General features: G+C 73.1%; 212 protein-coding genes, 1 tRNA gene, 1 rRNA gene, 3 pseudogenes and 1 riboswitch (1 of these 218 running past the window's edge). Of the genes and pseudogenes, 110 read left to right on the forward strand and 107 right to left on the reverse strand.

Annotated features, from left to right (window positions below; all coding sequences use genetic code 11):
- The first annotated feature begins 131 nt into the window (after positions 1-131).
- A 5S ribosomal RNA gene (gene rrf / locus ACIBCJ_RS20485) occupies positions 132-248 on the forward strand.
- Between the two features lie 112 nt (positions 249-360).
- On the opposite strand, the pseudogene ACIBCJ_RS20490 reads toward rrf, so the two are convergent.
- Positions 361-1,028, reverse strand: a pseudogene (locus tag ACIBCJ_RS20490) (response regulator).
- Positions 1,025-2,308: a histidine kinase gene (locus ACIBCJ_RS20495; protein WP_365980842.1), complete on the reverse strand. Its 1,284-nt coding sequence runs from the start codon at positions 2,306-2,308 to the stop codon at positions 1,025-1,027. The pseudogene ACIBCJ_RS20490 and the gene ACIBCJ_RS20495 overlap by 4 nt, the downstream one beginning before the upstream one ends.
- A 96-nt stretch (positions 2,309-2,404) precedes the next feature.
- Here ACIBCJ_RS20495 and ACIBCJ_RS20500 point away from each other — a divergent pair, with 96 nt between their 5' ends.
- Entirely contained in the window at positions 2,405-2,965 is a 561-nt protein-coding gene (locus ACIBCJ_RS20500) for a GNAT family N-acetyltransferase (protein ID WP_362106459.1), read from the forward strand.
- 17 nt (positions 2,966-2,982) lie between these two features.
- Here ACIBCJ_RS20500 and ACIBCJ_RS20505 read toward each other — a convergent pair whose 3' ends face one another.
- The 6 genes from ACIBCJ_RS20505 to ACIBCJ_RS20530 form a co-directional block, all read right to left on the reverse strand.
- Positions 2,983-4,524 (reverse strand): type VI secretion protein, encoded by a 1,542-nt coding sequence (locus tag ACIBCJ_RS20505; RefSeq protein WP_365980841.1) that lies wholly within the window; start codon positions 4,522-4,524, stop codon positions 2,983-2,985.
- A gap of 26 nt (positions 4,525-4,550) precedes the next feature.
- The gene (locus tag ACIBCJ_RS20510) at positions 4,551-5,963 is read right to left on the reverse strand and encodes an ATP-binding protein (protein WP_226027419.1); all 1,413 of its coding nucleotides are present in this window, start codon (positions 5,961-5,963) and stop codon (positions 4,551-4,553) included.
- A gap of 12 nt (positions 5,964-5,975) precedes the next feature.
- Positions 5,976-7,517, reverse strand: coding sequence for an SCO6880 family protein (locus ACIBCJ_RS20515; RefSeq protein ID WP_133890725.1), 1,542 nt, complete (start codon positions 7,515-7,517; stop codon positions 5,976-5,978).
- 14 nt (positions 7,518-7,531) lie between these two features.
- Positions 7,532-8,875, reverse strand: a complete 1,344-nt coding sequence (locus ACIBCJ_RS20520; RefSeq protein WP_365980840.1) for a hypothetical protein — start codon at positions 8,873-8,875, stop codon at positions 7,532-7,534.
- On the reverse strand, positions 8,865-9,665 hold the full coding sequence (locus tag ACIBCJ_RS20525) for a hypothetical protein (RefSeq protein ID WP_365980839.1): 801 nt from the start codon (positions 9,663-9,665) through the stop codon (positions 8,865-8,867). Before ACIBCJ_RS20525 ends, ACIBCJ_RS20520 begins: the two co-directional genes overlap by 11 nt.
- Positions 9,666-9,831: 166 nt before the next feature.
- On the reverse strand, positions 9,832-10,140 hold the full coding sequence (locus tag ACIBCJ_RS20530) for a hypothetical protein (RefSeq protein WP_019526682.1): 309 nt from the start codon (positions 10,138-10,140) through the stop codon (positions 9,832-9,834).
- Between the two features lie 363 nt (positions 10,141-10,503).
- Here ACIBCJ_RS20530 and ACIBCJ_RS20535 point away from each other — a divergent pair, with 363 nt between their 5' ends.
- Both ACIBCJ_RS20535 and ACIBCJ_RS20540 read left to right on the forward strand, forming a co-directional pair.
- Positions 10,504-11,523 (forward strand): bifunctional lytic transglycosylase/C40 family peptidase, encoded by a 1,020-nt coding sequence (locus ACIBCJ_RS20535; RefSeq protein WP_133890723.1) that lies wholly within the window; start codon positions 10,504-10,506, stop codon positions 11,521-11,523.
- A gap of 206 nt (positions 11,524-11,729) precedes the next feature.
- Complete coding sequence (locus ACIBCJ_RS20540; RefSeq protein ID WP_362106444.1) at positions 11,730-12,449, forward strand: phosphatase PAP2 family protein; 720 nt, start codon at positions 11,730-11,732, stop codon at positions 12,447-12,449.
- Positions 12,450-12,462: 13 nt separating this feature from the next.
- On the opposite strand, the gene ACIBCJ_RS20545 is transcribed toward ACIBCJ_RS20540, so the two are convergent.
- The gene (locus ACIBCJ_RS20545) at positions 12,463-14,064 is read right to left on the reverse strand and encodes an FAD-binding oxidoreductase (protein ID WP_365980838.1); all 1,602 of its coding nucleotides are present in this window, start codon (positions 14,062-14,064) and stop codon (positions 12,463-12,465) included.
- 558 nt (positions 14,065-14,622) lie between these two features.
- On the opposite strand from ACIBCJ_RS20545, the gene ACIBCJ_RS20550 reads away from it, so the two are divergent.
- Together ACIBCJ_RS20550 and ACIBCJ_RS20555 are read left to right on the forward strand one after the other, a co-directional pair.
- Positions 14,623-15,501: a hypothetical protein gene (locus ACIBCJ_RS20550; protein ID WP_362106477.1), complete on the forward strand. Its 879-nt coding sequence runs from the start codon at positions 14,623-14,625 to the stop codon at positions 15,499-15,501.
- Between the two features lie 77 nt (positions 15,502-15,578).
- The gene (locus tag ACIBCJ_RS20555; RefSeq protein ID WP_171987290.1) at positions 15,579-15,743 is read left to right on the forward strand and encodes a hypothetical protein; all 165 of its coding nucleotides are present in this window, start codon (positions 15,579-15,581) and stop codon (positions 15,741-15,743) included.
- Here the strand turns inward: ACIBCJ_RS20555 and ACIBCJ_RS20560 are convergent.
- On the reverse strand, positions 15,729-16,118 hold the full coding sequence (locus ACIBCJ_RS20560) for a metal-sensitive transcriptional regulator (protein ID WP_365980837.1): 390 nt from the start codon (positions 16,116-16,118) through the stop codon (positions 15,729-15,731). The two genes, ACIBCJ_RS20555 and ACIBCJ_RS20560, sit on opposite strands and share 15 nt — an antisense overlap.
- 324 nt (positions 16,119-16,442) lie before the next feature.
- On the opposite strand from ACIBCJ_RS20560, the gene ACIBCJ_RS20565 reads away from it, so the two are divergent.
- On the forward strand, positions 16,443-17,063 hold the full coding sequence (locus ACIBCJ_RS20565; RefSeq protein ID WP_003974832.1) for a DUF47 domain-containing protein: 621 nt from the start codon (positions 16,443-16,445) through the stop codon (positions 17,061-17,063).
- A 7-nt stretch (positions 17,064-17,070) separates the two neighbouring features.
- The gene (gene pitH / locus ACIBCJ_RS20570) at positions 17,071-18,069 is read left to right on the forward strand and encodes a low-affinity phosphate transporter PitH (protein WP_362106430.1); all 999 of its coding nucleotides are present in this window, start codon (positions 17,071-17,073) and stop codon (positions 18,067-18,069) included.
- Between the two features lie 122 nt (positions 18,070-18,191).
- On the opposite strand, the gene pstB is transcribed toward pitH, so the two are convergent.
- From pstB to ACIBCJ_RS20605, 7 genes are all read right to left on the reverse strand, one after another.
- Positions 18,192-18,968: a phosphate ABC transporter ATP-binding protein PstB gene (gene pstB / locus ACIBCJ_RS20575; protein WP_362106427.1), complete on the reverse strand. Its 777-nt coding sequence runs from the start codon at positions 18,966-18,968 to the stop codon at positions 18,192-18,194.
- Between the two features lie 53 nt (positions 18,969-19,021).
- Positions 19,022-20,080: a phosphate ABC transporter permease PstA gene (gene pstA, locus ACIBCJ_RS20580; RefSeq protein ID WP_362106424.1), complete on the reverse strand. Its 1,059-nt coding sequence runs from the start codon at positions 20,078-20,080 to the stop codon at positions 19,022-19,024.
- A complete protein-coding gene (gene pstC / locus ACIBCJ_RS20585; RefSeq protein WP_362106421.1) occupies positions 20,077-21,087 on the reverse strand; it encodes a phosphate ABC transporter permease subunit PstC in 1,011 nt (336 codons plus the stop codon). Before pstC ends, pstA begins: the two co-directional genes overlap by 4 nt.
- A 124-nt stretch (positions 21,088-21,211) precedes the next feature.
- Positions 21,212-22,342: a phosphate ABC transporter substrate-binding protein PstS gene (pstS, locus tag ACIBCJ_RS20590; protein WP_362106418.1), complete on the reverse strand. Its 1,131-nt coding sequence runs from the start codon at positions 22,340-22,342 to the stop codon at positions 21,212-21,214.
- Between the two features lie 312 nt (positions 22,343-22,654).
- Positions 22,655-23,101 (reverse strand): NUDIX hydrolase, encoded by a 447-nt coding sequence (locus tag ACIBCJ_RS20595; RefSeq protein ID WP_362505607.1) that lies wholly within the window; start codon positions 23,099-23,101, stop codon positions 22,655-22,657.
- A 40-nt stretch (positions 23,102-23,141) separates the two neighbouring features.
- Complete coding sequence (locus ACIBCJ_RS20600; protein WP_365980855.1) at positions 23,142-24,305, reverse strand: CHAD domain-containing protein; 1,164 nt, start codon at positions 24,303-24,305, stop codon at positions 23,142-23,144.
- 268 nt (positions 24,306-24,573) lie between these two features.
- Positions 24,574-26,832, reverse strand: a complete 2,259-nt coding sequence (locus ACIBCJ_RS20605; RefSeq protein ID WP_362106412.1) for an RNA degradosome polyphosphate kinase — start codon at positions 26,830-26,832, stop codon at positions 24,574-24,576.
- Between the two features lie 392 nt (positions 26,833-27,224).
- Between ACIBCJ_RS20605 and ACIBCJ_RS20610 the strand changes: the two genes are divergently transcribed.
- The 5 genes from ACIBCJ_RS20610 to ACIBCJ_RS20630 are packed head-to-tail and all read left to right on the forward strand — an operon-like array spanning position 27,225 to position 31,731.
- Positions 27,225-27,767, forward strand: a complete 543-nt coding sequence (locus ACIBCJ_RS20610; protein WP_133890713.1) for an RNA polymerase sigma factor — start codon at positions 27,225-27,227, stop codon at positions 27,765-27,767.
- Positions 27,764-28,633: a zf-HC2 domain-containing protein gene (locus ACIBCJ_RS20615; protein ID WP_365980836.1), complete on the forward strand. Its 870-nt coding sequence runs from the start codon at positions 27,764-27,766 to the stop codon at positions 28,631-28,633. The genes ACIBCJ_RS20610 and ACIBCJ_RS20615 overlap by 4 nt, the downstream gene beginning before the upstream one ends.
- A gap of 55 nt (positions 28,634-28,688) precedes the next feature.
- Positions 28,689-29,567: an ABC transporter ATP-binding protein gene (locus ACIBCJ_RS20620; RefSeq protein ID WP_365980835.1), complete on the forward strand. Its 879-nt coding sequence runs from the start codon at positions 28,689-28,691 to the stop codon at positions 29,565-29,567.
- Positions 29,564-31,087, forward strand: coding sequence for an ABC transporter permease (locus tag ACIBCJ_RS20625; protein WP_399282921.1), 1,524 nt, complete (start codon positions 29,564-29,566; stop codon positions 31,085-31,087). Before ACIBCJ_RS20620 ends, ACIBCJ_RS20625 begins: the two co-directional genes overlap by 4 nt.
- Complete coding sequence (locus ACIBCJ_RS20630; RefSeq protein WP_365980834.1) at positions 31,075-31,731, forward strand: ABC transporter; 657 nt, start codon at positions 31,075-31,077, stop codon at positions 31,729-31,731. The genes ACIBCJ_RS20625 and ACIBCJ_RS20630 overlap by 13 nt, the downstream gene beginning before the upstream one ends.
- Positions 31,732-31,920: 189 nt before the next feature.
- On the opposite strand, the gene mshD is transcribed toward ACIBCJ_RS20630, so the two are convergent.
- Entirely contained in the window at positions 31,921-32,850 is a 930-nt protein-coding gene (mshD, locus tag ACIBCJ_RS20635) for a mycothiol synthase (protein WP_362505616.1), read from the reverse strand.
- Positions 32,851-33,046: 196 nt separating this feature from the next.
- Between mshD and ACIBCJ_RS20640 the strand changes: the two genes are divergently transcribed.
- The gene (locus ACIBCJ_RS20640) at positions 33,047-34,879 is read left to right on the forward strand and encodes a bifunctional metallophosphatase/5'-nucleotidase (RefSeq protein ID WP_365980833.1); all 1,833 of its coding nucleotides are present in this window, start codon (positions 33,047-33,049) and stop codon (positions 34,877-34,879) included.
- Here ACIBCJ_RS20640 and ACIBCJ_RS20645 read toward each other — a convergent pair.
- The 5 genes from ACIBCJ_RS20645 to ACIBCJ_RS20665 all read right to left on the reverse strand — a co-directional run bounded on the left by ACIBCJ_RS20645 (position 34,863) and on the right by ACIBCJ_RS20665 (position 40,661).
- Complete coding sequence (locus ACIBCJ_RS20645; RefSeq protein WP_365980832.1) at positions 34,863-36,398, reverse strand: HAMP domain-containing sensor histidine kinase; 1,536 nt, start codon at positions 36,396-36,398, stop codon at positions 34,863-34,865. The genes ACIBCJ_RS20640 and ACIBCJ_RS20645 overlap by 17 nt on opposite strands.
- Positions 36,395-37,135 carry a response regulator transcription factor gene (locus tag ACIBCJ_RS20650; protein ID WP_362106390.1) on the reverse strand — a complete coding sequence of 247 codons (741 nt, stop codon included), beginning with the start codon at positions 37,133-37,135 and terminating at the stop codon, positions 36,395-36,397. Before ACIBCJ_RS20650 ends, ACIBCJ_RS20645 begins: the two co-directional genes overlap by 4 nt.
- A 99-nt stretch (positions 37,136-37,234) precedes the next feature.
- Positions 37,235-38,308, reverse strand: a complete 1,074-nt coding sequence (locus ACIBCJ_RS20655; protein ID WP_365980831.1) for a trypsin-like peptidase domain-containing protein — start codon at positions 38,306-38,308, stop codon at positions 37,235-37,237.
- 487 nt (positions 38,309-38,795) lie between these two features.
- Positions 38,796-39,818 carry a LacI family DNA-binding transcriptional regulator gene (locus ACIBCJ_RS20660; RefSeq protein ID WP_115743311.1) on the reverse strand — a complete coding sequence of 341 codons (1,023 nt, stop codon included), beginning with the start codon at positions 39,816-39,818 and terminating at the stop codon, positions 38,796-38,798.
- A gap of 42 nt (positions 39,819-39,860) precedes the next feature.
- A complete protein-coding gene (locus ACIBCJ_RS20665) occupies positions 39,861-40,661 on the reverse strand; it encodes a response regulator transcription factor (protein ID WP_362106383.1) in 801 nt (266 codons plus the stop codon).
- A gap of 255 nt (positions 40,662-40,916) precedes the next feature.
- Here ACIBCJ_RS20665 and ACIBCJ_RS20670 point away from each other — a divergent pair, with 255 nt between their 5' ends.
- From ACIBCJ_RS20670 to ACIBCJ_RS20705, 8 genes are all read left to right on the forward strand, one after another.
- Positions 40,917-41,777, forward strand: a complete 861-nt coding sequence (locus ACIBCJ_RS20670; protein ID WP_362106380.1) for an alpha/beta fold hydrolase — start codon at positions 40,917-40,919, stop codon at positions 41,775-41,777.
- Between the two features lie 85 nt (positions 41,778-41,862).
- Entirely contained in the window at positions 41,863-42,117 is a 255-nt protein-coding gene (locus tag ACIBCJ_RS20675; protein WP_133890703.1) for a MoaD/ThiS family protein, read from the forward strand.
- A 3-nt stretch (positions 42,118-42,120) separates the two neighbouring features.
- The gene (locus tag ACIBCJ_RS20680; RefSeq protein WP_365980830.1) at positions 42,121-43,449 is read left to right on the forward strand and encodes a hypothetical protein; all 1,329 of its coding nucleotides are present in this window, start codon (positions 42,121-42,123) and stop codon (positions 43,447-43,449) included.
- 142 nt (positions 43,450-43,591) lie between these two features.
- On the forward strand, positions 43,592-44,329 hold the full coding sequence (locus ACIBCJ_RS20685; protein ID WP_365980829.1) for a DUF2993 domain-containing protein: 738 nt from the start codon (positions 43,592-43,594) through the stop codon (positions 44,327-44,329).
- Between the two features lie 257 nt (positions 44,330-44,586).
- Positions 44,587-44,667 (forward strand): putative leader peptide, encoded by an 81-nt coding sequence (locus ACIBCJ_RS20690; RefSeq protein ID WP_350310325.1) that lies wholly within the window; start codon positions 44,587-44,589, stop codon positions 44,665-44,667.
- A gap of 143 nt (positions 44,668-44,810) precedes the next feature.
- Positions 44,811-45,656, forward strand: a complete 846-nt coding sequence (locus ACIBCJ_RS20695) for a sulfurtransferase (protein ID WP_362106365.1) — start codon at positions 44,811-44,813, stop codon at positions 45,654-45,656.
- A 31-nt stretch (positions 45,657-45,687) separates the two neighbouring features.
- Entirely contained in the window at positions 45,688-45,975 is a 288-nt protein-coding gene (locus ACIBCJ_RS20700) for a DUF1416 domain-containing protein (RefSeq protein WP_362106362.1), read from the forward strand.
- A gap of 95 nt (positions 45,976-46,070) precedes the next feature.
- Positions 46,071-46,331, forward strand: a complete 261-nt coding sequence (locus tag ACIBCJ_RS20705) for a DUF3099 domain-containing protein (protein WP_362106359.1) — start codon at positions 46,071-46,073, stop codon at positions 46,329-46,331.
- 24 nt (positions 46,332-46,355) lie between these two features.
- Here the strand turns inward: ACIBCJ_RS20705 and ACIBCJ_RS20710 are convergent, their stop codons facing one another.
- The 3 genes from ACIBCJ_RS20710 to ACIBCJ_RS20720 are packed head-to-tail and all read right to left on the reverse strand — an operon-like array spanning position 46,356 to position 47,393.
- Positions 46,356-46,718 (reverse strand): DsrE family protein, encoded by a 363-nt coding sequence (locus tag ACIBCJ_RS20710; protein WP_003974797.1) that lies wholly within the window; start codon positions 46,716-46,718, stop codon positions 46,356-46,358.
- 28 nt (positions 46,719-46,746) lie between these two features.
- Entirely contained in the window at positions 46,747-47,004 is a 258-nt protein-coding gene (locus ACIBCJ_RS20715) for a hypothetical protein (RefSeq protein WP_362505638.1), read from the reverse strand.
- Complete coding sequence (locus tag ACIBCJ_RS20720) at positions 47,001-47,393, reverse strand: hypothetical protein (RefSeq protein WP_365980828.1); 393 nt, start codon at positions 47,391-47,393, stop codon at positions 47,001-47,003. Before ACIBCJ_RS20720 ends, ACIBCJ_RS20715 begins: the two co-directional genes overlap by 4 nt.
- Positions 47,394-47,565: 172 nt before the next feature.
- On the opposite strand from ACIBCJ_RS20720, the gene ACIBCJ_RS20725 reads away from it, so the two are divergent.
- From ACIBCJ_RS20725 to ACIBCJ_RS20735, 3 genes are all read left to right on the forward strand, one after another.
- A complete protein-coding gene (locus tag ACIBCJ_RS20725) occupies positions 47,566-48,408 on the forward strand; it encodes a helix-turn-helix transcriptional regulator (RefSeq protein WP_365980827.1) in 843 nt (280 codons plus the stop codon).
- Positions 48,390-48,602 carry a DUF397 domain-containing protein gene (locus ACIBCJ_RS20730; RefSeq protein WP_365980826.1) on the forward strand — a complete coding sequence of 71 codons (213 nt, stop codon included), beginning with the start codon at positions 48,390-48,392 and terminating at the stop codon, positions 48,600-48,602. Before ACIBCJ_RS20725 ends, ACIBCJ_RS20730 begins: the two co-directional genes overlap by 19 nt.
- A gap of 167 nt (positions 48,603-48,769) precedes the next feature.
- Positions 48,770-49,345 (forward strand): FABP family protein, encoded by a 576-nt coding sequence (locus ACIBCJ_RS20735; protein ID WP_362106343.1) that lies wholly within the window; start codon positions 48,770-48,772, stop codon positions 49,343-49,345.
- 97 nt (positions 49,346-49,442) lie between these two features.
- On the opposite strand, the gene ACIBCJ_RS20740 is transcribed toward ACIBCJ_RS20735, so the two are convergent.
- On the reverse strand, positions 49,443-50,783 hold the full coding sequence (locus ACIBCJ_RS20740; protein WP_365980825.1) for an erythromycin esterase family protein: 1,341 nt from the start codon (positions 50,781-50,783) through the stop codon (positions 49,443-49,445).
- Between the two features lie 134 nt (positions 50,784-50,917).
- On the opposite strand from ACIBCJ_RS20740, the gene ACIBCJ_RS20745 reads away from it, so the two are divergent.
- The 3 genes from ACIBCJ_RS20745 (at position 50,918) to ACIBCJ_RS20755 (ending at position 53,020) form a co-directional block, all read left to right on the forward strand.
- The gene (locus ACIBCJ_RS20745) at positions 50,918-51,508 is read left to right on the forward strand and encodes a TetR/AcrR family transcriptional regulator (RefSeq protein ID WP_362106337.1); all 591 of its coding nucleotides are present in this window, start codon (positions 50,918-50,920) and stop codon (positions 51,506-51,508) included.
- Positions 51,509-51,596: 88 nt separating this feature from the next.
- The gene (locus tag ACIBCJ_RS20750; protein WP_133890693.1) at positions 51,597-52,034 is read left to right on the forward strand and encodes a Fur family transcriptional regulator; all 438 of its coding nucleotides are present in this window, start codon (positions 51,597-51,599) and stop codon (positions 52,032-52,034) included.
- 20 nt (positions 52,035-52,054) lie between these two features.
- Complete coding sequence (locus tag ACIBCJ_RS20755) at positions 52,055-53,020, forward strand: folate-binding protein (RefSeq protein WP_365980824.1); 966 nt, start codon at positions 52,055-52,057, stop codon at positions 53,018-53,020.
- A gap of 61 nt (positions 53,021-53,081) precedes the next feature.
- Here the strand turns inward: ACIBCJ_RS20755 and dtd are convergent, their stop codons facing one another.
- The gene (dtd, locus tag ACIBCJ_RS20760) at positions 53,082-53,507 is read right to left on the reverse strand and encodes a D-aminoacyl-tRNA deacylase (protein ID WP_133890691.1); all 426 of its coding nucleotides are present in this window, start codon (positions 53,505-53,507) and stop codon (positions 53,082-53,084) included.
- Between the two features lie 179 nt (positions 53,508-53,686).
- On the opposite strand from dtd, the gene ACIBCJ_RS20765 reads away from it, so the two are divergent.
- The 3 genes from ACIBCJ_RS20765 (at position 53,687) to ACIBCJ_RS20775 (ending at position 56,798) form a co-directional block, all read left to right on the forward strand.
- Positions 53,687-54,343 carry an aerial mycelium formation protein gene (locus ACIBCJ_RS20765; protein WP_362106331.1) on the forward strand — a complete coding sequence of 219 codons (657 nt, stop codon included), beginning with the start codon at positions 53,687-53,689 and terminating at the stop codon, positions 54,341-54,343.
- 88 nt (positions 54,344-54,431) lie between these two features.
- Entirely contained in the window at positions 54,432-55,469 is a 1,038-nt protein-coding gene (locus tag ACIBCJ_RS20770; protein ID WP_365980823.1) for an asparaginase, read from the forward strand.
- Positions 55,470-55,541: 72 nt separating this feature from the next.
- Entirely contained in the window at positions 55,542-56,798 is a 1,257-nt protein-coding gene (locus ACIBCJ_RS20775) for a GNAT family N-acetyltransferase (protein WP_365980822.1), read from the forward strand.
- A gap of 168 nt (positions 56,799-56,966) precedes the next feature.
- On the opposite strand, the gene ACIBCJ_RS20780 is transcribed toward ACIBCJ_RS20775, so the two are convergent.
- On the reverse strand, positions 56,967-57,152 hold the full coding sequence (locus tag ACIBCJ_RS20780; RefSeq protein WP_133890687.1) for a hypothetical protein: 186 nt from the start codon (positions 57,150-57,152) through the stop codon (positions 56,967-56,969).
- Between the two features lie 214 nt (positions 57,153-57,366).
- Complete coding sequence (locus ACIBCJ_RS20785; protein ID WP_133890686.1) at positions 57,367-57,555, reverse strand: hypothetical protein; 189 nt, start codon at positions 57,553-57,555, stop codon at positions 57,367-57,369.
- Positions 57,556-57,736: 181 nt separating this feature from the next.
- On the opposite strand from ACIBCJ_RS20785, the gene ACIBCJ_RS20790 reads away from it, so the two are divergent.
- Positions 57,737-58,618 carry a winged helix-turn-helix domain-containing protein gene (locus ACIBCJ_RS20790; RefSeq protein WP_362106320.1) on the forward strand — a complete coding sequence of 294 codons (882 nt, stop codon included), beginning with the start codon at positions 57,737-57,739 and terminating at the stop codon, positions 58,616-58,618.
- Entirely contained in the window at positions 58,567-59,406 is an 840-nt protein-coding gene (locus ACIBCJ_RS20795) for an HAD family hydrolase (protein WP_365980853.1), read from the forward strand. Before ACIBCJ_RS20790 ends, ACIBCJ_RS20795 begins: the two co-directional genes overlap by 52 nt.
- Before the next feature lie 15 nt (positions 59,407-59,421).
- On the opposite strand, the gene ACIBCJ_RS20800 is transcribed toward ACIBCJ_RS20795, so the two are convergent.
- A complete protein-coding gene (locus ACIBCJ_RS20800) occupies positions 59,422-60,186 on the reverse strand; it encodes an HAD-IA family hydrolase (RefSeq protein ID WP_365980821.1) in 765 nt (254 codons plus the stop codon).
- Between the two features lie 134 nt (positions 60,187-60,320).
- Here ACIBCJ_RS20800 and ACIBCJ_RS20805 point away from each other — a divergent pair, with 134 nt between their 5' ends.
- The gene (locus ACIBCJ_RS20805; RefSeq protein ID WP_362101869.1) at positions 60,321-60,932 is read left to right on the forward strand and encodes a TetR family transcriptional regulator; all 612 of its coding nucleotides are present in this window, start codon (positions 60,321-60,323) and stop codon (positions 60,930-60,932) included.
- Between the two features lie 41 nt (positions 60,933-60,973).
- Positions 60,974-63,064 (forward strand): AAA family ATPase, encoded by a 2,091-nt coding sequence (locus tag ACIBCJ_RS20810; RefSeq protein ID WP_365980820.1) that lies wholly within the window; start codon positions 60,974-60,976, stop codon positions 63,062-63,064.
- A gap of 54 nt (positions 63,065-63,118) precedes the next feature.
- Here ACIBCJ_RS20810 and ACIBCJ_RS20815 read toward each other — a convergent pair whose 3' ends face one another.
- Positions 63,119-64,009, reverse strand: coding sequence for an NAD(P)-binding domain-containing protein (locus tag ACIBCJ_RS20815; protein WP_365980819.1), 891 nt, complete (start codon positions 64,007-64,009; stop codon positions 63,119-63,121).
- Between the two features lie 51 nt (positions 64,010-64,060).
- On the opposite strand from ACIBCJ_RS20815, the gene ACIBCJ_RS20820 reads away from it, so the two are divergent.
- The 4 genes from ACIBCJ_RS20820 to ACIBCJ_RS20835 all read left to right on the forward strand — a co-directional run bounded on the left by ACIBCJ_RS20820 (position 64,061) and on the right by ACIBCJ_RS20835 (position 66,107).
- Complete coding sequence (locus ACIBCJ_RS20820; protein WP_362101860.1) at positions 64,061-64,420, forward strand: helix-turn-helix domain-containing protein; 360 nt, start codon at positions 64,061-64,063, stop codon at positions 64,418-64,420.
- A gap of 149 nt (positions 64,421-64,569) precedes the next feature.
- Positions 64,570-65,007, forward strand: a complete 438-nt coding sequence (locus ACIBCJ_RS20825) for a helix-turn-helix transcriptional regulator (protein WP_365980818.1) — start codon at positions 64,570-64,572, stop codon at positions 65,005-65,007.
- A 22-nt stretch (positions 65,008-65,029) separates the two neighbouring features.
- On the forward strand, positions 65,030-65,659 hold the full coding sequence (locus ACIBCJ_RS20830) for a hypothetical protein (protein ID WP_362101854.1): 630 nt from the start codon (positions 65,030-65,032) through the stop codon (positions 65,657-65,659).
- A 112-nt stretch (positions 65,660-65,771) separates the two neighbouring features.
- A complete protein-coding gene (locus ACIBCJ_RS20835; RefSeq protein ID WP_199561115.1) occupies positions 65,772-66,107 on the forward strand; it encodes a DUF2516 family protein in 336 nt (111 codons plus the stop codon).
- Between the two features lie 39 nt (positions 66,108-66,146).
- Here ACIBCJ_RS20835 and ACIBCJ_RS20840 read toward each other — a convergent pair whose 3' ends face one another.
- The 3 genes from ACIBCJ_RS20840 to ACIBCJ_RS20850 all read right to left on the reverse strand — a co-directional run bounded on the left by ACIBCJ_RS20840 (position 66,147) and on the right by ACIBCJ_RS20850 (position 70,166).
- Complete coding sequence (locus ACIBCJ_RS20840) at positions 66,147-67,652, reverse strand: fused response regulator/phosphatase (RefSeq protein ID WP_365980817.1); 1,506 nt, start codon at positions 67,650-67,652, stop codon at positions 66,147-66,149.
- Positions 67,653-67,935: 283 nt separating this feature from the next.
- Entirely contained in the window at positions 67,936-69,066 is a 1,131-nt protein-coding gene (locus ACIBCJ_RS20845; protein ID WP_365980816.1) for an NlpC/P60 family protein, read from the reverse strand.
- Positions 69,067-69,254: 188 nt separating this feature from the next.
- The gene (locus ACIBCJ_RS20850) at positions 69,255-70,166 is read right to left on the reverse strand and encodes a class I SAM-dependent methyltransferase (RefSeq protein ID WP_365980815.1); all 912 of its coding nucleotides are present in this window, start codon (positions 70,164-70,166) and stop codon (positions 69,255-69,257) included.
- A gap of 257 nt (positions 70,167-70,423) precedes the next feature.
- Here ACIBCJ_RS20850 and mshA point away from each other — a divergent pair, with 257 nt between their 5' ends.
- Both mshA and ACIBCJ_RS20860 read left to right on the forward strand, forming a co-directional pair.
- On the forward strand, positions 70,424-71,797 hold the full coding sequence (gene mshA, locus ACIBCJ_RS20855) for a D-inositol-3-phosphate glycosyltransferase (RefSeq protein ID WP_365980814.1): 1,374 nt from the start codon (positions 70,424-70,426) through the stop codon (positions 71,795-71,797).
- Positions 71,790-72,293: a YbjN domain-containing protein gene (locus ACIBCJ_RS20860; protein WP_365980813.1), complete on the forward strand. Its 504-nt coding sequence runs from the start codon at positions 71,790-71,792 to the stop codon at positions 72,291-72,293. Before mshA ends, ACIBCJ_RS20860 begins: the two co-directional genes overlap by 8 nt.
- A 33-nt stretch (positions 72,294-72,326) precedes the next feature.
- Here the strand turns inward: ACIBCJ_RS20860 and ACIBCJ_RS20865 are convergent, their stop codons facing one another.
- A complete protein-coding gene (locus ACIBCJ_RS20865) occupies positions 72,327-73,154 on the reverse strand; it encodes an AraC family transcriptional regulator (RefSeq protein WP_362101836.1) in 828 nt (275 codons plus the stop codon).
- Between the two features lie 49 nt (positions 73,155-73,203).
- On the opposite strand from ACIBCJ_RS20865, the gene ACIBCJ_RS20870 reads away from it, so the two are divergent.
- Positions 73,204-73,698, forward strand: a complete 495-nt coding sequence (locus tag ACIBCJ_RS20870) for a DUF2000 domain-containing protein (RefSeq protein ID WP_365980812.1) — start codon at positions 73,204-73,206, stop codon at positions 73,696-73,698.
- Positions 73,699-73,710: 12 nt separating this feature from the next.
- On the opposite strand, the gene ACIBCJ_RS20875 is transcribed toward ACIBCJ_RS20870, so the two are convergent.
- Complete coding sequence (locus tag ACIBCJ_RS20875) at positions 73,711-75,132, reverse strand: MFS transporter (RefSeq protein ID WP_365980811.1); 1,422 nt, start codon at positions 75,130-75,132, stop codon at positions 73,711-73,713.
- Between the two features lie 152 nt (positions 75,133-75,284).
- On the opposite strand from ACIBCJ_RS20875, the gene ACIBCJ_RS20880 reads away from it, so the two are divergent.
- From ACIBCJ_RS20880 to ACIBCJ_RS20895, 4 genes and pseudogenes are all read left to right on the forward strand, one after another.
- On the forward strand, positions 75,285-76,046 hold the full coding sequence (locus ACIBCJ_RS20880) for a phosphoglyceromutase (RefSeq protein WP_133890670.1): 762 nt from the start codon (positions 75,285-75,287) through the stop codon (positions 76,044-76,046).
- A gap of 165 nt (positions 76,047-76,211) precedes the next feature.
- Entirely contained in the window at positions 76,212-76,685 is a 474-nt protein-coding gene (locus tag ACIBCJ_RS20885; protein ID WP_365980810.1) for a hypothetical protein, read from the forward strand.
- A 251-nt stretch (positions 76,686-76,936) separates the two neighbouring features.
- A pseudogene (locus ACIBCJ_RS20890) lies at positions 76,937-77,553 on the forward strand (GntR family transcriptional regulator); the annotation flags it as partial.
- Between the two features lie 1,240 nt (positions 77,554-78,793).
- Complete coding sequence (locus ACIBCJ_RS20895) at positions 78,794-79,498, forward strand: hypothetical protein (RefSeq protein WP_365980809.1); 705 nt, start codon at positions 78,794-78,796, stop codon at positions 79,496-79,498.
- Between the two features lie 807 nt (positions 79,499-80,305).
- On the opposite strand, the gene ACIBCJ_RS20900 is transcribed toward ACIBCJ_RS20895, so the two are convergent.
- The 10 genes from ACIBCJ_RS20900 to phoU all read right to left on the reverse strand — a co-directional run bounded on the left by ACIBCJ_RS20900 (position 80,306) and on the right by phoU (position 85,822).
- Positions 80,306-80,782 (reverse strand): hypothetical protein, encoded by a 477-nt coding sequence (locus tag ACIBCJ_RS20900; protein WP_365980808.1) that lies wholly within the window; start codon positions 80,780-80,782, stop codon positions 80,306-80,308.
- Positions 80,783-81,120: 338 nt separating this feature from the next.
- On the reverse strand, positions 81,121-81,606 hold the full coding sequence (locus tag ACIBCJ_RS20905) for a hypothetical protein (RefSeq protein ID WP_365980807.1): 486 nt from the start codon (positions 81,604-81,606) through the stop codon (positions 81,121-81,123).
- 60 nt (positions 81,607-81,666) lie between these two features.
- Positions 81,667-81,987, reverse strand: a complete 321-nt coding sequence (locus ACIBCJ_RS20910; RefSeq protein WP_365980806.1) for a transcriptional regulator — start codon at positions 81,985-81,987, stop codon at positions 81,667-81,669.
- Positions 81,984-82,475: a hypothetical protein gene (locus ACIBCJ_RS20915; protein ID WP_365980805.1), complete on the reverse strand. Its 492-nt coding sequence runs from the start codon at positions 82,473-82,475 to the stop codon at positions 81,984-81,986. Before ACIBCJ_RS20915 ends, ACIBCJ_RS20910 begins: the two co-directional genes overlap by 4 nt.
- A gap of 91 nt (positions 82,476-82,566) precedes the next feature.
- Entirely contained in the window at positions 82,567-82,962 is a 396-nt protein-coding gene (locus tag ACIBCJ_RS20920) for a VOC family protein (protein ID WP_362101799.1), read from the reverse strand.
- A 98-nt stretch (positions 82,963-83,060) separates the two neighbouring features.
- Positions 83,061-83,459: a signal peptidase I gene (locus ACIBCJ_RS20925; RefSeq protein WP_362101797.1), complete on the reverse strand. Its 399-nt coding sequence runs from the start codon at positions 83,457-83,459 to the stop codon at positions 83,061-83,063.
- Positions 83,460-83,522: 63 nt separating this feature from the next.
- The gene (locus ACIBCJ_RS20930) at positions 83,523-84,392 is read right to left on the reverse strand and encodes an AraC family transcriptional regulator (protein ID WP_365980804.1); all 870 of its coding nucleotides are present in this window, start codon (positions 84,390-84,392) and stop codon (positions 83,523-83,525) included.
- Positions 84,393-84,505: 113 nt separating this feature from the next.
- Positions 84,506-84,754 (reverse strand): SCO4226 family nickel-binding protein, encoded by a 249-nt coding sequence (locus tag ACIBCJ_RS20935; RefSeq protein ID WP_362101791.1) that lies wholly within the window; start codon positions 84,752-84,754, stop codon positions 84,506-84,508.
- Positions 84,755-84,863: 109 nt separating this feature from the next.
- Positions 84,864-85,019: a hypothetical protein gene (locus tag ACIBCJ_RS20940; protein ID WP_362101788.1), complete on the reverse strand. Its 156-nt coding sequence runs from the start codon at positions 85,017-85,019 to the stop codon at positions 84,864-84,866.
- Positions 85,020-85,132: 113 nt separating this feature from the next.
- The gene (gene phoU / locus ACIBCJ_RS20945) at positions 85,133-85,822 is read right to left on the reverse strand and encodes a phosphate signaling complex protein PhoU (protein ID WP_362101900.1); all 690 of its coding nucleotides are present in this window, start codon (positions 85,820-85,822) and stop codon (positions 85,133-85,135) included.
- Positions 85,823-86,036: 214 nt separating this feature from the next.
- On the opposite strand from phoU, the gene ACIBCJ_RS20950 reads away from it, so the two are divergent.
- Together ACIBCJ_RS20950 and ACIBCJ_RS20955 are read left to right on the forward strand one after the other, a co-directional pair.
- Complete coding sequence (locus ACIBCJ_RS20950; RefSeq protein ID WP_362505717.1) at positions 86,037-87,308, forward strand: ATP-binding protein; 1,272 nt, start codon at positions 86,037-86,039, stop codon at positions 87,306-87,308.
- Complete coding sequence (locus ACIBCJ_RS20955) at positions 87,305-87,985, forward strand: response regulator transcription factor (RefSeq protein WP_133890658.1); 681 nt, start codon at positions 87,305-87,307, stop codon at positions 87,983-87,985. The genes ACIBCJ_RS20950 and ACIBCJ_RS20955 overlap by 4 nt, the downstream gene beginning before the upstream one ends.
- Positions 87,986-88,091: 106 nt before the next feature.
- Here the strand turns inward: ACIBCJ_RS20955 and ACIBCJ_RS20960 are convergent, their stop codons facing one another.
- Positions 88,092-88,832 carry a DUF461 domain-containing protein gene (locus tag ACIBCJ_RS20960; protein WP_362101781.1) on the reverse strand — a complete coding sequence of 247 codons (741 nt, stop codon included), beginning with the start codon at positions 88,830-88,832 and terminating at the stop codon, positions 88,092-88,094.
- A 655-nt stretch (positions 88,833-89,487) separates the two neighbouring features.
- Between ACIBCJ_RS20960 and ACIBCJ_RS20965 the strand changes: the two genes are divergently transcribed.
- The 6 genes from ACIBCJ_RS20965 to ACIBCJ_RS20990 all read left to right on the forward strand — a co-directional run bounded on the left by ACIBCJ_RS20965 (position 89,488) and on the right by ACIBCJ_RS20990 (position 96,350).
- A complete protein-coding gene (locus ACIBCJ_RS20965) occupies positions 89,488-89,970 on the forward strand; it encodes a CarD family transcriptional regulator (protein ID WP_003953493.1) in 483 nt (160 codons plus the stop codon).
- Between the two features lie 317 nt (positions 89,971-90,287).
- Positions 90,288-91,100: a 2-C-methyl-D-erythritol 4-phosphate cytidylyltransferase gene (gene ispD, locus ACIBCJ_RS20970; protein WP_362101778.1), complete on the forward strand. Its 813-nt coding sequence runs from the start codon at positions 90,288-90,290 to the stop codon at positions 91,098-91,100.
- Positions 91,090-91,668, forward strand: coding sequence for a 2-C-methyl-D-erythritol 2,4-cyclodiphosphate synthase (gene ispF, locus ACIBCJ_RS20975; RefSeq protein ID WP_365980803.1), 579 nt, complete (start codon positions 91,090-91,092; stop codon positions 91,666-91,668). The genes ispD and ispF overlap by 11 nt, the downstream gene beginning before the upstream one ends.
- 342 nt (positions 91,669-92,010) lie before the next feature.
- Positions 92,011-93,411 (forward strand): cysteine--tRNA ligase, encoded by a 1,401-nt coding sequence (gene cysS, locus ACIBCJ_RS20980; RefSeq protein ID WP_362101772.1) that lies wholly within the window; start codon positions 92,011-92,013, stop codon positions 93,409-93,411.
- A gap of 155 nt (positions 93,412-93,566) precedes the next feature.
- Positions 93,567-94,508 (forward strand): 23S rRNA (guanosine(2251)-2'-O)-methyltransferase RlmB, encoded by a 942-nt coding sequence (gene rlmB, locus ACIBCJ_RS20985; RefSeq protein ID WP_362101769.1) that lies wholly within the window; start codon positions 93,567-93,569, stop codon positions 94,506-94,508.
- 117 nt (positions 94,509-94,625) lie between these two features.
- Positions 94,626-96,350, forward strand: coding sequence for a DoxX family membrane protein (locus ACIBCJ_RS20990; protein ID WP_365980802.1), 1,725 nt, complete (start codon positions 94,626-94,628; stop codon positions 96,348-96,350).
- Positions 96,351-96,462: 112 nt separating this feature from the next.
- On the opposite strand, the gene ACIBCJ_RS20995 is transcribed toward ACIBCJ_RS20990, so the two are convergent.
- From ACIBCJ_RS20995 to msiK, 3 genes are all read right to left on the reverse strand, one after another.
- Complete coding sequence (locus ACIBCJ_RS20995) at positions 96,463-97,200, reverse strand: nucleotidyltransferase family protein (protein ID WP_362101764.1); 738 nt, start codon at positions 97,198-97,200, stop codon at positions 96,463-96,465.
- 43 nt (positions 97,201-97,243) lie between these two features.
- Positions 97,244-97,711, reverse strand: coding sequence for a hypothetical protein (locus tag ACIBCJ_RS21000; protein WP_243860309.1), 468 nt, complete (start codon positions 97,709-97,711; stop codon positions 97,244-97,246).
- A gap of 252 nt (positions 97,712-97,963) precedes the next feature.
- Entirely contained in the window at positions 97,964-99,100 is a 1,137-nt protein-coding gene (msiK, locus tag ACIBCJ_RS21005; RefSeq protein ID WP_362101758.1) for a diacetylchitobiose ABC transporter ATP-binding protein MsiK, read from the reverse strand.
- A gap of 220 nt (positions 99,101-99,320) precedes the next feature.
- On the opposite strand from msiK, the gene ACIBCJ_RS21010 reads away from it, so the two are divergent.
- Positions 99,321-99,397 (forward strand) — tRNA-Thr (locus ACIBCJ_RS21010).
- Between the two features lie 59 nt (positions 99,398-99,456).
- On the opposite strand, the gene ACIBCJ_RS21015 is transcribed toward ACIBCJ_RS21010, so the two are convergent.
- From ACIBCJ_RS21015 to ACIBCJ_RS21070, 12 genes are all read right to left on the reverse strand, one after another.
- A complete protein-coding gene (locus ACIBCJ_RS21015; protein ID WP_365980801.1) occupies positions 99,457-100,893 on the reverse strand; it encodes an NADase-type glycan-binding domain-containing protein in 1,437 nt (478 codons plus the stop codon).
- Complete coding sequence (locus ACIBCJ_RS21020; RefSeq protein WP_166662138.1) at positions 100,890-101,399, reverse strand: phage tail protein; 510 nt, start codon at positions 101,397-101,399, stop codon at positions 100,890-100,892. Before ACIBCJ_RS21020 ends, ACIBCJ_RS21015 begins: the two co-directional genes overlap by 4 nt.
- A 65-nt stretch (positions 101,400-101,464) precedes the next feature.
- A complete protein-coding gene (locus ACIBCJ_RS21025; RefSeq protein ID WP_362505738.1) occupies positions 101,465-103,423 on the reverse strand; it encodes a putative baseplate assembly protein in 1,959 nt (652 codons plus the stop codon).
- The gene (locus tag ACIBCJ_RS21030) at positions 103,423-103,875 is read right to left on the reverse strand and encodes a GPW/gp25 family protein (protein WP_133890646.1); all 453 of its coding nucleotides are present in this window, start codon (positions 103,873-103,875) and stop codon (positions 103,423-103,425) included. Before ACIBCJ_RS21030 ends, ACIBCJ_RS21025 begins: the two co-directional genes overlap by 1 nt.
- Before the next feature lie 61 nt (positions 103,876-103,936).
- Positions 103,937-105,856 carry a VgrG-related protein gene (locus tag ACIBCJ_RS21035; RefSeq protein ID WP_362101748.1) on the reverse strand — a complete coding sequence of 640 codons (1,920 nt, stop codon included), beginning with the start codon at positions 105,854-105,856 and terminating at the stop codon, positions 103,937-103,939.
- The gene (locus ACIBCJ_RS21040; RefSeq protein WP_133890644.1) at positions 105,856-106,563 is read right to left on the reverse strand and encodes a LysM peptidoglycan-binding domain-containing protein; all 708 of its coding nucleotides are present in this window, start codon (positions 106,561-106,563) and stop codon (positions 105,856-105,858) included. The genes ACIBCJ_RS21035 and ACIBCJ_RS21040 overlap by 1 nt, the downstream gene beginning before the upstream one ends.
- A gap of 28 nt (positions 106,564-106,591) precedes the next feature.
- Entirely contained in the window at positions 106,592-107,014 is a 423-nt protein-coding gene (locus tag ACIBCJ_RS21045) for a phage tail protein (RefSeq protein ID WP_102927666.1), read from the reverse strand.
- Between the two features lie 93 nt (positions 107,015-107,107).
- Complete coding sequence (locus ACIBCJ_RS21050) at positions 107,108-111,007, reverse strand: hypothetical protein (RefSeq protein ID WP_365980800.1); 3,900 nt, start codon at positions 111,005-111,007, stop codon at positions 107,108-107,110.
- A 270-nt stretch (positions 111,008-111,277) separates the two neighbouring features.
- Positions 111,278-111,436 carry a DUF6760 family protein gene (locus ACIBCJ_RS21055; RefSeq protein ID WP_007450918.1) on the reverse strand — a complete coding sequence of 53 codons (159 nt, stop codon included), beginning with the start codon at positions 111,434-111,436 and terminating at the stop codon, positions 111,278-111,280.
- Positions 111,433-111,951 carry a hypothetical protein gene (locus ACIBCJ_RS21060; protein ID WP_365980799.1) on the reverse strand — a complete coding sequence of 173 codons (519 nt, stop codon included), beginning with the start codon at positions 111,949-111,951 and terminating at the stop codon, positions 111,433-111,435. The genes ACIBCJ_RS21055 and ACIBCJ_RS21060 overlap by 4 nt, the downstream gene beginning before the upstream one ends.
- Complete coding sequence (locus tag ACIBCJ_RS21065; protein ID WP_030405220.1) at positions 111,951-112,397, reverse strand: phage tail protein; 447 nt, start codon at positions 112,395-112,397, stop codon at positions 111,951-111,953. Before ACIBCJ_RS21065 ends, ACIBCJ_RS21060 begins: the two co-directional genes overlap by 1 nt.
- Before the next feature lie 99 nt (positions 112,398-112,496).
- The gene (locus tag ACIBCJ_RS21070) at positions 112,497-114,098 is read right to left on the reverse strand and encodes a phage tail sheath subtilisin-like domain-containing protein (RefSeq protein ID WP_362101732.1); all 1,602 of its coding nucleotides are present in this window, start codon (positions 114,096-114,098) and stop codon (positions 112,497-112,499) included.
- A gap of 329 nt (positions 114,099-114,427) precedes the next feature.
- Here ACIBCJ_RS21070 and ACIBCJ_RS21075 point away from each other — a divergent pair, with 329 nt between their 5' ends.
- The 4 genes from ACIBCJ_RS21075 (at position 114,428) to ACIBCJ_RS21090 (ending at position 121,222) form a co-directional block, all read left to right on the forward strand.
- The gene (locus tag ACIBCJ_RS21075) at positions 114,428-117,412 is read left to right on the forward strand and encodes a hypothetical protein (RefSeq protein WP_365980798.1); all 2,985 of its coding nucleotides are present in this window, start codon (positions 114,428-114,430) and stop codon (positions 117,410-117,412) included.
- Positions 117,413-117,538: 126 nt separating this feature from the next.
- Positions 117,539-118,213: a DUF4157 domain-containing protein gene (locus tag ACIBCJ_RS21080; RefSeq protein WP_362101726.1), complete on the forward strand. Its 675-nt coding sequence runs from the start codon at positions 117,539-117,541 to the stop codon at positions 118,211-118,213.
- A gap of 15 nt (positions 118,214-118,228) precedes the next feature.
- Positions 118,229-119,665, forward strand: coding sequence for an RICIN domain-containing protein (locus tag ACIBCJ_RS21085; RefSeq protein ID WP_365980797.1), 1,437 nt, complete (start codon positions 118,229-118,231; stop codon positions 119,663-119,665).
- A 99-nt stretch (positions 119,666-119,764) separates the two neighbouring features.
- A complete protein-coding gene (locus ACIBCJ_RS21090) occupies positions 119,765-121,222 on the forward strand; it encodes an RICIN domain-containing protein (protein WP_365980796.1) in 1,458 nt (485 codons plus the stop codon).
- 21 nt (positions 121,223-121,243) lie between these two features.
- On the opposite strand, the gene ACIBCJ_RS21095 is transcribed toward ACIBCJ_RS21090, so the two are convergent.
- The 3 genes from ACIBCJ_RS21095 to ACIBCJ_RS21105 form a co-directional block, all read right to left on the reverse strand.
- A complete protein-coding gene (locus ACIBCJ_RS21095) occupies positions 121,244-123,301 on the reverse strand; it encodes an ATP-binding protein (protein ID WP_399283063.1) in 2,058 nt (685 codons plus the stop codon).
- Positions 123,302-123,315: 14 nt separating this feature from the next.
- Positions 123,316-124,002 (reverse strand): DUF4255 domain-containing protein, encoded by a 687-nt coding sequence (locus ACIBCJ_RS21100; protein ID WP_365980794.1) that lies wholly within the window; start codon positions 124,000-124,002, stop codon positions 123,316-123,318.
- Positions 124,003-124,185: 183 nt separating this feature from the next.
- Positions 124,186-124,887 carry a response regulator transcription factor gene (locus ACIBCJ_RS21105; protein ID WP_243860141.1) on the reverse strand — a complete coding sequence of 234 codons (702 nt, stop codon included), beginning with the start codon at positions 124,885-124,887 and terminating at the stop codon, positions 124,186-124,188.
- Positions 124,888-125,196: 309 nt separating this feature from the next.
- On the opposite strand from ACIBCJ_RS21105, the gene ACIBCJ_RS21110 reads away from it, so the two are divergent.
- Entirely contained in the window at positions 125,197-128,838 is a 3,642-nt protein-coding gene (locus ACIBCJ_RS21110) for an AAA family ATPase (protein ID WP_365980793.1), read from the forward strand.
- A gap of 28 nt (positions 128,839-128,866) precedes the next feature.
- On the opposite strand, the gene ACIBCJ_RS21115 is transcribed toward ACIBCJ_RS21110, so the two are convergent.
- The 3 genes from ACIBCJ_RS21115 to ACIBCJ_RS21125 form a co-directional block, all read right to left on the reverse strand.
- The gene (locus ACIBCJ_RS21115; protein ID WP_365980792.1) at positions 128,867-129,748 is read right to left on the reverse strand and encodes an aminoglycoside phosphotransferase family protein; all 882 of its coding nucleotides are present in this window, start codon (positions 129,746-129,748) and stop codon (positions 128,867-128,869) included.
- A 56-nt stretch (positions 129,749-129,804) separates the two neighbouring features.
- Positions 129,805-131,307, reverse strand: coding sequence for an MFS transporter (locus ACIBCJ_RS21120; protein WP_365980791.1), 1,503 nt, complete (start codon positions 131,305-131,307; stop codon positions 129,805-129,807).
- Positions 131,308-131,514: 207 nt separating this feature from the next.
- The gene (locus ACIBCJ_RS21125; RefSeq protein WP_365980790.1) at positions 131,515-132,675 is read right to left on the reverse strand and encodes an NAD(P)-binding protein; all 1,161 of its coding nucleotides are present in this window, start codon (positions 132,673-132,675) and stop codon (positions 131,515-131,517) included.
- A 164-nt stretch (positions 132,676-132,839) separates the two neighbouring features.
- Here ACIBCJ_RS21125 and ACIBCJ_RS21130 point away from each other — a divergent pair, with 164 nt between their 5' ends.
- Positions 132,840-133,535, forward strand: coding sequence for a pentapeptide repeat-containing protein (locus ACIBCJ_RS21130; RefSeq protein WP_365980789.1), 696 nt, complete (start codon positions 132,840-132,842; stop codon positions 133,533-133,535).
- 117 nt (positions 133,536-133,652) lie between these two features.
- On the opposite strand, the gene ACIBCJ_RS21135 is transcribed toward ACIBCJ_RS21130, so the two are convergent.
- Positions 133,653-134,153 (reverse strand): hypothetical protein, encoded by a 501-nt coding sequence (locus ACIBCJ_RS21135; RefSeq protein WP_362101699.1) that lies wholly within the window; start codon positions 134,151-134,153, stop codon positions 133,653-133,655.
- Between the two features lie 63 nt (positions 134,154-134,216).
- On the opposite strand from ACIBCJ_RS21135, the gene ACIBCJ_RS21140 reads away from it, so the two are divergent.
- Entirely contained in the window at positions 134,217-135,179 is a 963-nt protein-coding gene (locus ACIBCJ_RS21140; RefSeq protein ID WP_365980788.1) for a bifunctional GNAT family N-acetyltransferase/NUDIX hydrolase, read from the forward strand.
- A gap of 20 nt (positions 135,180-135,199) precedes the next feature.
- Here the strand turns inward: ACIBCJ_RS21140 and ACIBCJ_RS21145 are convergent, their stop codons facing one another.
- Both ACIBCJ_RS21145 and ACIBCJ_RS21150 read right to left on the reverse strand, forming a co-directional pair.
- Positions 135,200-136,639: a M1 family metallopeptidase gene (locus ACIBCJ_RS21145; protein WP_362509963.1), complete on the reverse strand. Its 1,440-nt coding sequence runs from the start codon at positions 136,637-136,639 to the stop codon at positions 135,200-135,202.
- Between the two features lie 78 nt (positions 136,640-136,717).
- Complete coding sequence (locus ACIBCJ_RS21150; RefSeq protein ID WP_362509960.1) at positions 136,718-137,284, reverse strand: heme-binding protein; 567 nt, start codon at positions 137,282-137,284, stop codon at positions 136,718-136,720.
- 249 nt (positions 137,285-137,533) lie between these two features.
- On the opposite strand from ACIBCJ_RS21150, the gene ACIBCJ_RS21155 reads away from it, so the two are divergent.
- Entirely contained in the window at positions 137,534-138,784 is a 1,251-nt protein-coding gene (locus tag ACIBCJ_RS21155; protein WP_365980787.1) for a sensor histidine kinase, read from the forward strand.
- Complete coding sequence (locus ACIBCJ_RS21160; protein WP_362101685.1) at positions 138,781-139,437, forward strand: response regulator transcription factor; 657 nt, start codon at positions 138,781-138,783, stop codon at positions 139,435-139,437. The genes ACIBCJ_RS21155 and ACIBCJ_RS21160 overlap by 4 nt, the downstream gene beginning before the upstream one ends.
- A gap of 153 nt (positions 139,438-139,590) precedes the next feature.
- Here the strand turns inward: ACIBCJ_RS21160 and ACIBCJ_RS21165 are convergent, their stop codons facing one another.
- Complete coding sequence (locus ACIBCJ_RS21165; protein WP_133888889.1) at positions 139,591-140,166, reverse strand: TerD family protein; 576 nt, start codon at positions 140,164-140,166, stop codon at positions 139,591-139,593.
- Positions 140,167-140,367: 201 nt separating this feature from the next.
- Between ACIBCJ_RS21165 and arfB the strand changes: the two genes are divergently transcribed.
- On the forward strand, positions 140,368-140,805 hold the full coding sequence (gene arfB / locus ACIBCJ_RS21170) for an alternative ribosome rescue aminoacyl-tRNA hydrolase ArfB (RefSeq protein WP_362101680.1): 438 nt from the start codon (positions 140,368-140,370) through the stop codon (positions 140,803-140,805).
- A gap of 181 nt (positions 140,806-140,986) precedes the next feature.
- Here the strand turns inward: arfB and ACIBCJ_RS21175 are convergent, their stop codons facing one another.
- Positions 140,987-141,577: a flavin reductase family protein gene (locus tag ACIBCJ_RS21175; RefSeq protein WP_393528964.1), complete on the reverse strand. Its 591-nt coding sequence runs from the start codon at positions 141,575-141,577 to the stop codon at positions 140,987-140,989.
- 323 nt (positions 141,578-141,900) lie between these two features.
- Between ACIBCJ_RS21175 and cdgB the strand changes: the two genes are divergently transcribed.
- A complete protein-coding gene (gene cdgB, locus ACIBCJ_RS21180; RefSeq protein ID WP_362101677.1) occupies positions 141,901-143,565 on the forward strand; it encodes a diguanylate cyclase CdgB in 1,665 nt (554 codons plus the stop codon).
- A gap of 121 nt (positions 143,566-143,686) precedes the next feature.
- Positions 143,687-144,676, forward strand: coding sequence for a carbohydrate-binding protein (locus ACIBCJ_RS21185; RefSeq protein ID WP_362101674.1), 990 nt, complete (start codon positions 143,687-143,689; stop codon positions 144,674-144,676).
- 100 nt (positions 144,677-144,776) lie between these two features.
- On the opposite strand, the gene ACIBCJ_RS21190 is transcribed toward ACIBCJ_RS21185, so the two are convergent.
- The 3 genes from ACIBCJ_RS21190 to ACIBCJ_RS21200 form a co-directional block, all read right to left on the reverse strand.
- Positions 144,777-145,709 carry a 1-phosphofructokinase family hexose kinase gene (locus ACIBCJ_RS21190; protein WP_362101893.1) on the reverse strand — a complete coding sequence of 311 codons (933 nt, stop codon included), beginning with the start codon at positions 145,707-145,709 and terminating at the stop codon, positions 144,777-144,779.
- Between the two features lie 143 nt (positions 145,710-145,852).
- Entirely contained in the window at positions 145,853-146,998 is a 1,146-nt protein-coding gene (gene nagA, locus ACIBCJ_RS21195; protein ID WP_365980786.1) for an N-acetylglucosamine-6-phosphate deacetylase, read from the reverse strand.
- Positions 146,998-147,984, reverse strand: coding sequence for an ROK family protein (locus ACIBCJ_RS21200; RefSeq protein WP_365980784.1), 987 nt, complete (start codon positions 147,982-147,984; stop codon positions 146,998-147,000). Before ACIBCJ_RS21200 ends, nagA begins: the two co-directional genes overlap by 1 nt.
- A 224-nt stretch (positions 147,985-148,208) precedes the next feature.
- Between ACIBCJ_RS21200 and ACIBCJ_RS21205 the strand changes: the two genes are divergently transcribed.
- From ACIBCJ_RS21205 to ACIBCJ_RS21225, 5 genes are all read left to right on the forward strand, one after another.
- Entirely contained in the window at positions 148,209-149,426 is a 1,218-nt protein-coding gene (locus ACIBCJ_RS21205; RefSeq protein ID WP_362101887.1) for an extracellular solute-binding protein, read from the forward strand.
- 46 nt (positions 149,427-149,472) lie between these two features.
- Entirely contained in the window at positions 149,473-149,706 is a 234-nt protein-coding gene (locus tag ACIBCJ_RS21210) for a DUF3263 domain-containing protein (RefSeq protein ID WP_362101669.1), read from the forward strand.
- A gap of 139 nt (positions 149,707-149,845) precedes the next feature.
- Complete coding sequence (locus ACIBCJ_RS21215; protein ID WP_362101666.1) at positions 149,846-150,295, forward strand: hypothetical protein; 450 nt, start codon at positions 149,846-149,848, stop codon at positions 150,293-150,295.
- A 316-nt stretch (positions 150,296-150,611) separates the two neighbouring features.
- Positions 150,612-151,481: a trehalose-phosphatase gene (gene otsB, locus ACIBCJ_RS21220; protein WP_365980782.1), complete on the forward strand. Its 870-nt coding sequence runs from the start codon at positions 150,612-150,614 to the stop codon at positions 151,479-151,481.
- A 143-nt stretch (positions 151,482-151,624) separates the two neighbouring features.
- A complete protein-coding gene (locus ACIBCJ_RS21225) occupies positions 151,625-151,933 on the forward strand; it encodes a hypothetical protein (protein ID WP_365980781.1) in 309 nt (102 codons plus the stop codon).
- A gap of 14 nt (positions 151,934-151,947) precedes the next feature.
- Here the strand turns inward: ACIBCJ_RS21225 and ACIBCJ_RS21230 are convergent, their stop codons facing one another.
- Positions 151,948-153,351, reverse strand: coding sequence for a trehalose-6-phosphate synthase (locus ACIBCJ_RS21230; RefSeq protein ID WP_365980780.1), 1,404 nt, complete (start codon positions 153,349-153,351; stop codon positions 151,948-151,950).
- A gap of 146 nt (positions 153,352-153,497) precedes the next feature.
- Between ACIBCJ_RS21230 and ACIBCJ_RS21235 the strand changes: the two genes are divergently transcribed.
- Positions 153,498-154,226 carry a hypothetical protein gene (locus ACIBCJ_RS21235; protein ID WP_365980779.1) on the forward strand — a complete coding sequence of 243 codons (729 nt, stop codon included), beginning with the start codon at positions 153,498-153,500 and terminating at the stop codon, positions 154,224-154,226.
- 12 nt (positions 154,227-154,238) lie between these two features.
- Here ACIBCJ_RS21235 and ACIBCJ_RS21240 read toward each other — a convergent pair whose 3' ends face one another.
- Positions 154,239-155,183 carry a glucosyl-3-phosphoglycerate synthase gene (locus ACIBCJ_RS21240; protein WP_362509936.1) on the reverse strand — a complete coding sequence of 315 codons (945 nt, stop codon included), beginning with the start codon at positions 155,181-155,183 and terminating at the stop codon, positions 154,239-154,241.
- 141 nt (positions 155,184-155,324) lie between these two features.
- Positions 155,325-155,472, forward strand: a riboswitch (SAM riboswitch).
- Between the two features lie 17 nt (positions 155,473-155,489).
- On the opposite strand from ACIBCJ_RS21240, the gene thrC reads away from it, so the two are divergent.
- The 7 genes from thrC to ACIBCJ_RS21275 all read left to right on the forward strand — a co-directional run bounded on the left by thrC (position 155,490) and on the right by ACIBCJ_RS21275 (position 162,974).
- A complete protein-coding gene (gene thrC, locus ACIBCJ_RS21245; protein WP_362101648.1) occupies positions 155,490-156,809 on the forward strand; it encodes a threonine synthase in 1,320 nt (439 codons plus the stop codon).
- Complete coding sequence (locus tag ACIBCJ_RS21250) at positions 156,806-157,081, forward strand: MoaD/ThiS family protein (protein ID WP_133888904.1); 276 nt, start codon at positions 156,806-156,808, stop codon at positions 157,079-157,081. The genes thrC and ACIBCJ_RS21250 overlap by 4 nt, the downstream gene beginning before the upstream one ends.
- A gap of 417 nt (positions 157,082-157,498) precedes the next feature.
- Positions 157,499-157,702, forward strand: coding sequence for a cold-shock protein (locus ACIBCJ_RS21255; protein WP_004929928.1), 204 nt, complete (start codon positions 157,499-157,501; stop codon positions 157,700-157,702).
- Between the two features lie 325 nt (positions 157,703-158,027).
- Complete coding sequence (gene groL / locus ACIBCJ_RS21260) at positions 158,028-159,653, forward strand: chaperonin GroEL (protein WP_007388714.1); 1,626 nt, start codon at positions 158,028-158,030, stop codon at positions 159,651-159,653.
- A 256-nt stretch (positions 159,654-159,909) separates the two neighbouring features.
- A complete protein-coding gene (locus tag ACIBCJ_RS21265) occupies positions 159,910-161,040 on the forward strand; it encodes an NADH:flavin oxidoreductase (protein WP_362101643.1) in 1,131 nt (376 codons plus the stop codon).
- Positions 161,041-161,088: 48 nt separating this feature from the next.
- A complete protein-coding gene (locus tag ACIBCJ_RS21270; RefSeq protein WP_365980778.1) occupies positions 161,089-162,630 on the forward strand; it encodes a carboxylesterase family protein in 1,542 nt (513 codons plus the stop codon).
- Positions 162,627-162,974, forward strand: coding sequence for a hypothetical protein (locus ACIBCJ_RS21275; protein ID WP_365980776.1), 348 nt, complete (start codon positions 162,627-162,629; stop codon positions 162,972-162,974). Before ACIBCJ_RS21270 ends, ACIBCJ_RS21275 begins: the two co-directional genes overlap by 4 nt.
- 27 nt (positions 162,975-163,001) lie before the next feature.
- Here ACIBCJ_RS21275 and ACIBCJ_RS21280 read toward each other — a convergent pair whose 3' ends face one another.
- A complete protein-coding gene (locus ACIBCJ_RS21280; protein ID WP_362101635.1) occupies positions 163,002-163,610 on the reverse strand; it encodes a TetR/AcrR family transcriptional regulator in 609 nt (202 codons plus the stop codon).
- A 93-nt stretch (positions 163,611-163,703) separates the two neighbouring features.
- On the opposite strand from ACIBCJ_RS21280, the gene ACIBCJ_RS21285 reads away from it, so the two are divergent.
- A complete protein-coding gene (locus tag ACIBCJ_RS21285) occupies positions 163,704-164,453 on the forward strand; it encodes an SDR family oxidoreductase (RefSeq protein WP_365980775.1) in 750 nt (249 codons plus the stop codon).
- Positions 164,454-164,477: 24 nt separating this feature from the next.
- Here ACIBCJ_RS21285 and ACIBCJ_RS21290 read toward each other — a convergent pair whose 3' ends face one another.
- The 4 genes from ACIBCJ_RS21290 to ACIBCJ_RS21305 all read right to left on the reverse strand — a co-directional run bounded on the left by ACIBCJ_RS21290 (position 164,478) and on the right by ACIBCJ_RS21305 (position 167,858).
- Positions 164,478-165,071: a TetR family transcriptional regulator gene (locus ACIBCJ_RS21290; RefSeq protein WP_362101630.1), complete on the reverse strand. Its 594-nt coding sequence runs from the start codon at positions 165,069-165,071 to the stop codon at positions 164,478-164,480.
- Between the two features lie 85 nt (positions 165,072-165,156).
- Complete coding sequence (locus ACIBCJ_RS21295; protein ID WP_362101627.1) at positions 165,157-165,726, reverse strand: hypothetical protein; 570 nt, start codon at positions 165,724-165,726, stop codon at positions 165,157-165,159.
- Positions 165,727-165,816: 90 nt separating this feature from the next.
- The gene (gene murQ / locus ACIBCJ_RS21300) at positions 165,817-166,752 is read right to left on the reverse strand and encodes an N-acetylmuramic acid 6-phosphate etherase (protein WP_362101624.1); all 936 of its coding nucleotides are present in this window, start codon (positions 166,750-166,752) and stop codon (positions 165,817-165,819) included.
- Between the two features lie 134 nt (positions 166,753-166,886).
- Complete coding sequence (locus ACIBCJ_RS21305) at positions 166,887-167,858, reverse strand: MurR/RpiR family transcriptional regulator (RefSeq protein WP_393528990.1); 972 nt, start codon at positions 167,856-167,858, stop codon at positions 166,887-166,889.
- A 55-nt stretch (positions 167,859-167,913) separates the two neighbouring features.
- Here ACIBCJ_RS21305 and ACIBCJ_RS21310 point away from each other — a divergent pair, with 55 nt between their 5' ends.
- Both ACIBCJ_RS21310 and ACIBCJ_RS21315 read left to right on the forward strand, forming a co-directional pair.
- The gene (locus ACIBCJ_RS21310) at positions 167,914-168,294 is read left to right on the forward strand and encodes a hypothetical protein (RefSeq protein ID WP_362509921.1); all 381 of its coding nucleotides are present in this window, start codon (positions 167,914-167,916) and stop codon (positions 168,292-168,294) included.
- A gap of 10 nt (positions 168,295-168,304) precedes the next feature.
- Complete coding sequence (locus ACIBCJ_RS21315) at positions 168,305-168,619, forward strand: DUF4031 domain-containing protein (RefSeq protein ID WP_362101619.1); 315 nt, start codon at positions 168,305-168,307, stop codon at positions 168,617-168,619.
- On the opposite strand, the gene ACIBCJ_RS21320 is transcribed toward ACIBCJ_RS21315, so the two are convergent.
- Both ACIBCJ_RS21320 and ACIBCJ_RS21325 read right to left on the reverse strand, forming a co-directional pair.
- Positions 168,601-169,698: a GNAT family N-acetyltransferase gene (locus ACIBCJ_RS21320; RefSeq protein ID WP_365980774.1), complete on the reverse strand. Its 1,098-nt coding sequence runs from the start codon at positions 169,696-169,698 to the stop codon at positions 168,601-168,603. The two genes, ACIBCJ_RS21315 and ACIBCJ_RS21320, sit on opposite strands and share 19 nt — an antisense overlap.
- 10 nt (positions 169,699-169,708) lie before the next feature.
- Positions 169,709-170,392, reverse strand: coding sequence for a hypothetical protein (locus tag ACIBCJ_RS21325; RefSeq protein ID WP_365980773.1), 684 nt, complete (start codon positions 170,390-170,392; stop codon positions 169,709-169,711).
- Positions 170,393-170,494: 102 nt separating this feature from the next.
- Between ACIBCJ_RS21325 and ACIBCJ_RS21330 the strand changes: the two genes are divergently transcribed.
- From ACIBCJ_RS21330 to ACIBCJ_RS21340, 3 genes are all read left to right on the forward strand, one after another.
- A complete protein-coding gene (locus ACIBCJ_RS21330; protein WP_362509915.1) occupies positions 170,495-171,145 on the forward strand; it encodes a TetR/AcrR family transcriptional regulator in 651 nt (216 codons plus the stop codon).
- Positions 171,146-171,155: 10 nt separating this feature from the next.
- Positions 171,156-171,839: a maleylpyruvate isomerase family mycothiol-dependent enzyme gene (locus tag ACIBCJ_RS21335; protein ID WP_362101608.1), complete on the forward strand. Its 684-nt coding sequence runs from the start codon at positions 171,156-171,158 to the stop codon at positions 171,837-171,839.
- An 83-nt stretch (positions 171,840-171,922) separates the two neighbouring features.
- A complete protein-coding gene (locus ACIBCJ_RS21340; protein ID WP_362509909.1) occupies positions 171,923-172,612 on the forward strand; it encodes a copper homeostasis protein CutC in 690 nt (229 codons plus the stop codon).
- Positions 172,613-172,940: 328 nt separating this feature from the next.
- Here ACIBCJ_RS21340 and ACIBCJ_RS21345 read toward each other — a convergent pair whose 3' ends face one another.
- On the reverse strand, positions 172,941-174,986 hold the full coding sequence (locus ACIBCJ_RS21345; protein ID WP_365980772.1) for an ATP-binding domain-containing protein: 2,046 nt from the start codon (positions 174,984-174,986) through the stop codon (positions 172,941-172,943).
- 285 nt (positions 174,987-175,271) lie between these two features.
- Here ACIBCJ_RS21345 and ACIBCJ_RS21350 point away from each other — a divergent pair, with 285 nt between their 5' ends.
- Entirely contained in the window at positions 175,272-175,457 is a 186-nt protein-coding gene (locus ACIBCJ_RS21350; RefSeq protein ID WP_208298409.1) for a hypothetical protein, read from the forward strand.
- 11 nt (positions 175,458-175,468) lie between these two features.
- Here the strand turns inward: ACIBCJ_RS21350 and ACIBCJ_RS21355 are convergent, their stop codons facing one another.
- Entirely contained in the window at positions 175,469-177,112 is a 1,644-nt protein-coding gene (locus ACIBCJ_RS21355; RefSeq protein ID WP_362101599.1) for a DNA repair helicase XPB, read from the reverse strand.
- Positions 177,113-177,387: 275 nt separating this feature from the next.
- Complete coding sequence (locus ACIBCJ_RS21360; protein WP_365980771.1) at positions 177,388-179,979, reverse strand: helicase-associated domain-containing protein; 2,592 nt, start codon at positions 179,977-179,979, stop codon at positions 177,388-177,390.
- A gap of 148 nt (positions 179,980-180,127) precedes the next feature.
- Here ACIBCJ_RS21360 and ACIBCJ_RS21365 point away from each other — a divergent pair, with 148 nt between their 5' ends.
- Both ACIBCJ_RS21365 and ACIBCJ_RS21370 read left to right on the forward strand, forming a co-directional pair.
- On the forward strand, positions 180,128-181,135 hold the full coding sequence (locus tag ACIBCJ_RS21365) for a hypothetical protein (RefSeq protein WP_365980770.1): 1,008 nt from the start codon (positions 180,128-180,130) through the stop codon (positions 181,133-181,135).
- 34 nt (positions 181,136-181,169) lie between these two features.
- Positions 181,170-181,832: a haloacid dehalogenase-like hydrolase gene (locus tag ACIBCJ_RS21370; RefSeq protein WP_362101591.1), complete on the forward strand. Its 663-nt coding sequence runs from the start codon at positions 181,170-181,172 to the stop codon at positions 181,830-181,832.
- On the opposite strand, the gene ACIBCJ_RS21375 is transcribed toward ACIBCJ_RS21370, so the two are convergent.
- On the reverse strand, positions 181,781-182,059 hold the full coding sequence (locus ACIBCJ_RS21375) for a hypothetical protein (protein WP_365980769.1): 279 nt from the start codon (positions 182,057-182,059) through the stop codon (positions 181,781-181,783). The two genes, ACIBCJ_RS21370 and ACIBCJ_RS21375, sit on opposite strands and share 52 nt — an antisense overlap.
- A 176-nt stretch (positions 182,060-182,235) precedes the next feature.
- On the opposite strand from ACIBCJ_RS21375, the gene ACIBCJ_RS21380 reads away from it, so the two are divergent.
- Positions 182,236-182,619: a cold-shock protein gene (locus tag ACIBCJ_RS21380; RefSeq protein ID WP_003974650.1), complete on the forward strand. Its 384-nt coding sequence runs from the start codon at positions 182,236-182,238 to the stop codon at positions 182,617-182,619.
- Positions 182,620-182,638: 19 nt separating this feature from the next.
- Here the strand turns inward: ACIBCJ_RS21380 and ACIBCJ_RS21385 are convergent, their stop codons facing one another.
- Genes ACIBCJ_RS21385 through ACIBCJ_RS21400 form a run of 4 tightly spaced genes read right to left on the reverse strand, consistent with a single transcriptional unit; the run spans position 182,639 to position 186,155 of the window.
- Entirely contained in the window at positions 182,639-183,487 is an 849-nt protein-coding gene (locus tag ACIBCJ_RS21385; RefSeq protein WP_362101583.1) for a 1,4-dihydroxy-6-naphthoate synthase, read from the reverse strand.
- The gene (locus ACIBCJ_RS21390) at positions 183,477-184,184 is read right to left on the reverse strand and encodes a futalosine hydrolase (protein ID WP_362101580.1); all 708 of its coding nucleotides are present in this window, start codon (positions 184,182-184,184) and stop codon (positions 183,477-183,479) included. Before ACIBCJ_RS21390 ends, ACIBCJ_RS21385 begins: the two co-directional genes overlap by 11 nt.
- Positions 184,185-184,195: 11 nt before the next feature.
- Positions 184,196-184,705 carry a DUF2771 domain-containing protein gene (locus tag ACIBCJ_RS21395; RefSeq protein ID WP_362101577.1) on the reverse strand — a complete coding sequence of 170 codons (510 nt, stop codon included), beginning with the start codon at positions 184,703-184,705 and terminating at the stop codon, positions 184,196-184,198.
- A gap of 58 nt (positions 184,706-184,763) precedes the next feature.
- Positions 184,764-186,155, reverse strand: coding sequence for an MFS transporter (locus ACIBCJ_RS21400; RefSeq protein WP_362101574.1), 1,392 nt, complete (start codon positions 186,153-186,155; stop codon positions 184,764-184,766).
- A 343-nt stretch (positions 186,156-186,498) separates the two neighbouring features.
- On the opposite strand from ACIBCJ_RS21400, the gene ACIBCJ_RS21405 reads away from it, so the two are divergent.
- The 3 genes from ACIBCJ_RS21405 to ACIBCJ_RS21415 all read left to right on the forward strand — a co-directional run bounded on the left by ACIBCJ_RS21405 (position 186,499) and on the right by ACIBCJ_RS21415 (position 191,838).
- Positions 186,499-187,425 carry a DUF3027 domain-containing protein gene (locus ACIBCJ_RS21405; protein WP_133888930.1) on the forward strand — a complete coding sequence of 309 codons (927 nt, stop codon included), beginning with the start codon at positions 186,499-186,501 and terminating at the stop codon, positions 187,423-187,425.
- A gap of 368 nt (positions 187,426-187,793) precedes the next feature.
- Positions 187,794-190,922 (forward strand): sacsin N-terminal ATP-binding-like domain-containing protein, encoded by a 3,129-nt coding sequence (locus ACIBCJ_RS21410; RefSeq protein WP_365980768.1) that lies wholly within the window; start codon positions 187,794-187,796, stop codon positions 190,920-190,922.
- Between the two features lie 157 nt (positions 190,923-191,079).
- On the forward strand, positions 191,080-191,838 hold the full coding sequence (locus ACIBCJ_RS21415; RefSeq protein WP_365980767.1) for a calcium-binding protein: 759 nt from the start codon (positions 191,080-191,082) through the stop codon (positions 191,836-191,838).
- 4 nt (positions 191,839-191,842) lie between these two features.
- Here the strand turns inward: ACIBCJ_RS21415 and ACIBCJ_RS21420 are convergent, their stop codons facing one another.
- Together ACIBCJ_RS21420 and ACIBCJ_RS21425 are read right to left on the reverse strand one after the other, a co-directional pair.
- A complete protein-coding gene (locus ACIBCJ_RS21420; RefSeq protein WP_362101566.1) occupies positions 191,843-194,242 on the reverse strand; it encodes an HAD-IC family P-type ATPase in 2,400 nt (799 codons plus the stop codon).
- 111 nt (positions 194,243-194,353) lie between these two features.
- Positions 194,354-194,641, reverse strand: coding sequence for a DUF2530 domain-containing protein (locus ACIBCJ_RS21425; protein ID WP_365980766.1), 288 nt, complete (start codon positions 194,639-194,641; stop codon positions 194,354-194,356).
- A 203-nt stretch (positions 194,642-194,844) separates the two neighbouring features.
- Between ACIBCJ_RS21425 and ACIBCJ_RS21430 the strand changes: the two genes are divergently transcribed.
- Positions 194,845-196,302, forward strand: a complete 1,458-nt coding sequence (locus ACIBCJ_RS21430; protein ID WP_133888935.1) for an NCS2 family permease — start codon at positions 194,845-194,847, stop codon at positions 196,300-196,302.
- 24 nt (positions 196,303-196,326) lie between these two features.
- Here ACIBCJ_RS21430 and ACIBCJ_RS21435 read toward each other — a convergent pair whose 3' ends face one another.
- Positions 196,327-196,509 (reverse strand): ribbon-helix-helix protein, CopG family, encoded by a 183-nt coding sequence (locus ACIBCJ_RS21435; RefSeq protein WP_362101560.1) that lies wholly within the window; start codon positions 196,507-196,509, stop codon positions 196,327-196,329.
- 156 nt (positions 196,510-196,665) lie between these two features.
- On the opposite strand from ACIBCJ_RS21435, the gene ACIBCJ_RS21440 reads away from it, so the two are divergent.
- Together ACIBCJ_RS21440 and ACIBCJ_RS21445 are read left to right on the forward strand one after the other, a co-directional pair.
- Positions 196,666-197,103 carry a MarR family winged helix-turn-helix transcriptional regulator gene (locus tag ACIBCJ_RS21440; RefSeq protein WP_133888937.1) on the forward strand — a complete coding sequence of 146 codons (438 nt, stop codon included), beginning with the start codon at positions 196,666-196,668 and terminating at the stop codon, positions 197,101-197,103.
- A gap of 27 nt (positions 197,104-197,130) precedes the next feature.
- Entirely contained in the window at positions 197,131-198,498 is a 1,368-nt protein-coding gene (locus tag ACIBCJ_RS21445; protein WP_365980765.1) for an MFS transporter, read from the forward strand.
- An 18-nt stretch (positions 198,499-198,516) separates the two neighbouring features.
- On the opposite strand, the gene ACIBCJ_RS21450 is transcribed toward ACIBCJ_RS21445, so the two are convergent.
- A complete protein-coding gene (locus ACIBCJ_RS21450) occupies positions 198,517-198,639 on the reverse strand; it encodes a hypothetical protein (protein ID WP_362502349.1) in 123 nt (40 codons plus the stop codon).
- Between ACIBCJ_RS21450 and thpR the strand changes: the two genes are divergently transcribed.
- The gene (gene thpR, locus ACIBCJ_RS21455) at positions 198,638-199,210 is read left to right on the forward strand and encodes an RNA 2',3'-cyclic phosphodiesterase (RefSeq protein ID WP_362502352.1); all 573 of its coding nucleotides are present in this window, start codon (positions 198,638-198,640) and stop codon (positions 199,208-199,210) included. The genes ACIBCJ_RS21450 and thpR overlap by 2 nt on opposite strands.
- Positions 199,211-199,349: 139 nt before the next feature.
- Here the strand turns inward: thpR and ACIBCJ_RS21460 are convergent, their stop codons facing one another.
- Positions 199,350-200,342: an aldo/keto reductase gene (locus tag ACIBCJ_RS21460; protein ID WP_362101552.1), complete on the reverse strand. Its 993-nt coding sequence runs from the start codon at positions 200,340-200,342 to the stop codon at positions 199,350-199,352.
- Positions 200,343-200,492: 150 nt separating this feature from the next.
- Entirely contained in the window at positions 200,493-201,173 is a 681-nt protein-coding gene (locus ACIBCJ_RS21465; protein WP_365980764.1) for a GDSL-type esterase/lipase family protein, read from the reverse strand.
- Between the two features lie 100 nt (positions 201,174-201,273).
- On the opposite strand from ACIBCJ_RS21465, the gene ACIBCJ_RS21470 reads away from it, so the two are divergent.
- Positions 201,274-202,263 (forward strand): WD40 repeat domain-containing protein, encoded by a 990-nt coding sequence (locus tag ACIBCJ_RS21470; protein WP_365980763.1) that lies wholly within the window; start codon positions 201,274-201,276, stop codon positions 202,261-202,263.
- On the opposite strand, the gene ACIBCJ_RS21475 is transcribed toward ACIBCJ_RS21470, so the two are convergent.
- Positions 202,237-203,064 carry a TetR/AcrR family transcriptional regulator gene (locus ACIBCJ_RS21475; protein ID WP_365980762.1) on the reverse strand — a complete coding sequence of 276 codons (828 nt, stop codon included), beginning with the start codon at positions 203,062-203,064 and terminating at the stop codon, positions 202,237-202,239. The genes ACIBCJ_RS21470 and ACIBCJ_RS21475 overlap by 27 nt on opposite strands.
- A gap of 101 nt (positions 203,065-203,165) precedes the next feature.
- Here ACIBCJ_RS21475 and ACIBCJ_RS21480 point away from each other — a divergent pair, with 101 nt between their 5' ends.
- The gene (locus ACIBCJ_RS21480) at positions 203,166-204,137 is read left to right on the forward strand and encodes an ATP-binding cassette domain-containing protein (RefSeq protein WP_365980761.1); all 972 of its coding nucleotides are present in this window, start codon (positions 203,166-203,168) and stop codon (positions 204,135-204,137) included.
- A complete protein-coding gene (locus ACIBCJ_RS21485) occupies positions 204,134-204,958 on the forward strand; it encodes an ABC transporter permease (RefSeq protein WP_362502364.1) in 825 nt (274 codons plus the stop codon). The genes ACIBCJ_RS21480 and ACIBCJ_RS21485 overlap by 4 nt, the downstream gene beginning before the upstream one ends.
- Here the strand turns inward: ACIBCJ_RS21485 and ACIBCJ_RS21490 are convergent.
- The gene (locus ACIBCJ_RS21490) at positions 204,903-205,073 is read right to left on the reverse strand and encodes a MerR family DNA-binding transcriptional regulator (RefSeq protein WP_399283066.1); all 171 of its coding nucleotides are present in this window, start codon (positions 205,071-205,073) and stop codon (positions 204,903-204,905) included. The two genes, ACIBCJ_RS21485 and ACIBCJ_RS21490, sit on opposite strands and share 56 nt — an antisense overlap.
- Between ACIBCJ_RS21490 and ACIBCJ_RS21495 the strand changes: the two genes are divergently transcribed.
- Positions 205,015-205,437: a hypothetical protein gene (locus ACIBCJ_RS21495; protein WP_365980856.1), complete on the forward strand. Its 423-nt coding sequence runs from the start codon at positions 205,015-205,017 to the stop codon at positions 205,435-205,437. The genes ACIBCJ_RS21490 and ACIBCJ_RS21495 overlap by 59 nt on opposite strands.
- A 71-nt stretch (positions 205,438-205,508) precedes the next feature.
- On the opposite strand, the gene serC is transcribed toward ACIBCJ_RS21495, so the two are convergent.
- Positions 205,509-206,627 carry a phosphoserine transaminase gene (gene serC, locus ACIBCJ_RS21500; protein ID WP_362101534.1) on the reverse strand — a complete coding sequence of 373 codons (1,119 nt, stop codon included), beginning with the start codon at positions 206,625-206,627 and terminating at the stop codon, positions 205,509-205,511.
- 111 nt (positions 206,628-206,738) lie between these two features.
- Here serC and ACIBCJ_RS21505 point away from each other — a divergent pair, with 111 nt between their 5' ends.
- On the forward strand, positions 206,739-209,603 hold the full coding sequence (locus ACIBCJ_RS21505; RefSeq protein WP_365980760.1) for an FAD-binding and (Fe-S)-binding domain-containing protein: 2,865 nt from the start codon (positions 206,739-206,741) through the stop codon (positions 209,601-209,603).
- Between the two features lie 18 nt (positions 209,604-209,621).
- On the opposite strand, the gene ACIBCJ_RS21510 is transcribed toward ACIBCJ_RS21505, so the two are convergent.
- Entirely contained in the window at positions 209,622-210,782 is a 1,161-nt protein-coding gene (locus tag ACIBCJ_RS21510) for an alpha/beta hydrolase (protein WP_365980759.1), read from the reverse strand.
- Between the two features lie 156 nt (positions 210,783-210,938).
- Between ACIBCJ_RS21510 and ACIBCJ_RS21515 the strand changes: the two genes are divergently transcribed.
- The 3 genes and pseudogenes from ACIBCJ_RS21515 to ACIBCJ_RS21525 all read left to right on the forward strand — a co-directional run bounded on the left by ACIBCJ_RS21515 (position 210,939) and on the right by ACIBCJ_RS21525 (position 212,234).
- Positions 210,939-211,406 carry a hypothetical protein gene (locus ACIBCJ_RS21515; protein WP_365980758.1) on the forward strand — a complete coding sequence of 156 codons (468 nt, stop codon included), beginning with the start codon at positions 210,939-210,941 and terminating at the stop codon, positions 211,404-211,406.
- Between the two features lie 78 nt (positions 211,407-211,484).
- Positions 211,485-211,634 (forward strand): annotated as a pseudogene (locus ACIBCJ_RS21520) (hypothetical protein); the annotation flags it as partial.
- Positions 211,635-211,805: 171 nt separating this feature from the next.
- Positions 211,806-212,234 (forward strand): VOC family protein, encoded by a 429-nt coding sequence (locus ACIBCJ_RS21525; protein ID WP_365980757.1) that lies wholly within the window; start codon positions 211,806-211,808, stop codon positions 212,232-212,234.
- A 128-nt stretch (positions 212,235-212,362) separates the two neighbouring features.
- Here ACIBCJ_RS21525 and ACIBCJ_RS21530 read toward each other — a convergent pair whose 3' ends face one another.
- On the reverse strand, positions 212,363-213,007 hold the full coding sequence (locus tag ACIBCJ_RS21530; RefSeq protein WP_362101519.1) for a dihydrofolate reductase family protein: 645 nt from the start codon (positions 213,005-213,007) through the stop codon (positions 212,363-212,365).
- A 228-nt stretch (positions 213,008-213,235) separates the two neighbouring features.
- Here ACIBCJ_RS21530 and ACIBCJ_RS21535 point away from each other — a divergent pair, with 228 nt between their 5' ends.
- Complete coding sequence (locus ACIBCJ_RS21535) at positions 213,236-213,808, forward strand: DinB family protein (protein WP_365980851.1); 573 nt, start codon at positions 213,236-213,238, stop codon at positions 213,806-213,808.
- Between the two features lie 41 nt (positions 213,809-213,849).
- Here ACIBCJ_RS21535 and ACIBCJ_RS21540 read toward each other — a convergent pair whose 3' ends face one another.
- Together ACIBCJ_RS21540 and ACIBCJ_RS21545 are read right to left on the reverse strand one after the other, a co-directional pair.
- Positions 213,850-214,470, reverse strand: coding sequence for an SUKH-4 family immunity protein (locus ACIBCJ_RS21540; protein WP_365980756.1), 621 nt, complete (start codon positions 214,468-214,470; stop codon positions 213,850-213,852).
- A 199-nt stretch (positions 214,471-214,669) separates the two neighbouring features.
- A complete protein-coding gene (locus tag ACIBCJ_RS21545) occupies positions 214,670-215,122 on the reverse strand; it encodes an NUDIX domain-containing protein (RefSeq protein ID WP_362502382.1) in 453 nt (150 codons plus the stop codon).
- Positions 215,123-215,405: 283 nt separating this feature from the next.
- On the opposite strand from ACIBCJ_RS21545, the gene ACIBCJ_RS21550 reads away from it, so the two are divergent.
- The 4 genes from ACIBCJ_RS21550 to ACIBCJ_RS21565 form a co-directional block, all read left to right on the forward strand.
- Positions 215,406-216,404, forward strand: a complete 999-nt coding sequence (locus ACIBCJ_RS21550; RefSeq protein ID WP_393529044.1) for a DMT family transporter — start codon at positions 215,406-215,408, stop codon at positions 216,402-216,404.
- 89 nt (positions 216,405-216,493) lie between these two features.
- Positions 216,494-218,281, forward strand: a complete 1,788-nt coding sequence (locus ACIBCJ_RS21555) for a serine/threonine-protein kinase (protein ID WP_365980755.1) — start codon at positions 216,494-216,496, stop codon at positions 218,279-218,281.
- Positions 218,282-218,413: 132 nt separating this feature from the next.
- Positions 218,414-219,208: a TIGR03084 family metal-binding protein gene (locus ACIBCJ_RS21560; RefSeq protein ID WP_365980754.1), complete on the forward strand. Its 795-nt coding sequence runs from the start codon at positions 218,414-218,416 to the stop codon at positions 219,206-219,208.
- Positions 219,205-220,460: the 5' portion of an acyclic terpene utilization AtuA family protein gene (locus tag ACIBCJ_RS21565; RefSeq protein ID WP_365980753.1), read on the forward strand. 415 nt of this gene lie beyond the right edge of the window; the window shows 1,256 of its 1,671 coding nt (coding positions 1-1,256); the start codon lies at positions 219,205-219,207; the stop codon falls past the right edge of the window. Before ACIBCJ_RS21560 ends, ACIBCJ_RS21565 begins: the two co-directional genes overlap by 4 nt.

The raw sequence follows: 220,460 nt of genomic DNA on the forward strand, positions 1-220,460 counted from the left end.
ACGGGTGAAGCTGACTGGTACTAATAGGCCGAGGGCTTGTCCTCAGTTGCTCGCGTCCACTGTGTTGGTTCTGAAACCACGAACAACCCCACGTTTGTCACAGCGTGGTGCGGTTGAGAGTTTCATAGTGTTTCGGTGGTCATAGCGTAGGGGAAACGCCCGGTTACATTTCGAACCCGGAAGCTAAGCCTTACAGCGCCGATGGTACTGCAGGGGGGACCCTGTGGGAGAGTAGGACGCCGCCGAACAATCTTTGGAGAAAACCCCGCACCGGGAACGGTGCGGGGTTTTCTGCGTTCAGGGCACTTCCGTTTCCGGTGCCCTTTCTCCTGGCGGCCATTAGTCCTGGCCGGCCGGTCATTAGCCGACCAGCTTCGTTTCGTAGGCCAGGATGACTGCTTGGACGCGGTCCCTGGAGCCGGTCTTGGCCAGGATGCGGCCGACGTGGGTTTTGACCGTCGACTCGGCGAGGTGGAGGCGCTCCGCCATCTCCGTGTTGGTCCAGCCCTGGCCCATGACGCGCAGGATCTCGGTCTCGCGTTCCGTGAGTGCGCTCAGGCGCGGATCGGCAGTGCCGGAGGGAGCGTTCGGGGTGGCGGCGGTCGGCAGGTGGTGGACGTAGGCGTCGAGCAGGCGGCGGGTCAGGCTGGGGGCGACCACCGCGTCGCCCGAGGCCACCGCACGGATGCCGGACAGGAGCTCCTCCGGCTGGGCGTCCTTGACCAGGAAGCCGGAGGCGCCGGCGCGCAGGCCGGAGTAGGCGTACTAGTCGAGGTCGAAGGTCGTGAGGATGAGGACGCGGGTGCGGCCACGGCTCGCGACGATGCGGCGGGTCGCCTCGATGCCGTCCAGGCCGGGCATGCGGACGTCCATAGGACGACGTCGGGGCGGAGTTCGGCCGTCAACCGGGTGGCTTCGGCGCCGTCGGCCGCCTCCCCCACGACCGTAAGGTCGTCCTGGCTCTCCAGCAGCATCCGGAAGCCGAAGCGCTGGAGGGACTGGTCGTCGGCTATGAGGACGGTGGTCACTGCGGGGCTTCCTCCGGTAGGTGCAGATGGACGCGCCAGCCCTGTTCGGGCGCCGGACGCGGGCCGGCTTCGAGTGTCCCCCCGTACAGGGAGGTTCGCTCCCGCATTCCGGGCAGGCCGCGCCCGCCGGAGAGCGCCGGGGACCGGGGCGGGGAAGCCGCTCGGCCCGTGTCGGTGACGCTGAGGGTGACAGCGCCGCCCGCTCCGTAGGAGAGGTCGACGTGGGCGGTGGCGTCGGGCCCGGCGTGCTTGAGGGTGTTGGTGAGGGCTTCCTGGATGACCCGGTAGAGGGTGAGCTGGCGGCCCTCGGGGAGTGCGGGCTCACCGCTGACCGTCGTGGCGACGGGCAGGCCGGCGCCGCGGACGCCGTCGAGGAGGCGGTCGAGGTCGGTGAGGGCGGGCTGCGGGGCCAGCTCGGCCGCCGCGGGGGCGCCGTCGGAGTCGTCGTCGCGCAGGACGTCGAGGAGGCGGCGGAGTTCGCCCAGGGCCTGGCGGCTGGTGGTGGCGATGGCGTCGAGGGCCTGGGCGGCCCGGTCGGGGGACTTGGCCGCCGCGTACCGGCCGCCGTCGGCGAGACCGGTGATGACGGAGAGGTTGTGGCCGATGATGTCGTGCATCTCCCGGGCTATGCGCGCGCGTTCCGCCGCTGCGGCGAGCCTGACCTGCTGGTCGCGTTCGGTTTCCAGGCGGCGGGCACGGTCCTCGAGGACCTCCGTGTGGTCGCGTCGGGCGCGGACGGTGATGCCGATGAGCGCGGCCACGCCGACGGACAGGAGCTGCGAGCCGAGCTGCTGGTTCCAGGAGCCCGCGCCGTCCCCGTAGCGGGCCACCGTGACGCAGGTCGGCACGGTCACCACGGCCGGTGCCCACCACAGGCCGCGCAGCGGTCGGCGCAGGGCGATGTGGTGGACGAGGAGGAGCTGGAGCAGGGCGGCCTGGAGGGCGGCGCCCGACCAGGCGTTCAGCAGCGCCGCGGGCAGCGTGGCGAGGAGGGCGGCCCGGGGATGGCTGCGGCGCCACAGGAGCGGTACGGAGAGGGCGAGGCTCAGGGCGACGACCAGACCGACGGGGACGCCGGGGTCGTGGGCGACGTTGCGCCAGCCGCCGGAGGCGTCGACCAGGGCGGCCAGCACCCAGAAGCCGGTGAGGTGCAGGTCCCAGACGAGGGGACGGCGGCGGTCGAAGGCGCGGACCCGGCGGCTGAAGCGCTGGACGTACTGGGTGAGGGGCTCGGCCGCCCGGTCCCTGGGAACGGCGCGCGCGGGGTCCACGTGGTCCATCCGGCCATGATCGGGGGTCCCGGGGCCGGCAGGCGTCCCTCCTGGGGGCCGTATATCAGGTGAGCGGCGTAGTACCGGGGTATTACGGTGGCCGCCATGAGTGCCTCGGTCCCCGGTGACTACGTGATCCGCTCCATACGCGCCGACGAGTGGCCGGCGGTGAAGGAGCTGCGGCTGCGCGCGCTGCTGGACCCGGTCGCGGACCTCGCGTTCCTGGAGACGTACGACGACGCCGTGGCGCGTCCTGACTCCTTCTGGCGGGAGCGGGCGGCCGGGGGCGCCGAGGGGGCCTCGGGGGCGCAGCAGTTCGTCGCCGTGGGGCCGGGGGGCGTCTGGCTCGGCACGCTGACGGTGCTGGTGGAGGAGGCCGGGTCGACGGACTGGGCCGGGTTTCCGGTGGACCGGCGGCAAGGCCACGTCGTCGGGGTGTTCGTCCGGTCCGAGTGGCGGGGGAGCGGGCTGACCAAGGCGCTGTTCGACGCCGGTCTGGAGTGGGCCTGGGCGAACGGCGCCGAGCGGGTACGGCTCATCGTGCATCCGGACAACGGGCGCGCGCAGGCGGCCTACCGCAAGGCCGGGTTCGCGCCGAGCGGACGGACGGTGCCGCTGGAGGGCGGGCCGGGTGATCACGAGCTGGAGTACGTGATCGAGCGCTGACCCGCCCCGCGCTCCGGTCAGACCGGCAGTTCGTCGTGGGGCCAGCGGGCGCGGCCCTGTTCGCGCGAGCGGAGCAGGGCCAGGGTCGGCATGCCCAGGTCCGTGCCGCCGGCCAGCAGTTCGGGGAGCTGGGGGAGCGGGGCCACGGCCGCCACGTCGTCCAGGACGAGCGTCACTGGTGGGTCGAGGCGACCGGAGGATGACCGTTCGGCCATGCGCCGGCCGCGCTCGACCACGCTGGAGACGAGCGCCGTCAGCAGCGGCATCGCGCCCGGGCTCGTGCGGGGATCCTCGATCGATTCACCCACCACGTAAAGTGTTCCCTGTTCGTGGATGAAGGAATCCAGGGCGAGGGCATCAGTTCGGTTCGGCGTGCACGCCTCGCGGACGTTGACGGTGGAGAGTGCGGCGAGGGCCCGGGCGGTCAGCTGCTGGGCCATGTCCCGGCGTTCGGGGTGGGCGGTGAGGGACCCTTCGAGTTCGCCCGCGGAACCGGGGGCGGCCTTGGGGTGGGTGCGCAGGATCCGGACGGCGTCCTGCACCTGGAGGCCCTGGGACCAGCGGTGGACGTGTCGGACGGTGCGGCCGTCGATGGCGGCGGCGTGCAGGTAGCTGCGCAGCAGGAGTTCGGCGGTGTCGGCGACCGCCTGATCGAGGCGGGCGGTGGGGCGTACCGGCGCGAGGAGGGCCGCGGCCCGGGTGGTGGCCGTCTGCCGGTCCTCGCAGCCCGCGGTGGGGGACCAGTGGAAGCGGGCGGGGGTGTCGCAGAGGTGGTTCGGGTCGTAGAGGTGGGTGGGTCCGAGCTTCGCGCGGGCGTCCTTGGACTCCGACCAGAGCGCGGGGTTGGAGGTGATGACGAGGGCGGCCCCCTCCGCGTCCCGCAGGGCGCCGGTCGCGGTCGCGTGGCGGCTTTCCCTGGGGCCGTAGTGCACCGCGCCTTCGGTGCGGCTCGTCTCCCATCCGCCCACCCGTCTGCCGTCGGCCACGGGGGTCAGGGGCTCGGTTTCCGGGGCCGGCTCCTGTCGGGGCGTCCGGGGGGTGGGCACCTCGTGGACCGGTGCTTCCCGCACCGGCACCTCGTGGACCGGCGTTTCACGCATCGGCACCTCGTGCACCGGTGCCTCCCGTACCGGCGTCTCCTGGGCCACGGGGGCCGGCGCCGGTGCCGGCACCGGCGTGGGCTGCTCCCGCCGTCGACGCCGTACCGCACGCCACCGCGCCACCGTGCCCATCACGAACACCGCGAGCACCACCAGCACCATCAGCTGGCCGATGAACAGCCCCCAGAAGAGCCCGTACCCGGAAAGCGCCGTCGCGGGGGTGTCCGGCCAGGCGCCGGGGAGGTCGTGAGGTTCGGCGATCAGGTGGCGCATGGCCTGCGGGGTGCCGGCGAAGCCGACGCCGGCCGGCCAGGAGCCGTGGGCGAACAGGGCGGACAGGCCGGTCGCGGTCCACACCAGCAGGGTCATGCCGAGGAGGAAGGCCAGTATGCCGATCAGCAGGCCGTCGGGGATGCCGCCCTGGGCCGGCCGCTGATCGCGGCGGTCGTCCGGTCTCATACGTCCGGTGCCTCTCCGTTCCCGTCCTACGCCACCGTCGATTCCGACGAGTCGCCGATGTGCTGCTCCATGAACGCCGCCGCCCGTTCCTCCGCCTCCAGCTCCGCGGCGCGCAGGGCGTCGTCGGTCAGGTCGGAGGAGGACTCGGTCATCGCGCGGTCGGTGAAGACCAGCGGGCGTTCGGTCTCGGTGATCAGGTGCTTGACCACCTGGACGTTGCCGTTGACGTCCCACACCGCGATGCCGGGGGTGAGCGAGGGGATGATCTCCACCGCCCACCGGGGCAGGCCGAGGACACGTCCGGTGGCCCGTGCCTCGTCGGCCTTCTGGGCGTAGATGGTGCGGGTGGAGGCCATCTTGAGGATGGCCGCGGCCTCTCTGGCGGCCGCCCCGTCCACGACGTCGGACAGGTGGTGCACCACGGCCACGAAGGACAGGCCCAGGCGCCGCCCGAACTTCAGCAGCCGCTGGAACAGCTGCGCCACGAACGGGCTGTTGATGATGTGCCAGGCCTCTTCGACCAGGAAGATGCGCTTCTTGCGGTCGGGCCGGATCCAGGTGTGCTCCAGCCAGACGCCCACGATGGCCATGAGGATCGGCATCGCGATGGAGTTGCGGTCGATGTGGGAGAGGTCGAAGACGATCAGCGGCGCGTCGAGGTCGATGCCGACGGTCGTCGGGCCGTCGAACATGCCGCGCAGGTCACCGTCGACGAGCCGGTCCAGGACCAGCGCCACGTCCAGGCCCCAGGCCCGTACGTCGTCTATGGCGACGTTCATCGCCTCGGCGGACTCCGGCTCGGGGTGGCGGAGCCGCTCGACGATGTCGGTGAGGACAGGCTGGCGTTCGACGATGGTCTCGTTGACGTAGGCGTGCGCGACCTTGAGGGCGAAGCCGGAGCGCTCGTCCAGGCCGTGGCCCATGGCGACCTCGATGATCGTCCGCAGCAGCGCGAGCTGGCCGGTCGTCGTGATCGCCGGGTCGAGGGGGTTGAGGCGGATGCCGTGGTCAAGGGCGGCCATCGGGTCGAGGCGGATCGGAGTTATGCCCAGCTCCTCGGCGATGAGGTTCCACTCGCCGACGCCGTCCTCGCCCTGCGCGTCCAGGACGACGACCTGCCGGTCCCGGAAGCGGAGCTGGCGCAGGACGTACGTCTTCTCCAGCGCCGACTTGCCGTTGCCGGACTCCCCGAGCACCAGCCAGTGCGGGGCGGGCAGCTGCTGGCCGTACAGCTGGAAGGGGTCGTAGATGTAGCCCTTGCCGGAGTAGACCTCGCGGCCGATGATCACGCCGGAGTCGCCGAGGCCGGGGGCGGCCGTCGGCAGGTAGACGGCCTGGGCCTGGCCGGTGGACGTGCGGACGGGGAGGCGGGTCGTCTCCACCTTCCCGAAGAGGAAGGACGTGAAGGCGTCGGTGAGGACGGTCAGCGGGTCCCGCATCAGGCTCAGCCCCTACCTTCGGATGCCGGTGGCGAACGGAAGAGTGTTCACGAAGGCGCGATGGTGCTCACGGTCGCACCACTCCAGTTTCAGGTACGACTTTCCGGCCGACGCCCTTATCGTGCGCTTGTCGCGGGCCAGGGCCTCGGGGGTGCGGGAGGAGACGGTGATGTAACCGACCAGGTTGACCCCTGCCGCGCCGCTGGCCAGGTCCTCGCCGCGCTGGTCGAGGCGGCCGTGGGCGGCGATGTCGCGGGGGTCCACGGTGCGGTTCATCTTGGCGGCGCGGGACGCCTCGGCGTCGTCGTTCGTCTTCTCGGTCAGCATGCGCTCGATGGCGACCTCGGTGGGTTCGAGGTCCATGGTGACGGCGACGGTGCGGATGACGTCCGGGGTGTGCACGAGGAGGGGCGCCAGGAAGTTGACGCCCACCGGGGTCATCGGCCACTCCTTGATCCAGGCGGTGGCGTGGCACCAGGGGGCGCGGGTCGCGGACTCGCGGGTCTTGGCCTGGAGGTAGGTGGGCTCCATGGCGTCCAGCTCGGCCGGCCAGGCGTTGCGCTTGGTCATCGCCTGGATGTGGTCGATCGGGTGGTCCGGGTCGTACATGGCGTGGATCAGGGAGGCGAGCCGTCCCTGGCCCAACGGCTGGCGGACGCGGATGTCGGCCTCCTGGAGGCGCGAGCAGATGTCGGTCAGCTCGCGCGCCATCACGACGGCGAGTCCGGCGTCCCGGTCGAGCTTGCGTCCGCTGTGCGGCCGGGCGGCGCGGGCCATGGTGTGCGCCTCGGCGGCCAGCTCGCGGTTGTAGTGCATGCAGGCGATCAGATAGGCCCGGTGCTGTTCGCTGCTGGTGGACACCATCGACTGCAGCTGGTCGTACGACTGCTGCAGCCACGGCGGTGCCTTGTCGTCGCCGCGCTGGCTGACGTCCTTGGCGTGCGCGTCGGGGTCGGCCGGGAGGGTGCGGGCGAGCATCTGGATGCGGGTGACGAAGCCGTCGCCGTTGGCCACGTGCTTGAGCAGGGTGCCGAAGCGGTCGACGAGGGCTTCCTGGTCCTCGGAGTCGCGCAGGCCGACGCCGGGCCCCTCGATCTCGATCGCGGCCGTCACCGTCTTGCGGTCGGCGTGCAGCAGCACGGCGATCTCGTCCGGCCCGAAGGGCGCGGCCAGCCAGGAGATGCGGCCGATACCGGGCGGCGGGCCGACCTCGATCTCCCGGCCGTCCATCCGGGTGCCGGCCTCGATGACGCCGGAACGGTAGGTGGTGCCCCTGCGGAGGGTGCGCTTGTAGCTGCGGTTGATCTCGAACCACCGGTAGAAGGTGCGGTGGTTGTACGGCACGTAGACCGCCGCCAGGGCGAGCATCGGGAAGCCGCAGAGCAGCACGATGCGCAGGGACAGGACGGGGACGAGGAGCCCGCACATCATGCCGAGGAACGCGCCCGCGACGATCAGCGCGATCTCACCGGTCTCGCGGTTGCGGCCGACGATCGCGTTCGGCCGGGCGCGGCCGATCAGATACGTACGGCGGGGCGTGACCGTATGGGACATGTGGGACTCGGTCGTCAACGCCCGTCACCTCCTGTGCTCTGGCCGTTACGAGTGTTGCGGGTGTTGCTTGCGTGGGGCGTGTTCACCGGGCTGCCGGAGCGCGGTGCGGGTGCGGCGGAGGGGACATTTCCGCCGCCGCCGTTCGAGGCGCGCGAGCTGTGCGCGGCGACTCCGCCGGAGGCGGGGTTCGAGGGGCGGGCCGCGGCGGAGGACGAGGACTGTCCACCCCCGCTGTCGCCGTTGTTGCGGGTGCTGTGGGTCCTGATGCCCTGGGCGACGAGGTTCGCCGGGGAGCTGATCACGGCGGCGGCCTTGCCCTCGGCGCCCTGCATGATGCGGTTGTTGCGGCCGTTGGCGATCTCGTCGCCGAAGCCGGGGACGAAGCGGTAGATCATCGCGGAGGCGAAGATCGCGAGCAGGATGATGGCGAGCCCGGACACGATGGCGGCGACGGAGTCGGGGCCGTCCGCCGTGGTCAGGGCGCCGGCGAGGCCCAGCACGATGACGATCACGGGCTTGACCATGATCACCGCGATCATGATGCCGGCCCAGCGGCGGACGTGGCCCCACAGGTTCTTGTCGACCAGGCCGGCGTAGACGACGACCCCGAGCAGCGCGCCGACGTAGAGCAGGACGGCGCGCAAGTACAGCTCCAGGTACAGGACGCCGGCGGCGACGATCGACACGAACGACACCAGGATCAGCATGATCGGGCCGCCGCCGATGTCGTTGCCCTGCTTCAGCGCGTCGGAGAAGGTGCCGAAGAACGTGTCGGTCTGGTCGCCGGTGCCCTTGGCCAGGACGTCGGTGACGGCGTCGGTGGCCGACACGACCGTGTAGAGGATCAGCGGGGTGAACGCCGAGGCCAGGACGGTGAGCCACAGGAACCCGACGGCCTCGGAGAACGCGGTGGTGAACGGGACGCCGCGCACGGCACGCTTGGCCACCGCCAGCAGCCACAGGACCAGGGTGAGGAACGCGGACGCCGCGAAGACGACGGCGTACTGCTTGAGGAACGTGCCGTTCGTGAAGTCGACTTCGGCGGTGTTCTTCACGGCGTCGCTGAGCGTGTCGACGGTCCAGGCGGCGGCGTCGGCACAGCCCTTGGCTAGGGAGGAGAGGGGGTCGAGGGTGCTGGGGAGCGTGTCGGGGGCGGACCCCCCACTGCCGGACGCACCGCGTTCGCCTCGTTCGCAGTAGTCCTTGGCGGGGCCGACGATGAGATCGCAGTTGTCGTCCGACGGGGTCGGCGACGGTGTGGGGGCGGCGGCAGCGCGCGTGGCGAGCAGCACGACCATGGTCTGTACGGCGGTCAAGGCCGTGGCGGCCTTGAGTACGCGGCGCTGATCAGCGGGCATACGTGAACCCTCCGTACTCCTGGACGGCCTTGGACATCTCTTCCGCGCTGGACGCCTTGTTGTCGCCCGGGACAGGGGCCGGGCCGTCCTTCTGGGAGAAGGACTCCACCTTCCAGTCGCCGTCCGCCCAGCGCAGCTGCAGGGTCATGGTGAACCAGTCGCTGCTGACGGGGGTGGTGGTCTTCTCACCGGCTGTGCCGAACACTCCCGTGCACCACACGTCCACGGCCGCGGTCGTGTCGGAGTACTGCTTGGTCTTGGTGCCGATCGGCATGGTGCGCGAGACGTAGGTGTTGCCGCTCGTGGCGTTGCCGTTCTTGTCCAGGCCGATGCCGCTGAGGAACTTCTCGCTGTAGACCTGGTCGAACTTGTCCGCCAAGGCGGCCTGTTTGTCGGCAACGAAGACCTGGCGCACGATCTGGTCCCGCTGCGCGGGCTTCAGGATGTCGGCCGATACGAGAGCCACCGCATAGTTCGCCGCCGCGCTCTGTGCCCCCTGCTCGTCGTGGGCGAAGCCCGCCCGTACCGGCTGCGTGCCCGTCGGTGCCGTCGCCGATGTCCTCGGCTTGTCCGCGTCGCCGCCCTCCGAGGACGCGGAATCGCCTCCTCCACGGTTCGCGAAGGCGATCGCCGCGATGAGCAGGACGACGACGCCGACCACGGTGACCAGGCCCCGCGAGGAGGAGCGGCCGCTGCGTCGGGGAACGCCCTCCCCCTCCGGAAGCCGCACGCGGGTCCCGCCGGTGCCGCCGTAATCGCCGGACGACTGGTGATCGTCTCCGAGACTCATGCCGCGTACGCCCCCTCGACGTCGGGTCGGCCGTGTACGTACGACGGTAGCCGTGCTGGTTCCCGCTCGGGCGCGGTGTTATGACTCGACATCAGGGAAACGCAACCTCAGCCGGTTGGCACGACGGGCGTGTGGGGTGGAGGGGGACGGACGGATGGGAGCCGGGCTACACGGCCATCCCGTACACGATGGTGAAGAGCGTGCCGAGTGAGCCGATGATGAACACGCCCGTCAGCCCCGCGATGATCAGGCCCTTGCCCTGCTCCGCGCTGAAGGTGTCCCGCAGGGCGGTCGCACCGATGCGCTGCTTGGCGGCGCCCCAGATGGCGATGCCGAGACAGAGCAGAATGGCTACGGCCATCACCACCTCGATCATCACCTTGGCCTCGTTGCCCAGGCTGCCGAAGGGGCCCCAGTCCGGAGCGATCCCCCCGATGATGGTGTTGATGTCTCCCTCGTCGGCCGCAAAGAGCATGTAAGTCACCGCCCCTGTCGGGTAGTTCCGTGCCCTCTGCGGACATGCAGAGGTCAAGCCTCATTGTCGCCGACGATGAGGCCGTCGCATGTCGCCTTGGCGTCATTGTCTGGCGGGTTTCGTGCGAACAGCTTGCCACCGCCCGGCGCCGGCTGGTCAGTCGGCTCCGAGACGGCTTCTGGTGGTCGTATCGTCACTCTGTGTATCACGGCGGGGCATGGCTGGCAACGATGTGTAAGCGAAACCTGCGAGGCGGTTCGGTCGTTAGGCCCTGATGCGGTGTCAGTCCCTGGGGGGAGGAGGCCAGGCGCTGACGGGGCGGGCGGACGACATGGCCGGGAAACGTCACTGAACGGTGCGCCCATGGGGGATGGTTGGGGCATGCGCAAGATGTGGGTCGGTGCCGGCGTCGCGGTCGCCTCGGGGATGGGCTTCGTGATGCTGCTCGTCGTGGGCGTCTACCTCGTCGCCGGGAACCTGGCCGGCGGAGCGGGCGGCGGGGCGAAGAAGCTCGCCAAGGGGAGCGTCCCCGCGGCGTACCAGCCGATCGTGCAGAAGTGGGGCAACCTCTGCCCCGCCATCAACCCCGCACTGCTCGCGGCGCAGTTGTACCAGGAGAGCGGGTTCAACCCGAGGGCCCGGAGCGCGGCGGCGGCGCAGGGCATAGCGCAGTTCATCCCCGGCACGTGGGCCACCCACGGCATCGACGGGGACGGGGACGGGGACCGCGACGTGTGGGACCCCGCGGACGCGATCCCGTCGGCGGCGTCGTACGACTGCTCCCTCGCCTCGTACGTGAAGGACGTGCCCGGCGATCCGACCCGCAACATGCTGGCCTCCTACAACGCGGGGGCCTACGCGGTGATCAAGTACCAGGGTGTGCCGCCGTACAAGGAGACGCAGAACTACGTCAAGGTGATCACGACCCTGGAGAAGAGCTTCGCCGCGCCCACCACGCGGGTCGATCCGTCCGAGCAGGCCGCCGGGGCCATCGCCTACGCGCAGAAGAAGCTCGGGACGCCCTATCTGTGGGGCGGGAACGGGACGGCCGACCAGGGAGGGCGGTTCGACTGCTCGGGGCTGACCAAGGCGGCGTACGAGAGTGTCGGGATCAAGCTGCCGCGGGTCGCCAACGACCAGTACAACGCGGGGGCGCATCCCGCGCGGGACGAGTTGCTCCCCGGTGACCTGGTGTTCTTCTCGGACGACCTCACCAACTCACGGACCATCAGGCACGTGGGGATCTACGTGGGCGGCGGGTACATGATCGACGCGCCGCGGACGGGTGCGGTGATCCGGTTCGACCCGGTCGACACGCCGGACTACTTCGGGGCCACCCGGGTGACCGAGGATGGCGCGAAAGCGCTGCCCACCACGGTGTGAATGGGAGGGTTTGAACACAGCGTGAAACCCTGCCCTGAGCTGCGGCGACGTGTCTCTCTTCGATAACGTCTGCGTGATCATTCAGTGGAGTGTGGAACGTATCAATGGGGACCGTGCGTTCCTGTTGACGTACAGCTGACCACGGGGGTGGCAGAAGAGGCGCGCGCTGGGTGCGTCGGAGGACATGACGAAGGGGCCGCAGCACCATGGCTGGACTCGCCGAATCCGGGTCGAACCCCGACGTCGAGCTGCTCTACGACATCAATGGCCTGGCCAAGGACGCACCGCACTGGTTCGACCGGGTCATGGAGTTCGTCGGCGAGTACGGACTGCTCTTCGCGATCGTGCTGCTGGTGCTGGGGTGCTGGTGGGGTGTGCGGCGGCGAGGCGGCGAGGACGCCGCATCGAACGTGGCCGCGCTGCTGTGGGCGCCGCTGGCCGCCGGAGTCGCGGTCCTGGTCAACGTGCCGATACGGGGCTTCGTCGAGCGGCCCCGGCCCTTCAAGTCACATGAAGGGCTCGAAGTCCTCGTGGAGGGGAAGAACGACTTCTCCTTCGTGAGCGACCACGCCACTCTCTGCATGGCGCTCGCCGTCGGACTGTTCGTCGCCAACCGGAAGTTCGGGATCGCCGCGATCGTGCTGGCGCTGTTCGGCGGCTTCGCCCGGGTCTACATGGGCGTGCACTACCCGACCGACGTCGTGGGCGGGTTCGCCCTCGGTACGGCGGTCGCGCTGCTGCTGTCCCCGATCGCCATGGCCCTGCTGACGCCGCTGACCCGGGCCGTCGAGCGCTCGCCGCGGGTGGGGTGGCTGGTCAGCGCGCGAGGACGGGACGGCGCCGCGGGGCGCGGCGCCGTGATCCCGGGGGCCCGCAGCCGCGAGGAGAGTGCCGAGGCCGCCGGGGAGCGGGACCTCGCGGCCTAGAGGGCTCCGGCTCCTACAGCGCCTGCGGGTAGGTGAAGACGCGGTCCGGGTCGTACTGGTGCTTCAGACGCGCCAGACGCGGGGCCGCGTCCTTGTAGTAGGCCTTCCGCCAGTCCGTCAGACGCGGGTCCGTGTAGTTCTGGTAGGCGGCGCCCGAGGCGTACGGGCGCATCGCATCGTAGGTGGAATCCAGCCAGGACTGCGCCGCCTTGCCGTTCGTGCCCGGCCCCCACGAGGCGAGGTACTGGGCCAGCATCCGCGAACGCCGGTGCACGAACGCGGTGGCCGTGGGGGAGACGCGGTTCACCGCTCCGCCGAGCGCCGTGAACGCGATGCTGCCGGCGCCGCCGCGCACCTGGGTGAGGTGCGAGAGCAGGGCCTTGACGCCGGCCGCCGGGATCGAGCGGTCGAAGAAGTCCGAGCGGGCGGCGTACGTCTCGCGGCCGAGTGAACCCTGCGGCGAGTGGCCCGGGGTAGGGCCCGGGAGGTGGCAGCGGGCGTCCGTCGAGAAGGACGAGCAGCCCGCGTACATCTCCATCGACTCGGCGTACGTACGGCGTTTGAGGGAGACGCTGCTCGCCGGTGCGCCGATGCGGTCGGCGAGGCGGTCGACGGCGTTCTGGAGTTCGCCGTAGGTGCCGAGGGAGAAGGCGGCGACCGACACGGAGGCGGTGTGGCCGGGGGCGGCGGCCAGGTGGAGGGAGGACCAGATCTCGTCGGGCTGGTCCGGGCCCCACTCCTGCCAGGCGCGCAGCACCGCGGCGGTCTTGCGCCAGGGCCAGGTCAGGTACGCCGATACCGCCCGGGGCGCCGGGTGGGTGCGGAAGTGGAACTCCGTGACCACGCCGAAGTTGGCGTTGCCCGCGCCGCGCAGGGCCCAGAAGAGGTCCTTGTGGTCGCCCGTCGCCTCGGCGGTGATCTCCTTGCCGTCCGCCGTGATCAGCGTGGCCCGGGTGAGGCTGTCGCAGGTCAGGCCGTAGGCGCGGGAGACGACGCCGTGGCCGCCGCCGAGGGTGAGGCCGGAGATACCGACGGTGGGGCAGGAGCCGGCCGGGACGGTCACGCCCTTCGCCGCGAGGGCCCGGTAGACGTCGATCAGCTTGGCGCCGGCGCCGACGACCGCCTGACCGGCGGAGGCGCGGACGCGGGCCAGTTTCGACACGTCGATGATCAGCCGGCCGTCGCCGGAGGACCATCCGGCGTAGGAGTGGCCGCCGTTGCGGATCGCCACGGGGACGTGGTGGGCGCGGGCGTAGGAGAGCGCGGTGCGGATGTCGTCGGGGTGGGCGGCGTAGGCGACGGCGGTGGGCTTGAGGCTGTCGAAGCGGGTGTTGTAGAGCTGGTGGGCCGTTTTCCAGGTGGGGTCGCCGGGGCGGACCAGGGGGCCGTCCAGGGACTTGGCGAGGGCGGCCCAGGTGGCGGGGGTGGGGGCGCCGCCTCTGCCGAGCTGGGTCTTGGTGGCCGTCGTCGTCGCTGTCGTCGCCGTGGTCGCCGTGGTTCTGGGCGTGGTGCCTTTGGGGTCGGTGCCGGGGGGTTGGTCCTTGCCCGTGCAGGCGGTCGTGGCTGCCGTCAGGGCGGCGGCTGTGGTGGTGGACAGGAATGTGCGCCGGTGCATGTCGCCTCCGCGTCCCGTGGGGGGTCGTGGAGTCAGACGGGGGTGCGGGGGGTGGGGTTCCCGGGGGCGGGGTGTGGGGGGTACGGCGGGTACGGGTGTACGGCGGTGAGGGCGGTGAGTGCGGGGCGGGGCGGGGCGGCCCGGTGTGGGGGCGGGCCGGGTTGCCGGGTGGCGCGGTGTGGGTGCGGGCGGGGGTGGGTGCGCTGCCCGGCGTCGCGGGGTGCCGCTGCGCCCACCCGTGCCGCCCCAGCGGCACGACTGCCCGCAGCTAAGGGGCGGTGCGATTGTTCGCGGCTACGCGGACGTGGTGTGGGAGTGGGCGTCTGTGCGGGCCTGGCTTCTGGCTCTTCTGGCCGGGCCGCGCCAGCCGCAGGTGCAGCGGGCCAGACAGAAAGGGCCCTGTTCGACCGTCGTCGTGAGGTGTTCCGGGGTGTCCCCGGGGGCTTCGAGACCGTCCTGCTGCGCCACGCCCACAACGTTACCGGCGTCGCCTGCCTCTCGTTAAGCGGGACGGCACGGGACTCGGAACGGCGCGACGGCTGGGGATGGCAGGTGGCGATGGTCGGGCGGGAGCGGGAGCTGCGGAGTCGGCGCGCGGGCGGGGGGCTCGCCCTGGCCGGCGGTGTGGTCTGCGTCTGCCTGACCGTCGCCGGGTGTTCCGGCTACGGGGAGGCGGCCTCCGCCCAGGGCGCCGGGGGCGGTGATCCGGTCGACGTCCTGCACCGGGCCGCCGACCGGCTGGTGGCCGCCGGGAGCGCCAGGACGCGCACCGCGATGCAGATGGCCAGCGGCGGGACCCGGGTGACCATCCGGGGCGAGGGCGTGTACGACTTCGAGCAGCGGCTCGGGCAGTTGAAGGTGCGGCTGCCGCAGGACCCGGCGGGGTCGAGCGAGCATCGGCCGATCACCGAACTGCTCGCCCCTGGCGCCCTGTTCATGAAGAACCGGGGAGCCGGCGTCCCCGACGACAAGTGGGTGCGGGTGGAGACCGACTCGCTGTCCGACGGGAACCTGGTGACCGGCGGGGCGACGGATCCGTTCGCCGCCGCCGAGGTGCTGCGCGGGACGCGGACGGCGACGTTCGTCGAGCGCACCGAGCTGGCCGGGACCCCCGTGCGGCACTACCGGGGCACCGCCGATCTCGCGCGGGCGGCGCGCGGTGCCTCGGAGGGCAACAGGAAGGCGCTGGCCGCGGCGGCCGAGGGGTTCGCCACCGCGCGGGTGCCGTTCGACGCCTACCTCGACGACGAGGGCCGTATCCGGAAGGTCCGGCACCGCTTCAGCTTCGCCAACGGGCAGGGGGACGGCACCGGCATCGTGGACGTCGCCTCGACGACGCTGCTCTACGACTTCGGCGCCGCCGTCCGCGTACGGCTTCCCGAGGAGCGGGACATCTACGCCGGCAAGATCGCGGCGGGGCCGCACGGCAAGAACTAGCCCTTACGTGCCATGCGCGGGGAGTATGCCGCTCCCTACTCTAGGAAGTCGGTGACGGCAGAGACGAGGTGACGCGTGTGGCTCCGGTCGGCGGTACGGCGGTTCAGGACCACGTGGCCCTCGCCGAGATCGAGCTGTGCGGCGAGCTGATCATCGCGGCGTCGGCCGCCCGGGAGCGGCTCAGCCTGGAGAGCATCGACGAGGTGCTGCGCGTGGCCGAGGAGCGCTCACGTACGCAGTAGCCGGCCGATGGCCTTCGTCGCCTCCTCCACCTTGGCGTCGATCTCGGCGCCGCCCTTGAGGGCCGCGTCGGCGACGCAGTGGCGCAGGTGCTCCTCGAGCAGCTGGAGCGCGAAGGACTGAAGGGCCTTGGTGGAGGCGGAGACCTGGGTGAGTATGTCGATGCAGTAGACGTCCTCGTCGACCATCCGCTGGAGGCCGCGGATCTGGCCCTCGATGCGGCGCAGGCGCTTGAGGTGCTCGTCCTTCTGGTGGTGGTACCCGTGCACCCCGCGGTCGTGGTCGGTCACGACGTCCGTGCCGTCCGTCTCGACCTGGTTCACCGCCTGGTCCACGGCGGGGGAGGGCGCACCCGCGCCGGCCTCGGTGGTCGTCATCGCGTCCTCCTGGGAGAGCTGGGGAGTCGGTGGGATCGGGGGTGGGTCGGGCGGGAGCGGGCGGATCGGGAGGCTTCGGGAGAGCCGGCCGATCCGGGGCTTCCAGGTCTTCGAGGGCTTTCAGGGGGATTGCGGACATATACCCCTGGTGGGTATATGGTAACGAACTTTCCCGGGTAGGGGGCCCTTGCCGGAGCGGCCGACGTCGCCCCCCTGCTCATCACTCTGCCTGATGGGCGACACTGGGGGACGGCCCGTTAGCAGTGGCCGGATGATGCGCCTAGCATCAGCCTGACCGAAACCGATGCACCCCGAGGACCCCACGTGCGCTTTCGTCTGACCCCCAGGGAGACGAGCTTCTACGACATGTTCGCCGCCTCCGCGGACAACATCGTCACGGGCTCCAAGCTCCTGATGGAACTGCTCGGGGCGGACGCATCCGCCCGGGCCGAGATCGCAGAGCGTATGCGGGCCGCCGAACACGCGGGTGACGACGCCACGCACGCGATCTTCCATCAGCTGAACTCCTCGTTCATCACGCCCTTCGACCGCGAGGACATCTACAACCTCGCCTCGTCCCTCGACGACATCATGGACTTCATGGAGGAGGCCGTCGACCTGGTCGTCCTCTACAACGTCGAGGAACTGCCCAAGGGCGTCGAGCAGCAGATCGAGGTACTGGCGCGGGCGGCCGAGCTGACCGCCGAGGCCATGCCGAACCTGCGCACGATGGACAACCTCACCGAGTACTGGATCGAGGTCAACCGGCTGGAGAACCAGGCCGACCAGATCCACCGCAAGCTGCTCGCGCACCTCTTCAACGGCAAGTACGAGGCCATCGAGGTGCTGAAGCTGAAGCAGATCGTGGACGTGCTGGAGGAAGCGGCCGACGCGTTCGAGCACGTGGCGAACACGGTGGAGACCATCGCCGTCAAGGAGTCCTGAGCCGTTCATGGACACCTTTGCTCTGGTCGTGACCATCGGGGTCGCGCTCTTCTTCACGTACACCAACGGTTTCCACGATTCGGCCAACGCGATCGCCACCTCCGTGTCGACGCGCGCGCTGACGCCCCGCGCGGCGCTCGCCATGGCAGCGGTCATGAACCTGGCCGGCGCGTTCATGGGATCCGGGGTCGCCAAGACCGTCAGTGAGGGGGTGATCCAGACCCCCGAGGGTTCGAAGGGGATGGGGATCCTCTTCGCGGCGCTCGTGGGCGCCATCGTATGGAACCTGATCACCTGGTACTTCGGGCTGCCCTCGTCCTCGTCGCACGCGCTGTTCGGCGGCATGGTGGGCGCGGCCCTGGCCGGGAGCACGACCGTGTACTGGCACGGGGTCGTCGACAAGATCGTCGTCCCCATGTTCGTGTCGCCGGTGATCGGCCTGGTCGCCGGTTACCTGGTGATGACCGCGATCATGTGGATCTTCCGGCGGGCCAATCCGCACAAGGCCAAGCGCGGGTTCCGCATCGCGCAGACGGTGTCGGCGGCGGGCATGGCGCTCGGCCACGGTCTGCAGGACGCGCAGAAGACGATGGGCATCGTGGTGATGGCCCTGGTCATCGCCGACGTCGAGGACTACGGCGACCCCATCCCGGTGTGGGTGAAGCTGGCCTGTGCGCTGATGCTGTCCGCGGGGACGTACGCCGGTGGCTGGCGGATCATGCGGACGCTGGGGCGGAAGATCATCGAACTGGATCCCCCGCAGGGGTTCGCCGCGGAGACGACGGGGGCGTCGATCATGTTCGGCTCGGCGTTCATCTTCCACGCGCCGATCTCGACGACGCACGTGATCACCTCGGCGATCATGGGCGTGGGGGCGACGAAGCGGGTCAACGCCGTGCGGTGGGGGGTCGCGAAGAACATCATCATGGGGTGGTTCATCACCATGCCGGCGGCGGCCGTGGTGGCCGCGGTGTCGTTCTGGATCGTGGACCTGGCCATCCTCTAGCGCGTACTCGCGCCGCAGGTGGAAGGGCCCGCCCCCGGAGTTCCGGGGGCGGGCCCTTGTGCTCCTCGCGGTGGCACCGCCATGCAGCACCGCGAGGGGATCGAGAGGGGACCGGAAGACTCCTAGCCGAAGCGGCCGGAGATGTAGTCCTCCGTTGCCTGGACCGACGGGTTGGAGAAGATGCGCTCCGTCTCGTCGATCTCGATCAGCTTGCCGGGCTGGCCGACGGCCGCCAGGTTGAAGAACGCCGTACGGTCCGAGACGCGCGCCGCCTGCTGCATGTTGTGCGTCACGATGACGATCGTGAAGCGCTCCTTCAGCTCGCCGATCAGGTCCTCGATCGCCAGCGTGGAGATCGGGTCGAGGGCGGAGCAGGGCTCGTCCATGAGCAGGACGTTCGGCTCGACCGCGATGGCCCGCGCGATGCACAGGCGCTGCTGCTGGCCGCCGGAGAGGCCGGAGCCGGGCTTGTTCAGGCGGTCCTTGACCTCGTTCCAGAGGTTGGCGCCCCGCAGGGACTTCTCGACGACGCCGTCCAGCTCGGACTTCTTGTACTTGCCGTTCAGGCGCAGGCCCGCCGCGACGTTGTCGTAGACCGACATCGTCGGGAACGGGTTCGGGCGCTGGAAGACCATGCCGACCTCGCGGCGCACGGCCACCGGGTCGATGCCGGCGCCGTAGAGGTTCTCGTCGTCCAGCATCACCTTGCCGTCGACGCGGCCGCCGGGGGTGACCTCGTGCATGCGGTTGAGCGTGCGCAGGAAGGTGGACTTGCCGCAGCCGGAGGGGCCGATGAAGGCCGTCACGGAGCGGGGCTCGACGGTCATCGAGATGTCCTCGATGGCCAGGAAGGAGCCGTAGTAGGCGTTGAGGCCGCTGACATCTATGCGCTTGGCCATGGCAATCACTGCTTCTTTCGGGTCAGGTCGCTGACTGTGTGCCGTCGGTCGCGTCAGCGACCCGTCTTCGGTGCCTTCCAGCGGGCGATGCCGCGGGCCGCGAGGTTGAGGATCATGATGAACGCGATGAGCGTCAGGGCCGCCGCCCAGGCACGGTCGTGCGAGGCGTCGGAGCCCGCTCCGTACTGGAGGTAGATGTACATCGGCAGCGACTCCTGCGGGTCCTTGAAGGGGTTCGCGTTGATGAAGTCGGTGCCCCACACCAGCAGTAGCACGGGGGCCGTCTCGCCGGTGATGCGGGCGACGGCCAGCATGACGCCGGTGACGATGCCGCCGATCGAGGTCGGCAGGACGACCTTGATGATCGTGCGCCACTTCGGCACGCCCAGGGCGAGGGAGGCCTCGCGCAGCTCGTTGGGGACGAGCTTGAGCATCTCCTCGGTGGAGCGGACGACCACCGGGATCATCAGGATGCACAGGGCGAACGAGCCGGCCACGCCGGACGGGCCCATGTCCAGGATCAGCACCCAGAGGCTGAGCACGAACAGACCCGCGACGATCGACGGGATGCCCGTCATGACGTCCACGAAGAAGGTGACCGCCTTGGCGAGCCGGCCGCGTCCGTACTCGACCAGGTAGATCGCGGTGAGCACGCCGATCGGCACGGAGATCAGCGTGGCGAGGCCGACCTGCTCCAGGGTGCCGAGGATGGCGTGGTAGATGCCGCCGCCGGGCTCGGCGTCGCCGACCACGCCCATCGAGTGGGTCAGGAAGTAGCCGTCGAGGACCTTCACGCCCTGCTTCAGGGTCTCCCAGATGAGGGAGAGCAGCGGGATCAGGGCCAGCAGGAAGGCGACCCAGACCATGCTGGTCGCGACCCGGTCCTTGGCCTGCCGGCCGCCCTCGACGCTCGCCGAGATGCCGTACGAACCGCCGACGAAGAGAACCGCGGCGATCAGGGCCCACTGGATGCTGCTGTTCAGCCCGGCGGCGGCGCTGATGCCGAGGCCGAGGAGGACCGAGCCGGCCGCGACGGCCCAGGGGAACCACTTGGGCAGGGTGGCGGCGCGCAGCGAGCTGTGGTTCTTGGGGGTCAGGGTTGCGTTGCTCATGCGTTGGCCCCCGAGTACTCCTTGCGACGCGCGATGATCATGCGGGCACCGCCGTTGACCAGCAGCGTGATGACGAACAGGACGAGGCCGGAGGCGATCAGCGCGTCACGGCCCATCTGGGTGGCCTCGTTGAACTTGCTGGCGATGTTCTGGGCGAAGGTGCCGCCCCCCGGGTCGAGCAGGCTGGGGGTGATGTCGAAGGTCGGCGAGAGCACCATGGCCACGGCCATCGTCTCGCCGAGCGCGCGCCCGAGGCCGAGCATCGAGGCGGAGATGACCCCGGAGCGGCCGAAGGGGAGCACCGACATCCGGATGACCTCCCAGCGCGTGGCGCCGAGGGCCAGGGCGGCCTCCTCGTGCATGCGCGGAACCTGCCGGAAGACCTCGCGGCTGACGTTGGTGATGATCGGCAGGATCATGATCGCGAGCAGGATGCCCACGGTGAACAGCGAGCGTCCCGCGCCGCCGTTCCACTCGAAGATCCCGGTCCAGCCGAGGTACTCGTCCAGCCAGCCGTAGAGTCCGTCCAGGTGCGGCACGAGGACGAGGGCGCCCCACAGGCCGTAGACGATCGAGGGCACGGCGGCGAGCAGGTCGATCACGTAGCCGATCAGGCCGCCCAGCCTGCGCGGCGCGTAGTGCGTGATGAACAGCGCGATGCCGACCGAGACCGGGACGGCGATGGCCATGGCGATGACCGACGACACGACGGTGCCGTAGGCCAGGACCGCGATGCCGAACTGCGGCGGGCTGCCGGTCGGGTTCCATTCGAAGCTGGTGAAGAAGTTCGCCTCGTCGTCGCTGATGGCGAGGACGGCGCGGTAGGTGAGGAAGGCCGCGATGGCGGCCATGATGACCAGCACGAGGATGCCCGACCCGCGGGAGAGCCCGACGAATATCCGGTCGCCGGGGCGGGTGACGCCGCGGGCGGCGGCCGTGGAGGCGGAGGCGGGCTGCTGGGGTGTGCGGGAGGGGACTGGCTTCTGGGTGTCCGTTGTCATGTCCATCGGGTTCTCCGGTCTGCGGAGCCGCCGGGGTCGGCGGCTCGGGCGGAGCCCCGGTCGGGGGCCCCTGGCGGCGGTGCACCGGACGGTGCGGCCCGGCCCCCGGGGGGACCGGACCGCACTCGGGTCAGCTCAGGCCCGCGACGGTCTCGCGGACCTTGGTGATGATCTCGGTGGGCATCGGGGCGTAACCGGCGTCGGCCAGCTGGCCCTGGCCGTCCTCCGAGGCCATGTAGTTCAGGAAGGACTTGGTGGCGGGCAGGGTGTCCGCCTTGTTGCCCTTGTCGCAGGCGATCTCGTACGTCACCAGGACGAGCGGGTAGGCGCCCGCGGCGTCCGGGGTGTAGTCCAGCTCCAGAGCGAGGTCCTTGCCGGTGCCGACGACCTTGGCCGCGCCGATGGCCGCGGTGGCGTTCTCGACGGTGGCCTTGACCGGCTCGGCGGCCGCGGTCTTGACGTCGACGGTCTTGATGCCGTCCTTGGCGTAGGACAGCTCGAAGTACGAGATGGCGCCGGACGTCTGCTTCACCTGTCCGGCCAGACCGGAGGAGCCCTGCGCGGACTGGCCGCCCTTGGCCTGCCAGGACTTGCCGCCCTCGTACTTCCAGTCGTCGGGCGCGGCGTTCTTCAGGTACTTGGTGAAGTTGTCCGTGGTGCCGGACTCGTCCGAGCGGTGGAAGGCCTGGATCTTCAGGTCGGGAAGCTGGGCGTCCGGGTTGAGCTTCTTGATCGCTTCGTCGTTCCAGTTGGTGATCTTGCTGTCGAAGATCTTGGCCATCGTCGGGGCGTCCAGGACGAGGGTGTCGACGCCGGGGACGTTGAAGCCGACCGCGATCGGGCCGCCGACCATCGGCAGGTTGATGGCCTGGCCGTCCTTGCAGACCTTCTTCGAGGCCTCGACCTCGTCCGGCTTCAGCGCGGAGTCCGAACCGGCGAACGCGGTCTGCCCCTGGGTGAAGGCGGTGATGCCCGCGCCGGAACCGGTCGGGTTGTAGTTGATCTGCACGCTCTTGCAGGCGGCGACGTACTGCTTGACCCAGGCGTCGATGGCGTTCTTCTGGGCGGAGGAGCCGGACGCCTGGAGCTGGCCCTTGGCGTCGTCGCACTTGATGTTGCTGTTGGCGGCGGGGGCGCTGGAGTTGCCGCCGTCGCTGTTGCCGCCGGTGTCGTCGGAGCCGCACGCCGTGAGGGCCAGGGCGCCGGAGACGGCGAGAGCACCGAGAGCGAGGGCCCGCCGGTTCATGCGCTGAAGCTTCACTTGAGGGAGTTCCTTCCAGGAGCCGCCGTCCTGAATTCGGCGGCGTGCGAGGAGTGGTAAGGCCGAAATTAGGCAGATCAGATGAAGGCGCCGAAGGGCGTAAATGAACGCGGGGTGAACCCCTGAGGACGGTGCGGTGAGGTCACGGAACGCTTACGTCCTGGGCACGGACGGGTTCCGGGGCGCGGCCCAGGGGGACGGTGGCCGGGGCGCCGCCTTGAGGGACGGTGGCCGGTGCGTGGTGCGTGGTGCGTGGTGCGTGGTGCGTGGTGCGTGGTGCGTGGTGCTCGGTGGCTGGTGGCCGTTCGGGGGTCAGTGGCCGGTTCCGAGGGGGCGTGTCGCCAGCAGCGCGTCGACGAGGTCCCGGTCCCGGGGCTCGGTGAGGCGGGCGCGGGCCGCGTCCGGGGGCAGCCACAGGATGCGGTCGACCTCGTCGGAGGGGCTGAAGGCACCGGCGCCCGCCGCCGCGGCCCAGTAGCGGACCTCCTTGGGGCGGCCGTTCGCCTCGTAGCGCGCGGTGGGCAGCTCGGTGCCCGGCTCGGCGGCGTACCCGGTCTCCTCGGCGACCTCGCGCAGGGCGCCCGCCAGCGGGTCCTCGCCCGGCTTGAGCTTGCCCTTCGGGTGCGACCAGTCGTCGTACTTCGGGCGGTGCACGAGGCACAGTTCCAGGCCCGGGGACGTGGCCGGGAACGCGGGCGCGGGGCGCCACAGGACGCAGCCGGCCGCGCGGACCGTGGTGTCGTCGTCTGCGGGGCTCACGGCGCGTATGCCTCCTGTTCCCGTCGTCCTGCGGCGGTTCCTACGGCAGCCTGATCGGTTCCTTGCGCCAGCTGTGCTGGAACGCGTACCTCGCCGCCTCCACCTCATGCCGCTGGTCGGCGTGGAGCACGCCGAGCGCGTACGCCGTCGCCGGGGCGATGCGCGGTGTCCGGGCGGCCTGGGCGGCGGCCGAGGCGGCCTCCGCGGCGTCGCGGTGCCGGTCCAGGGCCTCACCGGCGGCGAGGAGGCGTACGTCCGCCGCGTCCTCGGCGCTCCCGGTGTCCGAGCCGGCCAGCGCCTCCAGGGCGTAGCGGTGCAGGCGCAGCAGGAGGCGGACCTGGTGCCACGGGGCGTCCTGGGGGTGCGGTGCCGGGTCCGGGGAGAGGCCGTGGACCAGTGCCTGGGCGTTGTACGGGCTGCCGGCGGCGACCAGGGGCAGGGCGGCCACGGCGTCGGTGAGGCGGTCCCGGGCCGCGGCGGCGAGCGGACGCAGGTCGCAGGACGCGGCACCGGAGTCGGCGGCGGGAACATGGACGGGGACGGCGGGGGCGCCGCCGCGGCCCGGGCGGCCGGGGACACGCAGTGGGACCTCGCTGGCCAGTAAGGCGACCTTGTCCGCCACCGCGTGGAAGCGGCTGCTGCCCAGTGCCTGGAGGGCCGTGGAGTGCGCCCGGGTGCGGGCCAGGGTCAGCTGCCGGTCGAGCAGCGCGCCCGCCTTGGCCGCGCCCACCGTGAGGTTGCCGCGGTCCGGGGACGCCGGGCGGGCCACGGCGGGCACCCCGGCCGGCACGGCGGCGGGGGCCCGGCCGACCGGGCGCGGCGCGGGGAACGCCGCCGAGCCGGACAGCCGGTGCAGGGCCTGGAGCAGCCGCTCCAGCCGGGACGCGTACGCGTGCTCCAGCGCCAGGGTGCCGGACAGCCAGGCCAGCTCGGGACGCATCTCCTCCGCCCAGCCGGCGTCCAGCAACGGCTGGAAGGTGTGCAGGGTGCCGCTGATGCGGCGGGCCGCGCGGCGCAGGGCGCGGGCCGCGTCCAGGTCGTCCGCGGACGGAGCCGCCCGGCCCGGGCCCCGGCCGGAGGTGCCGTTCAGATCCGTGGCCGTACCCGCACCCGTGGCAGTACCCGCACCCGTGCCCGCGGTCCCGGGGCCCGACTCGCGGTGCCTGCGCAGTGCGCGCAGGAACTCCGTGGCCTGGGCGCGCAGGTAGTCCGCGAGTGCGTTGGTGTCCGCGGGCGCGTGGACGGCCGATCTCGTGCCCGCGCTCGTGCTCGTGCCCGCGCCTGTGCCCGTGCCTGTGCCCGTGCCCGTGCCCGCGCTCGTGCCCGCCGCTCCTGCGTCCGCGTCCGCGGCGGTGTGCGGGCCAGTACCGGTGTGGGGACCGGTGCCGGTACGGGGCACCGGGTTTCTGGTCGCGTTCGCGTTCGCGCTCGCGGGTCGGGGCGGTCCGGCGGTCGCCGCGGGGTCCGTCGGGTCAAGGTGTCGCTGTGCCACGCCGGCGCCTCCGGGCGTCTATGAGCATCTCCTGGACGTTGCGCAGGGGCTGGCCGTCCGTGTCCGTCGCGTGCCGGGTCCACTCGCCGTCCGGGCCGAGGTGCCAGGAGGCGGTGACGTCGGACATGCCGTTCTCGAGCAGCCGGTTCAGGGCCGCCCGGTGGGCCGGATCGGCGACCCGGACCAGGGCCTCTATCCGGCGGTCGAGGTTGCGGTGCATCATGTCGGCGCTGCCGAGCCACACCTCGGGCTCACCGCCGTTGCCGAAGGCGAAGACCCGCGAGTGTTCGAGGAAGCGCCCGAGGACGGAGCGGACCCGGATGTTCTCCGACAGGCCCGGCACCCCCGGCCGCAGCGCGCAGATCCCGCGCACCCACACGTCGACCGGCACCCCGGCCTGGGACGCCCGGTAGCAGGCGTCGATCACGGCCTCGTCGACCATCGAGTTGACCTTGATGCGGACGTAGGCGGGCCGTCCGGCGCGGTGGTGCTGGATCTCCTTGTGGACGCGGGAGACCAGGCCGTCGCGCAGCGACTTGGGGGCCACGAGCAGGCGGCGGTAGGTCTCGCGCCGGGAGTACCCGGAGAGGCGGTTGAACAGGTCGGAGAGGTCCGCGCCGACCTGCGGGTCCGAGGTGAGCAGGCCCAGGTCCTCGTAGAGGCGGGCCGTCTTCGGGTGGTAATTGCCGGTGCCGACGTGGCTGTAGCGGCGCAGCGTCTCGCCCTCCTGCCGGACGACCAGCGAGAGCTTGCAGTGGGTCTTCAGGCCGACCAGGCCGTAGACCACGTGGCAGCCGGCCTCCTCCAGCTTGCGGGCCCACTTGATGTTGGCGGACTCGTCGAAGCGGGCCTTGATCTCCACCAGGACGAGGACCTGCTTGCCGGACTCGGCCGCCTCGATGAGGGCGTCGACTATCGGCGAGTCCCCGGAGGTCCGGTACAGCGTCTGCTTGATCGCGAGCACGTCCGGATCGGTGGCGGCCTGCTCCAGGAACGCCTGCACGGAGGTGGAGAAGGAGTCGTACGGGTGGTGGAGCAGTACGTCCTTGGTGCGCAGGGCGGCGAAGATGTCCGGCGCGGACGCCGACTCGACCTCGGCCAGGTCACGGTGGGTGCCGGCGACGAACTTCGGGTACTTCAGCTCGGGCCGGTCCAGGCTGTGGATGCGGAAGAGGCCGGTGAGGTCCAGCGGGCCGGGCAGCGGGTAGACCTCGGCCTCGCCGATCTTCAGCTCGCGCACGAGGAGGTCCAGGACCTCGCGGTCGACGGACTCCTCGACCTCCAGCCGGACGGGCGGGCCCAGGCGCCGCCGCATCAGCTCCTTCTCCAGGGCCTGGAGCAGGTTCTCCGCGTCGTCCTCCTCCACCTCCAGGTCCTCGTTGCGGGTGAGGCGGAAGGTGTGGTGCTCCAGGACCTCCATGCCCGGGAACAGCTCCTCCAGGTGGGCGGCGATCACGTCCTCGATGGGGACGTAGCGGCCCGGGGAGGCCTCCAGGAAGCGGGAGAGCAGCGGCGGGACCTTGACGCGGGCGAAGTGGCGGTGGCCCGTGACGGGGTTGCGGACGACGACCGCGAGGTTGAGGGAGAGGCCCGAGATGTACGGGAAGGGGTGGGCCGGGTCGACCGCGAGGGGCGTGAGGACCGGGAAGATGCGGTGCCGGAAGAGGGTGAACAGGCGGGCCTGCTCCTTCTCCGCCAGCTCGCTCCAGCGGACCAGGTGGATGCCCTCCTCGGCCAGGGCCGGGGCGACGTCCTCGTGGAAGCAGGCGGCGTGCCGGGCCATCAGCTCACGGGAGCGGGCCCAGATCATGTCCAGCACCTCGCGGGGCTGGAGGCCGGAGGCGGAGCGGGTGGCGACACCGGTCGCGATGCGGCGCTTGAGACCGGCGACGCGGACCATGAAGAACTCGTCCAGGTTGCTGGCGAAGATCGCGAGGAAGTTGGCCCGCTCCAGGAGGGGCGTGTTCGGATCCTCGGCGAGTTCCAGCACCCGTTCGTTGAACGCGAGCCAGCTGCGCTCGCGGTCCAGGAAACGTCCCTGCGGGAGCCGGGCGCCGCCGTCCTGGGAATCCTCCGACTCCTCGTACGCGTCGAGGTCGGCGTCGATGTCCGGCTCCAGGCCGGAGACCGCGGCGGCCACGGTGTCGGGGCGGTGCGCCGCGATCGAGCCCACGGAGGGCTGCGCGTGCTGCGTGTGCTGCGTGGGCTGGACCTCTGCCTGGCTGTTCGGCTGCCTCATGAACCCATTCTTCCGCGCCACGCGCCGGTCAGGCGCGTCAGAGGGCTCGAAGGGCCCGGAAGGCTGTGGCTCGGTCGGCTTCATTCGCCGAGCCTCGCAAGGCTGTCTGAATCGATGGTTACGAGGACATGACGTGTGGGATAGCGGCGCCCCTCCGGAACCCGCGCACGGGTCGGCCGTGCGCCCGCGGGGCCACGTGTGCGGGTCGGCCCCTTCCCTCTCTGAGCGTGCGTACGGCGAGGTCGCGGCGCCCTCGAACGGTCCGCCGCGACCTCGCCTCCCCCCGGGCCTCCCCCGGGCCTCCCGCGGGCCGCACCCGGTCCCGCGCCCGGCCCGCGTACGGGCCCTGAGATCGTGTGAACCGATCGGGCGGGCTCGTGCGATGAGGAGATGTGAGCGAAACGAGAAGCGACGGGGAGCTGCTGCGGGCTGTCGCGGCGGATGCCGACCGGCGTGCCTTCGAGGAGCTGTACCGCCGGTACGCGCCCTGGCTGACCGCCCGCATGCGCGGGCGCTGCGCCGACGCCGCCATGGTCGACGACGTCGTGCAGGAGACCTTCCTCGCGGTGTGGCGCGGCAGCGCGCGGTACCGGGAGGAGGGCGACGTGGCCGGCTGGCTGTGGCGGATCGGCTCACGGCGGCTGATCGACGTGCTGCGCGGCGACGGTGCGCGCGGGCGGCTGAGGCAGACGCTGGCGAGGCTGCGGCACCGGGACGAGGTCTCGGCGGAGGAGCGCGTCCTCGCCGGAGTGGAACACGGTGACCTCGCCGGCGCGCTCACCAGACTCTCGCCGGAGCTGCGCGCGGTGCTCCAGGCCACCGTCGTCGACGGGCTGACCACCCGTGAGGCGGCCGTCCTGCTCGGCATCCCGCCGGGCACGGTCAAGACGCGGGCGATGCGGGCCCGCCGGCAGCTGCGGGAGGCGCTGGCATGACGATCGACGACAGCCGTCGCCAGGACGGCAACACCTGGCACGTGGACGAGGACGACCTGCGGGCCTACGCCCGGGGCGAGCTGGCGGCGCCCGCGCTCTGGTCCGCCGACGCCCACCTGACCGCCTGCGCCGCGTGCCGGGGCACCCTCGCCGAGGTGAGCGACGCCGCCGCACTGGACGCGGGCTGGGCCAGGCTCGACGCCGAGCTGGACGCGCCCCGCCCGGGCCGGTTCGAGCGGCTCCTGACACGGTGCGGCGCGGACGACGGCACCGCGCGGCTGCTCGCGGCCACGCCCATACTGCGCCGGTCCTGGTTCGGTGCGCTCGCCACCGTGCTGTTCATGACCTTTCTCGTGGCCGTCTCGGCCGGAGCCGCCGGCGAGCCCACGGTGTTCCTGGTCTGCGCCCCGCTGCTGCCGCTGGTCTCGGTGGCGCTCGCCTACGGGCCCGCCCTGGACCCCACGCACGAGATGGCCGTCGTCTCGCCGATGCACGGTTTCCGGCTGCTGATGATCCGTACGGTCGCCGTGCTCGTCGTGGCCCTCGGCGTGGGCGGCCTGGCCAGCCTGGCGCTGCCCGGATTCGGTCCGGGCGCCCTGGCCTGGCTGCTGCCGGGGCTGGCCCTCACGACGAGCGGGCTCGCGCTCACGCCCCGGCTGGGGCCGGTGGCCGCGCCCTCCGTGCTCGTGGGCGCCTGGGCCGCCGTCCTGCTGGCCGCGGACGCGGCCCGCGCCTCCACGGACGGTCCGCTGGCGCCGTTCACCGCGGCCGGGCAGGGCGTGTCCGGGTTCCTGGCGGTGCTGGGCGCCGGGCTGCTGTTCCTCTTCCGCGACCGGTTCGACGTCTCCGCCCGCGGCGTGGCGTGACCCCGCCACCCTCCTGACCCTTTTCACGATCCACTTGCACGCACGGGAGTGCCGTATGACCCCCACAGTTTCCGCGTCCGGGCTGAGCCTCCACTACGGGCGCACCCGCGCCCTCGACGACGTGTCGCTGCGGCTGACCCCGGGTGTCACCGGGCTGCTCGGGCCCAACGGCGCCGGGAAGACCACCCTGCTGCGTGTGCTCGCCACCGCCGTGCCCGCCGACCGGGGCGCCTTCACCGTCCTCGGGCACGATCCCGGGACCTCGCGCGGCCGGCAGGAGGTGCGGCGCCGGCTCGGTTACCTGCCGCAGACGCCGGGTTTCCATCCGGACTTCACGGCCTTCGAGTTCGTCGACTACGTGGCGATCCTCAAGGAGCACGCGGACCGCCGGGAGCGGCACCGCGAGGTGCGGCGCGTGCTGGAGGAGGCCGGCCTCGACGACGTGCGCGGTCGCCGGATCAAGAAGCTGTCCGGCGGCATGCGGCAGCGGGTCGCGCTGGCCGCCGCGCTGGTGGGCGACCCCGGTTTCCTGGTGCTCGACGAGCCGACCGTCGGCCTCGACCCCGAGCAGCGGATGCGGTTCAGGGAGCTGATCGCCGAGGCGGGAGAGGGAAGGACCGTGCTGCTGTCCACCCACCAGACCGAGGACGTAGCGATGCTCTGCCACCGGGTGATCGTCATGGCGGCCGGGACGGTGCGGTTCGACGGGACTCCGGCCGAGCTGACCGCGCGGGCCGCCGGGCGGGTGTGGAGCAGCGCGGAGAAGGATCCGGGCGCCAAGGCCGGGTGGCGCACCGGGACGGGCTCCTTCCGGAACGTGGGGGATCCGCCGGCCGGCGCCGAGCCCGCCGAACCCACTCTGGAGGACGGCTACCTGCTCGTCCTCGACGGCGCGGGCCCGGCCGGCGCGACCGGCACGGAGGTGGCCGCGTGAGCACCGCACTGGTGGAGGACACCGTGTCCGGACAGGCGGCGGCGCGCGAGCGCGGGGTGCGTCCCGTGTTCGCGCTGGCCCGGTTCGAGGCCCGCAGACTGCTGCTGAGCATCCCCGTCGTCATCGCCTTCGTGGCGTACGTGGCGTGGATCGTCTGGCGTACACGCACCTCCTGGGACGGCTACCCCGCCCTCCAGGACGCCGACCGCGCCACCCAGTCCATGCCGATGCTCGTCGGCCTCGCCGTCCTGCTGTGTGCCAACCGCGCTGTGGTCCGTTCCGAGCGGCACGGCACCGAGCAGCACTTCTCGGTGCTGGTCCTGGAGCCCTGGCGCCGGGCGGCCGCCCACGCGCTGTCCGTCGTGCCGGCCGCGCTGCTCACCGCCGTGTGCGTGGCCGGTCAGTTCGGCTGGGAGGCGCTCAAGCCGGGCGCGATCGGCCATGGTTCGCCCGCCGAATTGGCGGTGGGACCGCTGACGGTGCTGGCGTTCGGTGCGCTTGGGGTATTGCTGGGCCAGTTGGTGCGGTCGGCGGCGTTCGCCGCGCCGCTCCTGGTGGTCGTGCTGCTGCTCACCCTCGTGCTCGGCACCGCGCCCGGTGGCGGGGACGGCCTGGCCTGGCTGGCGCCGGCCGTCTCCGGGTCCGGCCCGGACACCTTCCCCTCCGACCTGCTGGGGCGGCCCGCCGCCTGGCACGCCTTGTACCTGGCGGGCGCGGCCCTGTGCGTGGCCTTCCTCGCGGCGGCCGTCGCCGGTGGGCGCGGTGGGTTCGTCCGGGCGGGCCTCGCCCTGAGCCTCGCGGCGGCGGTGACGGGCGGGGTGCTCCAGGCCGGGGGCGTGTCACCCTCGCCGGAGCTGACCGCGGCGCGTGAGCGTGCTTCGGTGCGCCCCGAGCTGACCTGCGTCGAGCACGGCCGGTCGAGGTACTGCGCCTTCCCCGAGTGGGAGCCGCGCACGGGTACCTGGGCCGGGGTGGTGGACAGCGTCCAGTCCCTGGCGGGCGGCTCCGCGCACGACCGGCCCCTCCTCGTACGGCAGCGGATCGACGCCCGGTACGGGCTGGAGGCCGACACCGCGATCCCCGCACTGACCGACGCCCACCAGGTGACCGTGGGCACCGCCTGGGGCGGGAACCGGGTTCCCGAGTTCTCCAGTGCCGTCGCCGCCGTCCTCGTCGCGGGCTCGGAGGCGGCGGGCACCGAGATCTGCGACGGGCGGATGGTGACCGTCATGTGGCTCTCCCTGAGCTGGCAGGACGATCCGATGGACGCCCTGCGCCGGGTCCGCCTCGACGACAGCGTGACGGGCTCCGCGCTCGTCCTGTCGCCCACCGACGGACTGACCATGACGGAGGGCCAGACGGACGTCGTGCGGCACCTGCTGGAAGACCCGCCCGCCGGTGTCGGGGCGCGGGTCAAGGAGCACTGGGCCGAGCTGACCAAGCCGGGTGTCACGACCGCCCGCGCCGCCGGGCTGCTGGGCGTGGCCGCGCCGAAGAAGGCGGACTCGTGCGAGGACTGACGGCGGCCCGGGGAGTGACGGCGGCCCTGGTCGGGCCGCTGTGGCGGACGCTTCCGTGGCGCGCGCCGGCGGCAGCGGGGACGCTCGGCCTGCTGATTGCCGGCACCCCGCTCACCATCGGAGCCGAACCGGCCCCCTGGCAGACGCTGTTGCTGCTCCGGTGCGCCGCCCTGACCGGCGCGCTCGGCCTGGCCTTCCTGCTGGACGACCCGGCCCGCCACCTCACCACGCCGGTGCCGGTCCCGAGGCCCGTCCGGCAGGCGCTGCGGGTGGCGCTGGTCGCGCCGTTCGCCGCCCTGTGGTGGGCGGTCGTACTGCTCCTGGCCCCTTCGGCGTCCCGTCCTCCGGCCGGCGAGGTCACCCTGGAGGCCGTAGCGGTGGGCGTCCTGGCCCTCGCCGCCGCCGCCCTGGCGGTACGGGTGACGGACGAGGAGCGTCCCGGGCCGTTCGTCGCGGCTGCCCTGCTGGTCATGGCCGTTCTCGCGCCGCTGCTCGCCCCGGAGGGCTGGGCACTGTTCGCCCAGGCCGACGATCCGCGCTGGCCCGCCGCGCACGAGAGATGGGCGGCGCTGGCGGCGGGGGTGGCGGTGGTGGCGGCGGCGTGCGGACCGGAGCCGCTGGGCCGTCGGACCGACGGCCGGTGAGGGGACCGCACGCGGACCCCTAGCGGGCCCGGAGCAGACCGGGAGCGGTCCGGGAGCCAACCGGGAGCGGACCCGGAGCAGTCCTGGAGCGGTCCCGGAGCGGTCCCGGAGCAAAGCGCACGCAGCGCCGGAGCAAAGCGCGAGCAGCCCCTGAGCAAAGCGCGAGCAGCCCCGGAGGGGCCCCGCGGCTCACGTCTCCGTGCGGTACATCAGGTCCGTCTCGTGGGTGACGAATCCGAGGCGCTCGTAGACGGACACGGCGGCCTTGTTGTCGGCGTCGACGTACAGCATCGCGGTGGGCAGGCCCTGTCCCTCCAGGTGCCGCAGGCCGACCGTGGTCAGGGACTTGCCCAGGCCGCCGCCCTGGACGTCGGGGCGGATGCCGAGGACGTAGACCTCGCCGAGCCCTTCCTCGGCGTGCACCTTGGTCCAGTGGAAGCCGATCAGCTCGCCGCCCCGCTCGGCGAGGAAGAAGCCCGCCGGGTCGAACCACGGCTCGGCCTTGCGGTCGTCGAGGTCGCGCTGGGTGAGTGAGCCCTGTTCGGGGTGGTGGGCGAAGGCGGCCGCGTTCACGGCGAGCCAGGCCGCGTCGTCCTGGCCGGGCACGAAGGTGCGGACGCTCACGCCCTCCGGCAGCACCGGATCCGGCAGGTCCAGGCCGGCCAACGGGCGCCGCATCTGCCGCAGTTCCCGGAACAGGGAGAGGCCGAGCACCTGGGCGAGGTGCCGGGCGGCGGAGTGCCCGCCGTGCGCCCAGATGCGCAGCCGCTTGCCGGACGCGGCGAGCAGCGCGGAGCCCAGGGCCCGCCCGTGTCCCTGGCCCCGGTGCGAGGGGTGGACCACCAGCTCCGCGGCGGGCGGCTCCACCGGGTCGGTGCCCTCCAGCTGGGCGTAGCCGACCAGTTGACCGTCGCCGACGGTGAGCAGGAGGTGCGCGACGCCCTCCCGCGCGGGACCGCGCAGCTGGAGCCTGCCCTGTTCGGACACGGCGTGCTGCCCGTCGTTCCGGGCCGCCTCGGTGAGCAGGGCGAGGACGGCGTCGGTCTGCTCGGCGGTGAGTTCGGCGAGGGTCTCGATCGAGCGGGGGCGGCCGGGCCGCACGGTGTCGTCGCTGGTCATGCGTACGAGGGTAAAGGGCGGGCACGGCAAAGCGGCGGCAGCGGACGGGAGCGGGGAGCGGCGCGGGGACGAGGGTGAAGTTAAACCAGGCTGTAACCCGGAAGCCCCTGTCGCGCTACGCGCGTTGACCTTAGGCTGCTGCGCCGACGAGCCGTCTCCTCAGCGGCTCGCGCCACGCACACCCACAGGGGGGCGCATGCCAGCCACAGCACAGTCGCACCAGCCGCGTCGCAGACGCCGTACGAGCCGTCTCCTCGTCGCCGCCGCCACCGTCGTCACCGCCGGGGCGCTCGCCGCGGCGGCGCTGCCGGCCTCGGCGAGCGCGGGCGGGCACGACCGCGGACACGGCGGCCACGGACACGGTCACGGCCAGGGCCGCTACCAGGACGTCCAGCTCCTCTCCTTCAACGACCTGCACGGCAACCTGGAGCCGCCCGCCGGTTCCTCCGGCCGCGTCACCGAGGTTCAGCCGGACGGCACGAAGAAGACGATCGACGCGGGCGGCATCGAGTACCTGGCCACCCACCTGCGCGAGGCCCGCAAGGGCAACCGCTACTCCGTCACGGCCGCCGGCGGCGACATGGTCGGCGCGTCCCCCCTGCTCTCCGGCCTCTTCCACGACGAGCCGACCGTCGAGGCGCTGAACAAGCTCGACCTGGACGTGACGAGCGTCGGCAACCACGAGTTCGACGAGGGCGCCAGGGAACTGGCCCGCCTTCAGAACGGCGGCTGCCACCCCACCGAGGGCTGCTACACGGACCAGCGGTTCAAGGGCGCCGACTACCCCTACCTCGCGGCCAACGTCCTCGACGAGAAGACGAAGAAGCCGATCCTCAAGCCCTACTGGGTCTGGAAGCAGAACGGCGTCAAGGTCGGATTCATCGGCGTGACCCTGGAGGGCACCCCGAACATCGTCTCGGCGGACGGCGTCAAGGGCCTGAAGTTCCAGGACGAGGTCGAGACGATCAACAAGTACGCCAAGGAGCTTCAGCGCCAGGGCGTGAAGTCGATCGTCGCGCTCATCCACGAGGGCGGCTTCCCGGCCTCGTCCGACTACAACTACGACTGCGACGCCCCGGGCGCCGGCGCCGGCGTCTCCGGTCCGATCGTCGACATCGCCAAGAACATCACCCCGCAGGTCGACGCGCTGGTCACCGGCCACACCCACAACGCGTACGTGTGCACGATCCCCGACCCGGCGGGCAACCCCCGCATGGTCACCTCGGCCTCGTCCTTCGGCCGCCTCTACACGGACACGACGCTGACGTACGACCGCCGCACGGGTGACATCGCCCGTACGTCGGTGAAGTCCGCGAACCACGTGGTGACCCGGGACGTCCCCAAGGCCCCCGACATGACCCGGCTGATCGGCAAGTGGAACACCCTGGCCGCTCCGATCGGCAACCGCCCCATCGGCTACGTCTCGGCCGACGTGAACCGCGACGGCACCGAGTCCCCGCTGGGCGACCTGATCGCCGACGCCCAGTTCGCGTACGGCAGGGCCCAGGACCCGGAGACCGACCTGGCCCTGATGAACCCGGGCGGCATCCGCGCCCCGCTGACCTACGCGGCCTCCGGAGCCGAGGGCGACGGCGTGGTCACCTACGCCGAGGCCTTCACCGTCCAGCCCTTCGCCAACACGGTGAACCTCAAGGACTACACGGGCGCGCAGTTGATCCAGGTCCTCAAGGAGCAGGTGAGCGGCCCGAACGAGGCGGCTCCGAAGATCCTCCAGATCTCGTCCGGCCTCACCTACACCCTGGACCTGACCAAGTCGGGCGCGGACCGCGTCGTCACCGACTCCATCCGCCTGAACGGCGCCCCCGTCGACCCGTCGGCCACCTACCGCGTCGCGTCCAACAGCTTCCTCGCGGGCGGCGGCGACGGCTTCACCACCCTCGGCCAGGGCACGAACGAGCGCGTCGGCGACGACGACCTGGCGGCCTTCGAGCAGTACCTCACGGCCAACTCCTCGGCCGCCGACCCGATCGCGCCGCCGGCGGCGGACCGGATCACGGTCGTGCGGTAGCCGGCCCCTGCGGTTCCTCCGGCTCCGGCCGGTCCCCGTCGGCGGCACCCGTCTCCGGCGGGGGCACCGGTGCCCCCGGCAGCCGTACGGTCGCCACCGTCCCGCTGCCGCCCTCCCCGGCCGGACTCGGACCGGCCGGGGTCAGGCTCACCGTGCCGCCCGCCTGCTGCACCGTCCGCGCCACGATGGACAGGCCGAGGCCCGAGCCGGGCAGCGCGCGGGCGCTCGGGGAGCGCCAGAAGCGGTCGAAGACGTGGGGGAGTTCGTCGGCGGGGATGCCGGGACCGTGGTCGCGGACGGTGAGGACGCCGTCGGCGAGGCGTACGCCGATCGTGCCGCCGTCCGGGCTGAACTTCACCGCGTTGTCCAGGATGTTGACCACCGCCCGTTCCAGCGCGGCCGGTTCCGCCCGTACGTACCACGGGCTCACGTCCGCCTCGATCGTCAGCTCGGGGCCGCGCAGGCGGGCGCGGCGCAGGGCGGACTCGACGACGTCGTGCCAGGCGAGGATGCGGGTGCGGCCCTCGTGCTGGCCGGTGTCGGGTCGGGAGAGTTCCTGGAGGTCGCCGATGAGCGCAGCCAGCTCCGTCATCTGGGCCTTCACCGAGGCGAGCAGGGCCTTGCGGTCGGCCTCCGGGATCGGGCGGCCGGTCTCCTCGCTGCGGGTGAGCAGCTCGATGTTGGTGCGCAGCGAGGTGAGGGGGGTGCGCAGTTCGTGGCCGGCGTCGGCGATGAGCTGCTGCTGGAGGTCGCGGGAGCTGGCCAGGGACGAGGTCATGCTGTTGAAGGAGCGGGAGAGGCGGGCGATCTCGTCGTCGCCGTCCTCCTCCACGGGGATGCGGACGGCCAGGTCCTCGGTGCGGGCCACGTGCTCGACGGCGCGGGTCAGGTCGTCCACGGGCCGCAGGCCGGTGCGCGCCACCCACAGGCCGGCCGCGCCGGCGCCGACCACGCCGATGCCGGAGACGAGGAGCAGGATCAGCGCCAGGTCGTTGAGCGTGGACCGGGTGCCCTTGAGCGGTACGGCGGCGATGAGCGCGGCGCCCGCTGTTTCCTGCGTGACCGGGTTGGTGATGGTCACCGGCAGCGTCAGGACGCGCAGCTCGGTGCCGTCCTCGGCCGTGCCGTTGCGGTAGCTGCCCTCGCGGGGCGAACCGTTGCCGATCACCTCGTGGTCGGCCTCCGTCACCTTGATCTCGCCCACCGAGGTGGTGAACAGGCAGACCGTCCCGTTCGCCGTGACCACCTGGGAGTACGTCGTCCGCAGCCCGTTGACGCCTTCCCGGGGAGTCTGCGAGCAGTTGTTGAGCGCTTCCCTGGCCTGGTCGCGCTGCTGCGGGTCGTTCAGCATCGTGGCCTTCTTGAGGTCGCTGTCGACCTGGTCGTACAGCCTCCCCTGGACGATGAACCAGCAGGTCACCGAGACCGCAGCCACCGCGAACGCCACCGCCGCCGCCACCAGCAGCGACAGCCGCGCCCGGATGGGCAGGGCTCTGACCCGGCGGGCGAGGCCCGTCACTCCGCGCCGCCCTGCCGCAGGACGTAGCCGACGCCGCGGACGGTGTGCACGAGACGCGGCTCGCCGCCCGCCTCGGTCTTGCGGCGCAGGTACATGACGTACACGTCGAGGGAGTTCGAGGACGGCTCGAAGTCGAAGCCCCAGACGGCCTTCAGGATCTGCTCCCGGGTGAGGACCTGGCGCGGGTGCGCCATGAACATCTCCAGGAGGGTGAACTCCGTGCGGGTCAGTTCCACCGGGCGCCCGGCCCGGGTGACCTCGCGCGTCGCCAGGTCCATGGTCAGGTCGGCGAAGGTGAGGGTGTCGTCGTCCTCGGCGGCCGCCTCCACCGCCGCCGCGTAGGAGCTGCGGCGCAGCAGCGCGCGGATGCGGGCGAACAGTTCGTCCAGCTCGAACGGCTTGACCAGGTAGTCGTCCGCCCCGGCGTCCAGGCCGGTCACCCGGTCGCCGACGGTGTCGCGGGCCGTCAGCATCAGGATCGGGGTCGTGTCGCCCGCGCCCCGGATGCGGCGGGCGGCGGTCAGGCCGTCCATACGGGGCATCTGGATGTCCAGGACGACCAGGTCGGGCCGGTACGCCGCCGCCTTCTCCAGCGCGTCGGCGCCGTCGACGGCGACCTGGGTGCCGTAGCCCTCGAAGGCGAGGCTGCGCTGGAGGGCCTCGCGGACCGCCGGCTCGTCGTCGACGATCAGGATGCGCTGGGTCTCACGGTCGCGGTCGCCGTCTGCGGGGCTCATGGGCTCGGGTCCTCGGATGCGGTAGGGATCGGACGCGGCAGGCAACGGGTCTGCCGACGGACGCTTTCAGCGTCGCACGTCTTCGTGCTCCGTCAGACGTCAGCTGCTCGCACCCGCCCGCAGGTCGGGCAGGTCGGCCTTGACCGTGTTGACCGGGATGGCGAAGCCGAGGCCCACGCTGCCCGCACTCGCGGAGGACTCGGTGGCCGAGTACATCGCCGAGTTGATGCCGATGATGTTGCCGTTCATGTCGATCAGCGCACCGCCGGAGTTGCCCGGGTTGAGGGAGGCGTCGGTCTGGATCGCCTTGTACGTCGTCGTGGACGAGCCGGTGTCGCCGTTGAACTGCTGACCGCCGAACTCGAACGGCCACTGTCCGCCCTGCCGCTGCTGCTGTTGCTGTTGGCCCTCGTCCGTCGAGACGGTGACGTCGCGGTCGAGTGCGGAGACGATGCCGCTGGTCACGGTGCCGGTCAGGCCCTCGGGTGAGCCGATGGCGACGACCTGGTCGCCTACCCCGATGCCGTCCGAGTCGCCGAGGGTGGCGGCCGTGAGGCCGGAGGCGTCGTTCAGCTTGATCAGTGCGAGGTCCTTCTTGCTGTCGGTGCCGACGACCTCGGCGGTGTACTGCTTGCCGTCGTTCGTCGTCACCTTGACGGACGAGGCGCCGGACACGACGTGGTTGTTGGTGATGATCTCGCCGTCGCCGGTGATGATCACGCCGGATCCGGTGGAGGAGCCGGCGTTCGAGGTGGCGCTGATCTCGACGATGCTCGGGCTGACCGCCTTGGCGACCCCGGAGACCGTGCCCTTCTGGCTGGAGGGCACCACGTTGGTGCTGGTGGAGCTGGAGGCGACGGTGTCGCTGCCGGTCAGCTCCTGGATGCCGAACGCCGTGCCGCCGCCGACGGCCGCCGCGACGATCGCCACGGCCACGAGCAGGGCGGCGGGACGCCGCCGCCGGGCGGAGCGCTTTCCGTGCGGCGGCTCGAACGGCCCGCCCGGTCCGGGCTGCTCCGGCTGCGTGCCGGTGGGGGGCTGCGTGGGGGCGGCCGGCGGCTGGGCCGGCGGGGGCGGCCATTCCGGGTTGACGGGAGAGGAGGCGTGCTGGGGGGTTCCCTGGTACGGGTTCGCGTGCTCGTACTCGCCGTTGTGGCGGAGGCTCTCGGTCATGTTCATGAGCTTCCCGCCCGCGGATGAGAGCGGCCTGAGTGCCGCCTGAGAAGCCCGGCAGAACCTCGTATGCCCGATATAAAGCCGCCCCTCGGGAAGCCGCCGGTCGGGAGGCCGCCGGTCGGGAAGCCGCCGGTCGGGAGGCCGCCGGTCGGGAAGCCGCCCTCGGCAAGGCGCCCGCCGGGAGACGCCCATAGAGAAGCCGCCTGCCGGGAAGCCGCCTGCCGGGAAGCCGCCGGTCGGGAGGCCGCCGGTCGGGAAGCCGCCCGTCGGCAATGCGCCCGTCGGAAGACGCCCGCCGGGAGACGCCCATAGAGAAGCCGCCCGCCGGGAAGCCGCCCGCCGGGAAGCCGCCGGTCGGGAAGCCGCCGGTCGGGAGGCCGCCCGTCGGCAATGCGCCCGTCGGCAATGCGCCCGTCGGGAGACGCCCCTAGAGAAGCCGCCCGTCGGGAGAAGCCCCTCGGGCGGGCGTCCGCCGTGGAGGCGGCTACGCGCAGCCGCAGGACTGCCGTACGACCAGCTGTGACGGGAACACCTTCAGCCGCTCGCGCCGGGAGCCCGCCACCCGCAGGCCGTCGTCCAGCACCAGGTCCACCGCCGCCCGCGCCATCGCCGACCGGTCCGAGGCGACCGTCGTCAGCGGCGGATCGGCGAGATCCGCCTCCTTGATGTCGTCGAAACCGGCCACCGCCAGCTCGCCGGGCACGTCGATGCGCAGCTCGCGGGCCGCCCGCAGCAGGCCGATCGCCTGGTCGTCGGTGGAGCAGAAGATCGCGGGCGGCCGCTGCGGCCCGGAGAGCAGCTCCAGGCCCACGCGGTAGGCGTCGTAGCGGTTGTACGGCGCTTCGAAGAGCCGCCCCTCGGTGGAGAGCCCGGCCTCCTTCATCGCGCGCTTCCAGCCCTCGACGTGGTCGGAGACCGGGTCGCCCACGGACGGGGTCTCGGCGGTGCCGCCCATACAGGCGACGTACTCGTACCCGTGCTCCAGCAGGTGGCGCACGGCGAGCTGGGCGCCGCCCAGGTCGTCGGTGACGACGGCGACGTCGTCGATCGCCTCGGGGCGCTCGTGCAGCAGCACCACCCGGGCGTCCCAGGCGTCGATCTCGGCGGCGGCGTTGTCGTTCAGCGCGTGGCTGACCAGGATCAGGCCCGAGACCCGCATGCCGAGGAAGGCGCGCAGGTAGTGGACCTCGCGCTCGCCGACGTAGTCGCTGTTGCCGACGAGCACCATCTTGCCGCGCTCGGAGGCGGCCCATTCGACCGCGTGCGCCATCTCCGCGAAGAACGGCTGGCGCGCGTCCGGCACGATCAGGCCTATGAGATCGGTGCGCCGCGACGCCATGGCCTGGGCGACCCGGTCCGGCCGGTACCCCAGTTCCTTGATCGCGGCGAGGACACGCTCGCGCGTGGCCGGGGCGACCGGCCGGGGTCCGTTGTTGATGACGTAACTGACGACGGCGGTGGAAGTCCCCGCCAGTCGCGCCACGTCATCCCGAGTCACCTTGGCCACGCGCGGAGTCTACGCGGATGGACCCGCTCCGGGCAGGCCGTATCACACGTTGGATGCCCGTGCGCCCGCCGCGTCGGCCGGCGTGTCGCCCCGGTCCCGGTCGGCCCTCGGCTTCGCCCGGTCGGACCGCGCGCCGCTGTCGGCCTTCTCCGCCTTCTCGCCCTTCTCGGGCTTCTCCGGCGTGACGAAGCGGTAGCCGACGTTGCGGACGGTGCCGATCAGCGATTCGTGCTCGGGGCCGAGTTTGGCGCGCAACCGACGTACGTGCACGTCGACCGTGCGGGTGCCGCCGAAGTAGTCGTACCCCCACACCTCCTGGAGCAGCTGCGCGCGGGTGAACACCCGGCCGGGGTGCTGGGCGAGGTACTTCAGCAGCTCGAACTCCTTGAAGGTCAGGTCCAGGACCCGGCCCTTGAGCTTCGCGGAGTAGGTCGCCTCGTCCACCGACAGGTCGCCGTTGCGGATCTCCATCGGGGAGTCGTCGCCGCCGATCTGCTGGCGGCCCATGGCCAGCCGCAGCCGCGCCTCGACCTCCGCGGGACCCGCGGTGTCCAGCAGTACGTCGTCGATGCCCCAGTCGGCGGTGACGGCGGCCAGGCCGCCCTCGGTGACCACCAGGACCAGCGGACAGCTCAGGCCCGTGGAGCGCAGCAGCTGGCACAGACTGCGGATCTGCGGGAGGTCGCGGCGGCCGTCGACGAGGATGACGTCCGCACCCGGGGTGTCGACGAGCGCGGGGCCCTCGGCCGGAGCGACGCGTACGTTGTGCAGCAGCAGGCCGAGAGCGGGGAGCACCTCCGTCGACGGCTGGAGGGCGTTGGTCAGGAGCAGCAGAGAACTCATCGCGCCCCACCTGCCTGGGACGGTTCGTGGTCGTGCCCGGTTCGCTCGCCCATAACGTCTGGTTCCTCCTGGGTCCCTGCGAGGACGTTTACGGCACTGCTTCGTACAGGTCGTGCGGGTGCGGGTCCCGTGCCCGTGGGGCCCGCCGCGCGTCCGTGAGGTGAATGCCCGGCGACCGCCCGGCATCGCTCCCGGAAGCACAAAAGGACCCGGGGGCTACGTTGCCCGAGTCCTCTGCCCAGCAGAATAGCCGACATGAGCAACCGACCGCCGGGTCATGTGGCGCGTTCCACCCGTGGTCCAGCCAATCGTCCGCATCCCGAGACGCCCCGGGGAGCGCCGCGCCGCACGCCCGCGCGCACCTTCCTCCGTACGGCCGACGGCGTCCCCATCGACGCCGTGTACGAGCCGGGACCGGCCGGGCGGGACCCCTCTGACCTGGTGTTCGTCGTCGCGCACGGCTTCACGGGCGACGCCGACCGGCCGCACGTGCGGCGGATCGCGGCGGCGTTCGCGCGGCACGGCGCCGTCGTCACGTTCTCCTTCCGGGGCCACGGAGCGTCCGGCGGACGCTCGACCGTCGGGGACCGCGAGGTGCTCGACCTGGCGGCGGCGGTGACGTGGGCGCGCGGCTTCGGGCACGCGCGCGTGGTGACCGTCGGCTTCTCCATGGGCGGCTCGGTGGTCCTGCGGCACGCAGCGCTGTACGCCGGCGACCCCCGGGCGGGCACGGACGCCGTCGTGTCGGTCAGCTCCCCCGCCCGCTGGTACTACCGGGGGACGGCGCCCATGCGCCGGCTGCACTGGCTGGTGATGCGCCCCGCCGGGCGTGTGGTGGGCCGCTACGGCCTGCGCACCCGCATCCACCACCGGGACTGGGACCCGGTGCCGCTGTCGCCGGTGGAGGCGGCGGGGCGGATCGCGCCGACGCCGTTGCTCGTCGTGCACGGCGACCGGGACGGCTACTTTCCCCTGGACCACCCCCGGATGCTGGCCGAGGCGGCCGGTGACCACGGCGAACTCTGGCTGGAGCCCGGCATGGGCCACGCCGAGAACGCCTCGGACGAGGCCCTGCTGCACCGCATCGGCGACTGGGCGGTGGCGCGGGCGGGCTAGCCTGACGTTGTTCACCGCCGATCGACGACGACACCGACACCCACACGTCGCCGACGCCGATCGGCTCCGGCGACGAAGGAACCAGATGGCAAAGGTCACGGTGCGCTACTGGGCCGCCGCGAAGGCCGCGGCGGGGGTGGCCGAGGAGCCCTGCGACGCGGCGACGCTCGCCGACGCGCTCGACGCGGTGCGCGAGCGGCACCCCGGCGAACTCACGCGCGTGCTGCTGCGCTGCTCGTTCCTCGTCGACGGCGACCCCGTCGGCACGCGCGGGCATGAGACGGTACGGCTGGCCGACGGCGGCACGGTCGAGGTGCTCCCGCCGTTCGCAGGAGGGTGAGCGATGACCGACCAGCCGTATCAGCCGTACGGGCAGCAGCCGTACGAGGGAGACGACGCGCAGGCGTGGCCCGGGCAGCAGCCGTACCAGCCGTACCCGCACCAGGGCTACGGGGAGCAGCCGGACCCGAACGCCGGCCAGTACACGCAGCAGTGGCAGGGGCAGACCTGGGAGACGCAGGTGCAGCCGCCGGTCTCCGCGGAGGAGACGGCCTACCTGCCGCCGCACGCCCAGCCCCAGCCCCAGCCTGATCCGTACCCGGCGCAGGGCTACGGACAGCAGCAGCCGTACCAGCCCCGTTCCCAGCCGCAGCCCGCGCCGTACCAGCCCGAGCCCCAGCCGTACGCGCCGCAGCCACAGCCGCAGCCGCAGACGTACGCGCCGCAGTCACAGCCGCAGCCGCAGACGTACGCGCCGCAGCCGCAGCCTCACCCCCAGCCGCAGCCGCAGCCTCACCCCCAGCCGTACGAGCCGCCCGCGCCCGGACCCGCGCCCTCGTCCCCCACCCCCACCCCCGCTTCCGCGCCCGGGGACTCCGACGAGCCGGGCTACGGCCCCGCGACCGTCGCCGGGAACACGCGGATCACGGATGCGCAGCGGGCCCGGGCCGAGGGGCGTTCGCCGATCATCGACCCGGGCATGCAGCCGGCCGGTCTCACCGCGCTGCTGGGGCTGCTGCTGTCCGGCGCGGCGGCGCTCGGCACGTACGCGCTCCTCGTGCCGCTGGTCGTGCTCCAGGCCGTCACCGCGGCGGGCTGGTTCCGGCTGAACGGCATGTGGCCGGCCCGGCAGGGCATCGCGCTGGGCTTCGCGGGCGCGCTCGCCGCCGACGTGGCGATGCTGGCGTCCGACCGCTCCCCGGCGGCGATCCTCGGCACGCTCGGGGTGTGGGTGCTGCTCTCCCTCGTCCTCCAGCTGCGCTCGCACGCCGACCCGGACGAGCGGATGTACGGCCTGATGGCGACCATCGCCGCGGCCGCCCTGGCCGTCGTCGCGGGCGGGTACCTGGCCGCCGACGCGGACGCGGTGACCGTCGGCGGGATCGCCGTCGCTGTGGCCGCCGTGGCCCGGGCCCTGCCGCTGCCGGCCCCGGCGTCGGTGGTCGTCGCCCTGCTCGCGGCGGCCGGTGCCGGGATCGCGGCCGGTTCGCTGACGGACTTCGGGGCGTCGGGGGCGCTGCTCGGCGCGGGCGCGGCGGTGTGCGCGCTGATCGGCCTCCGGGTCGCGGCCTACGACTACCCCTCCCGGTTCGTCCACTTCACGGCGGGCGTGGCCCTGCCCCTCGCGGCGGCGGCCCCGGCCGTGTACCTCCTGGGCCGGGCCCTGGCCTGAGCCGCCGCGCCGGTACGGCACCCCCTGTCACAGCTGTTCGACAAAATCCGGGGGGTGCCCACGGCCCGCGTTACGCTCGCGCTGGACGGCCGCCGGTCGTCGGTCCGTCGCCGCCGAGCGTCCAGGGTTGGGGAATCACCGCATGCGCGCACTGCGAATACTGTTGATCGTCGTCGTGATCCTGGGCGGCCTCTTCGTGATCGCCGACCGTGTCGCCGTCAACTTCGCCGAGGACGAGGCGGCGGACAAGCTGCGCAGCACCGAGAACCTGGCCTCCACGCCGGACGTCTCCATCAACGGCTTCCCCTTCCTCACCCAGGTCGCCGGGGGCGAACTGGACGACGTGGAAGTCGGCATCGACGACTACGAGGCGTCCACCGGCAACGGCGGCGAGAAGATCCGCATCGCCACCCTGCGCGCGCACATGAAGGGCGTCGACTTCTCCGGCGACTACAGCTCCGCCACCGCGGCCACCGCCACCGGCACCGCGACCGTCGGCTACGACGAGCTGATGAAGGCCACCAAGTCCGAGCCCACGCAGATCGCGCCCGGCGTCGACGCCAAGGTCGTCGGCCTCTCCGACGGCGGCAACGGGAAGATCAAGGTGTCGTTGCAGGCATCGATCCTGGGCGTCGAGGTGCCCGAGCCGATCGACGTGCTCAGCTCGGTCAAGGTCAAGGACGACGACGTGGAGGTCGTCGCCGACGGACTGCCCGAGATCGGCGGCAGGCAGCTCGCCGAGTCCCGGATCCGGGCCATCACCGACTTCCAGCAGACCATCGACGAACTGCCGGGCGGCATCGAGCTGGACAAGGTCGAGGCGGCGAAGGACGGTGTCGAGATCACGGTGAAGGGTTCGAACGTCAAGCTGGCCGGGTAGGACGAGGGTCGGCCGCCCGCAAGCGCCCCCCGACGACGCACCCGTCCGCGGCGCTCTCGACGCGATGACGGTGCCCGGCCTCGTCCGACAGGCGAGACGGCACCGTCCGTACCGCAGATGCGCGGACGCCCGCCCCGGTCCGCGAGGCCTCCGGCGCCTGACCTGATCCCGCTCCGATCCCACACTCCGGACGATCCCGTCTCATCATGCGACACATCGGTGACACGACCCGCGCTCGATCCCTACGATCGGTCCCTATGAAGCGACAGGCGGATCTCACGAAGCGGCGGGCAGTGGACCTGTGCCGCGTTGCCGCCATGCTCTGTCGCACCTTCTGAGGTGGACGGCGACGTCGCCGTCCGTGTCCCCCTCATCCCTCACCCCGCCCTGCCCTGGGCATCCGCGCGCCGTGCCGCCGCCCGGCCCGGGCGCGCACACCCTCGCACCATGCCCCGCCGCCAACTGCCCCGGAGGAGAGAACATGAGCCGCAGCGACGTCCTGGTCGACGCCGACTGGCTGCAGGACCACCTGGACGACCCGAACATCGCGATCGTCGAGGTGGACGAGGACACGTCCGCCTACGAGAAGAACCACATCAAGAACGCGATCCGGATCGACTGGACGCAGGACCTCCAGGACCCGGTCCGCCGCGACTTCGTCGACCAGGAGGGCTTCGAGAAGCTCCTGTCGGCCAAGGGCATCGCCAACGACACGCTGGTGGTCCTCTACGGCGGCAACAACAACTGGTTCGCGTCGTACGCCTACTGGTACTTCAAGCTGTACGGCCACGAGAACGTCAAGCTCCTCGACGGCGGCCGCAAGAAGTGGGAGCTGGACGCCCGCGAGCTGGTCCCCGGCGACGAGGTGCCGCAGCGCGCCGCCACCGACTACAAGGCCAAGCCGCAGAACACCGCGATCCGCGCCTTCCGCGACGACGTCGTCAAGGCGATCGGCGCGCAGAACCTGGTCGACGTGCGCTCGCCCGACGAGTTCTCCGGCAAGCTGCTCGCCCCGGCCCACCTCCCGCAGGAGCAGTCGCAGCGTCCGGGCCACGTCCCGTCCGCCCGCAACATCCCGTGGTCGAAGAACGCCAACGACGACGGCACCTTCAAGTCGGACGACGAGCTCAAGCAGCTCTACACCGACGAGCAGGTCGACCTGGCGAAGGACACCATCGCCTACTGCCGCATCGGCGAGCGCTCGGCCCTGACCTGGTTCGTGCTGCACGAGCTGCTGGGCGTGGAGAACGTCAAGAACTACGACGGCTCCTGGACCGAGTACGGCTCCCTCGTCGGCGTGCCGATCGAGCTCGGCGCCAACAAGTAAGTCCGCCCCCTCAACCCCTCAGGAGTACGACATGTGCGGAGCGAAGGCCGGCGGCCCCGACGCCTCGACGATCAAGCCCGGTGAGACCACCATCCAGGGTCAGGTGACCCGCGACGGCGAGCCGGTGACGGGCTACGTCCGCCTGCTGGACGCCACCGGCGAGTTCACGGCGGAGGTCCCGACCTCCGCGACGGGCCAGTTCCGCTTCTACGCGGCCGAGGGCACCTGGACCCTGCGCGCGCTCGTCCCCGGCGGCAGCGCCGACCGCACGGTCGTCGCCCAGCAGGGCGGACTGGCGGAGGTCGCGATCGCCGTCTAACGGCTAACGCGCCACGCGACGGCCGAGGGGCCGCACCCACCGGGTTGGACGCCTGGGGTGCGGCCCCTCCGGCATGCCGGGCCTACGCTGGAGACATGTACGCGCGGCGGCGTCACGTCTACTTCGCCATGATGGGGACCTGCATCGTCCTCTTCGTGCTGGCCTGGGCGGTCGTGCGCATCTGGTCCGTCCCGGCGGCCGTGGGCCTGTGCGTCGTGGCCATGGTCATCCCGCCGGTGGCCGCGATGTTCGCGAACCGGCGCGGCCCGGACGACCGCTGGTGGGACGACCCGTCGGGCGACGCCCAGTCCGACGAGTGGTGGGACGAGCTGGACGGGAAGAAGCGCCCGCACTGAGCGCCTCCTGCGCGCGGCGCGGCGTCAGTAGACGAGCGCCTGCGTGTCGTCGGCCAGCGCCTCCTGCACGAACACCTGCGCGCCCGCGATCCGCACGCCCTCGATGACGTCCTTCTCGGTGAGGTCGCGGCGGGCGGCGCACTGGGTGCACAGGGTCACCCGGCCGCCCGCGAGGAGCGAGTCGAGCAGGTCGGGCAGCGGCGCGGCGTGCGGCAGCTCGAACTCGGCCGCGCGTCCCGGCACCGCGAACCAGGCGGACTCACCGGTCAGCCACAGGGACACGTCGACCCCACTGGCCACGGCCACCGCCGCCACCGTGAACGCCTGCGAGCACCGCTCGGGCGCGTCCGCCCCCGCCGTCACCTTGATCACGAGCTTCTTCGCCATGCCGGAAGCGTAGCCCGCGCGGGCGGCGTCACACCCCGAAGACGATCGTCACCAGCAGCGTCGCGACGCACAGCACGGTGAGCAGGCCGCTCACGGTGGCACCGTCCAGCCGGCCGCGCCGCCGGTGCCGGGCCCCGGCCCCGTGCCTCGGCGCGGGCCTCGGCGGGTGGTCCGGGTGGAACGGCGGCATCGCGAAGCCGGGGGAGAGGGGAGCCCGGTCCCGCCGGGGCGAGAGCCGCTGCGCCCGCCGGCACTCCTCGTAGGGCAGTCCGCCGTCGCAGGTCATGCCTCGTGCTCCTTGTGCTGGTGCTGGCGCAGCAGGACGTTCGCGTCCGTCACCGCGCTGTGGTCGAACGCCGCGCGGGCGGCTTCCCGCCGCTCGGCGAGCCAGGTGCAGGCGGCGCAGTCGGGCACCGGTCGGGGTGGCCGCTCGGGTTCGCCGGGGGCCGCTGGTGTGGCGAGCGTGCGGTCGTTCGCGGCGCGCAGGCTCGCCCCGAGGCGCTCCCGGTCGGTCGCCGGGCGCAGCGCGGCCGGCTCCGCCTCCCACTCCCGGCCGCCGCCGAGGGGCCGGAGCATCACCCGCGCCCCGCTGCGGCCCCGGTACTCACCGACCCTGGCGGCCGCGGTGTCGTAGAGCACGGTGCCGGGCTCGTAGGCGGCCGGTTCAGTTCTCACGCGGTTCGCTCCCTTACGTCAATGTCTATACGGAATGCGATGGTTGCCCTACTCTGCGTAGTGGTGGGCAGTACGAGCATGACCCACGACGGGGGTCGCCGAGCCCGGAACGGCCGCTAGTGCCACACCGGGCGCTCCAAATTCCACAAATTCCACAGCCGGGAGGGGTGCGGTGCCGCAGCGGAGGGCGATCACGGGTCGCAGTCAGGAACCGAGGGCACGGTTCGCGGAGGAGCTGCGGCTGCTCCGGCAGGGGCGGGGCGTGTCCCTGCGGGGCATGGCGGAGGCGGTCGGATGGGACGCGTCCCAGTTCGGAAAGATGGAGAACGGCCACACGCTGGGCGGCCCGGAGATCGTGGAAGCGCTGGATCAGTACTACGGCACGGGCGGCATGCTGCTCACCCTGTGGGAGCTGGCGGTGGCGGACCCGACGCAGTTCAAGGAGCGGTACCGCCGGTACATGGTCCTGGAGGCCGAGGCGGTGAGCATGTGGCAGTACTCGTTGAGCAGGCCTCCAGGGTTGCTGCAGGTGGAGGGATACGCGCGTGAAGCGCTGGCAGTGGGTGGTCTCAGCGGGGACGCGCTGGACCAGCAGGTCGGCGCGCGCGTTGGGCGACGGCACGTCCTAGAAGGAGACGGAGCGCCGCCATTCCGCGCCATCCTCTCCGAGACGGTGCTACGAAACTCGTTGCGGGACGCCCGGGGGTGGCGAGCGCAGCTTGAGTACCTGACGGAGGCGGCGGACCGCCCGAACATCACCCTTCATGTGCTGCCCTTTGGCTCCGGCCTGCACGGTATGGATGGCACCGACCTCATGTTCCTCCGCTTGGCGGATGGCCGTACCGTGGCCTATGCGGAGAACGATGTCCAGGGCGAACTGGTAGAGGAAGCCAGCAAAGTTGAGCAGTTGCAGCGCACCTATGATGACCTCCGCGACCTGGCGTTGAGCCCCGCCGAGTCACGGTCGTTCATCTTGCGAGTGTTGGAGGAAGCGCCATGCGAGCCATCGACTTGAGCACCGTCACCTGGCGCAAGAGCAGCTACAGCAACTCCGACGGCGGCAACTGCGTCGAGGTCGCCCCCGGCCTCCCCCTCGTTCCCGTCCGGGACAGCAAGGACCCCGCTCGCGGAGCCCTCCTCTTCGCCGCCCCCGTGTGGGTCGCCTTCCTGGACGGAGTCCGGCGAGAAGAGCCGGGGAGGGCCGCGTAAGCTGGGGCCGGCCCTGTTTTGCCCCCCGCTCAAGGAGCACCCCGTGGAGATCTTCTTCGAAGCCCTGCTGGTCCTGGTCTGCGTCGGCGTCCTCGCCTTCGCCGGTCTGACCGTGAAGAAGCTGTACCAGGGCCAGCGCTGATCACCGACGCCAGGAAGTACCGCTCATGATCGAGATCCCGTCCGACCTGCACAAGGGCCTCGTCCCGCTCGCCTTCCTGCTCGGCGACTGGGCCGGTGCGGGCGTGCACGACTTCCCCGGCGCCGAGAAGTGCAACTTCGGCCAGGAGGTCTCCTTCACCCACGACGGCCGGGACTTCCTGGAGTACCAGTCGCACACCTGGGTGCTGGACAACGACGGCAACAAGGTCCGTCCCCTGGAGTCCGAGCACGGCTTCTGGCGCATCGACGCGAACCGCAAGGTCGAGGTCACGATGACCCGCGACGACGGCGTCATCGAGATCTGGTACGGCGAGATGGCCGACCAGAAGCCCCAGATCGACCTGGTCACGGACGCGGTCGCCCGGACGGCGGCTTCTCAGCCGTACACCGGCGGCAAGCGGCTGTACGGCTACGTCAAGAGCGACCTGATGTGGGTCGGCGAGAAGCAGACCCCCGAGGTCGAGCTGCGTCCCTACATGTCGGCGCACCTGAAGAAGGTCGTCACCCCGGAGGACGTCGAGCGCTGGGCCAAGGCCCTCCCCGACGACATGCCGGACGACGGGATCGCCTTCTTCAAGTAGAGCCGGGAAGCGGCGGACACGCCGGCCACAAGGGCCTCGCGGACCACCCGCGGGGCCCCGTTGCGTTTCTGCGGCCGCGGCGCGCCTCCTCCGCCGGTCACCGGAGGAGGTGGCCCGCTTCCACCTCGTGGAGGTGGACGAGGATGTCGTACGACAGGCCGAGGGCGGTGTCCGGGTCGTCGGTCGACCAGTACAGGCCGTAGGAGCGGGTGGGACGGGCCGTGGCGAGCCAGGCTCGGGCGGCCTCGGGTGCGGTGCGCAGGTCGATGCCGAAGTCGCGGTGGCGGAGCCTGTCGAGGGTGTGCTCGTTGTAGCCCCTCGGCGCCGGTGCGACGGTGTACCGCCGGGGCCGCTGGGCCGTGAAGCCGGGCAGGGCGTTGACGGTGCCCCGGTGGAAGGTCAGGCCGATGCTGACGTAGTCCTGGCCGAGCCGGGCCCGCAGGAAGGCGCCGGTGGGCTCCGGGAACTCCTTCGGGTTGTCGCTGGTGTAGGCGACGTGGCCGTTGTTGGACGCGAGCAGGATGCGGCCGCCCTCGTGCCGCAGCCACCAGGCGGTGTTGTCGGCCATGACCCGGTCGCGGTAGCGCATGCGCTCGGGGAACTGGTCGTCGGGGAAGGCGTAGCCGGTGAAGCTCTGGGTGACGGCGGTGGCGTTCTGCACGGCCCAGGCGTGCGCCCGCTCGGCGTCGCGGCCGGCCGTGCGGGGGCGGCCGTGGTCACGGAGCAGCGCCAGGGCGGCGTCGGCCCGGTCGGCCTCCGCCCGGCGGGCCGACGGGTCCTTGCCCAGCTGGCCGGCCATCCACGCCCCCGCTTGTGTCCCGGCCGTCGGCTTCAGGCCCGCGTAGAGGTCCGAGACGCGCCCGGCCAGGTCGGGGCGGTGCACGGCGAGGTAGTCGGTGACCTGGGCGAAGGCTTCGGGGCCTGCGTAACCGAGGTCGTTGCCCGCGAACCGCAGCTGCGGCCGGCCGGGATGGCTCGTGTTGTAGCGGCGCATCCAACGGATCAGGTCGAGGTACTCCTGGGTGTTCCAGAAGACGTACTGCCCCTGGAACTCCTCCCGCATGATCCGCGCGGGGTCACCCGAGCCGCGGGTGACGTAGGCGTCCAGGCGCAGGCCGGTGCTCCAGCTCGCCTCCAGGACGAACGTGGTGAAGCCCTTGGTGGCGACGAGACGGCGGAAGAGTCTCTGTTTGAGCGTGAAGAACTCGTGGGCGCTGTGGCTGGCCTCACCCAGGCCCACGACGCGGGCGTCGCCGACCATGCGGCCGAGTCCCTCCAGGTCGCTCAGGGGCAGCGCACTGCGGTTCAGGGCGCTGACGGACTCGGCAGCCGAGGGGGCCGACGCTGCGGCGGTGCCGGTGCCGAGGGTTCCCACGGCGAGGACGGCGGTGGCCTGGCCGAGCAGGCGGCGGCGGCTGACGGGGTGGCTGTGGCTCATGACATCTCCTCGGTCGGTGGGTACGGCACGACAGTACTCAGGATTTAGGCGCTTGCGCAATACGCTTGTATAAGACGCGCGTGCAAGGCGCCTGTGTAAGGCGTCCGCATCAGGGGACGGATAACGTTCCCGGCATGGGTAATCGCGAGGATCTGCTGGTAGGGGCCAGGCGCTGCCTGGAGGAGAAGGGCTGGGCCCGGACCACGGTGCGCGACATCGTGACGGCGGCCGGCGGTGTGAGCATGGCGGCCATCGGCTACCACTTCGGCTCCCGGGAGGAGCTCCTGAACGCCGCGCTCATCGAGGCCATCGACGAGTGGGGCACGCGGATCGGCCGCACGCTGGCCTCCTTCGGCGACGCCGGAAACAGCCCGGCGGCGCGCTACGAAGCGATGTGGGGGCAGATCATCCAGTCCTTCCAGGACGACCGGACGCTGTGGCTTGCCACCCTCGAAGCCCTGCTCCAGGCGGAACACTCCGACGACCTGCGCCGCTACCTGGCCGGAAGCCAGGCCCTGGGCCGCCGGGGTCTGGCCGCGCTGCTGCTCGGCACACCCGAGGACCAGGTCGGCGACACCGCGGTCCGCACCCTGGGCGCCGCACAGATGGCCCTGTTCACCGGCCTGATGACGCAGTGGCTCACCGACCCCGACCAGGCTCCCGACGCCCCTGAGATCGTCGCGGGCCTGCGCGCACTCACCGGCATCGTCGACGCAGACGAGTGACCGGGGGCCGACGGGCCACGCCCTCGGCGCCCACCGCTCCGCGTCAGGGCCCGGTACGGTGCGCCGACGGCGCCCTAGACTGGGCGTCGTGGTGAGCACCGACTGGAAGAGCGACCTCAGGCAGCGCGGCTACCGGCTGACGCCCCAGCGGCAGCTGGTGCTCGAAGCCGTGGACACCCTCGAACACGCGACCCCCGACGACATCCTCGGCCAGGTGCGGAAGACGGCGTCGGGGATCAACATCTCCACCGTCTACCGCACGCTGGAGCTGCTGGAGGAGCTGGGGCTGGTCAGCCACGCCCACCTCGGGCACGGTGCGCCCACCTACCACCTGGCCGACCGGCACCACCACATCCACCTGGTCTGCCGGGACTGCACCGACGTGATCGAGGCCGACGTGTCGGTGGCCGCCGACTTCACCGCCAAGCTGCGCGAACAGTTCGGCTTCGACACCGACATGAAGCACTTCGCGATCTTCGGCCGGTGCGAGAGCTGTTCCCTGAAGGGTTCAACTACCGAGTCGTAAGCGAGTCGTAGGCTGGGCGTATGAAGAGCCCCCTGCTGTCCCTGCCCGGCGCCGTTCCCGCCGAGGGTGTGGACGAAGGCGTCGCCGCCCACTACGGCGACCTGTTCCGCGAGCAGCGTGCCCTCGCCGACGGCACCGGCTTCGTCGACCTCTCCCACCGCGGTGTCGTCACCGTGACGGGCGACGACCGGCGGAGCTGGCTGCACCTGCTGCTCACCCAGCACGTCAGCGACCTGCCGGCCGGCCAGGCCACCGAGGCGCTGATCCTCTCCGCGAACGGCCACATCGAGCACGCCCTGTACCTCGTCGACGACGGCGCGACCGTCTGGGCCCACGTGGAGCCCGGCACCCAGGAGGCGCTGATCGCCTACCTGGAGTCGATGAAGTTCTTCTACCGGGTCGAGGTCGCCGACCGCACCGCCGACACCGCCGTCGCGCACCTGCCGGCCGGTTCGATCGCCCAGGCCCCCGACTCCGCCGCCGTCCGCGAGACGCCGTACGGCCGTGACCTGTTCCTGCCGCGGGAGGAGCTGGAAGCGTTCGCCGCCCAGGCCGGGCCCGCGGCCGGGATCCTGGCCCACGAGGCGCTGCGCGTCGAGCAGCACCGCCCGCGCCTCGGCTTCGAGACCGACCACCGGACCATCCCGCACGAGCTGGGCTGGATCGGCACGGCCGTGCACCTTCAGAAGGGCTGCTATCGCGGGCAGGAGACCGTCGCCCGGGTGCAGAACCTCGGCAAGCCGCCGCGCCGGCTGGTCTTCCTGCACCTGGACGGCAGCGAGGTCCACCTGCCGCCGAACGGCGCGGAGATCCGCCTCGCCGACGACGGCCCCGACGGCCGGAAGGTCGGCTTCGTCACTACGTCCGTACGCCACCACGAGCTGGGCCCGGTCGCCCTCGCCCTGGTGAAGCGGAACGTGCCGGTGGACGCCAGGCTGACGGCCGAGGACACGGCCGCCGCGCAGGAGACGGTCGTCGAGCCGTAGCGAGCCGGGCCGAGGAGGGCCGGGCCGAGGAGGGACGGGCCGAGACGGGGCGAGAGCCGGTTCAGACCTCCAGGAGGACCGTGAACGGGCCGTCGTTCGTCAGGGACACCCGCATCTGCGCGCCGAAGCGGCCCGTCGCCACGGTCGCGCCCAGGGCGCGCAGCCGCGCGACGACCTCGTCGACCAGCGGCTCGGCCACGTCGCCGGGAGCGGCTGCGTTCCAGGTGGGGCGGCGGCCCTTGCGGGCGTCGCCGTACAGGGTGAACTGGCTGATGACCAGGAGCGGGGCGTCGAGGTCGCTGCACGACTTCTCGTCGTGCAGGATCCGCACCGACCAGAGCTTGCGGGCCAGCTGCGCCGCCTTCTCCTCGGTGTCGTCGTGGGTGACCCCGACCAGGACGCACAGGCCCTCGCCCTCGATCGCGCCCACCGTCTCGCCGTCCACGACGACGCTCGCGCCGTCCACCCTCTGCACCACTGCACGCATCCCGTCATGATGCCGTGCGTCCCCGGGGTGCGGACGGGTGGGCCCGTGCCCGGTTTCGTATCGCTCCGTAACCCCCCATCTGGGGCCGATCGGGGCCGATCGGGGGCACTCGGTCACATAGCGGCCACGCGGAGTGGCACCATGCTCCCAGGCGCCGGGCGAGGGGACGGTTGAGGCACATGAGCACACCGAGTACGGGGCAGTCGTTCGGGACTGCCGCGTTGACACGTCCGGGTGGCCCCGGGGGTCCGGCTGGACCGGGCGGCCCGGAGTCGCCCCGGCCGCCCGTGCAGCGCACGGACAGCCCCGCGCTGCCGGGGGGTTCCGCGGAGCCCGACCTGACCGCGCTGAGCCTGCCGGAGCTGCGCACGCTGCGCCGGGACGCCCAGCGCGAGGAGGCCGACCTCAGCTACGTACGGCGGCTGTTGCAGGGCCGCATCGACATCCTGCGCGCGGAGCTGGCGGGGCGCGGGTCCGCCTCGCCCTCGTCCGTGGTCACCACCGCGACGACCGGGTCCGTGGTCGAGCGGCTGTCGGAGATCCTCGCCGACGCCCCGGCGCGGCAGCGCTCCTCCGCCCGGCACGTGACGCTGGCCACTCCGCGCAGCGAGGAGTGCCGGCGCCTTGCCGCGGAGATGCTCGGCGAGGTGGAGCTGTCCGACCTGACCGCCCGCACCGATCTGGAGCTGACCGCGGGGATGGGGCGGCTCGTGCGCTACGAGCAGCAGGTCTCCCGGAGCCGGCAGCGGTTGCAGCGCACGGCGGACGGCTGCGGCGCGGAGATCGCACGCCGGTACCGTGAAGGGGAAGCACAAGTCGACGACCTGCTCGTGTGACACGGGGGCGGCCCTCGCGCCGCCTCCGGGGTCCGGTGATCCCGGGCCGTCGCCGCGGGGGGTCGCCCGTTCCGGAAGGCCACCGCCGATGTCCGCGCCCCAGTCGTCCCAGCCGCCCCAGCCGTCGCAGCACCCCCAGCAGTCGCCTGCGCGTCAGGCGTCGCCCACGTCCGCCCTCTCGACCGTCGTGCCGCCGGTCCTCGCCGAGGTCGTCCGGTCCGGGTTCGTCGAGGGGCGGCACCGGGGCAGCCTGGTCGTCCTGGGCGCCGACGGAGCGGTGGAGCTGGCGCTGGGGGAGGTGACGGCACCGGTCTTCCCGCGGTCCTCCAACAAGCCGATGCAGGCGGCGGGCGTCCTGCGGGCCGGTCTCGACCTCGCGGGGGAGCGGCTGGCGCTGGCGGCCGCGAGCCACTCCGGAGAACCGTTTCACCGTGACCTGGCCCGCAAGATGCTGGCCGAGTACGGCCTGGACCCGGCGCTGCTCCAGTGCCCGCCCGACCTGCCGCTGGACGCCGAGGAGCGCGACACGTACCTGGCGTCGGGCGCCGTGCCCGACCGCGTCACCATGAACTGCTCCGGCAAGCACACCGCGATGCTCGCGGTCTGCGCCCAGCGGGGCTGGCCGCTGGAGAGCTACCTCGACCCCGAGCACCCGCTCCAGCGGATCATCCACAAGGTGGTGGAGGACGCCGCCGGCGAGCCGGTCGCCGCCGTCGGCACGGACGGGTGCGGGGCGCCGCTGATGGCGATCAGCCTGGTCGGCCTGGCCCGCGCCTTCCGCTCCTTCGTCACCGCCGAGCCCGGATCGGCCGAGCGCCGGGTGGCCGACGCGATGCGCGCCCACCCCGAGTACGTCGCCGGCAGCCGCCGCGCCGACACCTGGCTGATGCGCGAGGTGCCGGGCACCCTCTCCAAGATGGGCGCCGAGGCCGTCCAGGCGGTGGCCCTGCCCGACGGCCGCGCCCTCGCCTTCAAGATCGAGGACGGCGCGGGCCGGGCGCTGGGCCCGGTGCTGGCCCGCGCCCTGGACCTGCTGGGCGTGGAAGGCCCGGTCGTCGACCGCATCGGCCGGGCGCCCCTGCTGGGCGGTGGCCGGGAGGTGGGGGAGGTCCGGGCCGTCTTCTGAGCCCCCGGGCGCCGCTGATCCCCGCGACTTATCCCGGCGACGCCGACGGGGGCGCCGACCTACGGTGGGCGTATGAGCCGCCGCACCGAGATCGACGTACGCCCCATCACCGAGGCCGACTTCCCCGACTGGAACCGGGCCCTGAACACCGGGTTCCTTCAGCCGCCGCTCGTCGCCGCCGAGCAGCTGGACGCCCGGCGCCTGGAGTTCGTGCCGGGCCGGTCGCTCGGTGCCTTCGACGGGAAACGCTGCGTGGCCACCTTCCGGTCCTTCGACCAGGAGCTGACGGCCGTCGGGGGCCGCCCGGTCCGTGCCGACGCCGTCTCCAACGTCACCGTCACCCCCACCCACCGCCGCCGCGGCCTGCTCACCCGGATGATGGCGCAGGACCTGGCGGCGGCGAAGGAGCGCGGGGACGTCGTCGCGACGCTGATCGCGGCGGAGTACCCGATCTACGGCCGGTACGGCTTCGGGCCCGCCACGACGATGACTGAGTGGTCGGTCGACGTGCCCCGCGCCGGTCTCGACCCGCGCCGGGCGGTCCCGGAGGACGGCGGCCGGATCGACCTCGTGGACGGCGACGAGGTGCGGGCGCTCGGACCCGGGCTGCACGAGCGGCTGCGCCGGGCCCAGCCGGGCGCGGTCAGCCGGACGGAGCGGTGGTGGCAGTACCGGACGGGCGAGGCGAACACCAGCGGTACGCCGTGGACCGAGCCCTACTACGCCCTGTACCGCTCGGCGGACGGCGAGGTCGAGGGCATGGCCTCGTACCGGACCGACGACCGCTGGGGCGACGCCAAGCAGCCGCTGAACACGGCGACCGTCGACTGGCTGATCGGTGTGACGCCGGCCGCCGAGCGCGCGCTGTGGCACTTCCTGTGCTCGATCGACTGGGTCCAGACGGTGAAGAGCGGCTGGCGCTCCCCGGACGATCTGCTCCCGCACCTGCTGCCGGACCCGCGGGCGGCGCGGATCACCACGCAGGCGGACTGGCTGTGGGTGCGGATCCTCGACGTCGCGGCGGCGCTGGAGTCCCGGACGTACGAGGGCCGGGGCTCGGTGGTGCTGGAGATCGCGGACGGCGGAGGGCTGACCGGCGGGCGCCGGCGGCTGGAGGCGGGCCCGGACGGGGCGTCCTGCACGCGGACCGCCGAGAGCGCCGACCTCGCCCTTGACGTGCGGGACCTGGCGGCGCTGTGGCTCGGTGACGAGTCGGCCGTGCGGCTGGCCGCGCTCGGCCGGGTGCGGGAAGAACGAGCGGGCGCCGCCCGTGTGGTCGACGCCCTGCTGCGTACGTCCAGGCGGCCATGGTGCCCGGACATGTTCTGAGGTGACTCCCTTCCGCCGGTGACGGGTGGACGTGCGCATCCGTAGCGCGTGCTGGTGGTGCTGGTCGTGCTCTTCAGTTGTGGTTGTGGTTGTTGTGCGTGGTGCCTGCCGACCGGCCGGGCTCCCGGCTCCCCTCCGGAAGGGGGCCCGGCCGGTCGGGACGTCGGTTCAGCCGGACTGGGCGAGCAGCATCACGAGGATCACCGCGCCCACACCGCCGATCACGGTGTTCTTCGCCTTGATGCCGATGGAGAGCGCGACGAACGCGATGATGCCCATCGGCCCGTACCTCCATTGCACGAGCTGCTCGAACCCGATGGCCAGAGCGGCGACGACGATGGCGATGAGCGGCATGGTGGACCCCCTGTCACCGTGGTGGCCAACCCTTGTGAGGCTCGACCACGTTGCCCAAGTTGGCTGCCAACTTATCTCTACTTCTCTCCACTTGGAAGAGACTCGTAACCACCTTTCGGCGAACTCCCGCAGGATGGCGAGAAGTTGTGGGTGGCTCGAAGTGCTGCGGGACGGGCGGGCCGGAGTCGTGTCCCTCCGGCCCGCCCGTCTCCGGTCACAGTGCGGAACCCGCGACCAGGAGGGCCAGCAGCACCGCTCCCGCGGAGCTGACGGAAGGGCTCTTGGCCTTGATTCCTATGGTGAGCAGGAGCAGGCCGACGATGCCGGTGACGCCGTACCGCCACTGGACGATCTGCTCGAAGGCGATGACGAAGACCGCGGAGACAAGGGTCAGGACGGGCATGGTCTTCCCCCCTTCGGGAAGTTCGGGCGGCCGGAAGTTCTCGGATTCGCATCGTCGGGAAGGTAAACTTCCGCCAACCGGGATAAGTTGGCAACCAACTCTAGCTATGTTGTTCCCACTTGGCTTCCATCTGTAAACAAGTTTCAATCAACTCCCGGTAGGTAGGTCGAAGTTGTAGCGTTTGGTCGTGACTCAGGAGAACGTGTCCGTGAACGGCAGCAGAAGGCTTTCGTCCCAGGAGATCGCCGACGTCCTGCGGGAGCGGATCGGCGGGGGAGACCTCAAGGCGGGTGACCGTCTGCCGACCCAGGCCGAGCTGGCCGAGGAGTTCGGCGTGGAGCGCGGCACCGTGCGCCAGGCGCTGCGCGCGCTCCAGGAGGACGGGCTGCTCACCAACGTCAGCAAGGGCAGCCCGCCCCGGATCGCCGAGCCCGCCCCCGCCCGGGGCGACGAGCCGCAGCCGACGGCGGTCTCGCTCGGGCCGCGCCTGGCGGAGGCGTTCGCCGCGCCGCGGGTGCGGATCGACGTCGTGTGCCACACCTCGGAGACCCTGATGATGGCGCTCAGTGAGCCGCTCCGCCTGATCCACGAGGGGCGGCTCCACCCCGAGGCGATCGAGTTCCGGGTGCTGGTGCCGTCCAGCGCCATCGCCCTGGCCTTCCCCGTCCTGGTCGGGGAGGACGAGCACGACCCGGTCCACCGGCGCTGGCTGGAGATGCGCGACGCGCACGCCCGGGTGCTCCAGCACAATCTGCACGGCGTACGGAAGGTCAGCCGCCAGGTCGACGTGCGGGTGGAGTTCCGCACCCTGCCGTTCACCCCGCCGACCAAGCTCTACCTGCTCAACGGCGAGGAAGCCCTCTTCGGCTACTACCGGGTGACGCGGCGCGAGGAGGAGTACGAGGGCCGGACGCTGGAGATGTACGACGCGCTCGGCTCCCAGTCGCTGCTGTTCTCGTTCCGCAAGCGCGCCGGTCACCGTGAGGCGATGTTCGTCGAGGAGTCGCAGAACTGGTTCGACGCCCTGTGGGACACCATCTCCATGGAGATGGCGCTCTCCTAGTGACGTCCGGGGCGGAGCGAGTGGAACCGGTGGGCGAGCGGGCCGGACGCGTTGAGAGCGGCGAACGGCCCGAGTCCCTGCGGGGCCTGGTCATGGGCGCCCGCGTCGTCCTGTGGGACTTCGACGGCCCCGTTTGCAGGCTGTTCGCGGGACATCCGGCCGACGGGGTGGCGAGGGGGCTGGTGGACTGGCTGGCGGCCGTCGGCCACGACGGGTTGCTGACCCGGGAGGAGCGGGACCACCCGGACCCGTTCCTGCTGCTGGCCGCCGTCGACCGCGAGAGCAGTCACGGTGACGTGGTCGCCGAGTTCGAGGAACGGCTGACCCGGGAGGAGCTGCGCGCCGTCGCCACCGCCCGGCCGACCCCGTACGCGGACGCCCTGATCCGCACCTGGGCCGCGCAGGGCGTCGGCCTCGCCGTCACGACCAACAACTCGCCCCGCGCGGTGAGCGCGTACCTGAAGTCTCGCGGCCTGCTCGCCTGTTTCACCCCGCACGTCGCCCCGCACGTCTACGGCCGTACCCGCGACCCGCGTCTGCTCAAGCCCGACCCGTACACGCTGGAGCGTGCCCTGCGCGCGTGGGGTGTCGCCCCCGCGCACGCCCTGATGGTCGGGGACTCCCCCGCCGACGTGGCCGCGGCCGGGAAGGCCGGCGTGCCCTTCCTGGGCTACGCGCGCAACGACCGCAAGGCGGAGCAACTGCGGTCCGCGGGCGCGGAGGTGCTCGTCCACTCCCTCGAAGAGGTGCTGCGGATGGTGCGGGACTGGCCGGCCCCGGGGCGCTAGATCCGGTCCCGGCCCCTACTGGCAGACCGTCAGGGCGTCGGCGGCCCGCAGGACCGGCAGGTACGAGGACACCACCGCGTCCGCGCCGCCCCGCGCCATCCGCAGCGCGCGTCCCGCGTTGCGGGTGAGTCCGAGGAAGCCGGTCCCGGCCGACCGGGCGGCCTCGAGGTCGGTGAGCTGGTCACCCACGAGCAGGCAGTCGGATGCGGGCAGGCCCAGGTGGCGCAGGGCCCGCTGCACGCAGTCCGGGTGCGGTTTCATGAGCCGCGCGTCGTGGGGCGCCCGGCCGAAGACCCCGGCGAACACCGGGCCCGTCCCGAGGCTGCCGAGGTACTCCCGGATCGGCGCCTCCGCGTTGTTGCTGACGACGGCCAGGCGCTTGCCGCGGCCCAGGAGCAGGCCGACGAGGGCGCCCAGGTGCGGGGTGGGGAGAGCGGTGCGCACGGCCCGCCGCTCCAGTGCGGTGACGGCGGCCTCGGCGCGTTCCAACGGGAGGGCACCGGCGGCGGGTGCGGAGCGCTCGTACATCTCGCGGAGCGGAGGGAGGATGCCGTGGGCGTCGTCGCACTTCTCGACCGCGGGGTCGAGCGGCCCCCAGTGCCGCCGGGCCGTCCGCTTGATCCGCTCCGCCGTGCCGGCCGTGGTGCAGCCCGCGAACAGGTCGCAGACCGGACCGTCGAAGTCGAACAGCACCGCGCGGGCGGAGCCGAACGCGCGCAGCGCCGCGGCCGGGTCGTCGAGGGCGTCGAGGGTGTCGCGGCCTGGGCCTGTGTCGGTCACCGCGGCAGTCTCCCGCACCCGGCGCGGACACGTCGTCGCGACGCGGACGCGTGCGGCGGAATGCCGTGCCCGGTCCGCGCCGGCGCGCTCGGCGGCCGGCTCGGGTGGTCCCGCGCAGGCTCTAGGCTCGCCCCATGAGCACCCCCGGTCTGCGCGAGCGCAAGAAGCAGCGGATGTACAGCACGCTGTCGGACGTCGCCGTCGCCCTCTTCCTGGAGAAGGGCTTCGACGCGGTGTCCGTCGCGGAGGTGGCCGCCGCGGCCGAGGTCTCCAAGCCGACGCTCTTCCGGTACTTCCCGGCCAAGGAGGACCTCGTCCTCCACCGCATCGCCGACCACGAGGACGAGGCGGCCCGGGTGGCGGGCCGGGGCCCGGCGCCGGTCGAAGCGCTGCGGCGGCACTTCCTGGCGGGGCTGGAGCGGTGCGACCCGGTGACCGGGCTCAACGACCATCCCGCCGTACTCGCCTTCCACCGGCTGCTCTACGGCACCCCGTCCCTGGTCGCCCGGATGCACACCCAGCTGGAGCGGTCCGAGGCCGCGCTCGCCGAGGTGCTCGGCGGCGACCTGGAGGCCAGGCTGGCCGCCGGGCAGATCATCGCCGTGCAGCGCATCCTCGCGCTGGACAACTGGCGGCGGATCGCCGACGGGGAGCGGGTCGAGGACGTACGGCCGGACGCGGTGGCGGCGGCCGAGCGGGCGTTCGCGGGGCTGGCGGCCGGACTGCCACCACGCATGACGAAGTAAATAATGTAACTGAGTAACGTCTTTCCTCTATGCTTGCTGGAATGACGTCGACCGATCACGCCCTCCAGCGCGCCCTCGACGGGGAACGCGCCCACCACGAGCACTGCCGCGCCGTCCTCACCGCGATGGTCGAGGGCGCCCAGGAACACGTCGTCACCGGCGAGGACGTCTCCGCCTCCGGTGCCGACGCCGAGGTCCTCGGGTACCGGTTGCGCAGCCGGGCCAAGGAGATGCGCGAACTTCCCGAGGGGCCGCTGTTCTTCGGCCGCCTGGACTTCACGGAAGCGGAAGCGGAGGGCGAACGGGACGGGCCGCCGGAGGCGGAGGCGCAGGGCGGGGAGGCCGTGCGGGCGCTGCACATCGGCCGGCTGCGGATCACCGAGCACCCGGCCGCCCCGCCCCTCGTCGTCGACTGGCGCGCCCCCGTCTCCCGCGCCTTCTACCAGGCCACCCCCGGCGACCCCCGCGGCGTCGCCGTCCGCCGCCGCTTCGGGTGGGCACCGGGCAGCCGGGGTGACCGCGCCGACCTCACCGGCATGGAGGACGAACACCTCGGCCGGGGCGAGTCCCGGGCGAGCACGATCGTCGCGCGGGAGATCGAGCGCCCCCGGGTCGGACCGATGCGGGACATCGCCGCCACCATCCAGCCCGACCAGGACGACCTCGTCCGCGCCGGTCTCGGCGACACCGTCTGCGTCCAGGGCGCCCCGGGCACCGGCAAGACCGCCGTCGGCCTGCACCGGGCCGCGTACCTGCTCTACACCCACCCGCAGCGCATCCGGCGCGCGGGACTGCTGATCCTCGGCCCCAACCCGACCTTCCTCGCCTACATCGCCGAGGTGCTCCCCGCCCTCGGCGAGAGCGGCGTGCGGCAGTCCACCCTCGCCCGGGAGATCGCCCGGCACCCGGTCACCCGCACCGACGACGCCCGGACCGCCGCCCTCAAGCACGACGCCCGGACGGCCGAGGTACTGCGCCGCGCCCTGTACGCGCGCGTGGACCCCGGCGCCGCGGACGACCTCGCCGTACCGGACGGCTCCTACCGCTGGCGCGTCCCGGCCGGGGCGCTGGCCCGCATCGTCGCGGACGTACGGGAGGAGGAGCCGCCGTACACCGTCGGGCGCGAGCGGGTGCGGGCCCGGATCGTGGGGCACGTCCAGAGGCAGGCCGAACGGCGCGCCGGGCCGCAGACCAACGCCTGGCTGCGCCGCGTCGAACGGGCCCGTCCGGTCGGCGCGGCCCTCGACGCGGTGTGGCCCCGGGTGCGCCCGGAGGAGGTGCTCGCACCGCTGCTCGGCGACCCCGCCGAACTGGCGCGGGCGGCCGAGGGGCTGCTGGACGACGACGAGCAGCAGGCCCTGCTGTGGCCGGGCCGGCCCCCGCGGTCGTGGAAGTCGGCGCGCTGGTCCGCCGCCGATCAGGTCCTGCTCGACGAGGTCGCCGGACTCCTCGACCACCCCGAGGGCTACGGCCACATCGTCGTCGACGAGGCCCAGGACCTCTCCCCGATGGAGTGCCGGGCCATCGCCCGCCGCTGCGCCTTCGGTTCGCTCACCGTCCTCGGCGACCTCGCCCAGGGCACCACGCCGTGGGCCGCCCGCTCCTGGCGCACCGTCCTCGCCCACCTGGGCCGCCCCGACGCCGCCGTGGTGCCGCTCAGCACCGGGTTCCGGGTGCCGAAGGAGGTCGTGGGCCTCACCAACCGGCTCCTGGCACGGCTCGACGTGGACGTACCCCCGGCCCGTTCCCTGCGCGGCGACGGCGAGCTGACGCTGCGCGAGACCCCGCCCGGCGCCCTGCCGGACACCGTCGTGGACGCCGTACGGCACGCACTCACCCGGGAGGGCTCGGTGGGCGTCGTCGCCGCCGACCCGGACGTGCCCCGGCTGCGGGCGGCCCTCGACGCGGCCGGCATCCCGGCGTCGGGGGACGAGACGCCGGGCGCCCGGGTGGCCGTGGTCCCGGCGAGCGTGGTCAAGGGCCTGGAGTACGACCACGTCGTCGCCGTCGAACCGGCCGCGATCGCGGCGGCACAGGACCCGGGAGGCCGGGGCCTGCACCTCCTGTACGTGGTGCTCACCCGGGCGGTGTCCCGCCTGGACGTGGTCCACGCGCACCCGCTGCCGTTCTGAGGCGCCGCACCGCCCGGGTCGGCGCCCGCCGGTCCATGCGCCGCACCGCCCGGGTCAGCGCCCGCCGATCACGTCGGCGACGCGGGTGTACCCGTCCGAGCCGTGCCCCCGGGCGACGACCCGGCGGGCCTGCCCCTCGATCACCCGCATCAGGCTCGCGTCGATGCCGTGCGCCTCGGAGGCGTGGACGACGTGCGCCATGGTCGAGACGGCCGAGGTGATCGGGTTCAGCTCGCCCGAGTACGTACCGGCGTCGGTGTCGGCGGCGAACTCGGTGAACAGCGGCGGCAGGATGGCCGCGATGCCCTGCGCGAACGGCGCCAGCTCCGCCCCGGTCACACCCTCCGCCCGGGCCACGGCGAGGGCGTGCGTGTAACCCGCCATCGCCGTCCAGAAGATGTCGAGCAGCGCGATGTCGTAGGCGGCGGCCCGTGCGGGGTCCTCGCCCAGGTGGGTGTGGCTGCCGCCGAGCGCCGCCAGCACCGGCCGGTGCTCCTCGTACAGCTCCCGGGGGCCGCTGTGCAGGAACACCGCGTCGTCCGTGCCGATGGTCGGGGTGGGGGTCATGATGGCGCCGTCCAGGTAGCGGACGCCGTGCCGGGCGGCCCACTCGGCCGTGTCCCGGGCGCGGCCGGGAACGTCGGCGCTCAGGTTCACGACGGTCCGGCCCTTGAGCGCGGAGGTGACGGCCTCCCGGCGCAGTACGGCGTCCGAGGCGTCGTAGTTCACCACGCAGACGACCGTCAGCGGCGAGGCGGCCACCGCCTCCTCGGCCGACGCGGCGGCGACCGCGCCCCGGGCGGCCAGATCGGTGTCCCGGCCCGGCGTGCGGTTCCAGACGGTGGTCGCGAGCCCGGCCTCCAGGAACGCGGCGGCCAGCGCCCGGCCCATCGGACCCAGGCCGACGACGGTGACGGCGGAGGACCGCCCGGTGTGTGCGGACATGCTTCAACTCCCGTAATGTGAAGAACAATTGCTCATGAATGGGGGCACCTCATGGCACACCGGCGCCACGACCCGAACGTCTGCGGAGTGACCGCCGCGATCGCCGTGATCGAGGGCAAGTGGAAGACCACGCTGCTGTGGCTGCTGGAATCCGGCCCGCACCGTCCGGCGGAGCTGCGCCGGAGGGCGCCGGGCCTGACCGAGAAGGTGCTGACCCAGGCGCTGCGCGAGATGGAGGCGGACGGCCTGGTGGACCGCCGGGTCTACGACGTGCTGCCGCTGCGGACCGAGTACTCCCTGACGGCGTTCGGACGTGATCTCGCCGAGGCCCTCTCTCCCCTCTCCGACTGGGGCCACCGCCGCCTGGACCGGCTCACGGAGTCCGGAGCCGCCGCCCGCGCGACCTCCTGACCTCCGCCTGCCCCCACAGTCTCCGACGGGTGGGGCGCGGTGCCCAGTACGCACAAAAAAGTGGGTACGGCGACCCGGGGGAGGCCCGGGAAAACACTATTGCAAGCAGGTTGCTTGCAATAGTTAGCGGGATGTCGCATGCTGGAGTCATGGCATCGCTCAACGTCGGCAATCTCGGTGAGTACCTGCGCGAGCAGCGGCGCAACGCGCAGCTGTCGTTGCGGCAGCTCGCCGATGCCGCGGGCGTTTCCAACCCGTACCTGAGTCAGATCGAGCGCGGGCTGCGCAAGCCGAGCGCGGAGGTGTTGCAGCAGGTCGCCAAGGCGCTGCGGATCTCCGCCGAGACGCTGTACGTCCGTGCGGGGATCCTCGACGCCGAGCGGGACCGGGACGACGTGGAGACGCGTGCGGTCATCCTCGCCGACCCCTCGCTGAACGAGCGGCAGAAGCAGGTGCTGCTCCAGGTCTACGAGTCCTTCCGCAAGGAGAACGGGTTCGTGGCCGAGGCGGACTCGGGTGCCGAAGACGATGCCGATGTCGATGCCGCTGTCGACGGGGCTGCATCCGTACGAAACCCTCATCCGTAAGCAATTCCGGAGGACCATCACCATGGCCATCACCGACGACCTGCGCAAGACCTTCAGCGACCCCACCCCGCTCTACTTCGCCGCCGGCACCGCCGACCTCGCCTTCCAGCAGGCCAAGAAGGTGCCGGTGCTGGTGGAGCAGCTGCGGGCGCAGGCCCCGGCGCGGATCGACGCCGTACGCAACACCGACCCGAAGGCCGTCCAGGAGAAGGCGACGGCCCGCGTCAAGGAGACCCAGGGCAGCCTCCAGGCCAAGGCCAACGAGCTGTTCGGCTCCCTCGACGCCGACTTCAAGAAGCTCGGCGAGAGCGCGCAGGACCTCGCGCTGCGCTCCGTCGGCGTCGCCGCCGAGTACGCCGTCAAGGCCCGCGAGGCGTACGAGAAGGTCGCCGAGCGCGGCGAGCACGCGGTGCGCACCTGGCGCGGCCAGGCCGCCGAAGGCATCGAGGACCTCGCCGTGGACGTGGAGGACCTCGCGGTGGCCGTCGAGCCGTCCAAGCCGGCCCCGGCCAAGCCCGCGGCGTCCACCTCCGAGCCCGTCCGCGTCACCGAGGACAAGTCCGCCGCGGCGAAGAAGACCACCCCCGCCCCGCGCAAGGCCCCGGCGAAGAAGCCCACCACCGCCAAGAAGACGACGCCGCCCGCCAAGTAGTGGGGCGCGTCACGAGTGGGGAGCGGCCGGGCACCCTCGGGGTGCCCGGCTCGTTCTGCGGGTACGGTGACCGCGTAATGAAGAACCGAGTCTGGTGGTGGACGTTGTGCTGATGCAGGGGTTCGCGAACTTCCTGGGGCTGCTGAACATCGCCCTGATGGTTTTCACCGGCTTCGCGTTGATCGACGCCGCCACGCGCCGTGAGGACGCCTACCGCGCGGCGGACAAGAAGACCAAGCCGTTCTGGCTGATCATCCTCGGGCTCGCCTTCGTGGTGAGCCTGATCTTCCCGATCCTGTCGTTCCTGCCGATCATCGGCCTCATCGCGACGATCGTGTACATGGTCGACGTGCGGCCCGCCCTGCGCGGCCTGTCCGGCGGCGGCCGCAGCAGCCGCCGCGGCTCCAGCAGCGACGGCCCGTACGGGCCGTACAACGGCGGACGCTGACGGACCTGCCCGCCCGCGGGGTCACCGGGACCGGGCGGCTCAGGCCGTCCGGTCCAGCAGGACCACCGCCACGTCGTCGGCCAGTTCGCCGCCGTTCAGTTCGCGGACCTCGTTGACGGCGGCCCGCAGCAGCTCCTCGCCGCCCAGGCCCGCGGCGCGCTGGCGGCGGACCATCTCCACCATGCCGTCCTGGCCCAGCCGCTCGCGGCCCTCGCCGATCCGGCCCTCGATCAGACCGTCGGTGTAGAGCATCAGGCTCCACTCGGCGCCCAGCTCCACCTGCATCCGCGGCCAGCGGGCGCCGGGCAGCAGCCCCAGCGCCGGGCCGTTGTTGTCGTAGGGCAGCAGCCGCGCGGGCACGCCCGGAGCGGCGATCAGCGGGGACGGGTGTCCGGCCAGGCACAGGCCGGCGCGGCGGCCGTCCGGGGAGATGTCCACGGCGCACAGGGTCGCGAAGATCTCGTCGTCCGAGCGCTCGTGCTCCAGCACCTGCTGAAGCGTGCCGAGCAGCTCGTCGCCGCAGAGCCCCGCCAGGGTCAGCGCCCGCCAGGCGATCCGCAGCTCCACCCCGAGCGCCGCCTCGTCCGGGCCGTGCCCGCAGACGTCGCCGATCATGGCGTGCACGGTGCCGTCCGGGGTGCGCACGACGTCGTAGAAGTCGCCGCCGAGCAGCGCGCGGGAGCGGCCCGGACGGTAGCGGGCGGCGAAGCGCAGCGAGGAACCGGCGAGCAGCGGGGTCGGCAGCAGACCGCGCTCCAGGCGGCGGTTCTCCTGCGCCCGCAGCCGGCCCTCGGCCAGCCGCCGCTCGGCGGAGTCGGACCGCTTGCGCTCGACGGCGTAGCGGATCGCCCGGCTCAGCAGACGCCCGTCCAGTTCGTCGCGGAACAGGTAGTCCTGCGCGCCGACCGCCACGGCCTCGGCGCCGCGCTCGGCGTCGCTGGAGGCGGTCAGGGCGAGCACGGCGTGCCGGGGCGCCAGCTCCAGGACGTGCCGCAGCACCGCCAGCTCGTCGGCGCCCTCGCCGGCCCCCTCACCGTCGCCGGCGCCCTCGCCGCCCGGGCGGGCCGGGGCGGGGGCCGACAGGGCGAGGTCCAGCAGGATGCAGTGGACGTCGTCGGTCAGCAGCCGCCCGGCCTCGGTGAGGTTGCGCGCGGTGCGGACGCGGATCGGCTTGCCGGCCTGGTCCTGCAACTCGGGGACGATCGGCGAGCCGGCCGGGTCGTCCTCGATCAGCAGCACGGTCAGGTTCGTGGGGACCGCGTTCTCCTTGCGGCCGCCGACCGTACGGCCGGTGCCGGTGCCGGTGCCGGTGCCGGGGTCCGTGCGGTCGATGCCGGTGCTGGTGCCGCTGCTGGTGTCCGTGGGCTTCTCGCGCTTCTCCGTGGTGGTCTCTCGGGCGGGTGCTCGCTGGATGGTGGGGTTCTCGGCCGGGTTCGTCCCGGACGGGGCCTGTTCCGTGGAAGGGCCGCTGTCCGGGAACGCGACGGGCGCCTGACCACACTCCACGGCCGGGATCGCCCTCTGCCGCGGTACGGGTACGGGCATCGTCTTGGTTTCCTTCCCTCCCCCCGAGGGCATGGCGGGGCGAGGGACCTCGACCCACCGACGGGGACCATAGCGGGTGACCGCACCGCTGCGGAATGGTCCAGAACACGTCGGACGGCCGTCGGCCACTGTCATATGCCGCGTTTTCCCCCGCAGTTGGACAGGTCGCCCGGGCCCCGGGGATGACGAACGTCACGCGGGCCGGGGCGCGGGGCGTGGACTGGGTCACGTGGGCCGCCTCACGTGCCCGGCGCGGGGCGCGGCCCGGGGCGCGTGGTCCGGGTCACTCCTTCGGTGCGGCGGCCTGTTCCGGGGCCGTGGCCGTGTCCGGCCGGACCACGCCGAGGATCGGCATCGAGCCCGCGCCCGCGACGGTGATCGAGCGCCCCGGGCGCGGGGCGTGCACGACCGAGCCGTCGCCGACGTACATGCCGACGTGGCTGGCGTCGTCGAAGTAGATGATCAGGTCGCCGGGGCGCATGTCCTCGACGGCGACGTGCGCCAGCTGCTTCCACTGCTCCTGCGAGGTGCGGGGGATCGTCCGCCCCGCCGACACCCAGGCCTGCGAGGTGAGGCCGGAGCAGTCGAAGGACTTCGGCCCCTCGGCACCCCACTGGTACGGCTTCCCGATCTGGGCGGTGGCGTACTCGACCGCCTTGCGGCCCCGCTCGGTCGCCTCGGTGCCGAGGTCGTCGAGGATGCCGGAGCCGAGCCAGGCGGTCTGGGCCTCGGCCTGCGCCTGCTTCTCCAGCCGGGCCAGGCGCTCCTTCTCCTCCTTCTCCAGCTCGGACTCCAGCTTCTCGGCCGCCGCGACCTGCTTCTCGATCTTCTTCTGGGCGGTGGCCTTGGCCTTGCGGTTCGCCTCCAGCTCCTGGAGACGGGCGGCGGCGTCCGCCCTGTACGTCTTCAGGTCCTCCTGGGCGCGGGTCAGCTCGCCGAGCAGTCCCTTGGTGGCGCGCTGACCCTGGATCACCCGGCCGGTGCCGTCGAGGAAGTCCTCGGGGTCGTCGCTCAGGACCAGCTTGGCGCCGTCGGGCAGGCCGCCGGTGCGGTACTGGGCGCGGGCCGCGGCTCCGGCCCGGTCCTTGAGTCGGTCCAGCTTCTTCTGACCCGCGACGACCTTCTTGCCCAGCTCGACGATCTCGGCGTTCTGCTTCTCGGCCTTCTCCTCGGCGGCGTTGTACTCCTCCGTGGCCGAGGCCGCCGCGCGGTAGAGCCCGTCGAGCTTCTTGCGTACGGCCTCCAGGTCCTTGCCGGGCGTGGCGGCGGGGGCCGTCGGCGCGGGGGAGGCGCCCGGCGACGTGGACGGCGAGGGCCCCGGGTCGGCGAACGCCGTACCCGGTGCCGCCAGCACGGTGACCGCACAGACCACGGTCACGGCGGCGGTCGTCCAGCCATGCTTCCCCGTACGCATACCTCGCCCCCAAACTGATTAACCGTCAGTAACATAGGCCGCTCGGGGGATCGTGCCATGCCGGCGCGGAAAGCGACAGAGGCCCGGCGCGGCTCACGGCTTCGGTCCCGGCTCGGCTCACGGCGTCCCGGCGCGGCTCACGGCTCCGGTCCCGCCCCGGGATCCGTGCCGTCCGGCCCGCCGCCGGTTCACGCGCGGGGCGCCAACGCCTCCCACCGCACCGTCACTTCGCCCTGCCGCCACCGCACCGGCCCGTCCGACACCGGCCAGTCGGCCGTCAGGTCCCGCACGGCCCGCATCCAGCGCTGGCGGGCGCCGTACGAGGCGTAGGGCGCGGCGGCCGCCCAGGCGCGGTCGAAGTCCCGCAGGAAGGCGTGCACGGGCTCGCCGGGGACATTGCGGTGGATGAGCGCCTTCGGCAGCCGTTCGGCCAGGTCGGAGGGGCGTTCCAGGGAGCCGAGCCGGGTCGCGAAGGTGACCGTGCGCGGCCCCTCGGGCCCGAGCGCCACCCACACGTGCCGGCGCCCGATCTCGTCGCAGGTGCCCTCGACCAGAAGCCCGCCGCGCGAGTGCCCCGACGGACCCGACGGACCCGACGGACCCGACGGACCCGACGGCCCCGACGGGCCCGACGCGGACCCCGCCCCCGGGGACGGTGACGGCGACGGCGCCGAGGCGGGCGCGAGCCGCGCGCACAGCCGCTGCCAGACGGCGGCGACCTCGGCCTCGTCGTACTGGCGCAGCACGTTCGCCGCGCGGATCAGCAGCGGCGGCCCGGCGACGGGGACCTCGAAGCCGCCGTGCCGGAAATCGAGCCCCTCGCGCGCGTACGGCTGGGCCGCCGCCACCCGCGCCGGGTCGATCTCGACGCCCACCACGCGCGCGTGCGGCGCGACCGTGCGCAGGCGGTGCAGCAGTTCGACGGCCGTCCAGGGGGCCGCGCCGTAACCGAGGTCGACGGCGACGGGATCGGCGGCCCGGCGCAGTTCGGCGCCGTGCGTGGCCGCGATCCAGCGGTCCATGCGGCGCAACCGGTTGGGATTCGTCGTGCCGCGCGTGACCGTGCCCACAGGGCGGGTGGCGGCGGCACGGGGTGGCATGCCTACGAGGGTATTGCGTCCGGCCCTCCGGCATTCGTCCACGCGACGGTGGTACCCGCACCCCGGAGGCAGGGCACCCGCCGTTCGCCGCCGCGCGCGGGTGACCCGACCGGCCATCGAACGGTTGAGCGACAGGGGGTAATGATTCGGCAAAGGTCGGAAAAACGGAATGGAGCACCGCCCGTCCGGTGTTCCCACCCCTTGGAGGGCAACCCAGGTCCTCCGACCGGCATGCCCGCAGCGAGGAGGAACGGCTCGTGAGCCAGTACGTCAGCAGGCTCGGGCGCCGCTCACCGGCGGCCTCCCCGCGGCTCCGGGTGCTGCGCAGGCCCCGCCGCGTCGCCATGCTCTCCGTGCACACCTCACCGCTCCACCAGCCCGGCACCGGCGACGCCGGCGGCATGAACGTCTACATCGTCGAGCTGGCGCAGCGCCTCGCCGCGATCAACATCGAGGTCGAGATCTTCACGCGGGCGACCACCGCGGCCCTCCCGCCGGCCGTCGAGCTGGCCCCCGGCGTCCTCGTCCGGCACGTCGACGCGGGCCCGTACGAGGGCCTGGCCAAGGAGGAGCTGCCCGCCCAGCTCTGCGCCTTCACCCACGGCGTGATGCAGGCCTGGGCCGACCACCGGCCCGGCCATTACGACCTCGTGCACTCCCACTACTGGCTCTCCGGCCACGTCGGCTGGCTCGCCGCCCAGCGCTGGGGCGCCCCTCTGGTGCACGCGATGCACACCATGGCCAAGGTCAAGAACGCCAACTTGGCCGAGGGCGACACCCCCGAACCGGCCGCCCGCGTCATCGGCGAGACCCAGATCGTCGCCGCCTCCGACCGCCTGATCGCCAACACGGCGGAGGAGGCCGACGAACTCGTCCGCCACTACGACGCCGACCCCGGCCGGGTCGCCGTCGTCCACCCCGGCGTGAACCTCGACCGCTTCCGCCCCTTCCCCCGGGGCACCGTCCCCGGCCCCGGCCGGCAGGGCAACGCCCGCGCCGCCGCCCGCGCCCGCCTCGGCCTGCCCCAGGACGCGCTGATCCCGCTCTTCGCCGGCCGCATACAGCCCCTGAAGGCGCCGGACATCCTGCTGCGCGCCGTCGCCGTACTCCTCGACGAACGCCCCGAGCTGCGCTCCCACATCGTCGTCCCCGTCGTCGGCGGACCCAGCGGCAGCGGCCTCGCCAAGCCGGAGGGCCTGCAGAAACTCGCCGCGCGGCTCGGCATCGCCGACGTCGTGCGCTTCCGCCCGCCCGTCGGGCAGGAGCAGCTCGCCGACTGGTTCCGGGCCGCGTCCGTGCTGGTCATGCCGTCCTACAGCGAGTCCTTCGGACTGGTCGCCATAGAGGCCCAGGCGGCCGGTACGCCGGTGCTGGCCGCCGCGGTGGGCGGGCTGCCGGTCGCGGTGCGCGACGGACACACCGGGCGGCTCGTCGAGGGCCACGATCCCGTCGCGTACGCGCGCGTGCTGCGCGACTTCGCCGACAACCCCGAGCTGACGCCCCGCATGGGCGACGCCGCGGCCCGGCACGCCCAGTCCTTCGGCTGGGACAGCGCCGCCGCCGCGACGGCCGACGTCTACACGGCCGCGATCCAGTCGCACCGCCGTCGCGTACGCTCGCACCATGGCTGAGGCACCGGAGAAGGCAGCACAGGTCGTCGAGGGGGCGCTGAAGGACGCCGAGCTGGAATGGGAGAGCCCCGAGCCCGGCAACTTCGTCGTCAAGCTCCCCGGCACCCGCAAGCTGTCCACGACGGTCTCCCTCCTCGTCGGCCGGCACTCCCTCTCCCTGAACGCCTTCGTCATCCGCCACCCCGACGAGAACGAACCGGCCGTCCACCGCTGGCTGCTGGAGCGCAACCTCAAGCTCTACGGCGTCGGTTACGCCGTCGACCGCCTCGGCGACATCTACGTCACCGCCAAGCTGCCCCTGGCCGCCGTCACCCCCGACGAGATCGACCGCATCCTCGGCCAGGTCCTGGAGGCCGCCGACGGCGCCTTCAACACCCTGCTGGAGCTGGGCTTCGCGTCCGCCATCCGCAAGGAGCACGCGTGGCGGACCTCCCGCGGCGAGTCCACGCGGAACCTGGAGGCGTTCCAGCACCTGATCGAGCGCTCCGGCGACTGATCCCGCCCGGCCGCCCCGGCGTGTTCCGGCGCCTCAGCTCCGGGCGCCGCTGGACCGGTACCGCCCCGGCGTGACCCCCACCAACCGCTTGAAGTGCCGGGTCAGATGGGCCTGGTCGTAGAAGCCGGTGGCACCGGCCACGTCCGCCGGGGACCGTCCGGCCAGCAGCAGCCGCCGGGCCCGGTCGACCCGGCGTGACATCAGGTACTGGTGCGGCGCGATGCCGTAGGCGCCGCTGAACGCCCGTACGAGATGCGCCGGGTGGGCGGGCACGAGCGTCGCCGCCTCGTCCAGGCCGATGCCCGCGACGATCCGTTCGTCGAGCAACTCCCGCAGCCGCCGGGCGAGCACGGGGTCCCGGCGCGCGGCCCCACCGTCCCCGGCCGGGCGCAGATGGGTGCGCAGCCGCTCGCCGATCAGCGTCAGCCTGCTCTCCGCCTCCAGTTCGTCCCCGGGCAGCGCGAGCGCGGCGTGCAGCTGTCCGACCCGCCGGCGCAGCACCGGATCACGCAGGTCGGGGGCGTCGACGGCCGGTCCGATCAGCTCGTCGCCCAGCCGGGAGGCGTCCAGGTACAGGACGCGCTTGCGGAAGCCGTCCGGGGTGGCGGGGGAGCCGTTGTGCGGCACGTGCGGCGGCAGCAGCGACACCGTGTCGTGCGGGGTGCCGTGCTCGTGCCGGTCGAGGTCGTACCGTACGGCGCCGGCGTCGACGATCAGCAGCGTCCAGGCGTCGTGGACGTGCATCGGGTAGGCGTACTCGGTGTAGTGCGCGTGGAAGACCTCGACGACGCCGGGGACGCGGGGCCGCCAGGCGGAGACGTTCCGCTGGGTGCTCCCCTGGTCCTTCCGTCGGCCGGCCATGCAAAAAACGTACAAGACCGGGCGGGGAGCGGGACGGCAGTCTCACCGTATGAGCACGCACGAAGCAGCCCACGCGGCACCCGGGGCACCTGAGGCATCCGACGCACCCGAGGCTCGCGGAGCCGGGGCCCCCGTCCGCTTCGACACCAAGATCGCCGTACTGCTGGGCGAGGACCTGGAGACCTGGCAGCGCCTCAACGTCACGGCCTTCCTGGTCAGCGGCCTGGGCAGCCAGTGCCCCGAGGTGATCGGGGAGCCGTACGAGGACGCGGACGCCGTCGGCTACCTGCCGATGTTCCGCCAGCCGGTCCTGGTCTTCGAGGGCACGAAGGAGACGCTGACGGCCGCCCACGCGCGCGTACTGTCCCGCGCCCTGCCCCGCGCCCTCTTCACGTCCGACCTCTTCACCACGGGCAACGACCGCGACAACCGGGCGGCGGTACGGGCCGTCGCGACGGCGGACCTGGACCTGGTCGGCCTCGCGGTGTACGGCCCGAAGAACGCGGTGGACAAGGTGCTGAAGGGGGCGCGGATGCACCCGTGAGCGGGCGGCGGGTCAGACCGCGCTGGCCTCGGCCTCGGGGCCGCCTTCCGCGCGGCCCGGGCCGGCCACGGGCGTCCCGGACAGGGCCGGTGCGTCGGAGGCGACCGGCGTCTTGGACAGGGCCGGTGCCTCGGCGGATGCGGCCGGGTCCTCGGACGGCGGCGCCGGCGTCTCGGACTGGGCGGGACTCTCAGTGCGGGCCGTCGTCGACCCGGCCGGGCTCTCGTCGTCGGGCAGGCCCCGCATGAGCCCCCCGTACCCGGCCGCCGCCACCGTGCCGACGACGGCGCAGACGCCCCACAGCCACTCGGCGCCCCAGCGGTCGATGACGAAACCGGACATCAGCGGGGCGACCAGGGAGGCAACCGCCCAGGACATCGTGTACATGCCCTGGTAGCGGCCGCGCCCGTGCACGGGGGAGAGGCGGACGACGAGCCCGGTCTGGGTGGGCGCGTTGACGATCTCGGCCAGCGTCCACACGCACACCGTGAGGGCGAAGACCCCGACCGACCCGGCGAAGGCGGTGAGCCCGAAGCCGTACCCGGCCAGCAGCGAGGAGCCGACGAGCAGCAGCCGCGGATCGCGGTGCTGGATGAACCGCGTGACGGGGATCTGAAGGACGACGATCAGGATCCCGTTGACGGCGATGGCCAGCCCGAAGTCGGCGGGCGTGAACCCGGCGTCGCCCATGGCGACGGGCAGTCCCACGTAGGCCTGCTGGAAGATCACGGCGATCAGGAAGGACAGCCCGACGACGCTCATGTACCGCCCGTCGCGCACCACGGTCCCCAGGGACACGGCTGCGTCCTTGTCGCCCGCGTCGGCGCTCCCGGTCCGCTGCGGCCTGGACTCGGGCAGCTTCACGAAGACGAGGACGGCGCACACGAGCGTCATCCCCGCCTCGATCATGAACCCGGCGAGATAACTGACCTCGGCGATGAACCCGGCCGCCATGGAGGAGACCGCGAAACCGAGGTTGATCGCCCAGTAGTTCAGCGAGAACGCCCGGATACGGTCCTCGGGCCGCACGATGTCCGCCATCATCGCCTGCACCGCGGGCCGCGACGCGTTGCTCGCCATGCCGACCAGGAAGGCCACGGCGGCGATGGCCACCGGGTCCCGCATGAAGCCGAGCAGTGCGACCGACAGCGCGGTCGAGGTCTGCGCCACGAGCAGCGTCGGCCGCCGCCCCAGCCGGTCGGTCATCACCCCGGCGCCCAGCGAGGACACGACCCCGCCGAGCCCGTGCAGGGCGGCGACCAGGCCGGCGTACGTCGCGGAGTAGCCGCGATCGATGGTCAGGTACAGCGCCATGAAGGTGGCGACGAAGGCACCGAGCCGGTTCACGAGGGTGCTGGTCCACAGCCACCAGAACTCACGGGGGAGCCCGGACACGGTCTCGCGTGCGGCACGTCTGAGTCCGGCGACTGGCATGGGTCCCCCGAGGTGGGTGTAAGCGGCTGATGCGGTAAGCACAACTTACGAAGACGTGCGTGTGGGGGCCACTCGTTTAACACTTCCCGTCAACCGTCCGCCCACCGGGCGCCCCGAGCATCGGGTCCGGGGGTTCGATTACGCTCGGGAGCATGGCCGACGCACCGTACAAGCTGATCCTCCTCCGCCACGGCGAGAGCGAGTGGAACGAGAAGAACCTGTTCACCGGCTGGGTGGACGTCAACCTCACCCCGAAGGGCGAGAAGGAGGCGACGCGCGGCGGCGAGCTGCTCAAGGACGCCGGCCTGCTGCCCGACGTGGTCCACACGTCCGTCCAGAAGCGCGCGATCCGCACGGCCCAGCTCGCGCTGGAGGCCGCCGACCGCCACTGGATCCCGGTCCACCGCCACTGGCGTCTCAACGAGCGCCACTACGGCGCCCTCCAGGGCAAGGACAAGGCCCAGACCCTCGCCGAGTTCGGCGAGGAGCAGTTCATGCTGTGGCGCCGGTCCTACGACACCCCGCCGCCCGCGCTGGACCGCGACGCCGAGTACTCCCAGTTCTCCGACGCCCGCTACGCGACCCTCCCGCCGGAGCTGCGCCCGCAGACGGAGTGCCTCAAGGACGTCGTCGGCCGCATGCTGCCGTACTGGTTCGACGCGATCGTCCCCGACCTCCTCACCGGCCGCACCGTCCTGGTCGCCGCCCACGGCAACTCGCTGCGCGCCCTGGTCAAGCACCTCGACGGCATCTCCGACGCCGACATCGCGGGCCTCAACATCCCGACGGGCATCCCGCTGTCGTACGAGCTGGACGCCGAGTTCAAGCCGCTGAACCCCGGCGGCACGTACCTCGACCCGGACGCGGCCGCGGCCGCCATCGAGGCCGTGAAGAACCAGGGCAAGAAGAAGTAAGCCCCGTACTGATCAAGCCCTCTGTCTGCGGTTCTCCCGTGGGCAGAGGGCTTGTTCTTGTACCGGGACCACCGCTGGGCCGTATAAGAGGTGTGTCCGTTCCGGCGCTCCGCCCGAGCGGCGGGCCGGCTGGCGTCTGCCCTCCCTGGCGATACGGTCCCTGCCATGATCGCTCAGATAGTGACACTGGCGGGTGTACTCATCGGTGCTCTGACGTCGTACGTGTCGGTCACCATGGGAGAACGGGCCAAGCACCGACGGACCATGGCCACCCGTTGGGACGACCGGAAGCTCAGTACGTACATCGAGTACGCCGCATGCGTGAAGGAAGTGGCTGACGCCTCGAAATTCGCACGTATGGCCGACGCGGGCTCAGAGGCCCACCACGAGTTCATCACCGCGATGGAGGAGGGCGAGCGCAGGCGCTCGGCCCTCTTCGAAGCGCTCGTGATGTTGGCAGCGCCGCCGGCCGTCGCCGCAGCTCATGAAGTCAACGTGGTGCTGTGGGAGATGGAGAGGCAGGCGCGCGAGCATCGGCCCCTACCGGTGACCGGCGACCTCCACGAGCGGCTGAACACCTACCACGAGCGCGCCCGAGCAGACCTCGGCATCGACCAGAACGCTTGGCGCACCCCCTGACGCCGCCGAGCAGGATGTCTCCTCGCTGCCGTACAGCAGCCGGCACGGCAACCACGACGATCCGTCCCCGGGCCGGTAACCGGATGCCCGGCCGTTTGGCACAACTCTAGACAGACACTGCGGTCGATATGTCTAGAGACGTCAAGTCGCCCGCCCGGAGGCGGCTTTGAGGGGCCCGGGCGCTACTCGCAGCAAACGGACGGACCACCTGCGGCCTGGGGTGTCTAGAGAAGGAGAGGAGGCCCACGGGGATGGCCAACACCGGAGGCGACCGTCGCCCCGAGTACCAGCGGATCGCCGACGCGTTGCGCGAAGCGATCCGGTCGGGCGAGTACGGTCCCGGTGATCGGCTCCCCGGTGAGAACGACCTCATGGTCACGTATGGCGTAGCCCGCATGACGGCCCGCCAGGCTTTGAGCGTCCTCAGGGACGAAGGCGTCGCCGAGGCCCGCAAGGGCGCCGGCGTGTTCGTCCGCGAGTCCGCCCGGTACGGCGCCGGGGCATCCAGCGGCTCGCCCAACAGCAGTGGGGCAACGGCCGGTCCATCTGGTCGGCCGACGTCGAGAACCGCTCCCTTGAGGTGGACCAGGTCAGCGTGTCCGAGGAGGTCGCGCCCGATGGTGTGGGCGCGGTCCTGGACCTGGCCGACGGGGAGACGGTGTGCGTGCGGCGCCGCCGCTTCGTCCTGGGCGGCAAGCCCGTCCTGCTGGCGACGAGCTACCTGCCCACCTCCCTGGTGGCCGGTTCCGCGATCACGCAGGAGGACACCGGCCCCGGCGGCACGTACGCCCGCCTCGCCGAAGTCGGCCACGGGCCGGTGCACTTCCGCGAGGAGATCCGCTCACGCATGCCGTCGCCGGACGAGGCGAGCTGGCCCCGGAATGCACCTGTAGTGGGTGGCCTTGACCGGTGGCTTCGACAACTTCTCCCCCCGTTGCACATTTCCGTAAAGGACGGCTCCCGTAACAGCGCTCCCATGCTCAATACAGCCGTAATCGGGATTTTCGTTTGTCAGATGCACTTGTTGAGCAGAGCCTGCGAAGTAGTCGCCGTCATCATCTATTCCGGCGTCAAAGATAAGAACCTCGGGCACAGTCGCGTCGGCTGCTGGAGGTGCCGGCCGCGCATCGATCTTGACCGCTTTGTGCATATTCGCCCCCATGTGGCTGATCAATTGCAGCCCGATGATCCCGCACGAAGGGTCTCCCGCGGAGGGGTTGGTACGACTCATCGCGCGGGTTTGGCCGATTACCGCACTTTGGCCTAAAAGCGTTGCTGTCACCAGCACTTATGTCCTAGGTCGGCTCCCAGGAGCACTAGAACAGCGAGCCATATGCCCCGGTCAGATAGGGAGGTGCAGCGTCCCGGCGCCCGGGCCCTCTGCGGGATGCCGCCGGCGCGGCTGATCCACATGAGTGCGCTACGCCGGTCGCTCTCAAGGCTGAGGCTGACATCCACCGCTGACATCAACGACGTCAAACAGACGCGTACCCCTCAGCATCTGACCGGCTGTCGCACCGGTCAGCGGAAGCGCCTGAGCAGGCTCGGATCGAACTCCTAAAGCGGAGCTCACTCCCTACACCGCTCAAGACGCGGGCGTGAAGCCGACAGACTGGTCGAGGTGGAACGGGGAGCCCGAAGCCGTCGGTGTCCACCCCTCACGCAGGGCAAGGCGAACGGCCGCAGCAATTCCGGACGGCAGCATTGGCTCAGCCTCCCCGCCGATCCAGTTGCTCTGATGCGGCTGGTCGATGGTGACCACGAGCGTCCTGCCCGGGGTATCCGCATGCTCCACCGTGCACGTACACGGCGACCAGGCCAAGCCCTGCAAGTACGTCGGCCGGCCTCGCAGCCGCCAGCGGTAGGCCGTGCCGCGACAACGATCCGTCGTGATCCCTTGCAGACCAATGCCATCACTCCCCCTATAACAGCGACGATGCTAGCGAGCCCGGCCCCGCCCTCCATCTCAGTTCCCGTCTCATCAGTGTCGTTCGCGACCGTTCAGACGAGACCGGAGACGGCAGCCGCTCAGACGGCCGGTGCTGAGGGTCCATGCCGCTGGGCCCGGTCGCCCTTGATGTAACCGGCCTGCAAAGGCAACGTTCCTCGTGGCTTACAGCAGCTACAGTTGCGCCCTCGCCAGAGACGTCGAGGGGGAAATCGTGGGTTTCTGGTACTACCAGCGGCGATCATTTCGAGTGCTCCGGGCCAAGATCCGCGCTTGCTGGAGCCGTCGCGTGAAGATCGGACTTCTCGCCGCCATGGCCACGATCATCACGGTGAGTTTTCTAGTGGCGCCTGCCATTAACGACTATCGCCACAGGAACGACATTGCGATTGAGAAGATCAAGGATGGCGATCCCGTGGATCGCTGCATCCCCTCCATCGTAGGCAGCGGCAAGCTGGACAACGGTCACGGGCTCTGGATTGCCGTTGGCTTCCTCGTCAAGGACACAGGGCGCGACAAGGACAGGGGCCGGAAGCGCATTCTCTTCTCGAAGCGTGCGGAGCAGAGCAGCGATGACGAGTGGTATGCGAGCAAGATTGACGTGGGAGGCGAAGGGCAGACGGACAGCCCGTACATGCTCTACGCGGTAGACGTCGACCCTGCTTTGGACCGCGCACTGTTGTCCTCTTCAGTGGAGTTGTCCCCCTATGACGACCCGGCACCTCCCAGTAAGGACAACTGGCGAATCTCGTTCGATAGCTTCCCGTCCGGGGCGCATGAGGTCGACCGCAAGGTCGTCACCCGAAGAGCGGGCGACGACCCCAACTGCAACGCCAAGGTGCAGGCGTCGCGAAAGAAGCAGTAGTCACCGCCAAGACCCGAGGGCCTCTACAAGGGTATGTCCGCGATCATGGGGCCCGGCCGAAGCCGCCAGTCACCCGCCGCGCCACCCCGCCCCTTCCTCAAAGGAGTGCTCAGCCAGCCGTGGCCTATCCGTGGACACGTCCGCCTCACCCGTCGCAGTGAGGGCTGTAACCTCGCCAATGCTGCGCACCGGCAACAGGATCGAGTGCGTGTCTAACTGCGTGACAACGACGACGAACAACGGCGGACCTACACGAACGTCAGCGGACCATCAACGCAGCTGACAGGCAACGTTGCCCAAGGCGCTGTCCCCACCCAGGTTGCTTCGGGACGAAGAGGTCATCACGCAAGGTGTCACGTATCCGCTTCCGTAGTAGCGGCTTGTGCTGTTCGACGGTCGACAGCGTGGGTGAGGCCGGCGGGGGCACAGCGAGGCACACGCGTGCCTGCACAGGCGGCTGACCCATCGTCGTGGCTGGCTGTCGTCGGCTGAGGTTCAGACTGGGCGCATCGAGGGTGCTCGCCGTCAGCTGAGCGCGCCGAAGCTGGGCCGTCTCTGGGCCGTCCAAGGTCGCTCGACAGTGGTTAATGACGACCAACGACGACCACCAGGCGCATGGCCCATTGTCTCTGAGTAGCGAAAACGCAGGTCACCAAGATCCTCGGCAAGACCCAGGGTAAGAAGAAGTAGCCTCCTGTGTAGAGCCCCCGTTCTCCGTCGAGGGCGCTGTTCGCTGTTCAGCGGGTTGGGCGCTTCGCCGAGCCCGCTATGTGGTCCTGCAATGGGCAGACGCGGACGATCGCTCCTTCAGGGCGCAGTGCGGTCTCCGCTGATGCGTAGGTCTTGTCGCATGCGTGCCCGAAGCGCGGCAAGGGCTTCGTCGTAGTTTCGGCGCGCCTGGAGATAGGCCTGGTCGGTGACCAGGACTCCATCCATTACGCGGTCGCGGAGGTCACGCAGGCGGCGGAAGGTGTCCTCCGAGGCCTCCACGACGCGGGCGGGTGCGCTGATGGTCATCTGGTACCTCAGGCCGATGCACGGTCCGAACGCCTCGCGAGCCGTGGTGCGGCGGGTCGAGGGGGCGATGTCGGGATCCCGGGCCATGTTGCCGCAGGCGTGCCGTGCCTCGGAGAGGGTGGCCAGGTAGTCCCCGTACAGGATGCGCCGCGCTTGCGTCTCGCGGTCCAAGCGCTCCCGCTTCCACCGCTGACGGTCCAACAGCATGGCGGAGCCCGTGGCGATGGCGGCGCCGACTACGGTGCTGATCAAGGTGATCCACTGCATGGGCCGACCGTAATCACCGTCTCGGTGTCCGCGGCCCCCGTGCGCGGTCGGCTCTGGCAGGTCATCTGCTGGCCATCGACGTAGCCCGACCGTCGGTTAGGTCCCGGACGATGCTCCGGGCCGCCCCCGTACAGGCCGGGGATGCAACCATTCCTTACAGAGCTGGAACCCCCGGAAACCGACCGCGCACTTGGGAGCGTAGAGGTCGGCACTGACAACGGGCCCGGGGATGGCGGCCGTAGAACGTTGCCGTGACCGATGGTGGGGGCAACCCCCCGCCTCGACGGCGGAGATGTCGTCGCGCCGACGGTCGGCACCGACTGCCCCTTGTGGGAAGGTCAGAAAGCCCACCGCTTGATGACCGCGGGCGGGGACTCCGGGGCCGCCCACACCTGGATGCGGATCCTTTCCATGGTTTCGGGACTCGCCGCCGAGTCGACGTCGGCCTGAGCCGCCCGGGTCAGGTTGCTCCGGGAGACGCGGACGCGGTTCCAGCCGGGCGGGACCTCGAACGTCGCTGCGTCCGGGCCGTAGTCCGTACAGCCCAGAACCATCAGGCGACCCGACGACACCTCCAGGCCGGCCTCGACGACGTGGTCGAACTCCGAGCTGTCGTCGTCCGGTTCCCGAGGCAGGAGGTCGACCGTGACGGACACGTCGACGTTGACCACCGTGCCGATGCCCAGCGCGTCCTGCGCGACCGCCAGGTGATCGGCGACGGCCTGGCCCGTCCAGGCATCGCTGAGGTCACCGTCCGTATCCGCGTCGCAGACGTGTATCTGGAAGTAGTCGGCGAAGAGGGTCAGCTCTGTCGATGTGGTCATGGCGGCACGGTGTCACGCGGCACCGACAGCCGGATCAGGAAGCCGGATCGGGGAGCCGGATCAGGGAGCCGGATCCGACGGTTCCACGATCGCGCGTAGTGCCGCCAGGTGCCCCTGGTACGCGGCCCGGCCCTGCCGGGTGAGACGGAGCCACACGCGCTGGCGGGTGTCGCGGACGGCCTTGCGTTGGTCGACGTAGCCGGCGTCCATCAGGACCGTGACGTGTTTGCTCAGCGCGGAGGCGGAGAGGGCGAGGTTCTTCTGGACCAGGCCGAACTCCGCCTCGCCCGCCGCCTCCAACAGGGCGCAGATACGCAGGCGGTGCGGGGCGTGGATGGTGGTGTCGAAGCCCTCCAGCGGGTCGCCGTTTCCGGCGCTCACGCGGTCCTCCGGTGCAGGCGTACGAAGGTGAGGTGGAAGCCGACGGACACGGCTGCGCCGATGAGTGCGGCCGCGATCAGCCAGGCCGGCCGGCCCGTGGCGCGGAAGGCGTACGGGCCGCCGACCAGCAGCAGGGGGAGGCCGATCATGAGGGGCAGGGTCGCCCGCTTCGGGAGGACGTCCATCCGCAGGGCCACGCCGGTCCGCTCGCGCCACGCCTTCGCCGCCACGGAGAAGAGCGCCGCGTAGAGCGCGGTGATCACCAGCAGGGTGGCCATCCAGGCGGGGCGCGGCAGCAGCCAGTCGCGGTCGGCCATGATGCCGCCGAGGATGACCGGAAGCGCCGCGGTGTAGAGCGTCAGGGTGAGGAAGAACCAGGTCGGCCACGGCGTGGCCGTCAGTGCCGTGGCCGAGATCCGGACGCGGTCGGTGTCGGCCAGGGCGGCGCGGGCCTGCTCCGGCGTGAGGGATACCCCGTTGCTTTCCATGCCGGAAACAGTAGCAGTCTGTTTCCGGTGTGGAAAGACTCGGGTTTCCGGGGTGGCAAGTGATGAGTCCGCCGCCGGTGTCGGGGAGCGGTCAGTCGGACGGGGCCAGGGTGCGCAGGACGCAGAACTCGTTGCCCTCGGGGTCCGCCATGACCACCCAGCTCCGGCCGGGGCCCTGGCCCACGTCCACCTTGGTGGCGCCGAGGCCGAGGAGTCTGGTCACCTCGTCGTCGGTGCTGCCGTCGATGGGGCTGACGTCCAGGTGGAGCCGGTTCTTCGCGGTCTTGCCCTCGGGCACCTGGATGAAGACGAGCGTGGGCGGCATCTGGCGGGCCCGGACCTCCTCGACGGTCGGCTCCCAGGAGCCGATCTCGACCTTGTCCTCGCCCCGGTCGATCACCTCGAAGTCCAGAGCCGCGCACCAGAAGGCTGCGAGCAGCTCCGGATCGTGGCAGTCGACGGTCAACTCCGTGAATCTGCTGGTCATTTCTCCCCCAGGGTGTGTGGACGGGCGCTCAGCCTAGGGGGCCGGGCGCGGACACCGCAGCTCAGGTGCCGGCCGCGGACACCCGCGGGCATCACGGCTCAGGTGCCGGTGGCCCGCGGAGCGTCGTCGTCCTGGCCGGCGACCGCGTACCCGGGTACGGACGGCCACCGCACCGTCAGGACGACGGACTCCTCCTCGGCGTACCAGGAGTGGTCGACGCCCCTGCCCCACACGACGTAGTCGCCCTGTTCGGCCAGGACCACGCTGCGGCCGGGCAGTTCCACCCGGAAGCGGCCGCTGATGAGGACCTGCAAGGCGGTGCGTTCCTCGCCGGTGACCCAGTGGGCGCGTTCGTCGCCCTTCGGGTGGACGCCCCACTTGATCTCGACGTCCTCGCTGTGCCGGGGGTCGGAGGCGTCCTTGAAGTGCCCCAGCAGCCACCCCCGGTCCAGTGCCGCGTCTTTGCCCGCGTTGCCCACGTACACGCTGTCCGTCATGGTTCCGGAAGCTAGCATCCGGGGCGGCGGGGGCCGTGGCCGTACGGCGCTCGGGCCGTGAGCTCAGGCCGGTTCCACTGGCAGCCACAGTTCGGTCGTCGCCGTCGTGAAGTCGTCCGACCGGTCCAGGACGGCGACGATCGACGGGCCGGGGCGCAGCCGCCAGGGGTTGGAGGGGAACCACTCGGACGCGGTGGCCGCCCAGGTGGTCTGGAGGGCGTCCGGGTAGGCGCCCGAACTGCGGAAGACCGCCCACGTGCCGGCCGGGACCTCGATGGCGTCGAGGTCGTCGGGGGCCGCGGTGCCGGCGGACACGGCCACGCCGTGCAGGTAGGTCAGTTCGGTGCCCTCCGCGCTGTCCTGGGCCACGTCGTCGCTGACCTGGAGCAGGCCCGCCGGGTCCGTGTCGCCGAGGGCCTTCAGACGGGCGTGGGCCTCCGGGGGGAGGGCGGCGATGTGCTGCCGGATGTGCGGGTTGACGCCCTCGTGGACGAGCGGGACGCGGGTCGCGTGGCCGATCAGGCGGAACGCGGGGCGGTCGGTGAAGCGGGTGTCCATGCGGGCGTGCCCTTCGACGGTCAGGCGGAACCTGAGCTGCGGTTGTGCCCGAAGGGGACCCCCGTCACGGCGTACGTCGCGCGGGGCGCAGCCGTGGACCGACCGGAAGGCGCGTCCGAACGCCTCCGTGGAGCCGTATCCGTACCGGACGGCGATGCCCAGCAGGTCGTCCTCGCCCCGTACGACGTCGGCGGCGGCGACCGTCATGCGGCGCCGGCGGACGTACTCCGACAGCGGCATGCCCGCCAGCGACGAGAACATCCGGCGCAGGTGGTACTCGGTGGTGCCGAGCTTCGCGGCCAGGGCCGGTACGTCCGGCTCCTCGCCGAGGTGGTCCTCGACCAGGTCGACCAGGTCGTTCAACGCGGTGATCACGGGCCTCCCTTCGGCATCCACCGTGTCAGGGGGTGCCCCGGTGACGCCCGATCGCAGCGGTTCGGTTCGGTCGGTGACCGCGTGCAGGCTACTCGTACTGTGCCCCGGGCGGGCTACACGGACAGCGGGACCTCGTGGATCTCGTCCGCCTTGTGACCGGTGCGTTCGTGAACGCGCTGGACCGCTTCGGCCGACGGGCCCTCGGAGAGGCAGTAGATCGTGCCGGAGTCCGGGTCCGCCCACGCCTGCTGGAAGTGGACGTCCTCGTCCTTCTCCACGGCGAGATCGGCCTGGTGGGCCCGGTGCAGCTGGTCGGCTGTGATGCCGTGCATTCCGCGGTGTACGTCCATGAAGTGAGCCATGGTGCGTCGCACCCCCTTCTGGTCTCTTCCAGGGTGCGCCTGTGGGACGGCCGGGGCGACCCCGGCCGTCCCACCGCTCTCCTCCGGCCCGCTGCCCGCCGCTACCGCGTCAGCCGCACTGGCAGGGATTGCCCGACTGGCAGCCGCAGCCGCAGCCCGAGCCGCAGCCGCACGCGGCGACCAACGGCAGGCTGCGGATCTCGGGGGGCTGCTCGGTGGGACGTTCCTGTGCGGGGTCGGGCTTCGTGCGGGGGGAATCGGCCATGGTTCCTCCTGGAAGCGGGTGCCTGGGTCCATTGCACGCCCGCGTCGGCCGTCGCATCAACGGCGCACTGGAGTGAACGCGCGCCCCCGGCCCGCCCCCGCACGCGCGGGGACTCAGGCGCCCTCGGCCTGCGTCACGGGCTGGATGTCCGACTGGAGGTCGTCCGCGTGCTCGCCGGTGACCAGGTAGACCACGCGCTTGGCGACCGCGACGGCGTGGTCGGCGTAGCGCTCGTAGTACCGGCCGAGCAGGGTCACGTCGACCGCCGTCTCGATGCCGTGCTGCCAGCGGTCGTCCATCAGGTGCTGGAAGAGGGCCCGGTGCAGGAGGTCCATCGCGTCGTCGTCCTGCTCCAGCTGGAGGGCCAGGTCGACGTCCTTGGTGATGATCACCTCGGCGGCCTTCGCCATCAGGCGCTGCGCGAGCTGGCCCATCTCCAGGATGGTCGCGTGCAGGTCGTGCGGCACCGCACGCTCCGGGTAGCGCAGCCGGGCCAGCTTGGCCACGTGCTGGGCCAGGTCGCCCGAGCGCTCCAGGTCGGCCGACATCCGCAGCGAGGTCACGACGATGCGCAGGTCCGTCGCCACCGGCTGCTGCCGGGCCAGCAGGGTTATCGCCCGGGCCTCCAGCTCGTGCTGGAGGGTGTCGACCCTCTGGTCCGCCTCGATGACGGCCTCCGCCAGCTTCAGGTCGGAGTCGAGGATCGCGGTCGTGGCGCGTCCGATGGCCGACCCGACCAGCCGGGCCATCTCCACCAGACCGTCACCGATCGAATCAAGTTCCTCGTGGTACGCGTCCCGCATCAGGATTCCCTCTCGTACGTCCAGTTCGGGGGCTCGAAGACCGGCCTCACGCCCTCGCCGTGCCCCCACGCTTACACGGTCCGGCCCGTACGCGTCCGTTTCCGGCACCCCAAATGAACCGTCACTGGCTCCAAGGTGAACTCTGGGCGACGAGTGTTCGAGGTCGCACCCCGATGGCTGGGGCGGGACGGTTCACCATGCCTAACCTGGAGACATGGACGTGAACGCGGCGGTCGCCGCAGTGGCAGCGATCGCCGGAGTACTCACCGGCGTCATCGCCGTGCTGGCGTTCCGCTGGAGCGAACGCGACCAGAAGCGCCCCACCCGCACCTCCCTGCACACCGACCCGGTGCTCCCGCCCGGCGTGGACACCGTCCTTTCGGTGCTCAGGTCGTCCGCGGTCGTCCTCGACGAGGCCGACGCGGTGGTCAAGGCCAGTTCGGCGGCATACGCCCTCGGCCTGGTCCGGGGCGGCAAGCTCGCCGTCGAGCCGATGCTGCAGATGGCCCGGGACACCCGGCGGGACGGAGAGATACGGCAGGTCGAGCTGGACCTGCCCCGGCGCGGGACGGGACGCGGGGAGGCGCTCGCCGTCTCCGCGCGCGTCGCGCCCCTCGGGTCGCGGCTGGTGCTGCTGCTGGTCGAGGACCTCACCGAGGCCCGCCGCATCGAGGCCGTACGGCGCGACTTCGTCGCCAACGTGAGCCACGAGCTGAAGACACCGGTGGGGGCCCTCTCCCTGCTCTCCGAGGCCGTCATGGACGCCTCGGACGACCCCGAGGCCGTGGAGCGGTTCGCCGGGCGGATGCAAATCGAGGCGACCCGGCTCACCAACCTCGTACAGGAGCTGATCGACCTCTCCCGGGTCCAGAACGACGATCCCCTCGACGACGCCGAGCCCGTCCGGGTGGACGAGCTGGTCGCCGAGGCCATCGACCGCTGCCGGCACGCCGCCGGCACGAAGCAGATCACCATGGCCGCCGGAGGTACGGCGGATCTGCGCGTGCGCGGCAACCGCGGCCAGCTCGCCGCCGCGCTCGGCAACCTCGTCGAGAACGCCGTCAACTACTCGCCCGCCCGCACCCGGGTCGGCATAGCGGCCCGCCGCATCGCCGCGCCCGGTGGCGACCTGATCGAGATCGCCGTCACCGACCAGGGCATCGGCATCTCCGAGAAGGACAAGGAGCGCGTCTTCGAGCGCTTCTACCGCGTCGACCCGGCCCGCTCCCGGGCCACCGGAGGAACCGGACTGGGTCTCGCGATCGTCAAGCACGTGGTCGCCTCGCACGGCGGGGAGGTCACGGTGTGGAGCGCCGAAGGCCAGGGCTCCACCTTCACCCTGCGACTGCCGGAGGCGGGCCTCGCCCGCGACCGCGCCCAGCAGCGGTCCGACCGCGCCGGACTCAGCGACGAGACCGAGCGGTCGTCCTCATCCCCCCATACATCCGCGTACGAAACGTTTCCCGCCCCGGAGGTCCTTCCGTGACCCGTGTGCTCGTCGTCGAGGACGAGGAGTCCTTCTCCGACGCCCTGTCGTACATGCTCCGCAAGGAGGGCTTCGAGGTCGCCATCGCGACCACCGGCCCCGACGGACTCGACGAGTTCGAGCGCAACGGCGCCGACCTCGTGCTCCTCGACCTGATGCTGCCCGGCCTGCCGGGCACCGAGGTCTGCCGCCAGCTGCGCGGCCGTTCGAACGTTCCCGTGATCATGGTGACCGCCAAGGACAGCGAGATCGACAAGGTCGTCGGACTGGAGATAGGGGCCGACGACTACGTCACCAAGCCCTTCTCCTCCCGCGAGCTGGTCGCCCGCATCCGCGCCGTACTGCGCCGGCGCGGCGAGCCGGAGGAGGTCACTCCGGCCGCCCTGGAGGCGGGGCCCGTCCGCATGGACGTGGACCGGCACGTGGTGACGGTCGGCGGCACCAAGGTCGACCTGCCGCTCAAGGAGTTCGACCTGCTGGAGATGCTGCTGCGCAACGCGGGCCGCGTGCTGACCCGCATGCAGCTGATCGACCGGGTGTGGGGCGCGGACTACGTCGGCGACACCAAGACCCTCGACGTCCACGTCAAGCGGCTGCGCGCCAAGATCGAGCCCGACCCGGGGGCGCCGCGCTACCTGGTGACGGTGCGCGGGCTGGGCTACAAGTTCGAGCCGTAGGCCGGCCCGCCGGCGCGGGCGCGCGCGACCGGACACGCCGAAGGGCGGGCCTCACGGAGAGGCCCGCCCTTCGGCGTGTCCGCGTATGCGTAGGTGCCTGCGGTGCTCAGTGGCCGGCTTCGGTGCCCGTGCCGGTCTCCTGGGAGCCGTCGTCGGCCGAGCCGCTGCCGGCCTCGTCCGCCTCGCCGGAGGCCGTCGCGCCGGCCGACGGGCCGCCCGAGGACTCCTCGCCGGCCGGGGCGCCCGAGGACTCGCCGTCGGACGGCTCGCCCGAGGTCTGTGCGGAGGCCTCCCCGGAGGGCTGCGCCGACGCGCCCGGGGCCGCCGGGACGTCGCTGGGGCCCCAGTCGGCGAAGTAGCTCTCGGCGGGGACGACGAGCGCGCGCAGGCTCACGTCGCCGGTCTTGCTGAAGGTGAAGGTGATCTTCTGCGCGTTGCCGTCCTGGAGCGCCTCGCGGCTGCTCGGGAGCACGGCGGCGGCGTTGTCCTTGCCGCCGATGATCAGCCGGCCGCCGGCCGGGACGGTCAGGTCGCCCTTCTCGCCCTTGGCGGGCTTGAGCTCGGCGGACTTGCCGGTGCCCGGGACGGTGACGGACTCGAGGGTCTGCGGCGTCGTCCCGTTGTTGAAGAGGGTGACGGCGACCACGGCCGGGCCGGTCGACTCCAGGTCCGGCTGCGTGATGACGACGGCGTTCTGGACCTCGATGTCCCCGACGCTCGTCGCGGCGTGGTCCGGCTTGATCTCCAGCGTCTGGGCGTTGTGACCGGCACCGCACGCGGCGAGCGAGGCGATCGAGAACGCGATGGCGGCGGCGGCGAGGGCACCGCGTCGAAGGCTGCTGCTCACGGCGGCGGCAACTCCTTGGACTCGAGCGGGGTGGCGGCAACGGATAAAGCCGCCCTAAGTGGCTGTCAGCGGCCTTAGGCTACCGAGCCGTTCTCGGGCCGCCGCACCCGACCCTCCCCGAAGACCCCCGGCTTCGCCCGGCAGGCGGTAGGGCACGGACCTGCCACGGGGGGCGGTCGCGGAGCGGTGCGCCGCCCCGCCGGGCGTCGTTTTGCGGCGCGGACTCGTCCGACATTCAGCTGGGAAGCCTCCGCCATACCGGTTGTGGATCGGCACGCGAAATCTCTGTGAAGGAATGCGCGGACGGCCGCGGAATTGATCACCGGCGGATCGGGCGGCGCCCCTCGTGATCAATTCCGGATTCGACCGGAACCCCGCCACGGTCACCGAACGGAGTAGCGGGAGTCGCACACGCGGAACCGGACATATCGGGATCTTCGGGCGGGTGGCGGGGGCTCCGGTTGTGTGTGACGCGCGTGTTTCGCCCGGCCTGAAGAGCGGCTCCGACCTGCGAATACTTTCTTCCGCTCGCCCGCCGCAGCACGTTCCTGTTGCTGTTGTCAAGCCCCGAGATATGCCCTGACCTGCGAAAACGCCATTCAGAAGACGCAGTTTCCGTGTTACTCTGGATAGCCACGGAAGGGGTACCTGTCACATGACGTTCAAGGTTGGCGACACCGTGGTCTATCCCCATCACGGGGCCGCGCTGATCGAGGCTATCGAAACTCGCCAGATCAAAGGCGTGGACAAGACCTACTTGGTGCTGAAGGTCGCCCAGGGCGACCTGACGGTACGTGTGCCAGCGGACAATGCGGAGTTCGTCGGCGTACGTGATGTGGTCGGTCAGGACGGGCTGGACCGGGTCTTCGAGGTACTGCGCGCGCCGTACGCCGAAGAGCCCACGAACTGGTCGCGTCGTTACAAGGCAAACCTGGAGAAGCTCGCCTCCGGCGACGTCATCAAGGTCGCGGAAGTCGTACGCGACCTGTGGCGCCGCGAGCGCGAGCGCGGACTCTCCGCAGGTGAGAAGCGCATGCTCGCCAAGGCCCGCCAGATCCTGGTGAGCGAGCTGGCTCTCGCGGAGAACACCAACGAGGACAAGGCGGAGGCCCTGCTCGACGAGGTGCTCGCCTCCTGATCCGACTGGATCCGAGGCGAGGCGCAGACCGTCAGCCACTCGGTTCAGCGCACTGAAATGCCGCGGTGCCCGATGACATCCTTGCTGTCGCCGGGCGCTGCGGCATGTTCGTACCCGGATCCGGTCCGCGGCATCCGGACGTCCGGATGCCCATGATCCTCGTACGCTCATCCCGGGAAGGCTCTCCCCGGGTCCTGGCGTGCCGGGCCCGGGCTGCTGGCTCGACCAGGGTCACGGAAGGGTCCGGTCAAGGCATCGCGCCCGGCACGGTGAGGCCATACCCAACTAGGTCGAGCACACAAACCTGACAGGAACCGATGTCTGACGAATCGCGTCCCTCGCCCACCGACACCACTGCCGGGGCACCGGCCGAGACCGCTGCCGGGGCGCCCGCCGCGGACCGTGCGCGGGCCAGGACCGCCGCCGTGATCCCCGCCGCCGGCCGGGGCGTACGGCTCGGTCCGGGCGCGCCCAAGGCGCTGCGCGCTCTGGGCGGCACGCCCATGCTCATCCACGCGGTCCGGGCGATGGCCGCCTCCCGCGGCGTCTCCCTCGTCGTGGTCGTCGCCCCGCCCGACGGCGCGGCCGAGGTCAAGAACCTCCTCGACGTGCACGCCCTGCCCGACCGGACGGACTTCCTCGTGGTGCCCGGCGGCGAGACCCGGCAGGAGTCCGTACGGCTCGGCCTGGACGCGCTGCCCGCCGAGTACGACATCGTCCTCGTGCACGACGCGGCCCGGCCGCTGGTGCCGGTGGACACGGTGGATGCCGTGATCGAGGCCGTACGCGAGGGCGCGCCCGCCGTGGTGCCGGCGGTGCCGCTCGCCGACACCGTCAAGCAGGTCGAGCCCGCCGCGGTGCCGGGCGGGCCGGAGCCGGTGGTGGCGACGCCGGAGCGGGCACGGCTGCGCGCGGTCCAGACCCCGCAGGGCTTCGACCGCGCCACGCTGGTGCGGGCCCACGAGACCGTGACCGACGACGTCACCGACGACGCGAGCATGGTGGAGCAGCTCGGGCTCGCGGTGGTGGTGGTGCCGGGGCACGAGGAGGCGTTCAAGGTGACGCGCCCGCTGGACCTGGTGCTGGCGGAGGCCGTACTGGCGCGCAGGAGGCTGAACGATGGGTTCTGAGGGGCTTGAGGGTTCTGAGGGGCTTGAGGGATCTGAGGGTGTGAGGTCTGGGGTTTCGGGCGGGTCCGCGGGTTCCGGGGCGGGCGGGACGGTGCTGCCGCAGGTCGGGATCGGGACGGACATCCACGCCTTCGAGGACGGGCGTGAGCTGTGGTGCGCCGGGCTGAAGTGGGAGGGCGAGGGGCCCGGGCTCGCCGGGCACTCCGACGCGGACGTCGTCGCGCACGCGGCGTGCAACGCGCTGTTCTCCGCGGCGGGGGTCGGGGACCTCGGGCAGCACTTCGGCACCGGGCGGCCGGAGTGGTCCGGGGCGTCCGGGGTGACGCTGCTGACCGAGGCGGCGCGGATCGTGCGGGCGGCGGGGTTCCGGATCGGGAACGTCGCGGTCCAGGTGGTCGGGGCGAGGCCGAAGATCGGCAAGCGGCGGGACGAGGCGCAGGCCGTGCTGTCCGCGGCGGTGGGGGCGCCGGTGTCCGTGTCGGGGGCGACGACGGACGGGCTGGGGTTTCCCGGGCGGGGGGAGGGGCTGATGGCGGTGGCCACGGCGTTGGTCGTACGGGTGTCTTAGCGCCGGGCGCGGTGCCTTGTCGGTGCCCTGAGCTTGTTGGCGCCCCGCGTCGCCCCGCTGTGCGGGGCTCCGCCCCGCACCCCGCCAGGGGCTCCGCCCCTGGACCCCGCCCGTGCCCACCCGCCACCCGACTCGCGGGGACAAGAGCTCGCCGCCTCGGCGTCGGGGCTCGAGGGGACAGGAGGGCGTCGCCTGGGCGTCGGGGCTCGGTGGGACGGGTGGGCGCCCCGTGCTCGCGTCGAGGTTCGGCTCGGGGGAACGGCGGCCCGGGTTGCGACTCGGTCCGGCAACAACGCGGGATGTGTGCCCTGGGCACTGCCCGGCGCCTACTACCCTGGACGCGTGACTATTCGCCTGTACGACACCAGCGCCCGGCAGATCCGTGACTTCGCCCCCCTCACGCCGGGCTGCGTCTCGATCTACCTGTGTGGTGCCACCGTGCAGGCCGCCCCGCACATCGGGCACATCCGGTCGGGGCTGAACTTCGACATCATGCGCCGCTGGTTCGCGTACCGCGGCTACGACGTCACGTTCGTCCGCAACGTCACCGACATCGACGACAAGATCATCAGGAAGGCGGCCGAGCAGAACCGCCCCTGGTGGTCCATCGGTTACGAGAACGAGCGGGCGTTCAATGACGCCTACGCCGCCCTCGGCTGCCTGCCGCCGACGTACGAGCCGCGCGCCACGGGCCACATCACCGAGATGGTCGAGATGATGCGCGGCCTCATCGAGCGCGGGCACGCCTACGAGGCCGACGGCAACGTCTACTTCGACGTGCGGTCCCTGCCGGGCTACCTGTCGCTGTCCAACCAGGACATCGACGACCTGCGCCAGCCCTCCGAGGACGGCGAGACCGGCAAGCGGGACCCGCGCGACTTCGCCATGTGGAAGGCGGCCAAGCCCGGGGAGCCCAGCTGGGAGACGCCGTGGGGCCGGGGGCGGCCCGGCTGGCACCTGGAGTGCTCCGCCATGGCGCACAAGTACCTGGGCGAGGAGTTCGACATCCACGGGGGCGGGATCGACCTGATCTTCCCGCACCACGAGAACGAGATCGCGCAGGCCAAGGGCTTCGGCGACGCCTTCGCCCGCTACTGGGTGCACAACGCCTGGGTCACCATGAGCGGCGAGAAGATGTCCAAGTCGCTCGGCAACAGCGTGCTCGTGAGCGAGATGGTGAAGAAGTGGCGGCCGGTCGTGCTCCGGTACTACCTGGGCACGCCGCACTACCGCTCCACCATCGAGTACAGCGAGGAGTCCCTGCGCGAGGCCGAGTCGGCGTACGGGCGCATCGAGGGCTTCGTGCAGCGCGTCACCGAGCTGGCCGGCCACGTCGTCGAGCCCGCCGCCGAGGTGCCGCCCGCCTTCGCCGAGGCGATGGACGACGACCTGGGCGTCCCGCAGGCGCTGGCGATCGTGCACACCACCGTCCGGCAGGGCAACAGCGCGCTGGCCGCAGACGACAAGGACGCCGCCGTCGCCCGCCTCGCCGAGGTCCGCGCCATGCTCGGCGTCCTCGGTCTGGACCCGCTGGACCCGCGGTGGGCCGGTGAGCAGGAGCAGGGCGAGGACCTGCGGCACGTCGTCGACAGCCTCGTACGGCTCGTGCTCGACCAGCGCGAGGCCGCCCGGGCGCGCAAGGACTGGCCGACCGCGGACGCCATCCGCGACCAGCTCGGGCAGTCCGGACTGGTCATCGAGGACAGCCCGCAGGGGCCCCGCTGGAGCCTCGGCTCCCGCTGACCCGGCCGGGCGGCGCGAGCCGGACCGTAGATCGATTGTGCCGCCCGGCCCTCCGGGCGGCACACTGCATAAGACACGAACACCGCACAAGACGAACAACAGCGCACGAGACGCAAGCACCACCCCGAAGACGCGAAGAGCGGAGACAGGTACTCATGGCCGCGAACAACCGCCGCATGTCCGGCAAGAAGGGCGCGCAGGTCGGCAGCGGCGGCCAGCGACGCCGGGGCCTGGAAGGCAAGGGGCCCACGCCCCCCGCCGAGATGCGCAAGGGGCACGCCAAGCAGCGCGCCGCCAACGCCAAGGCGCGCCGCGCCACGGGCCGCCCGCAGCAGCGGCGCGGCGGCGGCCGCTCGACGTCCGAGCTGGTCGTCGGCCGCAACCCGGTCTACGAGGCGCTGCGCGAGGGCGTGCCCGCCTCGACGCTCTACGTCCAGCAGTTCATCGACAACGACGAGCGGGTGCGCGAGGCCCTCCAGCTCGCCGCCGAACGCGGTGGCATCAACCTCATGGAGGCGCCGCGCCCCGAGCTGGACCGGATGACCAACGGGCTCAACCACCAGGGGCTCGTGCTCCAGGTGCCGCCGTACGAGTACGCGCACCCCGAGGACCTGGTCGCCGCCGCTCACGACGAGGGCGTGGACCCGCTGATCGTCGCCCTCGACGGCGTGACCGACCCGCGCAACCTCGGTGCCGTGGTCCGCTCCGTCTCCGCCTTCGGCGGCCATGGCGTCGTCGTGCCCGAGCGGCGCGCGGCCGGCATGACGGCGGGCGCGTGGAAGACGTCCGCCGGTACCGCCGCACGTACGCCGGTGGCCCGCGCCACCAACCTCACCCGGGCGCTGGAGACGTACCAGAAGGCCGGCATCACGGTCGTCGGTCTCGCCGCCGACGGCGAGGCCGAACTCGGTGACCTGGAGGCGCTGGACGGCCCCGTCGTCATCGTCGTCGGCAGCGAGGGCAAGGGTCTGTCCCGGCTCGTCGGCGAGACCTGCGACGTCCGGGTGCGGATCCCGATGCCGGGTGGCGCCGAGTCGCTGAACGCCGGTGTGGCGGCGGGGATCGTGCTGTACGAGGCGGCGCGTCGGCGTTCCTGAACGCGTGTTCGGCGTATAGCTCGAACGGGGCGTTCGAGGCTGTCCGGACATGCTTGACGCGGTCCGGACAGATCGGGGCGGTCAAGGCAGTGTCCTAACGACACATCACTCGGTTAGATGAGTGTGGACACCAGAACACCCCGCACACCCACGGGGGACCGCTCGTCGGGATACGACGACGCTCCCGCGCTGAGCATGGTGAAGGTGCCGAGCGATCCGGCCCAGGTCATCGTCAACCACGCGAGTTTCCGCGTGCAGTTCGGTGCCTCCGCGCGGCGGACCCAGTCCCCGCGGATCGCGCGGCACCTGAGCGCCACCCAGGACACCGCCCGCATGCCCGCCGCCCCGGGCCGCCGCCGTGCCGTCGTGTGGAGCGGACGCTCCGACCCGGACGACACCGGCGCGCACCGGCTGCTCCAGGCGGTGCGGGCGGGGGCCGGCCACCACGCCGACGAGCCGGTCGCCGACGCCGGGGCGACTCAGGTCATCCCCCGGGTCGGCCTCGACGGCGGCCCCCTCGGCTACGACGACGGCCCCGCCACCCAGACGCTCGAAACCCCCCTCGTCGGCGCCCAGCGCGGCCCCGTGCCCGACGGCACCCGGCTGCTGCCCGCCATGCGCACCGTCGGCAGCGCCTACGACGAGCCCGGCTACGACGGACCTCCCTACGACGGCCCTGCCTACGACGACGACTTCGCGTCCGCCGAGGGCTACCGCCCCGACGGCTACGACCCCGACGGTCTCGAGGACACGGAGCAGGGCGAGCCCCGCAGCAGGCGCCGCACCGACGACCCGGCCCGGCACGCCTACTTCCCCGGCCGCCGCATGAACCTGGGCGTCGTACTGCTGCCGCTGCGGGTCTTCCTCGGCTTCATCTCCATCTACGCCGGCATGGGCAAGCTCTGCGACCCCGTCTACTTCGACGGCGGCGAACGCGGCTCCATGGTGAAGTGGCTCAACACCCTGCACCCCTGGGACGTCGCCGAACCGCTGCGCCAGTTCGCCCTCGGCCACCCCGTGGGCGCCGGGCTGGTCATCGCCTTCCTCCAGGTGCTGGTGGGCGTCCTGACCGTCCTCGGCTGCTGGCAGCGCGTGGCCGCCGTCATCGGCGCCGCCCTGTCCGCCGCGCTGCTCGTCACCGTCAGTTGGAAGAGCGTCCCGGTCTACGACGCGCCCGACATCATCTACCTCGCCGCCTGGTCCCCGCTGATCATCGCCGGGGCCCCCGTCTACTCCGTGGACGGCAGGCTCGCGGGCAGCGCCTGGCGCCGGCTCGGTCCCCGCTCCGACATCTGGGACCTGCGCCGCTACGTCCTGCGCCGCGGCGCCGTCATCACCTTCCTGGTCGCCGGTGTGACCCTCCTCGTCGGCTCCGTCCTCGGCGGTGCCGTGCGGGACGCCGACCGCGTGGTCGTCCCCGGGCCCGGCGAGGCCCCGCGCAACGAACTGCCCGGCTCGCCGCTCCCGCAGGAACCCGGCGCCCGCACGACGAAGACCTCCTCCCCGGAGGCCTCCGCCTCGCCCACCCAGGGCGCCACCAGCGGCGCGTCCGCCCCCGCCGGGGACGACGCCACCGCGCCGGGAGCGACCCGCGACAGCAGCGGCACCGCCACCGGCGGCGGCATGCCCAGCCAGACCCAGGGCACCACGGGCCAGGCCCCGCCCCGCCACTCCGCCCCGGCCGGCCAGGCGCCGAGCACCACGGCGGGGCCGACCTCGGGCGGCACCTCGTCCGGCGGCGGCTCCACCGGCGGCACCGGCGGCACCGGGAGCGGTGACGGCGGCGGCTCGTCGACCACCGGGGAGCCCGGTAGCCGCCTGGTGGGCGGCCTCCTGGGCTGACGCCCGCCGTCCCCGCGCTCGCCGCACCCCGCGGCCGGGGGAGCACAGCAGGGCCCCGCACCACGCGTGCGGGGCCCTGCTCCGTTGTCGTACCGCCCGGCTGCGGGGCCGCTCAGCGGCCGCCCAGGGCCGCCAGTTCCCCGGCCGCCTCCGTCAGGTCCTTCGCGGTGTCGATCGCCCGCCAGTAGGAGCCCTGCGGGATCGGGAAACCGGCCAGCCGGCGCTCGCGGGCCAGCCGTGGGAAGGTGGTGCGCTCGTGGTCGCCGCGCTCCGGGAGCATCGCGGCGAACTCCGGCGAGAAGACGTACACGCCCGCGTTGATCTCGACCGTCGACGGCGGTGCCTCGATGAAGTCGGTGATGTGGCCGAAGCCGTCCGTCTGCACGGCACCCCACGGCAGCCGCGGACGGGCCAGGGCGAGGGTCGCGACGGCGTCCCGCTCGGCGTGGAAGTCGGCCATGTCGCGCAGCGAGAAACGGGTCCAGATGTCGCCGTTGGTCGCGTACCAGGCCCGGTCCGGGTGCGGGAGGTGGGCGGCGGCGTACCTGAGGCCGCCGCCGCGGCCCAGCGGCTCGGTCTCCACGACGGTCGTGACGGAGAGCGGCAGGTCGGCGCTCTCCAGCCACTTCTGCAGCACCTCGGCCAGATGACCGCAGGAGACCACGACGTCGGTGACGCCCTCCTCGGCGAGCCAGGCGAGCTGATGGCCGATGATCGGAGTCCCGGTGCCCGGGATCTCGACCATCGGCTTCGGCCGGTCGTCGGTGTAGGGGCGCAGCCGGGAACCCTGCCCGCCGGCCAGGACGACGGCTTGCACGGGGCGGCGGGACGCGGCGCTCGGATCGGTCATGCCCGAACTGTACGCGGCGCCTCCGCCCGCCCCCGAAGGGTGCTCAGCTGTGCGCGGCCAGGACGCCCGAGGCGAAGGCGGTGTCGCAGACGGGGCGGGCGTACGACTGGGCGCGCGTCGGGCCGTACACCTTCACCGCGGCGCGGCCGAGGGCGCGGGCGATGGTCGCGCAGTGGTCGGCCAGCGACGGGCGCTCGTTCACCGCCTGCTGGAGGTGGGTGAGCGCGACGCCCGGGTCCTCCTCCTGCAGCTCGGTCAGCAGCCGGTCGCGCAGCACCTCGTGCGGGGCGCGGGCGACGCGGGCGGAGGACGCCTTGGAGGACGAGGCCTCCGACGCGGCGAGCACCGAGTCCGAGGGATCCCCGGACCAGTCGACGCGGGTGACCGCGAGAGTCCCGGAGAGCACCAGGACGACGGGCAGGACGAAGGCGAGAGAGCGGCCGATCCGGCGGGCGGGGCCCCGGCCGCGTCGCGTCTGTCGGGTGGTGGAGTGCTTCACGGAGTGCTTCACGCGAGTGAGGGTAGCGCCCGGTAATGATTTGGCGACATTTAGTCACCCCATCGGGGGATGAAGAGCGGGCGAGAACGGGATAGGGGGTTGACGAACACCGGTCGAAACGTCCGTTGTGCCGGGGTAATTGTCGACAACGAAAAGAGCCCCGCAGCAGGCCGCGGGGCTCTTTTCGTCAACACGGGCCGAATCACCCGGTCGCGTGGTTTCTCAACGGGAGGTTTCCCGGGGGATTTTCCCGTAGGGACGCCGTCAGTCGGTGAGGCGCTCGCCCGTGGAGGACGAGAACACGTGCGTCTCGCCCGGACGCGGCACCACGTGGACGGTCGCGCCCTTCTCCGGCACCGCGCGGCTGCTGACGCGGACCACGAGGTCCTTCGTCTCGCCGCTGACGTCGACCGTGCCGTAGATGTAGCCGTCGGCGCCGGTCTCCTCGACGACGTTCACCGAGACCGCGAGACCGGCCGGGGCGTCCGCCGAGTCCTTCGTCAGGGTCTTCGACACGCCGCCGTCCAGCTCCACCACGTCGAAGTGCTCCGGGCGGACACCGACGGTGACGGTGCGGTCGCCCTTGTCCGCGGCGGCCTTCAGGGCGTCGCGGTTGACCGGGACGACGCTGTTGCCGAACTTCACGCCGCCGTCGGTGATCGGGACCTCGACCAGGTTCATGGCCGGGGAGCCGATGAAGCCGGCGACGAAGAGGTTCGCGGGCCTGTCGTACATGTTCCGCGGGGTGTCGACCTGCTGGAGCAGACCGTCCTTGAGGACCGCCACCCGGTCGCCCATCGTCATGGCCTCGACCTGGTCGTGGGTGACGTAGACGGTGGTGATGCCCAGGCGGCGCTGGAGCGAGGCGATCTGCGTACGGGTGGACACACGGAGCTTGGCGTCCAGGTTGGACAGCGGCTCGTCCATGAGGAACACCTGCGGCTCACGCACGATCGCGCGGCCCATCGCCACTCGCTGGCGCTGACCGCCGGAGAGCGCCTTCGGCTTGCGGTCCAGGTACTCGGTGAGGTCGAGGATCTTCGCGGCCTCCTCGACCTTCTGCCGGATCTCCGCCTTGTTGACGCCGGCGATCTTGAGCGCGAAGCCCATGTTGTCGGCGACGGACATGTGCGGGTACAGCGCGTAGTTCTGGAACACCATGGCGATGTCCCGGTCCTTCGGCGGCAGGTGCGTCACGTCGCGGTCACCGATGCGGATGGCACCGCCGTTCACGTCCTCGAGCCCCGCGAGCATCCGCAGCGAGGTGGACTTGCCACAACCGGACGGGCCGACCAGGACGAGGAACTCACCGTCCGCGATGTCGATGTCGAGACCGTCGACGGCGGGCTTGGTGGAACCCGGGTACACACGGGTCGCCTTGTCGAACGTAACTGTGGCCATGGTGAAAGGGCCCCCTTCTACCGGCAGGAACGTGCCGGACGATCCGTTGTAGGAAGGTGGTGGTGTAGTCCACACGGGTGAAGCTGAGCAGGACGGTACCCGGCGTTCACCTGATCTGTCAGTAGCTGGAAGTCTGTGAATTTCGCCGAAATTTTCGAATCACATCGTTCACCGGCCCTGTGTACAGTGGAGCAGCCTCCGCGCGCGGCACCGCGCGCGTGCCTCCTTAGCTCAGATGGCCAGAGCAACGCACTTGTAATGCGTAGGTCGTCGGTTCGAATCCGACAGGGGGCTCCAGCACGGCAGGACGACGCCCCCGCGATCCGTGATCGCGGGGGCGTCGGCGTGTGGGTGGGTCAGGAGGAGCGGTTGGCGCTGGAGGGGCCGAAGAACTCGATCTCGGAGATGGCCACCTGCTTGTCGGCGGAGGCCGCGTGGGCGGATTCGATGGTGAAGCGGACCTTGGTGACCTCGCCGACGCGGAAGGGGCGTCGCTGGCCGCCCGCACCCTGGTCGAGGGTGAGGTCGCGGGTCTTCACCGACCCGTCCTTCATGGTGATCGTCGCCTTGATGCGGTGGGGGAGGGCGGACTCCTGCAGTTTGTTGGCGCGGGAGGAGACGCCCGGGGTGATGATCACGTCCAGCAGGCGGGTCGGTTCGGTGAAGGTGGCCTCGACCCACTCGCCCTGGCCGGACTGCGAGATGCCGGGACCCCACCAGGTGTTGCTGAGCTTGTCGATGAGGAGCTCGGGCTTGTGGCCGGGGAAGGAGTGCGACGCCTTGATGCCGTCGGGGGAGACGGGAGCGCGCTTGGCGAAGTGGTCGCGGGTGTTGTCGATGCCGTCGGGGATGTACATGAAGCCGAGGACCGCGAGGACGGCGACGACGGCGACGGTGATCCAGGTGCCGATGCGGTCGAAGACGCGGCGCAGGCGGGGCCGGTCGCCGGCCCAGGGGGTCTCGCGGCGGCGTCCGCCGAAGAGCCGGCGCCACCAGGGGGCGCGCACGGTCGCCTGGTCGCCGCTCGCGACGAGGGGCATGGCGCAGCGGGCGCAGTAGTGGCGGTCGGGGCGGTTGGGCGTGGAGCACCAGGGGCAGGGCGGGCCGTTGGCGATGTCCGGCTGGTGGCCGGGGGCGCGGACCTGCGGCCGGTCGGCGTCGGGGCGGCCGGGCAGGACGGGGGCGACGGCGGGGGGTGCGGCCGGGGCGGGGGCCCCGGGTTCGGCGACGGGGACGAGGAGGGAGCGGGCCCGGTCGGACATGGTGTCGCTGAGGCCGTTCGGGGCGGGTGCGGTGGCCGGGGGCACCGGGGCGGTGGGGGCGGTCTCGTCGGTGTCGCGGGTGCGGGCGGCCGCGGTGGGTGCAGTGGCCGCGGTGGGTGTGGCGGGTGCGGTGGCCGCGGTGGTGGGTGGGGCCGACGGGTCCGGGGTGTCCGCGTGGCCGGTGTCGTCCGGTGCGGCGTCCGGCGGGGTTCCGGTGCCGGCCGGGTCGCCGGGGTGCGGGTCGGCCGACGGGTCCGCGGGGCGGCGTGGCTGGGGCAGGGTCGGGTTGTCCCCGAGGGTGCCCGGCGGTTCGGCGGCGGGCGCGGGTGCGGTGCGGGCGGTGCGGGCGGGGGGCGTGCCGGAGCCGGCGAAGGCGTCGAAGCCGGGGTTCTGGTCGGTGGTGGCGGCCGCGGGCTGCGCGGTGCGGGCGGCACCGGTCTGCTCCCAGCTGAGTACGGCGCCGCACGCGTCGCAGAAGGACTGGCCCGGTTCCGCGCGGGTTCCGCACTCGGCGCAGTTCTGCGTGGTCATCTCTCCGGGGTCCTTTCGGAGGCGGTCACTTCGACCGTGTAGGGCATGTGGGCGGGACGGGCGGCGGCGACGAGGGCGTCCAGGCGATGGGTGTCGGCCGGTTTCGGGTCGGGCAGCCGGAGGGTGACGTGCAGGTAGGGGCGGGGCCGGCCGGGGAACGGTCCGAGGGGCCGGGCGTTCCATTCGGCGCCGCCGCTCTCGGTGATCTCCGGCTCGACGCCGAAGGCCAGCCGGACGGCCTCGGACAGGCCCTGCCGGGTGCCGCGTACGCGGTGCAGCCGGGCGGCGGCGGCGACGGCGGCGCGCAGCCGGTCCTCGGGTTCGGTGCCGTCGGTCTCGGCGCCCACCCAGGTGCCGAGCCACTGGGCGAAGTCGGCCGGGGTGAGGGCGGGGTCGAAGTAGGTGTCGAGGCAGTCCAGGACGCTGAGGATGGGCGCGAGGACGTCGTCGAGGCCGCCGACGAAGCGCAGGGCGAGGTCGTCGTCGGCGAAGACGGCGGGCAGCATCGAGCTGATGGGCAGGGAGGAGCCGAGCCCGTCGACGGAGCCCCGGTGGGAGGCGGGGGCGGCGGTCACGCGCTGTCCCCGATCACGCGGACCCGGTGGTCGTAGGAGAAGACCAGGGCGGGGGCTTCGAGGTCGATGCGGTCGGTGGGGTCGCCGCGCTTGCCGGTGAGGGGGTCGGCGGGGTGCAGGACGACCTCGTCGACGAGTTCGACGCCGGGCACGCGCTGGAGCACGGCGAAGACCTCGCCGGTCTGCACGGGCCGTCCGAAGGGCCAGCCCCTGCCGTCGGCGCCGCCGGTGAGCGGGTCGAGGTGGCGGTAGAGGGCGTCGTGGGCCTGGCGGCGGACGCGGTCGGCGTCGACGTCGCGGAAGGCATGGATGGTGGCGACGACGGTGACGCCCTGGTAGTAGGGCGGTCCGACGGACAGGCGGGTGCCGATGAGGCGGCGTTCGTCGAGGTGGCGGGTGATGCGGTGGAGGAGGGCGTCGCCGGGGACGAGCTGCTCGAAGCGCAGGCGTCCGCCGGGGTCGGGCACGGCCTGGGGGACGACGAGGACGCGGACGGCGTGGGCGCCGTATTCGTTCTCCTTGCCCTCCAGGCAGGTGATGCGGGCGGTCTCCGGGGCGGCGCGGCGGGCGAGTTCCTCGTAGTCGCGCAGGGTGACGGCGCGTTCCTGGGCGCGCAGGGTGATCGGCGCCCGGAGTTTCGCCTCCTCGACGGTCTCGCCGTCGACGCCGCCGCGGGCGGCCTCGCGGTTGACGACCTCGGAGACGTACGGGATGGAGGTGCGCAGGACCTGCACGGCGCCGCGGGCGACGTTGCCGGCCCTGCCGCCGCCGGTGCGGTAGCGCAGGGCGCGGATGACGGCGCCCTTGGGCGGGACGGTGCCGTACTGGCGCAGGGTGCCGTCGGCCTCGCGGACGGCGGGGCCGAAGGAGATCTCGCCGGTGGCGGCGTCGAGGGTGATGTGGTGGTCGTCGGGGCGGGAGCCGGCGAAGTGCGGGACGACCTGCCAGTCCTGCCAGCCGTCGTCCTCGGCGGTCTGCAGGAGGACCGAGGGGTCGTCGGCGACGACGGGGGCGTGCTGGAGCCTGAGGCGCTGGCCGGGCAGGCCGGTGGACTCGCCGAGGGCCTCGTCGTGCACGGTCTCGGCGTGGACGGTGCCGGTGGTGCCGCCGATGGTGTAGGCCTCGGCGGAGCGGATGGTCGGTGAGGCGGTGTAGAAGGGCTGGCCGGGCAGGGCCTCGGTGACCCGGCAGCGGATCCAGCCGGCCTCGTGGCCGCCGTTGCGGGACAGGACGTGCCCGCCGGGTATGTGCAGCACGACGTCGCCGGGGCGGTTGAGGCCGCCGGTGCCGTCCCGGTCGACCTCGCAGGACTGCCAGCCGTCCTCGGTCCAGGCCTCCCACACCAGCGGCGGCTGCCGGGGGTCGACGCCGACGCCGTCGACGCGGCTGTCGAGTTCGAGGGCGAGCGCGCAGTGCGGGACGGCGTTGGTGAGGCCGATGAGCATGCAGTCGCCCGGGGCGGGGGCCTCGGCGAAGCACATCAGGTCCTTGCCCTCGGCGAGGTCCGTGGTCCGGTCGGTGACGGCCTCGCCGCTGTGCTGCACCACCAGGCGGCTCAGTTCGCACGGTACGACGGTCAGGTCGCCGACGGTGCTGAAGACGACGGCCTCGTCCCGTTCGGTGCGCAGGGTGGCGACCTCGGTGCCGACGGGGACCAGGATCGCGTCCTCCTGCGGCGCGGACAGCCAGAAGGTGACGTCCGTGCGGGCGGCGGACGGCGGGAAGAGCGTGATGCCGACCAGGTCGAGGAAGGCGAGGTGGTTCTTCTCCGGCACCCGGTTGAGGCGGTAGACGATCTGGTCGGCCATGTGGGCGACGGTCTCGACGAGGGTGACGCCGGGGTCGGAGACGTTGTGGTCGGTCCACTCCGGGGCGCGCTGCTGGATGTAGCGCTTGGCGTCGTCGACGAACTGCTGGAAGCGGCGGTCGTCGAGGTTGGGGGAGGGCAGGGGCATCAGCGGTCGCTTTCGGGTGAGCCCGGGAGGCCGGCCGGACCGTCGGGGAGGTCGGGCTCGTCGTGGGACGGGATGACGTAGAACGGGAAGACGAGGCTGCGCGGGTTGTTGGTGCCGCGGATCGAGTAACGCACGTCGATGTAGAGGACGTTCTGGCCGGCGCCGGTGGTGACCTCGACGTCGTGGACCTCGATGCGCGGCTCCCAGCGGTCCAGGCTGACGTACACCTCGTGCTGGATGCGGCCTGCGGTCTGCTCGTTGACCGGGGCGAAGACCAGGTCGTGGATGGCGCAGCCGAACTCGGGCCGCATCGGCCGCTCGCCGGGGGCGGTGGCGAGGACGAGCCGCATGGCCTCCTCCACCTCCTGCTCGCCGCTGACGAGGGCGATCCCGCCGGTGGGTCCGATGCGCAACGGGAACGACCAGCCGGAGCCGACGAACTGTTCGGCCATCAGGGAGCCACCTGCCTTCTTCTCTCTTCGCGCCCCGTGCGTCGGTGCGGCTGCCGCCCGTTCACGCGGGGAGGGGGTACTTGATGGTGTTGACGAAGACGGCGCCCATGAGGTCGACCTTGATGGCCTTGATGTTCACGTTGGCCACGGAGGTGACCGAGACCAGTCCCGTGGCGGTGAGCGTCATGGCACCGGTCGCGTTCATGAGGAGGGCCCCCATCGCGCTGACGTTGACCGTGCCGGCCGTCGACTTGAGGTTGACCAGGCCGCGGCCCTGGAGGAGCAGCGGCCCGCCGCTCTTCACCGTCACCGACCGGCGTCCCTCCAGGGTGAGGTCCGTGCCGGCCTCCACCGACACCGAGCGGCTGCCGGTGATGCTGACCGTGCCCTTGCTGTCGACGGTGATCTCGGTCTTGGTGCGGTCGAGGTTGATGGTCAGCTTGTCGTTGCCGCTGGCGATGCGGACGCCCTGCTTGCGCCCGCCGGTCTGCTGGCTGAGCAGGTCGACGCGGTTGCCCTGGCGGTCGGACAGGGTGTGCCGGACGGCCTTCTTCTTGAGGCCGTCGTGCAGGGGGACGTCCTTCACCTTGGTCGGCAGGTCCCGTCCGTTGTAGAGCCCGCCGATGACGAACGGGTGGTCGAGGGCGCCCCGGTCGAAGGCGACGAGGACCTCGTCGCCGACGTCCATGGGGAAGACGCCGCCGCCGCCCTTGCCGCCCATCTGGACGCTGCGCGCCCAGTCGCTGACGTAGGTGTCGTCGAGCCAGGGGAACTGCAGCTTGACCCTGCCCTGTTTGAGGGGGTCCTGTACGTCGGTGACGATGGCGTTGGCGACGCTGGGCAGCCGGGCGGCGCTCGCCGGGTCCGTGCCGCCGCTGCCGCCGGAGGCCAGCCCGTACAGGGAGCGCCACTGGCGGCCGCTGACCGTGATCCAGGACTCGTAGGGGACGCCGTCGCCGAAGTGGTGGCGCACCGAGGTGACGGTGTACTTGCCCTCGAAGGGCTTGCCCACGTCGGAGAGGGCGACGGGGACGCCGGGCCGCAGGTCGGGGTGGCCGTAGGCGGCGACCTCCAGCTCGGCGAAGGAGGAGGTGACGTCGGCGGCGAGGGCCACCGCGGCGTTCTGGACCTCGTCCTGCTTGTCGTAGGGGTTGGCGGTCTCGACGAGCTTGCCGGGCTTGAACTTGCCCGCGGCCGTGCCGGGGGTCGAACCGATGCTGATGCCGGGGTCGGTGGTGGCCGGCGCGATCTCGGTGATCTTCTTCTTGGTGGTGACGTTCCAGCCGCGCGACTCGACCTTGCCGATCTGGTCGGCGGCGGTGACGGCGGCGCGCAGCCGCAGGATGTCGTGGCCCGCCTGGAGCACGAAGGCGCTCTTGTCGCCGTCCGTGCTCGGGGACGGCGCACCCGCCGACGGCTTCGGGGTGACGAAGCGGAACTTCCCCTTGGCGTCCAGGTACATGACCATCTTGTTCTCGTCGGCCAGCCGCGCGAGGAAGTCCCAGTCGGTCACGTTGGACTGGCTGATGAACCCGTAGGTGCCCTTGGTGGGCTGGATGCGGCCGATGGACACGCCGTCCATGGCGACGAGCTTGCGGGCGATGTCGGAGGCCTTCTGGTTGCGGTACGCGGCCACCCGGCGCTGGCGCATCAGGCGGTGCCCGTAGTCGTAGCCGCGGATGACGGTGAAGCTGCCGGTGCCGTCGTAGTCGGCCTCCATGCCGGTGACCTCGCCGGTCAGCAGGGGCTTGCCGATGCCCTGCCCGTCGGCGATCGGGGTGATGACGACCCTGGTGCCGAACTGCACGCCCAGCTTGCCGAGGACGAGGTGGTAGGGGTCGCGGAAGGTGAGCCGGAACGCCGCCGGGACGTTCATGCCCTGGTCGACCCAGCCGTCGGTGAGCATCGGGGCGATGTCGTCGGGCAGCTTCGCGCCGCCGATCTTGACCTCGACGATGCTGGAGAACGCGGGGCGCACCATCAGTGAGGCACCTCCTCGGCGGCCGGGAGCATCAGCTGGGTGCCGGTCGGCAGGTGGGACGGGTCGTCGATGCCGTTGGCCTCGGCGATCACGCGCCACGCGTTGGCGTTGCCGTACTCGCTCCACGCCAGCGACTGGAGCGAGTCCCCGGCGACGACCCGGTGCACGCGCTGGGCGGTGAGGGCGCCGGAGGTCGGGTTCTGGCCCAGGGTCGGGCCGGGGATCTCCACCAGCGCCACCTGGCAGGTGGCGCGGATGGGGACGCCGGTGGTGCCGAAGAGCGTGTACTGCGTCTCGATGGACGACACGTACGCGGTGAAGCGCGCCGTGGAGAACGAGCCCCACTCGAAGACCACCCAGGGCGGCGACGGCTGCTTGGCGGCCAGGCTCTTGGCGGTCACCTCGCAGCACAGCAGCAGCGACTCGACCTTCTTCATCACGGTGTTGCCGTCGGGCTTCATCGAGGAGTCCAGGAAGATCTCCAGGGTCATCTCCCGCGGCTCGGCGCCCATGAACTGAGGCTTCACGGCCTCCCGCACGGCGGCCGTCGGCGTCGCCTTCCACTGGGTGCGCTGGCTGATGGACAGCTGCGCCGGGTTGAACTCGAAGGCGAACGTGCGGATCAGGGCACCGGGGGTGACGGTGGTGCCGGTGGGCGGCTCGTGGATGGCGAGGTTGGCGCGCACGAGGCTCTTGCTGGTGGCCATGGGTGTTCCTCTCTGCTCTGCGGCGCCGTCAGTCCGTGAACCCGTGGTGGGCGATCTCCAGCACCTCGTTGGCCACGGACAGGTTGCCGGGGTCGAGGCTGGGTCCCTGCCAGCTGACGGGCAGGACGTCGATCAGCCCCCAGCGGGCGACCAGCGACCCGTCCGCGCGCAGGGCGGAGATCTGCGCGGTGGGCCGCTTGATGCCGGTCTGCACGGACGAGATCCACTTGGCGACCTTCGCCGTGTCCGGGGTCAGCGGGCGGGTCAGCCGGATGTTGGAGAAGGTGACGCGGGTGGGCAGTTGCCACACGAAGCCGTTGTTGCCGCCCTCCTGGCGCTGTTCCACCTCCACCTGGGTCGACAGGCCCTCGCACCCGTTGAAGTAGCCGAGGCTCTCGCCGTCGATGGCGAGGCTGAACCAGATGGAGGAGCCCGGGTCCTGGCGGGTCATCGGGTCGGCCTTTCTGTCGGTGGCGGGTGACGGTGGCGGGCGGGTGCGGCGGTCGGGGCGAGCGGGTGCGGCCGGCGGGTCCGGTGGGACCGGTCAGCGGGGGTCGCGCAGTCTGCCGATCCGTTCGCGGTCCATGCGGAGTTCGGTGCGGACGAGGCGGGTGACGCGGCCGATGATCCGGTGCACCAGCTCGTCGAGCTGGAAGTCGGTGAGTTGCCGCGGGTCGAATCCGCCGGCCGGGATCGCCGTGTACCCGGGCAGCTCCTCGTCCGCCCCGGAGGCCGGCTGCCCGGTACTCGCCGCGTACGACGGCGGGTTGCCGGACGGAGCGGCCTCGTACGGCGGCAGCGGTTCGCCGGGCCCGTGCTGGGAGCCCTGCGAGGACGGCGCGGAGTGGGAGGAGGGGGCCCGGAAGCGGGTGAGGGTGTCGGCGACGGCGGCAGCGGCGCTCGCGGCCAGGGCGCTGGTGGTCCGCCCCGCCCGGCTGCCGCGGCCGAACACGCGCTGTACGGGCAGCGCCGAGGCGTCGCCGGACGCGGCGGGGGCGGAGTCCCCGGCGGGCGGTGCCGGTGCCGTCGTCGTGCCGACGGGGAGCGCGGGGTGGGACGCCGGTGCCGCGGGCGGCGTGAGGGGGGCCACCGGGAGGGGCGCGCCGGCTGCCCCGGGGGGAGCGGGCCGGCGCAGGGGGACCACCTTCGCGGCGGCGCGCTGGACGGGGGGCGGCTTGGGCCCGCCGCCCGGGGCCGGGAGGAACGGCGGCGGGAAGGGCGGCAGGGAGGCCGTCATGGGCGCACCGGCGGGTGCGCCCGTCCGGGGCGTCGGGGCGGACACCGGGAGAGGGGAAGGGGCGGCGAGGAAGGGCGGCAGGGCCGCGGAGGGCGCCGCCGGGCTCGCCGTGGGCGGGGCCGACGGGGCGGGGGCCGGGTTCGGGACGACCGGCGCGGTGGCCCGCTGGACGGGCGGGGCCGTACGGGACTCGGTGGGCGCCGGGCCGGGGGCCGCCGCCGGGCGGGGCAGGGCCGGCGGCGCGGTGTCGCCCGGGGGCAGGGGGGCGCCGAGCGCGGAGGAGCGGCGCGTGGGCTGCACGGGCGGTGGCGTCGGGGAGGGGGCGGCCGGGCGTACGGGGGCGGCCGGTCCGGAGGAGGTGGGGGCACCGAGTCCCGGGCGGCGCGCGGCCGTACTGCGCTGTACCGGCTGGGCGGGGGTGGACGGGCCGCCGGTCCCGGGGCGGGGGGTGCCCGTCCGGCCGGTCGCCGACCGGTCCGCCCCCGCCTGGCCGGTACGCGCGTGGTCGCTCTGCGGTCGGGAGGGCGGTACGGCGGTGGCCGGACCGGAGGCTGCCGGACCGGAGGGTGCCCCGGTCCCGGTCGGGGCGGCCGGGCCTTCGGCCGGCCGCTGGAGGGCGGGCGTCGGGGGTGCCGTGTGCGTCGCGCCGTGCGGTGCGCGCGCCGGGCCGGTGGCGGGCTCGCCGGGAACGTCGGCCGACCGGTCGGCGGTGCGCTGGACGGGGGGCGTGGGAGTGGCGGGCGTGGCGGGCGGGGTCGCGGCGGACCTGCGGGGGGACACCGGTGGGGGTGTACCGCCGGAGACCGGTGACGTCCGCGTCTGCGTCTGCTCCGGCCGTGAGGGGGTCGCCGCCCGGCGCTGGACCGGGGGCTGGGCGCCGGTCGGAGTACCGGGCCGGCCGGTGGGCGCCGAGGGGCGGTTCGCGGGCCCGGCGGGGAGCGCCGCGTCGCCCGAGGACGGGGGCGGGGTGACGTGGGCGGCCGCTCGCTGTACCGGTGCGGTCGGCGTGCTCGGCGCCGGGCCGTCGGCCGGGGCTCCGGCGGGGTACGCCGACGAGCGGGCCGGAGGTGCGTCGCCCGTGCGCTCGGTGCGCTGGACCGGGGACGCGGGCCGGGAGGCTCCGGCGGCAGGCGTCGGTGCCGGTGCCGGTGCCGGTGCCGACGAGGACGCGGGCGCCGGGGACGACGCCGCGGAACCGCGCGCCGCTCGCTGCACCGGGAGGTCGGACGCCGCGCTTCCGGTGGCCGGGGCGGACGGGTTCCCGGGGGCCGGTGCGGGGGCCGGTGCCGGTGCGGTGCGGGGAGGCGTGCTGGACGCCGGGGCGGTCCCGGAGTCGTGCCCGGCGGCGGACACGGCGCGCTGCACGGGGAGTTCGCCCGTGGTGCCGGCCGGTGCGGCGCCGGGCCGGGGCACGGCTCGCTGGGCCGGGGCCGGGGCCGGGGCCGAACCGGGGGCGCGGTTGGCGGGGTTGCGGGACGCCGTGTCGCCGTCGGCGCCGGAGCGCGAGACAGGGGGCCCGAGGCCCGCCCGGGGCCGCGTCGCCCGCTGGACCGGCGGTCCCGGTGGCGCGGAGTCCGGTGCGGTCGGGCGGCGTTCACCGGAAGGGGCGGGTTGCGCGGCAGGCGCGGAGGCGGTCCGGGCCGTCGGTGCGGGACCGGAGGGCGGGGTCGCGGCACGCCGGGCGGCCGGGTCGGAGGCGTCCGGTGTGCCGCTGCCGGACTCGTGCGCGCTCCGCTGCACCGGCGTACCGGACGACGAGGCGGGACGGTTCCGCACGGGTGCGGGTGCGGGTGCGGGTGCGAGTGCGGGCCCGGGAGCAGCGGCGGTGCCGGGCTCGCCCGCGGCTCGCTGCCCGGACGTGCCGGACGGCGACGTGCCGCGGCCCTGAGCGCCCGGCGGTGTCGCGGCGCCGGTGCCGGACTCGCGGGTGGTCCGCTGCACCGGCGTACCGGACGGCGACGTGCCGCGGCCCTGAGCGGAAGCGGAAGCGGAGGGCGCGGCGGCGGGGCCGGCGTCGCGGACGGCCCGCTGGACCGGCGCTGCGGACGGCGACGTGCCGCGGTCCTGAGCCGGGTCCGGTGCCGGGGTGGCGGGGCCGGGCTCGCGTGCGGCTCGCCGCACCGGCGTGCCGGACACCGAGGGAGCGCCTTCGCGCGCCGGGGGCGGGGTCACCGGGGCACCGCCGCCGGACTCGCGCACGGCCCGCTGCACCGGCACACCGGACGGCGTGTCCGACGGCGCACCGGGCGCCGTACGGCCGTCCTGCGCGGGTGCCTCGGCGCCGGCGGGCCGGGGCGTGGCTCGCCGCGCCGGGACGTCGCTGCTCGCGTCGGTGCCCAGCAGGGGGCCGGAACCGTCCCCCGGTGCCGGGGTGTTCGCGCCCGGCGCCGCCGTCGCGCCGGTGGTGGCCGCGCGCTGGGCGGGCGGCGCGGACGGGGACGGCGCATCGGCGGTCGCCGGGGGCTGGTGCTCCTGACGCGGGGCACGCTGCACCGGAGCGGCGGGACGGCCCGCTGGGTCGCCGTCCGCCGACGTCGGTGCCGCGCCGGAGGACTCCGGCGGGGAGTCGGCGGTCCGGCGGCTCGCGGGCAGGGAGCGGCGCTGCACGGCCGACGCCCCGGACGGAGCCCTGGTCAGGGCCTGCCGCGGCTGGGGCGCGGCGGGCGGTACCGGCGTCACCCGGACCCCGCGCGCGGACCGGGACGGCGTGCCGGCCGGTGTGCCGGACGAGGACGGCGCCGCTGCGGCGGAGCGTGCCGCCCGCTGGACCGTGGGGGTGGACGCCGGCGGCGGGGTCGGTGCGGGCGCCGACGCGCCTCTGCGCGTCCCGGGCGTACGCGGCGGCGCACCCGAGGCGGAGGTCCGCGCGGGCGCCATGGAACCCGTGGCAGGGCCAGGGGCGCCGGGCTCGGCGGAGTCCGCCGGTATCGCGCGCAGCGGCGCGACCGGCATCCGCTGCACCGGCGGTGTGCCGCGCGGCGGGGACAGCGGCGTGGAGGCCGTCCGGCGGTCCGGCGCGTCGAAGGCGCCCGACAGCAGGCTGTCGCCGGCCGCCGGGTTCAGTACGGCGGGGGACGGCGCCCTCGTGAACGACGGGTTCTGCCACGTCGGAAGGCGGCCGCCGAAGCCGGCGTCCGCCACTCCCGTACGTGCCGCGCCCGTCGCCCGCTGGATCGGCGGCAGACCCGTCCAGGCCGCGACGGCCACGGGCACCGGGCTCCCGCCCGTACCCGCGTCCGCGGCGCCGCCCGGGCCCGAGGCGGAGGCCGAAGCCCCACCCGGGCCGGACACCGCGCCCGAGCCGGACACCGCGCCCGAGCCGGACGCCGCGCCCGAGCCGGACACCGCGCCCGAGCCGGACTCCGGGGACCCCGGGCCCGCGGCCGGGCCCGGGAGCCGGCCGGCCGGCGCGGCCCCGGTCCCGTTCCCCTCGTCGCCGTCCCGACGGCTCCGCAGCCGGTCCAGGAATCCCACCGATCAGCCCTCCGCCGTGCCACGCGTCACGAGGGACGCGATCTGGTCCGTGTACCGGCGGCGGTCCTGGTGTTCCAGGTCCAGGATCGCCTCCAGGCTCCAGTGGAAGTGGTAGGCGACGTACGCGATCTCCTCGTGCAGCCGGTCGGTCGCGTACGTCACGATTCCCCCAGGCGGCTCCCGCCGAGTTCCACCTCGAAGGCCTCCGAGCAGTGCGGGCAGGCGACGGCCGCGCGGGTGTGCCCCTCCGCGTTGATCTGGCGGTAGAAGTCCTGGAGGAACGCCAGGTCGGAGGCGAACATGTTCTCCACGATGCCGTCGTGCACCGAGGGCAGCGTGCCCAGCCGGGTGATGACCCGGCCGAGCAGCACCACCGACAGGTACGCCGGGTTCTCCTGCACCCGCACGTCGCGCAGCGGGATCAGCTCGTCCCGGGCCGTCGACAGGCGCATCACACCGTCCCGGTGGACGGTGCCCGTGTCGTCGACGTACCCGCGCGGCAGCTCGAAGGGGAACTCGGTCCGCAACTCCCGCCGCGGCGCCGCCTCGACGGGGGGCGCCGGAGGCCCGGCGGGCGTCTCCGCCGGTGCGGCGGCGGGAGCCGAACGGGGGAAGTCCGCTCCCGCCGCCGCGGTCTGGGGTGCCGCCGCGGGTGCCTTGGCAGCCGTACGCCGCATTACTCGATGACCAGTTCTTCGAACACGATGGTGACGGTCTCGGTCAGCGCGGAGGCCTCGCCCGCCTTCACCGGGCTCATGTCCAGCTTGCTGCACCAGGCGTTGCGCAGGTTGTACCGCTTGACCGGGTTGTCCTCGTAGTCCATCACGATGATCGAGGCGTTCTTGCGGGCGGAGGACATCCGGCCCTCCAGCGAGTCGTTGATCCACTGGGTGAACGCGGACGACTGTGTCATACCGCGGACGACGGTGCAGGAGCCGTCCTTCGCGGAGCCCGGCATCACGGCGATCTCGAGCTTGCCGGTCGCGCCGTTGTTCTGCGGGTACTTGATGACGTCCTGCTCGAGGGTGATGCCGTTGACCTCGGAGAGGTACTCGATCATCACACCGTCGATCTGCAGACCGAAATTGTGTGAAGTGAGGGAGTCACCCGGGTTGAGACTCATGTGTTCGCTGTCCTTCTGACGCTGCTTGACGGTGGCGTGCGGGGCGGCCGCTCCGGGCGGCGCGCGGGAGCCGTGCGGAGGCGGCGGGCGCGGGGCCCGTTACTCCTCCAGCTCCCCGCCGCCGCTGGAGAACTGGGCCAGCCGGAAGATCACGAACTCGGCGGGCTTGACCGGCGCGATGCCGATCTCGCACACGACCCGGCCGAGGTCCACCGACTCCGGCGGGTTGGTCTCCTCGTCGCACTTGACGTAGTACGCCTCGGAGGGGCTCTGGCCGAACAGGGCGCCGCTGCGCCACTCGTTGACCAGGAACGCGGAGATGTTGCGGCGGATGCGGGCCCAGAGGTTGTGGTCGTTCGGCTCGAACACCACCCACTGGGTGCCGATCAGGATCGACTCCTCCAGGTAGTTGAAGTACCGGCGGATGTTCAGGTAGCGCCACGCCGGGTCGGAGGAGAGGGTGCGCGCGCCCCAGACGCGGATGCCGCGGCCGGGGAAGGAGCGGATGCAGTTGACGCCGATCGGGTTGAGCAGGTCCTGCTCGCCGCGGGTGATCTGCAGCTCCAGGTCCACGGCGCCGCGGACGACCTCGTTGGCGGGGGCCTTGTGCACGCCGCGCTCGGCGTCGTTGCGGGCCCAGATGCCGGCGACGTGGCCGCTCGGCGGGACCAGGCGGGACTGGCCGGTGGCCGGGTCGAAGGACTTGATCCAGGGGTAGTACAGGGCCGCGTACTTGGAGTCGTAACCGGCCGTCTCCTGGCGCCAGACGCGGATCTGACGGGCGTTCTGGCCCGGCGGCGGGTCGATGATGGCGACGCGGTCGCCCATCAGCTCGCAGTGGGCTATGAGACCGAGCTGGACGGCCTTGACGGCCTCCAGGTCGATCGCGCCGCGCTGGTAGGCGGCCATCAGGTCGGGCACCGCGACCATGGAGATCTCGTCGATCGCCTCCAGGCCGCCGAAGCCGGTGCGGTCCGAGGAGTCACCGATGTACTCGGTCGGGCCGGCCTGCGCGCTCTCGGTCTGCCCGGCCGGGACGGCGGGGGCGGCGGCCGGCGGCGCGGGCAGCGCCACGGTCTGGTTCTCCGGGCGGACCAGCTGCGCGGCCGGCGCGGCCTCGGTCACGGAGATGAGCTTGGAGCGCTCCTTGACCTGGGTGACGACGTAGGAGCGGTTGCCCTTCTTGGCGCTCACGTCGAAGGTCTCGACCGGCTTGTCGCCGTCCTTGACGATCAGCTTGAAGCGCTCGGCCGGGCCCTCGCCCTCGGGGTCGGCGACCTCGACGGTCAGCGGGCCGCTCTGGCCGGCGCCGGTGGCCGTCACGGCGAAGGTGCCGAGCTGCCTGGGCTCGGCGGCGGGCAGCGCGGCCTTGGCGGGTGCGCCGGTGACGGCGGCGGGGGCGGCGGTGCCGTTCGCGTCGTCGCCGGCGTCCTCGGTCGAGCCGCCGACCCGGACGACGTAGGCGGCGGAGCCGCCGTTGTTGAAGAACCCGTAGACGGAGTGCGCGAGGTAGTACCCGCCGGTGAAGTCACCGAAGGCCGCGACGTACTGCGTCCAGTTGGTCACGAGCGTGGGCTCGTTCAGCGGTCCGGTCGGAGCGAGACCGACGAAGGCCGCCACCGACGTGCCCACTCCCTCGATCGGGCGCGAGCCGCTGGCCACCTCCTCGACGTAGACGCCGGGTGACAGGTAGGACGGCATGCTCTGCTCTCCTCGGGGTACGAGACAAGACGCCCCTCAGCCTCACGCGCGCGTTGCCGTCGGCGAAACGTCCCCGGGTGCCGGGACGGGGGCATCTTCCCTGCCCCCGGTCGTGCCCGTAGGGGCAGACTCCCCGCCCTCGCGGCGCCTTTCCCCGGTGGACCCCTGGTGGACGCCTGGTGTTTCTGCTTCACATCGTGTGTTGAGTGTCAGTTCGCCAGAATGTCATCTTGCGATCACGCCCCGTTCCGGGGTGCGCCGTCCCGCCGCACCGGGGCGCCGCCCCGCGGGGGCGGGGGACGGTGACGGCGCGTCAGGAGGGGTTGTCCGTGTCGGACCGCTTGCACGCATCGCAGACCCGCCGCACGGATGCCGTCCCGGCGGTGCGGCACCGCTCCCGGTCGCCGCAGGGGCCGCTGGGCGCGTGGCAGACCCAGGCGGGGAACCGAGCGGTCGCCTCGGCGATCCGGGGCGGAGCGGGTACGACCGTCCAGCGTGCCCCCGGCACGGCGCAGCTCCCCGCGACCACCTCGTCGGCGGCGGACGACCTGCGGATCACACCGGTGACGGAGACCGGGGGCACGGGCGGCGGGACGGGCCGGGAAGAGGGCGCGACGAGCGAGCGGCAGGCGGCCGTGGACGAGGTGGCGGCGCAGAAGGCGAACGTCGCGGCCGCGTCCCTGGCGCGCGCCGGAGCCGAGGCCGACGTGTGGAAGTCGTCCGGGGAGGTGGTCGAGTCGCGCCGGAAGGCGGCGGCGGCCCGGGGCGAGGCGGAGCGGCTCACGGGGGAGGCCGAGAGCGCGGAACGCGGCCGGACCACGTCCCTGGAGGCGGCGCACCACCACACCGAGGCGGCCGGCAGGGCGTCGGGCGACCGGCGGGCGGCCGAGGGCAGGGCCAGGACGCACCGGGAGACCGAGGAGGGGAAACGTTCGGCGGCGAACGAGGCCCGGGCCCGGGAGCAGGAGTTCACCCGGCAGGCCGAGGCGGCGGAGCGGGAGCGCGGGCTCGCCGCGGCCAGGGTGGCCGAGTTCACCGAGAAGGCCGAGGAGGCCAGGAAGAAGCAGCAGGCCGCCGAGGCCAGGGTGGCCGAGCTGACGAGGCAGGCCGAGGAGGCCGGCCGCGAGCAGAAGGCCGCCGAGGCCGCGGCGAAGACGAAGGCGGGGGCCGAGGACCAGGCACTGGAGCAGGCGGCCAGGGCCGAGGCCGAGGCGGAGGCCGAGGGCGAGGTCGCGAAGAGCGTGGCGAAGTGGGCCGAGCAGGCGGCCCGCGCCCTGCGGCAGGCGGGGGACGCCGAACGGGAGGCCCGTGAGCGGGGCGAGGAGGCCACGGGCGCCGACGCGTCGCGGTCGGAGGCCGAGCGCGAGGCGGAGGACTGGGCCGAGACCCGCAAGACGGCGCAGGAGCAGGCGGAGAAGGCCAGGGACCTGGCAGCGCTGCGGGACAAGGAGGCCGACGACGCGGCGAAGGAGCGCGGCGAGGCCGAACACGAGGCGGCGGAGCACCGGAAGACCGCGGCCGAGGCGCTGAAGCAGGCCGAGAAGGCCCGGGGCGACGCGGAGACGTACGCGCGGACCGCGACGGAGCTGCGGCAGCAGGCCGAGTCGGCCCGCGCGCTGGAGCTGGAGCAGGCGGGCATCGCGGCCGGCGCACAGCGGAGCGCGGCGGGCGCGGCCCGGACCCGGGCGGCCCGGGGGACGGAGCAGACCGGGGCCACCGCGGCGCTGGCCGCGGCGAAGGCGGCCAAGGAGGCGGAACGGAAGGCCGCGGACGAGAAGGCGGCCGAGGCGGCGAAGAAGAGCACGGAGGAGGCAGCGAGGAAGAGCGCGGCCGCGGCCGGAGGGAAGAGCACGGCGCAGACCGCCGGGCGGACGGACGAGGCCGGGCCGGCCGACGCCTCCGGGACGGGCACGGCGGGCACGTCGTCCCTGCGCAAGGGCGCCGATCACGTCGTCAAGGGCGCCGAGCGCGCCGTCAAGGGCGTCGGGCACGGGGCCAAGAAGGTCGCGGCCAAGGTCAAGCCGTGGGTCGACGGGCCCGACACGGCGATCCTGCGCGGCAGCGCGCCGCCCGGCGGAGTGCTGCGGGCGGAGGCGTCGAAGACCGGGGACACCGGGCGGCTGCACGGCACCGTGCTGCAGCAGAACGTCGAGAACCCGGTCAACCTGATCAGCGACGCCACCGGCGCCGTGAACGACGTGGCGGCGCTCAAGGACGCGGCCGGCAAGCGCCACGAGTCGGGACCCGCCTCCCACGCGCACCGCAAGAACTGGGTGGGCAAGCCCCTCGGTCTGACCACGAACTCCCTCATGACCGTCAACGACGTCGTGAAGATCACCGACAACAGCATCAGGACCGCCAAGGACATGGCGGGCGTGGCGGCGCTCGGGGACGCCGGCGGGGCCCTCACCATGACGTTCTCCACCCTGATCGCCGCCCGCGACGTGAAGGTCCTCAAGGACACCCGGGCCAGGCGCAAGGAGCTGAAGGAGCACTTCAAGGGCGTGGTCGCGAAACGCGACCGCAAACTCCAGGACGTACTGGACGAGCTGGGGACGGCCGGCGACCGGCTGGCCCAGAATTCGATCACCCTGGCGTCCGCTCCGGCCGGCGCCGACGCGGAGGCCCTGCGGGCGGTCGAGGAGGAGCGCGCCCGCATCGAGGGCCTCCGGCAGGAACTGCTGGGGCACCTGGCCGCCGCCCGGGACTACGCGGTGGACAAGAAGAAGAGGAAACTCCGCCACCGCGCCACCAACCTGGGCGGCAACGTCGCGCGCACCGCCGCAGGCAGCCTGGCGATCGCGGCCGCCGCCGGGGCGGTCTCCGGAGGGATCGCGCCGGCTGTGGCGGGCGGCGCGACGGCGGCGGCCCTGGGCGGACTCGCCGTCAAGAAGGCCGTGAAGAAGGGCAGGAAGCGCTACCTCTCGGTACGGGAACCCGACAGGTACGCCCGTACGACCCTGCCGCAGGAAGGGACGCCGGACCCCGAGGCGCCCGCGATGTCCAAGGACGGGCAGGGCGGCAGGAAGCGCGACGCGTGGAAGGAGGCGTTCATGGTGACGCACTCCATCAAGCAGGGGAAGCGGCAGCTCAGGGCGCAGGAGATCTACGCGCTCGCGGCCGGGCCGGCCGTCCCGGCGAGCAAGAACGTGCCCGACGACGTCCGCAGGGAGACGCGCGCCTTCCTCAAGTCCCTCAAGTGCGGCCCGGAGAAGCACAACCAGACCGAACCCGAGTGGCTGGCGTCGCTCAACGACCCCGAGAAGCAGACGGAGTGGGAAGAGGCGATCGCCAAACAGCTCGCCTCGGTCTGACCGCACCCCGCCGGGACCGGGGGCGACGCCGCCGCGCTGCCCCCGGCGTTGCCCTCACGGACCTGTCGGAGGCGGAGACGCTCCGGTAAGGCTGGTGGCCGGACGTCCGGCGTCGAAGGGAGCAGGGTGCGCGCGCACGAGGAAGCCACCGAGCAGAAGGCCGTGCGGGGTGCTCGGGCTCCGCACCCGGCCGTGACCGCGCCCACCACCGCGGTGAGCGGCGGGCCGATGAGCCCCGCGACGGTCCTGGCCCTCCAGGGTTCCGCGGGCAACAACGCCGTCCAGCGCGCCATCGGCCGGGACACGCACCAGCACGGCGCCGGGTGCGGGCACGACGGAATCGACGACCGGAGCCCGGAGGGGCAGAGCCAGCTGCTGGCCGCCGCGCAGAACACGCCCAGCTCGCCGCTCCCCGGGTCCTTCCTCGCCAAGGCGACGACGTTCTACCAGAACCCCAACCTCGCCCACGCGCGCGTGCACGCCGACCCCGTCGCCCAGCGTGCGACGGCGGCCATGGGCGCCGAGGCCATGACGATCGGCATGGACGTGTACCTCGGTCCGTCCGCCATCGGCAACGAGGGGATCCTCGCCCACGAGGCCAGCCACCTCGACAAGAACAGCAGGGGAATCACGGAGACGGGCAGCCCGAGCGGTGCCGGCGGCCCCGCCGTCACGGACCCGGGGCAGGGCTCCGAGGTCGCGGCGGTGAACGACTCGGCGGCCTTCAAGGCCGGGCACGAGGTCGCCCCGTCCGTCGCCGTCCAGAGAGCGGCCACGGACCACGAGGACGACACGGAGTAGAACGGTACGGATCCGATGAGCCTGTGGACTTCCCTGGAGCCCGCGTCCGCGACCGTGGACCCCGGCAGCAGTACGCGCGTGCGCCTGAGGGTGCGCAACACCGGCGACGTGGTGGACGAATACCGGTTCGAGCCGGTCGGGGACATCGCGCCCTGGACGACGGTGGAGCCGCAGACCCTGCGGCTGTATCCGGGCACGACCGGCACCGTGGAGCTGACCTTCGCCCCGCCGCGCACGCCGGACGCGACGGCGGGTCCCAACCCGTACGCGGTGCGGATCACCCCGACGGAGCACCCCGACGCGGTGACGGTGCCGGAGGGGAACCTCACGATCACCGCGTTCACCGAGGTGCGGGCCGAGCTGGTGCCGCCGGTGGTGAAGGGCCGCTTCCGGGGCCGGCCGCGGCTGGCGGTGGACAACCTCGGCAACACCAAGGTCACGGCGTCCGTCGCGGGCAGCGACACCGGCGACCACCTGTCGTACGAGATCCGGCCCTCGAACGTGCAGGTCGAACCGGGGCGCGCGGTGTTCGTGGAGACGACGCTGAAGCCGAAGCGGGTCATCTGGTTCGGTTCCAAGGAGGAACGGCCCTACAGGCTGGCGGTGCGCCGCTCCGGCGTCGATCCGACCGACGTCGAGGGCACGTACGTGCAGCGCGGCTTCCTGCCCCGCTGGCTGGCCACGTTCCTCGGCGTCTCCGTGGCCCTGGCGCTGGCGTTCGTGATGATCTGGATCGCCTACAAGCCGCAGGTGCGCACCAGCGCCACCGAGCAGACCCAGCAGGCCGGTGCCGCGCTCGCGCCCAGCCCCAGCGCCACCCCCGAGACGCTGCCCAGCACCGCCGAGTCCGCACCGGCGGCACCGCCCGAGCAGCCGGCCCCCGAGAAGTCCGGGAACGGCGGCGGTGGCGGCGACGGTTCGGGAGACGGAGGCGGCGGAGCGGGGAAGCCCGCCGCACCGGCCGACAAGCCCGTGGTCCCGGCCAGGAACGTCATGCTGCGCAACACCACCACCCACATGTGCGCCGACATCCCGGGACGGGAGAAGGGCCGGATCAACGGCGTGGTCCAGCAGGCCAACTGCCACGAAGAGGGCGACAACGAGTACTGGCACCTCGAAGTGAAGGACCCGAAGGGCGGCCCCGGCGGGGCGCCGCTCTTCCAGATCCGCAACGCCACCGACCAGTTCTGCATGGACCTGGGGGAGTACGGTGCCCGCCCCGTCGGCACGGGGGTCGCCGAGTTCCACTGCGACGGCACGAAGGCCGACAACCAGCTCTGGTGGGCCGACAAGCAGGAGAGCGGGGCCTACTGGATCCGCAACTTCGCCAGCAACAACACGTGCCTGAACGTGAAGGGCCAGAACGGCGGCACCGAGACCCCGCTGAACATCGCCGACTGCACCAACACCGACGACCAGGAGTGGGAGATCATCCACCCGAACAAGGACTGACCCCGCGGGCCGGGCAGCCGCCCGGCCAGGCACCTTGGGGCAGCGAGCACTGCCCCGACTGCCGCTGACGCGCGGCGAGTTCACCCGTAGCCTCGCCGGGTGAGCCTGTGGACTTCCCTGGAGCCCGCGTCCGCGACCGTGGACCCCGGCAGCAGTACGCGCGTGCGCCTGAGGGTGCGCAATACCGGCGACGTGGTGGACGAGTACCGGTTCGAGCCGGTGGGGGAGGTGGCTCCCTGGACGACGGTGGAGCCGCAGACCCTGCGGCTGTATCCGGGCACGACCGGCACCGTGGAGCTGACCTTCGCCCCGCCGCGCACGCCGGACGCGGTGGCGGGTCCCAACCCGTACGCGGTGCGGATCACCCCGACGGAGCACCCCGACGCGGTGACGGTGCCGGAGGGGAACCTCACGATCACCGCGTTCACCGAGGTGCGGGCCGAGCTGGTGCCGCCGGTGGTCAAGGGCCGCTTCCGGGGCCGGCCGCGGCTGGCGGTGGACAACCTCGGCAACACCAAGGTCACGGCGTCGGTGGTGGGGAGCGACACCGGGGACCACCTGTCGTACGAGGTGCGGCCCTCGAACGTGCAGATCGAGCCGGGCCGCGCGGCGTTCGTGGAGACGACGCTGAAGCCGAAGCAGGTGATCTGGTTCGGGTCGAAGGAGGAGCGGCCGTACACGTTGACGGTCCGCCGCTCGGGAGTCGATCCGTCGGAGGTCGAGGGGACGTACGTGCAGCGCGGCTTCCTGCCGCGCTGGCTGGCGACGTTCCTGGGGATCTCCGTGGCGCTGGCGCTGGCGTTCGTGATGATCTGGATCGCCTACAAGCCGCAGGTGCGCACCAGCGCCACCGAGCAGACCCAGCAGGCGGGCGTCGCCCTCTCACCCAGCCCCAGCGAGAGCGCGCTGGCCCTGCCCAGCACCCCCGAGTCCGCGCCCGCCGAGCAGCCGCAGGCCCAGCAGCCGGCCGCTCAGGAGTCGAAGGACGACGGCGGCGGTGCCGACAAGGGCGAGGAGGACAAGGGCGGCGGGGAGACCAAGAAGCCCGCCAAGCCGGCCCCGAAGCCGGTGGTTCCCGCCGAGAACATCCTGCTGCGCAACACCGTCAGCCACATGTGCGCCGAACTCCCCGGCCGGGACAAGGGCGTGGCCGACGGACCCGTCCAGCAGGCCGTCTGTGACGACACCGACGGGGACAACCAGATCTGGAACCTGGAGGTGAAGTACAAGAAGGGCGGCCCCGGCGGCGCGGCGCTCTTCCAGATCCGGAACATCAAGGACAAGTTCTGCATGGACCTGCCGTACCACGGTGCGGCCGCCGTGGGGACACCGGTCACCGAGTTCCACTGCGACAGCACCACGTCGACCGACAACCAGCTCTGGTGGGTCGACAAGCAGGACAGCGGCGCCTACTGGATCCGCAACTTCTCCAGCAACCAGAAGTGCCTCGGAGTGGAGGGCGCGAACGGCGGGGCCCTCTTCTCCAAGATGGTGCTCGACAACTGCAGCAACGTCGACGACCAGGAGTGGGAGATCATCCACCCGAAGAAGGACTGACGGCCCGGCCGGTCCCCGCGGTCACCAGCCGCCTTCCCCGGGGACCAGCCGGCCGGCCTTGCGGTACTCACGGCGGGCGCCCTCCAGGAGGTCGTCCGCCGTCACCGTGTCGTCGCGCCCGGCGGCGAGGTACGCGGCGGTGACCACCGCGCTGCGGATCGAACCGCCGGCCAGCTCGAACTCCCGGGCCAGCGGCTCCGGGTCGATGCCGTCGGCCGTCGGGACCCGGGACAGCCCGTGCCGCCACAGCGCCAGCCGCTGCTCGGCGTCCGGGAACGGGAAGTCGACCACCAGGTCCAGGCGTCGGGTGAACGCCTCGTCGATGTTGGCGCGCAGGTTGGTGGTGAGCAGGGCGATGCCGTCGAAGGACTCCAGCCGCTGGAGCAGGTAGGCGCTCTCCATGTTGGCGTACTTGTCGTGCGCGTCCTTGACCTCGGAGCGCTTGCCGAACACGGCGTCGGCCTCGTCGAAGAGGAGCACGGCGTCGGTGCGGTCGGCCTCCGTGAAGATCCGCTCCAGGTTCTTCTCGGTCTCGCCGACGTACTTGTCCACGACCGACGACAGCTGGACCACGTACAGGTCGAGGCCCAGGTCGGCGGCGACGACCTCCGCCGACAGGGTCTTGCCGGTGCCGGACTCGCCCGCGAACAGGCCGAGGACGCCCCGGCCGCGGCCACCGCCCGCGCTGAGCCGCCAGTCGCCGAGGACACGGTCGCGGTGGCGGGCGCGCAGGGCGAGTTCGCGCAGCTGGACGAGGGGTTTGCCGGGCAGCACCAGGTCCTGCCAGTCCACGGCGGGCCGGATCCGCCGGGCGTGGCTCTCCAGGCCGGAGGCCGACTGCCGCCGGGCGGCGAGCCGGACGTGCTCCGCGGTGACCGGGGTGCCGTCGAAGGCCGCAAGGGCGCGGGCGGCGTGCGCGGCGCGCTGGATGCGGTCCCCGCCGAGCCGGTACGGGGCGACGGCCGAGGCCAGGTCGAACCCGTCGGCGTCGGCGCCCAGCGCGGCCCGCCAGGCGGCCGCGCCCCCGGCCCGGCGGCCCGGCGCGTCCAGGACCAGCGGGTCGGTCGGCGACCAGTGCGGATCGTAGGGGCGGGGGTCCGTCACGAGCACGGTCACGTCCCCGGCCTCGGCCAGCGCCCGCACCAGCGGGCCCGGCTTGTCGGGCAGGCCCGCCACCACGACCGCCCGGCCGCCGAGGCGGGCTTCGCGCAGCAGCTCGGACACGTGGTCCGCGGGCTCGGTGCAGCGCAGCGCGTCGACTCCCGCGGCGGCCAGGACGGAGGCGACGGCGGCCAGGCCGTCGCCCTCGCGCGGTTCGCGCAGGTAGACGGTGAGCGGTCCCTCGCGCAGCCGGCCGGCCAGCCGGCGTACGAAGTCGTCGGCGTCGGCGCCCGGGGCGGGCAGCGGGTCCGGCATCGGCAGGAGCAGGCCGAGGAGCGCGGCGTCCGGGGCGTCGTCGCCGAGCAGATGGCCGATCAGCCGGTCCGGCACCCGCAGCGCACGGGTGAGGAAAGGACGCTCGGGATCCTCCACCTCCAGCAGGCCGAGGGCGCGCAGCGGCGCGGAGGCGTGGAAGCGGGAGCGGGCCTCCGCCGCGTGCGCGGCCACCCCGCACAGGTCGAGGGCGAGGCCCACGGTCGCGCGCCGGCGGCTGACGTCGTTGTTGAGGTAGCCGTAGAGCGGCTCGAAGGTGCGGTCCACGTCGGGCGCGAGGGCGACGAGCAGGGCGGCCGTGTCCAGTTCGGTCAGCCCCGTCCGCCCGGCCAGCCGCGCCAGCCGGTCCCCCGGTCCGGCCGGGCCGGCGGCGCCGACCGGCGGCTCCACGGCCCCGGACGCACCGGTGCCGGACGGCCAGGTGCGCAGCAGGTGGTGGACGGCCTCGTCGGGCAGGTAGAGGCCGCGCAGCGGGTCGTCGGCCGTGGGGTCGTCGGCGGTGCGGTGCTCGACCAGCGCGGTCACCCGGGACCGCAGGACGCCGAGCCGGGCGAGCAGCACCTGTGCCGGGTCGTCGTACGGGCCGGGCCCGGCGGGCGGGGCGGGCGCCTGGGCGGCCGGCGCGCCGGTGCGGGGGGTGTTCACAGTCGTCACGCGGTTCACTGCCGTTTCGTACGGCCGTCCGGGGCGCCCTTGCGGGCGGCGCGGGCGGTGCGCGCGGCCGCCACCTGGTGCGGCCGGTGCGAGCGCCCTTCGGGCAGCGGCGGGTCGCCCTCCATGCCGCCGACCCGGACCGTCGCGCCCTCGGTGACCGGCGGCCCGGCTTCGTACTCCGGGAAGGCCGGGAAGGGCGCGGTCACCACCAGGTCCAGGGACGGCTTCAGCTCGCCGCCCAGGGCGGACCAGATCTCGGCGAGGGAACGGGACTCGGTCTGGATGCCGGCCACCGTCAGCGGCACCGACAGCCCCAGCGCGCCCAGCGAGCCGGGGAGTTCGGAGGGCGGCAGCAGCTCACGGGGCAGCAGCGTCGCCAGGACGGCGGACAGCAGCCGGTGCTCGTCCTGCGGGGTCTTCGTCCAGGCCGTCACCAGGTACGACAGCCGGAACCAGCGGGGCGGCTGGCGGCGCTTGAGGACGATGTCGTCCTGGTCGCGCACCGCCATCTGGCCCCGGTGCCTGCGGCTCACGTCCTCGCGGATGTCGTACAGGTAGGTGTTGACCACGGGGGCGTTGCGGCGGGCCGCCCAGTCACGGGTGGGCGCCTCGAAGGCCACGTCGATGCCCGAGTCCGCCAACGCCCCGCTCTTGAGGAGGGCCTTGAGGACCTCGTCCACCTCGTGGATCACGCTCGTGCTCCCGCCTAGCCCTGCCCGTACGGCCCGCGCCCGGCCCGTGCCGGCCCGTTCAACGACGCCCGTCGTCGATCGTGCCCCCGGAGCCCTCCCGTCCGCACGCGCGGCGGGGACGGCGGCCGGGCAGCGCGCGCTGCCCGTACGGGCCCAAGGGACCCTGTTCGATTGCCCGTTCGGTCAGATGTAGCCTTCCCGGAGGGCATAGGCCACGGCGTGGGCGCGATTGCGCAGATGGAGCCGTGTGGTGAGCCCGTGCATGACGTTCTTGACGGTGCGTTCGGAGTAGGACAACTTGCCGGCGATCTCTCCGGTGTCGAGACCCTCGGCGACCAGCCGCAGGACGTCCACCTCTCGGGGTGCGAGGCCCAGCGAGGGGGCGCCGGGGCGGCCCGCCGCGCCCCGGTGCAGGGTGCCGACCTGGCTGATCAGCCGGCCCAGCAGGTCCGCGGGCAGGTCGCCGTCGCCGCGCGAGGCGGCCAGGACCGCCTGCACCAGCCGGTGGGCGGTGGCCTCGTGCCGCCAGACGATGGCGCCGACACCGCACTCGACGACGTCGAGCAGTTCGCTCTCGCGGATCGCGCCGACCACGAGCACGGCCCGCGAGCCCTCGCTGCGCACGATCCGGCGCAGCCGGGTCAGCGCCCCGTCGTCGAGCGCGTCCTCGATGAGCAGGGCCACCGTGCCGGGCCCCGACTCCTCGCGCAGATCGATCTCCGGGTGCCGGCGCAACTGGCTGACCGCGCCCTCGCGGCTGATCGGGTCCGGAGCGGACACCGCCACCGGGACCCGCCGGTCGACCACGCCGACGGCCGGGCCCGAACCACGGGCCGAGGTGGCCGACGTGACCGATGTGGTGGTGTTCCGGGGTGAGTTGAACAACCGTTTCCCCCCTCTTCACGTGCCCGCAATCCAGCACAGGCCGGTAGCGGATGTGCGTGTTCCACACTTATGGGACCGCTGGGACTTCGCAATCGTGGACCACCACGAGGTACACCACGAGACCGGCGCTCCGGCCACCGCAAGTGCCCGCCGGGCAGAGGTCAGGGCACGTCACCGGGCTCGCGCGAGGACGCGCGGACCGGGAGAACCGGCCGCGAGTCACCGTGACCCGCGCCACTTCGCACCACCGTTGACCGCGATCGCTCGTCTCACCCACCGGGGGAACACCATCCACCACTGGAGGCACCGATGACCGGACCGCTCCGTGAACGCGACGACGCCCACGCGCTGTTGGCCGCCGAGATCGAGCGTGCCCGGGCCGGCACCGGCCGCCTCGTCCTGCTGCGCGGAGCCGGCGGCACCGGACGCACCTCCGTGCTGGAGACCGCCGCCCGGCACGCCGAGGACCGCGGCCTGCGGGTGCTGCGTGTGCGCTGCTCGCCCGAGGACACCCCGGTGCCCTTCTCCATGGTCCTCCATCTCCTCGGCCCGGTCCCGGAGTTCACGGACATGACGCCGGGCGGCGACGACCGGGGCAGCGCGGCCCGGCTGTGGCGGCTGCTGCGCTCCCACGCGGACCGGGACCCGGTCCTGGTGGCCGTCGACGACGTGCACCTCGCCGACGACTCCTCCCGCCGCTGGCTGGCGGAGGCGGCCCGGCACGCCGACCGATTACCGCTACTGCTGGTCGCCACCGAGCGCAGCCAGTACGACATCGACCCGCGGCCCCCGGGCCTCACCCAGGCGCTGCCGCCGTCCCTGGTGCGCACCCACACCCTCGCTCCGCTCAGCGACGCGGCGGCGGCCGAGCTGGTCCGCGACGCCTTCCCGGACGCGCCCGCGCCGTGGACGCGGGAGGTGGTCCTGGCCGGTGCGGGCAGCCCGCTGCTCCTGCACGCCCTGCTGGACGACCTCGGCGGCACCCCGCACCCGGACGGCCTGGCACCCGTGCCGGACAGCTGCGCCGCGCTGTACCCCGGGTCCTACCCGGCGGCCGTCTCCTGGTGGCTGAACGGCGCGGGCCCCGCGACCGCCGACGTGGCGCGCGCCCTCGCCGCCCTGGAGCAGGCCGGGCCCACCGGTCAGGAACCGGCGCGGGACCGGCCCGCCGGTCCGCCGCCGCCCCGGGGCGCGCTTCGGCATGCCCTCGCGCACCCGTGGGCCCCGCCGTCCGAACCCGTGCACCGGCACCCGCACGACACCCCGGCGGTGCGCACGCGCCGGCCCGGGGACACCGCACCGGGCTGCCGGGACGTGTGGACGCCGGACCCGGCCGACGGCCGCCCGGACGGGTGGGGTCCGGACTCGGCCGACGGCCGCCCGGACGGGTGGGGAGCGGACCCGGCCGACGGCCGCCCGGACGGGTGGGGTCCGGACTCGGGCGACCGCCGCTCGGACGGGTGGGGACCGGACCCGGCCGACCGCCGCTCGGACGGATCGGGAACGGACCCGGCCGACGGCCGCCCGGACAGGTGGGGTCCGGACCCGGCCGACGGCCGCCCGGACAGGTGGGGTCCGGACTCGGGCGACCGCCGCTCGGACGGGTGGGGCGCCGACCCGGCCCGTCGCTCGGACGGGTGGGGCGCCGACCCGGCCCGTCGCTCGGACGGGTGGGGTGCCGACCCGGCCGACGGCGCCGGGGACCCGCGGACGGCACCGTCGTGGGCGCACGGCGTGGCCTTCCCGGCCGGCGCGGGAGCGGGCTCCGGACCGGAGCACGCCGAGCAGGGTCCCTACCCGCACCCCACCGAGCCGGGCGACGGGGCGGGGGCGCCGCACGCCTGGTCCCCGCCGCCCGCGGCCCACGCCCCGTACGGCGACCGGCCCCGGTCCGCGCCCGGCGCCGCCGCCTACGGCCGTACCGATCCGCCCGCGCACGCCCCGCACCGCACGACGCTCTGGCGCACTCCCTCCCCGCCCCGGGCCCCGGGTCCGGCCGGGGACCCGGTCGGCGTGCTCGCCGAGGCGGCCGGTGCCGACCCCGTACGGGTCGAGGGCTGGCTCGCCGCCATGACACGGCTCGGGCTGCTGCGCCCCGACGCGGGCGGGCGTCCCCGCTACGCGCACCCGCTGCTGCGCGACGCCGTCCTCACCGGCTGGCCCCGGCCGCGCCGGGAGGCCGTGCACCGGGCGGCGGCGGAGGCGATGCTGCGCCGCGGCGACCGGGTCGAGGCGGTCGCCCGTCACCTGCTGCGCACCCCGGCCGTCGGCCTGTCCTGGGCGCTGCGCGTGCTGCGCGACGCGGTGACCGTCGCCGTGCACGACGCCCGGCCCGCCGACGCCGTCGGCTACCTGCGCCGGGCCCTGGACGAACCGCTGCCCGACGGCCTCCGCCAGCGGCTGCTGACCGAACTGGGCTCCCTGGAGTACGCGTCGGCCGACACCCCGGCCGCCATCGCGCGGCTCGCCGAGGCCCAGCACCTGCCGGCCGACCCCCGCAACCAGGTGCGCACCGCCGTCGCCCTGGGCACCGCCCTGGCCGGCCGCGGCGAGATCCGCACCGCGATGGAGGTGCTGCGCCGCACGGAGGGCCGCCTCTCCGGCCACCCGGATCTCGCCCGCACCGTGCAGACCGCCACCGCGCTGCTGTCCGACGAGGACCTCGCCACCCGGCAGGAGGTGTACCGGTGGCTGAGCGAGACCGGACGGCACTCCCCGGAGCTGGTCGGCACCGCAGGACAGGCCCTGCTGGTGCGGTACGCGGCGACGGCCGCGCTGATCTCCGCCGAGGAGGCGATGGCCCGGGTACGGGACCTGCTGGCCCAGCCCACCGACCCGCTCGCCGAACCCTTCCTCCTCGGCACCGCCGCCGCGGTCGCCCAGTGGGCCGACGAACTCGACGAGGCCGAACGGCTCGTGGAACGCGGTCTGGCCGGACAGCACCCCGCGCTGCTGCACCCGATGCAGCACGCCCTGCTCAACACCCGCGCCGACATCGCCGCCGCGCGCGGCCGGCACACCCGGCTGCTCGCCCTCGCCGCCGAGCCCGGACTCGGCCCGCACCCCACCAACCGGGACGCCCACGCCCTGACGGCCCTCGTCCACACCGGCCGCACCGACGAGGCCCTGCGCCACGCCGACCGCTTCGACCTGCGCGAGGCGCCGGAGAACTGGGAGCTGAACCGCTACCTGTACGCGCGGGGCGTGCTGCGCGCCGCCACCGGCGACCCGGCGGGCGCCCTGCACGACTTCCTGGAGTGCGGACGCCGCCAGGCGGCCCGCGAGGTGATCAGCCCCGTCGTCACCCCGTGGCGCACCGCGGTCGCCGAGTGCCGGCTGGCGCTGGGCGGCGGCCCCGAGGCGCTGGCCCTGGCGACGGAGGAGCTGCGGCTGGCCCGGGTGTGGAACACCCCGCGGACCGTGGGCCGCGCGCTGCGCGTGCTGGGCACCGCGACCGGCGGGCGGCGCGGTCTCGAACTGGCCGAGGAGGCGGTACGGACCCTGCGCGACGCGCCCGCCGACACCGACACCGAGCTGATCCCCGCGCTGCTCGCCCAGGGCCGCCAGCTCCTCGACGCGGGTGAGCGCGGACGCGCCCGGGCCCGGCTGCGCGAGGCGGCGGAACTGGCCGAACGCCAGGGCGCCCTGCGCTGGGTCACCCTGGCCGACCAGGCCCTGCGCGAGGGCGGCGCCCGCAGCCCGGTGGCCTCCCGCACCGGTGCCGGGGCCCTGACCGGCAGCGAGCGCCGGATCGCCGAACTGGCCGCCGACGGCCGCACCAACACCGAGATCGCCGAGCTGCTGCACCTCGCCCGGCGCACCGTGGAGACCCACCTGACCAGCACCTACCGCAAACTGCGGATACGGCGCCGGACGGAGCTGCCGGGCGCGCTGGAGCGCGGCGGACGCCGGGAACGTGCCCGGGAGCCGGACCCCGACTCCCGGTGCTGAGGACCGCCGGGCGGGGACGCGGCGCTGCTCACAGGTCGCGCAGCAGCCGCCCGATCTCCAACTGCGGCTGCTCCAGGGGGTCCCCGTCCTCGACGTTCCACAGGCTGTTCTGCAGCACGCGGCCGAGGGACCAGGCGCGGGCCCGCTCCCGGTCCAGGCCGAGGACGTCGGTCATGGCGTCGAAGCGCCAGCGCGTCTGCGCCGGGTCGTAGCGGTTGTCGAGCGCGGGGAGCAGGTCGAACGCGGGGTCGCCGGCCAGCGGTTTGGGGTCGATGGCGAGCCAGCGGGCGCGGTCCGCGGCGAGCACGTTCTCGTAGTGCAGGTCCCAGTGCAGCAGCCGGTCGCCCGGCTCGTCGGCGACCTCGCGCACGGCGGCGGCGCAGTCGGCGACCAGCCGCCGGTCCGCCGGGTCCGCGATGCGCTCCAGCGTTCCGGGCGTCCGCTCCAGCATGCCCCGCGCGATGTCGCCGAGCCGGCGCATCCCGGGCGGGGCGGGGGTCGCGGTGAGGTGGGCCAGCAGCCGGGCGATGACCAGGACGGCCTCGCGGGAGTCCTCGACGTGACTGAGCATGCGACCGGCGTCCAGGCGCTCCAGGAGCATCGTCCCGGTGGCCGCGTCGTGGTCGAGCAGCCGCACCGCGCCGTCCCCGGCCCACGTTCGCAGGGCGACGGGCTCGCCCTCGGACTCCGCGTCGACGATCTGGAGCTTCAGCACGGCCTCGGTACCGTCGCCGCGCACCACCGGCAGCACCAGCGCCGCCCAGCCGTGCATCGACGGCCCGTCGAGCCGCAGGTCCCACCGCCGGAGGAATTCCTCCGCCAGCGCGGGCAGCCCCGCCACGAACGCGCGCCCCGCCTCCCCGTTGTACTTCGCCTGCGACGCCGCGAGTTGTTCGGGTACGACAATCACCCGGCCGAGGCTACCGGGGGCCCCCGGTCCCGGGCACCCGGATTACCGCCCCGGCCTCAGCCCACCGGCTCGCGCACCGGGCTCTCCGCGGGATGGCCGTGCTTCGGCGCCTTCGCCGTCACCATCACCCCCGCGATGATCCCCGCCAGCAGCATGACGCCCGCGGCCACCCAGATGGCGACGGTGTACCCGTGCACGATCCCCTCCCGCACGATCAGCTCCCGCTGCGCGGGGTCGGTCAGGTGCGCGGTGATCCACGAGGCGCTCGTACTGGTCGCGATGGTGTTGAGCAGCGCCGTACCGATCGAGCCGCCCACCTGCTGCGAGGTGTTGACCGTCGCGGAGGTCACGCCGGAGTCCTTGGGGGCGACCCCGGCGGTGGCCGTGGAGAACACCGGCATGAACGTCAGGCCCATGCCGAGGCCCATCAGGAGCAGCGCCGGGAGGATCTCGGAGGCGTACGCCGAGTGCACGGTCATCCGCGTGAGGATCACCATGCCGCCGGAGGCGAGGAGCATGCCCGGCACCATCAGCATGCGCGGGCCCACGTGCGGCAGCAGCCGGGCCGAGATCTGGGTGGAGCCCACGACGATCGCCGCGGTCAGCGGCAGGAACGCCAGACCGGTCCGCACGGGCGAGTAGCCCAGGATGACCTGGAGGTAGTAGGTCATGAACAGGAACAGCCCGAACATGCCGATGACCGCCAGCATCATCGTCAGGAAGCAGCCGGCCCGGTTGCGGTCCCGGATGACGTGCAGCGGCAGCAGGGGCGTGGCCGCCCGGGTCTGCCACCACACGAAGGCGGTCAGCAGGACCACGGCCAGCGCGAACAGGGACAGCACCAGCGGGTCGGTCCAGCCGCGGGGCTGGGCCTCGCTGAAGCCGTAGACCAGGGAGACCAGACCACCGCAGCCGAGGATCACGCCGGGCACGTCGAGACGGGCGTCGGCGTGCCCGGGCCGGTCGTGCAGCAGGGCGAACGCGCCGATGACGGCGACGACGGCGATGGGGATGTTGACGTACAGGCACCAGCGCCAGTTGAGGTACTCGGTGAGCACGCCGCCGACGATGAAGCCGATCGCCGAGCCGCTGCCCGCCAGCGCGCCGTAGATGCCGAAGGCCTTGCCGCGTTCCTTCGCGTCGGTGAACGTCGTCGTCAGCAGGGACAGCGCGGACGGCGCGAGGAGGGCGGCGAAGACGCCCTGGAGGGCACGGGCGCCGAAGAGCATCACCGAGGTGGTGGCGGCGCCGCCGATCGCCGAGGCGCCGGCGAAGCCGATCAGGCCGATGACGAAGGTGCGTTTGCGCCCCACCAGGTCCGCGACCCGCCCGCCCAGCAGCAGCAGACCGCCGAACGCGAGGGTGTACGCGGTGATCACCCACTGCCGGTTGGCGTCGGACATGTCGAGGTCGCGCTGTGCGGAGGGCAGCGCGATGTTCACGATCGTCGCGTCGAGGACGACCATCAGCTGGGCCAGGGCGATGACGACCAGCCCCCACCAGCGGCGGGGATCGGCCTCCGCGGGCGCGCCGGGTTCACCGGTCCGGGAGCCACTCATTGGGCCAGAAGACCATGGTTCGGGACGTGTCGCATTTTGTTGCGCACCCCGTCGGACGGATCGGCGCCGCCCTCCCGCGGTCACGGTTCCCGCACCGCCCTCCCGGTCGTCCTCCGGGTCTCCGGGGCGCGGTGCGCGCGGACGGCGTGCGTGACGGACCCCCGGAAAGCGCGCTCGTGCGGATGCCTGCGCGCCCGCTCAACGACCTCAGGCATGCTTGAGGTCGAGCTCGTGCCGTCCGAGGGCGAGGGAGACCGCCGTCAGGGCGCTGTTGAAGGAGACCTCGGAGAGCAGACCGGGCGAGGCGACCTGGTCACCGGCGAGGTAGACCCCGTCGCCGCGGTCGACGGCCGGCCGGTCGCGCCAGGTGGTGCCGGGCAGGTCGACGGCGCCGGTACGGCCGTGCGCGACCGCCTCGCGCCGCCAGGTCAGCCGCTCGCGCCAGCCGGGGAAGCCGAGGTCGAGCAGCTGCTCGGCCCGTGCGGTGCCGTCCGCCTTGGACTCCACCGGCGCGAGGGGGATCTGCCCCTGAATCAGCTGCTCGCCCGCCGGCGCCAGGGTGCGGTCCTGCGCCGTGAACCGCTCGATCCACCCCGGCGCGTCCAGGTCGGAGACGGCGAAGGCGTCGCCGCGCCGGGTCCGTACGGCCAGGTCGACCAGGGCGGTCCGGCCGCTCGGCCAGGTCAGCGACGGGTCGTCCAGCAGCCGGCGGGCCGCGTCGAGGGAGGTGGCGACGACGACGGGGGCGTCGGTGGGCAGGGTGTCGACGCGGGAGAGCGTCTCGATGCGGACGCCGAGGTTCCAGGCCAGGGCGGCCATCCGGTCCACGACCGTGGACCAGCCACCGCGCGGGTAGTGCGCCTCGGGCGGCAGCTTGGCGGCCCGGCGCAGCCGCTCCTGCACGAAGGCGGCGGACAACGACCCCGGGTCGTGGTGGAACAGGGCCACGGCGCTGTAGTGGGCGGCGGCCCGGGCGCCCTCCTCGCCCACGACGCCGGTCGCCCAGGTCAGGAAGTCGGTCTCGACCGGGGCCGGGCCGACGCCCCGGCGCAGCAGTTTCAGCATGGCGAACGGCGGGGTGCGGCGCAGCGCCCCCCTGTGCCGCAGCCGCAGCCGGGCCGCCTCCAGCGGCGGAAGGGGCGCGAGCGGGCCGATCAGGTCGCGCCGGCGCAGCCAGGACCAGTGCGGGCCGCCGTTGTAGAGGGCGTGCGGGCCGTCGTTGGTCCGGTAGGGGCCGTCGGCGGTCCGGGCCCGCCCGCCGAGCGTGTGGTGGGCCTCGTGCACGGTGACCTTGGCGCCCGCCTCGGCCGCGGTGATGGCCGCGGCCAGTCCGGCGAAGCCGCCGCCGATGACGGTGATGCGATGCATGACTCGGGTTCTCCCTCGGGTCGGGGTCGCGGCCGGGCCACCCGGTGCGGCGGCCGTCCGTCCCTAGGACGTTCGCGGGGGTACCGGGTGTGACATCCGTCCGGGAGGCAGGGCGTTCGCGCAGGCCGGCGGCGGCTGTCGGTGGCAGGGGGCAGCATGGGGGGATGGCGAGGAGAGCGGCGGGCGGGCGCGGTACGACGACGGTGCGCGGGGCGAGGCGTCCGGAGCTGCGGCTCCCGCCGCTCACGCCGTACGCGGACGGCGGTCTGGAGCCGGACGGGGACTACGACGCGCTGGAGTTCCGGGAGGCGGACCTCACCGGGCAGCAGGGCTCGGGCGCCCGCTTCATGGACTGCCTCCTGACGGGCTGCGCGCTGGACGAGACGTCACTGCCCAGGGCCCGGCTGCTCGACACGGTCCTCACCGCCGTGCGCGGCGTGGGCACGAACCTCGCCGAGGCCACCCTGCGCGACGTCGAGCTGCTCGACGCCCGCCTCGGCGGCACCCAGCTGCACGGCGCCGTACTGGAGCGGGTCCTGATCCGGGGCGGCAAGATCGACTACCTCAATCTGCGCCGGGCCCGCCTCAAGGACGTCGTCTTCGAGGGCTGCGTCCTGGTCGAGCCGGACTTCGGCGGCGCCCGCCTGGAGCGGGTGGAGTTCGTGGACTGCGCCCTCAAGCAGGCCGACCTCGGCGCGGCCACCCTGACCGACGTCGACCTGCGCGGCGCCGCACCGCTGGAGCTGTCCCGCGGCGTGGACCGCCTCTCGGGCGCGGTGATCAGCCCGGCCCAGCTCCTCGACCTGGCCCCGGTACTGGCGGCGGAGCTGGGGCTGCGGGTGCTGGCGGAGGGCCACTAGGAGCGGGGCGACCCCGGGTTCTCCGGGCGCCGGGCGCCGGGCGCCGCACGCCGGATGCCGAGTGCCGGGCGCCGCACGCCGGGATGCCGGGCCGGGGCGGACGGCTCGGGGGAGGGCTCAGGTCACCCGCGGGAAGCGGGCCTGGAGGGACCAGACCGCCGGGTTGTCCGCCAGGTCCTCGTGCAGGTCGGTGAGGTCGGCGAGCAGGTCGTGCAGGAAGTCCCGGGCCTCCCGGCGCAGTTCGGTGTGGGAGAAGGACAGCGGGGGTTCGTCCGCCGGGAGCCATTCCGCCTCGATGTCGACCCAGCCGAAGCGGCGCTCGAAGAGCAGCCGGTCGGTGGACTCGGTGAAGTCCAGCTCCGCCCGCTGCGGCCGGGACGCCCGGGAGCCCGCCGGGTCCCGGTCGACGTGCTCCACGATGTCGCACAGCGCCCACGCGAAGTCGAGCACCGGCACCCATCCCCAGGCTGTGGACAGCTCCCGGTCCGCCTCGGTGTCGGCGAGGTACACGTCCCCGCAGAACAGGTCGTGGCGCAGGGCGCGGACGTCCGCGCGCCGGTAGTCCGTCTGCGGCGGGTCCGGGAAGCGGGTGGAGAGGGCGTAGCCGATGTCGAGCACGAGGGTGATGGTGTCATGGCGCCGGAGCGGGCCGCGCCGCGGAGCGGCGGGTACGTTGCCCCCGTGATCCTCACCCCGCTCGCCCTCACCCCCGACCACGACATCCCGGGCCCGGTCCTCACCGAACTCACCGCCCTCTACGCCTCCCAGCGCGCCTTCCACGCGCTCAGCGGCGACTTCCCCGACCCGGAGGACGTCCGCCCGGAGCAGGTGGCGGCGGCGCTCGCCGGAGAACTGGCGCGGCCGGGCGCCGAGGTGCTGCTCGCCCGGGACGCGGGCCGGCTGGTCGGGCTCGCGGTGACCCTCGCCCGGCACCCCGACCCGGCGGACCCGGACCCGTGGATCGGGCTGCTGATGGTGGACGCGGGCCTGGCCCGGAGGGGGTACGGCCGACGGCTCGCGTCCCTCGTCGAGGACCGCTTCCGCGACGCGGGCCGCACCGCCGTACGGCTCGCCGTCCTCGACGGCAACACCGGCGCGCTCGCCTTCTGGACCGCGCTCGGCTACACGGCCCTCGGTCACCGCCGCGACCACGACGCCGGCCGCCCCTGCACGGTGCTGCGCAGGGAGCTGGAGAGCGGCATCGCGCGCACCCCGCGCCGGGCCGCCCGGGTCGGCGTGCTCGACCCCGAGGGCGCGGTCTTCCTCCTGCGCTACGACAACGTCGAGGTCGGCGTGCACTGGGCGATGCCCGGCGGCGGTCTGGAGGCGGACGAGGGCCCCCGCGAGGGCGCCCTGCGCGAGGTGCGCGAGGAGACCGGCTGGACCGACCTGGAGCCGGGCCCCCTGCTGTGCACCTGGGAACACGACTTCACCCACCTGAGCGTCGGTCCCGTCCGCCAGTACGAGCACATCTACGTCGCCCACGGCCCCCGCCGCGAGCCCACCGGCCCGCACCTAGCCGCCGCCCACGCCGCGGACGGCATCCTCACCTGGCGCTGGTGGACCCCGGCCGAACTCGCCGGGGCACCCGAGCCGCTCTGGCCGCCCGACCTGGCCCTGCTGCTCGACGGTTTCGAGGGCTGAGACGGCGCACCGGCACCGCCTCAGGGGGCCTCGGGCCTGCCGTCCCCGCGCAGCCAGTCCGCCCAGATCTCCGTGAAGTCCTCGTCCGGCGCCGACTTCTCCACGTACGCCGTGAAGTCCGCGGTGTCCGCGTTGCCGTGCCGGTGGGCGGCGGACCAGCCGCTCAGCAGCTCCCAGAAGGCGTCGTCGCCGACCGTCTCGCGGATCTTGTGCAGGACCATCGCGCCCCGCTGGTAGACGGGGCTGTCGGAGAGGTGCGCCGCGTCGGGCGGGTCCGCGGGCGGAAAGGCCCAGACCGAGTCGTTCTCGTCCTCGTCGTCGTAGTAGGTGCCGTCGTAGAGCGCCTCGAAGGTCTCCTGGGCCGTGTCGCCGCCGTGGTCCTCCTCCCACAGCCATTCCGCGTAGGTGGCGAAGCCCTCGTTGAGCCACATGTCCCGCCAGGTCTTCGGGCTGACGGAGTTCCCGTACCACTGGTGGGCGAGTTCGTGGACGAGCAGCACGGTGTCGGGGGCGCCGGGGAAGTAGGGCCGGTTCTGGGTCTCCAGGGCGTACTCGGCGTCCTCGTCGCGGTCGACGATCGCGCCGGTGGAGGAGAAGGGGTAGGGGCCGAAGTTCTCCTGCGCCCAGTCCATGATCTCGGGGATCTGCTTCAGGACCTCGCGGCTCGCGTCGGCCTGCGTCGGGTCCACGGCCGTGTACACGGGCAGACCGTCGTCCGTGGTGGAGCGGTCGGTCTTCCACTCGCCGACCGCGACCGTGACGACATGGCTCGCCACCGGCTCCGCGGTGTGCCAGGTGAACGTCGTACGGCCGCCTCGGGTGCGCTCGTCGCGCAACTCGCCGTTGGAGACCGCGCCGAGGCCCTCCGGCACGGTCACCGCGACGTCGTACGTGGCCTTGTCGGACGGGTGGTGACTACCGGGGAACCACGCCATGGAGCCCGTCGGCTCGCCCAGTCCCACCGCGCCGTCGGCGGTGGGCAGCCAGCCCTCCTCGGAGTCGTCGGCGTCGGTGATCGTCTCCGGCTCGCCGGAGTAACGGACCGTCACCCGGAAGGTCTCCCCGTCCTTCAGCTCGTCGGCCGGCCGGACGGTCAGTTCCTGCCCGGCCCGGTTGAAGCGGGCGTCCCGGCCCTCCACGGTGACCTTCTCGACGTCCAGGCCCTTGAGGTCGAGGTCGAAGGCGGACAGGTCGCGGGTCGCGCGGGCGGTGATCGTGGCGGTGCCGGAGAGGTGCCCGGCCTCGGTGTCCCCCTCGGCGTCGCCCCCGGGGTCGTCCGCGGGGGCGTAGTCCAGGGCCAGGTCGTAGTGGCCGATGTCGTAGCCCCCGTTGCCCGCCTTCGGGAAGTACGGGTCGCGCACGCCCGAGCCGCCGGGGTGGCCGTCGACCGCGCCGCCGCCACTGCATGCCGCGAGGGCGAGGACGGTGGCGGCGGTGACGAACAGACGGTGGGTGCGCACCTCGTGATCCTATGGGGTGTTTCACGTGAAACGCCCGCTGGGAGCGGTTGTTGGGGACCGGGGGACGGTCCGGCGGTGCTAGTTCAGCGCCGCCGCACCGGCCCGGGCGAACTTCTCGTCGAGGGTGCCGGACGGGGCACCCGCGACGCCGATGCCGGCGATCGGCGCCTTGCCGGCGGTGACCGGGACGCCGCCGCCCAGGAACAGGGTGCCCGGGATGTCCTTCAGGTTCGGGGCGTTCTCCAGGCGGCCCTCCAGTTCGCTGGTCGGGGCGTTCCAGGAGACCGCGGTGTACGCCTTCCGCTCGGCCGACTCGTACGACTGCGGGCCGGCGCCGTCACCGCGCAGGGTGACGATCGTGTTGCCGTTGCGGTCGACGACCGCGACCGTGATCCGCTGCCCCTCCTTCCCGGCGGCCCGCAGCGCGGCCTGCGCCGCCTCGGTCGCCGCGGCGGTCGTCAGGTGGGTGGAGGTGGTGGTGTCGCGCTTGCCGGCCACGGCGGGAGCGGCGGCCGCCGCCGGGTCCGGGGCCGCTTCGGGCGCGGAGGCGTTCGCGGCGACCGTGCCGAAGGTGCCGGCGGCGACGGCGGCGAGCACGGCACCGCCGGTGGCGACGCGGGCACGGCGGGAGAGGGTCTTCTTCATGGCGGGCTGCTCCTCCGGATGGGAACGTTCGGTTGCGTGCTTCCACTCTCCGGCCCGCACCGGGGCCGGACGGTCGTCGTTCCGGCTGCTCCCCGGGGACGGAACGGATGACGGCGGGGTCGTCCGATCGGTTGACCCGCGGGGGGCCCGAAGAGGGCACCATGGGAGTGTTCGCGCAGCTCAGCGGTTCCCTACCGGCAGGTTGGGGAGCAGCGCGGCGCGAGACGGGCGGGAGGAGGCGGAGACCGGATGCCGAAGTCGTACGACGCGGACGGCCGGTGGCTGGGCGCCGTGATGCACGCGGCGTTCTTCCTCCTGCTCGGTGGTGCCCTCGCCCGCTTCCTGCTGCGCCACCCCGGTGAGCCCCGCACCCCGTGGGTCCTGGCCCTGTCCCTGACCCTCGCGGTGCTGCACCTGCTGGGGCCCGTCCTGGACGGCACCGCGGCGCCCGGCCCCGGCGCCCCGCCCGTCGCACGGCGCCTGGCCCGGCTGGGGCCGGTGGTCGTGGTCTGGATGGTGCTGGTCGTGCTGGCGCCCAGCTTCGCCTGGTGTGCGGTGCCCCTCTTCTACACCGGCCTGCGCACCCTGCCGGCCCGGGCGGCGCTGGTCCTGGTCACCGTCCTGACGGTGTTCGTCGTCGCCGCGCAGCTGCGGCTCGCGGGAGGCTTCGACCCGAACCTGCTGCTCGCCCCGCCCGCCGTCGCCGCCATCGCCGCGGCCGTCTTCCTGCACACCGAACGGCAGGCGGCCCGGCAGCGTGCCCTGATCGACGACCTGCTCCGCACCCGCCGCGAACTCGCCGCCTCCGAACGCCGCGAGGGCACCCTCGCCGAACGCCAGCGGCTGTCCATGGAGATCCACGACTCCCTCGCCCAGGGTCTGTCCAGCCAGCGGATGCTGCTCCAGGCCGCCGAGCGGGTCTGGGAGTCGGACCGGGACAAGGCCCGCGCCCACGTCCGGGGGGCCGCCTCCGTCGCCGAGCACAACCTGGCCGAGGCCCGCCGCTTCGTGCACGACCTGGCCCCGGCCGACCTCGCCCGCGGCGGTGGCCTGGAGGCGGCGCTGCGGACCCTGGCCGCGCGGGAGTCCGGCGACCACCTGACCGTGCGCGTGCACGTCGACGACGACGCGCGCGTCCCCGCGGTGCCCGACCGCGTCCAGTCGGCCCTGCTGCGCATCGCCCAGGGCGCCCTGGCCAACGTCCGTGAGCACGCGGGGGCGTCGAGCGCCGTGCTCAGCCTCACCCTGCTCGACGACGAGGTCGTCCTGGACGTCACCGACGACGGGCACGGCTTCGACCCGGCGCAGCCGTCCGGCACCCCCGCCGGGGTGCGGGGACACGGACTGCCCGCCATGCGCGCCCGGTTGCGCCAGCTCGGCGGCACCCTGACCGTCGAGTCCGCGCCCGGCGAGGGCACCGCCCTGTCCGCCGCCGTGCCCCTGACGGCGACCCCGACCGGCCCGGCGGACCCGGCCGACCCGCAGGAGGCACCCCGATGACCGACCCGGCAGACGGCGGGCCCGCCCCCGTGCGCATCCTGGTCTGCGACGACCACGTCGTCGTACGCGCCGGGCTGCTCGCCCTGCTCGACAGCGCCCCCGGCATCGAGGTGGTCGGCGAGGCGGGCACCGGCGAGGAGGCGCTCGCGCTCACCGCACGGCTGGCGCCGGACGTCGTGCTGATGGACCTCCAGCTCGGCGCGGGCATCGACGGCGTGGAGACCACCCGCCGCCTCACCACGGGGACCGGCGGCCGCGCCCCGCACGTCCTGGTGCTCACCACGTACGACACCGACGCCGACATCACCCGCGCCATCGAGGCGGGCGCGACGGGCTACCTGCTCAAGGCCGAACGGCCCGAGGAGCTGTTCGCGGCCATCCACGCCGCCGCCCGGGGCCGCACGACGCTCTCCGGGCCGGTCGCCGGCCGGGTCATGGCCGGCCTGCGCAGCCCGCGTCCCTCCCTCACCGACCGCGAGCGCGACATCCTGGCCCAGCTCGCCACCGGCCTGGGCAACCGGGAGATCGCCCGCGCCCTGTTCATCAGCGAGGCCACGGTGAAGACGCACCTGCGCCGCATCTACGGCAAGCTCGGCGTCGACACCCGCACGGGAGCGGTCGCGGTGGCCAAGGAACAGCGCCTGCTGCCCTGAGGCCCCGCCCTCCTCGCCGCCCGCCCTGCTCACCGCACCGCATAGCCGTCCCGTCACCGCGTTCCGTGGCCCCGATCGTGCCGACGGGACGCGGAAGGCCCCCCGGCCGGACATCCGGGGGGCCTCCGCAAGGGACGGACGGGCGGGTGAACGTCAGACGTTCACGCCGAAGTCCTGGGCGATGCCCACCAGGCCCGAGGCGTAGCCCTGGCCGACGGCGCGGAACTTCCACTCGGCACCGTTGCGGTACAGCTCGCCGAAGACCATGGCGGTCTCGGTGGCCGCGTCCTCCGACAGGTCGTAGCGGGCGATCTCGGCACCGCCGGCCTGGTTGACGATGCGGATGTACGCGTTGCGCACCTGGCCGAAGTTCTGCGAGCGGTTCTCCGCGTCGTAGATCGAGACCGGGAAGACGATCTTCTCGATGTCGGCCGGCAGACCGGCCAGGTTGACGTTGATCGCCTCGTCGTCGCCGGCGCCCTCGCCGGTGCGGTTGTCACCGGTGTGGACGATGGTGTTGTCCGGGGTCTGCTTGTTGTTGAAGAAGACGAAGTGGGCGTCGGAGTAGACCTTGCCCTGCGTGTTGACCGCGATCGCGGAGGCGTCGAGGTCGAAGTCGGTGCCGGTGGTGGTGCGGACGTCCCAGCCGAGCCCCACGGTGACTTCGGTCAGGCCCGGAGCCTCCTTGGTGAGCGAGACGTTGCCACCCTTGGACAGGCTTACAGCCATTGTTGGGAGTCCCTTCCCTCGTTTACGTACGGCAAGAAAGCTACAGCTACCACCAAGAACGTCGAGGGGGGTCCACAAGGTTCCGCCTCTCTTTACTTTCTTTACCGAGGCGGCGGAGCCGGGACCCGTGGGCGGGCCCGGACACCGGGAGGTGCCGGGGCCGGGATATTGGGGTGACGTGGGCCGTCCGGGGGCGGGAACATGGAGGGCATGTCCGGTCCCCATGTCATCCGCGGCTCCGTCTCCCTGCCCGAGGCCGAGCTCGTCTGGCGTTTCTCGCGTTCCTCGGGGCCCGGCGGACAGCACGTCAACACCACGGACACCGCGGTGGAACTGCGGTTCGACCTGGCGCGGACCGAGGCCCTGCCCGAGGTGTGGAAGCAGCGGGCGCTGGAGCGGCTGGCCGGGCGCCTGACCGACGGCGTCGTCACCGTCCGCGCCTCCGAGCACCGCTCCCAGTGGCGCAACCGCGAGACCGCCGCCGTACGCCTCGCCGCCCTGCTCGCCGAGGCCACCGCGCCCCCGCCCCGGCCCCGCAGGCCGACCCGCGTCCCGCGCGGCATCAACGAGCGTCGGCTGCGGAAGAAGAAGGAGCGCTCCCAGACCAAGCGCGGCCGCTCCCCGAAGAACTGGGACTGAGACCCGGTCGGGCCGGGGCGCGGGACGCTGTCCGGCCGGCACCTCCTGGTCCGGGCGCGCCCGGATGCCGAGGGCGGCGGCGAGGTTCGCGGAAGTGATCGGTTGCGGTCGGAGCCGTGGCCGGTCGTGTCGGGCGCGCTCCGGGCCGGCGCGCCCGCCCCTCGGACGAGCCGATGTCCGGTCAGCCCAGCTGCCGGTAGCGCCCCCGGAAGTACGCCAGCGGTCCTCCGTCCGCGCTCGGCAGTGCGGCGGTCAGGACCCGGCCGATCACCAGGGTGTGGTCCCCGGCCGGCACCCGCTGCTCGGTGCGGCACTCCAGCGTCGCGAGGGCGCCGCCCGCCAGGGGCGCCCCGGTCGCCCCGCCCCGCGTGTACGGGATGTCCGCGAACAGCAGGCGGTCGCTGACGCGGCCCTTCATCGCGAAGCGGCCCGCGATGTGCCGCTGGCTCTCGGCGAGGACGGAGACGGCCCACAGGGGCTGCTCGTCCAGCAGGTCGTCCATGCGGGAGCCCTCGCGCAGGCTGACCAGGACCAGCGGCGGGTCCAGGGACACCGACATGAAGGCGGTGGCCGTCATGCCGACGTCCTCGCCGCGCGGGGCCAGCGGGTCGTCGGGGTCCAGCGGCGGCTCCTGCGCGGTCACCAGGACCACGCCCGAGGCCAGCCGGGACATGGCGGCACGGAACTCCTCGTTGCTCACCCCCTCAGCATGCCCGGAGGCGGGCGACGGGAACGGGGACGCAAGGGGCGTGAGAGACGCGGTATTCGGCACTCCGCCACGCTAATCTCCGGGAGATCGGCGGGACATCGGGCCCCGGTCCGAAACAGGACCTAGGACCACAGAAGGAGTCGCGCGGAGATGTGCGCATACCTACAAACTTTGCGTTCGGTAAACGCACAGAGAAAACGCGGAAACCCCACTCAATTGTTCATGTTTCGCTGTGACTTGAGTCACAAGAAGCGGTAATTGTTGACCCTGTGTACCGAGTGGGGAGCGCGCTGTGATTCAGTGGCGGGGAACCTGCAAGGGCACCGTCGGTAAAGGTGCCGAAGAGCACCCTTGATTCACTGCGAGGTCTCGGGGGGAGGGCGAGCATGGAGACCGACTCTGAGCCCTATGTCCGCCTGGCCTCCCTGCGGCAGCTGCACCAGGCCATGGCCGACATGAACAAGGCCCGCAGCCTGGCCGACACCCTGCAGGCCGTCGCCGACGGCGTCGTGCAGGCCCTCGGCTACGAGCTGGCGTGCGTCAACCTGGTCGGCCCCGACGGCGATCTCGTCGTCGCCGCCTTCGCCGGCAACCAGGCCGCCGAGGCGCTCATCACCGGCCGCTCGGGCTCCCGCGCGTCCTGGGACCGGCGCCTGAACATGGGCGAGCAGTGGGGCGACCTGATCTTCATACCCCACACCGAGGGCTGGGTCCTCGACGACGACGACGTCCCGCAGTGGTACACCGACGGGCCCGCGCCCCGCTTCGAGGACGAGTGGCACCCCTCGGACCGGCTCTTCGCCCCGATGTACGCGCCGGGCCCGCTGGGCGGCGGCAACAGCGGGGAGCTGATCGGCGTCCTGTCCGTGGACCGGCCGCGCAACGGCCGCCGACCCGGCGCCTGGGGCCGCGAGGCGCTGCAGATGTACGCCTTCCAGGCCGCCATCGCGATCAGCAACGCCCGCCTCCGCTCCAACATGCAGCGCGCCCTGGTCCGCCTGGAGCGCGACCAGCAGGCGCTCAGGGCCAGCGAGGAGAGCTTCCGGCAGGCCTTCGAGTACGCCCCCTCCGGCATGGCCATCGCCGAGATGGGCGGCGACCAGCACGGACGCATCCTGCGCACCAACGACGCGCTGTGCCGCCTGCTGGGCCGCCGCGCCTCCGCGATGCGCCGCTACGCCTTCTCCGACCTGGTCCACCCCGAGGACATCGGCACCCTGCTGCGCACCTCCGCCGAGGGCGGCCGGGCCGAGCTGCGCCTGGGCCGCCGCGACGGCACCTACGTCTGGGTCTCGCTGCGCAACAGCGTCGTCGCCGACGCCGCCGACGGGCCGCGCTTCCTGCTCACCCACGTCGAGGACATCGAGGAGCGCAAGCGCCGCGAGCTCCAGCTCGCCCACCGCGCCTCCCACGACTCCCTCACCGGCCTGCCGAACAGCGCCGAGCTGCGCTCCCGCCTCGCCGCCCGGCTGTGCCAGCGCCCGCAGTCCTCGCACGCGGCCGTGGCCGACGCCATGGACGCCGCCTACGGGCACTCCGCCGTGTTCGACTCCGGCGGCCACACCTTCGACTTCGGCGCCGCCGCCGAGCCGTACGGCGCCTTCGACCACCACGTGCACGCCGTGGCACCCGAGGACGGCCGCGACGACGGCACCAAGGGGCTCGCCGTCCTCTTCTGCGACCTGGACGGCTTCAAGTCGATCAACGACCGGTTCGGTCACAACGCGGGCGACGCCGTGCTCATCGAGGTCGCCCGGCGGCTCAGCGGCGGCGTCCGCGACGGCGACACCGTGGCCCGGCTCGGCGGCGACGAGTTCGTGATCCTCGCCAACGGGCTCGGCCGGGCCGACGCCCAGGACCTCGCCGTACGGCTGCGGGGCGAGATCATCCAGCCGATCAGGGCCGAGGGCCGGGCCGTCCGGGTGGGCGCCAGTTTCGGCATCGGCTGGGCCCACTGCGGCATGACGGCGGACGAGGTGCTGAAGTCGGCTGACGAGCGGATGTACGTCGAGAAACGATCTCGTCCCAAACAACATCGTCGGGCCGGATGAACCGCAGGTCAGTGCGCTGATGCGGTGTGAGTCACCCGTTTGGGGCAGCGGGAGCGGGTAGGCTCGCTCTCTCACACACCCATACCGCACCACGCAACGCATCTGGTTAGGAGACCTAGGGATGACGCCCGGCAACAACGGCGCGAGCACGCCCGAGGACGACGACCCCTTCGGCTACCTCTACGCCGACGGGCAGGCCAACGGGGCCCAGCCGCCGTCCGGTGGCTACGGCTACCCGAACTCGGTCAACCGGGTGCGTCCCGTCGGCACACGGCAGTACGGCGCACCGCAGGCCCAGGGCACGCAGACCGCCGCCTACGGCCAGGCCGCCCCGCCCCAGCAGGGCGCCTACGGCCAGCCGCAGGGCGCGTACGGGCAGCCGAACGCGCACTACGCGGCCCCGGAGACCCTCCCCGGCGGGGGCGGCGGCGCCGCGGGCCCGCAGCAGCCGTCCGGGCACGGCGGGGGCGGCGGGCGTCGCGGCCCCAACACCAAGGGCCTGCTGATCGGCGCGGTGGCGGTCGTCGCCGCCGTGGTCATCGGCATCGCCGTGGCCATGACGAGCAGCGGCACCGACGACGACAAGGGCGGCGACGAGGCGGGCGGCGACACCACCCCCACCCAGTCCCAGAGCAGCGAGCCGAGCCCGTCGGCGAGCGACGGCGGCGACGACGAGGTCGAGCTGCCCTCCGTCGAGGCGAAGGCCATGCGGCTGGGCGGCCCGGCCTCCCTCGCCTCGGACGTCGAGGGCGCCCAGTCGGACGGCGGCGTCTACGTGGCCAACCTGAACCAGCCGGGCGCCTCCGTCACCTGGACGGTCAACGGCATCCCCGAGGACGGCCTGTACACCCTGTTCACCACGTACAGCGCGGCCGGCGAGGACCAGTCGATGACCCTGACGGTCAACGGCAAGGAGTTCGGCAGCAAGCTCAACCTCGGCAACTTCGCGCACGCCGAGGACGGCGACTTCGCCAAGGGCTGGACCAAGACCTACGCCTGGCCGACCCTCAACAAGGGCACCAACACCGTCACGCTGTCCTGCGCCGACGGCGACAAGTGCAACGTCCTGCTGGACCAGTTCTCCCTGAAGAAGGGCCAGGTCAAGGACTAGGACCGGCCCGGCCTGCGAGTCCGGCCGGGCAGCCGGTCCCGGCCGGTCGGTCGATCCCGGCCGGTCGGTCGATCCCGGCGGGACAGGCGGTCCCGGCGGGTCAGGCCGCGCCCGCCTCCGCCGTCACCGCGACCCCGCGCCCGAGCAGCTCCTCGTACGCCGCCCGGTCGAACTCGCCCGCCACCGGCGCCAGCACCGTCGCCGCCGACAGGGCCACCGCCCGGGCCAGCGTCTGCGGCCAGGGCAGGTGCTCCACCAGACCGGAGAGCAGGCCCGCCACCGCGGAGTCGCCCGCGCCGGTCGGGTTGCCGCGGACGTGGGCCGGCGGGGCGGCGCGCCAGCGGCCCTCCGGGGTCACCGCGAGCAGCCCCTCCGCGCCGAGCGAGGCGACCACCGAGCGGGCACCGCGGCGCCGGGCGGCCTGCGCGGCCCGCTGCGGTTCGTGCGTGCCGGTCAGCTCGGCCAGCTCGTCGGCGTTCGGCTTGATCAGGTCCGGGCGGGCGGCCAGGCCCCGCCGCAGCGGCTCCCCGCTGGTGTCGAGCAGCACCGGCACGCCCGCGGAGCGCGCGGTGCGCACCAGCCCGGCGTAGGCGCCCACCGGGACCCCCGGCGGCAGGCTGCCGCACAGGGCCACCGCGGCGGCGCCGGTCAGCAGGTCCGCGTACGCCTCCTGGAATGCGGACCACTCGGCGGGCGCCACGGCCGGGCCCGGCTCGTTGAGCTGGGTGGTGTCGCCGGTGCGCTCGTCGACGACGGCGACGGTCCGCCGGGTCGCGCCCGCGACCGGCACGAGCGCGTCGCTCACCCCGGGCACCCCGGCCAGCCGCTCGCTGACGACGTCCCCGGTGGTGCCGCCCGCGAAGCCGGTGACGGTCACCTCGTGCCCGAGGGCCGCCAGCACCCGGGCCACGTTCAGCCCCTTGCCGCCGGGCCGCTCGGTCACCTCGGTCACCCGGTGGGAGGCGTGCGGCCTGAAGCCCTGGACGCGGTAGGTGATGTCGAGCGCGGTGTTGAGAGTGACGGTGAGGATCACCGTGCCGACCTCCCCCGATCGTCTGCGGCTGGATGTGTCCGCGGAGCCGTGCTCCACGACACGATCATGCCAAACGGGCGGCGGTCGGCCCAGCCCCCGGAGCGGTCGTCACCGGCCCGCCCCGGGGTGGAGTCGGGGACGGATCAGCCCAGTTGGGGATCGACCACCCATTCGCCCCGGCGCATCACGCCCACCAGGTCGAAGGTGTCGTCCAGAACCACCAGGTCGGCGTCCTTGCCGGGCTCCAGGGAGCCGATCCGGTCGTCCAGGCCCAGCAGCCGCGCCGGGTTGGCCGAGATCGCCGCGACGACGTCCCCGACGGGCAGCCGGTCGACGGTCACCGCCCGCTTGAACGCGCGGTCCAGGGTGAGCGTCGAGCCCGCGATCGAGCCGCCCTCCACCAGCCGGGCCACGCCGTCGGCGACCTCGACCTCCAGCGGGCCGAGCAGATAGCGGCCGTCGCCGAAGCCGGCCGCGTCCATCGCGTCGGTGATGAACGCGACCCGGGAGGCACCCGCGTGGTGGAAGGCCAGTTGCAGCGCGGCCGGGTGCAGGTGCGTGCCGTCGTTGATCAGCTCGACGGTGATCCGCTCGTCCTCCAGCAGCGCCGTGATCGGTCCCGGGGCGCGGTGGCCGACCGGGGGCATCGCGTTGAAGAGGTGGGTGGCGACGGTGGCGCCCGCGTCGATGGCCCGCACGGTCTGCTCGTAGGTGGCGTCGGTGTGCCCGACGGCCGCGATCACGCCGTGCTCGACGAGCAGCCGTACGGAGTCCAGGCCGCCCGGCAGCTCGGTCGCCAGCGTCATCATCTTCGCGTGCCCGTGCGCCGCGTCGACCAGCTTGCGCACCTCGGCCGGGTCCGGGTCGCGCAGCAGCTGCTCGTCGTGGGCGCCCTTGCGGCAGGGGGAGATGAACGGCCCCTCGAAGTGGATGCCAACGATGTCGCCCTGCTGCGCGAGCTCGGCCAGCATCCCGGCGTGCCGGGCGAGGAAGTCCAGGTCACCGGTGACGGCGGAGGCCACCACCGTGGTGGTGCCGTGCCTGCGGTGGGTCTCGACGCCCTTGAGGACCTCCTCGGCGGTGCCGCCGGCGAAGGAGGCGCCGCCGCCCCCGTGGTTGTGGATGTCGACGAACCCGGGGACCACCCAGTGCCCCGACAGGTCGACGACCTGGGCCTGCGGGGGAGCCGTGTCCACGATCCGCGTGCCGTCGACGATCACGCGGCCGTCGTCCACGGTCCCGGTGGGAAGTACCACCCGGGCACCGGCGAGAACCTTGCTTGGGGCCATCAGGTGGTTACCTCCGGGGGAGTCGCGGTCGTGGAAGTCGTGGCGGTGGTGCCGGGCGCCGTCGCGGCGGCGGCGAGCAGGTCCCAGGCCATCAGCCCGGCACCCAGGCAGCCGGCGGTGTCCCCGAGTGCGGCGGGGACGATCTCCGGCAGCTTCTGGAAGGTGACGCGCCGCCGGACGGCGTCCCGCAGCGGTGTGAACAAGGTTTCCCCCGCCTCGGCGAGGCCGCCACCGATGATCAGGACCCGCGGGTCCAGCAGAGTGAGCGCGGCGACCAGCCCGTCGGCGAGCGCGTCCACCGCGTCCTGCCACACGGCGAGCGCACGGGCGTCGCCCGACTCGACGGCCTTGGCGCAGTCGGCGGCGTCCGCCGCCGGGTCGCCGCAGGCCTGGGCCCACGCCTGGCTGACCGCCGACGCGGAGGCGAACCGCTCGAGGCAGCCGCGCTGCCCGCACGGACAGGCGATGCCGCCGGGGCGCACGACGACGTGGCCGATCTCGCCCGCGAAGCCGTGGGCGCCCGCCTCGACGCGTCCGTCGATGCCGATGGCGCCCGCGATCCCGGTGCCCAGCGGTACGAACAGGAACCGGTCGGCGCCCCGGCCGGCACCGATCCGGCCCTCGGCGAGCCCGCCGGTGCGCACGTCGTGGCCGAGGGCGACCGGAACGGAGCCGAGCCGTTCAGTGAGCAGCGCCCGCAGCGGTACGTCGCGCCAGCCGAGGTTGGCCGCGTACACGGCGACGCCCTGCTCGGCGTCGACGATGCCGGGCACGGCGACACCGGCGGCGCGGGCCGGCTCGCCGAAGCGGTCGGCGCCGTAGGCCCGCAGTTCGGCGGCGAAGTCGAGGATGCCCGCGACGACCGCCTCGGGGCCCCGCTCGCGGCCGGTGGCCCGGCGCGCCTGGTGCAGCAGCTCGCCCCCCGGCCCCGCCAGGGCGGCCTTCATCCCGGTGCCGCCCACATCGAGGGCGATGACATGTCTCACGGGGACAGTGTGGCCCGTCTACCCGGGAGAGGTCTAGTCCACTTACGTGGTGTAGACCTTAATCCGGTAAGCGAACGCGCGAACGAGCAGAGAACAACGCGGGTGTACGACGCGGGGGACGACGCGAGTGGACGGCGCGCGGTGAACGACGAGTCGTCGGCAGGGTTGGGGAACAGGTGCAGCGGCGTAGGACAGGAACGATCGCGGTGGTGTCCGCACTGGGCATGACGGCGGTCCTCGGCGGCTGCGGCCTCACCGGCGACTCCGGAGAGGTGACGCTGAAACTCGTCGCCGCCGACTACGGCGACAGCAAGGACAACAGCTCCCAGAAGTACTGGGACGAGCTGGTGAAGTCCTACGAGGCCAAGAACCCCGACGTGCACGTGGACGTCACCGTCCACTCCTGGAGCGACGTGGACCGCGAGGTCCGCGAGCTGGTCGAGGCCGGCAAGGCCCCCGACATGGCGCAGATCGGCGCCTACTCCGACTACGCGGACCAGGACCTGCTCTACCGGGCCGACGATGTGCTCTCCATCCCGGTCCAGGCCGACTTCGTCTCCCAGCTGGCCGGGGCCGGCCAGGTCAACGGCGTGCAGTACGGCCTGCCCTTCGCCGCCTCCACCCGGGTGCTCTTCTACAACAAGACCCTCTTCGCCCGGGCCGGCGTCACCCCGCCCACGTCCTGGGACGACCTCGCCGAGGCCGCCGAGGCGCTCAAGGAGAAGGGCGTGAAGTACCCGTACGCCCTGCCGCTGGGCGCCGAGGAGGCGCAGGCCGAGACGATGCAGTGGATGCTCAGCGGGGGCGGCGGCTACACCGACGACGTCGGCACCTACTCCGTCGACTCCCCGCAGAACGTCACCACCTTCACCTGGCTGCGCGACGAACTGGTCGCCAAGGGCCTGACCGGCCCGGTCGCCCCCGGCAAGCTCGACCGCGCCGACGCCTTCGCCGCCTTCGCGAACGGGGACGTCGGCATGCTCAACGGGCACCCCTCGCTGATGAAAATGGCGTCCGGCAAGGGCGTGAAGTACGGCATGGTGACCACCCCCGGCGCCGACGGCGAGAGCGAGAACACCCTCGGTGTCACCGACTGGATGACGGCCTTCAAGAAGAACGGCCACCAGAAGGAGATCGGCGAGTTCCTCGACTTCGTCTACAGCGAGGAGAACGTCGTCGACTTCTCCCGCGAGTACGACCTGCTGCCGGTCACCACCTCGGCGTCGCGGACCATGAGCGGCGCGGCGGAGGACGAGAAGCTCAAGCCGTTCCTCGACGAGCTGCTGCTCTCCGAGCTGTACCCGGTGGGCAAGACCTCCTGGGCCTCGGTCAGCGCGGACGTCAAGAAGCGCATCGGCCAGGCGGTCGCCCCCGGGGGCAGCCCCAAGGACGTCCTCGCCCAGATCCAGCTGACGGCGATGCGGGCGGGCAGCGGGGAGTAGCCGCGGGGCGGGCGCGCTGTCGGTGGCGGGCGTTACGGTGCCCTACATGGACCTGGGAGAGCTGGCCGAGCGGGAGCTGGGCATCCTCGCACTGGAGCGCCGGAGCTTCTCCGGCCCCGGCGCCAAGGAGCGTGCCGTCCGCGAGGAGCTGGGCCTGGCCCCCGTCCGCTACTACCAGCTCCTCAACGCCCTCCTGGACGACCCCCGCGCCCTCGCCGCCGACCCGGTGACGGTCAACCGCCTGCGCCGGGTACGCGAGTCGCGCCGCGCCGAGCGCTAGACCGCCCGCGCATCCCGTTCGCCGGAGAACCATGACGTCCCGTACAGGCGTCCGAGCAGGTGCAGGGTCACCCGCCGGGGAGGACGCGCTCTTCCTCGGCGTGATCCGCTTGTCCGCACCACGACCACGAAGAGGGTTCATGCAGCGCACCACCTCAACCGCCTCCGCCGGCCTGCGTTCCCGACTGCGCCGCCGCAGCACCGCCGCTCTCGTCGGCGCCGTCGCCGCGGCCGGTCTGACCACGGTCACCGCGACGCCCGCCAGCGCGGCCGGGGCGCCGACCGGGATCAACTGGGACCACGTCTGGAACGGCACGGGCGTCCGGGTCTACGTCGAGGAGTACGGGGACATCATCTCCGTCTGCGACACGTCGGCGAACGGCCATTCCGCGTTCGTCACGGTCGACGACTGGGACCTGAACATCAGCCACTACAAGGCCACCGTCAGCACCGGCAAGGGCACGTGCGTCACGCACCGGGCCAGCCAGGGCGGCCGGTACAACCTGCACGAGCACAGCAACATAGGCCTCACCTTCGAGGGCAAGGGCGGCCAGGGCTCCTACGCGGTGAACTTCGTCAACGACCACTGAGTCCCTCCCCGCCTGAGCCCCTCCCCGCCTGCGGGCAGCGCCCGCTGCCGGCAGGCGGGCCGCGGGTTCGGGCAGGCGCGGCCCCGGTCTCCTTCCGTGCCGGTTCGGGCGGGCGCGGCCCCGGTTCCTTACGCGCCGGTTCGGGCGGACGTGGCTTCGGTTCCTTCCGTGCCGACTCCCTCCCGCCCGGCGGCGGCTCCGGTTTCCGAGGTGCCGCCTCCGGGCGGGCGCGGCCCGGACTCCCGCCCCGCCGATTCCCGCGGGCGCGGACCGCGGGGGAGGCGTGCGCCCGGCCCGTGCGGGATAGGTTCGCGGTATGGGCAGCCACCAGGACTCCACCCGAGCCGACTCCCCGCACTCCCTGCCGACGCCCGCGACCGCGGCCGGCCGCGAAGGGCTCGACGCCCTCCTCGCGCACCCGGGCCGCGCGGTGGTCGCGCTCGACTTCGACGGCACGCTCGCCCCGATCGTGCCCGACCCCGACCAGGCCCGCGCCCACCCGGACGCCGTACCGGCGCTCGCGGCCCTGGCGCCGAAGGTCGCCTCGATCGCGGTGATCACCGGCCGCCCCGCCGAGGTCGCGGTCGGCCACGGCGGTTTCGCCGGCGTGCCCGGCCTCGACCGCCTCGTCGTCCTCGGCCACTACGGCGCCGAGCGCTGGGACGCCGCCACCGGCACCCTCACCACGCCCGAGCCGCACCCCGGCGTCGCCGCCGTCCGCGCCGAGCTGCCGGGGCTGCTGGAGCGGTCCGGGGCGGCGGAGGGCACCTGGACGGAGGACAAGGGCCACGCGGTCGCCGTCCACACCCGCCGCGCCCCCGACCCGGGGGCCGCCTTCGACGCCCTCCGCGCCCCCCTCACCGACCTGGCCTCCCGCCACGGCCTGATCGTCGAACCCGGCCGCATGGTCCTGGAGCTGCGCCCGCCCGGCATGGACAAGGGCGCCGCCCTCAGGTCGTACGTCCACTCCCTCGGCGCCGCCTCCGTCCTCTTCGCCGGGGACGACCTCGGCGACCTCCCGGCCTACGCGGCCGTCGACACCCTCCGCGCCGAAGGCACCCCGGGGCTCCTGGTCTGCAGCGGCAGCGACGAGGTGACGGAACTGCGCAAGCGCGCGGACGTCGAGGTGCCCGGTCCGGCCGGAGTGGTGACCCTCCTGGCGGCTCTCGCGCGCCGGCTGGCCTGAGACAACGTCACAGCCGTTTCCCCCGCCCGTCACAGGCGGGTCCGGACGCCGGTGACGGGACAACCCGGTCCGCGGCCCCCGGCTCTTGCACGCCGTGGAGCCTGTTCACCGAGGCCCAGGCCCAGGACCGTGGAGGAACCGCCATGACCGCTCGGAAGACCCCGATGCTCGCCCTCTCCACCGTCGCCCTCGGCCTGGCGCTCACCGCCTGCGGCACCGGCCAGGACGGCGGCGGCCCCTACGACGCCCTGGCCTCCGGCTCACCCACCGCCACCGCGACCCCCCAGGCCGACAAGGGCACCGCCACCGGCGGCACGCCGTCCGACGCTCCTAAGGGTGACGGCGCGAAGTGCACGGACCGGCGGAACTACGCGGGCGACCCGCGTTCCAACGCGGAGATCAACTCGATCGGCGCGGACACCGGCACCTGCCCGCCGGTCCGGGCCGGGTAGTCCGCGCCCGCCCGTCAGCCCCGCAACGCGTCCAGCTGCTCCAGGAACCACCGCGCCGGGGGCAGCGCGGTGCCGGCGGCCGCCAGCCGCTTCGACCGCTCGGCCCGCTCCCCGGCCGGCAGGCCGAGCGCCCGGTGCAGCGCGTCGGCGGTTCCCACCACGTCGTACGGGTTCACCACCACCGCGTCCTCGCCCAGCTCCTCGTACGCCCCCGCCTCCCGCGACAGCACCAGCGCACACCCCATGTCGGAGACCACCGGCACCTCCTTCGCGACCAGGTTCATCCCGTCCCGCACGGGGTTGACGAGCGCCACGTCCGCCAGCCGGTAGGCGGCCAGCGACCGCGCGAAGTCGTCCTTCAGGTTCAGCACCACCGGCGACCACCCCGGCGTGCCGAACTCCTCGTTGATCGCCTCCGCGACCCGCCGCACCTCGGCCGTGTAGTCCCGGTACACGGCGAGATCCTGCCGCGAGGGGTAGGCGAAGGCGACGTGCACGACCCGCTCGCGCCACTCGGGCCGGCCCGCCAGCAGCTCCCGGTACGCCAGCAGTCCCCGCACGATGTTCTTGGACAGCTCGGTCCGGTCCACCCGCACGACGGTGCGGCGCGGGCTCCCGTCCGGCGCCGTGCCGATCTCCTCCCGCAGCGCCGCCATCCGCTCCTCGACGTCGGCCTCGTGCGAGCGCCCCCGCAGGAAGTCCCCGTCGGCGCCGAGCCCGTGCACGCCGATCTCCGTACCGCCGAGCCCGCCCACCACGGCGTCGCAGCAGGCGGTGAACGCGTCGGCCCAGCGCCGGGTGAGGAACCCGAGCCGGTCGGCGCCCAGCATCCCGCGCAGCACCTGCTCGGCGATGTCGTCCGGCAGCAGCCGGAAGTAGTCGACCGGCGCCCACGGCGTGTGCGAGAAGTGGCCGATCCTGAGGTCGGGGCGCAGCTCGCGCAGCATTCCCGGCACCAGCGTCAGGTGGTAGTCCTGCACGATCGCGACCGCGCCCTCGGCCGCCTCCTCGGCCAGCGCCTCGGCGAAGGCCCGGTTGTACGCCTCGTAAGAGGCCCACTGCCGCCGGAACTCTGCGTCGAAGACCGGCTCCAGGGGCGTCTGGTAGAGCATGTGGTGCACGAACCACAGCACCGAGTTGGCGATCCCGTTGTACGCGTCCGCGTGCACGTCGGCCGGCACGTCCAGCATCCGTACGCCGTCCTCGCCGACCCCGCGCCGCACCGCCTCGCGGTCGCCGTCGCCGAGCGCCGAGCACACCCACAGCGCGCCGGCGTCCGGCCCGATGGCCGAGAGCCCCGAGACCAGACCGCCACCGCCCCGTTTGGCGTGCAGCGACCCGTCCTCCCGCACCTCGTACGAAACCGGTCCCCGATTGGACGCGACCAGCACCTGAGCAGCACCGAAGCTTGAAGCCATACGTCTCAACCTAGCCCGGCCCCTCAGACCTCAAACGTGCGCAGGCGTCCCCTCGGCTGCGATTCGGTCACACGGCTTGTGCAGGAAGTGTGAACGGGCCGAGGATATGCGGTGCACATTTCAACTATCTGGGGGGTGGGCGAAGCATGCCCATACGTACGCGGCACCCGCGCACCGGCAGACTCGCCGGCACGGCCGCGCTGATCGCGGCCGGCGCCCTGGCCCTGGCGGGCTGCGGCGACGGGGACACGGGCACGAGGGCGGACGAGGCGGCCGCGGCGGCCACGCAGACCGCGACCGGCACGGCGGCGCCGGGCGACAGCCCCACCCCCGAGGCGTCCCCCGCCACCGGGACCCCGACGCCGACGCCCACCCCCACGCCCACCCCCGTCACGCTGCCGGACCTCACCGGCGGCAGCATCGCGGCGGCCGTCCGCGCCGCCGAGCAGGCGGACGTCGGCTACACCGTGCTCCTCCAGGGCACCGGGCAGCGGGCCTCCTCCTGGGGCAGCGGCGAGAAGGTCTGCGAGCAGAGCGGCGGATCCGGCGCCGTGACCTTCACCGTCCCCCGCGACGGCCGCGACTGCGCCGGGCGCCCGCTGCACACGCCGAAGCCGACCCCGAAGCCGTCGAAGACACGGGACGCCGGCACGGGCGGAACCGGCGGCGGCACGGGCGGCACCGGGGGCGGCGGTACCGGCGGCGGCTCCGGCGCCTGCGAGCTGAAGAGCCCCGCGGGCAACTGCTACGCCGACGGCCAGTTCTGCGCGAACAAGCACCACGGCCTGAGCACCCACGGCCGGGGCGGCGAGTACCTGACCTGCGAGCAGGACGCGGCGGGCCGCTGGCGCTGGTCGGACGGCGTCCCGGGCTGAGCCCCCTGAGGCCTACGCCACCCTCCGGGCCGCGTACTCCGCGATGTCCGTCATCGGGGGCCGTTCCTCGGTGTCCACGGCGTGGGTGCGCGGCTCGAAGCCGTCGGCGCCCCGCTCGAACTGGGTGAGGGCCGGGCGGAGCAGGTGGCCGCGGGCCAGCCGGAGCTGGGCGGTGCGGTAGATCGCGGCGGCCATCCGGCCCAGCGCCCGGCCGTCCTGGTGGCGGTGGACGCGCACCCCGACGTCGACCTGCGCGAGCGCGTCCAGGCCCACCAGGTGCAACGCGTCGACCAGCATGCCCAGTTCGACGCCGTAGCCGACCGGGAAGGGGAGCCGTTCCAGCAGCGAGCGGCGGGCCGCGTACTCGCCGCCCAGCGGCTGGACGAAGCCGGCCAGCTGCGGCCAGTGCATGTTGAGCAGCGGGCGGGCCATCAGCTCCGTGACCCGGCCCCCCTGCCCGGGGGCGGCGCCGAGCGGACGGTCGTACATGGCCTTGACGAGGTGCACGTCGGGGTCGGTCAGCAGCGGGCCCACGATCCCGGAGACGAAGTCGGCGGAGAACTCGCGCAGGTCGGCGTCGACGAAGCAGACGATGTCCCCGCCGGTGACCAGCAGCGAGCGCCACAGCACCTCGCCCTTGCCCGGCACGGCGGGGATGCGGGGCAGGATCGCGTCGCGGTGCACGACGCGCGCACCGGCCGCCGCGGCCACCTCCGAGGTGCGGTCGCTCGACCCGGAGTCCACGACCACGACCTCGTCGACGAGCGGAACCCGGCCCATCAACTCCCGCCGGATCACCGTGACGATGTCGCCGACCGTGGCCTCCTCGTCCAGCGCGGGAAGCACCACGCTGACCGACTGCCCGGTGGCACGCTTGGCGGACAGGAGCTGCTGGACCGGCCGGTCCGCGGCGCGCCAGGAGCGTGCGGCCAGCCAGCGCTCGACTTCTTCCAGCACGTCCGGTGGCTCCTCTGTGATCCATCTCGCGGTACGGACGACTATCTCAACCGTCCTGGCCTTCGGTTACAGTCTTGAACAACGCGAGGGACCACCGCATGCCGGGGTCGCCGCGTGCACAACGGAAAAACAACCACATACCGCTCATCCAGAGGGGCAGAGGGATACGGCCCGATGAAGCCCCGGCAACCCTCCAGCCGGCTCTTGTCACACAGACGTGGCGAGGCTCCCGGCTAGGGAAGGTGCCAAATCCGTCTCACGGCGAGATGCGTCGTGAGGAAGATGAGGAGAAAGGGCCTCGCCTCCATGGCTGTGCAGACTGCCGAAAGCACCACGAACCCCACGAACACCGCGTCCTCCGCGAACGCCTCGGGTTCCCCCGTCGACCTCGGCCCCGCCACCGCCCTGAGCTGCCGGGAGTGCGGCCACCGGGTACCGCTCGGACCGGTCTTCGCCTGCGAGGAGTGTTTCGGCCCGCTGGAGATCGCCTACGACTTCTCCGGCCACGACACCGAAGAGCTGCGCAAGCGGATCGAAGCGGGCCCCGCGAACATCTGGCGCTACGCCCCCCTGCTGCCCGTCCCGGCCGACGTGGCGACCAAGCCGAACATCAACCCCGGCTGGACCAAGCTCGTCAAGGCCGACAACCTCGCCCGCGAGCTGGGCGTCACCGGCGGGCTCTACGTCAAGGACGACTCCGGCAACCCCACGCACTCCTTCAAGGACCGCGTCGTCGCCCAGGCCATCGAGGCCGCCCGCGCCTTCGGCTTCACCACCCTGTCCTGCTCCTCCACCGGCAACCTGGCCGGCGCGGTCGGCGCCGCCGCCGCCCGGGCCGGCTTCCGCTCCTGCGTGTTCATCCCGCACGACCTGGAGCAGGGCAAGGTCGTCATGGCCGCCGTCTACGGCGGCGAGCTGGTGGGCATCGAGGGCAACTACGACGACGTGAACCGCTTCTGCTCCGAGCTGATCGGCGACCCGGCCGGCGAGGGCTGGGGCTTCGTCAACGTCAACCTGCGCCCCTACTACGCCGAGGGTTCCAAGACCCTCGCGTACGAGATCTGCGAGCAGCTCGGCTGGCAGCTGCCCGACCAGCTCGTCGTCCCGATCGCCTCCGGCTCCCAGCTCACGAAGATCGACAAGGGGCTTCAGGAGCTGATCAAGCTCGGCCTGGTCGAGGACAAGCCGTACAAGATCTTCGGCGCGCAGGCCGAGGGCTGCTCGCCGGTCTCCACGGCGTACAAGGGCGGTCACGACGTGGTCCGGCCGCAGAAGCCGGACACCATCGCCAAGTCGCTGGCCATCGGCAACCCGGCCGACGGCCCCTACGTCCTCGACATCGCCCGCCGCACCGGCGGTGCCGTGGAGGACGTGACCGACGAGCAGATCGTGGACGCGATCAAGCTGCTCGCCCGTACCGAGGGCATCTTCGCGGAGACGGCGGGCGGCGTGACGGTCGGCGTCACGAAGAAGCTGATCGAGGACGGCGTCCTGGACCCGTCGCTCACCACGGTCGTCCTCAACACCGGCGACGGCCTCAAGACCCTCGACGCGGTGGCCGGCACCGGCCTCACCGCCACGATCCGCCCCAACCTGGACTCCTTCCGAGAGGCTGGCCTCGCATGAGCGTGACCGTTCGTATCCCGACCATCCTGCGCACCTACACCGGCGGCAGCGCCGAGGTCAGTGCCGAGGGGGCCAACCTCGGCGAGGTCATCTCCGACCTGGAGAAGAACCACACGGGCATCGCCGCCCGCGTCCTGGACGACCAGGGCAAGCTGCGCCGTTTCGTCAACGTCTACGTCAACGACGACGACGTGCGCTTCGAGCAGGGCCTGGAGACGGCGACGCCGGACGGCGCGGGCGTCTCGATCATCCCGGCGGTCGCCGGCGGCTGATCCTCCGCAGATACACCTTGTAGTGCGTATTGCCCTCTCCGTGAGAGAAGCGGAGGGGGCAATTCCATGTGATTGAGCGCGGTAGAGTTGGGGAACGCGCTCCCGATCGAAACAACGGGAACCGTTAATTCCTGCCGCTCGTCCGACAAGAAGCAGCCAAAGTGCGGGCGTATTGTGCGGCTTTTGTGCCCTTTGTGTGCCCCGACTTGACCCGAATTCAGGCGAATTCTCGCCACATTCCGGACCGGGTGCGTCCAGATTTCTCGTCCGATTGACCTGTTGCAGACGGCAGTTGGACAGATACATTCAGCCGCGGTCGACGCGTTCCGGCGCACGCCCCCAGTCGTGGGGGGCGAGGTCTGACCCGGGTCCGCGAAGTGCGGATCTGTGCAAGGGCCAGTAATAGGGGAGTTAGGCATGGCTCAGGGCACCGTCAAGTGGTTCAACGCGGAGAAGGGGTACGGCTTCATCGCGGTCGACGGTGGTGCGGATGTTTTCGTCCACTACAGCGCGATTCAGATGGACGGCTACCGCACCCTCGAAGAAGGCCAGCGGGTCGAGTTCGAGATCTCGCAGGGTCAGAAGGGCCCGCAGGCCGACATGGTTCGCCTCAGCGCCTGAGACGCTCGGCCACCACAGCACCCGGTCTTCATCCGAAGGGCCCGTACCCGCTGGGTACGGGCCCTTCGGCCTGCCCGCAGGTGCCCCGTCCCCGTGTTCGCGGGTGGCTGAGCGCGGGGCTCGATCCCCGAGAGGCGCTTGCACTCGATGGGGGCGAGTGCTAATCATTGCGTTAGCACTCTGAAGGTGAGAGTGACAACGAAGGACCGGGTCGGTGAGGCCCGCAGGCCGGGTGGGGAAGGAACCACAAGGCCGGCGAGCCGTCCGTCGCGGGCGCGGGCGCGGTCCGAAGGAATCACCCCCAGTCCTGGAGGGACCACTTCACATGGCCAAGATCATCGCGTTCGACGAGGAGGCACGGCGCGGCCTCGAGCGCGGCATGAACCAGCTCGCGGACGCCGTCAAGGTGACGCTCGGCCCCAAGGGCCGCAACGTCGTCCTCGAGAAGAAGTGGGGCGCCCCCACGATCACCAACGATGGTGTCTCCATCGCCAAGGAGATCGAGCTCGAGGACCCGTACGAGAAGATCGGCGCCGAGCTGGTCAAGGAAGTCGCCAAGAAGACGGACGACGTCGCCGGTGACGGTACGACCACCGCGACCGTTCTCGCCCAGGCCCTGGTCAAGGAAGGCCTGCGCAACGTCGCGGCCGGCGCCAACCCGATGGCCCTGAAGCGCGGTATCGAGAAGGCCGTCGAGGCCGTCTCCGCCGCCCTGCTGGAGCAGGCCAAGGACGTCGAGACCAAGGAGCAGATCGCCTCCACGGCCTCCATCTCCGCCGCCGACACCCAGATCGGCGAGCTCATCGCCGAGGCCATGGACAAGGTCGGCAAGGAAGGCGTCATCACCGTCGAGGAGTCCCAGACCTTCGGTCTGGAGCTGGAGCTCACCGAGGGTATGCGCTTCGACAAGGGCTACATCTCGGCGTACTTCGCCACCGACATGGAGCGTATGGAGGCGTCGCTCGACGACCCGTACATCCTGATCGCCAACTCCAAGATCGGCAACGTCAAGGACCTGCTGCCGCTCCTGGAGAAGGTCATGCAGTCGGGCAAGCCGCTGCTGATCATCGCCGAGGACGTCGAGGGCGAGGCCCTGTCGACCCTGGTCGTCAACAAGATCCGCGGCACCTTCAAGTCCGTCGCCGTCAAGGCCCCGGGCTTCGGCGACCGCCGCAAGGCCATGCTCGGCGACATCGCCATCCTCACGGGCGGCGAGGTCATCTCCGAGGAGGTCGGCCTCAAGCTCGAGAACGCCACGCTGGACCTGCTGGGCAGCGCGCGCAAGGTCGTCATCACCAAGGACGAGACCACGATCGTGGACGGCGCCGGCTCGGCCGACCAGGTCCAGGGCCGCGTCAACCAGATCCGCGCCGAGATCGAGAACAGCGACTCGGACTACGACCGCGAGAAGCTCCAGGAGCGTCTGGCGAAGCTGGCCGGCGGCGTGGCCGTCATCAAGGCCGGTGCCGCCACCGAGGTCGAGCTCAAGGAGCGCAAGCACCGCATCGAGGACGCCGTTCGCAACGCGAAGGCGGCCGTCGAGGAGGGCATCGTCGCCGGTGGTGGCGTGGCCCTGCTCCAGGCCTCCCAGGTCTTCGAGAAGCTGGAGCTGTCGGGTGACGAGGCGACCGGCGCCAACGCCGTGAAGCTCGCCCTGGAGGCCCCGCTGAAGCAGATCGCCGTCAACGGTGGTCTCGAGGGCGGCGTCGTCGTGGAGAAGGTCCGCAACCTGACCGTCGGTCACGGCCTGAACGCCGCTTCCGGCGAGTACGTCGACATGATCGCCGAGGGCATCATCGACCCGGCGAAGGTGACCCGTTCCGCGCTGCAGAACGCCGCCTCCATCGCCGCGCTGTTCCTCACCACCGAGGCCGTCATCGCCGACAAGCCGGAGAAGGCCGCCGCGGCGGGCGCCCCGGGCGGCATGCCGGGCGGTGACATGGACTTCTGATCGACCGCTTCCGGTTGATCGGCCGTTCCGCACGGACCGAGGGCGGCACTCCCCGCGAGGGGGGTGCCGCCCTCGGGCGTTTCCGTGGCCCGGCACCGACCGGTCCGCCCGGCCCGGCCGGTCATCCGGATGTGGCCCGGGTCACGGCGGGTGGGCGGCTGCGGACGGAATGCCGCGGCCGGGCGGGAGGGTTCACCGAGGAGTGCGATGAATGCGCGCGCACATACCGTCCGGTATCGACTTCAGGAGCCCCCACGTGACCGTCACCCCCGCCGAGGCCGCCTCGCGCGCCGCCCGGCTTCTCGCCCGCCCGGCCACGATCAACGGCCTCACCGTGCCCAACCGCATCGCGATGGCGCCGATGACCCGCATGTTCTCCCCGGGCGGCGTCCCCGGCGAGGACGTGGTGTCGTACTACGCGCGCCGCGCCGCCGCCGGTGTCGGGCTGATCGTGACCGAGGGCACCTACGTCGGTCACGACTCCGCCGGGCAGAGCGACCGCGTCCCGCGCTTCCACGGCGACGAGCAGCTCGCCGGGTGGGCGAAGGTCGCCGAGGCGGTGCACGCGGCGGGCGGCACGATCGTCCCGCAGCTGTGGCACATCGGCATGGTCCGCAAGGCTGGGGAGCCGCCCTTCGCCGACGCCCCCGCCGTGGGCCCCTCCGGCCTGCGCATCGGCGAGGACGAGCCCACCGGCACCGCGATGACCCGGCGCGACCTGGACGACGTCGTCGGTGCCTTCGCCGAGTCCGCCGCGGCCGCCGAGCGCCTCGGCTTCGACGGCGTGGAGATCCACGGCGCCCACGGCTACCTCGTCGACCAGTTCCTGTGGTCCGGCACCAACCGCCGCACCGACGCCTACGGCGGCGACCCGGTGGCCCGGACGAAGTTCGCCGCCGAGATCGTGGCCGCCGTACGGGAGAGGGTCTCCGCCGACTTCCCCGTGATCTTCCGCTACTCCCAGTGGAAGCAGGAGGCCTACGACGCCCGCCTCGCCGAGACCCCCGAGGAGCTGGAGGCGATCCTCTCCCCGCTGGCCGCGGCCGGGGTGGACGCCTTCCACGCCTCCACCCGCCGCTACTGGGTCCCCGAGTTCGAGGACTCGGACCTCAACCTCGCGGGCTGGACCAAGAAGCTCACCGGCAAGACCGCCATCACCGTCGGCTCGGTCGGCCTGGACGGCGACTTCACCAAGGCCTTCCAGGGCCAGGGCGCCCCGGTCGGCAGCCTCGACAACCTCCTCGACCGCATGGAGCGCGACGAGTTCGACCTCGTCGCCGTCGGCCGCGCCCTGCTCCAGGACCCGCAGTGGGCCGAGAAGGTCCTCGCCGGCCGCTTCGAGGCGCTCGCCCCGTACGACGCGGCGGCGATCAGGACGCTGAGCTGACGGACCCTCGGCCGAGCGCGGTGCGCACCGCGGCGTAGGGTCCGTGGGATGACGATCACTGGACCCGTGGAGTCGGCAGAACCCGTGGTGCGCACCGGCTGCGGCGCGGTGCGCGGCCGCGACGAGGACGGTCTGGCCGTCTTCCGCGGCATACCGTTCGCCCAGGCACCGGTGGGGGACGCCCGGTTCGCCGCCCCGCGCCGCCCCCGCCCCTGGGACGGCATACGCGACGCGTACGCCTTCGGCCCGCCGCCCCCGCAGGACCTCGGGGCCGTGGGGGCCGCCGCCCCGCCGGACGCCCCCGCGGGCGACGACTGGCTGACGGTCAACGTGTGGACCCCTGCGCCCGACCCGGCCGCCCGCCGCCCGGTCATGGTCTGGATCCACGGCGGCGCCTACAAGATGGGCCACTCCGGCAGCCCCGCCTACGACGCCCGCCGCATCGCCGCCGACGGCGACCTCGTCGTCGTCACCCTCAACTACCGCCTCGGCATGGAGGGTTTCGCCCACATCGAGGGCGCCCCGGCCAACCGGGGCCTGCTTGACCAGGTCGCGGCGCTGGTCTGGGTGCAGGAGAACATCACCGCGTTCGGCGGCGACCCCGGCCAGGTCACGATCTTCGGCGAGTCGGCGGGCGCCGGATCCGTGGCGTCCCTGCTGGCCATGCCCCGCGCGGCCGGGCTCTTCCGGCGGGCCGTCGCCCAGAGCGTGCCGGGCACGTTCTTCTCCACCGGACTCGCCGCCGACATCGGTAGCGCCCTCGCCGGCGAGCTGGGCCTGCGCCCGACCGTCGAGGACCTCGCGGGGATCGCACCGGACCGGCTCGTCGAAGCCGGCCAGGCCCTCGCCCCGAAGATGCCGGGCAACGTGCCGCGCTGGGGCCAGGCCGCGCCGACGGTCACCCCGTACGCGCCCGTCGTGGACGGCGAGTTCCTGCCGGTCGCGCCGTGGCAGGCGCTCGCGTCCGGGGCGGCCCGTGACGTCGACCTGATGGTCGGTCACAACCGCGACGAGAACCGCCTCTTCACCGCGATGGCGGGCAAGCTCGGCGCGGTCGGCGAGGACCGCGCGAGCGCCGCCCTACGGCTGTACGCCCCGGGCGGCGAGGCCGCCTACCGCGCCGCGTTCCCGGAGGCGTCGGCCGACGAACTCTACGAACGCGTCCAGACCGACTGGCTGTTCGCGATGCCGTCGCTGCACCTGGCCGAGGCCCACCTCGCGGGCGGCGGCCGGGCCCACGTCTACGAACTCACCTGGCCCGCACCCGCCTTCGACGGCGCCCTGGGCGCCTGTCACGCCCTGGACATCCCGCTCCTCTTCGGCACCTTCCAGGAGAGTCTCGCGCTGCTCCAGTTCGGCGGCGCGGAGCCGTCCGAGGAGGCGCTGGCCCTGTCCTCCCGCTTCCGGGCCGACTGGACGGCGTTCGCCCGCACCGGCGACCCGGGCTGGCCCGCGTACGACACGCGACAGCGCCTCGTGCGCGTGTTCGACGCCGAGCCGGCCGTCGCGCCGTACCCGGAGGAGACCTCCCGGCGCCTGTGGGAGGGCCACGCGTTCACGCCGTTGCCGCTGGTGGACCCGGAGGCGTGAGCTTCCGGGGCCTCCTGCTCGGCCTGTTCGTCCTACCGGTCGTCGCCGGCGGGTACTTCCTCACCGAGGCGGCGACCGCAGGCGACACCCCGCGGTGCGCGGGCATCATCCAGGAGTACGGGGACGCGGAGCGCTCGGGACCCGTGAAGCCGGGGGAGACGTGCGACCTGTACAACTTCACCGACGGCCGCTCGGCGGGCACGCGGACGTACGAGCAGCAGAAGAAGGCCCAGGAGGACGGGGCGGCGGACGACCACCGGACCGGGGGCCGGCGGCTGGCCTACGGCGTGGCCGGGCCGACCGTGGTCACCGCCCACCACTTCCCGGCACGCCGCCGTTCCTGACTGTGCAACGTGGCGCCCGGCGTGCCGTCAGGCGGGAGGCCAGTCGCGCAGGGCCGTGTCGGCCACCCGCTGGAGTTCTTCCCGGCCCGCGCCCCCGGTGGCCTGCACGGCGATGCCGTTGGCGAACGTCATGAGGTAGCGGGCGACGTGCAGCGGGTCGGTGTCCGGCGGCAGGTCCCCGTCGTCGACGGCCCGCCGGAACCGGTCGCGCAGTCGGGCGACGCCCCCTTCGCGCCAGTCGGCGAGCAGGTCGCGCGCGGAGCGTCCGGTCTCGCCCGCGGCCAGCGAGGCCTGGACGCCCAGGCAGCCGGCCGGGCAGTCGGGGCGGGTGCTGACCTGGACGGCACCCCGCAGGAAGGCGGTCGCCACCTCGCGGGCGGTCGGTTCGCGCAGGGCGCGGGCGACGTAGGAGGCGGGGCCCTCCTCGTAGCGTTCGAGCGCCTTGCGGAACAGGTCCTCCTTGTTGCCGAAGGCCGCGTACATGCTGGTGCGGGTGATGCCCATGGCGCCGGTCAGGTCGGTGAGACTGGCGCCCTCGTAGCCCTGCTCCCAGAAGACCCGCATGGCCTTTTCCAGGGCCTCGTCGGCGTCGAAGCCCCTCGGCCTGCCGGCCGGCCCCTTCCGTCGCGTCTCCATGCCGCCAGTCTACGTCTTCCGTATCGGTCGGTACAGATGTGCTACGGTCGCTTTCAGTACCGATCGGTACTGAAGCTATGGAGGTCATTCACCATGGGACAGCTCGAAGGCAGGACCGCCGTCGTCACCGGTGGCGGCACGGGGATCGGCCTGGCCAGTGCGGTGCGGCTGGCGGACGAGGGCGCGCACGTGTTCATCGCCGGGCGGCGCAAGGACGTGCTGGACGCGGCCGTGGAGGTCATCGGCGCCGAGCGGGTCACGGCGGTGGCCGGTGACGTCTCGGACCCGGCCGACCTGGACCGGCTCTACGACGCGGTCCGTGCCCGCGGCCGGGGGCTCGACGTGGTCTTCGCGAACGCGGCGACCGCCTCGCTCGTGCCGCTGGAGGAGATCACCGAGGAGCGGTACGAGGAGATCTTCGGCGTCAACGTGCGGGGCACGCTCTTCACCGTGCAGAAGGCGCTGCCGCTGCTCAACGACGGTGCCTCGGTGATCCTCAACGCCTCCACCGCCGCCGACAACGGAGCGGAGGCGTTCAGTCTCTACGCCGCCTCCAAGGCCGCCGTCCGGACCTTCGCGCGGGGCTGGGCCAACGAACTCAAGGGCCGTGGCGTCCGGGTCAACGCGATCTCCCCGGGGCCGGTGGACACCCCCGGGATCACCAACCTCTTCGGCGGGCCGGACGCCACCGCCGTCCAGGCCAAGCTCGCCGGGGACACGGCGATCGGCTGCATGGGGCGTCCCGAGGAGGTCGCCGCCGTGGTGGCCTTCCTCGCCTCGGACCAGAGCAGCTTCGTCCTCGGCGCCAACTGGTACGTCGACGGCGGCGAGAACCAGATCTGACCCCGCCGGGGAAAGAGCGAGGGCTCAGCCCCGGTCCGCTCCGTCCGGCGCCACGACGCGCTCCACCGCCGCCGTCACCAGCCGGTCCCGCTCCTCCTCGGTGAACACGTCCGGCAGCGTGAGCCGTTCGACGATCAGCCAGTTCAGGGCGAGCATGAGCAGCTTGACGGCCATGGCGTCGCCGGGAAGGCCGGACGCCTCGTGGTAGGCCACGTTGGCGGCCACGTCCTCGCGGACGCGCTCCGTCAGCACCGCGCGCAGCCCGGGGCGCCGGGTGGCCTCCAGGCGCAGCTCCAGCAGGGCGAGGTAACCGGTGCGGAACGAGGCGACGCGGTCGACCAGTTCACGCATCAGCTGCACGTAGGTGTCCCGGTCGCGGCCGGCCGCGCGCTGGCGGGCGATGGTGGCCTCGTCGGGGTGCAGCCGCTCGTAGACGCGGGCGCCCGCCTGGGTGAGCAGGTCGTCACGGTTCGCGAAGTAGTTGGACGCGGTGCCGGCCGGGACGGCGGCCTCGGTGTCCACCGCCCGGAAGGTCAGGCCCCGGGCGCCCTGCGCGGCCAGCACCTCGATCGCGGCGTCGACGAGGGCGGCGCGGCGCTGGTCGTTGCGTCTCACCATGTCCGGCTCCCGGCTCCGGGCGCGTACGCGCCTTCACAGTACTCCAGGCAGAGTACTACGGCTGGAGTACTGGAAGGGGGCCGGGTCAGAGGCCGCCCATCGGTTCGATGTCCACCCGCACCGGTGTGCCCCACACCCGCAGCACCTCGTAGTCGGTGAACTCGTGGACCAGCCGGTACGCCATCGCCGCGCGCGGACCGCGCAGTTGGGCCGCGATGTACAGCTCGGCCTCGCGGCGGTCGCGGCGCGGGGTGCCGCACAGCTGCCACGTCTGGCCGGTCCACAGCTCGGGCAGCCACCGCTGCTGGGGCTGCGGCCGGTCGCCCCGCACGCCGTAGCGGGAGGGGACCGGCTCGGCGGGCCGGGCGGGCAGCGGTCCGCCGTTGTACTCGGCGCGGCGGGCCGTGCGGCGGCGGGTCTCGCACAGCAGGCACAGGTCGGGGGCGGCGGCGTCCACCGGACCGTTCGGGTGCTCGGGGCAGCGGGTGCTGGGGGCCGCCGTCGTGACGCTCTCCTCCAGCTGGTCCAGCGCGCGCTTCAGGTCCGCGCGGACCTCGTGGAGCTTGGCCTCCGGAGTGTCGGCGGTCAGGGCCTCGCCGTGCTCACCGATCAGGCGCAGGGCGCGGCCCAGGGCGGTCAGCTGGGCGTGGTTCATGCTCCTCAGAATCGCACACGACGCCGACCGGTCCGGGCGGACCGCCGGACGGACCGCCGGGCGGACCGCCGGACGGGCCCGTCCGCGCGGTCAGCCGAGCGCCGCCCTCAGGGCCGCCCGCAGGTGACCGGCGGACTCCTCCAGGAGGCGGGCGGCCGTCGGGCCGTCCACGTCGGCCAGCAGGACCAGGATCGCGTGCTTGACCTCGCCGTCGGTCGCCGTCAGGGCCCTCTCGACGTCGTCGTCGCCGGCGCCGGTGGCGAGCGCGACGATGCGGCGCGAGCGGGCCCGCAGCTTCTCGTTGGAGGCACGGACGTCCACCATCAGGTTCCCGTACGTCTTGCCGAGCCGGATCATCGTGATCGTCGACAGCATGTTCAGGACCAGCTTCTGCGCCGTGCCGGCCTTCAGCCGCGTCGAGCCGGTGAGCAGCTCGGGTCCGGTGACCACCTCGATGCCGTGCTCGGCGGCGGCGGCCAGGGCGCTGTCCCCGTTGCAGGCGAGGCCGACGGTCAGGGCGCCCAGCGAGCGGGCGTGCTCGACGGCGCCGACGGCGTACGGGGTGCGGCCGGAGGCGGAGACGCCGACCACCGTGTCGTCGGCGGTCAGCGCGAGGGCGTCCAGGTCGGCGCGGGCCATCTCCGGGGAGTCCTCGGCGCCCTCGACGGAGGTGACCATGGCGCCCGGGCCGCCCGCGATCAGGCCGACGACCTGCCCGGGTGCGGTGTTGAAGGTGGGCGGGCACTCCGAGGCGTCCAGCACGCCGAGCCGGCCGGCCGTCCCGGCGCCCGCGTAGACCAGCCGCCCGCCGCGCGCCATGCGGGCGGCGATCGCGTCGATGGCGGCGGCGATCTCGGGCAGCCGCTCGGTGACGGCGGCGGGCACGGTGGCGTCCTCGCCGTTCATCAGCCGCGCGATGTCGAGGGTGGGCAGCTGGTCGATCTCGGCCAGCTCCGGCCGGAACGCCTCGGTGGTCAGCGTCTCCAACTGGGAACGGAGGTCGGGGTGGTGGGGGGTGGAGGTCATGAAAGTTTGGCTCTTTCCAGTGACGTGTGGATGCCGGGCGGTGCGAGGGTCCGAGGGGCCCGGGGCTGTGCCGATGTGCGGCTGTGCCGCGTGGGCGCGACCAGCCGCGACGGACCCGCGGTCGCGCACGGCGATCACCTGCCGCGGTCTCCCGCGACCCCGCGGAGCGCCCCGTGCCGGTGCGCCAGCGCCTCGTAGGAGGCGGCCAGCGCCGGCGCCGCCGACTCGTAGGTGCGCTGCGCCACTCCCACGAACAGGCAGTCCACGACCAGCAGCTGACTGGTCCGCGACGACATCGCCGCCGGCCGCAGCTCGCTCTCCCGGGCCGTGGACGTGGTCAGCACGTGGTCGGCGTACTGGGTGACGGGGCTGTCCGGGCGGCCGGTGATGGCGATGGTCGTCGCGCCGCGCTCGAAGGCGACCCGCAGCGGTTCGATCACGTCCCCCGTCGAGCCGGAGTGCGTGATCGCCAGGGCCACGTCCCCGGCGCGCAGCTGCACCGCGTTGGTGACGGCGAGATGCGTGTCGCCCGGCGCGTGGGCTATGAGCCCTATGCGCAGCATCTTCTGGGTGAGGTCCTGGGCGACCAGACCGGAGGCGCCGATGCCGTACACGTCGGTGCGGCGGGCGGCGGCCAGTGCGGCGACGGCCGCGCCGAGCTGGACGGTGTCCAGGCCGGCGGCGGTGTCCGCGAGCGTCTGCTGCTCGTCGTAGGCCAGCTTGGCGACCACGTCGGCGATCGGGTCGTCGACCGCGATGTCGGTGGTGATGGCGGGCGCGCGGCCGGACTGCTGCTGGGCGGCGAGCCCGGCGAGCGCGAGGCGCAGATCACGGTAGCCGGGGTATCCGAGCAGCCGGGCGGTGCGCACGACGGTCGCCTCGCTGGTGCCGGTCAGCTCGGCCAGGCCGGTGACCGTGAGGGCCGCGCAGCCGGCCGGGTCGCCCGCGACGGCCTCGGCGACCCGCTGCATGGACCGGGTCATCGACGGCGCCAGCGTGCGCACCTTGGCCGCGAGGGCGGCGGGCGCGGGCGGCGCGCTCCCGCCGCCGACGGCGCGGCGGCCCCCGGAGGCGGTGGCGAAAGTTTCCTTCAGTTCATCGGTCACTCATGAAAGATATTTTCGTTTCGGTCCGCGGGTCAAGAGTGCGCACAATGGGTGCATGGACCCCATCAGCCCCCTGGAGCAGGCGCTGCACGCCGCGCGCGCCCTGGTGCTCGCCGATCTGGTGGCGGGCGAGGTCGCCGAACCGGACGTCGTCTCACTCGTCGAGGAGTCCGTCGTGCAGCGGCGCTGGTGGGTCGAGCAGTGGCCCGAGGGCGCGGAGTTCGTGGCGGGGCTGGTCGCCCAGGACGTGCAGGACGCCCTGCTGGAGCGGTACGGCCGCTGGCCGCTGTGCCCGGTGTGCGGGTCCGGCGACCCCCATGCGCTGGACGTCGAGCCCGAGCTGGGTCCCGATCCGCACTGGGTGTGCGGCAAGGCCGGCGTGAAGGTCGCGGCGGTCGGCTCGCTGGGCGCGGCCCCCGGCGGTGCCCGGGCGTGAGGACCCTCCGGTGACCGTCTACATCGACCCGCCGACCTGGCCGGGCCACGGCCGTCTGTGGTCGCACCTGGTGAGCGACGTCTCCTACGCCGAACTGCACGCCTTCGCCGCGGCCCTGGGCGTGCCGCGCCGCGCCTTCGAACGCGACCACTACGACCTGCCCGCCCAGCGGTACGCCGACGCCGTGTCCGCCGGTGCGCTGGAGGTCAGCAGCCGCGAGGTGGTGCGGCTGCTGCACGGGGCGGGACTGCGCCGCCGCAAGGGTGCCGCCGGCCCGGGTCCCGGGGCCGCTCCGGGCGCCGGTGCTCAGCCGCGCAGTTCGTAGGCGTACTGCCCGTCGCTCTCGCCGCTCTCGCCGTCCTGGGCGGACTCCCCGGCGACCGGGGCGAACCCGGCCCGCGCGAGGACCGCCTGCGACGCGGTGTTCTCCCGGTCCGTGGTCGCGCACACGGACGTCACCTCCTCCCGTGCCAGCGCCCACGCGGACAGCGCGCGCACCCCCTCGGTCGCGTAACCCCGTCCCCTGGCCGCCTCGACGAGGTCGTAGCCGATCTCCACCCGGCCGTCCTCGTCCGGCGCCCCGTGGAAGCCCATGCCGCCGACCGCGTGCCCGTCCGCGCGCCGCACGAGCACGAAGACGCCCCACTCCGGCCGGTGCACCCCCGCCTCGTACGCCTTCAGCAGCATGCCGGCGGCGTCCCGGGTGCCCTGGAAGGGGCCGCCCCCGGCCCACGCGAAGCCGCCGTCGCCGCCCGCGGCGAGGTCGGTGGCGGCGGCGGGCGTGACGCCCTGGAGGGTGAGCCGTTCGGCCGGGACCGCCGGGTTGTTGTACCAGCGCCACTCGGTGACCGGGGCGCGGCCCGGCAGGTCGCCGCGTCCGGTGGCCCACAGCAGGGTGCGCCAGGGGTCGGCGCCCGGCCGGACGTGCGGGAAGATCCGGGTGAGCAGGTCCGTGCACAGCTCGGCGGGCGGTTCGTAAGCCAGCCCGAGGCCCTCGGCGATGTCGTGGGTGTGCAGCAGCACCTCGGTGATCCCCATCGCGGCGAAGCCCTCGCGGTCCGCGCTGCGGAAGGGGAACGGGTGGAAGGCCCGCACCTCGGGCGGAGTGGTGCGGACGGTGGCGGCGAGCAGGGCGCCGGTCGTCTCGATCACCTGGAGCACGTCCTCGCTGCCGGCGGCCTCCTCCAGCGTGATCCCGAAGGGCACGTACGCCTCGGTGGCGCGCCCGGCCAGCTGGCCGGCGTAGGAGACGAGGTCGTCGGCGACGTGCTCCGCCGTGTGCCGGCAGTCCCAGTCGAGCCGCCCGGCCCGGGTGCCGCGCCAGTCCCGGTCCGTCGCCGTCCGCAGCAGCGCGACGGCGCCCGCGACGGCCTCTTCCACCTGTTCCCCGCCCATGGTCCGCATGGGGGGCAGGCTAGACGTCCGGGGTGTCCGGGAGCGACAGCATTTCCAGCTCGCCGGTGAGGTTGCGGCGGGCGGTCGCCTCCCACTCCCGCCGCCCGTGCGGGGTGTGGAACAGGGCGGGCAGGCCCAGCAGTTGACGCAGGATCGCGGCCCGGCCCGCGCGGAAGGCGTCGTCCGGCACGAAGTGGTACTCCTCGCGGACGGCCGCCGTGTACGCCGCGTAAGCCGACGGCGGCGAGGCGAGGACCGCCAGGTCCGCGTCGCACAGCACCTGCCCGTCGCGGTCGTCGGCGGCCGGGGCGTGGGTGACGGTGAGCCGGACCAGCCGGGCCACCTCGGCGGTCTTCTCCGCCGTCACCCCGGCCTCGGGCAGCGCGCGTTCGGCGAGCCGGGCCGAGCGCTCCTCGTTCTCGGACCGGTCGGGCAGGTACACGGCGTCGTGGAACCAGGCGGCGAGGCGTACGACGTCCACGTCCCCGGCGTACTCCGCCAGCACGTCGACGTGGTCCAGGACGGCGGTGAGGTGCGCGAGGGTGTGGTACCGCCGCTGCGGCTCCTGCCAGCGGGCCAGCAGGTGGTCGGCGTACGGCGCGGGGTCGGGGGCGGCGGTGCCGGGAGCGGTGACTCCCGCCAGGGCACGGGCGAACCGGTTGCGCAGGGCGTCGAGGGCGGCGGGATCGGCGGGGGCGGCCATGGGCGCATTCTTCCAGATAATGATCGTGATAGCTTCTAACCGACCTGAGGAGATCCGGGCCGGGCGAGCCGGCCGAGCCGGGCGAGAGGCGGCGGACGGACCATGCCGGAGGCGCGCACGAGCACCCCGCGGGAGCGGTACCGCACCCAGGTGCGCGCGGAGATCAAGGAACACGCCTGGGAGCAGATCGCCACGGCGGGTGCCTCCGCGCTCTCCCTCAACGCGATCGCCAAGCGCATGGGCATGAGCGGACCCGCGCTCTACCGCTACTTCGACGGCCGCGACGAGCTGATCACCGAACTCATCCGGGACGCCTACCGCAGCCAGGCCGACACCTTCCGCGCGGCCGCCGAGGCCGGCGCCGACGCGGCCGCCCTCGCGCACGCCCTGCGCGCCTGGGCCCTGGACGACCCGCAGCGCTACTTCCTCATCCACGGCACCCCCGTCCCCGGTTACCACGCACCCGGCGACATCACCGAGATCGCCGCCGAGACCATGGCGGTCATCGTCGACGCCTGCGCCGCGCTGCCCCTGCGGGAGGGCGACGCCGACGCCTTCGACGCGCACCTCGACACCCACCGGCAGTGGGCGGGGGAGCGGGCGGCCGACCCGGCCGCCCTGCACCGGGCCCTGTCCTTCTGGACCCGGCTGCACGGCGTCCTGTCCCTGGAACTCGCGGGCCAGTTCACCGGCATGGGATTCGACCCGGCTCTTCTCTTCGACGCCGAACTGAAGGACCTGCTCGGCCCCTAACGTGGAGTCCATGACGACTCCCGCAGACCTGCACGACGTACGCGACCCCGAACTGCCCGGCCGGCTGCTGCTGCTCGAACGCGACGAACTGGTGCCCCTGCTGCGCTCCCGCCCGGACGCGGACTTCGCGCTGCCGGTGGCCGCGTGTCCCGGCTGGACCGTGCGCGACGTGCTGGCGCACTGCTCCTCCGCGCTGCTCCGGGTGGTGGAGGGCCGGTTCGAGAAGGGCGTCTTCTCGCCCGAGTGCAACGACCGCGACATCGCCGAACGCGCCGACTGGAGCAACGCCCGCGTCGTCGACGAACTGGAACGCGGCATGACCGAGGCGGGTCCGGTGATCGCCCGGTCGGACCCCAGGCTGGACGCCGTCGCCCTGGGCGAGTGGGTGCACGCCGGTGATCTGCGGGTGACCTTCGGCGAGCCGGGGGCGTACGCGGGGCGCGGACTTCCGGAGGCGCTCGCGCTGCTCGGCGCGGTCACCCGGGCGCGCGGTCACGTGCCGCTCCACGCCGACCTCGACGACCTCGACGAACCCCTGAAGCTGGGCGAGGTGAGCGGGGAGCGGCCGCCGGGCCGGTTCATCGGTGACGGCGCCACCCTCGTACGGCTCTACGCGGGCCGCCCCCTGGACGGGGCGGCCGGGTACGAGCTGGCCGGGGTGGAGGAGGCGGAGCTGAACATCTTCGGCGACTGAGCGGCGGCACGGGCACCCGGGCCTGCCGCCGGGGCGTAGTCTGGATTGGACTAGACCTGTAGCAGGCCGACGAATGGGGTCCCATGAGCAAGCGTGCAGTCCTGGAGGTGATCGCCCTCGACGTCGAGGACGCGGTCGCCGCCCAGGCCGGAGGCGCGGATCGCCTCGAACTGGTCACCGACATGGCGGCCGACGGACTCACCCCGTCGGCCGCGACCGTCGCCGCGATCCGGGCCGCCGTCGACATCGACCTGCGGGTGATGCTGCGGCTCGCGGACGGGTTCGCCGCCGGTGACGTCGAGCGGCTGACGCGCGTCGCCGGCGAGCTGCGGGAGGCCGGGGCCACGCAGTTCGTCCTGGGGTTCCTCGACGCGGAGGGCGACGTGGACCTCGGCGCGGTGGAGCGGATCGCCAAGGAGCTGGAGGGGTGCAGCTGGACCTTCCACCGCGCGATCGACCGGGCCGCGGACCGGGACGCGCTGCGCAAGCAGCTCGCGGACTTCCCCGGCCTCGACACCTACCTGACGGCCGGGTCCGCCGACGGCGTGGACGAGGGCCTGACCGTGCTCCTCGCGGAGGCGCGACGGCGCGGGGAGCCGGGGTACGAGCAGCAGCTGCTGGTGGGCGGGGGCCTGCGGCTGGAGCACGTGCCCGGCCTGCTGGACGCGGGCATCGACGGCTTCCACATCGGCGGCGCGGCGCGGCCGGCGGGGTGGGAGGGGCCGGTGTCGGCGGACGCGGTCGCGCAGTGGCGGCGGGTCCTGGGCGAGTAGCCGCCCCCAGCCGCGAGCCCGTCGTGCCTCCCCCGGTGCCTGAACGGCCCGGGAGGTGCCCCCGGGGGCGGCACGGGCGGGGAGGCCGCCCCCGGGGCGGCGAGGCACCCGGCCGGCGCCGGTCGGCCTCGCCCCGTACCCCGGCGCACACTGCCCCTGTGCTCCAGGTCGCCCAGCCCCTTGACCCGCGGTTGGAGCACCGAGCGCACGGGCGCGACGACGACGGAGACCGAGCCGGTCTCGGGGTTGTCGGGACGCGGGTGCGCCGAGCGCCGCGGGACGACCGAGCGGCGGCCGACGGTGTCGCCGCGTCCAGGGCGCCGGCGGCTCACCCCAGCTGCGGCGGCAGTCCCGTCGCGTGGGTGACGACCAGCCCCGACACCGCTCGGGTCAGCGCCACGTACAGGCGGCGCAGCCCCGTCCGTTCGTCCGGCTCGCCGTCGACCACGGCCCGCGGCTCGTCCAGCACCACGTAGTCGTACTCCAGGCCCTTGGCCAGCGAGGCCGGGACCAGGGTCAGGCGGGTGGCCTGCGTGGTCTCCTCGCCGGGGCCGACGTGGCCGATTCCGGCCGCCGCCAGGGCCGCCGCCAGCTCCGGCACCCTCGCGTCGGCGGCGATCAGCCCGACCGAGCCCTCCCGCTCCAGCAGCTCGCGGCACGCCGCCACCACGTCCGCCGTCCCCTCCGGGGCCGTGCGGATGTCGAAGAAGCCCGGGTTCTCGCGGATCGACGCCACCGGCGTCAGCCCCGGCGCGATGTGCGGCAGCAGCCGGGAGGCGTACGCGATGACGTCCGTCGGCACGCGGAAACCGGCCGTCAGCTCCTCGACCACCGCCTCGCCCTTGCCCAGGTGCCCCAGCGCCTCCTCCCAGCTCCGGGTCGCCCACGGCGTGGTGCCCTGCGCCAGGTCGCCGAGGACGGTCGCCGAGCCGGTGGTACAGCGCCGGCCCACCGCGCGGTACTGCATCGGGGAGAGGTCCTGCGCCTCGTCCAGGACCACGTGGCCCAGGGAGTGGGTGCGCTCGATCAGGTCCGTCGCCTCGTCGATCAGTACGGCGTCGGCGGGCGACCACCGGGCGGACTTCACCGAGCGGGCCGGCTTCACCCACAGCACCGCCTTCTGCTCCTCCGGGGTGAGCACCCCCTCGGCGTGCTCGGCGAGGAAGTCCGCGTCGGTGAGCAGCCGCAGCACCAGCTTCGCCGGGTCCACCTGCGGCCACACCGACTTCACCAGCGCCTTCACGGCCGCGTTGCGCGCCACCGTGTTCTGCACCCGGTCGTCCGGCGCCTCGCCCGCCCGCTCCATCTGCACCAGCACGGCGTGCGCGATCCGCTGCGGCAGCGCCTCGCGGGCGGCGCCGTAGCGGATGTCCCGGGCGAGCAGCTCGCGGACGATGTCCTCCAGCTCGTACACCGGCACCCGCCAGCGGCGCGAGCCGCGCACCACGACGACGCCCTCGGCGGGCGGGGTGACGTGGGAGTAGAGGGCCCGGCGCAGCACCTGGGCCATGCGGGCGTCCCCCTTGACGACCGCCGTCGCCGCCTCGTCCGCGCCGCGCACCTCGACGTGCGCCACCAGGTCGTCGACGGTCGCCTGGCGGACCGCCAGCTCGCCCAGGGCCGGCAGCACCTGCTCGATGTAGTGCAGGAAGGACCGGTTCGGGCCGATGACCAGGGTGCCGGTGCGGGCCAGGCGCTCGCGGTGCGCGTACAGGAGGTAGGCGACCCGGTGCAGGCCGACGGCGGTCTTCCCGGTGCCGGGGCCGCCCTGCACGCAGACCGAACCGGCCAGTCCGGCGCGCACGATCTCGTCCTGCTCGGGCTGGATCGTCGCCACGATGTCCCGCATCGGTCCGACGCGGGGCCGTTCGATCTCCTGCTGGAGCAGCTTGCTGGTGGTCGCCGCCTCGGCCGGGTCGGACAGGTGCTCGTCCTCGTAGGCCGTGAGGTCGCCGCCGGTGTATCCGAAGCGGCGGCGCAGCGAGACGTCCTGCGGGTCCTTCTTCGAGGCCCGGTAGAACGGCTGCGAGACCGGCGCACGCCAGTCGATCACCATCGGGTCGCCGTCCGCGTCGTGCACGTGCCGGCGCCCGACGTAGAACCGCTCTCCCTGCGCCCCCTCGGCCCGCTCGGCACCCGGAGCGTGCAGGTAGTCGAGCCGGCCGAAGAACAGGGGGGTCCCGCTGAGGTCGGCCAGCGCCTTGATGCGCTCCTCGATCTGCCGCTCCAGGACGGCGGCGTTGACCCAGTTCGCGGTGACGTCGGAGATGTCGAGCGACTCCACGTCCGCCCGCATCGCGCGCAGGGCGGAGCGGGACGCGGCCAGATGGGAGCGTTCCCTGGACAGGGGGTCGTCGTGGACGGGCGTGGACAAGGGGGTGCCTCCGGATGACCTGCGGTGCGGTGGGCGCGGAACGCGCGGTGGACCGACCGGTTTCCGTCCGGACGGCGGCACTCCGTGGGGAGGCGGGCAAGAGCGGAGAGTGTAGGGGAGCGGACCCGGCGCGGGCCAACCGTTTTCCCCGCCGCGGGACATCCCCTAGGGGATCACGTCATCCGCTCCGGGGGATGCGCTCCCTCCACGGTAGGAGCGGAGGCCGGCGAGGACTGGGTCCGCAGACCGATGCGGGCCGGGGGTGTGCGGTCGCACCATGGAGACATGAGCGCAGCAACCATCTCCCCCGCCCCGGCACCGGGCCGCGCGTCCGGTGCCACGCCCGTGGCCGCCGGCCACCGGCACCGGCTCGGTGACACCCTGCGCGCCGTCAGGGTGTTCGCGGGCGCCGCCTTCGACGTGGTCGTCCTCGGCGAGTACGGCGAGGAGGCCGGTGTCCGCCGGCACTGAGACCGCCGGCCTCAGCTTCCCTCCAGCACCTCGTCCGCGTCCATGATCCGGTAGGCGTAGCCCTGTTCCGCCAGGAAGCGCTGGCGGTGGGCGGCGAAGTCCTGGTCGAGGGTGTCGCGGGCGACGACCGAGTAGAAGTGCGCCTGGTGCCCGTCGGCCTTCGGCCGCAGTACCCGGCCCAGGCGCTGGGCCTCCTCCTGCCGCGACCCGAAGGTGCCCGACACCTGGATGGCGACCGTCGCCTCCGGCAGGTCGATCGAGAAGTTCGCCACCTTCGAGACGACGAGCACGCTGATCTCGCCCTGCCGGAAGGAGTCGAAGAGCTTCTCCCGCTGGGCGTTGGACGTCTCGCCCTTGATCACCGGAGCGCCCAGGTGCTCGCCCAGCTCGTCGAGCTGGTCGATGTACTGGCCGATGACGAGGATCTGCTGGCCGGCGAAGCGCCGCACGAGCGCCTCGGTCACCTTCCGCTTCGTGTCGGTCGTCGCGCAGAAGCGGTACTTCTCCTCCGCCTCGGCGGTCGCGTACGCGAGCCGCTCGGAGTCGGTCAGGTTGACCCGGACCTCCACGCAGTCGGCGGGTGCGATGTAGCCCTGCGCCTCGATCTCCTTCCACGGCGCGTCGAACCGCTTCGGGCCGATCAGGGAGAACACGTCCGACTCGCGGCCGTCCTCGCGCACGAGGGTCGCGGTGAGACCGAGGCGCCGCCGGGCCTGGAGGTCCGCGGTGAACTTGAAGACCGGCGCCGGCAGCAGGTGCACCTCGTCGTAGACGACCAGCCCCCAGTCCCGGGAGTCGAACAGCTCCAGGTGCGGGTAGACGCCCTTGCGCCGGGTCGTCAGCACCTGGTACGTGGCGATGGTGACCGGCCGGATCTCCTTGCGGGTGCCGCTGTACTCGCCGATCTCGTCCTCGGTCAGCGACGTGCGCTTGATCAGCTCGTGCTTCCACTGCCGGGCGGAGACGGTGTTGGTGACCAGGATCAGCGTCGTCGACTTGGCCTGCGCCATCGCACCCGCCCCGACCAGCGTCTTGCCCGCACCGCAGGGGAGGACGACGACCCCGCTGCCGCCGTGCCAGAAGTTCTCCACCGCCTGCTCCTGGTACGGGCGCAGCGCCCAGCCGTCCTGGGCCAGCTCGATCGGGTGCGCCTCGCCGTCGACGTACCCGGCGAGGTCCTCGGCCGGCCAGCCCAGCTTCAGCAGCGTCTGCTTGATCTGCCCCCGCTCGGAGGGGTGCACGGCGACCGTGTCGGCGTCGATGCGGGCGCCGACCAGCGGCGCGATCCGCTTCGACTTCAGCACCTCCTCCAGCACCGGGCGGTCGGTGGTCGTCAGCACCAGACCGTGCGCCGGGTGCTTGGAGAGGGTGAGGCGGCCGTAGCGGTCCATCGTCTCGGCGATGTCGACCAGCAGCGCGTGCGGCACCGGGTAGCGGCTGTACTCGACGAGCGCGTCCACGACCTGCTCGGCGTCGTGCCCCGCGGCCCGCGCGTTCCACAGGCCCAGCGGGGTCACCCGGTAGGTGTGGATGTGCTCCGGCGCCCGCTCCAGTTCGGCGAAGGGCGCGATGGCCCGACGGCAGTCGCCTGCCTGCTCGTGGTCGACTTCGAGGAGCAGGGTCTTGTCGGACTGGACGATCAGCGGACCATTCACGGGCGGCACCCTTTCGCGTGCGTACGGCCGGACGACGGCTCGGCCAAACGTCCAGTGTGCCTGATCGCGGCGCCAGGCCTGCCGGAGAGCGACGCCGAAGACGTCGACGAGCGCCCCCTCCGGCGCCGCGGTCCCCGCGGCGAACGCCACGACCGGCGCCGCGGTGGGGGCGGCGCGGCGGGCGGCCGTATCTCGATCACCCGGAGTGGTGTGCGTGCACGACCGCGTGCCCCCGGACGGGCGGCGCGCCTCGTGCGCGGGTGCCGTCCGCCGGTTCAGCCCGCGTCGTCGGCCAGCTCCGCCACGCCCGTGACCCGGTGCAGGGGGTAGGTGCGCACCTCGTCCGCCGTGTGGTCGTACGCCGTCACGAAGCCGCCCTCGACCCGGATCGGCGCGATCACCCGCTGGCTGGCCGCGCCCTCGGCGTTCACGTAGCCGATCCACAGCGCCTCGCCGGTCAGTACCGCCGCCTGCATCGTGGCCAGCGTCTCGGCGGCGCCCGTGCGGGGCAGCGTGCCACCCGGCGCGCCGCTTCCGTCGCCGCCCTCGGCGTCCCCGGGGCCCGGCTTGCGCGGGGCCGTGGAGGCCAGGTCACCGGCGCGCACGGCACGGATCGCCGCCGCCAGAAGCGTGTCGTCGGGCGCCGGCGGACCGTCCGGGACCGGCTCGGGCGCCGACCGCGGCGGGGTGCGGTGGGAGTCCGCGCGGGCGATCAGCACGTCACCCGCGGCGGACTCGGCGGCCGGCGCGAACCCGATCGCCCGCAGCCCCTCCAGCAGCGCCGCCGGGTCGGCCTGCGCGGCCAGCACGGTGGGCGCCAGACGGCGCAGACCGAGGGCGGCGGCCCGCCGGTCGGCGAGGATCTCGTCCAGCGTCGCGTCGTCGTCGCAACGCACGTACGCCGAGGCCGCGCCCACCCGCAGCCGCCCGTGCCGCCGGGCCACGTCGTCGATCAGGTACGTCAGCGGCTGCGGCACCGGCGTACGGGAGTGCCGGGCGAGGAACGCGTGCAGGTCGGAAGCGCTCTGCCCGGCGTCCAGCGCACGGCGCACCGACCCCGGCGTGAACCGGTAGACGGTCGCCCCGCCCTTGGACTCCACGTCCGCGAGCACCCCCAGCACGTCGGCCAGCCCGCGCTCCAGCGGCCCCGGCGCCACCGCCGTCAGGTCGGCCTGGAGCAGCACGTGGTCCAGCGGCTCGGGGAAGAGCGGAGCCAGCAACCGGGCCGCGGCCGCGGCGGCGGCGGCCCGCTCCGCGGGGGTCGGGGGAACGACCGCCGTGGCCGTGCGGTGATGGTGGACCGGGAGCTTGGCGCCCGGTCCCTCCGGCCCCTCCGGCTCCTCCCGAGATGCCGGGCGGGGCGCCTCGGGCGCGCCGATCAGCGCCCGGCCCGGCGCCGCCAGCGCACCGCGCCCGGTGACGCCCAGCAACTCCGCCTCCGACAGCGTCCACCGCGCGATCCGGCTGCGTAGATCCTCCTCCTGTGCCGCTCCCGCCCCCCGCTGCGGGCCGCGCAGCGGCCGCTCCCAGCGCAGCCGGGCCAGCACCGACTCCTCGACGGGCGAGGCACCCTCGGGCAGCGCCGCCAGCAGGGCGAGCACCCGGTGCCGCACCTCCGGCGCCGCCGAACGGTCCAGGTTCGGGCCCAGCGCCGAGAGCGTGCGGTCCTTCGCGTCCCGCCCGCCGACCACGCCCGCCGTCCGGGTCGCCGTCAGCCACGTTTGCGCGAGCAGTACCCACCGCTCGGCGGGCGGCAGTTCGCGCCACTCGTCGTACGCCGGGGTCGCGGCGTAGCGTTCCTCTGCCTCGCCGTCGGAGGCGATCAGACCCGCCCCGTAGGCCAGTTCGACCCAGAAGGCGGCGACCGGCTCCGGCACGTCCAGGGCGACCGCGGTCCGCTTCAGGTCGCGCACGCTCAGACCGCCGGCCCGCAGCACCGCGGGGCCGCCCTCGTCCCACTCCTTCAGCAGCTCCTCCACGGTCGCCAGCGCCGCCAGGGCCTGCCCGGCCGCGGTGGCGTCCACAACCTGTGGACGGTGCGCGGCGGCCGCCTCCACCGGCGGCGGCACCGGCTCGGGCACCCGGTGCGCCCGGCCCGCGCGCAGGTGCAGCGCGACCTCGCGGGGCAGCACCACCGTGCCGGGCGCCGTCGGCAGCAGCAGTCCGCGGTCGAGCAGCGCCCGCAGATGCGCCGCGGGGTCGTGGGTGACCTGGCCGTACGGCGGACCCCACACCAGACGGGCCAGCACCTCCCGGGACTCCTCGGGCAGTCCGCCGAGGAGCGCCGCCATCCGCCGCCGGTCGGCGAAGAGCGCGCCGAGCGCGGACACGGCGGAGACGGAGTCATGGGTCGAGGGCAGCCCGACGGTGGCGAGGATCTCCTGGATCCGGCCCGGGGACATCCCCGCCGTCGCCTCCCGCACGGTCGGACCGAGCCCCGTCGGGGACGGATGCTGAGCGGAGGGGGCGAGCAGCTCACGGGCGGTGCGCACCAGCCGCAGCCGGTCGTCGGCGCCCCACACCAGCGCCTGCTCGCGCAGCAGGGCGGCGGCCCGGGGCAGCGCGGCGGCGACGACCGGGTCCTCCTCGTCACCGCCCATCAGCGCCAGCAGCTCCCCGTACGACGCCGGGTCGGGCGCCACGGCCAGCGCCTCGGCGGTCTGCAACGCGAACCGGTCGAGGCGCTCCAGCGCCCGCACCACCGAGGCGCGGGTGCCGGCCCGGGTCGCCAGCTGGGTGAGGTCGGTCGGCACGGGTGTGACGAGGTCCGGACGGCTGCGCAGGAGGGCGGCCAGCGAGACGTCGTCCCTGACGCGGAGCGCCTCCGCGAGGGACCGGGGGGCCGCGGACTTCTCCTCGGTGCTCATCCGGTCCACGTTAGCGGGTGGGTACGACGGCGGAGGTGTGCGTGCGACGGTGCGGTGCCGTCGGCCGGCCGCCGAGAATTGGGTACCGTCGTCCGACGGGCTACGAGGGCTACGACGGGTACCGCAACGCACCGCCCCGGAGGGGAACGTGGGGATCGAGAGCGATCAGGTCGTCTTCGAGTATCTGAGCCGCGTCGGCGACGTGGCCCAGCAGCGGCAGCTGCCGTCGGCCACCCGCATGCGGCTGGTGTCGGAACTGCGCAACGAGATCGACCGCCACCGCGCGCGGACCGCCGTGGACAGCCCCGCCGCCGTCCGCCGCATCCTGGACCGGCTGGGCGACCCCGACGACGTCGTCACCGCGGCGGGCGGCACCGGCGGCGCGAGCGACCGGGCGCCCGCGCCCACGGCGGTGCCCGAACAACGGGACCCCGGGCCCCGCGACGCCGAGCGGGGCAAGGGCCGGCGGCACCCCGCACCCGAACCCCCGGCCGGTCCTCCGGCCGCCTCCCCGCCCCACCTCGCGAGCGCGGCCGAGCTGGGGAGCGGGAGCGGGCGCCAACCCGACTGGTGGCGCGTCGACGACGGCCCCTTCGCCGGCTCGGTCCTCGGCGACAGCGTGCCCGGGTTCGTCGGCGGCGTCGAGATCCCGGAGCTGCTCAGGCGCCCGCCGAAACCGCAGGACGGGGCGGAGGGGAAGCCCGCCGCAGACGGGCAGACGCCCGGGCCCGCCGCTGCGGCGGAGGCCGGCGACCCGGCGGCCGGGCCCGCGGTGAAGACCAGGACCCGCCGCCTGCGCCGCCTGTGGCCCGAGGGCGGCTGGAACAATCCCCTGCTGCTGCTCGCCGCGGCCCTCCTGGTCGCCGGCGCCGTGTTCGGCAGCCTCGTCCCGCTGGGCCTGGGCTGGCTGATCGCCTACCTCTCGCGCCGGCTCACCCCGGCCCAGTCGAAGTGGGCCGTCCTCGGCCTGCCCGGCACGGTCGCCGCCGCCGGGGCCGTCTGGCTGTGGGGCCGTACCGAGGGCCGCTGGGGCGACCCGGTCGCCGAGGGCCGGCTGAACGAGGCCGTCGCCGACACCTGGCCCTGGGTCCTGCGCACCGCCGCCGTGGCCACCGCCCTGTACCTGCTGTGGCGAGCCCGCCGCCCCCGCGGCTGACCCGGTCCGCCGGGGGACCGGCACAATGGGGGCCATGTCCTCCACGCCCCGCCCCGCGCCCACCGTCGGTTTCGACCTCGACATGACGCTGATCGACTCGCGGCCCGGCATCCGCGCCTGCTACCTGGAGCTGAGCGCGCGCACGGGGACGTACGTCGACGCCGACCTGGCCGTCACCCGGCTCGGCCCGCCGCTCGCCGACGAGCTGGCCCACTGGTTCCCGGCCGGCGAGATCGAGGCCGTCGCCGACCTGTACCGGGAGATGTACCCGGCGTACGCGATCGAGCCGACGCTCGCGCTGCCCGGCGCCCGCGAGGCCGTCGCCGCCGTCCGCGCGGCCGGCGGGCGGGCCGTCGTCGTCACGGCGAAGTACGAGCCGAACGCCAAGCTGCACCTGGCGCACCTCGGCATCGAGCCGGACGCCGTGATCGGCGGCCTGTGGGCCGAGCAGAAGGCCGTCGCCCTGCGCGAGCACGACGCGGACGTCTACGTCGGCGACCACGTCGGCGACGTACGCGGAGCCCGCGCCGCCGGGGCCCGCTCGGTCGCCGTGGCCAGCGGCCCGTGCGACGCCGAGGAGCTGCGCGCCGCCGGCGCCGACGTGGTCCTCGCCGACCTCACCGCCTTCCCGCGGTGGCTGGCGGCCTACCGGGACGGCGAGGGCGACACCGAGGGCCTCGACGCGGCACGCGCCTGACGCCGCCCGGCGGCGATCGACCGGAGCACCCCGGCACCGGCGACCAGGAAGCCCACGGCCATCAGCATGCTCAGTCCGAACATGTAGGTGGGAAAGGGCGACGTGCCCAGCAGCAGCGGGGCCACCGTGACCAGAGTGGCGACGGCGCCGACGAAGAAGACGATCGCCCCGGCGCGGATCAACTGGTCACCGGGCGCGGCGGAATTCGTTTGGGTTTGTTCACGCACCCGACCAGGGTAGTTCCCAGGCCTGAGGAACGACCGGGGGACGTCTTGTCACCGGCCTCCACGCCATTAGCCTTGGTACCGGCGGGTCCGGACGATCCGCCCAAGTGCTGTCAAAAGCCGTTTTTCGAGCAGGTTTCCGAGCAGTTTTCCGACGAGTACGAGGACGAGGACAGACGGTGCCCACCGGCAAGGTCAAGTGGTTCAACAGTGAGAAGGGCTTCGGCTTTCTCTCCCGCGACGACGGCGGTGACGTCTTCGTCCATTCCTCGGTCCTCCCCGCCGGAGTCGAGAGCCTGAAGCCGGGGCAGCGCGTCGAGTTCGGAGTCGTCGCCGGGCAGCGCGGGGACCAGGCCCTCTCGCTGGCCCTGCTCGACCCGGCCCCCTCGGTCGCGGCCGCGCAGCGCAAGAAGCCGGACGAGCTGGCCTCCATCGTGCAGGACCTGACGACCCTCCTGGAGAACATCACGCCGATGCTGGAGCGCGGCCGCTACCCCGAGAAGACGGCCGGCAAGAAGATCGCCGGGCTGCTCCGCGCGGTCGCCGACCAGCTCGACGTCTGATCCTCCCGCCCCGCTCGTCCTACGGGAACGCCAGCGCGTCCGGGCCGAGGGCCGGTACCAGTCCCTCGGCCGCCGCGCGGGTCAGCAGGCCCCGGATCGCCGCGTAGCCGTCCTCGCCGAGGTCGGCGGTGAACTCGTTGACGTACAGCCCGATGTGCTGGTCGGCGACGGCCGGGTCCATCTCCTGGGCGTGCTCCATGACGTACGGGCGGGAGGCCTCCGGGTCGTCCCAGGCCGCGCGGACGGACGTCCGGACGGCCTCGGCCAGGCGGGTCAGCGTCTCCTCGCCCAGGGACCGCCTGGCGATGATCGCGCCGAGCGGGATCGGCAGCCCGGTGGTCCGCTCCCAGTGCTCACCCATGTCGGCGAGCTTGTGCAGCCCGTAGTTCCGGTAGGTGAAGCGTGCCTCGTGGATCACGAGTCCCGCGTCGACCTTCCCGTCCCGCACGGCCGGCATGATCTCGTGGAAGGGCATGACCACGATCTCGCCGACCCCCCCGGGCACCGTGTCCGCCGCCCAGAGGCGGAACAGCAGGTAGGCGGTCGACGTTTCGCTCGGCACCGCCACCGTGCGCCCGCGCAGGTCGGCGTCCGCCTCCCGGGTCAGCACCAGCGGCCCGCAGCCCCGCCCGAGCGCGCCGCCGCAGGGCAGCAGGGCCCAGTCGTCCAGGACGTACGGCAGGACGGCGTACGACACCTTCAGCACGTCGAACTCGCCGCGTTCGGCCATGCCGTTGGTGATGTCGATGTCCGCGAAGGTCACGTCGAGGGCGGGGGCGTCCGGGACGCGGCCGTGCGCCAGGGCGTCGAAGACGAAGGTGTCGTTCGGGCAGGGGGAGTACGCGATCCGCAAAGTGTCAGCGCTCATGTGGGTTCCAACTCGTGAGGACGGGGGCGAGCTTCCCGAAGGCGTCCGTCAGGGCCGCGAGTGCCTCGCCGATGCGCCAGGCGGCGCGGTCGCGCGGGCCGACCGGGTTGGAGACCGCGCGCAGTTCCAGCACCGGCACGCCGTGCGCGGCGGCGGCCTCGGCGACGCCGAAGCCCTCCATGGCCTCGGCGAGGGCGTTCGGGTGGCGTTCGCGCAGCAGCGCGGCGCGCCGGGCGGTGCCGGTGACCGTGGATCCGGTCAGGACGGTGCCGGGGCGGGCGCCGGTCGCGGCGGCGACGGCGGCGACGAGGCCGGCCGGCGGGTGGTGGGTGACGGTGCCGAAGCCGAGGTCGGTGACCGGGAGGAAGCCGTCGGCGGTCTCGGCGCCCAGGTCGGCCGCGGTGACGGCGTCGGCGACGACGAGCGAGCCGACGGGCGCGTGCGGGGCGAAGCCGCCGCCGATGCCGGCCGAGACGACCAGGTCGTAGGGCGTACCGCCGAGGGCCGCGGCGGTCAGGGCGGCGGCGGTGGAGGCGGCGGCGAGGGCCGGGCCGACTCCGGCGGCCAGCAGGTCCCAGCCCTCCGGCAGCCGGTGCAGGACGACCCCGGGGAGGGGCACCCGAGCGCCCGGGGCGGGGAAGGCCCGGGCCACCGCGTCCCGTTCGGCGGGGACCGCGGTGGCCACGAGGAGGCGCACGGGGGACGTGGTCAGTCCTTCTTGAGCTTGAAGACCCACACGCCGGTGATCTTCTGGCTCTCGTCCTTGCCGTCCCGGGCGGCGACGGCGACGTTCGTCGAGTTGCCCTGGGCGCCGTACTGCGCGTTGAAGAACACGCTGCCCGGCACGGTGCGGTAGGTCTTGTCGCTGTCCTCGACCAGCTGCTGACCGTTCATCAGGATGGTCCAGTGCTTGTCGGCGATGTCGGGGTCGACGCCGAAGCGCACGGTCTCGTCCTGGTCGACGGTGATGGACTTCGCGTCCTTGTCCTGCAGGCACTTGTCGATCTCGTCGGCCGAGAGGGTCTTGCCCTCTCCTCCGCAGGTGGCCTCGGAGCTGACCGAGTCACTGCCGACCGTGATCGTCGAGATCGGGGTCGGCTCGTCACAGGCGGACAGCAGGAGCAGTCCGGCGGACACGGCGCCTGCGGCGGCGACGGCGCGGCGGCGGCGCACAACGCGGTGTCCGAGAGCGGCGGTGCCGCGGGGCAACGTGGTCATGGCGGAAGGCTATACGGCGGCCCTGCCGCGCCCCCCACCTGGGTACGGCGTGGCGTGGTCACGCCACCCTCGGCCGGGTCCTTCCCCCGTGCCGGGCCGAGTCGAGCAGCCCCCGTACGGTCGTCAGCCACCCGGCGGCGATGATCGCGGCGGCCACCGAGAGGCCCAGCGTGCCGTTGAGCGGCAGCACGATGCCGACGGCGCCGCCGAGCACCCAGGAGACCTGGAGCAGCGTCTCCGAGCGGGCGAACGCCGACGTGCGCACCTGCTCCGGCACGTCCCGCTGGATCAGCGCGTCCAGGCACAGCTTGGCCAGCGCCTGCGCGAATCCGGCGACCGCCGCCAGGCACGCCACCAGGAAGGCGCTGAAGAACACCGCGGTGACCGTCGCCGTGCCCACCACGACCGCGACCACCGTCACGATGATGATCTCCGGCGCCCGGGACCGCAGCCACGCGCCGACGGCCGTGCCCAGCGCGTTGCCCGCGCCGGCCGCGACGCCGACGATACCCAGCGACACCGCCGCGCTCTGGCCGGTCAGCGGGTGCACCCGCAGCAGGAAGGCCAGGAAGAAGATCAGGAAGCCGGTCAGGCAGCGGATGCCGGCGTTGGCGGCCAGCGCGTGCGTCACCGCCGGGCCCACGGTGCGCAGCCCGGGGCGCCTGCCCCGCTTGCGCAGCGGCCCCGGCAGGTGCTCCTCGTCCGCCGCGAGCAGCGCCCGGTCCTCGCCGCGCGCGGAGTCCACCTTCCGGGGCAGCGTGAACGACAGCACGGTGCCCGCCACGAAGATCACGAAAGCTCCGTACAGCGGCCATCGCGGTCCCACCTGCTGGAGTCCCGCGCCGATCGGCGCGGCGACGCCGGTGGCCAGCAGTCCGCACAGCGTGACCCGCGAGTTCGCCTTCACCAGGGAGATGCGGGGCGGCAGCAGCCGCGGCACCACCGCGCTCCTGACCACGCCGTACGCCTTGGAGGCGACCAGCACGCCCAGCGCGGCCGGGTACAGCTCGATCCCGCCGGTGGCGACCGCCCCCGACAGCACCAGCGCGAGCAGCGCCCGGACGCCCATCGCGCACGCCATCGCCGCGCGGCGGCCGTGCGGCAGCCGGTCCAGGAGCGGGCCGATCACCGGCGCGAGGAGGGTGAACGGCGCCATGGTGATGGCGAGGTACAGGGCGACCCGGCCGCGCGCCTCGTCGGTGGGGACGGAGAAGAAGACGGTGGAGGCGAGCGCGACGGTGATCATGACGTCGCCCGCGCCGTTCACCCCGTGCAGTTCGATCAGCTTGCCGAGGCCCGACTCGCCCGCGCCGTGCGCGTGGGTCGCCCGGCGGATGCCGCGCGCGGTGCCGGTCACCGGCAGGCGCAACGCCCGGCCGACCGCACGGAACCGGGAGCCGGGGCCGCGCCCACGGCTCCCGCGCTTGAACTCCGTCCGTGCGGCTGCCACCCCGTCATAGTGCCCCGTTCACGGCGGCTGTAGCGTCGATACGGCACGTATGGCGGTGATCGAGTCGGGTGACACGGACGCCGGCACGGCGCGGATCGCCGGACCGTTGTCCGCCGAAACTCCCGTCGGTGTAGGCCCAGGGCACATGAGCAGGTAGCGTGCGTAGCGCGCCGTGGCGAACGTTCTCGGCCGCGCGCCGTACGGCCATCCCGCAGAATGGATGACGTAGGTGCGCCCGAGCGCGACTGGGCGCGGACGTCGACGCGGTCCACAGGTCCGCTCCGTCCGCCTCTCGCAGGAAGCGGTGCACTCGTGAGACGGCGTATGGAGAGAAGCGATACCTGTGAGCGCAGCGACAACGCGAAGCCGCACCCCTGACCGCCTGTGCGCCGAGGCCGTCGACCTCGCCCGCGCCGCAGCCGAGGAGGTCGCCGCCCCCGGCATCGTCGGCGAGCACGAGGGCATGGTGTCGGAGGGCGACCGGGTCGTCACCCACTACTTCGCCTGCAAGGAGATGGGATACCGGGGCTGGCGCTGGGCCGTGACGGTGGCCCGGGCCTCCCGCGCCAAGATCGTCACGGTGGACGAGGCGGTGCTGCTGCCCGGCCCCGACGCGCTGCTGGCTCCCGAGTGGGTGCCGTGGAGCGAGCGGCTGCGCCCCGGCGACATGGGCCCGGGCGACCTGCTGCCCACCGACGCGGAGGACCTGCGTCTGGAGCCCGGCTGGACCGGCGAGGACGAGCCGCCGCCGAACTCCGTGGTCTCGCACGAGATGGCCGACCTGGTCGAGGCCGAGGACGCCGAGGTCACCGCCGGGCCGCCCGCGGAGCTGTCGGCCGTTCCGGCCCGCGGCACCATCTCGGCGGTCGCCGAGGAACTGGGCCTGCGCCGCACCCGGGTGCTGTCCCGGTACGGCCTGCACGTCGCGGCCGACCGCTGGGAGGAGGGCTACGGCCCGAAGACCGCGATGGCCCAGGCGGCCCCCGCCTCCTGTGTCAGCTGCGGGTTCCTCGCCCGCATCGGCGGTTCGCTCGGGCAGGCCTTCGGAGTGTGCGCCAACGAGTTCTCCCCGGCCGACGGCCACGTCGTGTCGCTGGCCTACGGCTGCGGCGGGCACTCCGAGGCGGCCGTCATGCCGAAGCCGCCGCGGGTGGCTCCGCCGGTGATCGACGAGACGCGGGTGGATCCGTTCCCGCTGCGGCCGGCCGCGGACTCGGGGTCCGTGCCGGTGGGGGAGGACCAGGACTCGGCGGAGCTGGGGCACTCGTAAGGGGCGGGGGCGTCCCTCGGTGGGGCGGCTCGGGTGCGGGTGCGTTCTCCCGTGCGGGTGTGTTCTCCGGTGCGGGTGCGTGGTGGCTCGCGTCCCGGGGGCTGTGCCCCCGGACCCCCCTTCGGCCTTGACGGCCTCGTCCTCAAACGCCGGACGGGCTGGACGATGCCGGCCGGGACTGCAGGGGCGCCGTCGGGCCTCGGCGGGCTCGTCCTCAAACGCCGGACGGGTTGGATGATGCCGGCCGGGGTTGCCGGGTCGCCGTCGGGCCTCGGTGGGCTCGTTCGCGGACACCGGTGCGCGATCGGCGTTCCGTCGGGTGAGGGCCGGGGCGGTACCTTCGTGGTCCGTCGATGAGGAGAGTCACCGTGAGCATGTTCGTACGGCCTGCCGCCGAGGGTGCCGATCCGTTCGGTACGGCACGTCTGCGGCGCGGGGTGCTGGACGCCTGGGCGACGAGCCCGGCCCGGTTCCGTGAGGACGCCAACGCGGAGGAGGACCTCGTCCTCGGCGGTTACCGCGACCGGCTGGTCGTCGAGCTCGCGCAGAACGCCGCGGACGCCGCCGCGCGCTCCGGCGTGCCGGGACGGCTCCGGCTCACCCTGCGCGACGGTGTCCTCGTCGCCGCCAACACCGGCGCCCCGCTGGACGCGAGCGGCGTCGAGTCGCTGTCCACGCTGCGCGCCTCCGCCAAGCGGGACGCGGCACCCGGCTCGGTCGGCCGGTTCGGGGTCGGCTTCGCCGCCGTGCTGGCCGTCACCGACGAGCCCGCCGTCGTCGGCCGGCACGGCGGGGTGCGCTGGTCGCTCGCCGAGGCCCGCGACCTGGCCGCCGACACCGCCCGGCACAGTCCCGGCCTCGGGGACGAGATCCGGCGGCGCGACGGCCACGTCCCGCTGCTGCGGCTGCCGTTCCCCGCCGAGGGCAGCGCCCCCGCCCCCTACGACACGGCCGTCATCCTGCCGCTGCGCGACACGGCCGCCGCCGACCTCGCCGAACGGCTCCTGCGCGCCGTGGACGACGCCCTGCTCCTCGCCCTGCCGGGCCTGGCGGAGGTCGTGGTCGAGGCCGGGGACGAGGTCCGCACCCTCACCCGCCGCGACGAGGACGCGCTGACCGTCGTGGAGGACTCCCGACAGGGCGTCACCCGGTGGCGCACCGCCGCCGCGCACGGCCCGCTCACCCCCGACCTCCTCGCCGACCGGCCGGTGGAGGAGCGGCTGCGCCCCCACTGGTCCGTGACCTGGGCGGTGCCCGTCGACGCCGACGGCGCCCCCGCACGCCCCGGCACCAGCCCCGTGGTCCACGCGCCCACGCCCAGCGACGAGCCGCTCGGGGTGCCCGCGCTGCTCATCGCGTCCTTCCCGCTGGACGCCACCCGCCGGCACGCCGCGCCGGGACCGCTGACGGACTTTCTCACGGAGCGGGCCGCCGACGCCTACGCCGGGCTGCTCGCCGACTGGCGGCCGGTCTCCGCCGGCCTCATCGACCTGGTGCCCGGCGCGCTGGGCCGGGGTGAACTGGACGGTGCGCTGCGGCAGGCGATCCTCGCCCGGCTCCCCCGAACCTCCTTCCTGCCGCCCGCCCTTCCCTCCGGCGGTCAGGACGCGGAGGACGACCTCCCGGAGTCGCTGCGGCCCCGCGACGCCGAGGTGGTGGAGGGCGCGGGCGCCGACACCGTGCGGGTGCTCGCCGAGGTGCTGCCGACCCTGCTGCCCGCCGGTCTCGAACGCCGCGCCGAGCTGCGCACGCTGGGCGTGGCGCGGGTGCCGCTGACCGACGCCGTCGACCGGCTGGCGGGTCTGGAGAAGGCACCCGCCTGGTGGCGCGGCCTCTACGACAGCCTCGCCGGGGTCGACCCCGACCGGCTGTCCGGGCTGCCGGTGCCCCTCGCGGACGGCCGGACGACCATCGGTCCCCGGCAGGTGCTGCTGCCCTCCCCGCAGGCCGCCTCCCTCGACCCGGAGGTCCTGACCCGCCTCGGCCTGAAGGTCGCCCACCCGGACGCCACCCACCCGCTGCTCGAGAAGCTCGGCGCCCTCCCGGCCACCGCGCGCGCCGTGCTGACCACCCCGCAGGTCCGGGCCGCCGTCGCCGCCTCCCTGGACGACGAGGGCGGCGTCGACTGGGAGGAGGACGCCCTCGACGCCGAGGAACTGGCCGACACCGTCCTCGCATTGGTCCGCGACGCCGGACTCGAACCCGGCGACGAGCCCTGGCTGGGCGCCCTCGCCCTGCCCGACGAGGACGGCGAACTCTCCCCGGCGAGCGAACTGGTCTTCCCCGACGGTCCCTTCGCCCGGGTCATGCGCGAGGACGAACTCGCCGCCGTGGACGCCGAACTCGCCGAGAAGTGGGGCCCCGAGCCGCTGGCCGCCTGCGGCGTCCTCGTCACCTTCGCCCTGGTCCGCGCCACCGACGTCGTCCTGGATCCCGACGAACTGGAGCCCCGCGAGGGCGACTTCGCCGAGCCCGACGACGCCGGACTGCTGGACGCCGTGGACGTGTGGAGCGAGGACGTCCTCGACCGCTTCCCGGACAGCCCCGTCCCGCCGGTCGCCACCGAGATCGTCGCCGTGCGCGACCTGGACCTCGTGGACGACGCGCACTGGCCTCAGGCCATCGCCCTGCTGTCCCGGCCGCCGCTGCGCGACGCGCTGATCCAGCCGGTGCGGGTCCTGCTGCACGACGGCACCCACGAGGTCGTACGGCCGTACACCGCGTGGTGGCTGCGCGGGAACCCGGTGCTGGGCGGCCGCCGCCCGGCCGGACTGCGCGCCGCGGGCGGCGACCCGCTGCTGCGGGGCCTGTACGACGAGGCCGACGCGACCGGCTTCGAGGACGAGCAGGTCCTGCGGGCGCTGGGCGTGCGCACCTCCGTCGCCGCCCTCCTCGACGAGCCCGGTGGCGCGGCCGAACTCCTGGACCGCCTTGCCGACCCCGGCCGCCCGGTCACCGCCGCCCAACTGCACGCCCTGTACGGCGCGCTGGCCGAACTGGACCCGGACCAGGTCACCCTGCCGGACGAGGTACGGGCCGTGGTCGACGGCGAGGTGCGCGTGGTGGACGCCGCCGACGCGGTCGTGGTCGACTCGCCCGACCTGCTGCCCTTCACGTCCGGCGTGCCGCTGCTACCGGTCCGCCCGGCCCGGGCCGCAGAACTGGCGGAGCTGTTCCAGGTGCGGCGGCTGAGCGAGTCGGTCACCGGCCGCGTGGACTCCGAGGGCACCGAGCACGACGTACCGGAGCCGGTGCGCACGCTGCTCGGGACGCGGACCCCGGCGTCCTACGTGGAGCACGAGGAACTGGTCGTCGACGGTGTGGAGATCGACTGGCGGCTGACGGACGACGGCGCGCTGCACGCGGCGACCCTGGAGGGCGTGGCCGCGGGCCTGGCCTGGGCGGCCGGCCAGTGGCCGCGCCGCTTCGAGGTCGCGGCGCTGCTGGAGGACGAGTCCCGCACGGAGGAACTGGCCCGGGACCGCTGGTTCGACTGAACCGACCGAATGTGAAGGTGTGCACACATTTTCTTCACGTGACGTACAACCATCGCGCCGCGCCGTGGATCTATGAGGCGAGTCAGCAGACTCACGACCCTCCGGGTCCCGACGCGGTGACGACCGCCGGGACCCCTTGTCCTGACGTGGGGAACACATGCGCACACGAGTCCTGGCGGCAGCCGCCACCGGTGCCCTCGCCCTGACCGCCCTCGCCGTCCCGGCCGCGCAGGCCGACGGCGGAAGCGGCGACACACGGATCACCAAGGTCGTCGTCGACGGCGACAACAAGGTGTCCATCGGCACCGGCAGTGCCAAGACCTTCTCGGTCAGCGTGACGGCCACCGACAACTCCGGCATCCTGGGCGCCGACTCCTTCGACCTGAAGGGCCCGGGCTACGGATACGAGTCGACGGGCAAGCCGACCTGCAAGAAGGCCGGCGCGACCACCTCCACCTGCACGGCCTCGGTGAAGATCGACCCGCGCACGGACTACCTCGGCAACGCCATGGCCGGCACCTGGTACGTCGGCGTCTGGATCGACGCCAAGGACGGCGACTACCTCTGGAAGGACAAGGCCGGGTCCTTCAAGTTCCAGCGCGGCAGCGCCGTGACGACCAACGCCGCGCCGGAGCCGGTGAAGAAGGGCAAGACCCTCACCGTCACCGGCAAGCTGTCCCGCGCCAACTGGGAGACCCTCAAGTACGGGGCGTACAGCGGCCAGTCGGTGCAGCTCCAATACCTCAAGAAGGGGGCCAAGGCGTACACCACGCTGAAGAGCGTCAAGAGCAGTTCGGCGGGCAAGCTGAGCACGACCGTCAAGGCGACCGCGGACGGCTACTACCGCTATGTGTTCGCCGGCAACTCGGCGTCCGGGGCGATCACCTCGGTCTCCGACTTCGTCGACGTCAAGTAGCCCACTAGGCGGGAAAGCGGCGGTCCACCCACCTCCACAGGAGTTCGAGTACGGCCGCCGCGGCCGCCGCGATGCCCACCGCGGCCCACGGCATCGTCACGCCCACCAGCTTCAGCGCGAAGAAGTCCTGGAGCCACGGCACCGCAAGCACCACCACGAAGGCCAGGCCCATCGCCGCGACCAGGAGCACCCGCCACCACGTGTACGGCCGGGCGATGATCGCCAGTACCCACATCGAGATCAGGAACAGCGTCAGCGTGGCCGCGCTGGTCTCCGCGTCCAGGGCGCCCGGTCCCGCGTAGTGGTGCCGGGCGAGGAGGTAGGTGGCGAACGTCGCCGCGCCCGCCACCACTCCGCCCGGGATCGCGTAGCGCATGACGCGCCGTACGAAGTGGGGCCTGGCCCGTTCCCTGTTCGGGGCGAGGGCGAGGAAGAAGGCGGGGACGCCGATGGTGAGCGTGGAGAGCAGGGTGAGGTGGCGGGGCAGGAACGGATACTCGACCTGCGAGCAGACCACGAGGATCGCGAGCAGCACCGAGTACACGGTCTTGACCAGGAACAGGGTCGCCACGCGGGTGATGTTGCCGATGACGCGGCGGCCCTCGGCCACCACCGACGGCAGCGTGGCGAAGCTGTTGTTCAGCAGCACGATCTGCGCGACCGCCCGGGTCGCCTCCGAGCCGGAGCCCATCGCCACGCCGATGTCGGCGTCCTTGAGGGCGAGGACGTCGTTGACGCCGTCGCCGGTCATCGCGACCGTGTGGCCGCGTGACTGCAGGGCGCCCACCATGTCCCGCTTCTGCTGCGGGGTGACCCGCCCGAACACGGTGCCCTCGTCGAGCGCGCCGGCCATCTCCTCCCGCCCGGCGGGCAGCCGGCGTGCGTCGACCGTCGCCCCGGACAGTCCGAGCTTGGCGGCCACCGCGCCGACCGACACCGCGTTGTCCCCGGAGATGACCTTGGCGCGGACGTCCTGGTCGGCGAAGTAGCGCAGGGTGTCGGCGGCGTCCGGACGCAGCCGCTGCTCCAGGACGACCAGGGCGGTGGGCGTCACGCCCTCGGCCACCCCGGGGTCGTCCAGGTCGCGGGCGGCGCGGGCCAGCAGCAGCACCCGCAGCCCCTGCTCGTTGAGCCGCCCGGTCTCCGCGAGGGCGGGGTCGTCCTCCGCCAGCAGCACGTCGGGTGCGCCGAGCAGCCACGTACTGGAGGTGCCGTCGGCCTCGGTGAAGGCGGCCCCGCTGTACTTGCGGGCCGAGGAGAAGGGCAGCGACCCGGTGCGGTGCCAGTCCTCGGGGGCCGGGTACGCGGCGACGACGGCCTGGAGGGAGGCGTTGGGGCGGGGGTCGGACCGGCCGAGGGCGCCCAGCACGGTGCGGACGCGCCGCTCGTCCGCGCCGTCGAGCGGGCGCAGGCCGGTGACGTCCATGCCGCCCTCGGTGAGGGTGCCGGTCTTGTCCAGGCAGACGGTGTCGACCCGGGCCAGGCCCTCGATGGCGGGCAGCTCCTGCACGAGGCACTGCTTGCGGCCGAGCCGGACGACGCCGATCGCGAAGGCGACGGAGGTGAGCAGGACCAGGCCCTCCGGGACCATGGGCACGATGCCGCCGACGGTACGGGCGATCGAGTCGTCCAGCTCGTTGTCCTTGGCGAGCAGCTGGCTGAGGACCAGGCCGATCGCCGTCGGGACCATCATCCACGTGACGTACTTGAGGATGGTCGAGATGCCGCTGCGCAGCTCGGACTGGACCAGGGTGAAGCGGGAGGCCTCCTCGGCGAGCTGCGCGGCGTACGCCTCGCGCCCCACCTTGGTCGCCCGGAAGGCGCCGCCGCCCGCGACCACGAAGCTGCCGGACATCACCTGGTCGCCGGGCTGCTTGACCACCGGGTCGGCCTCACCGGTCAGCAGCGACTCGTCGATCTCCAGCCCGTCCGCCTCGACGCACACCCCGTCCACGACGGCCCGGTCGCCGGGGCCGATCTCCAGGACGTCGTCCAGCACGATGCCGGACGTGGCGACCTCGGTGGGTCTGCCGTCCCGGCGCACCGTCGGGCGGACCTCGCCGATCACCGCAAGCGAGTCGAGGGTCTTCTTCGCCCGCCACTCCTGGACGATGCCGATGCCGGTGTTGGCGAGGATGACGAAGCCGAACAGGCTGTCCTGGATCGGCGCGACGAACAGCATGATGACCCAGAGCACGCCGATGATCGCGTTGAACCGGGTGAAGACGTTGGCGCGGACGATGTCGGCCAGGGAGCGGCTGCTGCGCACCGGCACGTCGTTGACCTGTCCGCGCGCGATCCGTTCGGCGACGCCGGCCGCCGTGAGCCCGGTCGCGGGCGAGGCGGTGTCCACGGCGTGCGCGGGGTGCGCGGGATCGCGTCTGTCCGCGTCGAGATGCGTCATGCATTCGACGGTACGTGCGGTTTTACGGCTTCACCCACCGAGTGCGGAGAAGATCCGACCTGAGTACGAGGCGTACCGGCGCGGTGTGCTGCCCAGGTACTACGGCTGGTGCTAGGCGGTGGGCCGGTCCGTCCGCGCGCCCTGCGGTCCCGGCGCGCCGGCGGCCCGCTTGAGGGCGGCGTCGCGGCCCCGGACGTACCAGATGCCGATCAGGCCGAGGCCGGCGCCGGCCAGGCAGGTCCACACCCACCAGGCGTGCCCCCGGTCGTCGAACCAGCCGTAGAAGGGCAGCTGCACCAGGAAGAGGACGAACCAGAGGATGGTGCCGCCGACGATGGTCGGAACCACGGGGCCCTCCAGGGGCTCCGGCGCCTCGTGCGTGGGTGTCCACTTCGTCATGCGTACAGCTTACGAGGAGCGCGCGAACGGGTTGACGGCGCGGCGCCACGCGGCGATGTCGCGGGTCTACGCGCGGAGATAGCGATCAGTGGCTCATACGTTCATACTGAACCCGTTTGTCTCTGACCGCTTTCATTCGTAGAAAACACCAACAGGAACACCGACAAGGCCGTGGGGGAACCTGTTGGTGCATGAGGTCCCGCATGTCCACCTCGGCCGCCGCCAAGGTCCCCCCGTCCCCCGAGTCGCCGGAAGACCGGCGGCCCCCGCAGAACGGTCTCGACCGTTACTTCAAGATCTCCGAGCGGGGCAGCACCCTGCCCCGTGAGATCCGCGGCGGTCTGGCCACCTTCTTCGCGATGGCCTACATCATCGTGCTGAACCCGATCATCCTGGGCAGCGCGAAGGACATGTACGGCCACCAGCTCGACAACGGCCAGCTGGTCACCGCGACCGCCCTGACGGCGGCGTTCACCACGCTGCTGATGGGCGTCATCGGCAACGTGCCGATCGCGCTCGCCGCCGGCCTCGGCGTGAACTCCGTCGTCGCCCTCCAGCTCGCCCCGCGCATGTCCTGGCCGGACGCCATGGGCATGGTGGTGCTGGCCGGTTTCGTGGTCATGCTGCTGGTCGCCACCGGTCTGCGGGAGCGCGTGATGAACGCCGTGCCCTACAGCCTGCGCAAGGCCATCGCGATCGGTATCGGCCTGTTCATCATGCTCATCGGGCTCGTCGACTCCGGCTTCATCACCCGGATGCCGGACGCCGCCCAGACCACCGTCCCGATCCAGCTCGGCACCGGCGGGCACCTGCACGGCTGGCCCGTCCTGGTCTTCGTCCTCGGCGTGCTGCTGACCCTCGCGCTGATCGTCCGCAAGACCCCGGGCGCGATCCTGATCTCGATCGTCGTGATGACGGTCCTCGCGATGATCATCAACGCCGTCACCGACATCCCGTCCTGGGGCCTGACCACCCCCGAGTGGCCCGGCAACCCCGTCGCCACCCCGGACTTCGGGCTGGTCGGCGACGTCAGCCTGTTCGGCGGCTTCGACAAGGTCGGTGTCCTGACCGGCGTGCTGTTCGTCTTCACCGTGCTGCTGTCGTGCTTCTTCGACGCGATGGGCACGATCATGGGCGTCAGCGACGAGGCGAAGCTGACCGACGGCCGGGGCCAGATGCCGGGCATGAACAAGGTCCTGTTCATCGACGGTGTCGCGGTCGCCGCGGGCGGTGCCAGCTCCGCCTCCGCCACCACCTGTTTCGTGGAGTCCACGGCCGGCGTCGGCGAGGGCGCCCGCACCGGCTTCGCCAACATCGTCACGGGCGCGCTGTTCGCGCTGGCGCTGTTCCTCACGCCGGTCGCCACCATGGTCCCGTCGCAGGCGGCGACCCCGGCGCTGATCGCGGTCGGCTTCCTGATCCTGGCCGGTTCGATCCGGGAGATCGACTGGTCCGACTTCACGATCGCCGTCCCGGCCTTCGTGACGATGCTGATGATGCCGTTCAGCTACTCGATCACCAACGGCATCGGCATGGGCTTCATCACCTTCTCGGTGCTGCGCCTGGCGGCCGGACGGGGCCGCGAGGTTCCGGTGGCGATGTACGTGGTGTCGGCGGTCTTCGCCTTCTACTACCTGATGCCGGCGCTGGGCCTGACCTGATCGGCCTGACCTGATCCTCCCGGGTCAGGGCACCCCGTAGAACCGTTCCGTCTCCTCCACGGCGGACTGGAACCGCTCGTCGAAGTCATCCCGAATGAGCGTCCGGACGACATAGTCCTGGACGCTCATTCCCCTTTTCGCCGCATGGTGCCGGAGCCGTTCGAGCAGCTCCCCGTCCATCCGCAGGCTGAGCACGCTGGTCCCCATGCCCCCGAGGGTCGCCCCCGCCCGCGGGGTGATGCGCTGATTTCCGGAAACGCCTCACTCGTACGGGTGAACTGCGTGTTTCAGTGGCGGGCGTCACGGGCAAGCGGGCGCCTGCGCGGTGGTATTTCGCGAGACTAATGAGTTACGCTAAGGAACATGCCGGACCTCAAGCATGGCGACGACGCCGCCGCCGTGAACTCCCTGCGCTCCGCCGTGATGCGGTTGTCCCGTCGACTGAAGCACCAGCGGGTCGACGAGTCGCTCAGCCCGACCGAGATGTCGGTGCTGGGCACCCTGGCCAACTGCGGCAGCGCGACCCCGGGCGAGCTCGCCCGCAAGGAACACGTGCAGCCGCCCTCGATGACCCGCATCGTGGCGCTGCTGGAGGCGAAGGGCCTGGTCCGGCTGGAGCCGCACCCCGAGGACCGGCGGCAGAAGGTCGTGACGCAGACCGAGCAGGCCGTGGTGATGCTCGAGGAGAGCCGCCGCAAGCGGAACGCGTTCCTGGCCACCCTGGTCGAGGGACTGGACGAGGACGAGTGGGCCAAACTGCGCGCCGCCGCCCCCGTGCTGGAGAAGCTCGCACACCGGTAAGCAGTTTTCGCGAGGAGGCGAACCCTTTTGAGTACGGGATCCGGAGCAGCTTCCGCCCCCGCACCTGACGGCCACGACGATCCGACCGCCCGCAACCCCGTGACACCCCGCAAGACGTCGATGTTCGCCTCCCTGAAGGTCAGGAACTACCGCCTGTTCTTCCTGGGCCAGGTCGTCTCCAACATCGGCACCTGGATGCAGCGCATCGCCCAGGACTGGCTGGTGCTCAGCCTCACCGGCTCCTCCGCCGCCGTCGGCATCACCACCGCCCTCCAGTTCCTGCCGATGCTGCTCTTCGGCCTGTACGGCGGCGTCCTCGTCGACCGGCTGCGCAAGCGGCCCACGCTGCTGGCCACCCAGTCCGCGATGGCCCTCACCGCGCTCGCCCTCGCCGTCCTCACCCTGAGCGGCCACGTCCAGGTCTGGCACGTCTACGTCGCCGCCTTCGCGATGGGTCTGGCCACCGTCATGGACAACCCGGCCCGGCAGTCCTTCGTCTCCGAGCTGGTCGGCCGGGACCAGCTGCAGAACGCGGTCAGCCTGAACTCGGCCAACTTCCAGTCCGCCCGCCTGGTCGGCCCCGCCGTCGCCGGACTGATGATCACCGGCGTGGGCACCGGCTGGGCGTTCCTCGCCAACGGCCTGTCCTTCGTCGCGCCGCTCAGCTGCCTGCTGCTCATGCGCGCCCGCGAGCTGCACACCGTGCAGCGCGCCCCGCGCGGCAAGGGCCAGCTGCGGGAGGGCCTGCACTACGTCGCCGGGCGCCCCGAGCTGATCTGGACCATCGTCCTGGTCGGGTTCATCGGCACCTTCGGCTTCAACTTCCCGGTCTTCCTGTCCGCCTTCGCCGACGACGTCTTCGACGCGGGCGCCGGGGCGTACAGCCTCTTCAACACCCTGATGGCCGTCGGCTCCCTCGCCGGCGCGCTGCTCGCCGCCCGGCGCGGCACCTCCCGGCTGCGCGTCCTGATCGCGGCGGCCCTCGGCTTCGGCGCCCTGGAGATCGTCTCGGCGACGGCGCCCGTGCTGTGGCTCTTCGCGCTGCTCATGGTCCCGATCGGCGTCTTCAGCATGACCGTCAACGTCACCGCCAACACCAGCATCCAGATGTCCACCGATCCGGCCATGCGGGGCCGGGTGATGGCCCTGTACATGATGGTCTTCCTCGGCGGCTCCCCGATCGGCGCGCCCGTCGTCGGCTGGGTCACCGACACCTACGGCGCCCGGGTCGGCTTCGCCGCGGGCGGCGCGGTCGCCGCCACCGCCGCCCTCGTCGTCGGCCTGGTCCTGGCCCGGGTCGGCAACCTGCGCCTGTCGGTCGGCTGGCACCGGGGGCACCCGCAGGTCCGGTTCGTGCCGAGGGAGCGGCAGGAGGCGCTGGCACCGGCGGCGTAGGCCGTCTCGGGCGCCCGGTCAGCCGTGCGGGAAGTCGTCGGTCCTGAGGGTGGGACCGACGACGGTGCCGGTCAGGTCGACGTCCTCGCCGAAGCGGAAGCCGACGGAGCCGGGGTCATCCCGGGCACACTGTGGCTCCATGAGACTGTTCGCCGCCGTGCTGCCCCCCGAGGACGTCACCGCCTCCCTCGCCGACGAGGTGGCCGCGCTGCGCGGGCTGCCCGGGGCGGACGGGCTGCGCTGGACCGGCCGCCCGGGGTGGCACTTCACGCTGGCCTTCTACGGAGAGGTCGACGACGAGGTCGTGCCCGGTCTGTCGGCCCGGCTGGAGCGGGCCGCGCACCGCACCGCCCCCTTCCCGCTGGCGCTGCGCGGCGGCGGCCGGTTCGGGCACGGGCGGGCGCTGTGGGCGGGGGCCGAGGGCGACCTGGCGACGCTGCGGCTGCTCGCGGACCGCGCGGAGTCGGCGGGGCGCAAGGCGGGCGCCGGGACGGGCGAGCACCGGCGCTACACGCCGCACCTGACGCTGGCCCGCAGCAGGCAGCCCTACGACGTGCGCCCCTTCGTCGAGGCGCTCGCCGGCTTCACCGGGCCCACCTGGACGGTGACGGACCTGGCGCTGGTCCGCAGCAACCTGCCCGGCTCCGGTGTGCCCGGCGAGCAGCCCCGCTACGAGGCGGTCGCCCGTCATCCGCTCGGCGCGGCCGGTTAGGCTCGGGGACGTGGACCCGAAGACCCGTAACCGGATCATGGCCGGTGTGCTCGTGCTGATGCTCGTGGTGGTGGCGGTGGCGGCGGCCCTCGGCTGATCAGCCCGCGGCCCGCCGCCCCCGCTCACCCCGCCGCCGCGCCTACCAGGCGAAGGCCTCCGGAGAGGGCCCCGGTCCCGGGAAGACCTCGTCGAGCCCGGCCAGCAGCTCGTCCGACAGCTCCAGCTCCACGGCCCGCAGCGCCGACGCGAGCTGCTCGGCGGTGCGCGGGCCCACGATCGGGCCGGTCACGCCGGGCCGGGTCAGCAGCCACGCCAGCGCGGCCTCGCCCGGTGCGACGCCGTGCTTGTCGAGCAGGTCCTCGTACGCCTGGATCTGCGCGCGCTTCGCGGGGTCGGCCAGGGTGTCGGCGGCCCGCCCCGAGGCCCGGCGCCCGCCCTGGACCTCCTTCTTGATGACCCCGCCCAGCAGCCCGCCGTGCAGCGGCGACCACGGGATGACGCCGAGCCCGTAGTCCTGCGCGGCCGGGATCACCTCCATCTCGGCGCGGCGCTCGGCCAGGTTGTACAGGCACTGCTCGCTGACCAGGCCGATGGTCCCGCCGCGCCGGGCGGCGGTCTCGTTGGCCTGCGCGATCTTGTACCCGGGGAAGTTCGAGGACCCGGCGTAGAGCACCTTGCCCTGCTGGACCAGGGTGTCGATCGCCTGCCAGATCTCGTCGAACCCGGTGTCGCGGTCGATGTGGTGGAACTGGTAGAGGTCGATGTGGTCGGTCCGCAGCCGCTTGAGGCTGGCGTCGACCGCACGCCGGATGTTCACGGCGGACAGCTTGTCGTGGTTGGGCCACGCCTCGCCGTCGGCGCCCATGTTGCCGTACACCTTGGTGGCGATGACGGTCTTGTCGCGCCGGTCGCCGCCCTTGGCGAACCAGTTGCCGATGATCTCCTCGGTACGGCCCTTGTTCTCGCCCCAGCCGTACACGTTGGCGGTGTCGAAGAAGTTGATACCGGCGTCCAGCGCCGCGTCCATGATCGCGTGACTGTCGGCCTCGTCGGTCTGCGGACCGAAGTTCATCGTCCCGAGGACGAGCCGGCTGACCTTGAGTCCTGTGCGTCCCAGCTGCGTGTACTCCATGGTCCCCAAGCCAACGACTTGGAGTGCGCTCCAGGCAAGCGGGTTCGCTCAGTCGCGGGGGAAGGCGTCGGTCCTGAGGATGAGGTCGAGGACGGTGCCGGTGAGGTCCAGGTCCTCCCCGAAGACGACCCTGGTCTCGGTCGAAAGGGGTTAGGGGTGAGCGGAGTACGCCCCGCCGAGCCCCCACTCCTCGTCCATCGCCGTCGCGAACGCCTCCGCGATCCGGTGCTCCCCGCTCTCGTTGGGATGCGTGCCGTCGTACGTGGCCGTGTGGAAGTCCCACGGCACCGGCGCCGGGACGAGCAGCAGCGGGGAGCGCGGGTCGTCCAGGTCGGCGAGCGTCTTGGCGAGGAGTTCGTTGAACCGGGTGACCTGCTCGGCGAAGGACGCGTCGGCCTCCACCCGGATGTTGTGGAGGACCGGCATCACGGCGACGCGGACGCGCGGGTTCGCCGACCGGGCCGCGGTCACGAAGGCGTGGACGTTGTCGGCGGTCTGTTCGGCGTTGGTGTAGAAGCCGAGGTCGATCAGGCCCAGCGAGACCAGGAGTACGTCCGCGCGGCAGGACCGCACCGCCTCGCCGATCAGCGGGGTCATGTGGTGCCAGCCCTCGCCCCAGCCGGCCAGGTGGGCGCGGGGGAAGTCGGGTTCGGCGTACGCGTACGAGGTGGGGGCGTCCGTGTCCTGGTCGTGGAGGGTCTCGCGCGGGCCGACGAAGGTGAAGGGACGGCCGTAGGAGTCGCGCAGGTGCTGCCAGAGCCGGTAGCGCCACGTGTGTTCGCCGGCGCTCCCGATCGTCATGGAGTCACCGACGAACATGAACCTGAGCATCCGCTCATCATGGACGATCAGCCTGGTCGACGCGATGTGAGCCCGACCACGCAGGGTGACCGCGGGCCTGAACGCCCGCGCGGGATGGCAGGCTTGGCGCATGCGCCGACCCTTCGCCCTCCTCGCCTCGGCCCTCCTCGTGGGGGCGTTCGCCGTGCCGGCCTCGGCGGCGGACGGGGCGGACGGGCCTGCCGGTAGCGACGGGTTCACCATCGAGGACCCGCGCATCACCGAGTCCAGCGGCCTCGCCGCCTCCCGTCTGCACCCCGGCGTCTACTGGACGCACAACGACCAGGACACCGGGCCGTACCTCTACGCCGTCGACGGCGCCACCGGCAGGACCGTGGCCCGCGTCGCGCTGTCCGGCGTCGGCACGCCCCGGGACGTCGAGGCGATCGGCATCGGGCCCGGCAACCGGATCTTCGTCGGCGACATCGGCGACAACGACGGCGTGAGCTGGCCGTACGTGTGGATCTACGAGCTGCCCGAGCCGACGGAGCTGAAGGACCAGACCGTCAAGGCGACCCAGTACGTGGTGAAGTACGCCGACGGTTCCCGCGACGCGGAGTCGATGCTGGTCCACCCGAAGACCGGCCGGGTCTACCTCATCGACAAGAACGAGGACGGCGGCCACCTGTACGAGGGCCCGGCGAAGCTCTCGTCCTCCGGCACCAACGTCTTCAGGCCCACCGTCCCCGTGGACCTGTGGGCGACGGACGCCGCCTTCTCCCCGGACGGCGAGCAGATCGCCGTGCGGGGCTACCTCGGGGGCATCTGGTACGGCTGGAACGGCGGGAAGATCCAGCGCCAGGGGCGGATCAGCGTGCCCCTGGGGCAGGGGGAGTCCGCCACCTACACCACCGACGGCAAGAAGCTGCTGCTCGGTATGGAGGGGGCCGGCAGCCCGGTGAAGGCCGAGGACGTGCCGGGTGCGGACGGGGGCTCGGGCGGGGGCGGCTCCCACGCGTCGGGCGGGGACTCCGACGGGGCGGACGGGCCGGACGGGGGCACGCTCAAGGTGGGCGCGGTAGGACTGCTCGTCGCGCTGCTCGCCCTGTTCGGGCTACGCCGGCTGTTCCGGCGCCGCTGATCCGGCGGGGCCGTCCGGGCTGCCGCCGGGGCCGTCGGGGGCGCCGGCCGCCCGGCGTGCGGTCACCAGCACCTCCAGCCCGTCGAGGATGCGCTGGAGCCCGAACTCGAAGTGGTCGAAGCCGGTGCCGAAGGCGTCCTCGGAGAGCGAGGACAGCACGGGGTAGCGCCCGCTGGCCATGGCCTTCTCCAGCACCGGCTGCTGGGCCTGCCAGAACTGCGCGTCCGTCAGCCCGGAACTGCGCTCGGCCTCCCGCTCGTACACCTGCGTGCGGGCGGCCCCGACGACGTATCCGTCGATCATGACGATCGCCGAGACCAGCTCGGGGTCGGTCAGGCCCATCGGCCTGATCCGGGCGAGCACCTTCTCCATGCCGTCCAGGGCGGAGGGGCCGAGGACCGGGCGGGACTGGTTGACCTCCAGCAGCCAGGTGTGGCGGCGGTAGAGGGCCAGCGTGGCGCGGCCGAGGGCCTGGAGCGCCGCCCGCCAGCCGCCGTCACCGAGGTCGGCGGGGTTCTCCGAGGGGCGCTGCACGCGGTCCAGCATCAGGTCGATCAGCTCGCCCTTGCCGGGGACGTAGCGGTAGAGGGACATGGTGCCGGTGCCCAGCTCGGCGGCGATCCGGCGCATCGAGACCGCGCCGAGCCCCTCGCGGTCCGCGACCTCGACGGCGGCCTCCACGATCCGTTCCAGCGTCAGGCCCGGCCTCGGGCCCCGGCTGGGGCGCCGGCCGGTGTCCCACAACAGTTCGAGGGTGCGGCCGATGTCGCCGCTGCCGCTGGTCTCCGTGCCGCTCGCCATGGGCTCAGTTTAAATCCGCACCGGAAAACTGAGTACGGTGTACGCGCAATCGGGTACGGTGTACTCAGTTGTGCGTCGGCAAGGGGGAGGGACCGGGACCCATGAGTGAGAGATACGCGGTGCGGGCCGAAGGCATGGAGAAGCGGTACGGCGACAAGCACGCGCTGGCCGGCTTCGACCTGACCGTCCGCGAGGGCACCGTGCACGGCCTGCTCGGGCCGAACGGTGCGGGCAAGACCACGGCCGTGCGCATCCTGTCCACGCTGGTCCGGCTGGACGGCGGACGGGCCGAGGTGGCGGGCCTCGACGTCGTCCGGCAGGCCCGGCAAGTGCGGGCGAGGATCGGTCTGACCGGCCAGTACGCGGCCGTGGACGAGGTGCTCACCGGCCGGCAGAACCTGGAGATGTTCGGGCGCCTGTTCCACCTGGGCGGCAAGCGGGCCCGGGTCCGGGCGGCCGAGCTGCTGGAGAGGTTCGACCTGGCCGACGCCGCCGACCGCGGGGTGGGCAAGTACAGCGGCGGCATGCGGCGGCGCCTCGACCTCGCCGCGTCGATGATCCTCGCGCCGGCCGTCCTGTTCCTGGACGAGCCGACCACCGGCCTCGATCCGCGCAGCCGCGGCGAGGTCTGGGAGGCGGTCCGCGCACTGGTGGCGGACGGCACGACGGTGCTGCTCACCACGCAGTACCTGGAGGAGGCCGACAAGCTCGCCTCCCGCATCACCGTCATCGACCGGGGCCGGGCCATCGCCGACGACACCCCGAACGGGCTGAAGGACCTGGTGGGCGGCGACCGCATCGAGGTCGTGGTCGCCGACCGGGCCGGGATCCCGAGGGTGGTGAAGACCGTGGCCCGGGTCTGCGAGGGCGAACCCGAGGCGGACGAGGAGGCGTTGCGCGTGCACGCCCCGGTCACCGACCGGGTGGCGGCGCTGACGGAGGTGGCCCGCACCCTCCAGGACGAGGGCGTCGCCGTGGAGGACATCGGCCTGCGCCGGCCGAGCCTCGACGACGTGTTCCTGCGCCTGACCGGACACCGTACGACTGCCGTGAAGGAGGCGGTGGCGGCATGAGCGCCCTCGACCCGGCCACGGCCGCGCCCGAGCGCGGGCGGCTGCACTGGCTGCTCGCCGACTGCGCCAACCTCGTCCGCCGCGGCCTGCTCCACTACCGGCGCCAGCCCGTCAACATCGCCTGGCAGCTGGGCTTCCCCATCCTGTCCGTCCTCCTCTACGGCTACGTCTTCGGCAGCGCGATGACGGTGCCGGGCGGCGGGGACTACAAGGACTTCCTGATGCCGGGCATGTTCGCGATGACGATGGCCTTCGGCTTCATCAACACCGCGACCGTCGTGGTCTACGACTCCACCAAGGGCGTCATCGACCGGTTCCGCTCCATGCCGATGGCCTCCTCCGCGGTGGTGGCCGGGCGGGGGATCACCGACCTGCTGGTCGCCTGCGCCGAGCTGGCCATCATGATGCTGACGGCGATGGCCATGGGCTGGCGCCCGGACGGCGGCTGGGGGTTCCTGGCCGCGTTCGGACTGCTGCTGTGGCTGCGGTTCGCGCTCATCTGGATCGGCGTGTGGCTGGGCCTGCTGGTCCCCAACCCGGAGGCGGCGGGCGGCCTGTTCGCCGTGGCCTTCCCGCTGACGATGATCTCCAGCATCTTCGTCGCCCCGCAGCTCATGCCCGACTGGCTGGGCTGGGTGGCCGCGTGGAACCCCATCTCCTCCACGGCGGCCGCCGCCCGCGACCTGTTCGGCACGCCGGTCGGCGGCGGCGACTCGTGGGTCGAACAGCACGCGCTGCTGATGGCGGGCGTGTGGCCGGTGGTCCTCACGGCGGTCTTCCTGCCGCTGGCGGTGCGAAGGTTCCAGCGACTGAGCCGCTAGGACCGCCGGGGACGGCCGGGCCCGGGGGCAAAGCAGGCACACGGTGGCCGCTCGGCGTGCGCTCGGGCGACACCACGCCCAAGGCATCCCAGTGCCGCAGTACCCGCACCGACACCCCGGACGCCAGCGCCAGTTCACCTGGCCGTCTTTCCGCGCTCGCCCACGTCAAGGACCCGGCGCTGACGATCGTCGAAATCGGTCTGGGTGAGGGCCCGGGCCGTGACTACTGGAGGCATCTGATGGCCACTTACACCCCGAACTTCCCGGGCAGCAACACGATCGTCGAAGAGTCCTGGCGCGAAGGACGTGCCACGGGTCAGGCCGAGGACATTCTGCATATCCTCGAGGTGCGGGGCGTCGAGGTCCCCGGCTCCGTCCGGGAGCGGGTCACCGGCTGCACCGACCTCGATGTGCTGGGCTCCTGGCTCGACCGCTCCCTGGGCGTGACGCGGGCCGAGGAGCTGTTCGGCGACGAGTAGGGCATCCGCATGTGCGAAGGGCGCCCGGCGGATTGTCCGTCGGGCGCCCTTCGTCGTCGTACCCCTGGTGGCTACAGCTTCTCGATCACGTAGTCGATGCACTGCGTCAGGGCCTCGACGTCCGCCGGGTCGATCGCCGGGAACATCGCGACGCGCAGCTGGTTGCGGCCGAGCTTGCGGTACGGCTCGGTGTCGACGACGCCGTTGGCGCGCAGCACCTTGGCGACGGCCGCGGCGTCGATGTCGTCGGCGAAGTCGATCGTGCCGATGACCTGCGAGCGCTTGGCCGGGTCGGAGACGAACGGGGTGGCGTACTTGGACTCGTCGGCCCACGTGTACAGGCGGGACGAGGAGTCCTTGGTGCGGGCGGTGGTGAAGTCCAGGCCGCCCTGGCCGTTCATCCAGTCCAGCTGCTCGCCGAGCAGGAAGAGCGTGGCGAGGGCCGGGGTGTTGTACGTCTGGTTCTTGCGGGAGTTGTCGATCGCGGTCGGCAGCGAGAAGAACTCCGGGACGTGGCGGCCGGACGCGTGGATCCGCTCGGCGCGCTCGATCGCGGCCGGGGAGAACACGCCGATCCACAGGCCGCCGTCGGAGGCGAAGGACTTCTGCGGGGCGAAGTAGTAGACGTCGGTCTCGGCGACGTCGACCGGCAGGCCGCCCGCGCCGGACGTCGCGTCGACCAGCACGAGGGCGCCCTCGTCCGCACCGGCCACGCGCTTGATCGGCATGGCGACACCGGTGGACGTCTCGTTGTGCGTGAGGCCGTACACGTCCACGCCGGCCTCGGCGCGCGCCTCGGGGTGGGTGCCCGGGTCGGAGGAGACCACGGTCGGCTCGTCCAGCCAGGGGGCGAGCTTCGCGGCCTTGGCGAACTTGGAGGAGAACTCGCCGAAGCTCAGGTGCTGCGACTTGTTCTCGATCAGGCCGTGCGTCGCGACGTCCCAGAACGCGGTGGAGCCACCGTTGCCGAGGATCACCTCGTAGCCGTCCGGGAGCCGGAACAGGTCGCGGATGCCCTCGCGGACCTTGCCGACCAGGTTCTTCACGGGCGCCTGGCGGTGGGAGGTGCCGAGCAGGGACGTACCGGTGGCGGCCAGGGCGTCCAGCGCCTCCACCCGCACCTTGGAGGGACCCGCGCCGAATCGACCGTCCGCGGGCTTGATGTCAGCAGGAATCTGGATCTCAGCCACGTGCCGGAGGGTATCGCCTCGGCCAAACCGGACGAAGACATGTCCGTCCGATGAGACGAGATCTCCGCCCAGCGGACCTGTACGGAGCTACGAGCGCCCATGCTGGAGGGCATGACCGATCTGGAGGCAGCACTGCGCAGGGCCGTCCGCGGCGAGGTCGGGTTCGACGTCACCTCCCGGGCGCTGACCACCATGGACGCCTCGAACTACCGGCGGGTCCCGCTGGGTGTCGTGGCGCCGAGGGACGCCGACGACGTGGCGGCGGCGCTGGAGGTGTGCCGGGAGCACGGCGTGCCGGTGGTGCCGCGGGGCGGCGGCACGTCGATCGCGGGGCAGGCGACGGGCACGGGCGTGGTGCTGGACTTCACCCGGCACATGAACCGGCTGGTCGGCCTCGATCCGCAGGCGCGTACGGCCGTCGTCCAGCCGGGACTCGTCCTCGACCGCCTCCAGGAGGCCGCCGCACCGCACGGGCTGCGCTTCGGTCCCGACCCCTCCACCCACAGCCGCTGCACGCTCGGCGGCATGATCGGCAACAACTCCTGCGGCTCCCACTCGGTGGCGTGGGGCACGACGGCGGACAGCGTGCGCGAGCTGACCGTGCTGACCGCGCGCGGCCGGCGGCTGCGGCTCGGGCGGGAGTGGGCCGGGGCGCCGGACGGCCTGCGCGAACTGGTGGACGCCGACCTGGCCCGTCTGCGCACCGGCTTCCCCGACCTCCCGCGCCGCATCTCCGGGTACGCGCTGGACGCCCTGCTGCCGGAGCGGGGCGCGGACGTGGCCCGCTCCTTCTGCGGCTCGGAGGGCACGCTGGGCGTGCTGACCGAGGCGTCCGTCCGGCTGGTGGAGTCCCCCCGCGCGCGGGCGCTGGCGGTACTGGGCTACGCCGACGAGGCGGGCGCGGCGGAGGCGGCGGCCGGACTGCTGCCGCTCGGCCCGCTCACGGTGGAGGGCATGGCGGTCGACCTGGTGCCCTCCACGGAGGGCCTGCCGCGGGGCGGCGCGTGGCTGTTCGTGGAGACGGGCGGCGACACGGAGGCGGAGGCACGCGCGCGTGCCCAGGCGGTCGTGCGGGCGGCGGACGTCGTGGACGCGCGAGTGGTGACCGACCCGGCCGGGATGCGGACGCTGTGGCGCATCCGGGAGGACGCGAGCGGTACGGCGACCAGGATGGCGGACGGTTCGGAGGCCTGGCCGGGCTGGGAGGACTGCGCGGTGCCGCCGGCCCGGCTGGGCGGTTATCTGCGGGACTTCCGCGGCCTCCTGTCGGCCCACGGTCTGCGCGGCACGCCGTACGGGCACTTCGGCGACGGCTGCATCCACGTACGCGTCGACTTCGACCTGCTGACCGAGACCGGGGTGGCCCGCTTCCGGCGCTTCTCCGAGGAGCTGGCGGACCTGGTGGTGGCGCACGGCGGTTCGCTCTCCGGGGAGCACGGGGACGGGCAGGCGCGGGCGGAGCTGCTGCCGAGGATGTACGGCGAGGAGACGGTGGCCCTCTTCGAACGCGCGAAGGCCGTCTGGGACCCGGACGACCTCCTCAACCCCGGCATGCTGGTCCGCCCGGCGCCGCTCGACACGAACCTGCGCTTCTCCGTCCTGCCGCGCGGCCCGGTGGACGTCGAGTTCGGCTACCCCTCCGACGGCGGCGACTTCCCGGCCGCGGTGCGCCGCTGCGTGGGGGTCGCCAAGTGCCGTACGACGTCGGTGACGGGCTCGTCCGTCATGTGCCCGTCCTTCCGGGCGACGGGGGACGAGGAGCACTCCACGCGCGGGCGCGCCCGCCTGCTGCACGAGATGCTCGCCGGGGAGCTGGTGACGGACGGCTGGCGGTCGACGGAGGTCCGGGACGCCCTGGACCTGTGCCTGTCCTGCAAGGGCTGCCGCTCCGACTGCCCGGTCGGGGTCGACATGGCCACCTACAAGGCGGAGTTCCTGCACCACCACTACGAGGGGCGCCGCCGCCCCGCCGCCCACTACGCGATGGGCCGGCTGCCGGTGTGGCTGCGCTGGACGGCCCGGACGCGCACGGCCCCGGTCGTCAACGCCCTCGCGTCCGTGCGGCCGTTGGCCGCGGTGGCGAAGCGGCTGGGCGGCATCGCGGGGGAGCGGGAGGTGCCGCGGCTCGCGGGGGAGACGTTCAGCCGGTGGTGGCGGGGGCGGCGCCGGGGGCCCGCCGGTGACGGCGACCTGGTGGTCCTGTGGCCCGACACCTTCACCGAGCACCTCTCGCCCTCCGTCGGCCGGGCCGCCGTACGGGTGCTGGAGGCGGCGGGGCTGCGGGTGGCGCTGCCGCCGACGCTGCGGGGGCCCGGTGCGATCGGCGACGGCACGTCGACGTCGCCGCTGGCCCTGCTGACGGCCCGCCGGGGCCGGGTCTGCTGCGGCCTGACGTACGTCTCCACGGGCCAGCTGGACCGCGCCCGCGCGGTGATGCGCCGCACGCTCGACCTGATGACCCCGGTCCTGGAGACCTCCGCGCCGGTCGTCGTGCTGGAGCCGAGCTGCGCCGCCGCCCTGCGCACGGACCTGCCCGAGCTGCTGCACGACGACCCGCGCGCGGCCCGGCTCGCGGAGCGCGTCCTGACCTTCGCCGAGGCCCTGGAGCGCCACGCACCCGACTGGACCCCGCCCGCCGTGAACCGCCCGGCGGTCGGCCAGACCCACTGCCACCAGCACGCGGTCCTGGGCGACGCGGCCGACCGCCGGCTGCGCGAGGCCGCAGGTCTGTCCGGCGAGCTGAGCGGCGGCTGCTGCGGCCTCGCGGGCAACTTCGGCTTCGAGGACGGCCACTACGAGGTGTCGGTCGCGTGCGCGGAGGACCAGCTCCTCCCGGCGGTGCGCGAGGCGACGGACGACGCGGTGGTCCTCGCGGACGGCTTCTCGTGCCGGACCCAGCTGGAGCAGCTGGCGGGGGTGCGGGGGCGGCATCTGGCGGAGGTGCTGGCGGAAGGACTGGCGGAAGGGCTGGAGTGACGGTCCCGGTGGGGCCGGTTACGGCCGCTGGAACATGACCTCGGGGTGGGAGGGCGTGGGGCCGTGGAGGAGGGGCTGGGGGATGTCCCGGAGGTGGAGGTCGAAGAAGGCGCCGACGTAGTCGCGGGTGATGTACCAGCCCCGCTCGCCGGGGAGCGGCACCTCCGGATCGGCCAGCCCCAGCTGCTCCGCCAGCCAGGGGATGTCGGTGAAGGAGAAGTGCCCGGCCCCGGCCACGGTCAGCCAGCGTTTCCAGCCGTGCAGGCGGTCGTAGGTGGCGGCCCAGTCGCCGGCGGTGTTACCGGGACCGTGGATCGCCTCGGCGCCGACCATCATGAACGGGCGCCGGCCGATGCGGTGCCCCGCGTCCGGTACGAAGAAGCCCCCGTCCAGGTTGACCCCGGCCCGCACCCGGCGGTCGGCCGCCATCGTGGCCAGGGCGGCGGCGCCGCCGATCGAGTGCCCGGCGGCGCCGATCCGGCCCGGGTCGATCACGCGCGCCAGTGCCCCCGCACTCCGGCGGTCGGTCAGCTCGTCGATCACGAAGGACAGGTCGGCGGCCCGGCCCCGCACGACCGTCGCCTCGTCGACATCGACGCCGACCCGGTCGCAGGCCACGCACGGCGGCACCCGGCCCCCGGGGAACTCGGTCCCGACGGACTCGTAGGCGTGGTCCACTGCGGCGACGACGTAACCGCGGGATGCCAGGTCCTCGGCGAGCGAGGTGAGCGTGGTGCGCGGCACGGAGAAGCCCGGGGAGAGGAGCACCAGGGGAAAGCGGCCGGCCGCGGCCGGCGCGGCGGACCGTGCGTGCGTACGCGTCCCCGCGACCGTCGCGGCCGGCACCACCCCGGCCAGGCCCTTCAGCTCCAGGAGCCGCTGCGCCTCGCTCTCGGTCATGTACGCCGCCGGAGCCCCGTCGGACGAGCGTGCCGGGTAGGACACGGACACCATCAGCTCCCGGCCCCGCGCCGTCGGCACCCAGGGGTCCTTGCGGTGCCGGTCGACGAGGTGCAGGGTGCGTCGGCCCACGGGTCGGGGGCCGGTGGGGGAGGGCAGCTCCAGTGCGGGGACGGAGGCCGACGACGCGGGGGCGGCCCCCAGGAGGGGTACGGACACGGCTCCTGCCAGAAGGGCGGTCAGGACGGTTCTGCGTGAGGTGCTCGATCCGGCGGTCATACGGCCGACGTTAGGCGCCGGGCCCTCCTCGACACGTCAGCTCTGGGCCGTACTTGGGGTGCGCCCGCAGGCTGATCCTGCGGGGGTGGCGTGGCACCGTGGTACCACTTCGGGCCCCGGAGCCCGCGCCACCGCCAGGTGAGGTAGAAGGGCTGCATGGACACCGCCGAACTCCAGCGGACGCTGAGCGAACACGTCGGGGCCGTGGTCGTGCACCACGGGTACGCGACCTACATGCGTGACTACGAGGTCGTCGTGGACGTGTGGAACGGTCCCCGAAGCGCGTCGACCCATCTGCGGTACCTCTTCCGGCACTGCGTCGAAGCCCGGTGCGAGACGTTCCTGTCCACCGACACCTGGCGCGACTCCCTGGACGACCGCCTGCTCGACCCCGAGACCGCCGACCCCGACCTCGGCGGCTACGTCTGGGGCGTCAGGTTCCACGAGCTGTACGGTGCCGAGCTTCGTCCCAAGTCGGAGGCCGCTCTCCGCTGGTCCAAGGCCCTCGGCATCGACTTCCACGAGGTGCACGTCGAGACCAACGCTCACGATCTGACCTTGCTCTTCTCAGACCTGGAGGTGAGCGAAGTCCCAGCCGGATACGCCCCCTTCGTCGCGGACTGAGGGCCAGGCCGCGGCAACGGGGCAACCGGCGCACGCTTCCGAAGAGGAGCGACAGCCGCGTCCGCGCCGGAAGGCGCCGCCGACTTCGACGGGGACGGGCGTCCCGACCTGGCCCTCGGGTCGGGAGGGAGCATGGCGGGCGTGCCGGGCTGGATCCGGCTGCGGGCCCGGACCGTGGCCGGGATGTGGCCGATGAACGGTGTTGTCCCCGCCCGTGGTGATCGCTAAGGTCGGTCGGGTGACTGCCGGGTCGGCCATGGGCCACGCACGAGTGAGGTTCCCGGCCTCGGCGTGAGCCCGAGGCGGGCGAGAGGCCCGCCCCCTTCTTCGAGTCTTCGCTTCCCGGCGCCCGCATCCGGCGCCCAGTTCCCGCGGACCCAAGACCGGAGATACGCACACATGTCCTCTGACCAGCAGCACCCGCATGCATCCGAACTGCCGCAGGCCGGCGTCCAGCTGAACCACACCGCCGTCTACGCAAGCGACCGGTACCTGTCCGCCGAGTTCCTCGCCGTCGTCCTGGGCCTGAGGGTCGGCGCCCCGTTCGGCCCGTTCCTGCCGGTCGACCTCGGCAACGGTGTGACGCTCGACTACTACGAGAAGAGAGATGAGCCGATCCAGTCGCAGCACTACGCCTTCCTCATCCCCGACGAGCAGTTCGACGCCGTGATCGCGCGACTGGAGGCGGTCGGGGTCACCTACTACGCCGACCCCGGCCACACCGAACCCGGCCGGACCAACGGTCTGTTCGGCGGGCGCGGCGTCTACTTCGACGACCCGGACGGGCACAACATGGAGGTCATGACCCGGCCGTACGCCCGCCCGTGAAGGCGTGACGGCGCGGTGACCGGGACGCGCCTCGGGTGAGGTCCTCGGACCGCTTCACCGAGGCGCGCGGGTGGAGTCCGGCGCGGCAGCCGTCCGGGATCCCGTCGTCCGGCCCGGCCGGTCCGGTGTCACCGCCGCCAGAACAGGTGGTGCGTGACGCCGCTCGGGCTGGGCACGACGTCCCGGTGGTACCGGTCGAGCAGCTCGTCGGGGGAGTCCCAAAGGCGGGCCCCGGAGCCGAGCTCCGTCGGCGCGACCGCCACGTGCAGGGTGTCGACGAGGCCGGCGTCCAGGAACTGCCGGATGGTCGTGGCCCCGCCGCCGAGCCGGACGTCGCGGCCCCGCGCCGCCTCCTTCGCCCGGGCGAGCACCGCGGCCGGGTCGCCGCCGACGAAGTGGAACGTGGTGTCGGAGAGCGTGAACGACGGGCGCTCGTGGTGCGTCATGACGAACACCGGCGTGTGGAACGGGGGCTCGTCACCCCACCACCCCTGCCACTCGTGGTCCTGCCAGGGGCCGCGCTGCGGTCCGAACTTGTTGCGGCCCATGATCTCCGCGCCGATGTTGCGGGCGTAGTCCCGGGTGAAGTAGTCGTCCAGCCCGCGGGTGCCCTCCCCGTGGCGGCCGACGGGAGGGTGGTCGGTGGCGAAGGCCCAGGCGAGCAGTTTCCCGGGATCCGCGTGGCCGAACGGCTGCTCGAGGCTCTGGCCCTCGCCGGCACCGAATCCGTCGCTCGAGACAGTGAAGTTCTGGACTCGCAGCAACTGGGTCATGTCGCTCCTTCTGCCTGGACCTCTTTGATCACGTCACGCACGGCACGCACGGCACGCATGGCACGCACGGCACGCATGTGACGAACGGTAGACCGGCCCGGCCGGGGAAACTCGTCGCCGCATCGTGCGACATGCGTTCCGGACCGGGATCTAGGACATGTTCGGACCTATACGACGCATAGCGTGGTCCTCGTACCGACGGAGCAGGAACACCGGAAGGCGAAGACCATGGCCATCGACGAGTCGACCACCCGTGAACCGAACACCAGCGCCCCGACCGAGGCCCCGACGGTCACAGGTGAGCGTGCCGACCTGCTGGAGACGCTGGCCAAGCACCGGCACTTCCTGCGCTTCACCACCCGCGACCTCACCGACGAGCAGGCCGGGCTGCGGACCACGGCCAGTGAGCTGTGTCTGGGGGGCCTGGTCAAGCACGTGACCGCGGTCGAGCGGGGCTGGGCGGACTTCATCGTGGAGGGACCGTCCGCGATGGGGGACTTCACGGCCATGACGGAGGCCGACTGGGCCCGGCGGGTCGACGAGTTCCGGATGCTGCCCGGTGACACGCTGGCGGGCGTGCTGGCCGACTACGCGGAGGTGGCCCGCCGCACCGACGAACTGGTCGCCGCCCTGCCCGACCTGGGGGCCACCCAGCCGTTGCCGAAGGCCCCGTGGTTCCAGGCCGACACCGAGTGGTCGGCGCGCCGGGTGCTGATGCACGTCATCGCCGAGACCGCCCAGCACGCGGGGCACGCCGACATCATCCGCGAGTCCCTGGACGGCGCCAAGAGCATGGGGTGACCAGGGGGTGAGCGGAGGGCTGCCGGCGGCGTCGCCAGCCGTCAGCCGTAGAGCGAGCGGGCGCCGGGGCTGTCGCCCGCGAACCGCTGGCCCATCGCGATCTCCTCGCCGACCACCGCCCAGACCGTCTCGTCGTCCCGGAAGGGGAGCGGGTCGACGTCGCTCGTCTCCCGGCGGACGCGTTCGACCTCGCGTTCCAGGCGCACGAAGCCGGCCTCCTCGTCCTCCTCGTCGCCGAAGGCGAACTCCTCCAGCAGACGCTGGAACCGGGCGGTGACCCGGACCAGCGAGGAGACGTCCGTGTGGAGTGCCCGCACCGTCTCCTCGTCGGGGTCGACGGCGTACACCGTGCCGCTGTCCGGGTCCAGGGCGAGGTGGGCGTTGAGGAGCCAGCCGACGACGGGCCAGCCGCCCGCCTCCGGGGGCGCCCCCTCGAAGTCCTCCGGGTCGACGACGTCCCGTACGAGGGGCAGCCGGCCGTCCTCATCGGCGGCGGCGGGCTCACGCAGCAGGAGCGTTCCGGTGGGGGCGCCGACGGTCTGGAGGAGGCGGGCGCCCTCGGTGCCCGCCGCGAGGGGCGGAAAGGCGGTGGCGGGCAGGGTCGCGAGCCGGTGCTCGCCGAAGGTGTCGGCGAGTTCGCCGCGGGAGACGTCGAAAAGCATGCGGGCAGGGCTCCGAACTCAGCGGTGGCGCGGGGGCCGTGGGGACGTCCGGGTCACTCTACGAGGCCCTGGGGAGCCCCGACGCGGACACCAGCCGCAAGCACTGCGGACGAGACCTCCGTGGACCGCGGCGATCGCGTCGGGTCACGCGGCCAGGTGCTTGCTCCGTTGGCCCGCCCGGGCAGGCGCCGGCCCCCGATCAGGGCGTCGTCTCGCCCCGCACCAGCGGGCGGCACACCGGCTGGACGTCCTCCGGGAGGTCGTCCGGGCGGCACCAGCGGGCCTCCAGGATCTCGAACGGGTCGAGGCGCAGCTCGCCGCCCAGCAGCCGGGCCTCGAACGCCACCTCGAGACGGGTGCGCAGGCCGCTGTTCAGCATGACCAGCCGGCCCACCTCCACGTCGAGGCCGGTTTCCTCCTTGACCTCACGGACCACGGTCTGCCGGAAGTCCTCGCCCTTGTGCGCGAAGCCGCTCGGCAGTCCCCACTGGCGGCCCGGGGCCCACATCCGGTGCTTCAGCATGAGGACCCGCCCCTCGTCGTCCCGCACGACGCCGGTCACGCCGACCACGAACTTGGCGTTCACCCACCACATCACGCGGCTCTGCACGGGGCGCAGCAGGCGCCAGAGGCGGGTCAGGAGTGGTCTCACAGAGCGGACGGTACCCGCTCGGTCCGCGGGTATGACCGGGCGGTCCGCGGATACGACCGGGCGGTCCCGCCTCGCCGGAGCGCCTCGGGGCGGCCGGTCCCGCCCGGCTCGTCGGCGTCTCCGGGGGGCCCGCCCCGTTCGCCTGGCGGACGTGCGTTGACAGTGACGGCACCCGGCCCTGACAGTTGCGTGAGAGCGGTACATGCCTGACACAGTCCAATGCTATGGACTGCGCAGTACAGTGTGCTGAACGACATCCACCCGCAGACCGTCCGGAGCCCCCGTGAGTACCCCCCGCGCCGACGCCGGCGTCACGCCCGGCACCTCCTCCCCGGCCGTCGCCCCCGTGGCCGCCCCCGAGGCGGCAGCCGCCGCCGGTCACGCGTCCGCGCCGGACGGTGCGCCGGGCGGGCGGTTCGGTTCGCTCGGGCCGGTCGGTCTGGTCCTCGCCGGGGGGATCTCCGTGCAGTTCGGTGCCGCGCTCGCGGTGAGCCTGATGCCGCGGGCCGGGGCGCTCGGCGTGGTGACCCTGCGGCTGGTGGTGGCCGCCGTCGTCATGCTCGTGGTCTGCCGGCCCCGGCTGCGCGGCCACTCCCGGGCCGACTGGGGCACGGTCGTCGTCTTCGGCATCGCCATGGCCGGTATGAACGGCCTCTTCTACCAGGCCGTCGACCGCATCCCGCTCGGTCCCGCCGTCACCCTGGAGGTGCTCGGCCCGCTCGCCCTGTCCGTCTTCGCCTCCCGCCGCGCGGTCAACCTGGTCTGGGCCGGGCTCGCCCTGGCCGGCGTCTTCCTGCTGAGCGGCGGCGGCTTCGACGACCTCGACCCGGCCGGTGCCGCCTTCGCCCTGGCGGCGGGCGCGATGTGGGCGGCGTACATCGTCTTCAGCGCCCGCACCGGACGGCGCTTCCCGCAGGCCGACGGGCTGGCCCTGGCGATGGTGGTCGGGGCGCTGCTGTTCCTGCCGCTGGGCATCGCCGAGTCGGGGGCGAAGCTGATCGACCCGACGACGCTCGCGCTGGGCGCCGGGGTCGCCGTGCTCTCCTCCGTCCTGCCCTACACCCTCGAACTGCTGGCCCTGCGCCGCCTGCCCGCGCCGACCTTCGCCATCCTCATGAGTCTGGAACCCGCCATCGCCGCGGCGGCCGGCTTCCTCATCCTCGACCAGGCCCTGTCCGCCACCCAGTCCGCCGCCATCGCCCTGGTCATCGCGGCGAGCATGGGCGCCGTACGGACCCAGGTGGGGCGGCGGAAGGCGAAGGCGCTCCCCGAGGTCCCGTAGCACCCCGGCACCCCGGACGGGCCGGGCGGCAGCCGCACCGCATAGGCTGCGTCCCTGGTCAGCTCATCGGGATCACGGGGAGGGAACCGATGAATCACCCGGCCGGGGTCTTCAAGCCCTTGCAGGACGACGATCCGCGCACGGTGGCCGGTTACCGTCTCGCGGCACGCCTCGGAGCGGGCGGTATGGGGCGGGTCTACCTGTCGCACACCCGGGGCGGCCGGCCCGTGGCCGTCAAGGTCGTACGGTCCGAGCTGGCCGACGACCCGGCCTTCCGGCGGCGGTTCGGCCGGGAGATCGGGGCGGCCCGGAAGGTCAAGGGCGCCTACACGGCCGAACTGATCGACGCCGACCCGGACGCCGCCCCGCCCTGGCTGGCCACGCTGTACGTGCCCGGGCCCTCCCTGTCGGACGCCGTCGCGCGCAGCGGGCCGCTGCCGGTGCCCGCGGTGCTGTGGCTGATGGCGGGGGTCGCCGAGGCGCTGCAGGCCATCCACGGCGCGGGGATCGTGCACCGGGACCTCAAGCCGGCGAACGTCCTGCTGGCCGGCGACGGGCCGCGGGTCATCGACTTCGGCATCTCGCTCGCCGCCGACAGCACCGCGCACACCGCCACGGGCAGCACCATCGGCACGCCCCAGTACATGGCCCCCGAGCAGGCATCGGCGGGTGACATCACGGCGGCCACCGACATCTTCGCGCTCGGCCAGACGGCCGCCTTCGCGGCGCTCGGCAAGCCGCTGTACGGCGACGGCCCGGCCGCCACCGTGCTCTACCGGATCGTCCACTCGGAGCCCGACCTGTCCGGGGTGCCCGAGCGTCTGCGCGACCTGCTCGCCCGGTGCCTGGCCGCCGACCCGGGGGAACGGGCCACCCCGACCGAGGTCGTCGAGTGGTGCCGCCGGGAGCTGGGCCGGGACGGCGGGGAGGAGGCCGGTCCGGCCCTGTGGCGGGAGATCGCCGGGCCGCCGGTGACGGTTCCGCCGCCGGCCGCGGCCACCGGACCGGCGACCGCCGCGGCACCGGTCGCAGCCCCGGGCCCGACCGCGGTGCACACGACGCCGTGGACCGTTCCGCAGCCGGCGGCTCCGTCGCCGGGGACCGTCCCGGCGCCCTGGCAGGCGGCCCCCGGGCCCTGGCCGGGCGCCGTCGGACCGGGCGGCCCGACGGTGCCGCGCAGGCCGGCCGGGCCGGAGGAGCGCAGGCGCCGCAGGAGGAACACCGTCCTGATCTCGGTCGGTGCCGTCGTCGCGTGCGGCCTGGTGATCGCGGCGGGGTCGGCGCTCCTGGACGCGGCGGGGCGGGGGATCGAACGGGTCCGGGAGGCGGCCGCGTCCGAGTCAGCGTCGGCGGCGGAGTCCGCGTCCGGTGCGCCCCGGCCGGCGGCGGAGGGGTCGGCGACCGACGGGGAGGCCGGGGCGGCCGGTGCGGGGTCCGCCGCGTCTGCCTCGCCGGGCAGCGGGTCCGGCGGCTCCGCCGTGGGGACGACGACACCACCACGGGCCCGACCCCACGGCGGCCTGCTGGTGAACGGCGACAACTCGATCGACCTGACCGAGGGCACGATGCGCGAGGACCGCAAGGGGGACATCCGCCTCGACTGCGCGGACCCGGGCTGCGCCCTGGAGAGCGACACCGGCGTCTTCATGATGCTGTTCGGCGACCCGGGTGCCGACTACGAGGAGTGCCGCGCGATGACCGCCGACCACGCCGAGCACCGCCTCTCGCTGGCCGCCGCGTCCGCCGGCCGGGAGATCTGCGTCAGGCGGAGCAACGGAGACATCGCCCTGCTCGTCGTCCAGGTGAAGTCGACCGCCATGCCGGACTCCGCCTTCGTCACCATGGACACGACGGTCTGGCCCGCGGAGAAGCACTAGCAACTCCCGGCGGCCGAGCGGCGTTCGAGCGTCACGCGAAAATCATGCAAGCGTGCTTGATTGTTGTCACCGCCCCTGCCATGCTCCTCACCACACCGCGCCGCACGCCACCGTGCCCGAGGGGAGCGACCCGTGTCCGACCCGACGCCCGTGATCGAGGACCTGCGCGAGGAGAGCCAGGAACTCGACGCGCTGGTGGCCAAGTTGAGCCCGGAGGAGTGGCGCACGGCCACCCCGGCGCCCGGCTGGACGATCGCCCACCAGATCGCGCACCTGCACTGGACCGACCGGGCCGCCCACATCGCCGTCACCGACGGGGACGGGTTCAAGGGGCTGATCGAACAGGCCCTCGCGGCGCCCGACCGCTACGTCGACGACGCCGCCGACGAGGGGGCCGCGCAGGACCCCGCCGTGCTGCTGGCGGCCTGGCGGGAGGGCCGCGCCGCCCTCGACGGAGCGCTGCGCGCCGCCGCCCCCGGTGCCCGCTTCCCCTGGTACGGCCCACCCATGGCCACCGCCTCCATGGCCACCGCCCGCCTGATGGAGACCTGGGCGCACGGCTTGGACGTCGCGGTGGCCCTCGGCGTCTCCCGCCCGCCCACCGACCGCCTGCGGCACGTCGCCCGCATCGGCGTCCGCGCCCGGGACTTCGCCTACGCCGCCCACGGACTCACGCCGCCCGCCGAGCCGTTCCGCGTCGAACTCACCGGCCCCGGGGGCGACCTGTGGACGTACGGTCCCGAGGCCGCCGCCCAGCGGGTCACCGGCCCGGCGCTCGACTTCTGTCTGCTCGCCACCCAGCGCGCCCACCGCGTCGACCTCGACCTCGCCGCCGAGGGGCCGGACGCCGACCGCTGGCTGGACATCGCCCAGGCCTTCGCCGGACCGCCGGGAGCCGGACGCCCGCCGAAGGGGGAGTCCAGGTGAGCGTGCTCCGGATCGGCAACGCCTCCGGCTTCTACGGCGACCGCTTCGACGCCGTGCGCGAGATGCTCACCGGCGGTCCCCTGGACGTCCTCACCGGTGACTACCTCGCCGAGCTGACCATGCTCATCCTGGGCCGCGACCGCCTGAAGGACCCCGGCGCCGGATACGCCCGCACCTTCCTGCGCCAGCTGGAGGAGTGCCTCGGCCTTGCCCACGAGCGGGGCGTCCGGATCGTCGCCAACGCGGGCGGCCTGAACCCCGCCGGACTCGCCGACGCCGTACGGGCGCTGGCCGAGCGGCTCGGCGTCCCCGTCCGCGTCGCGCACGTCGAGGGCGACGACCTGACCGCCGCCCACCCGGGGGCGCTGGCCGCGCACGCCTACCTCGGCGGCTTCGGCATCGCCGCGTGCCTGCGGGCCGGCGCCGACGTGGTCGTCACCGGACGCGTCACCGACGCCGCGCTGGTCACCGGGCCGGCCGCCGCGCACTTCGGCTGGGGGCCGGCCGAGTACGACCGGCTCGCGGGCGCCGTCGTCGCCGGGCACGTGCTGGAGTGCGGGGCGCAGGCGACCGGCGGCAACTACGCCTTCTTCCAGGACGGCGACGTACGGCGGCCCGGCTTCCCGCTCGCCGAACTGCACGCCGACGGCAGCTTCGTCGTCACCAAGCACGACGGCACCGGCGGCTTCGTCGACGTCGGCACCGTCACCGCGCAACTGCTGTACGAGACGGGCGGCGCCCGGTACGCCGGACCCGACGTCACCACCCGGCTCGACACCGTCCGGCTCACCCAGGACGGCCCGGACCGCGTCCGCGTCGAGGGCGTGCGCGGCGAGGCACCGCCGCCCACCCTCAAGGTCGGCCTCAACCGCCTCGGCGGCTTCCGCAACGAGGTCGCCTTCGTGCTCACCGGCCTGGACGTCGAGGCCAAGGCCGCGCTGGTGCGGGACCAGATGGAACCCGCGCTCGGCAAGGTCGCCGACGTCCGCTGGGACCTGGTGCGCACCGACCGTCCCGACGCCCCGACCGAGGAGACGGCGAGCGCCCTGCTCCGGCTCGTCGTCCGGGACGCCGACCAGCAGGCGGTCGGACGGGCGTTGAGCGGCGCCGCGATCGAGCTGGCCCTCGCCGGATATCCCGGCTTCCACGTACTGGCGCCACCCGGGAAGGGCGCGCCCTACGGCGTGTTCGACGCCGTCCACGTCCCCCAGGACACCGTCGAGCACGTCGCCGTGCTGCCCGACGGACGCCG

This window comes from Streptomyces sp. NPDC051136, from assembly GCF_044455745.1.
GTDB lineage: Bacteria > Actinomycetota > Actinomycetes > Streptomycetales > Streptomycetaceae > Streptomyces.

What these genes read in the sequence shown, in the direction of transcription:
- ACIBCJ_RS20495 (WP_365980842.1), bottom strand. Translation starts at nt 2,308, where the DNA reads ATGGACCACGTGGACCCCGCGCGCGCCGTTCCCAGGGACCGGGCGGCC.
- ACIBCJ_RS20500 (WP_362106459.1), top strand. Translation starts at nt 2,405, where the DNA reads ATGAGTGCCTCGGTCCCCGGTGACTACGTGATCCGCTCCATACGCGCC.
- ACIBCJ_RS20505 (WP_365980841.1), bottom strand. Translation starts at nt 4,524, where the DNA reads ATGAGACCGGACGACCGCCGCGATCAGCGGCCGGCCCAGGGCGGCATC.
- ACIBCJ_RS20510 (WP_226027419.1), bottom strand. Translation starts at nt 5,963, where the DNA reads ATGCGGGACCCGCTGACCGTCCTCACCGACGCCTTCACGTCCTTCCTC.
- ACIBCJ_RS20515 (WP_133890725.1), bottom strand. Translation starts at nt 7,517, where the DNA reads ATGTCCCATACGGTCACGCCCCGCCGTACGTATCTGATCGGCCGCGCC.
- ACIBCJ_RS20520 (WP_365980840.1), bottom strand. Translation starts at nt 8,875, where the DNA reads ATGCCCGCTGATCAGCGCCGCGTACTCAAGGCCGCCACGGCCTTGACC.
- ACIBCJ_RS20525 (WP_365980839.1), bottom strand. Translation starts at nt 9,665, where the DNA reads ATGAGTCTCGGAGACGATCACCAGTCGTCCGGCGATTACGGCGGCACC.
- ACIBCJ_RS20530 (WP_019526682.1), bottom strand. Translation starts at nt 10,140, where the DNA reads ATGCTCTTTGCGGCCGACGAGGGAGACATCAACACCATCATCGGGGGG.
- ACIBCJ_RS20535 (WP_133890723.1), top strand. Translation starts at nt 10,504, where the DNA reads ATGGGGGATGGTTGGGGCATGCGCAAGATGTGGGTCGGTGCCGGCGTC.
- ACIBCJ_RS20540 (WP_362106444.1), top strand. Translation starts at nt 11,730, where the DNA reads ATGGCTGGACTCGCCGAATCCGGGTCGAACCCCGACGTCGAGCTGCTC.
- ACIBCJ_RS20545 (WP_365980838.1), bottom strand. Translation starts at nt 14,064, where the DNA reads ATGCACCGGCGCACATTCCTGTCCACCACCACAGCCGCCGCCCTGACG.
- ACIBCJ_RS20550 (WP_362106477.1), top strand. Translation starts at nt 14,623, where the DNA reads ATGGTCGGGCGGGAGCGGGAGCTGCGGAGTCGGCGCGCGGGCGGGGGG.
- ACIBCJ_RS20560 (WP_365980837.1), bottom strand. Translation starts at nt 16,118, where the DNA reads ATGACGACCACCGAGGCCGGCGCGGGTGCGCCCTCCCCCGCCGTGGAC.
- pitH (WP_362106430.1), top strand. Translation starts at nt 17,071, where the DNA reads ATGGACACCTTTGCTCTGGTCGTGACCATCGGGGTCGCGCTCTTCTTC.
- pstB (WP_362106427.1), bottom strand. Translation starts at nt 18,968, where the DNA reads ATGGCCAAGCGCATAGATGTCAGCGGCCTCAACGCCTACTACGGCTCC.
- pstA (WP_362106424.1), bottom strand. Translation starts at nt 20,080, where the DNA reads ATGAGCAACGCAACCCTGACCCCCAAGAACCACAGCTCGCTGCGCGCC.
- pstC (WP_362106421.1), bottom strand. Translation starts at nt 21,087, where the DNA reads ATGGACATGACAACGGACACCCAGAAGCCAGTCCCCTCCCGCACACCC.
- ACIBCJ_RS20605 (WP_362106412.1), bottom strand. Translation starts at nt 26,832, where the DNA reads ATGAGGCAGCCGAACAGCCAGGCAGAGGTCCAGCCCACGCAGCACACG.
- ACIBCJ_RS20615 (WP_365980836.1), top strand. Translation starts at nt 27,764, where the DNA reads ATGACGATCGACGACAGCCGTCGCCAGGACGGCAACACCTGGCACGTG.
- ACIBCJ_RS20620 (WP_365980835.1), top strand. Translation starts at nt 28,689, where the DNA reads ATGACCCCCACAGTTTCCGCGTCCGGGCTGAGCCTCCACTACGGGCGC.
- mshD (WP_362505616.1), bottom strand. Translation starts at nt 32,850, where the DNA reads ATGACCAGCGACGACACCGTGCGGCCCGGCCGCCCCCGCTCGATCGAG.
- ACIBCJ_RS20640 (WP_365980833.1), top strand. Translation starts at nt 33,047, where the DNA reads ATGCCAGCCACAGCACAGTCGCACCAGCCGCGTCGCAGACGCCGTACG.
- ACIBCJ_RS20650 (WP_362106390.1), bottom strand. Translation starts at nt 37,135, where the DNA reads ATGAGCCCCGCAGACGGCGACCGCGACCGTGAGACCCAGCGCATCCTG.
- ACIBCJ_RS20655 (WP_365980831.1), bottom strand. Translation starts at nt 38,308, where the DNA reads ATGACCGAGAGCCTCCGCCACAACGGCGAGTACGAGCACGCGAACCCG.
- ACIBCJ_RS20665 (WP_362106383.1), bottom strand. Translation starts at nt 40,661, where the DNA reads ATGAGTTCTCTGCTGCTCCTGACCAACGCCCTCCAGCCGTCGACGGAG.
- ACIBCJ_RS20670 (WP_362106380.1), top strand. Translation starts at nt 40,917, where the DNA reads ATGAGCAACCGACCGCCGGGTCATGTGGCGCGTTCCACCCGTGGTCCA.
- ACIBCJ_RS20675 (WP_133890703.1), top strand. Translation starts at nt 41,863, where the DNA reads ATGGCAAAGGTCACGGTGCGCTACTGGGCCGCCGCGAAGGCCGCGGCG.
- ACIBCJ_RS20680 (WP_365980830.1), top strand. Translation starts at nt 42,121, where the DNA reads ATGACCGACCAGCCGTATCAGCCGTACGGGCAGCAGCCGTACGAGGGA.
- ACIBCJ_RS20685 (WP_365980829.1), top strand. Translation starts at nt 43,592, where the DNA reads ATGCGCGCACTGCGAATACTGTTGATCGTCGTCGTGATCCTGGGCGGC.
- ACIBCJ_RS20690 (WP_350310325.1), top strand. Translation starts at nt 44,587, where the DNA reads ATGAAGCGACAGGCGGATCTCACGAAGCGGCGGGCAGTGGACCTGTGC.
- ACIBCJ_RS20695 (WP_362106365.1), top strand. Translation starts at nt 44,811, where the DNA reads ATGAGCCGCAGCGACGTCCTGGTCGACGCCGACTGGCTGCAGGACCAC.
- ACIBCJ_RS20700 (WP_362106362.1), top strand. Translation starts at nt 45,688, where the DNA reads ATGTGCGGAGCGAAGGCCGGCGGCCCCGACGCCTCGACGATCAAGCCC.
- ACIBCJ_RS20705 (WP_362106359.1), top strand. Translation starts at nt 46,071, where the DNA reads ATGTACGCGCGGCGGCGTCACGTCTACTTCGCCATGATGGGGACCTGC.
- ACIBCJ_RS20710 (WP_003974797.1), bottom strand. Translation starts at nt 46,718, where the DNA reads ATGGCGAAGAAGCTCGTGATCAAGGTGACGGCGGGGGCGGACGCGCCC.
- ACIBCJ_RS20715 (WP_362505638.1), bottom strand. Translation starts at nt 47,004, where the DNA reads ATGACCTGCGACGGCGGACTGCCCTACGAGGAGTGCCGGCGGGCGCAG.
- ACIBCJ_RS20730 (WP_365980826.1), top strand. Translation starts at nt 48,390, where the DNA reads ATGCGAGCCATCGACTTGAGCACCGTCACCTGGCGCAAGAGCAGCTAC.
- ACIBCJ_RS20735 (WP_362106343.1), top strand. Translation starts at nt 48,770, where the DNA reads ATGATCGAGATCCCGTCCGACCTGCACAAGGGCCTCGTCCCGCTCGCC.
- ACIBCJ_RS20740 (WP_365980825.1), bottom strand. Translation starts at nt 50,783, where the DNA reads ATGAGCCACAGCCACCCCGTCAGCCGCCGCCGCCTGCTCGGCCAGGCC.
- ACIBCJ_RS20745 (WP_362106337.1), top strand. Translation starts at nt 50,918, where the DNA reads ATGGGTAATCGCGAGGATCTGCTGGTAGGGGCCAGGCGCTGCCTGGAG.
- ACIBCJ_RS20755 (WP_365980824.1), top strand. Translation starts at nt 52,055, where the DNA reads ATGAAGAGCCCCCTGCTGTCCCTGCCCGGCGCCGTTCCCGCCGAGGGT.
- dtd (WP_133890691.1), bottom strand. Translation starts at nt 53,507, where the DNA reads ATGCGTGCAGTGGTGCAGAGGGTGGACGGCGCGAGCGTCGTCGTGGAC.
- ACIBCJ_RS20765 (WP_362106331.1), top strand. Translation starts at nt 53,687, where the DNA reads ATGAGCACACCGAGTACGGGGCAGTCGTTCGGGACTGCCGCGTTGACA.
- ACIBCJ_RS20770 (WP_365980823.1), top strand. Translation starts at nt 54,432, where the DNA reads ATGTCCGCGCCCCAGTCGTCCCAGCCGCCCCAGCCGTCGCAGCACCCC.
- ACIBCJ_RS20775 (WP_365980822.1), top strand. Translation starts at nt 55,542, where the DNA reads ATGAGCCGCCGCACCGAGATCGACGTACGCCCCATCACCGAGGCCGAC.
- ACIBCJ_RS20780 (WP_133890687.1), bottom strand. Translation starts at nt 57,152, where the DNA reads ATGCCGCTCATCGCCATCGTCGTCGCCGCTCTGGCCATCGGGTTCGAG.
- ACIBCJ_RS20785 (WP_133890686.1), bottom strand. Translation starts at nt 57,555, where the DNA reads ATGCCCGTCCTGACCCTTGTCTCCGCGGTCTTCGTCATCGCCTTCGAG.
- ACIBCJ_RS20805 (WP_362101869.1), top strand. Translation starts at nt 60,321, where the DNA reads ATGAGCACCCCCGGTCTGCGCGAGCGCAAGAAGCAGCGGATGTACAGC.
- ACIBCJ_RS20810 (WP_365980820.1), top strand. Translation starts at nt 60,974, where the DNA reads ATGACGTCGACCGATCACGCCCTCCAGCGCGCCCTCGACGGGGAACGC.
- ACIBCJ_RS20815 (WP_365980819.1), bottom strand. Translation starts at nt 64,009, where the DNA reads ATGTCCGCACACACCGGGCGGTCCTCCGCCGTCACCGTCGTCGGCCTG.
- ACIBCJ_RS20820 (WP_362101860.1), top strand. Translation starts at nt 64,061, where the DNA reads ATGGCACACCGGCGCCACGACCCGAACGTCTGCGGAGTGACCGCCGCG.
- ACIBCJ_RS20825 (WP_365980818.1), top strand. Translation starts at nt 64,570, where the DNA reads ATGGCATCGCTCAACGTCGGCAATCTCGGTGAGTACCTGCGCGAGCAG.
- ACIBCJ_RS20830 (WP_362101854.1), top strand. Translation starts at nt 65,030, where the DNA reads ATGGCCATCACCGACGACCTGCGCAAGACCTTCAGCGACCCCACCCCG.
- ACIBCJ_RS20835 (WP_199561115.1), top strand. Translation starts at nt 65,772, where the DNA reads ATGCAGGGGTTCGCGAACTTCCTGGGGCTGCTGAACATCGCCCTGATG.
- ACIBCJ_RS20840 (WP_365980817.1), bottom strand. Translation starts at nt 67,652, where the DNA reads ATGCCCGTACCCGTACCGCGGCAGAGGGCGATCCCGGCCGTGGAGTGT.
- ACIBCJ_RS20845 (WP_365980816.1), bottom strand. Translation starts at nt 69,066, where the DNA reads ATGCGTACGGGGAAGCATGGCTGGACGACCGCCGCCGTGACCGTGGTC.
- ACIBCJ_RS20850 (WP_365980815.1), bottom strand. Translation starts at nt 70,166, where the DNA reads ATGCCACCCCGTGCCGCCGCCACCCGCCCTGTGGGCACGGTCACGCGC.
- ACIBCJ_RS20860 (WP_365980813.1), top strand. Translation starts at nt 71,790, where the DNA reads ATGGCTGAGGCACCGGAGAAGGCAGCACAGGTCGTCGAGGGGGCGCTG.
- ACIBCJ_RS20865 (WP_362101836.1), bottom strand. Translation starts at nt 73,154, where the DNA reads ATGGCCGGCCGACGGAAGGACCAGGGGAGCACCCAGCGGAACGTCTCC.
- ACIBCJ_RS20870 (WP_365980812.1), top strand. Translation starts at nt 73,204, where the DNA reads ATGAGCACGCACGAAGCAGCCCACGCGGCACCCGGGGCACCTGAGGCA.
- ACIBCJ_RS20875 (WP_365980811.1), bottom strand. Translation starts at nt 75,132, where the DNA reads ATGCCAGTCGCCGGACTCAGACGTGCCGCACGCGAGACCGTGTCCGGG.
- ACIBCJ_RS20880 (WP_133890670.1), top strand. Translation starts at nt 75,285, where the DNA reads ATGGCCGACGCACCGTACAAGCTGATCCTCCTCCGCCACGGCGAGAGC.
- ACIBCJ_RS20885 (WP_365980810.1), top strand. Translation starts at nt 76,212, where the DNA reads ATGATCGCTCAGATAGTGACACTGGCGGGTGTACTCATCGGTGCTCTG.
- ACIBCJ_RS20900 (WP_365980808.1), bottom strand. Translation starts at nt 80,782, where the DNA reads ATGCAGTGGATCACCTTGATCAGCACCGTAGTCGGCGCCGCCATCGCC.
- ACIBCJ_RS20905 (WP_365980807.1), bottom strand. Translation starts at nt 81,606, where the DNA reads ATGACCACATCGACAGAGCTGACCCTCTTCGCCGACTACTTCCAGATA.
- ACIBCJ_RS20915 (WP_365980805.1), bottom strand. Translation starts at nt 82,475, where the DNA reads ATGGAAAGCAACGGGGTATCCCTCACGCCGGAGCAGGCCCGCGCCGCC.
- ACIBCJ_RS20920 (WP_362101799.1), bottom strand. Translation starts at nt 82,962, where the DNA reads ATGACCAGCAGATTCACGGAGTTGACCGTCGACTGCCACGATCCGGAG.
- ACIBCJ_RS20925 (WP_362101797.1), bottom strand. Translation starts at nt 83,459, where the DNA reads ATGACGGACAGCGTGTACGTGGGCAACGCGGGCAAAGACGCGGCACTG.
- ACIBCJ_RS20935 (WP_362101791.1), bottom strand. Translation starts at nt 84,754, where the DNA reads ATGGCTCACTTCATGGACGTACACCGCGGAATGCACGGCATCACAGCC.
- ACIBCJ_RS20940 (WP_362101788.1), bottom strand. Translation starts at nt 85,019, where the DNA reads ATGGCCGATTCCCCCCGCACGAAGCCCGACCCCGCACAGGAACGTCCC.
- phoU (WP_362101900.1), bottom strand. Translation starts at nt 85,822, where the DNA reads ATGCGGGACGCGTACCACGAGGAACTTGATTCGATCGGTGACGGTCTG.
- ACIBCJ_RS20950 (WP_362505717.1), top strand. Translation starts at nt 86,037, where the DNA reads ATGGACGTGAACGCGGCGGTCGCCGCAGTGGCAGCGATCGCCGGAGTA.
- ACIBCJ_RS20965 (WP_003953493.1), top strand. Translation starts at nt 89,488, where the DNA reads ATGACGTTCAAGGTTGGCGACACCGTGGTCTATCCCCATCACGGGGCC.
- ispD (WP_362101778.1), top strand. Translation starts at nt 90,288, where the DNA reads ATGTCTGACGAATCGCGTCCCTCGCCCACCGACACCACTGCCGGGGCA.
- ispF (WP_365980803.1), top strand. Translation starts at nt 91,090, where the DNA reads ATGGGTTCTGAGGGGCTTGAGGGTTCTGAGGGGCTTGAGGGATCTGAG.
- rlmB (WP_362101769.1), top strand. Translation starts at nt 93,567, where the DNA reads ATGGCCGCGAACAACCGCCGCATGTCCGGCAAGAAGGGCGCGCAGGTC.
- ACIBCJ_RS20990 (WP_365980802.1), top strand. Translation starts at nt 94,626, where the DNA reads ATGAGTGTGGACACCAGAACACCCCGCACACCCACGGGGGACCGCTCG.
- ACIBCJ_RS20995 (WP_362101764.1), bottom strand. Translation starts at nt 97,200, where the DNA reads ATGACCGATCCGAGCGCCGCGTCCCGCCGCCCCGTGCAAGCCGTCGTC.
- msiK (WP_362101758.1), bottom strand. Translation starts at nt 99,100, where the DNA reads ATGGCCACAGTTACGTTCGACAAGGCGACCCGTGTGTACCCGGGTTCC.
- ACIBCJ_RS21015 (WP_365980801.1), bottom strand. Translation starts at nt 100,893, where the DNA reads ATGACCACGCAGAACTGCGCCGAGTGCGGAACCCGCGCGGAACCGGGC.
- ACIBCJ_RS21020 (WP_166662138.1), bottom strand. Translation starts at nt 101,399, where the DNA reads ATGCTGCCCGCCGTCTTCGCCGACGACGACCTCGCCCTGCGCTTCGTC.
- ACIBCJ_RS21025 (WP_362505738.1), bottom strand. Translation starts at nt 103,423, where the DNA reads ATGCCCCTGCCCTCCCCCAACCTCGACGACCGCCGCTTCCAGCAGTTC.
- ACIBCJ_RS21030 (WP_133890646.1), bottom strand. Translation starts at nt 103,875, where the DNA reads ATGGCCGAACAGTTCGTCGGCTCCGGCTGGTCGTTCCCGTTGCGCATC.
- ACIBCJ_RS21035 (WP_362101748.1), bottom strand. Translation starts at nt 105,856, where the DNA reads ATGGTGCGCCCCGCGTTCTCCAGCATCGTCGAGGTCAAGATCGGCGGC.
- ACIBCJ_RS21040 (WP_133890644.1), bottom strand. Translation starts at nt 106,563, where the DNA reads ATGGCCACCAGCAAGAGCCTCGTGCGCGCCAACCTCGCCATCCACGAG.
- ACIBCJ_RS21045 (WP_102927666.1), bottom strand. Translation starts at nt 107,014, where the DNA reads ATGACCCGCCAGGACCCGGGCTCCTCCATCTGGTTCAGCCTCGCCATC.
- ACIBCJ_RS21060 (WP_365980799.1), bottom strand. Translation starts at nt 111,951, where the DNA reads ATGCGGCGTACGGCTGCCAAGGCACCCGCGGCGGCACCCCAGACCGCG.
- ACIBCJ_RS21065 (WP_030405220.1), bottom strand. Translation starts at nt 112,397, where the DNA reads ATGAGTCTCAACCCGGGTGACTCCCTCACTTCACACAATTTCGGTCTG.
- ACIBCJ_RS21070 (WP_362101732.1), bottom strand. Translation starts at nt 114,098, where the DNA reads ATGCCGTCCTACCTGTCACCCGGCGTCTACGTCGAGGAGGTGGCCAGC.
- ACIBCJ_RS21085 (WP_365980797.1), top strand. Translation starts at nt 118,229, where the DNA reads ATGAGCCTGTGGACTTCCCTGGAGCCCGCGTCCGCGACCGTGGACCCC.
- ACIBCJ_RS21110 (WP_365980793.1), top strand. Translation starts at nt 125,197, where the DNA reads ATGACCGGACCGCTCCGTGAACGCGACGACGCCCACGCGCTGTTGGCC.
- ACIBCJ_RS21120 (WP_365980791.1), bottom strand. Translation starts at nt 131,307, where the DNA reads ATGAGTGGCTCCCGGACCGGTGAACCCGGCGCGCCCGCGGAGGCCGAT.
- ACIBCJ_RS21125 (WP_365980790.1), bottom strand. Translation starts at nt 132,675, where the DNA reads ATGCATCGCATCACCGTCATCGGCGGCGGCTTCGCCGGACTGGCCGCG.
- ACIBCJ_RS21130 (WP_365980789.1), top strand. Translation starts at nt 132,840, where the DNA reads ATGGCGAGGAGAGCGGCGGGCGGGCGCGGTACGACGACGGTGCGCGGG.
- ACIBCJ_RS21150 (WP_362509960.1), bottom strand. Translation starts at nt 137,284, where the DNA reads ATGAAGAAGACCCTCTCCCGCCGTGCCCGCGTCGCCACCGGCGGTGCC.
- ACIBCJ_RS21155 (WP_365980787.1), top strand. Translation starts at nt 137,534, where the DNA reads ATGCCGAAGTCGTACGACGCGGACGGCCGGTGGCTGGGCGCCGTGATG.
- ACIBCJ_RS21160 (WP_362101685.1), top strand. Translation starts at nt 138,781, where the DNA reads ATGACCGACCCGGCAGACGGCGGGCCCGCCCCCGTGCGCATCCTGGTC.
- ACIBCJ_RS21165 (WP_133888889.1), bottom strand. Translation starts at nt 140,166, where the DNA reads ATGGCTGTAAGCCTGTCCAAGGGTGGCAACGTCTCGCTCACCAAGGAG.
- arfB (WP_362101680.1), top strand. Translation starts at nt 140,368, where the DNA reads ATGGAGGGCATGTCCGGTCCCCATGTCATCCGCGGCTCCGTCTCCCTG.
- cdgB (WP_362101677.1), top strand. Translation starts at nt 141,901, where the DNA reads ATGGAGACCGACTCTGAGCCCTATGTCCGCCTGGCCTCCCTGCGGCAG.
- ACIBCJ_RS21185 (WP_362101674.1), top strand. Translation starts at nt 143,687, where the DNA reads ATGACGCCCGGCAACAACGGCGCGAGCACGCCCGAGGACGACGACCCC.
- nagA (WP_365980786.1), bottom strand. Translation starts at nt 146,998, where the DNA reads ATGGCCCCAAGCAAGGTTCTCGCCGGTGCCCGGGTGGTACTTCCCACC.
- ACIBCJ_RS21205 (WP_362101887.1), top strand. Translation starts at nt 148,209, where the DNA reads ATGACGGCGGTCCTCGGCGGCTGCGGCCTCACCGGCGACTCCGGAGAG.
- ACIBCJ_RS21210 (WP_362101669.1), top strand. Translation starts at nt 149,473, where the DNA reads ATGGACCTGGGAGAGCTGGCCGAGCGGGAGCTGGGCATCCTCGCACTG.
- ACIBCJ_RS21215 (WP_362101666.1), top strand. Translation starts at nt 149,846, where the DNA reads ATGCAGCGCACCACCTCAACCGCCTCCGCCGGCCTGCGTTCCCGACTG.
- otsB (WP_365980782.1), top strand. Translation starts at nt 150,612, where the DNA reads ATGGGCAGCCACCAGGACTCCACCCGAGCCGACTCCCCGCACTCCCTG.
- ACIBCJ_RS21225 (WP_365980781.1), top strand. Translation starts at nt 151,625, where the DNA reads ATGACCGCTCGGAAGACCCCGATGCTCGCCCTCTCCACCGTCGCCCTC.
- ACIBCJ_RS21230 (WP_365980780.1), bottom strand. Translation starts at nt 153,351, where the DNA reads ATGGCTTCAAGCTTCGGTGCTGCTCAGGTGCTGGTCGCGTCCAATCGG.
- ACIBCJ_RS21235 (WP_365980779.1), top strand. Translation starts at nt 153,498, where the DNA reads ATGCCCATACGTACGCGGCACCCGCGCACCGGCAGACTCGCCGGCACG.
- thrC (WP_362101648.1), top strand. Translation starts at nt 155,490, where the DNA reads ATGGCTGTGCAGACTGCCGAAAGCACCACGAACCCCACGAACACCGCG.
- ACIBCJ_RS21250 (WP_133888904.1), top strand. Translation starts at nt 156,806, where the DNA reads ATGAGCGTGACCGTTCGTATCCCGACCATCCTGCGCACCTACACCGGC.
- ACIBCJ_RS21255 (WP_004929928.1), top strand. Translation starts at nt 157,499, where the DNA reads ATGGCTCAGGGCACCGTCAAGTGGTTCAACGCGGAGAAGGGGTACGGC.
- groL (WP_007388714.1), top strand. Translation starts at nt 158,028, where the DNA reads ATGGCCAAGATCATCGCGTTCGACGAGGAGGCACGGCGCGGCCTCGAG.
- ACIBCJ_RS21270 (WP_365980778.1), top strand. Translation starts at nt 161,089, where the DNA reads ATGACGATCACTGGACCCGTGGAGTCGGCAGAACCCGTGGTGCGCACC.
- ACIBCJ_RS21280 (WP_362101635.1), bottom strand. Translation starts at nt 163,610, where the DNA reads ATGGAGACGCGACGGAAGGGGCCGGCCGGCAGGCCGAGGGGCTTCGAC.
- ACIBCJ_RS21285 (WP_365980775.1), top strand. Translation starts at nt 163,704, where the DNA reads ATGGGACAGCTCGAAGGCAGGACCGCCGTCGTCACCGGTGGCGGCACG.
- ACIBCJ_RS21290 (WP_362101630.1), bottom strand. Translation starts at nt 165,071, where the DNA reads ATGGTGAGACGCAACGACCAGCGCCGCGCCGCCCTCGTCGACGCCGCG.
- ACIBCJ_RS21295 (WP_362101627.1), bottom strand. Translation starts at nt 165,726, where the DNA reads ATGAACCACGCCCAGCTGACCGCCCTGGGCCGCGCCCTGCGCCTGATC.
- murQ (WP_362101624.1), bottom strand. Translation starts at nt 166,752, where the DNA reads ATGACCTCCACCCCCCACCACCCCGACCTCCGTTCCCAGTTGGAGACG.
- ACIBCJ_RS21310 (WP_362509921.1), top strand. Translation starts at nt 167,914, where the DNA reads ATGGACCCCATCAGCCCCCTGGAGCAGGCGCTGCACGCCGCGCGCGCC.
- ACIBCJ_RS21320 (WP_365980774.1), bottom strand. Translation starts at nt 169,698, where the DNA reads ATGCGGACCATGGGCGGGGAACAGGTGGAAGAGGCCGTCGCGGGCGCC.
- ACIBCJ_RS21325 (WP_365980773.1), bottom strand. Translation starts at nt 170,392, where the DNA reads ATGGCCGCCCCCGCCGATCCCGCCGCCCTCGACGCCCTGCGCAACCGG.
- ACIBCJ_RS21330 (WP_362509915.1), top strand. Translation starts at nt 170,495, where the DNA reads ATGCCGGAGGCGCGCACGAGCACCCCGCGGGAGCGGTACCGCACCCAG.
- ACIBCJ_RS21335 (WP_362101608.1), top strand. Translation starts at nt 171,156, where the DNA reads ATGACGACTCCCGCAGACCTGCACGACGTACGCGACCCCGAACTGCCC.
- ACIBCJ_RS21340 (WP_362509909.1), top strand. Translation starts at nt 171,923, where the DNA reads ATGAGCAAGCGTGCAGTCCTGGAGGTGATCGCCCTCGACGTCGAGGAC.
- ACIBCJ_RS21350 (WP_208298409.1), top strand. Translation starts at nt 175,272, where the DNA reads ATGAGCGCAGCAACCATCTCCCCCGCCCCGGCACCGGGCCGCGCGTCC.
- ACIBCJ_RS21360 (WP_365980771.1), bottom strand. Translation starts at nt 179,979, where the DNA reads ATGAGCACCGAGGAGAAGTCCGCGGCCCCCCGGTCCCTCGCGGAGGCG.
- ACIBCJ_RS21370 (WP_362101591.1), top strand. Translation starts at nt 181,170, where the DNA reads ATGTCCTCCACGCCCCGCCCCGCGCCCACCGTCGGTTTCGACCTCGAC.
- ACIBCJ_RS21385 (WP_362101583.1), bottom strand. Translation starts at nt 183,487, where the DNA reads ATGAGCGCTGACACTTTGCGGATCGCGTACTCCCCCTGCCCGAACGAC.
- ACIBCJ_RS21395 (WP_362101577.1), bottom strand. Translation starts at nt 184,705, where the DNA reads ATGACCACGTTGCCCCGCGGCACCGCCGCTCTCGGACACCGCGTTGTG.
- ACIBCJ_RS21415 (WP_365980767.1), top strand. Translation starts at nt 191,080, where the DNA reads ATGCGCACACGAGTCCTGGCGGCAGCCGCCACCGGTGCCCTCGCCCTG.
- ACIBCJ_RS21420 (WP_362101566.1), bottom strand. Translation starts at nt 194,242, where the DNA reads ATGACGCATCTCGACGCGGACAGACGCGATCCCGCGCACCCCGCGCAC.
- ACIBCJ_RS21425 (WP_365980766.1), bottom strand. Translation starts at nt 194,641, where the DNA reads ATGACGAAGTGGACACCCACGCACGAGGCGCCGGAGCCCCTGGAGGGC.
- ACIBCJ_RS21430 (WP_133888935.1), top strand. Translation starts at nt 194,845, where the DNA reads ATGTCCACCTCGGCCGCCGCCAAGGTCCCCCCGTCCCCCGAGTCGCCG.
- ACIBCJ_RS21435 (WP_362101560.1), bottom strand. Translation starts at nt 196,509, where the DNA reads ATGGGGACCAGCGTGCTCAGCCTGCGGATGGACGGGGAGCTGCTCGAA.
- ACIBCJ_RS21440 (WP_133888937.1), top strand. Translation starts at nt 196,666, where the DNA reads ATGCCGGACCTCAAGCATGGCGACGACGCCGCCGCCGTGAACTCCCTG.
- thpR (WP_362502352.1), top strand. Translation starts at nt 198,638, where the DNA reads ATGAGACTGTTCGCCGCCGTGCTGCCCCCCGAGGACGTCACCGCCTCC.
- ACIBCJ_RS21450 (WP_362502349.1), bottom strand. Translation starts at nt 198,639, where the DNA reads ATGGAGCCACAGTGTGCCCGGGATGACCCCGGCTCCGTCGGCTTCCGC.
- ACIBCJ_RS21460 (WP_362101552.1), bottom strand. Translation starts at nt 200,342, where the DNA reads ATGGAGTACACGCAGCTGGGACGCACAGGACTCAAGGTCAGCCGGCTC.
- ACIBCJ_RS21465 (WP_365980764.1), bottom strand. Translation starts at nt 201,173, where the DNA reads ATGCTCAGGTTCATGTTCGTCGGTGACTCCATGACGATCGGGAGCGCC.
- ACIBCJ_RS21470 (WP_365980763.1), top strand. Translation starts at nt 201,274, where the DNA reads ATGCGCCGACCCTTCGCCCTCCTCGCCTCGGCCCTCCTCGTGGGGGCG.
- ACIBCJ_RS21475 (WP_365980762.1), bottom strand. Translation starts at nt 203,064, where the DNA reads ATGGCGAGCGGCACGGAGACCAGCGGCAGCGGCGACATCGGCCGCACC.
- ACIBCJ_RS21480 (WP_365980761.1), top strand. Translation starts at nt 203,166, where the DNA reads ATGAGTGAGAGATACGCGGTGCGGGCCGAAGGCATGGAGAAGCGGTAC.
- ACIBCJ_RS21485 (WP_362502364.1), top strand. Translation starts at nt 204,134, where the DNA reads ATGAGCGCCCTCGACCCGGCCACGGCCGCGCCCGAGCGCGGGCGGCTG.
- ACIBCJ_RS21505 (WP_365980760.1), top strand. Translation starts at nt 206,739, where the DNA reads ATGACCGATCTGGAGGCAGCACTGCGCAGGGCCGTCCGCGGCGAGGTC.
- ACIBCJ_RS21510 (WP_365980759.1), bottom strand. Translation starts at nt 210,782, where the DNA reads ATGACCGCCGGATCGAGCACCTCACGCAGAACCGTCCTGACCGCCCTT.
- ACIBCJ_RS21515 (WP_365980758.1), top strand. Translation starts at nt 210,939, where the DNA reads ATGGACACCGCCGAACTCCAGCGGACGCTGAGCGAACACGTCGGGGCC.
- ACIBCJ_RS21525 (WP_365980757.1), top strand. Translation starts at nt 211,806, where the DNA reads ATGTCCTCTGACCAGCAGCACCCGCATGCATCCGAACTGCCGCAGGCC.
- ACIBCJ_RS21530 (WP_362101519.1), bottom strand. Translation starts at nt 213,007, where the DNA reads ATGACCCAGTTGCTGCGAGTCCAGAACTTCACTGTCTCGAGCGACGGA.
- ACIBCJ_RS21535 (WP_365980851.1), top strand. Translation starts at nt 213,236, where the DNA reads ATGGCCATCGACGAGTCGACCACCCGTGAACCGAACACCAGCGCCCCG.
- ACIBCJ_RS21540 (WP_365980756.1), bottom strand. Translation starts at nt 214,470, where the DNA reads ATGCTTTTCGACGTCTCCCGCGGCGAACTCGCCGACACCTTCGGCGAG.
- ACIBCJ_RS21555 (WP_365980755.1), top strand. Translation starts at nt 216,494, where the DNA reads ATGAATCACCCGGCCGGGGTCTTCAAGCCCTTGCAGGACGACGATCCG.